Raw genomic sequence first — 230686 nt, 5'->3', positions numbered from 1 at the left:
TTAAAAAATGGTTTGTTGGTTGCGATAATATCTGCTAAAGCATTTTGTCTTGATTGAAGTTGTGCGTCATCAGTGTCATCTGCATCGTCGCTTATTAATACGAAATTATTTCTCCAGTTTCCATAGGATTTCGCATCATGATATTCTAAAACTTTATTAATCATTTCTGATGCCTGTGCATTATCAGAAACTAACATTCTTCCAACGGCAATGTCGATTCCTCCAAAAAAAGAAGGATCATTACCTTCATCATTATCCATTCGTGCGTAAAAATCATCTGAAGCAAATGAAGCTTCGCCAACAGTATTGCTCACTAGGGCATGATATATAGGTACAATATTAGTATTGTTTGTAATTCTGTTTTTATAATCAAAAGAAGCATCTCCAAATAAATTCAAATATTTAATTCTTCTATCCGATGAAGATGCATTGTCATAAATGTATTTAATGCAATTTCTAATGGCTGCAATATCTTGTTTGCCGGACGAAAATTCCTGATAGATGTTTTCTAAAGCAATTACTTTTACATTTAAATTAGAATAGGTACGATGAAAACTTGCTAATTTTTCAGCTTGTGAAACTAAAGATTTAGGAGCAACAATTACATAATCGATATCCTGAAAAGTATTTTGAATGTTTTTGAAAATAGTTCCTTTTAAGTTTTGATTCGTTACTTTAGACTGATTTTCTTTTAAAGGGGTATAATAATCTGATGCATCAACGGCAATATATTTTCTGATTTCTCCTAAAGTAGCTTTGAAGCTAAAAATGGCTAAATTCGGGTTTTCTATTTTTGATACATTATATAGGTCTGTAATATCCCAAATTTGATTTATTCCTGAGGCGTTTGCGATCGTGTAATTTGCAATTCCCGCAGTTGAACCTGCCAAATTGTATTGAAACTTAAATTGCTTTCCGGTTCCAAGAAGTTCTCTTTTTGCAATTAAGTTGATATAATCCAGATATCCCTTTGATCCCGGAACACCACTATTATTATAGGTAAGTTTTATTTTTATGTTGTCTGATCCTGTGAAAGTTGTATTTGTTGGAAGTTCTGCAACATAAAATTTAGTATCCGAATTTGCAGTGATTGCATTAAAAGAAATAGTACCAATATTTTGTCCGTTTGCAGCAATTGTAAAAGAAGTAGGAGTGTAGGCAGCCGCAGCCGCATTTAATTCTATTTTTACAGGAACTGAAGTTTCTAGATTAGGAAAGTTAAAGTCAAATTCTTGTTCCTGGTTAATTTCGAATGCTTCTCCAAGCCATTGACGTCCCGCGTGTGCAATGTTTGTAAGATCAGTTTCGTGATATTGATAGTCATCAAACGTGTTCAGTTCTAATGTAGTACTGCCTGTTGGCTGATTTAAAGTTGGAATTCTTTTTCCGTCGCTTCCATTAGCTGTTATATAATAGTATGATTTTGTGTCGTATAGATTTAAATTAGTCTGACTTTCTGTATTCCATGTATCAACTCCTTCAGCATAAAAAAGGATGTAGTCTTCATTATTGAAAGTGCCATCGCTTTCTCCTATAATCTGAATGTTGTTTTCTGTTAAATCTTCAGGATAATAAATATTGTTTGCTAACGGAAGCATTCTTCCGCCATTTCCGTAAATTTTAATTCTTCTTGGGTCAACTTTTGTTGCGTCAAATCCCAAACTTTGTAAAAAAGACTTTGAAATTTTATAAACGCCAGATTTTTCAACATAAAATCGATACCAATCACCTGAAGCTAAGACTGAATTTGAAATTAAAGCTGCTTTTTGAAAAGTTGAAGCAGTACTATTTTTAGACGTACTATTATTTACAGAATATGAAAATGATTTGATTTTTTTATAACTATTTCCCTCTCTTATAATTGGATAAAGTGAAAGGAAAATTTGCTTTTTATCTCTCGCCAAGGCGATTTTTAACGTTTCATTTGGTTTGTCCGGAATATTTTTGAGTGTTAATTCTCCTAATTCGGCAACTGAAACAGTCTCATAAATAACATTTGTTAAGGTGACAGAACTGCCGTTTGAAGATCCTGATTCAGATATATTAAGCAGCAGTGTTATGATTTTTTTAGTAGTATCGTACCTAAAACTGCTTCCTGTAAAGTACGGAATAGTAATCTTGTAGTCGCCGTAACTCATCTCTTTTTTGCTTTGCCAATCGAGCGTTAAGCTCCCATTTGTCTGAGAAAATGAGATTAACGGAAGTAAAAAAAGATATAGGATTAAGGCTTGTTTCATAGCTTGAAAAGGCGAAATTAAAATTAAATTATTTTAGTAAGTAAAAATATAGTATTTCATGTTATAGTAAATAATAAAAAGTATATTTTTGCGTTCGTAACTATAGGTTATTTTCTGGTAAAAAACAGCTAAATAAAATTATTAGAACAGATGTTGCTAATTAAATGTTAATTATTATATTGCAGCACCTAAATTTATCACCTAAGAATGAGTATGAAAGTAAACAAAATTGTAGTCTTGCAATTAATGATGTCAATGGTATTGATGTTGGGCACGGCTAGTTGTAGCAAAAAATCGAGTTCAAACCATGCTTCTAGAGCAACAGGTTGGGATGTAGATAGTCAGAATGGAACTTCTGCTAGAAATGCAGGGAAAAAACAACAGGCTGGTCCTGGTTTAGTTTTTGTTGAAGGAGGTACATTTACTATGGGTAAAGTACAGGATGATGTTATGCACGATTGGAATAATACTCCGACTCAACAACACGTTCAATCATTCTACATGGATGAAACTGAAGTTACGAATGGTATGTACTTAGAGTACCTGGAATGGCTTAAAAAAGTTTTCCCTCCAACAGAAGAGAATTACAAAAATATTTATGAAGGAGCATCTCCTGATACTTTAGTATGGAGAAATCGTTTAGGATATAACGAAACGATGACTAATAACTATTTAAGACACCCTTCTTATGCTAACTATCCTGTAGTTGGTGTTAACTGGATTCAAGCTGTTGAATTTAGTAAATGGAGAACAGACCGTGTAAACGAAGCTGTTTTAGAAAAAGATGGATATCTTAAAAAAGGTGCTAAAACAACTGATGTTAGTGCTGAAAGTTTATTTAATACTGAAGCTTACTTAGCTTCTCCATCTACTACTTACGGTGGTAATGAAGAATTAGTATTGAAGAAAAATCCAAACGGAAGAAGACCAAAAGCAGGTAAAGACGGTGTAGTTCCGGACGAGAAAAATGTGTACGCACAACGTTCTTCAGGAGTTATCTTGCCAGAATACAGACTTCCTACTGAAGCAGAATGGGAGTATGCTGCCGCTGCTGATGTTGGACAAAGAGAATACAACATCTATAAAGGACAAAAGAAATACCCTTGGTCTGGAGATTATACTCGTTCAGCTAAGCGTAAAAATAAAGGAGATCAATTGGCTAACTTTAAGCAAGGTAACGGTGATTACGGTGGAATTGCTGGTTGGTCAGATGACGGTGCCGATATTACAAATCAGGTTAAAAGCTACGCTGCAAATGATTTCGGATTATACGATATGGCAGGTAACGTTGCAGAATGGGTAGCTGACGTTTACAGACCTATTATTGATAATGAAGCTAATGATTTTAACTACTATAGAGGAAATCAATATGCTAAAAACAAAATTGGTAAAGATGGTAAACTTGAAATTATCACTAAAGAGAATATCAAATACGATACTTTAAGTAATGGTAAAGTTGTTGCAAGAAACCTTCCGGGAGAAATTGCTCAGGTACCAGTTGACGAGAATGAAACATATTTGAGAACAAATTTCAGTACAAGCGACAATATCAATTATAGAGATGGTGATAAACAATCATCTAAATATTTTGACTTTGGAGATCCTGAATCTGGAGCAAAAGCAGATCAAACAATGTACAACTCTCCTAAACATAATATCACTACTGATAGTTTAGGTAAAGTATTAAGAAAATACGACAACTCTAGTAAACGTACTACTTTAATCGATGATAAAGTAAGAGTTTATAAAGGTGGTTCTTGGAGAGACAGAGCTTATTGGTTAGATCCGGCTCAAAGAAGATATTTCCCTCAGGATATGGCAACAGATTACATCGGATTTAGATGTGCTATGTCAAGAGTAGGTTCTAAAGCTGAAAGAAGAAAATCGCCTAGAAACTAAAGTTAAAAAAAATCAATAAAAAAATTCCAAATTCCATACTGAAATCTTCAGTTTTTGGAATTTGGAATTTTTTTATTTTAATAATATTAAAGTCTTATAAATGAATATTCAGGACATTCATAATTTGTTTTTACAATGTACATCTGTTTCAATTGACACTCGAAAAATTGAAAAAGATTCCATTTTTTTTGCTATTAAAGGAGAGAATTTTGATGCTAATACTTTTGCCAGACAAGCATTAGATTTAGGTGCTTTATTTGTAATTATAGACAACGAATCTTATTTTATAGATAATAGAACAATTCTGGTTGAAAACAGTTTACAAACGCTGCAGGAATTGGCTAAATTTCATAGAGCTCATTTGAAACTGCCAATTATTGCCTTAACGGGAAGTAATGGAAAAACAACAACAAAAGAACTTATTAATGTTGTTTTGGCGAAAAAATTTAAGACAAAAGCGACCGTTGGAAATTTGAATAATCATATTGGAGTTCCGTTAACTTTGTTATCCTTTACAAAAGAAACTCAAATTGGAATTGTTGAAATGGGTGCTAATCATAAAAAGGAAATTGAATTTTTATGTGAAATCGCACAACCGGATTTTGGCTACATTACCAATTTTGGAAAAGCACACCTGGAAGGTTTCGGGGGAGTTCAGGGTGTAATTGAAGGAAAAAGCGAGATGTATCAATATCTTGCTAATAACAACAAAACGGCTTTTGTAAATCTTGAAGATTCTATTCAGATTGAAAGATCGCGATCAATAAACTCATTTACTTTCGGAATTGAAAAAGAGGAAGCTAATGTGAAAATAAAAACCATTGAGGCGAATCCTTTTGTTAGTATTGCATATGAAGGCTTCAATATCAAATCTAATTTAATTGGATTGTATAATGCGAATAATATTAACGCCGCCGTTGCTATTGGAACTTATTTTAAAGTAGATAATAATGATATAAAAGCAGCAATTGAAGGTTATGTTCCGGATAATAACAGATCGCAGCTTTTAAACAAAGGCACGAATCAAATTATTTTGGATGCTTACAACGCCAATCCGAGTAGTATGGCTGTTGCAATTGCAAACTTCATACAATTAGATAATAGCGATAAAATAATGATTTTAGGCGATATGTTTGAGTTGGGAGATGAAAGCCAATCTGAACATAAAATTATTGTTGATTCAGTTTTAAATCAAAATCAGTCCGGTTGCTATTTGATTGGGAGAGCATTTTATGAACACAAAGTTACGAGTGAAGATGTTCTGTTTTTTGAAACCTTTGATGCTTTTGCGGAGTTCCTTAAAACTAAATCATTTAATAATAATACAATTTTAATTAAAGGTTCAAGAGGAATGGCTTTAGAGAGAACTCTCGAATACATCTAATCTTTACAAACTCATAAAAAATGCCATTCGTTTTACGAATGGCATTTTTTTTTGTTTAGATACTCATCAAAAAACCAATTAGATTTTCTTTTTTATTTAAATTTAGTTTCTTTCTTAAACGATATCTGGCAAGTTCAACTCCTCCGCTGGAAATATTCATGATTTCAGCTATTTCTTTCGTAGACATATTCATTAATAAGTAAGTCGATAAATCGAGTTCGCGAGGAGAAATAGTTGGATATTTTTCTTTTAATCGTTTCAAAAACTCAAAATGTACATTTTTAATGTGCTTTTCTAAATCTTTCCAACTTTTATCTGTGTTAACTTCCTTTACAATGCTTTTATGCAGTTTATTGAATTCAAATTTTGTTGAATCATCCAGTATATTAGTGTCTATGTCTTTTAATTTATGAATGATTCCATTTAATACTTTATTTTTCTTTACAACCTGAAGAGAATTGTTTACCAATTCTTTGTCTTTTGCAAGGATTTTTATTTGGAGTTTATCACTTTTCAGTTTTTCGATTTCTTTTTCAAGTTCATGCTGCTCATGTCTTATTCTTGATTCTTTTTCAAGATATAGTCTTCGCTGTTCTATGGTTTCATAATATTTATTCTTCCTGATTTTTGACTGAATTCTGTTCGAAATAATATAAATTCCACCCAAAACAAGAATAAAATAAAAAAAGTATGCAAGATAATGTCTGTACCAGGGTGGCGAAATAGTAAAATTTACTTCACTAACATCAGAGATAACACCATAGCTGTTTTTAGCTCTAATTTTCATTTTATAATTGCCTTCCCTTAAATTCGTGTATTCTTTTATGGCAACGGTAGACCAATTTCGCCAATTGTCATCAAAAGGTTCTAATTTATAAGAGTAAAGAAGGTTTTCCTGATTTTCATAGGTTGGAGATGAAAAAGTAAATTTTACGTGATTTGAGCTATATGGCAAATCCAAGTCTATTTCGGGTTTGTTTAGATTACCTATTAGGATAGTATCTTCAGGAGACGAAAAACTTTCAACAAAGACTTTAGGTTTTGTTATGAATGCATTTGAGATGTGCGAATCATAATGGGTTAAACCATCTGTTAAACCAATAAAAATATTTTCGGGATCTACTGTATTAACAGATATATAATTGTTTACTAAATTTCCGGTAAGATTTGAAAACGGCGCTTCTTTTTTTATGAATTGGCCATTTTTATTTTTTGCTAATACACCCAACGATTCATTGTAAGAATACCAAAGATTTCCGTAAGAATCCTCAATTAAAGTATTAATAGTTGGTATGTCTTTAAATAGTTGACTTATTTTTTTATCTTCAAAAAATGATTCTTGTTCTTTAGAGAATCTATAAAAATGATTTTTCGTCTGAAAATATATTTTTTTGTTTAGAAATTGCATGCTTCTAATACCTTTATATTCTGATGAAATTTGGGTATGTTTTTTTATGTAATCAAATCTTTTAAGATCATCTGAAAGTACCATTTGGTATAAATAAGGATCTTTTTTCAACCACAGATAATTTTCGTCTAATGCTATTTCAAATGTATTTGTTGTTTGATCAAATCCTTCTACCTGATTTACATATTCTATTCCGTTTGGCCCCTTCTTAAAAATTGAAAATCCATTATAGCTTTCTCCAATAATATAATTTTCATGATTAGGAATTGCTTTAAATCCAAAATATCCTCTTGTGTCTAACACCTTCAAAACTTTATTCTGACTAATAACCAACGCACCACTATTACTGGCGCATAATAAGGTGTTGTTTATAACCTGAACATTCCATGCCTGTGCAATTGTACCTTCAACTCTGGTAAATGCTTCATCTTTAAAAGGTTTATTCCACGGATGATAAAACAATCCCTGATTTGTTGCAACGTATAAGTTTCCGTTAAAAACAATTGAAGAATAAACAGTTCCGATATTGTAACTGTAATCGAAAAATGTAAAAGGAGAATTCTCGTTTATAAATGTAATTCCGTTATCTAATCCAAGCCAAAGATTATTTTTGTTATCAACAAATGACGTTAAAATAGTATTGTTTTGAAGGCCTTTTTGACGATTTAAATGTTGGATTATTTTACCGTTTAAATCGCAAACGATAAAACCATTTAATACAGAGTTAAGAACTATAAACTTGTTCTTTATTATACTTCCTCCAAGCGACGTATTTTTTTTAATAAATTCATTAGCCTCAGTGTCCCACGGTTTAACTGAATTACCATCAGTAACGAAAAGACCTTTTTCTAAAGTTGCTAAAAGCAATCGGTTATTTGGTAAAGGAAATACAGACCATATCTCTTTATCGTTAAATACAGTTGAACCTTTAAGCGGAATTAATTTTCCGTTTTTATATTCTAAAATCCCTAAGACTTTATCCTGAAAATAAAGCTTTCTATTTACCAAAAATGAGAATTGAAATTTATTTGGTGCATCTATAAACCGTAGTTTGTCATTTTTATAAAAAAATACTTTGGTAAAAGATTGAAAAATTATTTCTCCTTTATATATATGTATTCTCCAAATTAGGTTAATGTTTTTATTTGCTTTTGTATCGATTAGTTTAGAGAGCGAAAAGTATTTTAGTACACCTTTTTTGTTGCTTTCAAAATATCCAAATTCGTCATTTCCTCCTACAAAAATTTTCCCTGTTGAATCAATTTTTAAACTTCGTATTGCTGTTCCATTTGGTAAAGAATATTTGTGCCAAGTAGATCCATCAAATTGAATCAGGCCGCTATTATTAGCGAAGTACATATTTCCATTTTTATCCTGATCAATATTCCAGTTTTGTGTTCCACCTTTATATTCTGTCCTTTTATAGTTCTTAACATCAGGTAAACCAATGCTTTTTACTTGAGCAAAAATCGAAAATTGTAAGGTAAAAACTACTATTATTGTTAAAAATGAATTTATGAATTTCATAATTTTTAATATGTATTTTTATGAGTAATGTTTTATATATTGATTTAAAATTGAATATGGCAGTTGTGTATCAGGTATTTTACAGCAAAATTTTCAATAAAAGCTAAAATAATTGATTTTTCATAAATGTAGTGTTTATTTTTATAATTAACATTTTAATAACATCTAATAAAATTGTATTAATTTATTAATAATCAATTGTTTATGAAAAAAATGATGTGTTTTTGTAATGTATTAAAATTTAGTTTGATGTGTTTTTGTAATGAATTTTAATTATAAATAGTAAAAATTTAACTTTATTATTGCATCAAATTACTAATTAATTAACCAAAATTTTTAGAAAAATGAAATTAACAAAATTACTTATTTTTTGTGTTTCATCTCTATTGTTTTCAGTTATCGCAATGGCGCAGGATGTTACGGTAAGTGGAACTATTAATGATGAAAGTGGATTACCCGTCCCAGGGGCAACTATCTTAGTGAAAGGAACAAACAAAGCTACAGCCTCTGACTTTGATGGTAAATTCCAAATTAGTGTTCCTTCAAACGGAACTTTGACAGTTACTTTTGTAGGTTATGTTACTGTTCAGGAAGCAGTAAACGGAAGAACTAAACTGGATATTAAATTACGTCCGGAATCTCAAAACTTAAATGAGGTTGTTGTAGTAGGATACGGTACACAAAAGAAAAGTGTCGTAACAGGATCAATTTCTAGTGTTAAAGCAAAAGATTTAGAAAGTTTACCAATTACTAGAGTAGAGCAAGCTTTACAAGGTAGAGTTTCGGGTGTTTCAATTGCTGCCAATGCTGGACAGCCAGGATCTGCTTCTACGATTCGTATTCGTGGTTTTACTACTTTAAACAATAACGATCCTTTATGGGTAGTTGATGGTGTAATTGTAGATAATGGTGGAATAGGCTACCTTAATCAATCTGACATTGAATCTATTGAGGTGCTTAAAGATGGTGCTTCTGGTGCAATTTACGGTTCTCGTGCTGCTGCAGGGGTTATTTTGGTAACTACTAAAAAAGGTAAAGCAGGTAAAATTTCTGTAAGTTATACTGGTTATGCAGGAACATCTCAGGCTGCAAAGAAAATTGATTTATTAGATGCTTCTCAATATGTAACTATTTTAAATGAAGCATATGTGAATGGGGGAAAACCGGCACCTTTTGCTACAACAACAACTCCAACACCAACAAATCCATCAGGACTTATTGATTATGGAAAAGGAACAAACTGGCAGGATGTAATATTTAATGATCATGCACAACGTTATTCTCACGAATTAAGTTTTAGTGGTGGTAATGATACTTCGACTTTTTACATGTCATTTGGTCTAACAGATCAGGAAGGTATTATTACAACTGATATTTCAAATTATACAAGAAAAAACATCCGTTTAAACTCTAATCATAAGCTTGGTAAGTATATCAAAATTGGTCAGACTTTGGGATATTCTAACGAAAAAACAATTGGTATTGGTAACACAAATGATGAGTTTGGTGGGCCGTTATCATCTGCAATCAACTTAGATCCGTTAACACCAGTACTTGTTGGTCCGGAAGCTGCAGTAGCAGGAAGTCCATACGTAAATGCCAATGCACTTAGAGATGCAAACGGAAACTACTATGGTATTTCTACTAACGTAACTCAGGAAACTTCAAACCCGTTAGCTTATACGCAAACAAGATTAGGGAATAATGATTTCTCTGAAAATTTTGTTGGAAATATTTTTGTCGAAGCAGAAATTTTACCTGGATTAAAATTTAGATCTACTGCAGGTGCAAAATTAGCTTATTATGGTTCAGACAACTTTACTCCGGTTTTTTACTTAAATGGGGCTACAAAAAGAGATGTAAATGAATTGTTCAGATCTTACAAAAAATCATATAGCTGGAATTGGGAGAATACTCTTAATTACGCTAAAAAATTAGGAGATCATAACTTTAGTGTTTTAGTAGGTAAAGGAACTTATGTAGATAATATTACCTCTGGTAATGATATCACTTACAGAGGAGTTCCTGCAAAAACACATGCTGATGCATCATTCAATGTTGATATTCCAATCGCTGATAAAATAGCAAATGCTTATAATGCACAAGCTTTAGAACACAGAGTTGAGTCATTGTTTGGAAGATTAAACTATGATTATAAAGAGAAATATATTTTTACAGGTATTATTCGTCGTGATGGTTCTACACGTTTTGGACCAAATCATAAATACGGAACTTTCCCTTCTGTGTCTTTAGGTTGGGTGCCTTCTAAAGAAGGTTTCTGGAAAGAAAACGATGTTGTAAACAATTTAAAAATTAGAGGAGGTTACGGTGTAACTGGTAATGATTCTTCTCCTGATTTCTTATATATTTCAACAGTTGGAATTCAAAGAAACTACACTATTGGTGGAAACATTGCTAACGGACAAAGTACAAATGCAATTGCAAATCCTGATTTGAAATGGGAAGAAACAAAACAAGCTAACATTGGTTTTGAAACTATGTTATTCCATGATTTCAATTTAACTGTAGATTTCTTCAATAAGAAAACAGAAGGTATCTTAATGCCGGTTCCAGTTCCTGGATATGTTGGAGCAACTGGAAAAACATATGCTAACTTAGCTGATATGGAAAATAAAGGTATTGATATTGAATTAGGATACCGTAAGAAAATCGGTGAATTAAATCTTTCAGTAAACGGAAATTTCTCATACATCAAAAATGAAATTACTTACCTGGATAAAGGAACTAACTTTTTGGTAGGTGATGAAACAGTTCAGTCTAGTGCTTATGAAATTAACAGAACACAAGTAGGACAAGCTTATAATTCATTTTACGGATTTAAAACAAATGGTATTTTCCAGACTCAGGCAGATGTTGACAATTATAAAAATGCTGCGGGTAAAGTTATTCAGCCAAATGCTAAACCGGGAGATTTCCGTTGGCAAGACTTAGATGGGGATGGTGTAATTGGATCTAATGACAGAACTTTCTTAGGGACTTCATTGCCTAAATATACTTATGGTTTTACTTTAAACTTAGACTACAAAGGTTTTGATATGTTAGTTTTTGGTCAGGGAGCTGGTGGAAACATGATTTATCAAGGTTTAAGAAGACTTGATATTACAAACGCAAATTATCAAACAGAAGTTTTAGGTCGTTGGACGGGACCAGGATCAACAAATAGTTATCCTAGAGTTACTACAAACGATACAAATAAAAACTTTACAAATCCATCTGATTTTAACTTAGAAAAAGGAGATTTCTTTAGATTTAAAACAATTCAACTTGGATATTCATTTCCAAAAGAATGGATAGAAAGCATTTCATTGCAAAAAGTAAGATTGTACGTGACAGGAGAAAATTTATGGACAATAACTAAATATACTGGTTATGATCCTGAAATTGGAGGCCCTACTACAGCTGGGATGAACAATGTACAAGGTGTTGACAGAGGTTATTATCCTCAGGCAAAATCGTACATGTTAGGAGTTAATTTGCAATTTTAATTAAAAAAATAAAATATTATGAAACTTATAAGTTTTAAACAGTCACTTATCGCATTTGGAGTGTTGCTTACACTTGGAGCGTGCGATACAGATGAAAAATTAGAAGTGAAAGGTGACGGAGTAGTATATGAAGAAAATTTTTATAGAAACGAAACAGAAGCTTATTCAGGCCTTGTTGCAGCTTACGATAAATTAGGAAAGTTTGCAGGAGCAATGGAAAATGCACCACTATTATTCTTAAACTCTGCTTCTGATGATTTCTATGCAGGTGGAGGAGGTCCAGATGACCAGCCAGGACTTCAGGTTGCATCAAACTATTCTGTAAGTCCGGGAAATATTCCACCAAATATTTGGGCAGATTATTATAAAGGTGTTGCAAGATGTAATATCATGTTGGCAAAACTGCCTGCTATCCCAATGGATGCTGCTAAGAAAACAAGATTTACTGCAGAGGTAAAAGCCTTACGCGCTTATTACTATTTTGATCTTGTTAGAATGTTTAAAAACATTCCTTTAATCTTGGCTCCTATAACTCTTAAAGAAGAAATTCCATTAATTGAGCAGGCTAAACCTCAAGACGTATATGTTCAAATCGAAAAAGATTTAAACGAAGCTATTCCTGATTTGCCAATGACATTACCAACTAATGAATTAGGAAGATTTAGTAAGGGAGCTGCAACAGCACTTTTAGGAAAAGTATATTTATACGATAACAAAAAACCACAAGCTGCTATCGAATTAGCAAAAGTAAATGGAGCTACTCCAGGCCAACCAAGTAGTTATGGTTATAATTTGATGCCTAAATTTTCAGATTTGTGGAATCATGCGAATAAATTTAATACAGAATCTATTTTTGAAATTGCTTATACAGATAAATCAAATGCTGACTGGGGAAATTTTGAAAGAGGTGATGATGAAGGAAACGTTGCTGCTCAGTTAATGGGTATTAGAGATTACACTAGAAAAACAGCAGGTATTGCAGCACTTTTACCAGATTATATTAACGGATGGGGTTTTATGGTAGTTACTAATGATTTAAGAACTGCTTTACTAGGAGATCCTCGTTATGCTTCCACTATTTTTGATGCAGGTGTGGCAAGAGGTACAGGAAACACAGATCCTGCTGGGCTTATAACGTATACAGACAGTTACAATGAAACAGGATATCATTTTATTAAATATGCAGCTGTTAATAGCGATATTAAATCGTCGAATCCTTTCTTGAATTTTGGTATCAATACTTATATCATTCGTTTAGCTGATACTTATTTACTAGAAGCTGAAGCTTTAGGAGGAACAGGAGCAAGAGCTCAGGCGCTTCTTGATGCTGTTAGATTAAGAGCAGGAGTAACGCCGGTACCAGTTTCTTTGGATGCTATTTATGCAGAAAGAAGATTGGAGCTTGCGGGAGAAGGACACCGTTGGTTTGATTTAGTAAGAACAGGTCAGGCTGCTGCTAAATTGGCTTTCAAAGGATTTACTGCAGGAAAAAATGAAGCTTTCCCAATTCCTTACAGTGAATTCAACAACACTAAAATGGTTCAAAACGATCTTTACTAAAAATCATTTTTTAAATAAATAACATCATAAAAGTTAACAATTTCAATGATGTTAGTTTGAGTTAAGTTTAAGTTTGGTTGTCAGAATAGCCCATATTCTTTATTGATTATGGGCTATTTTTTAAATCAAGTTTGACTAAGTTCAAAACGAGATTTGTTCAAAAGTCTTACTACCTAAAACATATACAATGACAAAAATTACATTTATCATAACTACTTGTTTATGTTTTTCTTTATCTGTTTTTTCTCAAAAAAGCCAAAAACAAGTACAGAAATTTACAACAGCCAACAAAAAAATCACAGTATATACTACTGCCGATAATACAAAATTAAGGTTAACCCCTACAGATAATTTAGATTTTACAGCATCGAAACAACCGGTTGAAACAGAGATATCTGTTTTTGTTGAACCTTCTAAAAGATTTCAAACTTTTATGGGAATTGGCGGTGCAATTACTGATGCAAGTGCCGAAATTTTCGCCAAATTATCAAAAGAAAAACAACAGGAATTTTTAAATGCCTATTACGATACCCAAAAAGGAATTGGATATTCATTGCTTAGAACAACAATTCAGAGTTCTGATTTTAGCAGTGGAACTTATTCTTACATCGAAGAAGGAGATAAAGATTTAAAAACTTTCTCGATTGATCATGACCGAAAATATAGAATTCCACTAATTAAAGATGCTATAAAAACAGCAGGTGGAAAATTAACTACATATGCCACACCCTGGTCTCCAAATGCTTTTATGAAAAGCAATAAAAGTGTATTAAAAGGTGGAAAATTATTACCGGAATACTTTCAGCCTTGGGCTAATTTTTACGCAAAATTTATTAAAGCTTACAATAAAGAAGGAATTCCAATTTGGGGAACATCGGTACAAAATGAACCAATGGCTACTCAAACTTGGGAATCTTGTTTGTATACAGCAGATGAAGAGAGAGATTTTCTGAAAAATTATCTTGGACCAACATTAAAAAAGGAAGGTTTAGGCGATGTTAAAATTATTGCCTGGGATCATAACCGCGATTTGATGGTACAAAGAGCCAACGTTATTTTCTCAGATCCTGAAGCATCAAAATATGTTTGGGGAATGGGTTTTCATTGGTACGAAACCTGGACAGGTGCTCAGCCAATGTTCGAAAATGTTGCAAGAGTACATGAAGCATATCCGGATAAAAAACTAATGTTTACCGAAGGTTGCGTAGAAAGATTTGATGATACAAAATATCAGTTTTGGCCAAATGCAGAACGTTATGGAACATCAATGATTAATGATTTTAATAACGGAACCGTAGCCTGGACAGACTGGAACATCCTTTTGGATGAGCGCGGTGGACCAAACCATGTTGGAAATTTTTGTTTTGCGCCAATTCATGCAGATACAAATACAGGCCAATTAATTTACACGCCATCTTATTATTACATAGGACATTTTTCAAAATTCATTCGTCCAAATGCGCAACGTGTAGCCACTTCAGTAAGTAGAAGTTATTTATTAAGCACTTCATTTTTAAATACTGATGGTAAAATGGCAACAATAGTTATGAATCATACCGATAATGAAATTACATACAATTTTATTATTGGAACAGAAAAGTCAGTTGTTAAAATCCCGGCGCACGCTATACAAACGTTGGTGTATTAATCTTTTAAAAATAGAATTTTGATCTCTATTTTGAGATCTGATAATTAAATAGTTTTTAAAAAAACATGAAATCAATCAGTAGTTTAATACTAACGCCGATATTAATTCTGCAAGTAAGTTATGCTTTAGCACAACATGCGGAATCTTCTAAAGGTTCTTCTTCACATTCAAATAAAAAAATAGAATTATACACGACAGCCGAAAACTCAAATTTAAGATTGTCGTCGTCTAATAATTTAATTTCGAATAAACCTTCTCAACAAACAAGTGAAAAGGTTTTTATTGAAGTAGATCCAAAGAAAACCTTTCAGACTTTTCTTGGAATTGGAGGCGCCATAACAGATGCAAGTGCCGAAGTTTTTGCTAAATTATCTCCAAAAAAACAGCAGGAATTTCTAACTGCATATTATGATAAGAAAAAAGGAATAGGATATTCTTTAGCCAGAACAAACATTCATAGTTGCGATTTTAGCAGCGAAAGTTATACTTATATTGCTGAAGGTGATAAAGATTTAAAAACATTTAATATCGATCACGATCGAAAATTCAGAATACCATTACTCAAAAAAGCAATTGAAACTGCCGGCGGGAAATTAACGTTATTTGTTAGTCCATGGAGTCCCCCAGCTTTCATGAAAGACAATAATGATATTTTGCACGGCGGCGTTTTATTGCCTGAATTTGCACAATCATGGGCAAATTATTATGCCAAGTTTATAAAAGAATACGAAAAAGAAGGAATACCAATTTGGGGATTAACCATTCAGAATGAACCAATGGCAAGCCAGCGATGGGAATCCTGTATTTATACACCCGAAGCCGAAAGAGATTTTCTTAAAAACTTTCTGGGACCAACATTAGAAAAAGATGGACTTGGTTCTAAAAAAATAATTATCTGGGATCATAACCGCGGCGATATGCTGGAAAAAAGAGCTCAATTGGTTTTCTCAGATCCTGAAGTTTCAAAATATGCATGGGGAATTGGATTTCATTGGTATGAAACCTGGAATGGCGGAACTCCAAAATTCGAATCAGTTGCAAACGTCAACAAAGCTTTTCCAAACAAAAATTTAATTTTTACCGAAGGTTGTATTGAAAAATTTGATGCCACAAAATTTCAGTTTTGGGGAAATGCAGAACGTTACGGTCTTGATATGATTAACGATTTTAATAACGGAACAGTTGGCTGGACAGATTGGAATATTCTTTTAGACCAAAACGGAGGACCAAATCATGTAGGTAATTTTTGCTTTGCGCCTATTCATGCCGATACAAATTCTGATCAATTAATTTATACACCAATGTATTATTATATCGGGCATTTATCAAAATTTGTTCGTCCTGATGCCAAAAGAATTAGCAATGTTGCCAGTAATAAAACATTGTTAAGCACATCATTTCTTAATGCTGATGGAAAAATTGCAACAATTGTCATGAACCAATCAGACAAAGAAGTTGTTTACGAAATAAAAATTAATTCCCTTAAAAATACAATTACAATTCCAGCGCATGCCATGCAAACTCTAGTGTATTAGGGTTTTAATTATGATATTAATTTAAAAATATAAAATGAAAAATACAAAGTTTCTTGTAGTTGCCTTCCTTTTTTGTGGAGCAACATGGAGTCAGGAAGTAAAAAACAATAAGGCAGAAATTAATGCCAAAGTTTCGGAGTTACTGTCAAAAATGACATTGGAAGAAAAAGTGGGACAAATGACCCAAATCACGGTAACTATTTTTGAAGATGCCAAAAAACCAGGCTATTTTGATGCAGCAAAACTAAAACAAGGTATTCAGGATTATCATATTGGTTCTATTTTAAATGTGCCAAATCCTGGTGCGCCAACTTTAAAAAGATGGCAGGAAACCATGACCGCAATTACAAACGAAGCCAATAAAACAAGATTAAAAATTCCTGTTTTGTACGGAATCGATGCCATTCATGGAGCGAGTTACACAGCTGGAGCAACTTTGTTTCCACAACAAATTGGTTTGGCAGCAACTTTCAATACAAACTTGGTAAAACGTGGTGCCGAAATTTCAGCTTACGAAACAAGAGCTTCATCAATTCCGTGGGTTTTCTCCCCGGATTTAGATTTTCCAAGAAATCCTGCGTGGTCAAGAATGTGGGAATCATTTGGAGAAGATGCTTATTTATCTTCAAAAATGGCCGTTGCTTTAGTAGATGGTTTTGAAGGAAATAACAATGTAGGTTCTAAATACAGCGTTGCGTCTTGTATGAAACATTACATTGGTTACGGAAGCACAACAACCGGAAAAGACAGAACACCAAGCATTATTCCAGAACGTATTTTAAGACAATACGACTTGACGATTTATCAGGCTGCAATAAAAGCCGGAGCAAAAAGCGTTATGGTAAGTTCAGGAGAAATAAACGGAACTCCGGTTCACGCCAGCAAACATTTAATTACAGATATTCTTAAAAATGAACTAGGTTTTCAGGGCGTTGTTGTAACCGATTGGAAAGATATTATTTACCTAAACACCAGACATAAAGTTGCAGAAACCAAAAGAGATGCCGTTCGTATCGCTGTTATGGCTGGAATTGATATGAGCATGGTGCCGGAAGAGTTTTCTTTTTATACTGATCTTATAGATTTAGTTCAAAAAGGAGAAGTACCAATGTCAAGAATTGATGATGCTGTAACACGTATTTTAAGAATGAAATTCGAATTGAATTTGTTCCAAAATACCGTTGCTGACTTAAAAGATTATCCAAAATTTGGTTCTCCGGAGCATATTCAGGAAGCCTATAATACTGCTGCGGAATCTATTACTTTGTTAAAAAATAATGGATCAGTTTTACCATTAAATAAAACCGAAAAAATTCTGGTAACAGGTGCAACTGCCAACAGTATGAAATACTTAAATGGAGGTTGGTCGTATAACTGGCAAGGAGAAAATTCAGATACATATGCAGCTGATAAATCTACTATTCTTGAAGCTTTTCAAAATAAATTAGGTAAAGAAAATGTATTGTACACGGCTGGTGCTGATTTAGAAAAAGAAGATGATGCAGAAATTCAAAAGGCAGTAGATTTAGCCAAAAACGCTACAAAAATTGTATTGTGTTTAGGAGAAAAAAATTACACCGAAACTCCAGGAGACATCAGTAATATTTTTATAAGTCAATCTCAAATTAAATTAGCCTTAGCCTTATCAAAATTAAACAAGCCAATTGTTTTAGTTTTAAATGAAGGAAGACCAAGATTAATTAGCGATTTTGAAGACAAAATGAGTTCTGTTGTTCAATGTTATTTGCCAGGAAATGAAGGCGGAAGAGCCTTAGTTGATATTTTATACGGAGACGTAAACCCAAGCGGAAGATTGCCATATAACTATCCAAGATATCCAAATTCACTAGAAAAGTATAATAGAAAATATACCGAAAGTATTTCTGAAGGAGAGCAAAATAACGACGCTACATACGAGAAAAGTTATTTGCCTCAATTCGAGTTTGGAACAGGATTATCATACACCACTTTTGCCTATTCAAATTTAAAAATTGATAAAACAGAAATCAATAATTCAGATGAAATTAATGTTTATGTTGAAGTTTCAAACACTGGAAAAAGAGCTGGAAAAGAAGCTGTTTTATTATTTCTGTCAGACAATTTTGCTTCGATTACACCAGAATTTAAATCGCTGAAAAGATTCGAGAAAATTAGTTTAGAACCAAACGAAACAAAAACAGTAAAATTTACTTTAAACCAAAAAGACCTTCAATTTGTAAATGAAGACCTAAAATGGATTTCTGAAAAAGGAACATTTACTATTCAAATATCAAATCTAAAAAAGGATTTTCTATTAAAATAAACCTTAACTATTCCTGCAAGGTTTCAAAACCTTGCAGGATTTAAGTTTAGTAAAAACAGCATGAAAAAATTAGTAATTACATTCCAATTATTGCTTTCATTATCCACTTTTGCGCAGGGATTTCTGCACAGAGACGGGCAGAATATTGTTGACGGAAATGGGAAAAATGTATTATTGAGAGGTTTAGGCGTGGGAGGCTGGATGGTTCAGGAAGGCTACATGTTGCAAACGCAATCCTTTGCAAGTCCACAATATATAATCAAACAAAAAATTCAGGAAGTAATTGGAGAAGAAGGAACTAAAGAATTTTATGCCGCCTACAAAGCAAATGGAATCACGAAAAGAGATGTCGATTCATTAGCAAAATGGGGATTCAATTCGATTCGTTTACCAATGCATTACAATTTGTATACACCGCCAATTGAACAGGAAAAAAACGGCGAAATAACCTGGATTGAAGAAGGTTTTACTATGACCGATAATTTGCTGAAATGGTGTGCCGAGAATAAAATGTATCTTATTTTAGATTTGCATGCTGCGCCGGGCGGACAAGGAAATGATGCTGCAATTTCTGATTATGATACTACAAAACCATCTTTATGGCAAAGCGATGCCAATCAGAAAAAGATGATTGAATTATGGAAAAAACTTGCTTCACGCTACAGAGATAACGAATGGATTGGCGCCTACGATATCATTAATGAACCCAACTGGAATTTTACCGGAACAAATAAAAATGGCTGCGATGAAAATTCAAACGGACCTTTAAGAGATTTGATGGTTCAGGTTACGAAAGCAATTCGTGAAGTCGATACCAACCATTTAATTTTTATTGAAGGAAATTGTTGGGGAAATAATTACAACGGAATTTTTCCTCTATGGGATGAAAATATGGCGTTGAGTTTCCATAAATACTGGAACTACAATACTACAGCTTCAATCCAGAAAATGCTCGATTACAGGAAACAATATAATGTTCCGATTTGGTTGGGAGAAAGTGGAGAAAACTCCAATGTATGGTTTAAAGATGCTTTGGCATTAGTAGAAACTAACAATATTGGCTGGGCTTTTTGGCCAATGAAAAAAATCGAAAATATAGCAGGCGTAACTTTTGTAACCAAAATTCCGGAATACGATGTTTTATTAAAATACTGGAAAGACGGCGGCGAAAAACCATCGGCTGAATTTGCTAAAAAAGCATTGATGAAAATGGCAAATAATTACAAAATGGAAAACCTAACCGTAAAGCCAGATGTAATTGATGCCATGTTTAGGCAAGTACAAACCAATGATACAAAACCGTACAAAAAGAATAGTATTCCCGGAAAAATTCCTGCAGCACATTATGATTTAGGCACAAATGAAAAAGCCTATTCTGATAAAGATTTTATAAACTACAGAGTCGAAACCGGAAAATTTGATGAGTGGAATAAAGGAAATTCCATGAGAAATGACGGAGTTGATATCTTGCCATGCAAAGATGGCGGTTTAAACGGTTATCAGGTTTCGTTTATTGAAGATGGAGAATGGCTGCAATATACGGTTGAAGTTTCGAAAGCAAATATATATAATGTAGCAATTCGTTATTCAGCAGAAAATTTAGAAGGAAAACTTCATTTAGAAATAGAAAACGGAAAAACTTCAGAAACGATAACGCTTTCTCCAACAGGAAGAAATGACAAATTTGAAACCGTTATTTTATCTGGAGTAACATTAAATAAAGGAACAAATAAAATAAAAGTAGTATTTGATAAAGGTGGTTTTAATCTAAATTATTTAGATTTCTCTGAAGCTAAAAAAATAAGATAAAGAAATAAAGGCAATACTCCTTTTTAGGAGTTAAATGTTGGTAGAAGTATTTGATAAAGGTGGTTTTAATTTAAATTATTTAGATTTCTCTGAAATTAAAAAAAAGTTCCCCGAAAAAGTAAAAAGATGTTAAAAAAAGACTTATTAACTGTAAGGTAAAATACATGATTAATTATTTTGTTACATTAGTTTTCTCCATCAAGGCTCTAAAACATTGGAGCTTTTGTGGATTAAAACTATTAAATATGAAAAAATTAAATGTTCTTGCTTCAGTTTTAATGTTGCTTTTTGTAAGCATCTCATCTTATGGTCAAAACCTAAAAATGATGACCTATAATATTCGGTTAGACAATCCTTCAGATGGAGAAAATTGGTGGCCAAACCGTAAAGATTATTTTACATCGCAAATACAATTTTACAGTCCGGATATTTTTGGAGTTCAGGAAGCAACTCCAAATCAGGTAATTGATATAGCAAAAGCTTTGCCTGATTATAATAAATTCGGGATAGGAAGAGAAGAAGGCGGAACAGGCGAGGCTTGTACCATTTATTACAAAAAAGATCGTTTTCAGGTACAAAATATAAGTACATTCTGGTTATCAGAAACGCCAAATATAGTTTCCAAAGGTTGGGATGCTGCTTGCAACAGAGTCAGTACGTCGGCTCTTTTTAAAGATTTAAAAACAAAGAAATTATTTTGGGTTTTTAACGTGCATCTCGACCATATTGGAAATGAAGCAAGAATAAAAGGCGTTCAGCTGGTTCTTGCAAAAATAAAAGAATTTAATACCATAAAGCTTCCTGTTTTTTTAATGGGAGATTTTAATTCAGAACCAGGAACAACACAAATTCAGGAAATAAAAAAAGTTATGGACGATACAAGAGATGTTTCAAAAGAAAAACCTTTTGGTCCTTCAGGAACGTTCAACGATTTCAAACATGATCAGCCAGTAACGTTATTAATAGACTATATTTTTATTTCTAAAAATAGCGGATTTACCGTTCAAAAACATGCCGTTTTAAGTGATTCAAAAGATTTAAAATATCCATCAGATCACCTTCCGGTTTATATCGAAATTAACTAAATTATAATGAAAAAATTAACCACATTTACATTGTTGATGGTCTCGTTTTTTGCGGCCGCACAACAAGAAACAATCGATCAAAAAGTAAATGCTTTATTGAAAAAAATGACCATTGAAGAAAAAATAGGTCAGCTTAATCAATATACAGGCGATAATTCTGCAACGGGGCCAATTACCATCAACCCAAATAAACAAGCCGAAATAAAAGCAGGTTTAGTAGGTTCGATGCTGAACATCATCGGAACAAAATATACCAGACAATATCAGGAATTGGCGATGCAGTCACGCCTAAAAATTCCGTTGTTATTTGGTCAGGACGTAATTCACGGATACAAAACCACATTTCCAATTCCGTTAGCCGAAGCCGCAAGCTGGGATTTACAAGCAATTGAATTAGCGGCAAGAGTTGCAGCTACAGAAGCCTCTGCAAGTGGAATTCACTGGACATTTGCACCAATGGTAGATATTGGCCGCGATCCGCGTTGGGGACGTGTAATGGAAGGTGCCGGAGAAGATACTTACCTAGGTTCTAAAATTGCTTACGCCAGAGTAAAAGGTTTTCAGGGAAATAAATTAGGAGATTTAAACTCGGTTATGGCTTGCGTAAAACACTTTGCAGCGTATGGCGCTGGAGTTGGCGGAAGAGATTATAACTCTGTAGATATGAGCGAACGCATGTTGTTCGAAACGTATTTACCACCATTTAAAGCCGCTCTTGATGCAGGTGCAGCCACTTTTATGAATTCATTTAATGATTTAAACGGAATTCCTGCAACCGGAAATGCACACTTACAACGCGATATTTTAAAAGGAAAATGGAACTTTCAGGGATTCGTAGTTTCAGATTGGGGTTCGATTGGAGAAATGGTAGCACACGGCTATTCAAAAGATTTGAAAGCTGCCGCACTTTCTGCGATTACCGCCGGAAGCGATATGGATATGGAAAGCAATGCCTACCGATATAATTTAGCCGAATTGGTAAAAGAAGGAAAAGTTTCAATTGACCTTATTGATGATGCTGTAAAACGTATTCTTCGCAAAAAATATGAATTAGGATTATTTGATGATCCGTACAAATACTCCGATCAAAAGAGAGCTGATAAAGCTTTAAATGATCCGGAAAACAGAAAAGCAGCTCTAGAAGTAGCGCAAAAAAGTATTGTTTTATTAAAAAATGAAAATCAAACTTTACCACTTTCTAAAAACCTCAAAACAATTGCATTCATTGGTCCTATGGTAAAAGAATACAAAGCCAATATGGGATTTTGGTCTGTAGAATTGCCTGATGTTGATTATGATAAATGGGTAGTTTCGCAATGGGATGGTTTGCAAAATAAAGTAGGCAAAAACACCAAATTGCTTTATGCAAAAGGCTGTGAAGTTGACGGCGATAATAAAGATGGTTTTGCAGAAGCAGTTGCAACTGCCAAACAAGCCGATGTTGTTATTTTAAGTATCGGAGAAAGACGCGACATGAGCGGCGAAGCAAAAAGCCGTAGCGATCTTCATTTGCCGGGCGTTCAGGAAGATTTGGTTAAGGCAATTCAGGCAACTGGAAAACCGGTTGTGGTTTTGGTAAACGCAGGAAGACCACTTATCTTTAACTGGACCGCTGATAACGTTCCTGCCATTGTTTACACGTGGTGGTTAGGTACCGAAGCCGGGAATGCAATTGCCAATGTTTTATTTGGAGATTACAATCCGTCAGGAAAATTGCCAATGACATTTCCTAGAGAAGTGGGGCAGGTGCCAATTTACTACAATCATTTTAGCACCGGAAGACCAGCGCCAAATGAAAATTCGACAGGTTATGTCTCATCTTATATCGATTTGAAAAATTCTCCAAAGTTTCCTTTCGGATACGGTTTGAGTTATACTAAATTCGATTATTCAGGTTTGAAACTTTCTTCAACAAAAATAAAAAGTAACGAAACCATTAAAGTTTCTTTTCAATTATCAAACGTTGGAAAAGTTGCCGGAGAAGAAGTGGTGCAATTGTATTTGAAGGACAAATTTGGCTCTGTAGTACGACCAGTTTTAGAGTTAAGAGATTTTCAAAAAGTAAAACTGAATGCGGGAGAATCTAAAACTATTGAGTTTACAATCGATAAAGAGAAACTTTCTTTCTACAATAATAAATTAGAATGGGTTGCTGAACCGGGAGATTTTGAAGTAATGATAGGGACTTCATCAGCAGATATAAAATTAAGATCAGACTTTGAATTAGTACAATAGTAGAAGTCAGTTTAAGTTGGCGTTATGGATTTATAAAGGTGTTGAATTATTTCAAGACCGTATTTATAAAATCCATAGCGCCAATTCCTTTATACGATGCATACAAAGCCTTGTCGAAAGCTTCGCGTTTTTCCTTTTTATTTTTAGTTTCATTTTCAACAATCATCTGATTGAAAATTCTTTCCTGCTCTTCACTATATTTTATAGAAGCTTCTAAAAGATCGTTTTTTGAAACCAATCCAAAAGAAGAGCATACTTTTTTAACAAGCCTCTTGTTTAGTTTTGTCAGATTTGGAATACTCATAATTAAATCAATTAATGTTTTTTCTCTACTTTAGCAGACTACTTATTTTAAATTATGTTACAGTAAATGAAATATTAAAAACGATTATTGAGCGTTTTTATCTATCTTATAATCAATTTTTTACATGCATTTTCTGTCAAAATAAGAAACTAACTTTGTAATGTGTTATTATGACGCAATGTACTTATTTTTTTAATTCAAATTTAATTTTAAGCAAAAATTGTGATTTCTACACTTTTCTTGTTTTTACATTGAATTTCGTCAAAGAAGCTCTTCATTTGTAAAAATGATTTAAATTGCATGTTGAATGAACCGAACAGTTAATTAAGAAAAATCGAATGCCAAAAGGAATTATACTAAACAGTGAAAATTATCAACCCGGACTTTCGATAGATTGCGTTATTTTCGGCTTTCATGACAACCAGCTTAAAGTTTTACTGATTAAAACTCCTTACGATAACAAATGGTCTTTACCCGGCGGATTTGTTCCTCTTGATCAGGATATTGATACTGCAGCCGTTACTGTTTTGAAGGAGCGTACAGGAATGAAAGGCATATTTTTAAGACAATTTGCCACTTTTGGAAAAGTAAAAAGAAATGACGAACACTTTGGAAACGCCGTTTTAGAGTATTTACAGATTCCTAAAGAACAAGGAAAGTGGTTTAGACAGCGTTTTGTAACAATTGGATATTATGCTCTGGTTGATTTTTTAAAAGCAATTCCGCAAAAAGAACACAGTCAGGAAATCATAGAATGGATTGACCATAAAGAAGTTCCGGAACTTATTCTAGATCATGCACTAATTCTGGATAAAGCTTTGAATACTTTAAGAATAGAATTGAATTTAATGCCGATAGGATATAATTTATTACCTGAAAAATTCACAATTCCGGAGCTTCAAAAATTGTACGAAACCATTTTAGACACAAAACTCGACAGAAGAAACTTCCTTAGAAAAATAACTAATATCGGAATCTTAACAAAGCTTGATGAAAAGAAAAATAATGTCGCGCACAAAGCACCAAATTTATATTCTTTTGATAAAGATAAATACGAAGAAGTCTTAAAAAACGGACTGAATCAAGGTTGGTAACCCCAGTATATTATTGTGAAAAGAAAACGACAGGTTTTTAAAACCTACTTGGTTTACTTTACGATTATCTCACAATAGTTCTAAAAGTCAAATTTACTCTAGGTTTTGAAGTTGTTTTAGTTGGAGGCAGTCGGTGAAGCCAATGCGTTTGCGTTTCATCTTTCATAACTAATAAACTTCCATGTTCTAATATCAACGAAACCGTTTCTTTGGTTTCTTTATGTTTGAAAGCAAACTTTCTTTCAGCACCAAAACTTACCGAACCAATGGCCCCATTCTTTTTTAAATCTTTCTCTGCATCGCTGTGCCACGCCATTCCTTCATCGCCGGAATGATATAAATTGAGTAAACACGAATTGAATATTTCACCTGTTTCTTGTTCAATAATTGCTTTTAATTCCAGAAGTTCCTTCGTCCACGGAAGTGCTTTTTTTGTGGTATTCGAATACGTATATTCAAAACCCGAATCTCCGTACCAGGCTACTTTTCGTTTTGTGAGAATTAATTTTCCAAAGATAACGGCCTCGTCATTTTTCCATTCAATAGTATTCAATAAAATATCCAAATAACGATTTGAATCTTCTCTCGAAAACAGTTTTCCGTAATAATTGACCGTTCCTTGTTTTGGGAGTAAGTTCGTTGTTTCGTCTATTTCGGGATTAAATAAGTCCATTTTTCCAGTTTAAATATTCGGTTTTCATGCAATGTCCGCAAGGTCTGAATCCGCTTTCTTTCGCTTCCTTTTCAGAAGAAAAGAAAACGCGGTTTTCTCGTTTCATTCTTTTTCCTGAACTGCATTTTAGTATTCCGTAAATTTTTAGTTTTCGGTTTCCACCAAAGCAAATTTCCGCATTTTTAATTTTAGTTCGGAGATTTAAATCTGAAATTTCAATATGTTGAATCATTTTTTAGAGGTTCAAAGGTTCAAAGGCTTGGATAAGTTGCTAATCTTTGCACCTCTGTACCTTTGCCTCTTTGTACCTTAAATTACGACAACGCATCATGAAAAATAATCCCCAACGTATGCCTTTCGCCCGAATGAATTTCACTAACACCATGTTTCATATTCACGCGATAATAACCTTTTGTGCCTTTTACAGGTTTGAAATTTGTTGTAAAAACCAAAATATCACCTTTTTTGGGTTTTAAAACAATTGCTTTCGATTGTGCTCTGGGTGTTTGTTGAGTCAGAATAAATTCACCGCCAGTAAAATCCTGATCAGGCTCATTTAGAAAAAGAACTATTTGAATAGGAAAATAAATAGCTCCGTATAAATCCTGATGCAAAGTATTAAAACCACTTTTACCATATTTTAAAATTAAAACGGTTGCTTTTAATTGGTTATTGAAGTGACATTGTTCGAGTAATTTTTCGTGCGTTTCGGGAAAAACAGTATTAATGTTTAATGCTTTCATCCAGACATTCGCAATCGGAGCCAATTTTAAATAAATCGATGATCGAATATCTTGAATCAAATCCGGCAATGGATAATTGAAATACTTGTATTCGCCTAATCCAAAACGATATCGTTCCATTATAACCGTTTTTCGATATAAAGTTGGATTATCATAATCGAATTTTAAATCTTCGCATTGCTCATTATTGAGGACTTTAGAGATTATTGCAAAACCATTTTCGTGCATAGATTCAGTGATGCTTTCCCAATTAAGAGAAGCAATTTTAGATTGTATATTTTGCATTTTTTAGATTGTTGCGATTTCACAAAAAAGGGCCGACAATTCTTCCGGTTTACTAAAAAAAGGAGAATGGCTGGTTGGCAGACTATATACTTTTTCGCAAATAGTTTCTGTATACATTTTTCTTTGTATGAAAGGTGTTACGGCCATGTCTTCAGTACATTCTATATAAAATCGAGGTACGCTGCCGTATTTTTCTTCAGATAATACTAAGGGCGTAATTCCAGAGGCTACAGGTTCATGGCTCAATAATAATTTTGCCAGTTGTGTAATAGAATCTTCACAATCATGATAAAGACCTTCTTTGTAAATTTCTGTTTGTAAAGTATGTGAATTTAACTCTGGATATCTGGTTACATAGGGTTTTAATACGCCATCAGTATCTTGAGCAGAATATTCACTTTGGGTTTTCCCGTTTGGAATTAAATAAGCGGCCAGATAAATCAATTTTTCGATTTTTTCTGGTCGATATTCTGCAGCCTGCGAAATCATAATTCCGTTTTTGCTGTGCCCAACAAGAATTACTTTTTCGTCTAAACTATCAATTAAATCGCAAATTTTATCTACAGCAGTTTTTAACGTAACATCCTGAATAGGTGTTTTGTCTCTTCCCATTCCCGGTAAATCTATTGCGATTGCTTTATGTCCTTTGCTTTCTAAAATTGGAATTACTTTGTGCCAGTTCCATGCGCTATGCCACGAACCGTGGACTAGAATAAATGTCTTCATTTTAATACTATTTAATTATTTATGAGACAAAACTACCATTGAAACCACGAAGATAAAATCTGTTTCTTGCTCAATTATAACTCAATTTGAGCACCTTCCCAGCCAATGATAGCCGTTTTTCTGGTATTTCCCCACATATAACCGCCAAAGGTTCCTGAAGATTGAATAACGCGATGACAAGGGATTAAAAAGGCTACAGGATTACTTCCAATTGCAGTTCCCACGGCTCTCGGAGCATTTGGTTTTTCGATTTGTTGTGCAATAGATCCGTAAGTTGAAAGTTGTCCCATTGGAATCTTAAGCAAGGTTTCCCAAACTTTCAATTGAAAATCGGTTCCTTTTAAATGCAATTTGATTTCAGATAATTTACTCCAGTCGTTTTGGAAAATGAACAAAGCATTTTGTTGTGCCAAATCTAATTTTCTGGAAAAAGCAGCATTTGGAAATTTGTGTTTTAAATCCTCAAATCCGATTGCTTCATTTTCGGCGAAAGCCATAAAACAAACGCCTTTTTGAGTCGAAGCAACGATAATATTCCCAAACGGACTTTCGGCAAAACTAAAATTAATTTCTAAATTTTTACCACCGTTTTTATATTCCGCGGGAGTCATTCCTTCAATATTTACAAATAAATCATGCAGGCGGCTTGTACCGGAAAGCCCTGTATCAAAAGCGGCATCAAATAATGTAGATTGATTGTTTTCTTTCAGAATTTTTTTGGCGTGTTCGACACTAATGTATTGCAAAAACTTCTTCGGACTTGTTCCTGCCCATTCGGTAAATAAACGCTGAAAGTGAAACGGACTTAAATGCACTTTTTCGGCAACCTCATCTAAATTGGGTTGTTCTTTAAAGTTTGCTTTGATATAATCGATAGCATCGGCAATACGATTATAATTTATGGTTTCCTGTATGTTCATGTTCGTTCAATTTTATAATGCAAATATCGACTGGTTTTTGCAGGCATAAAATCCGAAACTTGCTAATCTTCACTGCAGATTTTAGGATCACTATTTGTACGAATTGAAATAAAAAATATGAATTTTATCCAAATATCAAAGAAGGAATTCCTATTCCGATTGCAACTCCATAAATAACATCAGCCCAAATTATTCTTAAGATGTTGAAGACATAAATTAATCCAATGATTGGAAACGAAATTATGGCTAATATATTTTTATTTTTCATTGCTATTTTCGCTTCCTTAAATACATTTTCAGCATCTTGATTTGACGGAATAGCATGCATTCCTATTGAAACTCCCAGCCAAATTAAAAAATAAGATAATGGATGTTCAAGATTGAAAAACTTTATTGGCATATACGCAGGCAGGCAGATAAGTAAACACAAGAGCGTATTTACAAAGAAAGGCCCCATTGAGATTAAAAAAGTAGAGGTAAAGTTGTTAGAGTTTTCATGTATGACGTATCCTGCAGGATTTCCTACTCTAAAGTAACACGCATCAAAAACAGCGACTTTTCTAATTTTACAAAATAGCATATGTGCAAATTCATGCACAATAATTCCAGGAAACGATATAATAGAAATTAATTCACCAGGTATAAAAAACATATCTTTTACTTTTTAGTCCAACCGTTTGGAAATTGTTTAATAAATTCTTCTCTTTTTATTACTTTATGCGCATACATTCTGTATTCCAGAAAATTATAATAAAATTTAGCTTCTGCGCTTGTGCTGTCAATTGCATGTGCTTTTTCAAGATATTGATAACTCTTTATTTTTGCAGATTCATCATTTTTGGTAGCGTAAATACACGCATAAGCAGAAGCAACACTCGCATAAGAATCTGCTGAAGTAGAATCGATTTTTAATATTTCTTTGGAGGCAGATAGAAAGCCATCGTAATCTTTTTTGTCAAAACTAACGCCAATTTTGGCCTGATTAATAAAAAAATTAATGTTGTATTCTGGTGGAACTTTGCCTAAACAAGAAGTGAATTGACTCAATGCTTTTTCGCTGTCATCCTTTGCCAGTGATTCAAATCCATTATAATAAGCGGTTAAGATTTTTAGATCTTCGACTTCAGGAACTTCTTTGCTGGCCTTCTTCATTAATTTGGTAGCATTTGCAAAGTCTCCTTTATCAAAATAGTCATTCGATTCTTGAATGTTGCTGTAAGCATCATAATATTGCCAATTCCAATAAAAAGAAAAAAGAACGATTAAGATGATCGCGACAAAAAATGCTTTAACCCATGTTGGAAAAACACGATTTCTGACATCAGTTTCGCAATCAATACAATGTGGATATACGCCTATTTTATTTATTCGGTATCTCCAAAATCTTTAGAGCAGGCAGAGCATATTGTTGGGTCATATTTTTTTTCAATTGTTTTTCCGCTTAATTTTTCTTCATCTGAAAAATTAGCGTCAAAGCACGAATGGCAAAAAACTTTTTTATCAATAGTAATTGTTTCATTGAGAGGCACACTTTTATTGTCACAATTAGTACATTCTGTCTTTCTCATTATAAATTGGTTTCAAGTATAATTAATGATTTACTTTGTCTTGAATTTTGATGCCGAAGATATAAAAGTTTTTGAATGTTTTGTTATCAAAAAATACGATAGAAGATTAATTTATTGACAACTTAATTATGTTTAAGTTAATAAGTTGTAAATCATTAAATATGTTGAATTTAAGAAAATAGAAAATGCTTTAATATGAGTATCTTATGATGTTAACTGAAATGAATAATGTCATTTAAGATTATTTTTTGCAGCCGAAACACTTATCAATTTATATCCATTTTCAGTTCTTAAAAACTCAAAATGATCTTGCCCGGAATCGGCCTTGTTTTTTGGAGAGATTACGATATTTTTAACTGGATAAATCCATTCTTTAGGCTCTCTGCAATTATTAAAATAAATTTCGAACTCGTTTGATTCGAAAATGAACTTATTTAACCCATCAGACGAAACAAAATATTCAGTTTGTGCAGCATTAAGTTCCTGCAATTTAAGCTTTATGAATTTATAATTTTGAGAGATGAATTTAGTTTTAGGTTCATTCATCCAGCCATTTGGCTCTTTCCAATACGTAATTTTATCAAAAGAATGTTTTAGCAAATTGTCTTTAGATAAATCAGAAAGCAAATTGGTTTTTAACCAGGATTTAAATTCTTTGTCAAAATTGATAAAGGAATAATATTGACCGTCAACTCCGAGAAAATTTTCTCTTATCGGATCTTTACTCGGATCTTTAGATTTTTCTACAGAATAAAAATTCAAATCATCATTATAAGGGAAATTTTCGATTAAAACTTTATTGTTAGTATCGATTAAAAATTCTTTTCCTCCTTTCCAGAAAAAATGTTCTCCATCCATTTCTTTTTCAGCATCTTTTAATGCTATGAAAATTCCGTTTCTAACTTTTGTCAAATCACTGTAATCGGCTGGAATTACAATTTTTCCATCACCATTAAAGAAACCCATTTTATCTGTTTTAGGATCTTTAAAACGAATAAAACCTTCGTTTTCGCAATCAGGACCATTGTCGAAAATGTATAAACTGTCGCGACCAACTATTTTTCCGGCTTTGGTTAAATAATAGCTTTTCCAGCTATCCTTTTCTTCTTCACTTACAGCAATTATATCTTCGAATTTATGAGCAATAGTCATTCCCATAAATTTAGGTTCTATTTTGATGTTGCCGTTTTTATCTTTAAAACCTATATGTGTGGTGTCTTTATCCCAAAATGAAATCCAAATATCTTTATTTTGGGCAAATGCAGAATATCCCAAAAGCAGAAATGTACAAAGAATAATACTCTTTTTCATGAAATTTATTTATCGTAGGTGAATTTCTAATTCATTATTTTTTGCTTCCTCAAAGCAATCTGAACAAAGTGTTTTAAAGTCGGCATTAGTTTGAAAATCATCAGTCCATTCCTCACCATTATCCAGAAGATATTGTTCGCATGCTCCGCACCATGCAATTTGCGGTAAATCTTCTTCGGCTTCTGAATAAAAGAAACCTACTTTTTCTTTAAGGTCTATCGCCATTGCAATATGAATACAGGTAAAAGACATTTCTTTTGAACCGTGTACTTCACATAAAACATTTTCAATCATATCTTTTTCTTCTTATTTTTGAATAGTTCCTAAGTTTCAAATTTAAACTTAAAATTTTACGAGTTACATATAATCTTTAATTAAAATATAGATTCTTGATTTAAATATCGCTGTGAAGTTTTAGATTTGAATCAAAAAAGAAAACCCGACAGGTTTTTAAAACCTGTCGGATTTAAAAATAAGTACTTAAGATCCTTGTCTTGTAAATTTAGCTGTTTCGATCGCTTTTTCTAAGCTTTCTACTTTTATTGTTTCTGATTCGACCTCAGCTTTTGCCTTGCTTACTTTTTCCTGAGATTTGACTATTTGTTGTTTTAATTTTTCAATTTTTTTTTGATGATCAGGATCATTGCTGCTTTCTGGGGCATTTTCAATATTTTTCAATTGTTCTTGTTCTTTTTTCAAATCATCTTCATAATCCCATGCTTTTCTTGCCAGCTTTATTAATTTTTGTTCTTCTCTTGTTAATTTGGTTTGTGCCTTTTGTAAACGACTTACAGAAATAGGTTTCATAGTTGGCAACTGTACTAATTGCGGTGGCCTTTCGTCTTGCATTGGAAATAGATTATTGGTTCTCGGTCCCATTTTTGAGTGATTAAAACTTTGTGCATTCGAACACACAGATATAAACATTAATAGGATTGCAATCAAAAAGATTCTCATAATTTAGGTTTCAGATTTGGTTTTTGGTTATCAAAAATATGCTTATATTTTAAAAAGACATGAAATATCTATTTTAATTTTAAGGTTCTTGATTCCCGTTTGCGTGAGGGATAGCAGGAAGCTACCAAAGTAGCCCGAATAGCCCGACAGCATTTAAGAAAAGGCCAATGAACGCAAAGATAATTAGGCCTTTTTTTAAATGGTGGCACGCCAAAAATGATTTTACATTGAAGATTTCTGATTTTAGATTAAAAACAAAACCCGACAGGTTTTAAAAACCTGTCGGGTTTGATATAGATAATCGAAGAAATCTAAAATCAGAAATCTTCAATCTAAAATTTACTAGTATCTGTAGTATTCTGGTTTGAACGGACCTTGAACTTCCACACCAATATAAGCAGCCTGATCGTCACGTAAAACTTCAAGTTCAACGCCTAATTTAGCTAAGTGCAAAGCAGCAACTTTTTCATCTAAATGTTTTGGTAACATATAAACATCATTGTTGTAAGCAGCGCTGTTTTTCCATAATTCAATTTGAGCCAAAGTTTGGTTTGTAAATGAGTTACTCATTACAAAACTTGGGTGACCTGTAGCACAACCAAGGTTTACTAAACGACCTTCAGCAAGAATGATGATATCTTTTCCGTTGATTGTGTATTTGTCAACTTGTGGTTTGATTTCGATTTTAGATGCACCGTGGTTTTTGTTCAACCAAGCCATATCAATTTCGTTGTCGAAGTGACCGATGTTACAAACAACAGTTTTGTCTTTCATTTGCTCGAAATGAGATCCAAGAACGATATCTTTATTTCCTGTAGTTGTAATGATGATATCAGCATTAGCAATTACAGTGTTTAATTTTTTAACTTCAAAACCGTCCATTGCAGCTTGTAAAGCACAAATTGGGTCAATTTCAGTAACTGTTACAATAGATCCTGCACCTCTAAAAGAAGCAGCAGTTCCTTTTCCAACATCACCGTATCCACAAACGATAACTCTTTTTCCAGCTAACATTAAGTCAGTTGCACGACGTACAGCATCTACAGCAGATTCTTTACATCCGTATTTGTTATCAAATTTAGATTTAGTAACAGAGTCATTTACGTTAATTGCAGGCATTGGCAATGTTCCGGCTTTTACTCTTTCGTAAAGTCTGTGAACTCCAGTTGTAGTTTCTTCAGACAATCCTTTAATTCCAGAAACCAATTCAGGAAAACGATCAATAACCATGTTAGTTAAATCTCCACCATCATCAAGAATCATGTTCAATGGCTTTCTGTCTTCACCAAAGAATAAAGTTTGCTCAATACACCAGTCAAACGATTCTTCGTCAAGACCTTTCCAGGCATAAACCTGAATACCTGCAGCAGCAATTGCAGCAGCAGCCTGATCCTGAGTAGAGAAAATGTTACAAGATGACCAAGTAACTTCTGCACCAAGAGCGATTAAAGTTTCGATCAAAACCGCAGTTTGAATTGTCATGTGCAAACATCCAGCAATACGAGCACCTTTTAGAGGTTGTTCATCTTTATATTCAGCACGAAGCGCCATTAAACCTGGCATTTCAGCTTCAGCTAATTCAATTTCTTTTCTTCCCCAAGCCGCTAGAGAAATGTCTTTTACTTTGAAAGCCACAAAAGGCGTAGTTGTAGTACTCATTTATAGTATATTTGTATATTGTAATATTTTTTGCAAATTTACGTAATAACTTTATAATTTTTACTAACTTATATAAGATTTGTGAAATGTTTAATTTCTTAATCTATAGCATATTAGTTAAATAATAGTTTTTAGAAGCTAATCCTGCTGTCCACTATATCTTTTGTGGTGAACCCCACCACAAAAGGATGCCGTTCCCATCAGGGCTAGAAACACCAGACATTAAATTAGAAGTTTCATTTTCAAAAGAAAAAATAATTTATAATTCACAACTCATAATTCATAATTAAAAAAGAATGCCTTTATTTCAAACCATACAATGCAACGAAACCACCAAGCTTTTAATTTGGGAAATAACCGAATCTTTTGAGGAGTTATTAAGCAAAGTAGTTTTAAAAGAAAAAACACAGTTGAGGTTGAACGGAATGAAATCTCAGTTGCATCAACGTGCTTTTTTGAGTGTTCGAATGCTGATTCAGGAAATGGGTTTTACAGATCGCGACTTGCATTATGACGAATTCGGAAAACCTTATTTTGATTGTCATAATTATATATCAATAACACATTCCTACCATTTTGCAGCGATAATTATCAGCCATGAAACCGTTGGAATTGATATGGAACTGCAACGCGAAAAAATCCTCAGAATCGCTGATAAATTTGTCGATACAGAATTCAATTACTTAAAGAAAGATATTTTAGAAGAATATGTCAAAAAACTTACTGTAATCTGGGGCGCAAAAGAAGCAATCTTCAAAATCAGAAACGAAAAAGGAATCAGTTTTAAAGACCATATACAAGTTGAAGATTTTTCTTTAACCGAAAATCAAACAGAAGCGAGTCTTCATTTTGATGATTTGGTAAAAGATTTTGATGTGCATTATAAAGAAATCAAATCAGATCACTTTGATGGAAATTTTACTTTGGTTTATGCTTTTGAGAAATAACCGTAAAGTATAGTCTTTGCGAGGAACGAAGCAATCTCACTTGCTAAATCAATTCGCGTTTTTTACTAGTGAGATTGCTTCGTTCCTCGCAATGACACAAAAATCGATAATTATTCAGAAGAATCCTCAGCCAATTTCTTACGATGCTCAAACATACTCACAAATAAAAATGTTCCCATTTTTCTGGCGCGACGTTTTAGCGTTTCTACATTTTCTCCTTCAAAATATTCATCCAAAGTCTGAAACCAAAAGTTAAGCCAGATTCCGAATTCATTCGAAGTAATCTGTCCGTCAAAATGCTCGTCGACTTTGTTATGAACTTCATGCGGATTTCCTTTGTATTTTTTTACGGCAAAGAGATTGGTTTCCCAAAAATCAGTTAGCTTTTCCAGATGCGCGTCCCAATCTTTAATCATCGTATTAAAATAAAAGCCGATTTCTCGATCGGCTCTTATCTTAGAATAGAACTGATGTACTAAAAAAGAAATATCAGCCCTGTTTTCTATTTGTTTTCTCATACTATAAAATTATTGAGAATGATAAATAAAATGCTTAACAAAACACTTGTCAGAATGAAGTTGAATACCACTTTGTGTTTCATTTGTGCTAAAATAGATGTATTTGCTAATATACAAGCCAAAACAATTATTGCCAATTGTACCATTTGTCCAATTGAAGTTCCGTGAGAAAGAATATACATTGCTGCAGCCGCACCTAAACAGCTTTGGCCAATTACAGCCATTGTTGCAGAACCAATATAGTTTTTATTGAAATTTTCGAATGTTGTTTGATATAGTGTCATGATATTGAGATTTTTATACCACAAAGATACAGGCACTATAGGGCTGTGTTTTATGACTTAAATCATAAAACAGGAACTTTTTTATCGGTATACTTTCCTGTTTATAATCTTCAAAACCCCTTTTTTTTCTAAAGCTTTAATGGTTCTAATAACAGTTTCTACTCGCAAACCTGTTAAATCTCCAATCTGCTGGCGTGTGAAATTAATGAGATAACCGTTAGCGTCTTTCTTAAAATTAAAATAAGCAATTCCGTGGTCGATCAGTTTTAAGACACGATGTTCTGGTTCTTGCGTAGACATTTCGGCCGCCATAACCGATTTGTAATACAAACGCTGCGCTAAATTTTCGATTATTTTAAGGCTAATGACAGGATTTTCTTCTAACAATTTCATGAAGTTAATTTTAGGCAGCAGAAAAATTTCGGTATCCTCAACTGCGATTGCATTGGCAGGATATTTTTGGTTTAAAAATAAAGGCGGTTCACCAAAAGACTGTTCTTTATAAAATATTCCCTGAATAAATTCGCGGCCATCATCATTATAATTGCTCATTTTTACTTCGCCCGAAAGAATTTGGTAATAATGAGTTGGTAGATTTCCTTCTTCAAAAATAATAGCTGTTTTATCAAAAAACTTCTTCACAGCTCCATATTTTTCTAATAATTCAGTAGCAATCATAATCTTGTTTTTTGGATTGTCAAAAGCCTTCACGCAAATATAATTCATTCAAAATTGTTCTTCTGCATTAAAAAACTTTTACTTTTACGCCAATTATGCAACAAAAAATACCCAAAATCTACGAGCAAATTATTCAAGCCAAAAGAAACGGACAAAAGTTATTGGCCATTCTTTTAGATCCGGATAAAATTGTCTTAGAAAATTTAGAAGGTTTGTTACAAAAGATAAACCAATCGCCGGCCACACATATTTTTGTGGGAGGAAGCATTGTACAGACCACTATCTTAGAAGAATTGATGGCAATATTGAAACAAAAAACAAATTTGCCCGTTGTTATATTCCCAGGTGATCCTTCGCAAATTTCACCTCAGGCCGATGCTATTTTGTTCTTATCATTATTATCAGGCCGAAATCCGGATTATTTAATAGAATATCAGGTACGTGCAGCTCCAATTCTTAAAAAAACCAATCTTGAAGTTATTTCTACGGGATATATTTTGATAGAAAGCGGAAACGAGACAGCCGTAGCACGTGTGAGTAAAACAAAACCGCTTAAAAGAGAAAACCTTGATTTGGTTTTGGCAACCGCTCAGGCTGGAGAAATGTTAGGAAACAAATTGGTTTATCTGGAAGCCGGAAGCGGAGCCAAGAATGCTGTGCCTGTGGAAATGATTGAGTTGATTTCGCAAAATATTGAAATTCCTATAATTGTTGGAGGAGGAATTGTAGATTTGCACGGGATTCAAAAAGCATATAATGCGGGTGCAGATTTAGTAGTTATTGGAACTGCTTTTGAAAACAACAGTCATTTTTTTGATTCTTAAAATGATAACCAAAAACAACCGCCCCAAATGATTGATTTTTTTTTAGAAAGTTATAAAAATGCTCCTTTGTGGCATATCGCTTTAGAATTTTTAGTCTTTGTATGTGGAATTTTAAGTGTTTGGTTTGCTAAAAAAGAAAACATTTGGGTGTATCCAACAGGTTTAATTGCTACTGTAATTTCGGTTTACCTCTTATATATTGCAGGTTATATTGGTGATATGATTATCAACGGATATTTCTCTGTAATGAGTATTTATGGTTGGTATGTTTGGGCAAAAGGAGGAACAAAAGAAGATAACTTACCAATTACGAGAACTAATCGTAATGAAAAAATAATCGGAATCTTACTCTTTTTTGTCACCATTTTTGTAGTTTTCGGCATTTATAAATATTTTGATTACGAAATTAAAGCTGACAATTATGTCGATATGATTTCATCAGGAATATTTTTTGCAGGCATGTGGTACATGGCCAGAAAAAAGATCGAAAACTGGACACTTTGGATTATTGGTGATATTATTGTAGTGCCTCTTTACGCCTATCGTGGCTTAGGGATGCTGTCACTTCAATATTTAATTTTTACAATTTTAGCTATTTCAGCTTATTTAGAATGGAGAAAAATCTTAGACAGCAAAAAACAACAATAATAAAAATTGCTTTATTTGGTCCTGAAAGCACAGGAAAAACCACTTTAGCAAAACAACTTGCCGCATACTTTGAAACCGAATGGGTTCCTGAGTTTGCACGCGATTATTTGCAAAATAAGTGGGAAGAAAATCAGCATATTTGCAATGCTGATGATATGATGCCTATAGCTTACGGACAAGTTGCTCTGGAAAATCAAAAACTTGCATCTTCAAAAAAATATTTATTTTGCGATACCAACTTAATGGTAACTAAGGTTTTTTCTGAAATGTATTATGGTTTCTGTGATCCTGCTTTGAATGAAGCAGCACTAGATCATGACTACGATCTGTTTTTCCTTACTGACATTGATGTTCCTTGGGAAAAGGACGATATTAGAGACACGCCAAAAGGAAGAGAAACGGTATTTTCGGTTTTCAAGCAAACATTAATAGATACTAAAAAGCCCTTTATTACCCTTTCGGGAGATGAGGAATTTAGACTGGCAAAGGCTACCGCTATTGTAGAGAGTTTGACAATTGCGAAACAAAAAGGATTTTCATCTCGTGATTTTGTTGAAATTTATAATCATGGAATTTCTTTTGATACTATATTAAAGCAACTTGAAATTTTTAAAGACGGAATTGCAAAAAGTAACTTAATAAGTCCTGCAACAATCAACAACGGAATTTTAAGTTTGACCGAAGAAGATTTTCAGGAGAAAGCCAATTATTTTGATCTTCAAAAAGCAAATCTTAAATTAAAGAAATTCGTTCCGGCTTCTGGAGCGGCAAGTAGAATGTTTAAGTTTTTAAGCACATTTTTGAGCGATTTTGACATTCAAAAAGAAACGATTAATGCTTATGTAAACAGAAAAAAAGACAGCAATTTATCTATTTTTATAGTAGCGATGGATAAGTTTCCGTTCTTCAATGCTGTCGATAAAAAGCTCAGAGAAATCTACCCTAATTTCGAAACTTTAGGAAGAGACTATAAAAATTACTACTTTATAAAAACATTATTGTCTTCAGATCATTTCGACTTTGCAAATAAGCCAAAAGCAGTTTTGCCATTTCATCAATATAAAACTCATATTGCTATTCCTATAGAAGAACATTTACATGAATGCGTGCATTATGCAACTTCAAATCAGGTTTCGAATTTGCATTTTACGGTTTCAGAAATACATCAAAGTCAGTTTGAGAAGGAGATAGAATTAGTTAAAGAAAAAGTCGAAAATTCATCAGGAGTTAAAATTAAAATTGGCTACTCTTACCAAAATAAAAGCACAGATTCTATTACCGTCAATGCTAAAAATAAAATTGTCAGAGATAAAAATGATTCTTTGATTTTTAGACCCGGAGGACATGGCGCTCTGATTGAAAACTTAAATAAGCTTGATGCAGATATCATTTTTATAAAAAACATAGATAATGTAATTCAAAATCATATTGATCAAATTGCGTTGTATAAAAAAGCTCTAGCGGGAATTTTAATTAATGTGCAGCAAAAGGTTTTTGGTTATTTGAATGCTATTGAAAAACAACATGTTAAACAAGATGATGTTGAAGAAATTGTTTCTTTTTTAATGCAAAAGCTAAATATTGAATTGAATAAGGATTTTAATAAATTTACTTTTGAAAATAAAATCATTAAGATTAAAGAATTATTAAACAGGCCAATACGTGTGTGTGGAATGGTTAAGAATGAAGGTGAACCCGGTGGGGGACCATTTTGGGTTATAAATGATAAAGGATCGGTTTCGCTGCAAATTGTAGAGACATCACAAGTAGACTTAACTAATGCAAAACAAGTCGAAATATTAGCAGAAGCAACACATTTTAATCCGGTTGATTTGGTTTGCGGAATCAAAAACTATAAAAACGAAAAGTTTGATCTTACACAATTTACCGATCCTAAAACAGGATTCATAGTAGAGAAAAGTGTTGAAGGAAAAACGGTAAAAAGTTATGAATTACCAGGTTTATGGAATGGTGCAATGGCAAATTGGCTGACTATTTTTGTTGCAGTTCCGTTAATTACTTTTAATCCTGTAAAAACCGTAAACGATTTATTAAAACCAGCGCATCAGCCACAATAATGGACATTGACAAAATCATATCAGAGCTTAGTTTTAAAGCCGTTAGAAGCAGTGGTGCCGGCGGACAAAACGTAAACAAAGTTTCGTCGAAAGTTGTTTTAACTTTTGATTTGAATGCTTCTCAGGCTTTATCTGAAGAAGAAAAATTGCTTTTACAAACTAATATAGCACCAAGACTAACAACTGAAAATATCTTAATTCTGAATTGCGACGAAGACAGAAGTCAGCTTAAAAATAAAGACATTGTTATAAAACGGTTTTTAGAAATTATCAAAAAAGGATTATTTGTTCCTAAAATTCGAAAAGCAACCAAGATTCCAAAATCAGTAATTAAAAAACGAATTAAGGATAAAAAGAATATTTCTGAAATAAAACAATCACGAAGAAAACCTGATTTAGATTAAATTTCAATTTATAAATTCCAAATTCAAAAAAACTCACTTCATGAAGTTTCAACTGGAATTTGGAATTTAATTTTTGGAATTTGTTTTTTATACACTACTTTTGTCCCGTCTCAAAGGGGTGCTCTAAATAACGAGCTGAGATCATACCCAACGAACCTGAGCGAGTAATGTCGCTAAGGGAAATAAACGACAAATTTTTAGCGTGCACACTTTACTTTGTCGTGAAACAAATTTATTAATTTAACAAAAAGAATAATTCCCCCTTTTATTCGTAATTTTTTACGGATGAAAACATTTTTTGAAGGTACTTTTAAAGGTGCTAAGTTACAAAGGTTCAAAGGTTCAAAGGTGAACTGTAAATCTATTTTCTTTCTTCTTTCTTCTATTTTCTATTCTCTTTACTCTTTCGCTCAGGAACAGGATTCTACCAAAGTCAATAAACTTGATGACGTGCTAGTTTCAGCAGTTCGTGTTACTACAAAAACGCCGGTTAGTTTTAGTAATCTGGATAAAAAAGATATAAAATTTAGAAATCTCGGTCAGGATATTCCAATTCTTATGAATTATTTGCCTTCGGTTGTAACCACTTCTGATGCTGGAAATGGTTTTGGATATACCGGAATCAGAGTCCGCGGAAGCGATGCAACAAGAGTAAATGTGACTATTAACGGAATTCCATACAATGATGCCGAAAGCCAGGGAACCTTTTGGGTAAATATGCCTGATTTTGCTTCTTCTGTAGAAAGTCTACAATTACAGCGTGGCGTTGGAACTTCAACAAACGGTTCTGGTGCTTTTGGTGCCAGTTTAAATATGCTGACAGATAATTATGCATCTAAAGCAAATGGTGAAATATCAAGTTCTTACGGAACTTTCAATTCTCGAAAAAACACCGTGAAATTTAGTACAGGTTTATTAAACGATCATTTTGAATTAGCCGGACGTTTGTCTGCCCTTAAATCTGATGGATTTATTGACAGAGGAAGTTCTGATTTAAAATCATATTTTTTGCAAGGAACGTATGTTGGCAAGACGACATTAATTAAAGCTTTGGCTTTTGGGGGAACTGAAAAAACATACCAATCCTGGAACGGTATAGACGCTGAAATGCTAAATAAAGACCGAAGATTTAATTCTGCCGGAATGTATACTGATGAAGCCGGAAATACCCGTTTTTATGATAATGAAACTGATAATTACCAACAAGATCATTATCAATTGCACTGGAACGAATCATTTTCGGATAAATGGAGTGCAAACTTAGCTTTGCATTACACAAAAGGAAAAGGCTACTACGAAAATTATAAAGAAGATGCCGATATGGCTGAGTATAATTTACTGCCTGTTGGAGTCATAACTACAACTGATTTAGTGCGTCAGAAATGGTTAGACAATGATTTTTACGGAACTACTTTTTCTGTAAAATATAAGGAAGAAAAACTGGATGTTATTTTTGGTGGTGGCTGGAACAAATACGAAGGCGATCATTACGGAAAAGTAATTTGGGCAAGATACGCTTCACAATCAGAATTGGGAGATCATTATTACGATGATTATTCAACAAAAACAGACGGAAATATTTTCGCTAAAGCCAATTATCAATTTACAGAAAAATTAAGTTTTTACGGAGATTTACAATATCGAAATGTAAAATACAAAGCCAACAGTTTAGAAACAGGTTTGGTTGACGACAACTTTAATTTCTTTAATCCAAAAGCAGGTTTGAATTTTGAAATCAATCAAAAAAACACCCTATATTTCTCTTACGCCAGAGCCAATCGCGAACCTAACAGGACCGATTACGAAGGCCGAAATGTAAGGCCTGAAAAACTGAATGATTTTGAATTAGGCTGGAGATTCAATTCAGAGAAATTTCAACTGACTTCAAATCTATATTATATGGCATACAAAGATCAATTGATTTTAACCGGAACCCTTGATGATGTTGGATCGCCAATTCGTTCGAACAGTGAAAAAAGTTACCGTTTAGGTTTTGAAGTTGATGCCACTATTAAATTGTCTGACAAATTTCTATTGCGACCAAACTTTACTTTAAGCAGCAATAAAAATGTTGATTTAGCTGTTGAAGGTCAAAATTACGGAACAACAGATATTGCTTATTCTCCATCAGTAATTGCAGGAAATATTATCATTTACAGTCCAATTGAGAATTTTCATATCTCGCTATTACAAAAATATGTTGGTGAACAATACATGAATAATATTGAATTGCCGGCAGCAAAATTGGCTGATTATTTTGTAAACGATTTGAATGTATCTTACGAAATAAAACCGAAATCTATTTTTAAATCGATTATAATTACTGGATTAGTCAATAATGTTTTAGACAAAAAATATGCTTCAAACGGATATATGTATGATGTTTATCCGTACTATTATCCTCAGGCGGGAATTAATTTCTTAGCCGGATTGACTTTAAAATTCTAAGAGATTTGATCCAATAAAAAAAGCCTGAAAATTTTAAATTTTCAGGCTTTTTTTATTTAATTGTAAACGTGAACAACGCCTCCGGAAAATTCAACCCGATATTGTTTCATTGGATATTCCTGACCTCCCTGTCCGGTAAACAGATTGTAAGAAGTTTTATCGCAGGAACAAACAGCATTTATACCATCAATTGTCATAGCAGTGCACGATGCTAAAGGCTGGTTTGGGCATGCAGCATCAAAAGCAGTGTAAGTTCCTTCACCCGTTTTCATAACAATTAAGCCTTTCGCGCCATAGTTAGAAACAAAAACCGGATTGCTAATATAGTTAAGGTTATTATAAGCGGGCAAACTAGTATTAAGATAAGCATTAACCGAATAATTAGGTATTTTAGGATTGCTATTGCTTCTATTGTTATCACTACAAGATAAAAATACAGAAGTTAATACGATGAAGAGCCAGAATTTTTTCATTATTTTAGAAGGTATTAGTGAAACAAAATTAAATTATTTAGTTTTGAATTCTATATGATTAACATATAATTATGTACTATTAAAAATAATAGTATATTTGTAATACAAAATCCCGTTCCGATGGGATTTTTTGTATTTATATAAACGATGAAGTTATGAGTAAAGTATCTTATTATACCGCAGAAGGATTAAAAAAATTAAAAGATGAATTGGAGCACCTGAAAAGTGTGATGCGTCCAAAAGCATCTCAAGATATAGCAGAGGCAAGAGACAAAGGAGATTTATCTGAAAATGCAGAATATGATGCGGCAAAAGAGGCGCAGGGTTTATTAGAAATGAGAATTTCTAAACTGGAAGAAGTATATTCTAATGCAAGATTAATTGACGAATCACAACTAGACGTTTCAAAAGCGTTGGTACTTTCTAATGTAAAAATTAAAAACCAAAGCAACGGAATGGAAATGACCTATACACTTGTTGCAGAAAGTGAAGCTGATTTGAAAACAGGAAAAATCTCAGTAACATCTCCTATTGGAAAAGGTTTACTTGGAAAATCTGTTGGAGAAGTAGCAGAAATTACAGTACCAAACGGAGTTTTGAAATTTGAAATCCTTGAAATTTCAAGAGACTAATTTTTTATTGTTTAACTGTTTAATCGGTTGTAGTTTAATCGTTTAAAAGTCAAAAAGCAAAAATCTAAGAAGTCTAATATCTAAAAAGTCTAAAAATCTAAACAATGTCAATATTTACCAAAATAGTAAACGGAGAAATTCCATCTTATAAAATAGCTGAAGATGAAAATTATTTAGCTTTTTTAGATGTAAATCCAAATGCGAAAGGGCATACACTTTGCATTCCAAAACAAGAAATCAATAAGATTTTTGATATGGATGATGAGTTGTATTTAGGATTAATGAAGTTTTCTAAAAAAATTGCAATTGCATTAGAAAAAACGGTTCCTTGCAAAAGAGTCGGAATGGCAGTTGTTGGTTTAGAAGTTCCTCATGCGCACGTACATTTGATTCCGTTAAACGAAATGGATGAAATGCGTTTTCATAATAAAGTTTCTCTTTCTAAAGAAGAGTTTGAAACTTTGGCTAAAAGTATTGCGGCTAATTTATAGAATCGCTTTATGAGACTGAGCGAAGTCTAAGTTCAAGTAACATAAGGTTTTGATAATAAAAAATATAAAGTGTAGTAAAATAATTTGCTACACTTTTTTATTTAACTGAATCTGAAAAGTAGTTCCTTTTCCAATTTCAGAGTGTAAAACCTTTATTTTTCCGCTATGATATTCCTCGACAATTCTTTTAGTTAAAGATAGTCCCAATCCCCAACCACGTTTTTTTGTAGTATAGCCGGGTTCAAAAATGGTTTTGAATTGTTTTTTCGGAATTCCGGTTCCTGAGTCTTTAACTTTTATTTTTACATGATGCGCATCTTGCTCAATATAAAGGTCTAAAGTTCCCTTTCCTTTCATAGCATCAATAGCATTTTTTACCAAATTTTCGATTGTCCAGCTATGAAGCGCGGGATTTATCATGGCTAAAATTGGTGTTTCCGGAACATGATATGAAAACGCAACCTGTTTAGAAAAACGAGATTGCAAATAATTATAAGTATCCAGCGTTTCAGCAATAATATCATGGGGCTCTAAAACAGGAATTGATCCAATTTTAGAAAAACGATCTGTAATAGTTTGTAAACGATCAATATCTTTCTCGATTTCTAATGTAATGGATGGATCGATTTCTTCTGTTTTTAAAATTTCAACCCAGCCAATTAAAGAAGATAAAGGTGTACCAATTTGATGAGCCGTTTCTTTTGCCATTCCCGCCCACAGCTTATTTTGAGTTGCCATTTTGGTGCTTTTATAGAAATTATAAATCAAAGCGCCACACAAAAAGATAATCAGCAATAAAGCAATCGGATAATATTTAAGTTTATTAAGTAAGGCTGAATTTCCGTAATATAATTTTTGATATTTTCCCGGAGAATATTCAAAAACAATCGGTTCGTTTTCGCTTTGAAGATTTCTCAAAAACTGCATTGATTTCTTCTCGTTATTTAATATTTCTTCAGGTACATTTCTGGTAGTCAGAATTTTGTCGTACATTGTTAGTATTACAGGAATAGAAGTGTTGTTGCTCGAAATTTGAAGCGGAAGTTCAAGATCAGTGTTTTCGTCGGCATTAATTAGTGCGATTTGTGCATTTGCCAAAAGCTTCATTTTGATTCTTTCCTCATTTTTAAAAATTTGGAAAAAAGTATAAGTATTCCAGAGAATCAGAGTAATGATCGAAAAGGAAATAAAAATGATGACCCAACGAGTTGTATTTCTACTTTCAGAAAAACGCATAAAGTAATTTTTGTGGTATAAATATAACGAAATATACACATTTAATATTTTGTATTGCGTTAAACATTTTTGTTTTTAAGTCAAAAACTATTTCTTTTGCTTAAACGATTTCTATACTTTTGTAGTTGCCAAAACGAGATTTGGTTAAAAAGAAAAAGTATGATTAGCATTGATCCAAAAGAGATTTCAACAGCAAAATTGCACGGCTATTTGCAAAGTACTGTAGGGCCAAGGCCTATTGCTTTTGCCAGTACAATGAGTACAAAAGGAATACCGAATTTATCGCCTTTTAGTTTCTTTAATGTGTTTAGTGCCAATCCGCCAATTTTGGTTTTTTCACCGGCAAGACGCGTGCGCGACAATACCGTTAAACATACTTTGATCAATGTTGAAGCCACTCGTGAAGTAGTAATTAATGTAGTTAATTATGATTTGGTACAACAAACATCATTAGCTAGTACAGAATATGCAGAAGGTGTAAACGAATTTATAAAAGCCGGATTAACACAAATTCCGTCAGATTTGGTAAAACCCTATCGTGTAAAAGAATCTCCGGTGCAGTTTGAGTGCAAAGTCACACAGATTATTCCGTTAGGAACAGAAGGCGGAGCAGGGAATTTAGTACTTTGCGAAGTGGTTAAAATTCATATTGATGAATCTGTTTTAGATGAAAATGGAGGTATTGATCAGCATAAGATTGATTTGGTTTCGAGATTAGGAAATAATTGGTATTCAAGATCTAACCAAGGACTTTTTGAAGTCGCAAAACCACTTACAACTTTAGGCGTTGGAGTAGACGTGATTCCGAATAATGTCAAGGAAAGCCCTTTTTTTAGTGGAAATGATCTTGGTAAATTAGGAAACATCGAAGCCTTGCCTACAACAGAAGAAGTTAGTATATTTGTGAAAGAAAATTTTTCTGTGAAAGGAGTTTTAAGCTCTGATGATCAGGAAAAAATATACTTAGAAGCTAAAAAATACCTTGATAATGATGACGTTGAGTCGGCTTGGAAAGTACTTTTAGCAAAAAAATAAGAAAAGAAACAATAATAAATATAGACGAAGATGGAAGTTACAGGAAAAGTTAAAGTGGTTAACCCAGAGCAACAAGTTAGTGCCTCATTTAAAAAAAGAGAATTAGTTGTTACTACTGATGAGCAATATCCACAACACATTTTAATCGAATTTACACAAGATAAATGCGATTTATTAAGTAGCTATAAACAAGGAGAGGCAGTAAAAGTTTCTATCAATTTAAGAGGAAGAGAATGGGTTAATCCACAAGGAGAAACCAAATATTTCAATAGTATTCAAGGTTGGAGAATTGAAAGAGTAGCTCCGGAAGGACCTGGACAAACTCCTCCAATGCCTGCTGCAGAAGCATTTGCTCCGGCTACTAATTTAAACGAAGACGAACCGGACGATTTACCTTTCTAAAAGAGTTTAAATTTCAAAAAACAAATTCCAAATTCCAAATCATTAAAGTGTATTTGGGATTTGGAATTTTGTTTTCCTCTCAGTTTGTGTCATTTCGACCGAAGGGAGAAATCACATCAAGTATTCGACAACAGTGCGTGATCAGCGTTGTGTGATTTCTCCCTTCGGTTGAAATGACACAGATTACATGGAATTTGGAATTTTCAACATTGGAATTTTATTTAAAAAATGTATTACATAGATAAAGATTTATATTTCCCTCCAGTTTCAGAAACCGATGAAGAAGGAATTCTTGCAGTTGGCGGCGATTTAAATCCAGAGCGGTTGAAGCTGGCTTACAGTAATGGTATTTTTCCTTGGTTTAATGAAGGAGAACCAATTCTTTGGTGGTCACCGGATCCCAGAATGGTTTTGTTTTTGGATGAATTGATAGTGTCTAAAAGCATGCGGAATATTTTGAACAGAAAGATGTTTAAAATTACCTTTAATCAAAATTTTGCCGAAGTCATTTCGAACTGCCAAAACATAAAAAGAGAAGGTCAGGACGGAACCTGGATTTCAAACGAAATGATTGATGCTTATTGCGATTTACATGCACAGGGAATTGCAAAATCTGTTGAGGTTTGGCAAGATGAGGTTTTAGTTGGTGGTTTATATGGCATTGATTTAGGTAATGTTTTTTGTGGTGAAAGTATGTTTTCAAAAGTATCGAATGCATCAAAGGCGGCTTTTATTACTTTAGTAAATTATTTAAGAGAAGGAAATTATAAACTTTTAGATTGCCAGGTTTACAATCCGCATTTAGAAAGTTTAGGCTGTCGCGAAATTGATCGTGATGAATTTATGTCTATTTTAAAAAGTTAGTAAAAATGAGTACAATTCATGTTGTAAAAGAAATTTATATTTATCCGATAAAAAGCCTGGCAGGAATACGTTGCCAAAGCGCTTTAGCTGAAGAAATGGGATTCGAAAATGATCGAAGATGGATGTTGATTGATGCTGAAAATCAAATGATAACGCAAAGAGAACATCGAATTATGAGTCAGTTTTATCCACAGATTTCAGAGGAAAAAATTGAAATTATTTTTGAAAACCAAAAACATGAATTTTTTATAAATGAAAATTTAGACCAACCAATTGATGTAAAAGTTTGGGAAGACGATAGCGAGGTCGTTGAAGTAAATAAAGCAACTTCAAAATGGTTTAGCGACAAGTTAGGTTTCGAATGTAAATTGGTCAAAATTATCAGAATTGGAAATCGTAAACATGAAAGTTCTAAATTAAAAGAAACCTTCAATGTAAGTCTGGCTGATGGTTATCCGTATTTATTAGTCGGAACAGAAAGTATGGATTTCTTAAATGAAAAATTACAGGATAAAATCTCTGTTTTAAGATTTCGTCCTAACATTGTCATAAGCAGTCAAAATCCTCATGAAGAAGATTATTTTGATACTTTTAAAATTGGAGAAGTTCAATTTAAAAATATAAAACCTTGCGGAAGATGTATTATGGTTAATAATGACCCTAAAAACGGCAAACTAAAAAAAGAACCACTAAAAACCTTAAGCAAATACAGAAACGTAAATAATTCAGTTTTATTTGGAACTAATATCGTGAGTTTCAATTCAGGAATTATTAGTGTTGGAGATGAAGTTGTTTTCTAGAAATTCAGTTTTGTAAAGCTCCAATTTAGCGTATTAAACAGCACTAGTTCATTTTTTAAGACAGGTAATTCTAAAATTAATTTTAGGGTTTCATGTGCCATCATTGTGCCAATAATTCCCGGTAAAGTTCCTAAAACACCATTCAAATTACAATTCGGAACATCTTTTGGATCTGGTATTTCCGGAAATAAATCACGCAGATTTTTACTTCCTTTATGATTAAAAACGGCAACCTGACCTTCATACTTTAAAATACTTCCGTAAACTAATGGTTTTTGAAATTGAACGCAGGTATCGTTGACCAAATAGCGTGTTGCAAAATTGTCTGAACCATCAACAATTATATCATATTGTTGAATAATGTGCGATGCATTTTCTAAAGTCAATTTTTCGGGAATTGCTTTAACTTCAATTAATGGATTCAGTTTTGAAACGACTTCTTTTGCTACAAGAGCTTTTTCCTGACCAATTTCATTTTCGGTATATAAAATCTGCCGATGTAAATTGTGAATTTCAATCGAATCAAAATCCATAATTCCAATAAAACCAACTCCAGCCGTTGCAATATATTGTAAAATGGGACAACCCAAACCTCCGGCTCCAATTACTAATACCTTTGCTTTTTTGAGTTTTTCCTGACCTTCATCTCCGATTTCCGGAAGAATGGTTTGTCTGTTGTAACGTAAAAATTCTTGTATAATGCTCATTGTAATTTTAGATTGCTGATTTTAGATTGAGGTTGGAATTTGGAATTTTTAGTTTGGAATTTCCTTAATTGAAACTTTTGTCCCAATCTTTCCAAACGGGTTCGTAACCGGAGTTTTTTATGATTTGGGCAATTTCTTTTGCAGAACGCTCATCGCTAATTTCAAATTGCTCTAATGATTGCGGATCAACAACATAACCACCCGGATTTGTTTTAGATCCAGCGCTCATACTGGTAACGCCAATGGGAATTATATTGTTTCTGAATTTTTCGTTTTCGCGTGTAGAAATCGAGATTTCCAAATCCTCATTCCATAAACGATAAGCACAAATAAGTTGTGTCAAATCCTTATCGTCCATAACAAAATTCGGTTCGATAATGCCTTCCGCAGGTCGAAGTCGAGGAAATGAAACAGAATATTTAGTTTGCCAATATTTTTTTTGAAGATAATCTAAATGTAAAGCATTAAAGAAACTATCCGTTCGCCAATCTTCCAAACCTAACAAGACGCCTAAACCTATTTTATGAATTCCAGCCGTTCCAATTCGGTCAGGAGTTTCTAACCTATAATCGAAGTTTGACTTTTTACCTTTTGTATGGTATTTTTTGTAAACTTCCTGATGATAGGTTTCCTGATAAACCAAAACCGAATAAACACCAGCTTCATGCAAACGTTCATAATCTTCTGTGGAAAGTGGCTGAACTTCAACAGAAATAATCGAAAATTGTTCTGTGATCAAAGCAATTGCATTCAGGAAATAATTAATATTTACGGTATAATTTGCTTCGCCTGTAACCAGTAAAACATGATCAAAACCTGTTTCTTTTAAAGCTTGAACTTCCAGTTTAATTTCATTATCAGAAAGTGTTTTTCGTTTGATTTTATTATCTAAACTAAATCCACAATAGGTACAAATATTCTGGCATTCGTTGCTTAAATAAAGCGGCGCATACATTTGAATGGTTTTTCCGAAACGTTTTTTGGTGATTTGATGGCATTGTTGAGCCATTTGCTCTAAATAATTTTGAGCAACAGGAGAAATTAAAACTAAAAAATCATCGAGATTTCGTTTGGTTTTGGTTAAAGAATATTCGACATCTTTTGATGTAGTTTTATATATTTTAGATTGAATGGTATCCCAATCATATTGCTCAAAAACTGATTTGAATGTTTTCATTGTATTGTTTTTTTTTACGCAGATTTTGCAGATTTAAGCAGATTAAAATTGATTTTAATTCAAGTCATGCTCTTTTATATTTTATTTGCTATTCTTTTTATATCATTCAAAATATTTAAGGTATTAAAATTTACGAGTAAGCCTAACCTCTTATTAGCTAGTCGGAGATATGTTGCAATTTGTTTATAATGTATTGGCGCCAATTCTTCGACAGATTTTAACTCAATAATTACTTTATCCTCAACTAATAAATCAAGTCTAAAGGCAGGATCTAATATTATTTCATCATATGGAATTGTTACTTCAATGTGCTTTTGGACTTTTAATTCTAGTTTTTCCAATTCATAAAACAATGCACTTTCATAGACAGATTCAAATAAGCCAGGTCCTAAATTGTTATATACTTTAAAAATTGCTCCTCTAATTTTATATGATATTTCATTTTCCATCATAATTCTTTACTTTGATCTCAAAACAAAAATAAAGAATTTTCTTTCATTTTTAATCCACTATTAAATTGATCAATCAAAAAAATAAATCAATTTTAATCTGCTTAAATTTGCAAAATCTGCGTGAAATAATTATTCATATAAAAAAGAAGTCAAAGGACTAGAAGCCACAGCATAATTTTGCTGAATAGCAATTCTAGCTTCAAAAGCTTTTCGGCCTGCTATAACAGCTTCCTTAAAAGCTTCAGCCATTAATTTAGGATTTCCGGCAACGGCAATTGCGGTATTTACCAAAACAGCATCGGCACCAATTTCCATTGCTTTTGCGGCATCAGAGGGAGCGCCAATTCCCGCATCGACAATTACAGGAACATTGCTTTGTTCGATGATAATCTCCAGAAAATCAATCGTTTTTAGACCTTTATTGCTTCCAATTGGCGAACCCAAAGGCATAACAGCGCAAGTTCCTGCATTTTCTAAATGTTTGCACAAAACAGGATCAGCATGGATATAAGGCAAAACAAAGAAACCAAGCTTGGCTAATTCTTCTGTCGCTTTTAATGTCTCAATAGGATCCGGCATTAAATATTTTGGATCCGGATGAATTTCGAGTTTTATCCAGTTTGTTTCTAATGCTTCACGAGCCAATTGAGCAGCAAAAACAGCTTCTTTTGCATTTCTGGCGCCTGAAGTATTAGGCAATAAATTTATTCTCGGATGTTTTAAATGCGATAAAATAGCATCAGTTTCAGTTTCGAGATCAATGCGTTTTAAGGCAACTGTAACCAATTCACTTTCTGAAGCTAAAATCGCTTCTTCCATTTGTTGGTTAGAACCAAATTTTCCCGTTCCGATGAATAGGCGAGAGTTTAAGGTTTTATCTCCAATTTTAAACAATGACGTTTGCATATAATTTTTCGTTTAGCTGTTTAATTAATTTCTTTTTTTGATCACTCTCTGTAATCATTCCTGAAACGGCAATTCCGTGAATTCCGGTTTCCATTAACGGATTTATATCTTTTAATGTGATTCCTCCAATGGCATAAACCGGAATCTCAATTTTGTTTTTTTTCATTTTTTGAAGAATTTCAAAATAGCCTGATAAACCCAAAATCGGACTTAATTTTTCTTTTGTTGTGGTAAACCTGAAAGGTCCCAAACCAATATAATCACAGCCATTTTTTACATGATTTTCAATATTTTCAAAGTTATTTGCTGTTCCTCCAATGATTTTGGTATTTCCTAAAATGGCTCGTGCTTCATCAATTTTCATATCTGATAAACCCAAATGAACCCCGTCAGCCGCGATTTGCTGTGCGAGATATAGATTGTCATTTACAATAAAATTGGCGAGATATTCTTCGCATAAAAGCTTTACAGCTTCGGCTAAAGCAAAAGTGCTTTTTGCATCTTGATCTTTAAATCGCATTTGTATCCAGTCGCATCCTGCATCTAGCGCCTGATGAATATTATACAATTGTTCTTCGATTGTTTTTCCCTGTGAAATGTATTGCAGTTTATGATACATAATGATATCCTATTAAAGTTGAAGTTGAACTCAGGTATTTTTCAATGTAGGTTTTAGCATTTTTGCAGGCTTCCGTAATAGGTTGATTTAGGGCTAAATTGGCTGTAATAGAAGAGGATAATACGCATCCCGAACCATGTTTTTCGGAACATTTTTTTTCTGAAGACAAAAAGTCGATAATTTCATTTTTAAGAAATAATCTATCCGTACCAACATTTGCGGTATTATGTCCTCCTTTTAATAAAATAGGAGTTTGAATTTCATTTTCTAACAAAAATTTATTTTCAGGAAATCCCGGAAATAAAAATTCCATTTCATGATAATTAGGTGTAATCAAATCAATTTTAGATAGGACTTTTTCTAAAAATAATTCATCTTCAATCTTTGTAAATTCAAATTTTGTAGATGATTTTAAGACTGGATCCCAGACAATCTGCGTTGCTGGAGAAAGCAGTTTTACAGTAGAAAGAATTCTGTTTAAATATTCTAAAGAAGGCATAATACCAATTTTTACAGCGCTAATTGTGTAGCTTTGAAATAAAGTTTCAATAGAACGAATTACAAAACTCAAATTAGTCCATTCAATGGCATGAAACTCATTTTCAGTTTGAATGGTGTTGGCCGTTATAATGGCAAAACCAGTAACCTGATGCTGTTCGAATGTTTTGATATCTGCCAGAACACCTGCGCCTCCTGAAGGATCAAAACCAGCTATACTGAGTACGAACGGACGATTTTTTGACATAATTTAAATTGTTTTATTGGATTTTCATTCTTCCAGATACTTCCTAAAAGTGCGACATCATCAAAACCATTTTGGAGTGTTTTTTCAATATTTTCAGCATTAATTCCGCCTAATGCGATAACTTTTGCTTTAAAATTGGTTCTTGATTTTAAAGATTCAAAAAGATTCTCTCTTGGATGATAATCTTCTTTTGAAATGCTGGTAAAAACCGGACTTAAAAAAGCGTAATCAAAATCATTTTCTAAAGAATTGAAATCTTGAATGGAATGTGTTGCTGTTGATTTATACTTACAATGTTTTGGAAAGATTGAGGGATTATTAACTTCGTATTTTCTTTCTTTTTCAGAAAAATGAAATCTGTTAATTCCAAAATTTTCCGCCAGATCATGATGATTATGCAATACCAATTTAGAACGATGTTCTAATTTTATCTGATGAATAAAGGAAGCCATTTCAAATTCAGAAAAATCAGGTTTCCGAATATGAAGCAAAGACAATCCTTCTTCAAACAAAGAATTAATAATGCTTATTTCAGCTTCAATAAAAGAAGGATTTGTTATCACAATCATATCTTTTCTCTTTATTCTTTCCTCTATTTTCTAAATATAAATCTCTTTCCCTTGCTCAATAAATTCTTCTGATTTCTCCTGCATACCTTTTTCGGCTGCGGCGACGTCGCGAATTTCCTGCGATATTTTCATAGAACAGAATTTAGGTCCGCACATCGAACAGAAATGGGCCACTTTTGCTCCATCAGCAGGAAGCGTTTCATCATGAAATTCTCTCGCTGTGTCAGGATCAAGTGAAAGATTAAATTGGTCTTCCCAACGGAATTCAAAACGTGCTTTACTTAAGGCATTATCACGATATTGCGCACCCGGATGACCTTTTGCCAAATCTGCAGCATGAGCAGAAATTTTATACGTTATTACGCCATCTTTTACATCTTTTTTATTGGGTAAACCCAAATGTTCTTTCGGTGTTACATAACACAACATGGCGCAACCGTACCAACCGATCATTGCAGCCCCAATTGCCGAAGTAATATGATCATAACCCGGAGCAATATCAGTAGTTAATGGTCCTAAAGTGTAAAATGGAGCTTCATGACAATGTTCTAATTGTTTGTCCATATTTTCTTTAATCATATGCATTGGTACGTGACCAGGGCCTTCAATAAAAACCTGAACATCATGTTTCCAGGCAATTTTGGTTAATTCGCCAAGAGTTTCTAATTCGGCAAATTGAGCGGCATCGTTAGCATCTGCAATAGAACCCGGACGCAAACCATCGCCTAAAGAAAAAGCAACATCATATTGTTTCATAATTTCGCAGATTTCTTCAAAATGGGTATACAGAAAGTTTTCTTTATGATGGAATAAACACCATTTCGCCATGATCGATCCGCCCCGGGAAACAATTCCGGTAACGCGATCAGCAGTTAAATGAATGTAACGCAGTAAAACTCCTGCATGAATCGTGAAATATGAAACGCCTTGTTCTGCCTGTTCGATTAAAGTATCTCTAAAAACTTCCCAGGTTAAATCTTCGGCAATTCCTTTTACTTTTTCTAAAGCCTGATAAATTGGTACCGTTCCAATTGGGACTGGTGAATTACGAATAATCCATTCTCTGGTTTCATGAATATTTTTTCCCGTTGATAAATCCATAATCGTGTCTGCACCCCAGCGACACGCCCAAACTGCTTTTTCAACTTCTTCTTCAATGCTTGAAGTCACAGCGCTGTTTCCAATATTTGCATTAATTTTCACTAAAAAGTTGCGCCCAACAATCATCGGTTCACTTTCCGGATGATTGATGTTGTTTGGAATTATGGCTCTTCCACAAGCTACTTCGCTACGAACAAATTCAGGAGTAATTTTACTTTTTGGCGTGTTAGCTCCAAAACTATGTCCGTTGTGCTGGCATCGCATCGCTTTAGTTTGCTCGTTTAAGAGTTCAATTCTTTGGTTTTCACGAATTGCAATATATTCCATTTCTGGAGTTATAATTCCTTGTTTGGCGTAGTACAATTGCGTTACGTTATTCCCTTTTTTAGCACGTTTTGGCTGATGTAAATATTCGAATCGAAGATGATTTAAACTTTCATCTTTTAATCGGCTTTGACCGTAATCAGAACTTATTTCTTCAAGAATTTCAACATCATTTCGATTCAGAATCCAACTTTCGCGTAAGCGCGGTAATCCTTTTCGAATGTCAATTTCGATGTTTGGATCTGTGTATGGACCAGAAGTGTCATAAACCGTTACGGGCGGATTTTTCTCGATTCCACCATTTGAAAGTTTCGTGTCGCTAAGAATAACTTCACGCATTGCAACTTTTATGGGATGAATTTCACCGTTAACATATACTTTTTTGGAGTTTGGAAAAGGTGTTCTGGAAATTTGTTCTTCGTTAGTCATAGGAGAGAAGTTATGAGTTATAAGTTATGAGTTTGTAGAGGCGCACAGCAGTGCGTCTACGCCATATATGTTATTGGAATTTGTCCCGAAGTTTCGGGATTGATTTGGAATTTTATTTCTAACCTCCCTGTGTAGCAGAAATGATTAGAATTTCATCACTTTCTTTTACGAGGTATTCGTTCCAGTTGAGTTTTGGAACAACAGTATTATTAATGGCAACAGCAATTCCGTTTTGTTTATTGGGAATTTCGAGATCGAGTAATGACTGAATGCTAAGTGATTCAGCATTGAAATGTTTTACTTGTTGGTTGATTTTTAATTCCATTCCTTTTTGAATTAGTATAGTTATACTTTAGGAATGGCTACAATTACGCATAGAAATGCGCGCAGAAGTCATCTTACTTTTCCCTACGCTAGTATGAACTAGATCAGGTTCAGAGGGTAAAATCTCAGCCTACAAAATTGTAGACACCCCTAAAGTGTGAAGCAAATGTAGTAATTTTTTGTTTGGTTGTTTAAAAAAGTTTCAAGTTTCAGGTTTCAAGTTTTTGTAAAACCGAAAACTCAGACTAAAAACTGAGACTTTTTAGTTTGTTCTTTTCCAGCAATTTTCGGCGTGATCATTGACCATTCCGGTTGCTTGCATATGTGCGTAAATTACGGTTGAACCAACAAATTTAAAACCTCTTTTTTTTAAATCTTTACTGATTTCATCTGAGAGTGGCGTAGTGGCTGGAACATCTTTTGAGGTTTTTGGATTATTTATAATAGGTTTTCCGTTGGTGAATTTCCAGATATAATCTGAAAAACTTCCAAATTCCTGCTGTACTTTTATAAAAGCCTGAGCATTTGAAACGGCTGCTTTGATTTTAAGTTTGTTGCGGATGATTCCGTTATTTTGCATTAAATCTTCGATTTTATCTTCAGAATAATTAGCAACTTTTTTGTAGTCGAAACGATCAAAAGCAACTCTAAAATTATCTCTTTTGTTTAAAATGGTAATCCAACTCAATCCTGCCTGAAAGGTTTCGAGAATTAAAAATTCAAATAAAGTAGGATCGTCATAAACAGGAACTCCCCATTCTTCATCATGGTACTTTTTATATAAATCGCTGGTTGTACACCAGCCGCATCGTATTGGTTCCATTTTTTATTTCAAATGTATAAAAAAACCTCAAATCAGTTAAGATTTGAGGTTTTCAAAATTATTAATCTGTAAGAATTAGATTTTTTTGTAAACGCTGATAGTTGACAAAGTTACACCACTTTCTGTGTATGTAATTTTTGTTTTTAATCTACTACCTGTTAATTCCAGTACTTCTAATACTTCAGTTTCGTCATCTCCTGTATATTTTCTTGTAATTTTGCTACCATCTTTTGTCCATGTTCCAGTTTCAGACGATGTATTACATTTATCATTTGTATATTCTGAATAAGTATCAGTAAATTTACCATCTTGTAAATATTCTGCAATTTCAGTTTTGCAACCTCCTTCATTTTGAACTGGTCCTACTGCTTCTTTTCCGTCATAACCTACTCCAACTTCTGTAAGTTCCCATTTTCCTTCTAAAGTTCCTTCATTATCGTCATCACTACTACAAGATGATGTTGATAAACCTAATGCTAATACTGATAAAAAAAGAATGCTTAATTTTTTCATTTTTGGTCTGATTTAATTGTTAAAATTTTTAACAAAAATAGCATCTTTTTTGACATTTAAGCAGCTTATAATAAGTATTTTCGGCCTTAATTAACATTTTTTTATAATATACTGAAAATCAAGTGTCTGATTTTATGATTTATTTTCCTATTTGCCAACTATACCCTTTTACACCGGGAATATAAGCAGAACGGCCAATTATGACAAGTTCATGGTATATTCTTTTATCGTGCTTAATGCCAATTGCGCTTCCGGAGGTGTAGAGTTTATTAGCTTTAAATCTAATTTTCATTAAGCCGTCTTTAAATTTTGCATCTGAAACTTTTTCTATAAACCAGGTCGAACGCCATTTTACTGCAATTTCATCTTCGGCAGTTTTTGTAATGCTTTTTACTATTTTAACAGCTTCTTCAGGAATTTCAAAATTTTGGGTTAATTGTTTTTGAGTTAAAGTCTCGCCAATTTTACTGCCGGAAAGAATCTTACGTAAATTAGCAAATGTCATTAAAGTTTTATTGCCCTCTTCGCTGAGGTCTAGCGTGTTATTTACCGGTGTATCGTTTTGAATTTGTGGGATGACTGGAATTTCATCTTTGGCAATAAAATTATTTTTTTTATGAGAGTTCATCTTTTTAAGATCATTCGTAATGGCTACAGTATCTAAAGAAGTTGTTTTTAGCGTTTTTTTAGGAGCTGATTTTAAAGCGCTTACAGGACGTAAGATTTCTTTCTTGGGTGGTTTTTTCTGATTATCGCAACCATAGAAGCAATACGTTACTATTAGAAGTATAAGTATATAAGTTTTTTTCATTGCGATACCTTTATCTAAAATTAAGAATTATTTTCTTCTTCTTCTAAATATTTTTTAATCAAATGATGTCCTGCATAAATAAGTGGAGTTAAAACTACCGCAACAGAAAGTTTAAACACATAACCTGTTAATGCAGAAGAAATAAAAGTATCAAAATCAATTTTTCCGGGTAACCAAAATGCAATTCCAAGTACGATGAAAGAATCAAATAGTTGTGAAATTACTGTTGATCCCGTTGTCCTCAGCCATATTTTTCTTTCACCGGTTCGTCTTTTAAAAAACCAAAATATCGAAACGTCTATTAATTGAGATGCCATAAAAGCAATTAAACTTCCTACGATAATCCACATACTTTGCCCAAAAACAGCCTGAAATTGTTCATCATTTACAGGACTAATTCCTTTTGCAGCGGGAATTACGATGGCCATAAATAAGATTAAAAAAGCATATGCAATCAAACATGCAGTTATCAAAGAAAGTTTTTTAACACCCTTTTCTCCAAAATATTCGTTGATTAAATCTGTAGTAAGAAAAACAATCGGCCATGGCAAAATTCCAATACTCATTACAAATGGTCCAATCTGAATTAATTTCCCTCCTATTAATTCTGCTACAACAGCATTCGTTATAAAAATTCCGGCTAGAATTACAAAAACAATTTCTTTTTTGGTTTTAAACATTGTGGTCTGGTAAATGATAATTCAAATTTAAGCTATTTAAATATAATTTAATAATGGATTATATTTTTAAAATTGAAGGTTTTTTATAAAGAGAATCTCAAAGTTAAAGTTCACTTTGGTTAATGATTTTTGGTTACTTTTGAGTATAACCATTTTTATTATCTAAAAATCAATTAATGAGAATGAAAAAATTAATGTCAGTTTTTATCATGAGTACAACATTTTTTACGGCTAACGCACAAACCAATTCTGATAATCCATTGTTAAAAAAATGGACAGGGCCTTACGGAGGAGTTCCTGCTTTTAATGAATATAAAGTTTCCGACTTTAAACCTGCAATAGAATTTGCGATTCAGGAAAAACTAAATGAAATCGATGCTATTGCCAACAATCCACAAGCGCCAAATTTTGATAACACAATTGCTGCTCTGGAACTTTCAGGTAAAACAATTTCGCGAGTTAATACCGTTTACGGCATCTACAGGTCTAATTTAAGTAGTCCTGAATTTAATGTTGTTGATAGAGAAATGTCTCCTAAATTTTCTGAATTCAGAGATAAAATCAATCAAAATAAAAAGCTTTTTGCGAGAATCGAAACCTTGTATAATGCCAAAGAAAGCAAAAAACTGACTAGCGAACAACAACGATTAATTTGGTTGTATTATACTAATTTTGTTCGTGAAGGCGCTAAGTTAAATGAAAAAGACAAAGAAAAAGTCACTAAAATCAATCAGGAACTAGCAACGCTTTTTACACGTTTTAGTCAAAATTTATTGGCAGAAGAACACAATCAATACGTTGCCCTAAAAGCAGAAAGTGATTTTGATGGATTGCCTGTTGAAGTAAAAAATGCTGCAATCGCCGAAGCAAAAGAAAGAAAAATTGATGCTTTAGGAATTATTGCGAACACACGTTCATCAATTGAACCATTTTTGACATTTTCAAATCGCAGAGATTTGCGTGAAAAAGCTTTTGATATTTTTGTAAAACGTGGTGATAATGGTAATGAAAATGACAACAATTCTACATTAGTTTCTATTTTACAATTGCGCACAGAAAAAGCAAAATTATTAGGATTTCCTACTTTTGCAGATTGGAGTTTGTCTAATAAAATGGCAAAAGATCCGAAGAAAACACTCGATCTTATGATGTCAGTTTGGGAACCGGCTGTAGAAAAAGTACATCAGGATGTTGCAGCAATGCAAAAAATAGTAGATACTGAAGGAGGTAATTTTAAAATTCAGCCTTGGGATTATCGTTTTTATGCTGAAAAAGTTAGAAAAGCAAAATATGATCTAGATCAAAATGAAGTTAAACCTTATTTGCAGCTTGAAAAATTACGTGAAGGGATGTTTTGGGTTGCCGGTGAATTATTTAATTTGAGTTTTAAACCAATTACTAATGTTCCCGTTTATCATCCTGACGTTCGTGTTTGGGAAGTAAGTAATAAAATTACCGGAAAAGCCGTTGGCCTTTGGTATTTTGACCCTTATGCTCGCGCAGGAAAGCGTTCGGGTGCGTGGATGAATTCTCATCGTGATCAGCAGAAACTTGACGGAGATGTGCTTACAATTGTATCTAATAATTGTAATTTTATAAAAGGAGCAGAAAATGAGCCTGTTTTAATTTCCTGGACTGATGCCACTACATTGTTTCATGAATTTGGACATGCATTACACGGTTTATGTTCAAATGTAACGTATCCGAGTTTGGCCGGAACTGCGGTTGCGAGAGATTATGTTGAATTTCCGTCGCAACTATTAGAACACTGGCTGGCTACTCCTGAAGTGTTGAATAAGTTTGCTTTGCATTACAAAACCAATCAACCGTTACCACAATCATTAGTGGATAGAATTGAAAAAGCAGCAAATTTTAATGAAGGCTTTGCGACTGTAGAAACAATATCAAGTTCATTAATTGATATGAAGCTTCATTTAGCTACAGAAACTATTGATCCTCATAAATTTGAGAAAGAAAACTTAGATGTGCTTCATATGCCATCTGAGATTGTAATGCGCCACAGAATTCCGCAATTTGCACATATTTTCTCTAGCGATGGATACGCTGCAGGTTATTATAGTTACTTGTGGGCTGATGTTATCAACGCTGATGCCTACGAAGCATTTACAGAAGGAAAAGGGCCTTATGATAAAGCAGTTGCAAAACGACTTTATGATACTGTTTTTAGCGTAGGAAATACGATTGATCAGGAAAAAGCTTATGAGAATTTCAGAGGAAGATCTCCCAAGTCTGATGCTTTAATGCGTGCCAGAGATTTTCCTATTGTCGATAAAAAATAATAGAAAAAAGCAGCATAAAAAAAGCCCGAATAAATAAATATTCGGGCTTTTTTATATTGAAATAATATATTAACCTAGAGTAACTCTTTTGAAACCTGTAATTTCAACATTGTATCCTTTAACATAATCACCAACTTTTTTACTATCATCTTTGATGAAGTTTTGATCTAATAAAGCTTTTTCCTGATCTAAAGTTGTATTGTCAGAGATGAAACGCTGTACTTTTCCTGGAATAATTTTATCCCAAATTTGTTCTGGTTTACCTTCGGCTTTTAATTCAGCTTTAGCATCTTCTTCCGCTTGTTTGATAACTTCTTCAGTTAATTGAGAGTAAGAAATATATTTAGGAACATTTTTTAAAGTTTTTCCTAAACGTTTTGCTTCTTCATTATCCTTTTCGATTACAGCAATACGAGCAGCAAGTTCAGATTCAACGAAAGCAGGATCAAAATCTTTGTAAGATAATGTATCAGCTCCCATAGAAGCAACTTGCATAGAAACATCTTTAGTTAAAACGTCAGCGTTAGGAATTGCAGCAGAAATTGCAGTTAATGCAGCAATTTTGTTAACGTGAACATAAGATCCAACGAAAGCACCTTCTAAAATTTCAAAACCACCGATTTCGATTTTTTCACCGATAACTCCAGTTTGCTCGATTAATTTTTCAGCAACAGTAAGTCCGTTGAAATCTGACGCTAAGAATTCTTCTTTAGAAGAGAAATTGATAGCTCTTTCTACTAATTCTTTAGCTAAAGTTACGAAAGCTTCATTTTTACCTACGAAATCTGTTTCGCAGTTTAAAGTGATGATTGCTCCTTTAGTGTTGTCAGCATTAACAAAAGAAACAGCAGCTCCTTCAGAAGACTCACGGTCAGAACGGTTAGCAGCAACTTTTTGTCCTTTTTCTCTTAGGACTTGAATAGCTTTATCGAAATCACCATCAGCTTCAACTAAAGCTTTTTTACAGTCCATCATTCCGGCACCTGTAGTTTGTCTTAATTTATTTACGTCTGCAGCAGTAATTGTTGCCATAATATTTTGAATTTTAATGTTAAAAGTAAAAATTCCATCTTTTAAATTCCAAACTCCAATTTTATTAAATTATCAACATAACGTTTTTAATTTGTGCTTGGATTTTGGAATTTAAAATTTGGAATTTAAAATTTGATTTATTCTTCAGTTGCAGGAGCAGCAGCTTCAACAGCCGGTGCAGCTTCAACATCTGGAGCAGCAGCTTCAGTAGCTGGAGCTTCTTCTGTGAAAACTTCAGCTTCTTTATCAGAACCTCTGTCAGAAAGACCGTCGATTACAGCAGCAGTAACTAAAGATAAAATTTTGTCAATTGATTTAGAAGCATCATCATTTGCAGGAATAACGTAATCAACCTCTCTTGGGTCAGAATTCGTATCAACCATTGCGAAAACTGGAATGTTTAATTTTTGTGCTTCTTTTATTGCGATATGTTCAGCTTTGATATCTACTACGAACAATGCAGCTGGTAGTCTAGACATGTCAGCGATTGAACCTAAGTTTTTCTCTAATTTAGCACGTAGACGATCAACTTGCAAACGCTCTTTTTTAGATAACGTCATGAAAGTACCATCTTTCTTCATTTTATCAATAGAAGACATTTTTTTAACTGCCTTTCTGATAGTTACGAAGTTAGTTAGCATTCCACCAGGCCATCTTTCAGTGATGTAAGGCATGTTTGCAGCCTTTGCTTTTTCAGCAACGATGTCTTTAGCTTGTTTTTTGGTAGCTACGAATAAGATTTTTCTACCTGATGCAGCGATTTTTTTCAAAGCTTCATTAGCTTCTTCAATTTTTGCTGCAGTTTTATATAGATTGATAATGTGAATACCATTACGCTCCATATAAATGTAAGGGGCCATATTAGGATCCCATTTTCTAGTCATGTGTCCAAAGTGAACACCTGCTTCTAGTAAGTCTTTTACTTCTATTTTGTTTGCCATTTTTGTACTAGTTTACGTTCTGTTGATTAGCAATGTCCCGTTTTGGATTTAATGATTTAAAAATTTAAAGATTTAAAAGTTTCAGTGAAATCTTTTAATAATTCAATTTTTTTAATTTTTCAATCCCAGTTTCATTTAGATGCTAAACTATTTCCTACCTCGATAGGAGAGCAACAACAACTGTGTTTTTTAATTTCAATAAATTGATGATGTCTTGTACCATATGCACAAGACAGGTAATATTAACGTTTAGAGAATTGGAATCTCTTACGAGCTTTCTTCTGACCGAATTTCTTACGTTCAACCATTCTTGGATCTCTTGTTAATAAACCTTCTGGTTTTAAGATAGCTCTGTTTTCAGCATTTACTTCACACATAACGCGTGCTAATGCCATTCTTACAGCTTCTGCCTGACCAGTTGAACCACCTCCGTAAACGTTTACTTTTACATCAAAGTTGTTTACATTTTCTGTCATAGACATTGGTTGTAAAACTTTGTATTGTAAAGTTGCAGTTGGAAAGTAAGTTGCGAATTCTTTTTTGTTTACAGTGATTTTTCCTGTTCCTTCAGAAACATATACACGTGCAACAGCGGTTTTTCTTCTACCGATTTTGTGAATAACTCCCATTACTTAAGATCGTTTAGGTTAACAGTTCTAGGTTTTTGAGCGCCTTGTTTGTGCTCAGATCCTACAACAACATTTAGATTTCTAAAAAGTTCAGCCCCTAATTTATTTTTAGGTAACATTCCTTTTACAGCTTTCTCTACTAGTAATGCAGGGTTTTTAGATTGCAATACTTTAGCAGTTAAAGTTCTTTGTCCTCCTGGGTAACCTGTATGACGCATGTAAATTTTGTCATTCATTTTTGTACCTGTAAGGTTAATTTTTTCTGAGTTGATAACAATTACGTTATCTCCACAGTCAACGTGCGGTGTGTAACTTGGTTTGTACTTACCTCTTAAGATCATTGCAACCTTTGAAGCAAGACGACCTAAGTTATGACCTTCAGCGTCTACAACGATCCACTCTTTCGTTACAGTGGCTTTGCTAGCTGAAATTGTCTTGTAGCTTAATGCGTCCATAATATTATTTTAATTAAACATTCCATCCCCAATAAAGGGGATGCAAAAGTACAATTAATTATTTTAAAACCAAATACCTGAAAAGATTATTTTATGTACTGAAAATCAGCGTCTCCCTTTTTTATTTAAAAGAATAAAAAAAACCACCTTCACAATAACGCGAAGGTGGTTCAATATTTAGAATTGTTTTGTTAAACAATAAATAAATTGGCAATATCTACAACTTGTTGCGTTGTAAGTGGCTCATCATAAGCTTCAGAACCTGCCGCAGCTCCAAATAAAGTTGAAGTGTTGTATCCTGCCTGCATCGTAACTCCTTCGCCAGCATAAACAGCTTGTGTTGCTGCGGGCATTCCGGCACCTCTTTCTTCATTTGAGATCCATCCTTTTAAGCCGCGTAAGCGACGTACTTCTGATGCATGACGTGCTTCTACAGAATGTATTTGTAATGCTGCTGTTAATAAGTCCGGAGTAGTTATTAAATTTGCTGCCTGACCTTTATATGCTCTAACACCTGTATCTTCAAAAGCTTGAGCTAATGCTAAAAACGTTGGGTAATCATTAAAAGGATCAAATGCTCCTCCAACAGTAAAATCAAAAGTTGGTTTAGGAACAAAATTAGCACTTGCTGTTCCGCCCAATCCTGTAATTAAAAAATTAACGTGATCTGCTTCGTGTGCTGATATTTGCTGAAAAACTTTTAAGTCACGCCCGCCATTTTCTGATGCCGGAATTACTCCAGAATCTAATGCCATAGCATAAAATTCATTTTCAAGATATTCTAATGTTAATGCAAACTGCAGAGCTCCAATTGGAGTCGCTGGTGTTGCAGTGATATCTTTAGCTAATGCTTTATTCGCCATAGCAGATAATCCGAAAGGGATAGATGCCAGCGCAAGATTTTTCCCAATGCTTCCAAACTGATTAAAACTATCTCTTCGAGAACCAGTGCTTCTCATTAAGCTATCATCAGTAAAAGTTTCTATAAATTTTAAAATATTCATAATTTCTAAGTTTTAGCTAGTTAAGATTAAGGTAAATATTTGGCAGTAAATTTTGTGGTAATGAAACCTCCCGCAATTGGTAAAATTTTAGAAGGATCTTTAGCAGCATCTAATCCGCTTGAAGTACTTACAATATCATCACCCGCAAAATCACTAGAATTTGGGTTAATTAAGCTTCTGATTGCAGAAGCATGACGTGCTTCTACCGAAACAATTTTTCCTGCTAATAATAAGTATGCAGGAGTTTTAATTAGTTTTCCGGCTCCATTATAAGCAGCAACTCCAGTATCTTCCAATGCTTTTGCAGTAGCAAGAACTTCGGTACGGCTGTTAAAATTTAACGATCCGTAATTAAATGCCAATGAAGGAAGTAATTGCGAACTTGGATCAGGAAGTCCACCAGTTAAGGCAGCTTTAAAAAAATCTCTGTGAATTACTTCATGGTGATATAAATCAGTCAGCACCTGACGTTCAATGTCATTAAAGGTAGCATTGAAACCTGAAGCATTTACAACTTTAGTGTAAAAATCAGCCTCTAATTGCTCTAAAGCATACGCGTACGTTAATACGCCGAAATCTCCGGAACCTAAATCGAATACCCCATTTCTTACTCCGGGTAAAGAGGTGTCCTCCATAGGTTCGTCATTATCGTTGTCGCTGCAACCGGCCATAACTAAACCGGCTGTTACTAATGTCAAACCACCGAGCTTAAGGAAGCTCCTTCTAGTATTCAATGAAGGATCTACTTCATGAATTTTAACTTCGTTTTTCATAATTTCTAGTTTTTTTAATAAAGGTTATTAACAGCATATTAATTCATTAACGTAATTTTATGATAAGCGGTTTTAGGAAATGCGTGTTATTTTTAATTTTTTTTAAAAAAACTTCTTACAAGTTGTAAATCGGACTAGTACGATTTTTGTTTTATTCTCGGTAATTCTACTATATTTGTATTAATTACATCAAATTATTTTTAAATGAAAGCTAAAGCAACTCTAAAACAAATTGCGAAAGAACTTAATGTTTCTGTTTCAACTGTTTCTAAGGCACTTAATGATAGCCCTGAAATAAGCGAGCAAACAAAGGTGAAGATTAAGGAGTATGCCAAACTCAAAAATTATAAGCCTAACGTTATTGGTCTGAATTTGAAGAATCGCAAAACCAAAACAATCGGAGTAATTATACCTAATATATTAAACTCCTTTTTTGCGAAGGTTTTTAGTGGTATCGAAAAAGTAGCCGATAAAAAAGGATATAATGTAATTACGTGTATTTCGAATGAATCTTTAGAAAAAGAAATTCATACACTTGAAATGTTGAGCAACGGAACAATTGACGGATTTATTCTGTCAGTTTCAGAAGAAGCGCAGAAATTACAGGAGTACAATCATTTCTCAGCAATTATAAACGACGGAACTCCAATCGTAATGTTTGATAGAATTGCAGATGAAGTTGAATGCGATAAAGTTGTAGTTGATGATTTTGATTCGGCCTTGAATTCTACACAGCATTTAATTAATTTGGGATGTAAAAATATTGCCTTGATTTCTTCTGTAGACAATTTGAGTGTTGGAAAATTGAGAGCTGACGGATATTTGAAAGCTTTAAAAGACAATAATATTCCGGTAAACGAAAAAATTATTCTTCGTACCGATTCTGAAGATGATATGAAAGCCAAAATTGATGCTATTTTTGACAACAAAATTGACGCAATCTTTGCTTTGGATGAAAATGATTCAGTTGCCGCTTTAAGAGTGAGTCTGAAAAAAGGATTTAAAGTTCCCGAAGATATTTCGATAATAGGATTTGCTGACGGAATTTTAGCTTCAAGACGTTTGTCCCCAAGTTTGACAACAATAAGCCAGCACGGAATTGAAATTGGAGAAGTGGCCGCCAAACAGTTAATCAAACGTTTGGAAGAATCAGAAGAAGAAACTTCAGATTACGAAACCATCGTCATCAAAACAAAATTAAAAGAACGAGAATCTACTCGAAAAGCATAAAACGAAAAAAATCCATCAGCCGCAACTGATGGATTTTTTTTATTCTAGGTTATAAGGAAATTTTGGATTTTTATATTTTTTTAGTTTTTCAAACGGTGCTAAAAAAGGCTCTTCGCAAGATCTTTCTACTCGGGCGAAAATTGGTGTGAATTCAATGCCTTGTTCGGTGAAATTCCATGAAGGAAAATCCCAATATTCCTCATTAGTATAATCGCACGGATCACTTTCATCTTTTGGTTTTACAAAATACTCAACAGAATTGAGAACTGCCAGTAATTTAGGAGCAAAAAAAGTACTTCTGTATTTAGAAAAACTAGAAAAATCACTTCCTTTTTCTGTAGTAACACTTTTATCAAAAGCAAGTATATCGTCTATTTCATAATTTTTGCCATTATTTAAATCAATCAAATAACTACTGCTTCCAAAATCAGGATGCGCGCCTCCACAATCCCAAGCATTTGAAATTTGAAAACCCAATAAGTTTTGATTCAAAAAATTTATTGTTGAATTTCCTTCTATTCCTTTTCCTTCACTATATTCAAAACTAGAAGTACAATTTAATTGGTCTAAAGTGTTTTCGATATGTATTTTTTCTAAAATAGGATTTATAACAGCTTTGTTTTTATCTGAAAAATTATTTCCCAATCTAAAAAAATCTGACTCACAATGTTTTTCAGAATACCAGACAAATTCTTTATTTTTATAAGATGTAGTTTTTTGTTTTTTGAATTCAAGAAATTTACATTTTACAAGGTTTAGTTTATCATCGGCATAACGGCCATCTAAATTTGATTTGTAATTTGAAAAATCGATTGGCTGCAACTGAACCGGAAATTGTTTTCCGGCGCTATTATACCATAATCCCTGAAATTGATCTTTAGTGTCTTTTTTTAGATAAAATTTCTCTGTAATAACATCGTTTGGTTTAAAATAGAAAGTATAGCTGTCGTTTTTTGCTCCTTTTAATTGAATATCTTTTAATGAATTCTGATAAAAATAAGTAGCAGTTAAACTTGTCTCCTGATTGTCTTTATAAACCTCAATTTTCATGTAAATTTTACTTTTTCCCAAAGTTCCTTCCAGATAGTAAATTCTATCCTGACAAATTGCAATTATGGAATGAAATACAAAAAAGAATACAAGTACTTTTTTCATTATTCTAATACTGAATGGTTTTATGAGAAATCTAAAAGCTAAAATTATTAATGCGCCGCCAGCCAATCTGCACCCAAACCTAACTCAACATCTAAAGGAACCGTCATTATAAAGGCGTTTTCCATTTCATGTTTAATCATCGGCTGGATTTTTTCTAATTCGTCGTTGTGCACATCAAACACAAGCTCATCATGTACTTGCAGCAACATTTTAGATTTCCAGTTTTCTTCTTTTAGCTTTTTATGAATGTTGATCATCGCAATTTTAATAACATCGGCAGCACTTCCCTGAATTGGAGCATTTACAGCATTTCTTTCAGCAGCACTTCTAACAACGGCGTTTGCAGAGTTAATATCTTTTAAATAACGGCGACGACCTAAAATGGTTTGTACATATCCTTTTTCACGGGCAAATTCTACTTGTTCCTGAATGTATGATTTCAGTCTCGGATATGTATTATAATAAGCCTCAATCAATGCAGCACTTTCGCTGCGTGATAATGAAGTCTGATTGCTTAATCCGAATGCAGAAACACCATATATAATTCCGAAGTTTACGGTTTTTGCATTACTTCTTTGTTCGCGGGAAACTTCTTCTAACGGAACATTAAAAACTTTTGCAGCAGTTGCCCGGTGAATATCTTCTCCGTCCTGAAAAGCTTTAATCATGTTTTCTTCACCGCTTAAAGCAGCGATAATTCTTAATTCTATCTGAGAGTAATCCGCAGAAATTAAAGTATGGTTTTCATCGCGAGCTACGAATGCTTTACGAATCTGACGACCTCTTTCGGTACGAATCGGAATATTTTGCAAGTTCGGATTATTAGAACTCAAACGTCCCGTTGCGGCAACCGTTTGCATATAATCTGTATGAACTCTTAATGTTTTTTTGTCGACTTGTTCCGGCAAAGCCAAAATATAAGTGCTTTGTAATTTCACCATTTGACGCCAATCGAGAATTTCCTTCACAATTGGATTATCGTTTGCTAAATACGTTAAAACCTCTTCGCCAGTCGCATATTGACCGGTTTTGGTTTTCTTTTGTTTTGCGCCGCCAATTTTCATTTTGTCGAATAAAATATCTCCCAGTTGTTTCGGAGAAGCCAAATTGAATTTCTCGCCGGCAGTTTCGTATATTTTTTGTTCTAAAGATTTAATCTCAACCTCCATTTCTTTAGACATGGCACTTAAGAATTCAACATCTAAACGAATTCCTTCGGTTTCCATATCAGCTAAAACGCTTACTAACGGAATTTCGATTTCATCAAATAACTTTTTGGTTTCGGTTTTGTCTAATTCAGTTGTAAAAACTTCTTTTAATTGTAATGTAATATCGGCATCTTCAGCAGCATATTCTTTGATTTCTTCCAAAGCAACATCACGCATCGAAATCTGGTTTTTCCCTTTTTTACCAATTAAAGTTTCGATTGATTTTGGAGAATATTTTAAATACGTTTCCGCTAAAATATCCATATTATGACGCATATCCGGATTAATCAAATAATGCGCAATCATAGTGTCAAAAAGTTTTCCTTTTACGGTTACGCCATAATTAGAAAGGATTTTTAAATCGTATTTTAAATTCTGACCAATTTTCTCGATATTTTCATTTTCAAAAAACGGAATAAATTTGTCAATTAAAACCTGAGATTCTTCCTGACTTTCCGGAAAAGGAACATAATACCCTTTCCCTTTTTCGTAAGAGAAAGAAATTCCAACCAATTCAGCGTGCAAAGCATCTAAACCAGTGGTTTCAGTATCAAAACATACAGAAGTTTGTTTTTGTAAATTTTGCAAAAGCAATTTAATTCCCAAATCGCCTTCGATAGCCTGATAGGAGTGAGGTGTGTTTTCTAAAGTATTGTAAAATGAAGTTCTCTCTTCATTATTTTCATCGGTAGTGGCACCGCCTCCAAAAAGATCAAACTGATCTTCGTTTTTAGGTTGTGGTTTTTTGTATAATTTGGCTTCGTCGGCTTTATTTGCTAATTCATTTCCACCACCAATTTTAAACAAATTATCAAATTGTTCAGCCATTCTTCTAAATTCCAATTCCTGAAAAATAGCATCGGTTTTTTCAATATCAGGACGTGAAAGTTCATAATCGTTTTCGTTGAAAACAACATCGTAATCACATATAATAGTCGCTAGTTTTTTAGATAAAATTCCTTTGTCTTTATTGGCTTCTATATTTTCCTTCATTTTACCTTTCAGTAAATGAGTATTTTCCAGAAGATTTTCCATTGAACCATATTCTTTCAGGAATTTTTTGGCTGTAACTTCACCAACGCCTGGTAATCCCGGAATATTATCGACAGCATCACCCATCATTCCAAGAAAATCAATAACCTGCTCCGGTCTTTCAATTTCAAATTTTGCTAAAACTTCAGGAACGCCCCAAATTTCAATACCATTTCCCATACGGGCTGGTTTGTACATAAATATATTTTCAGAAACTAATTGTGCAAAATCCTTATCCGGCGTAACCATGTAGACTTTGTAGTTTTCTTTTTCGGCTTGTTTTGCAATTGTTCCAATTAAATCATCGGCTTCACATCCCGCCATTTCAATAATCGGGATATGCATTGCTCTCAATAAATCCTGAATATACGGAATTGCAATTTTAATTGCTTCAGGCGTTGCATCACGATTGGCTTTATAATCAGAATACATTTCTGTTCTTACCTGGCTTCCTTCTTTATCGAAAGCAACCGCCAAATGATCTGGTTTTTCACGTTTAATAACGTCCAAAAGCGAATTCATGAATCCCATGATCGCCGATGTATCCATTCCTTTTGAGTTAATTCGCGGATTTTTTATAAAAGCATAATATCCACGAAAAATTAATGCATAAGCATCGAGAAGAAAAAGACGTTTTTGAGTTGACATAAAAAAAATATTAGTCTGTAAAAATAAACAATTGGGTTCTCAAAAGTTAGACTATCAGGATTTTTTTTTCACCATATAAGTTATATAAGTTCATTTTACTAATGGCGTATTCTGGAGTGTTTAAAACCTTACCCAATTCATAAAAATTAAATGAACTTATATAACTTAAATGGTAAAATGCCCCAAACGTTAATGTCTAGTTAAATTTTTTTATTCGGAGATTTCTTCATTTTGTCTTCATTTTACTGAGGTACTTTTGATCTGTAAAATAAAAGGTATTAATTTAAATTTTAGAAATCATGAGAAATTTATTAATGTTATTAGTGGCAGTTTTAGGAACAAGTGCAATGGTACATGCATTTCCTGCAAAAGAAGTTAAAACAACTCCTGCAAAAGAAGTTAAAGCGACAAAACATCCTAAAAGAAACAAATCTGATAAAAAAGTGAAAGCTGAAAAAAGTGAAGCTCCAAAATCAGAAACTGCAAAAGTGAATAAATAAGCATTGTTTTTGTTTTGCTTTCAAAGAATTGTAAGGGAAGCAAAACAGAGAGAACAATTATTACGATTGCCAATGAAAGGCTGATGAAGAAATTTATCAGCTTTTTTTATTCGTTAATTTTTTAATAATGCGCAGTTGCACTTTTTATAATTGTTTAATTTTAATTGCGCTAATAATTTTGTGTTTATGAATATTCTGATTGTTGAAGATAATAAGGAACTCGCTGTTGAAGTTTACGATTTTTTGTGCAATGTGGGCTACATTTGCAAAATTGCCCATACTTGTGCCGATGCTTTAGAAGAAGTAAACAGTAATGATTATGATGCGATGCTGCTTGATTTGGGTTTGCCTGACGGAGACGGTTTTGAAGTCTTAAAAACAGTTCGAAAAACAAAATCTAAAATTGCTGTAATTGTACTTACTGCGAGAGGTGAATTAGACGACAGAATAAATGGTTTGCATCTTGGTGCCGACGATTATTTGACAAAACCTTTTGCTTTAACAGAACTTAGTGCACGATTATTTGCGGTTATTCGGAGGATTCATGGTTTTACTTTAAACAATTTGGAAGTACACGGATTTTTACTTCAGCTTCAGGATTATAAAGTGAGTTATAACGGAATACCAATTAACCTTACTAAAAAGGAGTTTGATATTTTTCAATACCTGGTTTTAAATAAAAATAGGGTCATTACCAGGTTACAATTAACAGAACATATTTGGGGAGATATTCTGGAAGTAAATTCAGATTCTAATTTTATTGATGTTCATGTTCGAAATCTCCGTAAAAAACTTGACAAACATACTACAATAGATTGGCTTGAAACGGTTCGGAATGTGGGTTATCGTATTAACGAGTAAATAAAGTATTGTGAAAATAAAACATCAATTAGCCATTTTTAATGGACTAACGCGTTTGTTGGTGATTTTAGTTTTGTGGTTAATGTTGCCAATTTTAGTTCAAAACGTAGTTTATAAACACATTAATAATGGATTGCTTGAAAAAAAGAAAAAATTCATTGATCATCTAAATCAAAATGAGATTAATGATTTTATCGAAAATTCAAATGATTCAACCGAAACTTATTCGCAGTTCTCAACTTTGCACAGTGAGTTTTTAGTGCTTTCAAAAGTTGCCATTAAACCGCATCAAAAGAAAACAATTTTTAGTAATGATTATCGAATTATTGAAGGCGAAGAAAATGAATACAGAATCCTTCAATATCATTTTACGTATGAAAAAGTAGCTTATCAATTAGAAATTGGTAGCAGTTTGAGTGAAGTAAATGATTTAACATTTATAATTCGCTTCTTTATCATTATCGTTTTGGTTGTTATTCTTTTGGTTACATTTTTGGCAGATACCGTTTATATTGAATATTTGCTCAAACCTTTTTATAAAATTATCGATACTAAAATAAGGCGTGTCAACGAACCGGAAACTTTTGATCATACGCCAATAAAGGCAAAGTCGAGAGATTTTAGAGAACTTGATTTAGTTTTAAATCAAATGATGGATCGTATTGGAGAACTTTTCAAAAAAGAAAAACAATTTATTTCGAATGTTTCACACGAACTTCTAACGCCAATTGCTTTGCTTAAGAACAAATTGGAGAATTTGCTTCAAAACGATTCTTTAGATGACAATGCCTTTGATAAAATTGCGAGTTCCCTTAAAACACTTGATATGCTGAAAAAAATCATCAATAATTTATTGTTGATTTCCAGAATTGAGAATAATCAATACGAAGCAAACGAAGAAATTGATTTTCATGAAATTGTAAACGGATTACATGAAGATCTGGAAGACAGAATTGAGGATAAAGGATTGAAGTTGTTTAATAATATGCAACATGATTTTAATTTTAAAGGAAATAAAACTTTACTTCATATTCTCATTTATAATTTGGTAACTAATGCCATAAAATACAATCAGGAAAATGGAACTATTACAATTAGCGACGGATTTTTAAATCAGCACTATTTTATTTCCATAAAAGATTCAGGAATTGGTATGGATGATTCTCAAATCGAAAAAATATTCAATCGCTTTGCCAGAATCAGCTCAGATCAGGACGGGCAGGGTTTAGGCCTTGCTATTGCGGAGAGTGTTGCGTCTTTTCATCACATCGAAATTAAAGTTGTTTCTCAGATAAACGAAGGCACAACCTTTACACTTTTATTTCCTGAAGCTGCTAACGCTTAATTAAAAGTTAATTTTTTCAGGCAAGCTTAATCTTCATTTTGTCTTCATTTAACGATTATATCTTTGACTTATAAATATGAAAAATAATAATAATCATAAATTTAAAGTCATGAAAAAATTAGTAATGTTAGCAGTGGCTGTATTAGGAACTACAGCAATGGTAAGCGCTCAAACAACTCCAGCTCAAACAGCACCGGCAAAAGAAGTTAAAGCATCTAAAAAAGAGGCTCATAAAAAAGCAAGAGCTGAGAAAAAAGAAGCAACAGCAAAAGTTGAAGCAACTAGACCTGAATCAGCAAAAGCTAAAAAATAAAGGTTAATTCTTATTTTGGTTTCATAAATTATTGGTTTGGTTTATGAATAGGGTTGGGTAATAATAATTTTTAGTCAGAGGAAAGGCTGGTAGAGTAATCTATCAGCTTTTTTTATTTGATTTTTGAGTTAAATTTTTGATAATAAAAAGCGATAAAATTTTCATTCTTTGTTACTTTGTTAAAAACTAAACCTACATGATAATTCGCTTTCTAATTCTTTGTGCTCTTTTCTTATTTATTGAGTTCTATTCTTATCAAGCCTTTCGTACTTTAATTAAACTAAGATGGGTTTTGATTAGTTATCAAGTTATAAGCTTACTGCTTTTAATTTTTATCATATATTCTTTTACGCAATTTGATCGTTCTATTGGGCAAACAAAACAAACCATGTTTACAATGGGATTAATGCTGTTGGTTTATGTGCCTAAAATTGTGCTAACACTTGTTTTGTTTGGAGAAGATATTTTTAGAATAGGAGCGAGCATTTTAAATTATTGTATGTACAATGCTCCAAGAAAAGAGATGATGCCTGAAAGACGAAAGTTTGTAAGCCAAATTGCTTTAGGTTTAGCGGCTGTGCCTTTTTTGTCTTTAATTTATGGAATCTTTGAAGGGAAATATAATTACAAAGTGTTTAAGCAAACGATCTTTTTCCCTGATTTACCGGATGCTTTTGATGGTTTTAAGATTACCCAAATTTCAGATGTCCATAGCGGGAGTTTTGATGATCCGGATAAGATAAGTTATGCGGTCGATTTGATAAATGAACAGGAAGCTGATATGATTTTGTTTACCGGTGATATTGTAAATACGCACGCTAAAGAAATGCATCCCTGGTTGGAGACTTTCAATCGTATTAAAGATTATAAATATGGCAAATTCTCTGTTTTAGGAAATCATGATTATGGCGAATATGTAACCTGGCCTTCTGAAAAACAAAAAGAGGAAAATTTTCAGGAAATTAAAAGTTTATACGGACAAATCGGATTTAAGCTTTTGCTAAACGAACATACTTACATTCAAAAAGGTGATGATAAAATCGCTATAATTGGAGTAGAGAATTGGGGACAGAATTTTAAAAAGGCCGGAGATTTAAATAAAGCTTCTCAAAATGTTGCTCAGGAAGATTTTAAAGTTTTAATGAGCCATGATCCGAGTCATTGGGAATATGAGATAAAAAAGCATCCTAAAAATTTCCATTTAACGTTATCAGGCCACACGCACGGTATGCAATTTGGAATAGAAATTCCGGGATATTTTAAATGGAGTTTAGCACAATATATTTATAAACAATGGGCCGGACTATATAAAGAGTTCGATCGTTATGTTTATGTAAACCGTGGTTTCGGATTTCACGCTTATCCTGGACGAGTTGGTATTATGCCGGAAATAACGGTTATTGAACTAAAAAAGGGCAAGAATGTGGCTTAATTCGTTAAAAATGCTACATTTGTATTAATTATATCTTTTTAAGAGATTAAAAGAATTAAATTTTTGGTTTTATGTCAAAATTTGGAGAACTTATAAATGCTCAAGTTCCAGTGTTAATAGATTTTTACACCGATTGGAACGAATCATCTGTATCGATGCATCCTGTAATAAAAGATGTTGCTGCTGCGCTTGGCGATAAAGCCAAAGTCATTAAAATAGATGTAGATAAAAACCAGGAACTGGCAGAAGCATTGCGTATAAAAGGACTTCCTACTTTAATGATTTATAAAGAAGGACAAATGATCTGGAGACAATCCGGAGAACTTGATGCAAATACAATTATTGGAATCGTTCAGGAGCAATTTAGCGTATAAAACTACTTTACGTGATATTGTTTAGTGAATAATATCAAAAGCAAATCCATTTTCTTTTAAAAAATGCAATGTTTTAGGCAAAGCAAATTTTAAATTTTGTGAAGCTTTTATGCTGTCATGAAAAACAATTACACTTCCTGATTTTACATTTTTAGTAACGTTTTCAAGACATTTTTCAGGACTAATGCTCTGATCAAAATCAGCGCTCAAAACATCCCACATTATTATTTTATAACCTAAATTTCGTAAGATTTTAGATTGTTCCTTTTTAATTTTCCCGTAAGGAGGACGAAATAATAAAGTTTCTACGTTTTTTTTTTCTTCTAATACAGTGGCACAATTTTTTACATTTTCGATATAATCATTGGTATGGCTTTTCCATCCGTTAACATGATTCATCGTGTGGTTTCCTATTGAATGTCCTTCTGTAATCAGTTTTTCAAATAAAGATAAATTGGCTTTTATATTTTTTCCAATGCAGAAAAAAGTAGCTTTTGCATCAAATTTTTTCAATTCAGATAAAACCCAATCCGTAATTTCAGGCGTAGGGCCATCATCAAAAGTCAGGTATATTTTCTTTTCATTGTTCGGAATATCCCAACAGTATTTAGAAAACACCCTTTTTATAAATGAATTTGTTTTTACCCAATAAAAGCTCATTTTAAATTGATTTATAAGATATATGTAAAAATAAAAAATGTAGCGCTATTTTTCAATAATGCTACATTTTTTTAATTGTTATGTTTTTCGTATATTATTCTTTTTCTCTTCCAAAACGTTCAAACACGTTTACATAAGTATTAAAAGTTACTTTATGTTTTTCATAGAAAGCAAGATCTTTATTGTCTTTCATTACTTGCAATAAGCTTCTGTAACGCTCGATATCGGTAATAATATCCATTGCAAGGTCAGTCTGATCACCAGTTGACAACGTTGCATAATAATTTAAGTTCTCTTTATATTTTTGAACTAATTTATTAAGTAAGTCTTGCGCTTTTGCACTTTCTCCAACCTGATAATATCCTCCGGCAAAAGGTTCTACTAACGAATAATAACCAAATTTGTCTAAAGGCATTTTTGTCATTGCTAAATTAATAATGTTTTTAGCTTTGTCAATTTTTCCTTCTTCAATAAGCTGATACATTAAACGAGACAAGTTGGTACGATACGTAATGCTGTTTCTGCGTGTTTCAGGATCGTGGTAAATTTTATCGCTTTCGCTATTGCCCCAATCCCATTTCATTACAATGTCGTACATTTTATCGGCATCAATTTGACCCATATCCATTGGTCCTCCATCTTTAGATGGTGTATTTTTTACAGGAACCAATTTATAAACCATTCCGTCTAATTGTAAATAATCTTTTAACCATAAATAATCTTCATCATCAAAAGCACCTCCACTAAAGTAAATTGGTCTTTTCCAGTTGTTATTGGCTAAAATATCCAACATCATCAAGCGGTTTTTGTAAAGCGCACTTCCTTTGATGTCAATATCGATATAAGGAACGATAGAATCATTGTATTTAGCATTAACAACCTTGTTTTTAATAATTAGGTTTTTATCAACACTAACTCTGATTTTATTCGTTGGATAAAAATGAATCGTTTGCCCGTTTTGTAAACCAACAGTCGATTTTGGATTTTTAATAAAACTAATGAAGTCATTAATATTCCAACGTGTTTCTATTTTAGGAATATGAGCTACGTAATCTAATTTATCACCCACATATTCTGCGTGTGTAAACGAAATAGGTAACGGCTCAGATTCATATGATTTGGCTTTCATCTGATCTATGTACCAATCAGTCATAAATAAACTCGTATTTACAATTTTTACATCGGTTCTAAAATGCTCAATTTCCTGTGCATACCATAATGGGAAAGTATCGTTGTCTCCAATCGTAAATAAAATGGCATCTTTATCGCAAGAATCCAAATATGCTTTTGCCATGGCAACTGCCGTACGTTTATTAGATCTGTCGTGATCATCCCAGTTTTGAGAAGCCATTAAAACAGGAGCCGCTAAAAATGTTGCAGCAATAATAATAGGTCCTGCAATTCTTGGCGCAATATAATTTTTAATAGTTTCATATAAAGAATATACTCCAAAACCTATCCAGATCGCAAATACATAAAATGATCCTACAAGAGCATAATCTCTTTCACGAGGCTCAAAAGGTCTTTCGTTCAGGTAAATTTTTAAAGCAATTCCTGTAAATAAGAATAATGCTAAAAGCACATAAAAACTTTTAAGATCCTTATTAGCATGATACATTAATCCAATAAGTCCTAAAATGAAAGGCAGGAAAAAGTAAACATTTCTTCCTTTGTTGTTTAAAACATCTGATGGTAAATTGTCCTGAGAACCAAGATGTAACGAATCCAAAGGTTTAATTCCGCTAATCCAGTTTCCATCCAGATTATCGTATTTTCCCTGAACATCACTTTGACGTCCAACAAAATTCCACATCAAATATCTCCAGTACATATATCCAAATTGATATTCAACCATAAAGCTGAAATTGTCAACAGTAGTCGGTTTTTCTATGATTAAATAATCACCATAACTTTTAAGGAATTTTACATAACCTTCATTGTCAATTTGTTTTTGAGCGTAAGCTTTTCTGAATTCAGAAACTGTTTTTTCAACTTCATTACGCAATTGAGCAGTTGCTTTATTGTACTCATCTTCGCTTAATTGACTGGCATCAATTCCGTATTTTGCCAAATCATCTTCGTAGGGATAATCCGGATTGATTTTGAATTGAGGAGGATTTGTAAAGTTGATATAGTTTTGAATGTGTCCTGTTTCAGTACTCCACATTCTAGGTAAAACCGTTTTCTGATTATCGTCTGTATTTTGTTCAGCGTTTTTATAATTATTGGTAATAATATATTTACCCGTTTTATAATCTCTTTCGTAGTTAGGGTTTTTATCCAAATATGGTGTTTTTGCATCTAGTCCGGCAAAAACTTCAGTATATTGAGGTCCGTAAAATAAAGGATTTACACCATATTGTTCACGATTGTAATAAGCCAAAACCTCAGTAGCATCAGATGGTTTATTTTCATTAATTACCGTGTTAGCGTTAGCACGAACAGGCAGCATCATCCATGTAGAAAAACCAATTAAAATAAATAAGATGCAAAGAATAATAGTATTGTAAAAAACGAAACCTTTTTGCTTGGTATATTTTAATCCAAAATAAAAGAAAGCAATAAAAAGCAAAGCCACAAAGATAGTTCCTGAATTAAAAGGCAATCCCATACTGTTAACCATAAATATTTCGGTTTTTCCGAAAAAAGCCATGGTTAATGGTAATAGTAATTTAAAAATAAACAACAAAATAGCAATTACAACAGCATTGGCAATAATGAAGTTTTTTATGGTAACTTTTTCGTAGTGTTTAAAATAATACAGAAAACCAATTGCAGGAATCGTTAATAACGCCATAAAGTGAACTCCAAAAGAAAGTCCGATAACAAGCGAAATTATTAACAACCATTTATTTCCTTTTGGATCATCCATATCTTGTTCCCAACGTAAACCAAGCCAGAATAATAATGCAATTAATAACGAAGCCATCGCATAAACTTCGGCTTCAACGGCATTAAACCAAAAACTGTCTGAAAAAGTATAAGCCAAGGCCCCAACAAAAGAACTTCCTAAAATTACAATCGAATTATTTTGATCAATCTCAGCAAAACGAGCTATAATTTTTTTCAAAATCATAGAAGAAGACCAAAACATAAAAAGAATAGTAAACGCGCTTGAAAAAACAGACATCATGTTTACCATCAAAGCAACATGTTGAGCGTCTATGGCAAACATGGCAAAAAAGGCACCTATCATTTGAAATAGAGGCGCTCCCGGAGGATGCCCAACTTCTAGTTTAGCGGCTGTAGCAATATATTCGCCACAATCCCAAAAACTCATGGTAGGTTCAACAGTTAGTGTATAAGTAATTAAAGCGATTGCAAATGCAAACCAACCAATAATAGTATTCCATTTATTGAAATTGAATTGTGCCATATTTAGGTGTTAAAATTTTGTACGTTTTCTATCCTACAAAGAAAATGTTTTTTTGTGTAAAGAAACGAGCATTAACAAAAAATTCTACAAAACTATTTGATTAAATTAACCTGCTGTTTGTGAAATACTTGCAGGTTTATTGTGAATTTGAAAGAAAAAAAAATGAAAAAAAATTAAATTTTTTTGTCAAAAAGTTTGCGCAAACTAAAAAAAGCTTTAAATTTGCACTCGCTTAACCGCACTGCTGGTCTATGGTGTAATGGTAACACAACTGTTTTTGGTGCAGTCTTTCAAGGTTCGAGTCCTTGTAGACCAACATAAAAAGCCTCTCAATCGAGAGGCTTTTTTTATGCAATAAATTTGACTAAGTATTTTTTTGAATAGGCAGTTTAAATTTTAAAGGTGATAACGGGTTTTACGGCATGATTAACTAAGCCTTCACTAATGCTTCCGTTGAAAAAGTGTGCAAAGCCAGTTCTTCCATGAGTACACATTCCAATAATATCAGCATTTACACTGTTAGAGAAATTAATAATTCCCTTTTCAATGTTAGTGTCGTTGTAAATGTGAGTTGAATAATTTGTCAGGTTAAATTCGCTTACAAATGAAATCATTGCTTTCTCAATAACATGAGTTGGCTTAAAACTGTTTGGAGTGCAAATGGTAACCAAATTAATTTTTGAATCGAAGAATTTGGTAAATTCCAAAAGTTTTGCAAAAGGTTTTTTAGTTTCGTTGGTAAAATCAGAAGCAAAAACAATTTCTGAAGCGGTAAAGTTTGTTGTGCTGTTTTTAATAACCAAAACGGGAATTTCAGAGTTACGAAGTACTTTTTCGGTATTAGAACCAATGTGTAATTGATCAATTGCAGAAGATCCATGTGATCCCATTATGATTAAATTCACATCATATTCTTTGCTTATCTGAATAATGCCATGGCTTGGCTTGTCCATTTTTGCAATTTCTGTGATCTTAATTCCGTCCAGATAAGGTTTAGCTGAAATTTCGTCAAGTGTTTCATTGGCTTTTTTCATAAAGAATATCGCTTCCGGAATACTTGCGCCTCCTAAAATAGCATCACTAGTTTGATGAGGCAATTCAAGAGTATGTAAAATGATGATTTCTGAATCATTTTTTTTGGCAATTTGTGCAGCAACTTTTAAGGCATCTTCTGCGTGTTCTGAGAAATCAGTAGGTACTAGAATTCGTTTCATAATTTTTGTATTAAATAATATGAATAATCCGTTATTTTAATGCTTCTATAAAGATAAGAAATATTTTAGAGCAATGTATTTATTTTGATTTATAAAAAAAACACTATATTTGCACCGTTATTTATTAAAATCTAAATAATGAGGGGACTAAGTGTCCCCTCTTTTTATAAAATTATGACATTTAAAGAAAAAGTAAACGAACTAATTACAGAAGCTCTTCTGGAAAAACCTTCAGTCTTTTTGATTGATTTGGCTATTTCAGATTCTTTTAAAATTAGTGTAGGTTTAGACGGTGATAATGGAGTGGCGCTGCAGGATTGTATTGATATCAGTCGTGCAATCGAAAATAATCTGGATCGTGAAGAGCAGGATTTTTCGCTTGAAGTAGCATCTGTTGGAGTAGGATCTCCTTTGAAATTGACAAGACAATACAAGAAAAATGTAGGTAGAACATTGATTGTTACTACAAAAACTGAAAAAATTGAAGCAGAATTAGTGGAAGCTAACGATGTTTTTATAATTTTGTCTTGGAAAGCGAGAGAACCGAAAAAAGTAGGAAAAGGAAAAGAAACAGTTCAAAAAGAACAACAAATACCTTATACAGAAATTAAAGAGGCAATTGTTACAGTAACATTTTAATTAAAGAATTCGCATGGAAAATTTAGCATTAATCGATTCATTCTCAGAGTTTAAAGATAATAAACTTATTGATCGTGTAACGCTTATGGCAATTTTAGAGGACGTGTTTAGAAATGCATTAAAGAAAAAATACGGTTCTGATGACAACTTCGACATCATCATAAATCCTGATAAAGGAGATATGGAGATTTGGAGAAGAAGAGTAATTGTTGCTGACGAAGATCTTGATTTTGAAAATGAAGAAATTACTTTGACTGAAGCGAGAATGATCGAAGCGGATTTTGAAATTGGTGAAGAAGTTTCTGAAGAGGTTAAATTGATTGACTTAGGAAGAAGAGCTATTTTAGCTTTACGCCAAAACTTAATATCTAAAATTCACGAACACGATAATACAAATCTTTACAAACAATTTAAAGATATTATCGGTGATATTTATACTGCCGAAGTGCATCACGTACGCCCTAGAGTAGTTATCTTAGTAGATGATGAAGGAAACGAGATTGTACTTCCGAAAGAAAAACAAATTCCGTCTGACTTTTTCCGTAAAGGAGATAACGTTCGTGGAATCATTGAAAGCGTTGAGTTAAAAGGAAATAAACCTCAGATTATTATGTCTAGAACTTCTGAAAAGTTTTTGGAAAAATTATTTGAACAAGAAATTCCTGAAGTATTCGACGGTTTGATTACAGTTAAAAATGTAGTGCGTATTCCTGGTGAAAAAGCAAAAGTAGCGGTAGATTCTTATGATGATAGAATTGATCCTGTTGGAGCTTGTGTTGGTATGAAAGGTTCTCGTATTCACGGAATTGTTCGTGAATTAGGAAACGAAAATATCGACGTAATCAACTATACAAGCAATATTCAATTGTTTATTACAAGAGCATTAAGCCCTGCAAAAGTTTCTTCAATCAAAATTGATGAAGAAAATAAAAGAGCTGAAGTTTTCTTGAAATTAGAAGAAGTTTCTAAAGCAATTGGTAGAGGTGGTCACAATATTAAATTAGCAGGTCAGCTAACAGGTTACGAGCTAGATGTTATCAGAGAAGGTGATGTTGCCACTGGTGAAGATGATGACGTTGAATTAACAGAGTTTTCAGATGAAATTGAAGGCTGGGTTATCGAAGAATTTGCAAAAATTGGTTTAGATACAGCTAGAAGTATCTTAAAACAAGAAGTAGAAGATTTAGTAAGAAGAACAGATTTAGAAGAGGAAACAATTCTTGATGTTATGAAAATACTAAAAGAGGAGTTTGATAGCTAGTTATCTGCTCCAACAACACAACGAAAAAGGTAATAATAAAAAGGTTATATGTCTGAAGAGAGAGTAATAAGAATAAACAAGGTTTTAAGGGAATTAAATATTTCGTTAGAAAGAGCTGTTGATTATCTAAAAGATAAGGGAATTGCTATTGATGCAAATCCAAATGCGAAAATTTCTGATAGCGAATTTAATATCCTACAAAGCCAATTTGCGGGCGATAAGGGGAATAAGGAAGCTTCTAAAGAGGTAGGAGAAGAGAAAAGAAAAGAAAAAGAAGCATTGCGTGTTGAACGTGAGAAAGAAATTGAAGACAAACGCAGACAAGACGAAGAGCGTCAAAAACAACAAGAGGTTATCAAAGCGAAAGCTGTTGTAACAGGACCTGTTCAAGTTGGTAAAATTGATTTGAATCCAAAGAAACCTACAGTTGTTTCTCCGCCTGTTGAGGAACCAGTTAAGGCTGAAGAACCAAAAGCAGTTGTTGCTCCAACTCAACCAGAAAAACCTGCTCAGAAAGAAGTTGTACAGCCTGAGCCAACTGCTCCTGTAATTTCTGAAGAGAAAAAGGTAGAAAAACCTATTATTACAGAGAAAAAAGAAGTAAAAGCTGAAGCTCCTAAAGTAGTAACACAAGAACCTGTTGTTGCAACAGATCCGTCAACTGCTGAAGAGACTATCACTACTCAATATCAAAAATTATCAGGAACTACACTTACTGGGCAAACAATTGATTTATCTCAATTTAATAAGCCGAAGAAAAAGAAAGAAGATCCGAAAATCACTCCTAATAAACCAGGAGCTCCAGGTGCAAATAATAACGCTAACAAAAATAAGCGTAAAAGAATTGCTCCTAAACCAGGAGCGCCGGGTGCACCAAAACCTGCTACAGGTCATGCGCCGGGAACTCCAAATCCTAACAAAATTACGCCAAATACCGGAGGTACTGGTGGAGGTTTTAATGCTAACAGAAGTGCAAGACCTGGTTTCGTAAAAGGAAATCGTCCTGCAATTGTAGCAAAAGTAGAGCCTACTGAAGAGGAAGTAAAAAACCAAATTAGAGAAACTCTTGAAAAACTTCAAGGTAAAGGAGGAAAATCAAAAGCTGCTAAATACAGAAGAGATAAAAGAGATACGCACCGTCAGAAATCTGATGAAGAGCAAAGAGCTATTGATGAAGGAAGTAAAACTATTAAAGTTACAGAATTCGTTACAGTAGGTGAAATTGCCATAATGATGGATGTGCCGATTACCAAAGTAATTGGAACTTGTATGTCTCTTGGTATCATGGTAACCATGAACCAACGTTTAGATGCTGAAACTTTAACTATTGTAGCTGATGAGTTTGGTTATGAAGTGGAATTCATCACCGTTGATATCGAAGAAGCTATTGAAGTAGTTGCAGATAAAGAAGAAGATTTAGTTGTGAGAGCACCGATTGTTACTGTAATGGGTCACGTCGATCACGGTAAAACATCTTTACTGGATTATATTCGTAAAGAAAATGTTATCGCTGGTGAGTCTGGAGGTATTACACAACACATTGGAGCTTACGGAGTAACTTTAGATAATGGTCAAAAAATCGCATTCTTAGATACACCAGGTCACGAGGCGTTTACCGCGATGCGTGCACGTGGAGCTCAAGTTACCGATATCGCGATTATCGTTGTAGCGGCGGATGATGACATCATGCCACAAACAAAAGAAGCAATTTCTCACGCACAAGCTGCGGGAGTGCCAATTATATTTGCAATCAATAAAATTGATAAACCAAATGCTAATGTTGAAAAAATCAAAGAGCGTTTGGCTGGTATGAATTTACTTGTTGAAGATTGGGGTGGAAAAATTCAGTCACATGATATTTCTGCAAAAGTTGGAACAGGTGTAAAAGAATTATTAGAAAAAGTTTTATTAGAAGCTGAAATTTTAGATTTAAAATCTAATCCAAACAAAGCAGCTCAGGGAACTGTAGTTGAAGCTTTCTTGGATAAAGGAAAAGGATATGTATCAACAATTTTAGTTCAACACGGAACTTTAAAAGTTGGAGATTATATGTTGGCTGGAAAACACCATGGTAAAATTAAAGCCATGCATGATGAAAGAGGGCATATCGTTATAGAGGCAGGTCCTTCGACTCCGGTATCAGTTTTAGGTTTAGATGGTGCTGCAACTGCGGGTGATAAATTCAACGTTTTTGAAGACGAAAAAGAAGCAAAACAAATTGCATCTAAACGTTCTCAATTAATGCGTGAACAATCTGTACGTACTCAACGTCATATTACACTTGATGAAATTGGTCGTCGTATCGCTCTTGGTCAGTTTAAAGAATTGAACGTAATCCTTAAAGGAGACGTTGATGGATCTGTTGAAGCATTATCAGATTCATTCTCTAAACTTTCTACAGAAGAAATTCAAATTAATATTATTCATAAAGGTGTTGGAGCAATTACCGAAACTGACGTTATGTTGGCTTCTGCTTCTGACGCGATCATTATTGGATTTAATGTTCGTCCTGCTGGAAATGCAAGACAACTTGCAGATAAAGAAGAAATCGATATCCGTTACTATTCTATTATCTACGCTGCTATCGATGACTTAAAAGATGCGATGGAAGGAATGTTAGCTCCAGAAATGAAAGAAGAAATTTTAGGAACTGCTGAAATTCGTGAGATTTTCAAAATTTCTAAAGTGGGTTCAATCGCAGGTTGTATGGTGATGGATGGTAAAATCATGAGAACTTCTAAAATTAGAGTTATTAGAGAGGGAGTAGTGGTTCATACAGGTGAGCTTGTTGCTCTGAAACGTTTCAAAGATGATGTTAAAGAAGTTTCTAAAGGTTACGATTGTGGTATCCAAATTAAAGGATATAACGATATTGAAGAAAGAGATGTTATTGAGGCGTACCATGAAGTTGCTATCAAAAAGAAATTGAAATAAAATTCAATACTATATTAAAAAAGTCCCAATGTGAATTGGGACTTTTTTTGGTTTAATCTTTTCTTATAAACTTAGGATTTGGGTAGATTAGATTTTGATATTTTAATGGCTAAGAAGCGTTTTAAATCAATATTAGGGGGCGATTTATAACTATCCTAGACTTAGTTTTTGAAAACTTAACGCATAAAAAAAACCACTGTTAGAGTGGTTTTAAATTTATTATTTTTGAGTTTTTATTTGGTTGGTTTAATTAAGAAAACGCTTTTGTAGTTTTTCTTAATTTCAGCTAAATTTCGTTCTGCTTCAATTCTCGTTCTGAAATTTCCAACCCAAACTTTATAGTTTGGAGTATTAAAAATTATAGTGCCATCAACGTCGGTAAATTGTCTTTTAAATTCAGTTAATGTTTTTTTTGCTTCCTCGCCTTTCCCACTGAAAATTTGAATTTTATATGTATCGTTTGTACTTAACGACGTGTTAATTTTACGTTTGTCATTAAGTAATTGTTCAAATTTAGGGTCTTGATTAAGTGTTAAATTTTGGTCTTGAGCATGAATGTTACATGCTAAAAGAATCATTGGAATTGTTAAGAAAACTCTTTTTGAAGGGGTTAAAATTCTCATAATGTGATGGTTTTTATGCAAAAATAGTATTTAAAGTTTGTATTGAAAATATTAATATTATTTAGAATTGATATAAATTGATATTTAAGAGTATTTTAAGGTTTTGAGAATAGTTCATAAGTCGTATTTTTGTGCAAGTTTTAAAAGAAGGTGTTCGGTTTTTACTAAATTAATATAGAAAAAACCATACCAAAAATTAGTAGATAATTATTATACTATATGAAAAAGGTGGGTAACCATAATTCGATCTCAAGAAAATTGCTGCTTAGCTTATCGCTAACGCTGATTTTCTCCCTAACTTCATTTGCTCAAGAAGCTGCTGCTCCGGCGGCACCTGCAGCTGCTGCTCCGGCCGCAACAACAGGTGGTGATCCAGTAAAAGGGAAGGAACTTTTTAATGCAAATTGCGCTGCATGTCACAAATTAGATGCTAAATCAACAGGTCCTGCTTTAAGAGGAGTTGCTGGTAAGCACGAAATGGCTTGGATCTACAAATGGGTTCATAATAGCTCTGAACTTATTAAGTCAGGAGATGCTGTTGCTGTTAAACTTTTTGAAGAAAACAACAAGTCAGTAATGACTCCTTTTCCTCAATTATCAACTGGAGATATTGATAATATTATCGCTTATACCTCTGAAGTAAAAGCTGAACCTGCTACAGGTGGGCCTGGTAATCCAGCATTGCCAACTGGTCCTCAACAAGAAGGAAGTGGGATTTCTAATAATATTATTTTAGGTGCTCTTGCTCTTGTTATGGCTATTTTAGTTGTGATGTTGTTCATGGTGAACAAAGTATTAACTAAGGTTGCAGGTAATAATGGTATTGTAGTTGCGCCAAGAGAAGCGAGAACTCCAATCTGGAAAGCATTTGCTAAAAATCAATTCTTGGTTTTAGTAACTTCAATATTTTTGCTTTTAGCGAGTGGTTACTTTGTGTATGCGTACTTAATGCAAGTAGGTGTAGATCAAAACTACGAGCCAATCCAGCCTATTCATTATTCTCATAAAATTCACGCTGGTGATAATGAAATCAATTGTAAATATTGTCACTCTGCTGCACGTGTAAGTAAAAATGCAGGTATACCATCTTTAAATGTTTGTATGAACTGTCATAAAAACATTTCAGAAGTTGCTGAAACTACTGCTACTGCTGAATACAGCAAAGCTTTTTACGATGAGCAGATTCAAAAATTATATGACGCTGTTGGATGGGATAAAACTAAGCAAGCTTACACTGGAAAAACACAGCCAGTAAAATGGGTTCGTATTCATAATCTGCCTGATTTTGTTTACTTCAATCACTCGCAACATGTTTCTGTTGCCGGAGTTGAATGTCAAACTTGTCACGGTCCAGTGCAGGAATTTGAAATCATGAAGCAATATTCTAAATTAACAATGGGATGGTGCGTTGATTGCCATAGAAAAACTGATGTTAAGATGGAAGGAAATGCATATTATGATAAAATTCATGCTGAACTTTCTAAAAAATACGGTGTAGAGAAATTGACTGCAGCGCAAATGGGAGGTTTAGAATGCGGTAAATGCCACTATTAATCGAATTATTAAGATTTTAATATTTATATACAATGTCATCAAACAAAAAATACTGGAAAAGTGTTGAAGAACTAGAAAATAGTTCTATTGTTGAGGCGCTTAGAAATAACGAATTTGTTGAAGAAATTCCTACTGATGAATTTTTAGGAAATGCAGATGCTTTAGCAACATCTGGAACTTCACGTCGTGACTTTTTAAAGTACGTAGGATTTAGTACTGCAGCTGTTACACTTGCTGCCTGCGAAGGTCCTGTTCACAAGTCTATACCATACGTATTACAACCGGAACAAATCATTCCTGGTGTTGCAGATTACTATGCAACAACTGTTTTTGATGGTTTTGATTTTGCTAATCTTTTGGTAAAAACTCGCGAGGGTCGTCCAATTAAAATTGATAACAATACTATTTCTGGAGCTAAGTTTTCAGCCAATGCTAGAATTCATGCGTCTATACTGTCATTATATGATAGCATGCGTTTGAAAGAGCCTAAATTGGATGGAAAAAATAGTAGCTGGTCTGCTGTTGATTTAAAAATTAAATCAAGTCTTGCTGATGCAAAAGCAAAAGGTGGGCAAGTAGTGTTGTTGACAAATACTTTGGCGAGTCCATCTACTGAAAAATTAATTGCTGAATTTATAGCTAAAAATCCTAATGCAAAACATGTTGTTTATGATGCAGTTTCTTCATCTGACGCATTGGATGCATTTGAAACGGTTTATGGTGAAAGAGCTTTAGTTGATTATGATTTTTCAAAAGCTTCTTTAATCGTTTCTGTTGGAGCTGATTTCTTAGGAGATTGGCAAGGTGGTAGCTACGATGCTGGATATGCAAAAGGACGTATTCCTCAAAACGGAAAAATGTCTCGTCACTTTCAGTTTGAATCAAATATGACATTATCCGGAGCTGCTGCTGATAAGCGTGTTCCAATGACTATTGCTAATCAAAAACAAGCTTTAGTTCAAATATATAATATTGTTGCCGGTGCTTCTGTTCCTGTTTCTTTAGACGCTGCTTACAAAGCAGAAGTTATTAAAGCTGCACAACAATTAAAAGCTGCAGGATCTAAAGGAGTTTTAGTTTCTGGAATTGAAGATAAAAATGCTCAATTATTAGTTTTAGCGATCAATCAGGTATTGGCTAGTGAAGCTTTTAATACGGGTGGTACAAGACAAATTAGAAAAGGTTCTGATGCTATTGTATCTCAATTAATAAAAGATCTGAACGCTGGAAGTGTTCATACTTTAATCATGAGTGGTGTTAATCCAGTTTATACATTAGCTGATTCAGCTTCTTTTGTATCTGGATTGAAAAAAGTAAAAACTTCAGTTGCTTTTTCTTTAAAAGAAGATGAAACAGCTTCAATTACTACAATTGCTGCTCCTGCACCTCATTACTTAGAATCTTGGGGAGATGTTGAAATTACAAAAGGAACTTATAGCTTGACTCAGCCAACTATTCGCCCTATATTTAATACAAAACAATTTCAGGACGTTTTATTATCATTAAACGGAGTTGCCGGAAATTTTTACGATTATCTTAAAGTTAATTCAGCTGGAATTATTGCTGGTTCTTCTTGGAATAAAGTATTACATGACGGTGTTTTTGTAATTGGCTCTACTGGTTTAGTTGCTGGTTCTTTTGATTATTCTGCTGCTGCAAATGCAGTTTCAAAATCAAGATCAACTGGAGATTTCGAATTAGTATTGTATACTAAAACGGGTATGGGTGATGGACAACAAGCAAACAATCCTTGGTTGCAAGAGTTTCCGGATCCAATTACAAGAGTTTCTTGGGATAACTATGTAACAGTTTCTAATGCTGATGCTAAAAACCTTGGATTGTCAAATGAAATTGTTGCAAACGGAGGTTTAAACGGAAGTTATGCTACAATTACTACTGCTGATGGTTCTAAGTTAGAAAACGTTCCAGTAATAGTTCAGCCAGGACAAGCTGTTGGTACAGTTGGTTTAGCACTTGGATATGGTCGCAAAGCGGCTTTAAAAGAAGAAATGCAAGTAGGTTTAAATGCTTACGCTTTATATAAAAACTTTAATAGTGTTCAGTCTGTTTCTATTGCTAAAGCTAATGGAGTACATGAGTTTGCTTGTGTTCAAGGGCAAAAAACATTAATGGGTAGAGGAGATATCATTAAGGAAACTACCTTAGAGATATTTAACACCAAAGATGCTGAACATTGGAATGAACAACCAATGGTGTCTTTAGATCACCAGGAAGTTGAAGCTACAACAGTTGATTTATGGGAATCATTTGATCGTTCTACAGGACATCACTTTAATCTTTCAATCGACTTAAACGCTTGTACAGGATGTGGAGCATGTGTTATTGCTTGTCACGCTGAGAATAACGTTCCTGTTGTAGGAAAAGCAGAGGTAAGAAGAAGTCGTGATATGCACTGGTTGCGTATCGATAGATATTATTCTTCTGAAAGCACTTTTGCAGGTGATAACGAAAGAAAAGAGAATATTGCTGGTTTGTCTAGTTCATTATCTACGTTTAATGAAATGGAAAAAGCTGGGGATAATCCACAAGTTTCTTTTCAGCCGGTAATGTGTCAACACTGTAATCACGCACCTTGTGAAACAGTTTGTCCTGTTGCTGCAACATCACACGGTCGTGAAGGTCAAAATCATATGGCATACAACAGATGTGTTGGTACTCGTTATTGTGCAAACAACTGTCCGTATAAAGTACGTCGTTTCAACTGGTTCTTGTACAACAAAAACACTGAATTCGATTATCATATGAATGATGATTTAGGTCGTATGGTATTAAACCCAGACGTAAACGTTCGTTCTCGTGGAGTAATGGAAAAATGTTCTATGTGTATTCAAATGACACAAGCGACTAAATTAAAAGCAAAAAATGAAGGTCGTCCAGTTGCTGATGGGGAATTCCAAACAGCTTGTTCAAACGCTTGTTCTTCTGGAGCAATGATATTTGGTGATGTTAATGATGCTGAAAGTAAAGTAGCTAAATTAGCTGCTGATGAAAGATCATACCACTTATTAGAGCATGTTGGAACAAAACCTAATGTGGTTTACCATGTTAAAGTTAGAAATACTTAGAATAAATTATTAATTAAGAAACATATAAAGGATTATGTCGTCTCACTACGAAGCACCCATTAGAAAACCTTTAGTTATAGGTGATAAATCTTATCACGATGTAACTGTAGATGTAGCTGCACCTGTTGAAGGTCCTGCAAATAAACATTGGTGGATTGTATTTTCAATCGCATTAATAGCCTTCCTTTGGGGGTTAGGTTGTATAATTTACACCGTATCTACCGGTATTGGAACATGGGGATTAAATAAAACAGTTGGTTGGGCTTGGGATATCACGAACTTCGTTTGGTGGGTTGGTATTGGTCACGCAGGTACATTAATCTCTGCGGTATTATTACTTTTCCGTCAACGTTGGAGAATGGCTATTAACCGTTCAGCGGAAGCAATGACTATCTTCTCAGTAGTTCAAGCAGGTTTATTTCCAATTATTCACATGGGACGTCCATGGTTAGCATACTGGGTTTTACCTATTCCAAATCAATTTGGATCTTTATGGGTAAACTTTAACTCACCATTGCTTTGGGACGTATTCGCAATTTCAACGTATCTTTCGGTTTCATTAGTTTTCTGGTGGACTGGTTTATTACCTGATTTTGCAATGCTACGTGATAGAGCGATAACACCTTTCAATAAAAGAGTTTATTCTATCCTAAGTTTTGGATGGAGTGGAAGAGCAAAAGACTGGCAGCGTTTTGAAGAAGTATCTTTGGTATTAGCAGGTTTAGCTACACCACTTGTACTTTCTGTACACACGATTGTATCAATGGACTTTGCTACTTCTGTAATTCCAGGATGGCATACAACAATTTTCCCTCCGTACTTCGTTGCAGGAGCGGTATTCTCAGGATTTGCAATGGTAAATACATTGTTGATTGTTATGAGAAAAGTATCTAACCTTGAAGCTTATATCACACTACAACATATCGAGTTAATGAACATTGTAATCATGATTACAGGTTCTATCGTTGGGGTTGCTTATATTACTGAGTTATTTGTAGCTTGGTATTCAGGTGTAGAATATGAGCAATATGCATTTTTGAACAGAGCAACCGGACCTTACTGGTGGGCATACTGGTCAATGATGACTTGTAACGTTTTCTCTCCACAATTTATGTGGTTTAAGAAACTAAGAACAAGTATCATGTTCTCATTTATCATTTCGATTGTAGTAAACATCGGAATGTGGTTTGAAAGATTCGTAATTATTGTTACTTCTTTGCATAGAGATTACCTTCCATCTTCTTGGACAATGTTTTCACCAACATTTGTTGATATTGGAATTTTCATCGGAACAATTGGTTTCTTCTTTGTATTGTTTTTATTATACTCTAGAACATTCCCTGTAATTGCTCAGGCAGAGGTAAAAACAATTTTGAAAGGAACAGGAGATAATTACATTAGAGAAAGAGCAAATAAAGATTCACATCATGAGTAATAAAGTAATATACGCCATTTATAATGACGATGATATTTTGATGGACGCAGTAAAGAAAACCAGAGCTGCTCATCATCATATTGAGGAAGTTTTTACTCCATTCCCGGTTCACGGGTTGGATAAAGCGATGGGTTTAGCACCTACAAGATTAGCAATTTGTTCTTTCTTATACGGATGTGTGGGTATATCTTTTGCAACATTCATGATGAGTTATATTATGATTCATGACTGGCCACAGGATATCGGTGGAAAACCAAGTTTTAGTTTCATTCAGAATATGCCATCATTTGTGCCAATTATGTTTGAAATGACAGTATTTTTTGCTGCCCACTTAATGGTAATTACTTTTTATATGAGAAGTAGATTATGGCCATTTAAACAAGCGGAAAATCCTGATGTAAGAACAACAGATGACCACTTCTTAATGGAAGTTGCTGTAAATGATAACGAATCTGAACTAGTTTCTTTTTTCGAAGGTACAGGAGCAGTTGAAGTTAAAGTAATTGAAAAGAATTAATTGTAGCTATGAAAAGGATATATAAAATAACACTTTTAGTTGGTATAACTATTTTAGTTTCATCTTGCCACAATAATTCGGCACCAAACTATCAGTATTTCCCTAATATGTATGAGTCTGTAGGTTATGAAACCTATTCAGAAGCAAAAATATTTAAAGGTGGAAAAGAAGGACAGCTTCCTGTAGTAGGAACTATCAATAGAGGTTTTGAACCTTATGAATATGAAAATTCAACAGCGGGTTATGAATTGGCTAAAGCTAATTTAAAATCTCCTTTGGATTCTATCGAAAGAAATTCAGGAAAAGGAAAAGAACTTTTCGAAATTTATTGTATCAGTTGCCATGGTGCATCTGGAAACGGTAAAGGTAAATTGGTTGAAAGAGAAAAATTTCTTGGAGTACCTAGCTATAAAGACAGAGAAATCACTGAAGGAAGTATCTTTCATGTTGAAACTTATGGTTTAAATGCAATGGGTTCACATGCAAATCAATTAAGTGCCCACGAACGTTGGTTAGTTGCTGACTATGTTCTAAAACTAAAAAGCCAATTATAATTGTTGAACAAACTGATCGTAATAGATATGTATACATTTTCAAGTAAATTAAAAACTTTTTCTATCATCCTAATGGTACTTGGTGTCTTAGGAATTGGATATGGTTTTTTAACTGCTCCTAAAGATATTCAAGAAGTTGAAAAAATTCTAGCTGCAGATGCACATGGATCGCATGGTGCTGCACATGAAGCAACAGCAGAAGCTTCACATCAAGAAGCTGGACACCACGAAGCTGCTGAAGCTTCGCATGAATCGCACAAAGGTGGCGAGCATGAAAAAGTTAATGCTGCTGCTGAGCATGAAAAACATTTAACTCACGTATTGCACCAATTGCAAAATAAGCCATGGTCTGCTTTGTACGTTGCTTGTATTTTCTTTTTACTACTTTCTATGGGAGTTTTAGCATTTTATGCTATTCAACAAGTTGCTCAGGCAGGTTGGTCTCCGGTTTTATTTAGAGTTATGCAAGGAATTACCGCTTATTTACCTGTGGCTTCTGTAATATTTTTTATCATTTTGATTCTTTGTGGTTTACACTTTAATCATATTTTTGTATGGCTAGGGGAAGGAGTTACAGATCCTAAGAGTGCTAATTATGATGAAATTATTGCTGGTAAGCATGGTTATTTAAATTTTCCTTTCTGGATCGCTAGAGCAGCTATCTTTTTATTAGGATGGAATTTATACCGTCATTATTCTAGAAAAAATTGTTTAGCTCAAGACGAAGCTAATGATGATTTAAATTACAAAAAGAACTTTAAATTATCTGCTGGATTCTTAGTGTTCTTTATTGTTTCTGAGTCTATTATGTCTTGGGACTGGATTATGTCATTTGATCCACACTGGTTCAGTACTTTATTCGGATGGTATGTTTTTGCTTCCTTCTTTGTAAGTGGAATTACCGCTATTGCATTAGTTACAATATACTTAAAATCTAAAGGATATTTAGAATATGTAAACACTAGTCACATCCATGATTTAGCTAAATTTATGTTTGGTATTAGTATCTTCTGGACATACTTATGGTTTTCTCAATTTATGTTGATCTGGTATGCAAATATTCCTGAGGAGGTTACTTATTTTATCACAAGAATTCAATTATATAACTTACCTTTCTTTGGTGCTGTGGTTATGAACTTTGTTTTCCCATTATTGATTTTAGTAAATACTGACTTTAAACGTCTTAGCTGGGTTATTGTAATGGCGGGTACTGTTATCTTATTGGGTCACTATGTTGATTTCTTTAATATGATTATGCCAGGTACAGTTGGAGACAAATGGTTTATTGGAGTTCCTGAAATTGCATCTATACTTTTCTTCTTAGGTTTATTTATTTTTGTTGTATTTACAGCATTGACTAAAGCTCCTTTGTTGGCAAAAAGAAATCCTTTCATTGAAGAAAGTAAACATTTTCATTATTAATATTTAAAGAAGTAAACAGATGACAAGTTTGTTGGTAATTATAGTTTTAGTTTTATTAGCAGTTGCATTGTGGCAATTGACCAAGATATTTGATCTTACTCAAGTAGGATCTTCTTCGGACGATTCACAGGTTGCATCAGATAATGATAATAATGTTCAGGGATATATTATGTTTGGCTTTTTAGCTTTCATTTATATATTTACGATTTACGGTTTACTAAAATGGGGTGGTTTAGCACTTCATACTCCTGCTTCAGAGCATGGACTTTTAGTTGATAATTTAATGAATATTACTTGGGTTTTAATTTTTGTAGTTCAATTTATTACACAAGGTTTATTATACTGGTTTTCTTTTAAAAATAGAGGGAACAAAGATAAGAAAGCATTATTCTTTGCTGATAGCAACAAATTAGAAGCAATCTGGAGTATTATTCCATCTGTAGTTTTAGCTTGTTTAATTCTTTACGGATTATATGCTTGGAACAACATTATGTTTGTTGATAAAGATGAAGACGTAATCGAAATCGAATTATACGCTCAACAATTTAAATGGACAGCAAGATATGCTGGAAACGATAATGTTTTAGGAAAAGCTAACGTACGTTTAATCGAAGGTATTAATACACTAGGTGTTGATATGTCTGATCCTAATGCTCAGGATGATATTATTGTTTCTGAGTTGCATATTCCAAAAGGTAAAAAAATACATTTCAAAATGCGTTCTCAGGATGTATTACACTCAGCTTATATGCCTCACTTTAGAGCGCAAATGAACTGTGTTCCAGGAATGGTTACGGAATTTGCTTTTATTCCAACTTACACAACTGCCGAATATAGAGAGTTGCCTTTTATGATTGAAAAGGTTGCTCATATCAATAAACTAAGAGCTGAAAAAAGCACTGAGTTACTTGCAAAAGGTGGTACAGCTTTAGATCCTTATACATTTGATTATTTATTATTATGTAATAAGATTTGTGGAGCTTCTCATTATAACATGCAAATGAAAGTTGTAGTTGATTCTCCGGAAGATTACAAAAAATGGTTAAGCGAGAAAACTACTTTAGCTCAGGATATTAAAGCGGCTGCGGCTGCTGCAAAACCAGCTGAGGGAGTTGAGAAAACTAAAGATAGTAGCGTTACTAAAGATACTGTGAAAGCAGTTATCGATACTGCTAAAGCAGTTGTAGCTAAAGTTGCTATGAAATAATATTATTAAGAAAATTTAAAGTATACATATATGTCAGCAGAAGCGCACGATCACGATCACGGACACGATCACGAGCACGAACATCATCATAAAGACACTTTCATTACTAAATATATCTTTAGTATTGATCACAAAATGATTGCTAAGCAATACTTAATTACCGGTATTATTATGGGTATAATTGGTATTGCAATGTCCTTGCTTTTTAGAATGCAATTAGCATGGCCGGAAGAGTCTTTCAAAATCTTTAATGTTTTATTGGGAGATAAATTTGCACCAGATGGTGTAATGGCTAATGATATTTATTTGGCTTTAGTTACAATTCACGGTACCATAATGGTATTCTTTGTACTGACAGCTGGTTTGAGTGGTACTTTTAGTAACTTACTTATTCCGCTTCAAATTGGAGCTAGAGATATGGCTTCTGGTTTTATGAATATGATTTCATACTGGTTGTTTTTCTTATCTGCAGTAATTATGTTGAGTTCATTATTTGTTGAAGCTGGACCAGCTTCTGCGGGTTGGACAATTTATCCTCCATTAAGTGCTTTACCACAAGCAATTCCAGGTTCTGGAACAGGTATGACTTTATGGTTAGTTTCAATGGCTATCTTTATTGCATCTTCATTAATGGGATCTTTAAACTACATTGTAACAGTTATCAACTTAAGAACAAAAGGAATGTCTATGACTAGACTTCCGCTTACAATCTGGACATTTTTCGTAACAGCTATTATTGGTGTTATTTCATTTCCAGTATTATTGTCTGCTGCTTTATTATTGATTTTCGATAGAAGTTTTGGTACATCATTCTTCTTATCTGATATTTATATTGCTGGTGAAGTTTTACACTATCAAGGTGGATCTCCAGTATTATTCGAACACTTATTCTGGTTCTTGGGTCACCCTGAGGTTTACATCGTAATCTTACCTGCAATGGGACTTGTTTCTGAAATTATGGCTACGAATTCTCGTAAACCAATCTTCGGATACAGAGCGATGATTATGTCAGTTCTTGCAATTGCATTCTTATCTACTATTGTTTGGGGTCACCATATGTTTATTTCAGGTATGAATCCTTTCTTAGGATCTGTGTTTACCTTTACAACTTTATTGATTGCAATTCCGTCTGCTGTAAAAGCGTTCAACTGGATTACAACTTTATGGAAAGGTAACTTACAATTTAACCCTGCAATGTTATTCTCTATCGGAATGGTTTCTACTTTCATCACTGGAGGTTTAACTGGAATCATTTTAGGAGATAGTACTTTAGATATTAACGTTCACGATACTTACTTTGTAATTGCTCACTTTCACTTAGTAATGGGTATCTCTGCACTTTACGGAATGTTTGCTGGTATTTACCACTGGTTCCCTAAAATGTATGGAAGAATGTTGAATAAAAACTTAGGTTACATTCACTTTTGGGTAACTGCAGTTTGTGCTTACGGAGTATTTTTCCCAATGCACTTTATAGGATTAGCTGGTTTACCAAGACGTTATTATACAAATACAAACTTCCCATTATTTGATGATTTACAAAATGTGAATGTTTTAATTACAACATTTGCTCTTATAGGAGGTGCGTTTCAATTAGTGTTCTTATACAATTTCTTTAGTAGTATTTTCTACGGTAAGAAAGCAGTTCAGAATCCATGGAAATCTACAACATTAGAGTGGACAACTCCGGTAGAGCATATTCACGGTAACTGGCCAGGAGAAATTCCTCATGTATACCGTTGGCCATATGACTACAGTAATCCGAATCACGATGTAGATTTTGTACCGCAAAATGTACCGATGAAAGAAGGTGAAGAAGTTTTACACCACTAAAAATATTTAAAAAAGACTGTCATTATTGACAGTCTTTTTTGTTTTAGTTAAAGTTTGAACCGTCTACTTTTACTATTTTACATACTGATTACTTTGCCTATCTTTGTAAAATGAATGAGAACCTAGATCCTACAACAAAAGGATATAACCCAGAAGAGTTAGATCTTGAAAAAAAATTACGTCCGTTATCATTTGATGATTTTGCAGGACAAGATCAAGTTTTAGAAAACTTAAAAGTTTTTGTTGCTGCTGCCAATCAACGTGGTGAAGCGCTTGATCATACTTTATTTCATGGTCCTCCCGGATTAGGAAAAACTACTTTGGCGAATATATTAGCGAATGAGCTTGAAGTTGGAATTAAAATCACTTCAGGGCCTGTTTTGGATAAACCTGGAGACTTGGCAGGTTTGCTGACTAATCTGGACGAAAGAGATGTATTATTCATTGATGAAATTCACCGTTTGAGTCCTATTGTGGAAGAATATTTATATTCGGCAATGGAGGATTTTAAAATTGATATTATGATTGAATCGGGACCAAACGCAAGGACGGTACAGATCAATCTGAATCCTTTTACACTTATTGGTGCCACTACGCGTTCAGGGCTATTAACTGCACCAATGCGTGCGCGTTTCGGAATCTCATCCCGATTACAATACTACACTACTGAACTTTTAACTACAATTGTTGAAAGAAGTGCTTCTATATTGAAAATGCCAATTTCATTGGATGCTGCGATTGAAATTGCTGGACGCAGTCGTGGGACACCTCGTATTGCAAATGCCTTGTTACGAAGAGTACGTGATTTTGCACAAATAAAAGGGAATGGAACTATCGATCTGGAAATTGCACGTTATGCGCTAAAAGCACTAAATGTAGATGCACATGGACTTGATGAAATGGATAATAAAATTCTATTAACCATCATTAATAAATTCAAGGGTGGTCCTGTAGGGTTGTCTACTTTAGCCACAGCTGTATCTGAAAGCAGTGAAACTATTGAGGAAGTTTATGAGCCGTTTTTGATACAAGAAGGGTTTATCATGCGTACACCACGTGGGCGTGAGGTTACTGAGAAAGCATACAAGCATTTAGGAAAAGTAAACACCAATATTCAAGGCGGATTGTTTTAATAATTATATTAATGTCTGAGAGTAAAAAATATAATTATCCAAATAAATTGTCAATAGGAAGGTTTCTATTAGATGCTGAAGGCGTGCGTAGAAATCCAATTCCGTATCATAAAAGATATTTTGATAAATTCGGAGATTCATTTTCCATTAAAATTGGATTTTCAAAGTATATAATTTTATCAAGAGATAATGAGGTTGCTCAATATATATTGCAGAAAAATCACAAGAATTATTATAAGTCTAAATTTCAATCAGTTTACCTTTCTAAATATTTAGGAAAAGGACTTTTAACAGTTGATGGCGATTTTTGGTTAAAGCAAAGACGACTTATTCAGCCTGCTTTTCATAAACAAAAAATGAATCAGTTGGTCGAAAACATGAATCAGACTATTATCTCAGAATTAGATACTTTAGTGGAAGAAAAAACAATTGATCTTTTTCCTGTAATGAGTCAATTGGCGTTTAATGTTGTTGCTAAATCTTTATTTCAGCTTTCAATATCAGAAGAAAAATTAAATAGAATAAAATTTATCATTGAAGAAGTTCAAAACTTCTTAATCAAGGAAATTAGGCTTCCACATAAAGCATGGTGGTTTTCGTTAAGTGGTCAGGTAAAAAAACATCAGCAATTGGCATTGGAAAATAATGCTATTATTAAAGAAATTATTGAAATTAGAAATTCTTCTAAAGAGGAATTTAATGATTTGCTAAACATGCTTCTTGAAACCCGTTATGAAGATACGGGAGAACCAATGTCAATAAACCAGTTAATTGATGAAATAAAAATTCTATTTATTGCGGGACACGAAACCACTGCAAATGCATTGACTTTCGCTGTTCATCTTTTAGGAAGACATGCGGAGGTGCAACAAAAAGTATTTGAGGAAATAAAAGAAATTGAGTCTCAAACAGATAATATTGTTGAGCAACTTCAAAAAATGACGTACACAAATGCTGTTTTGAATGAAGCAATGCGATTGTATCCGCCAGCCTGGATTACTGACAGGCAAAATGTAGAAGATGATACACTTGCTGGATTTAATATAAAAAAAGGGACTTTAATTGGTGTTTCATTTTATGAACTACATAGAAATCCTAAATACTGGAAGAATCCGGATGAATTTGATCCCGAGCGTTTTCTTGGTGATCAGAAGAAGATTTCGATGCAGTATTTTTATCCCTTTGGAGCTGGGCCTAGAATGTGCATTGGTTCAGGATTTGCTATTTACGAAATGTGTCTGACTATTGTTCATGTAGTAAAAAAATACGTAATCAAATCTAACAGTGATAATGTTAAGATTAATCCTTTGATTACATTAAAACCTGTTGACGTAGAAGTTTCATTATCAAAAAGATGAGCATTAATTCTAAAGAAACATATTCAGAATTTATAAAATCAGAAGCAAACAGACTTGGTTTTCTTGCTTGTGGTATATCTAAAGCAGGTTTTTTAGAAGAGGAAGCGCCTCGACTTGAAAATTGGCTAAATAAAAACCATCATGGCCAGATGGCCTACATGGAAAATCATTTTGAAAAACGCTTAGATCCAACCTTGCTGGTAGACGATGCAAAGAGTGTGGTATCACTTTTACTAAATTATTATCCTCCTGAAACTCAAAGTCAGGAAAGTTTTAAAATCTCAAAATACGCTTACGGGCAGGATTATCATTTTGTAATTAAAGAAAAATTAAAAGAACTACTTTTTTCTATTCAGGAGAATATTGGAGATGTTTCCGGACGTGCTTTTGTCGATTCGGCACCTGTTTTAGACAGAGCATGGGCAGCCAAAAGCGGCTTAGGATGGATTGGTAAAAGCGGTAATTTAATCACTCAAAAAGTGGGTTCTTTTTATTTTATTGCGGAACTAATACTTGATTTAGATTTAGAATATGATCATGCGACCACAGATCATTGTGGTTCATGTACAGCTTGTATAGACGCTTGTCCCACACAAGCTATAGTTGCGCCTCATGTAATTGACGGCAGCAAATGCATCTCTTATTACACCATTGAACTTAAAGAAAATATTCCTTATGAAATGAAAGGAAAATTTGATGATTGGATGTTTGGTTGTGATACTTGCCAGGATGTTTGCCCGTGGAATAGATTCTCAAAATCTCACTCGGAACCATTATTTAATCCAAATCCTGAAGTGCTTTCTTTCTCTAAAAAAGACTGGATTGAAATTACTGAAGAAACTTTTCGCTCTGTTTTTAAAAATTCCCCCATCAAAAGAACAAAATTTGAAGGTTTAAAACGCAATATTAAATTTTTGGAATAAATTCCGGACCCACTTTTTTGTAAGTTCAACTTATCTTTTATTGTATCAATTCTTACTTTTTAGGTAATTTTTTTAGTACAAATTTTTTATTAAACTACTTATTCGCTCTTAATTTGTTTCTAATGAAAATTTTGATTTGAAACAAATTAAATTTCGTAAGATATTATTTTACTCTCTAAAAATGTAAAATTTTGATTTTAAGATAGTTGTGATTTATTTTGAATCTGTATATTGTAAGATTGTTTTGCGGATTTGTTGTTATATTCGCAAATCACCTACAATTCAGCAATAAATTAAGAATTTTCTGCAATTTTATTATCAAATAGTTAAGTTTTCTGTGTCTTCAGGTTAATTTTTATCGATAAATAGTGTAATTCAACGTTTTTTTGGGTAGTTGGTCGACGAAAGTGGTTAATATTCAGGTGTTTGCATACTTTCGCACCGCCAAAAACTACTAATTTAATCTAATGGCTATTTATTTAGTCTGAACTATTTACATATATGGTCTGCAAGCTGTGCTATTTTTTTAAAGATCTTTTTGAGACTTTTATTGAATTTTCAAAATCCATTCTCTTCATTATTTCGTATGTGTCCTATAAGCTAAAAACCACGATCGGTTCTTTGGCGAATACTATTTCTATTTTTCAAATTACGCTTGTGTATGCTTAACTCTACTTTTATAAAGTTTAATTCATTTAAACTAATCTCTTTTATTTTATTTTCATTATTTAACATTAATGCTTCAGCTCAATTTTATGACAAGCATTACATTGCTCCTGCTCCTTGGCAGTATTTTAATAAAGCAAATGAAATTGTTATTGCAACTAATTCGATAACTGCTGTAAGTATTACTATAACAAAAAGTGATGGTACTGCAATAACAACTTTGTCGGCTGTGAAAGGAACGCCGGCAGTATATAGATTTGATGGTTTGCCTAGTACAACAACTCCTGCATATGCATTTGATACGGTTATAAGTGGAGCAGGATTGATAGTTACAGGTACAGGTCCAATATCTATCAATTTACGAAACGTGGCTTCGGATGCTTTAGGTGGTAATAATATAGATAAGGAAATAAAAGGAAATGCTGCATTGACGAGTTTTGGAGATGCAGGAATTGGGGTTAGATTTAGAGTAGGATATTATAGAGATGGATCATTAGGGAATTTTAATAGCTATGGTGATCAACGCCCAATTTATAGCATTATGGCTATTACGAATGGTACGACTGTTACAGTTGGTGGAGTCGTTAAAGCTACATTAAATGCAGGGCAAAGTTATTTATTTAAAGCTGCGATAGGAACTTTGGTACAATCTTCGAATCCAACGGTGATGAATACATCAGCGGCGATCGATACCCCTGGTGGTTGTGGCGATAGTGCATATAATCAAGTGCCTCCAGAAGCAGTTTTAGGCTCAGAATATTTTATTGAAAGAGGAAAAGGAAATGATACTGCAGAGCAAACTACTGTTGTTGCAACCAAGGATAATACAACGGTTACAGTAAATACTTTTTCTGTAACAGGTGCATTAACAGCAACGACCACTACTGTTTTAGCTACTGCTGGGAGTTTCTTTACATTTAAAAACGGTGTATCTAACACTAGTTTCTCCGCTTCAAGAGTTTCTGCAGATAAAAATGTTGCCGTTTACTCGGGAACAGCACAATCTTGTGAGGTTGATATTTCAACAATTGCTCCGGTTTCTGAATGTGGAGGATCTAAATTTATCGAAACAGCAAAATTTAGAAATTATGATACTGGTTCATTACCTTACTTCGGATATATTCTTTTAAAAGATGCAACGTCGATAGTATATGTAAATGGAGTTGATATTGAAACAAAATCAGGAGTGACAGTCCGTCATCAATTAGGAACAACGGGATGGTATTTGATAAATTTTGAAGATACTAATATCGGAAGTCCAAATATTCTTTCTATATCAAGTGATGCCAAGTTAACGGTTTCGATTGTACAACAAGGCGGAGGTTTTTCGATGGCAGGTTTTTTCTCTAATTTTGCTGTTCAGCCGGAAGATCCAACATTTACTTATATTTCTGGTGGGGGTTGTACAAACAGTACCGCTACTTTAACTAGTCCGGCAGGATTTTCTCCATATCAATGGTATTTGAATGGAACTGCAATTTCAGGAGCAAATTCAAATACATATACAGCCACTAAAACAGGTGCATATTCTGTAGCTTCAACTTTAACGTGTGGAGCTCAGACACAATCAAAACCTGTATCAGTTACTTTATGTACTGATTTGGGAATTACAAAAACAGTTGATAATGCGACACCATGTGTAGGATCTAATGTAGAATTTACAGTAAAATTAAATAATCTTGGCGCTAATAATGCTTCTGGAGTTTCGGTAAACGATTTACTTCCTACTGGTTATACATTTGTTAGTTCAACACCATCAGTTGGAGCTTATAATTCGACAACCGGAGTATGGAGTATTGGAAATGTAGACAGTGGAATTTCAGCAACGTTAAAAATTGTAGCTAAAGTAAATGCAAGTGGAGTTTACACAAACACAGCAACAATATCAAGTTCTGTGCCTGATACTAATTCGGCAAATAATGAGGCTAGTGTTGCAACTACTCCAAATCCTTTGCCAACGGTTGTTATCAATAACCCGGCATCAGTTTGTTCTCCATCAAAAGTTGATATTACTGCTCCGGCAATTACAGCGGGTAGTACAACAGGTTTAACGTTTTCATATTGGACTAACGCTGCGGCTACAATTGCTTACAGCACGCCAACTGTTGCTGCTGCAGGAACATACTACATAAAAGGAACAACTGCTGCAGGATGTTCAGATATAAAAGCCGTTGTTGTAACAATAGCAACTCCACCAACTGCAGGAACATTATCAGGAACACAAAATATTTGTATTTCAGGTACAACAACTTTTACATCAAATGGAAATTCAGGCGGAACGTGGTCAAGTAGTGATACAGCGGTTGCAACAGTAAATTCAAGTGGAGTAATTACGGGAGTTATTGCCGGAACAGCTACAATTACTTATAAAGTTACAGGAACCGGAGGTTGTGCGGATGCAACTTCAACACGAACGGTAACAGTTAATCCAACTCCAACAGCTTCAATAACGGGAGCTTTGAATGCATGTTTGACAACTACTTTAACTGCTGTTACGAATGCAGCTTCACCAGCTTATGTTTGGTATAAAAATAATATTGTAATTAACGGACAAACAGGATCTACATTAGTTGTAACGACAGATGGAGATTATAAAGTTAAAGTTACAAACACAGCGACCACTTGTGAAAATACTTCGGCAGCTTCAACTGTTAAAGTTAGTGACACTCAAAAACCAACTATTACTTGTCCTGCAAATGTTTCAAAAGCAGCCGATGCAAATTCATGTACAGCTTCTGGGGTTGTTTTGGGAACTTCAACTACGGCAGACAATTGTGGAGTTGCTTCGGTAACTAATAATGCACCGACAACTTTCCCTATCGGAACAACAACAGTAACTTGGACAGTGACTGATAACTCAGGAAATACACAAACTTGTACGCAAACAGTAACCGTTACAGATACTCAAAAACCAACAATTACTTGTCCTTCGAATGTAACAAAAGCAGCCGATGCAAATTCATGTACAGCTTCAGGCGTTGTTTTGGGAACTCCGACAACGGCAGATAATTGTGGAGTTGCTTCGGTGACTAATAATGCGCCAACAACTTTCCCTATAGGAACAACCACAGTAACGTGGACAGTTACCGATAATTCAGGAAATACACAAACTTGTACGCAAGCGGTAACAATCACAGATACTCAAAAACCAACCATCACTTGTCCTTCTAATGTAACAAAAGCAGCCGATGCAAATTCATGTACAGCTTCTGGGGTTGTTTTGGGAACTCCAACAACGGCAGACAATTGCGGAGTTGCTTCGGTAACTAATAATGCACCATCAACTTTTCCTATTGGGACAACCATAGTAACTTGGACGGTAACTGATAATTCAGGAAATACACAAACTTGTACGCAAACGGTAACCGTTACAGATACTCAAAAACCAACAATCACTTGCCCTTCGAATATAACACAAGCAGCCGATGCAAATTCATGTACAGCTTCAGGCGTTGTTTTGGGAACTCCGACAACGGCAGATAATTGTGGAGTTGCTTCGGTAACTAATAATGCACCTACAACTTTCCCTATCGGAATAACAACAGTAACCTGGACAGTAACTGATAACTCAGGAAATACACAAACTTGTACGCAAACGGTAACCATTACAGATACTCAAAAACCAACAATTACTTGCCCTTCGAATGTAACACAAGTAGTTGATGCAAATTCATGTACAGCTTCAGGCGTTGTTTTGGGAACTCCAACTACGGCAGATAATTGTGGAGTTGCTTCGGTAACTAATAATGCACCAACAACTTTCCCTATCGGAACAACCACAGTAATCTGGACGGTAACCGATAATTCAGGAAATACACAAACTTGTACGCAAGCGGTAAAAGTAGTTGGCCCAATAAAAGCAAATGATGACATTGTCACTAACTTTAATGGATACTCAGGCGGAACTGCAGTTTCAAATGTGTTAGATAATGATCTTTTGAATTGTACTAATGTAATTGGAAATGATATTACTATTACTTTAGCAACTGCTTTACCTTCTGCTTTAAATTTTAACACAACTACAGGAACAGTTACTGTTAATCCATTAACTTCAGCAGGAAATTATACTTTTGATTATACAATCTGTGAAAAATTAAATCCAACAAATTGTAGTACAGCTTCTGTAAAAATAACTGTAGTTGCACCAATAATTGATGCAATTACTGAAACGACAACTTCAATCAACGGAACTACAGGCGGAACAACAGCAACAGTAGTTGCTAATGATACTTTAAACGGAAACCCGGTTGTAATCGGAACTCAAAATGGACAAGTTAAATTGACTCCAATCGCAGTTCCAGCAGGATTAACTTTAAATGCAGACGGAACAATAACAGTTGCACCGAACACACCAAAAGGAAATTACGAAGTTGAATACAGCATTTGTGAAATTACAAACCCAACGAATTGTGATACAACAAAAAGTATCGTTGTTGTTGGACAAGCGATAATCGATGCAGTTTCAGAATCAACAACTTCAATCAACGGAACTACAGGCGGAACAACAGCAACAGTAGTTGTTAATGATACTTTAAACGGAAATCCAGTTGTCATTGGAACTCAAAACGGTCAGGTTAAATTGACTGCAATCACAGTTCCAACGGGATTAACTTTAAATGCAGACGGAACGGTAACAGTTGCACCAAACACAGCAGCAGGAAATTACGAAGTAGAATACAGTATCTGCGAAATTACAAACCCAACGAATTGTGATACAACAAAAAGTATTATTGTTGTTGGACAAGCGGTAATTGATGCGGTTACAGAAACAACAACTTCAATCAACGGAAATACAGGCGGAACAACAGCAACAGTAGTTGCCAATGATACTTTGAATGGAAACCCGGTTGTCATTGGAACTCAAAACGGTCAGGTTAAATTGACTCCAATCACGGTTCCAACAGGATTAACTTTAAACGCAGACGGATCAGTAACAGTTGCGCCAAATACACCGGCAGGAAATTACGAAGTTGAATACAGCATTTGCGAAATTACAAACCCAACGAATTGTGATACAACAAAAAGCACAATAGTTGTTGGACAAGCGGTAATCGATGCGGTTACTGAAACGACAACTTCAATTAACGGAACTACAGGCGGAACAACTGCAACAGTAGTTGCCAATGATACATTAAACGGAAATCCGGTTGTAATTGGAACAAGTGCAGGTCAAGTTAAATTGACTGCAATCATAGTTCCAACAGGATTAACATTAAATGCAGACGGAACCATAACGGTTGCACCAAATACACCAAAAGGAAATTACGAGGTAGAATACAGCATCTGCGAAATTACAAACCCAACGAATTGTGATACAACAAAAAGCACAATAGTTGTTGGACAAGCGGTAATCGATGCGGTTACAGAAACGATAACTTCAATCAACGGAAATACAGGTGGAATAACAGTAACATTAGTTGCTAACGATACTTTGAATGGAAATCCGGTTGTAATTGGAACTCAAAATGGACAAGTTAAATTGACTCCAATCAAGGTTCCAACAGGATTAACTTTAAATGCAGACGGAACAGTAACAATTGCGCCAAATACACCTGCAGGAAATTACGAAGTTGAATACAGCATCTGCGAAATTACAAATCCAACGAATTGTGATACAACAAAAAGTATCATTGTCGTTGGACAAGCGGTAATCGATGCTGTAACAGAAACTACAACTTCAATCAACGGAACTACAGGCGGAACAACAGCAACAGTAGTTGCTAATGATACTTTAAATGGAAACCCAGTTGTAATCGGAATAAGTGCAGGACAAGTTAAATTGACTGCAATCACAGTTCCAACGGGATTAACTTTAAATGCAGACGGGACAGTAACAATTGCACCAAATACTCCGGCAGGAAATTACGAAGTTGAATATAGCATTTGTGAAATTACAAATCCAACAAACTGTGACGCTGTTAAAAGCACAATAGTTGTTGGACAGGCCGTAATCGATGCGGTTACAGAAACAACAACTTCAATTAACGGAAATACAGGCGGAACAACAGCAACATTAGTTGCCAATGATACTTTAAACGGAAGCCCGGTTGTCATCGGAACAAGTGCTGGACAAATTAAATTGACTCCAATCACGGTTCCAACAGGATTAACATTAAACGCAGACGGAACAGTAACAGTTGCACCGAACACACCGGCAGGAAATTACGAAGTAGAATACAGCATCTGCGAAATTACAAACCCAACGAATTGTGATACAACAAAAAGCACAATAGTTGTTGGACAAGCCGTAATCGATGCGGTTACAGAAACGACAACTTCAATCAACGGAACTACAGGCGGAACAACTGCAACATTAGTTGCTAACGATACTTTAAACGGAAAGCCGGTTGTAATCGGAACTCAAAACGGTCAGGTTAAATTGACTCCAATCACAGTTCCAACAGGATTAACATTAAACGCAGACGGAACAGTAACAATTGCTTCGAACACACCGGCAGGAAATTATGAAGTTGAATACAGCATTTGTGAAATTACAAATCCAACAAACTGTGACGCTGTTAAAAGCACAATAGTTGTTGGACAGGCCGTAATCGATGCGGTTACAGAAACAACAACTTCAATTAACGGAAATACAGGCGGAACAACAGCAACATTAGTTGCCAATGATACTTTAAACGGAAGCCCGGTTGTCATCGGAACAAGTGCTGGACAAATTAAATTGACTCCAATCACGGTTCCAACAGGATTAATATTAAATGCAGACGGAACAGTAACAGTTGCACCGAACACACCAAAAGGAAATTACGAAGTAGAATACAGCATCTGCGAAATTACAAATCCAACGAATTGTGATTCAGCGAAAAGTACGATTGTTGTTTCAGCAGGAAATTTACAGGCAAATGCGGATGTAATTCCTTCAGTTGTGGCAACAAACCAGCCACAAACGGTTGTAAATGTATTTGATAACGATACAAACAATAGTTTGCCAGTTGTAGCAACAGATTTAAATCTTTCAATAGTAACGGCAGATCCAAAAGGAGTTTTAACATTAAACCCTGACGGAACTGTAACAGTTGTAGCAAACGCACCTGCTGGAGCATACGAACTGACATACCAAATTTGCGAAAAATTAAATCCAACAAATTGTAGTTCGGCTACCATAAAAATAACGGTAATTACTCCGGGAATCGATGCAGTTTCAGAAACAACAACTTCAATCAACGGAAACACAGGAGACACAACAGCAACATTAGTTGCCAATGATACTTTGAATGGAAACCCGGTTGTCATTGGAACAAGTGCTGGACAAGTTAAATTGACTCCAATCACAGTTCCAACAGGATTAACATTAAATGCAGACGGAACAGTAACAGTTGCACCAAACACAGCAGCAGGAAATTACGAAGTAGAATACAGCATTTGTGAAATTACAAATCCAACAAACTGCGATTCAGCGAAAAGTACGATTGTTGTTTCAGCAGGAAATTTACAGGCAAATGCTGATGTAATTCCTTCAGTTGTGGCAACAAACCAGCCACAAACGGTGGTAAATGTATTTGATAACGATACAAACAATAGTTTGCCAGTTGTAGCAACAGATTTGAATCTTTCAATAGTAACGGCAGATCCAAAAGGAGTTTTAACATTAAATCCTGACGGAACCGTAACAATAGGAGCAAACGCGCCAGCTGGAACATACGAACTGACATACCAAATTTGCGAAAAATTAAATCCAACGAATTGCAGTTCGGCTACTATAAAAATAACGGTAACCGCTCCGGGAATCGATGCTGTAGCAGAAACTACAACGACTCTTATCAACGGAAATGTTGGAGGAACAACAGCAACATTAGTTGCCAATGATACTTTAAACGGAAATCCGGTTGTAATAGGAACAAGTGCAGGACAAGTTAAATTGACTCCAATCGCAGTTCCAACAGGATTAACTTTAAACGCAGACGGAACAGTAACAGTTGCGCCAAATACACCGGCAGGAAATTACGAAGTAGAATACAGCATTTGTGAAATTACAAATCCAACGAATTGTGATTCGGCGAAAAGTACGATTGTAGTTTCAGCAGGAAATTTACAGGCAAATGCCGATGTAATTCCTTCAGTTGTGGTAACAAACCAGCCTCAAACGGTTATCAACGTTCTTAATAACGACACAAACAATAGTTTACCAGTTGTAGCAACAGATTTGAACCTTTCAATAGTAACAGCAGATCCAAAAGGAGTTTTAACATTAAGCCCTGACGGAACCGTAACAATAGGAGCAAACGCGCCAGCTGGAACATACGAACTGACATACCAAATTTACGAAAAATTAAATCCAACGAATTGCAGTTCGGCTACTATAAAAATAACGGTAACCGCTCCGGGAATCGATGCTGTAGCAGAAACTACAACGACTCTTATCAACGGAAATGTTGGAGGAACAACAGCAACATTAGTTGCTAATGATACCTTAAACGGAAACCCAGTTGTAATCGGAACTCAAAACGGTCAGGTTAAATTAACTCCAATCACGGTTCCAACAGGATTAACTTTAAATGCAGACGGAACAGTAACAGTTGCACCAAATACTCCGTCAGGAAATTACGAAGTAGAATACAGCATCTGCGAAATTACAAATCCAACAAATTGTGATTCAGCGAAAAGTACAATTGTTGTTTCAGGAGGAAATTTACAGGCAAATGCAGATGTAATTCCTTCAGTTGTAGCAACAAACCAGCCACAAACGGTTGTAAATGTTTTTGATAACGACACAAACAACGGGCTACCAGTTGTATCAACAGATTTAAATCTTTCAATAGTAACGGCAGATCCAAAAGGAGTTTTAACATTAAACCCTGACGGAACCGTAACAGTAGGAGCAAACGCACCTGCTGGAACATACGAACTGACATATCAAATTTGTGAAAAATTAAATCCAACGAATTGTAGTTCGGCTACTATAAAAATAACGGTAACTGCTCCGGGAATCGATGCTGTAACAGAAATTACAACGACTCTTATCAACGGAAATGTTGGAGGAACAACAGCAACATTAGTTGCTAATGATACATTAAACGGAAATCCAGTTGTGATCGGAACAAGTGCTGGACAAGTTCAATTAACTCCAATCACAGTTCCAACAGGATTAACTTTAAATGCAGACGGAACAGTAACAGTTGCACCAAATACTCCGTCAGGAAATTACGAAGTAGAATACAGCATCTGCGAAATTACAAATCCAACAAATTGTGATTCGGCGAAAAGTACAATTGTTGTTTCAGGAGGAAATTTACAAGCGAATCCTGATACAGTTCCTTCAGTTGTGGCAACAAACCAACCTCAAACAGTTGTAAATGTATTTGATAACGACACAAACAATAGTTTACCAGTTGTATCAACAGATTTAAATCTTTCAATAGTAACGGCAGATCCAAAAGGAGTTTTAACATTAAATCCTGACGGAACCGTAACAGTTGGAGCAAACGCACCTGCTGGAACATACGAACTGACATACCAAATTTGTGAAAAATTAAATCCAACGAATTGTAGTTCGGCTACTATAAAAGTAACGGTAACGGCAGGAGTTTTACAAGCGAATCCAGATACGGTTCCTTCGGTTGTTGGAATAAACCAACCTCAAACAGTTGTAAATGTGTTTGATAACGACACAAATAACGGGTTGCCAGTTGTAGCAACAGATTTGAACCTTTCAATAGTAACGGCAGATCCAAAAGAAGTTTTAACATTAAACCCTGACGGAACCGTAACAGTAGGAGCAAACGCACCAAGAGGAACTTATGAATTAGTTTATCAAATATGTGAGAAACTGAACCCAACAAATTGCAGTACAGCAACTATCGAAGTAACAGTAGATGAAGCAACGATGACGGTAACAGCAAGTAGTTTTTGTTCTAATAATGTTCCTTACGTAACTTATAATGTTGTGCCAGATAATTTTACTCCAACTACTTTATTAACAATTAAATGGATTGACAGTAACAATAATGTAGTAGCAACTGAAACAGGTTTACCATTAAGCGGAAATATTTTATGGCCAGGTGCAATTATTGATAATGACGGAAATGGTGTAGATTGGCCAGGTTGGGTATTAGCAAACGGACAATGGACAGAGGGTGCAGACGGATTTGAAAATACAAAACCAGAAGTTACAATGGAATTTTCATTAAACACATCAGTTAGTATTCCGGTAAATTATCCGGCAGCAACTCCGCAATGTAATGCAAGACCAACTTTTGCAATTAAAGCAAATGATGATGCAGCAGGACCAATAGATGCAACTAAAGGAACAAGTACATCGATAAATGTATTTGATAATGATAAATTAAACGGCTTGCCAATTAATCCTGCTGATGTAGTTTTAAGCACAGTCATTCCAAATGCTAATTTAATTTTAAATGCAGATGGATCTGTTGATGTAAAACCTGGAACAGTATCAGGAGATTATCAACTTACTTACCAAATCTGCGATGCGTTGCATTTATCTAATTGCAGTCAGGCTGTTGTAAATGTAAAAGTATTGAATTCAGTTATTCCAGTAGATCCAATGATACCTATTGTAGCGAATAATGATGGCGAAATAGCGGTTGACGGAATCAATGGCGCATTAGAATTTATCAATGTACTGGATAACGATACATTAAACGGATTACCAGTTAATGCATCAGATGTTGTACTTACAAATGCACCAACTAGTCCTTATTTTGAATTTAATTCAGACGGAACAGTTAATGTGAAACCAAATACACCGGGCGGACAGTATACATTAAATTATCAAATTTGTTCGAAAGCAAATTCATCAAATTGTAGTAGTGCAACTTTAAATGTTTTTGTTGAAGTTCCGGCGATTGCGGTTATCAAAACGGCCACTTTCAATGATGAAAATGCGAGCGGATTTGCCAATGCAGGAGAAACAATTACCTATAAGTTTAAGATAACCAATACAGGAAACGTTCCATTAAAAGGAATTACGATTATAGATCTTTTACCAGGAGTTGCAGTTTCAGGACAAGCAATTACTTTAGAGGTAAACGAATCTGATGAAAACACTTTTACAGCAAAATATACTATAAAACAAAGTGATATTAATTTTGGAAGTGTAAGCAATCAGGCGACTGTAAAAGGACGTAGTGAAAGAGGAATTCTGGTAGAAGATAAATCAGATGACGGCAATAACTTAGAAGACAAACCTACAGTTTTACCTCTAAACGGTTGTCAGATTATTGTTCAAAACGCAATTTCTCCAAACGGAGATGGTAAAAACGAAAGATTCTATATTCAGGGATTAGAATGTTATCCAGATAATACAGTTGAAATATACAATCGTTGGGGAGTTTTAGTTTTTGATGTTGATCATTACAATAATGATGAAAGAGCTTTTACAGGTTTTTCTGCAGGACGTACAACAATGAAAAAATCAGAAGGTCTGCCGGTTGGAACTTATTTCTATATTTTAAAATACAGAGATAGCGAATCAAACCAACATGAAAAATCTGGCTATTTATATATCAATAAATAAAAAAAAATAAACGGCTTAGTTTTTACTAAGCCATTTTAAAACTTATTATGAAAAAGTTACTTTTAGTTTTTATCTTTTTTTCCATTGTGTGTTCTGCGCAGCAAGACGCGCAATTTACACAATACATGTATAATACAATCGAAATTAATCCGGCTTATGCAGGTTCGCGTGGCGTATTAAGTGTTTTTGGATTATATCGTACACAATGGGTTGGACTTGACGGAGCGCCGGAAACGAGTACTTTTTCAGTAAATACACCTTTCAATAATAGCAAATTAGGATTAGGAGTTTCTTTGGTAAACGATAAAATTGGGCCAACAAACGAAAACACACTTTCTGCGGATTTATCATACAGCATTCCAGTTTCTGAGGCATCTAAACTTTCCTTCGGTATAAAAGGAACAGCAAATCTTTTTAATCTGGATGTAAATAAATTAAATCCTGAAGATCAGGATGATCCACAATTTCAAAATTTAGCAAATAGAATTACGCCAAATGTTGGAGCAGGTATTTACTGGCATTCTGATAAAGCTTATGTAGGCTTATCAGTTCCTAATTTTATTGAAACGAACCGATACAACGATGATGATATTGCGATCTTTAAAGACAAAATCAACTATTATTTTATGGCAGGTTATGTATTTAATTTAGATCGTTTAGAATATATAAAATTCAAACCGGCATTATTAACAAAAGTGGTCGAAGGTGCACCGCTACAAGTTGATCTTTCGGGTAATTTTATGTTCAACGACAAATTTGTTGTTGGTCTTGCGTATCGTTGGAGCGCATCAGTAAGTGCAATGGCAGGATTTCAGGTTACTGACGGATTATATATAGGGTATGGTTACGACCATGAAACCACTAATTTAAGAAGATACAATTCAGGATCTCATGAAATTTTCCTGCGTTTCGATTTTTTCAATAATTATAATAAAATGACATCTCCAAGATTCTTTTAATAGAGTACATATGAAAATTAAAAATTTAGCCTATTCTTTTTTGTTAATATGCTTTTTTCTAAATGCAAATGCGCAAACCGTAAACATAAAACGTGCTGATAAAAAGTACGATGATTATGCTTACGCAGATGCTATAAAATTATACGAAAATGTAATAAACAAAGGTTACAAAGACGAACATGTTTTGCAAAGACTTGGTAACTCGTATTATTTTAGCGGAGAATTTACAGAAGCATTAAGATGTTACAAGGATTTGTTTTTATTTAATGAAAATCAGCAGGCAGAGTATTTTTTCAGATATTCCCAATGTTTAAAATCAGCAGGAGATTATAACAAATCAGATGAAGTTTTAGAAAAATTCAGTCAAAAATCACCTTCAGATAAAAGAGCAATTTTATTCAAAAAATACCGAAACTATTTAGAAGATATTAAATCAAATTCAGGTCGATTTGAAATTGCCGATGCCGGAATCAATTCTAAAGATTCTGATTACGGAAGCACTATTCTCGACAATAAATTAGTTTTTACATCGGCCAGAGATACGGGCAGCATCATTAAGAAGAATTTTAAATGGACCAATAAGTCCATTTCGGCGTTATATTCAGTTGAGTTAATGCCCGATGGAAGCATCGGAAATCCAGCTCTTTTTCATAGAAACGAGTTAATCATCAATTTTAATGAATCAACACCGGTTTTTACAAAAGACGGGAAAACAATGTATTTTACCAGAAACAATTCTATAAATGGTAAAAAGAGACATAATGAAAATAGAATTACACTTTTAAAACTATACAGAGCAATTTTAATTGATGGTAAATGGAATAAAGTTGAGGAACTTCCATTCAACAGTGACGAATACAGTGTTGCACATCCTTCGTTAAGTAATGACGAAAAAACATTATACTTTGCGTCAGATATGCCCGGAACTTTGGATATGTCAGATTTATTTAAAGTAGCTGTAAATGGAAACGGAACTTTTGGCAAACCTGAAAATTTAGGTCCCGAAATTAATACCGAAGGCAGGGAAACTTTTCCATATGTATCAGATGATAACGAGCTTTATTACGCAAGCGACGGCCGCCCGGGTTTAGGCGGACTCGATGTTTATGTTTCAAAAATAAATAAAGATGGTTCTTTTGAGGAAGTTCAAAATCTTGGTGAGCCAATAAATAGTAAACAAGACGATTTTGCTTTTATTATCAATAGTAAAAACCGAAACGGATTTTTCTCTTCTAACAGAGATAACGGCCACGGACTTGATGATGTTTATCGATTTACAGAATTCCGTAAATTAATCTGCGAGCAGGAATTATCAGGAACAATAACAGATGCAGAAACAAATGAAGTGCTGCCAAACGTAAGTTTAATTTTGTTTGATGAAAGTCGTTTAAGCGCTACAGAAGTGTTTTCAGATCAAAATGGAAATTATGTTTTTCCAAATGTAAAATGTGGTAAAAAATATTTCATAAAAACATCAAAAACAGATTATGATATAAAAGAAATTCCGCTAGCTATTAAAAAATTATCAGGAAAAACAACATTACTCATCTCTATAGAAAAGAAAGCCAAACCAATAGTAGCAAAAACTATAATGGTAAAAGTAGCAACATTAAAATCTGTAAAACTTCAGCCATTGGCAGTAGGAACAGATTTGGCCAAATTGCTTAATTTACCAATGAACTTTTTTGATTTAGGTAAAGCAACGATTAAAAAAAGCTCAGAACCGCAATTATTAAAACTGGTTGCAATGTTAAAACAATATCCAACAATAAAATTAGATATTCGTTCGCATACAGATTCTCGTGATACTGCTTCAAAAAATATGATATTATCTGATAAAAGAGCAGAATCAACAAAAAACTGGCTCGTACAAAAAGGAGTTGATAAAAGTCGATTAACGGCAAAAGGATATGGCGAAACACAACTGGTAAACAAATGTGCTGATGGAGTAAAATGCAGTGAGCAGGAACATATGAAAAACAGACGAAGTGAATTTATAATTACCTACTTATAAATATTTTTTTTAATGCAAGAAGCTCTTTTCCGTAATAAGAAAAGAGCTTTTTTTATTTTATAGAAAATGTATAAAAGTGAAAACGATATCGTTTTCGTAAAAAAGACTGAAAAATCATACGTTTTGTTACAAGATAAATTCTAAAACTTAAAATATTATATATTATGTTTAAAATGAATGAATTAGCTTCTAAAAAAGTTTGATATTTATTATTTATGTGCATTTTTTTTTAACTTTATAGTTATTAAAAAATTTCAGATATGACTGTAGATCAAATACTAAAGACAAAAGGGAGGGATGTTTTTTCGGTACGTTCAACAACAACTGTTTATGAAGCCCTGAAAGTGATGGGAGAAAAAAACATTGGCGCAATTCTGGTTATTGACGGAACCAGTTTAAAAGGAATATTATCTGAAAGAGATTATGCCCGAAAAATTGTTTTGAAAGATAAATCATCTAAAGAAACATACGTTCATGAGATTATGGAAAGCACTATTTTCTCAGTAAATTTATCCAACAATATTGAGGATTGCATGGAGCTTATGAGCACAAAACGCATTAGGCATTTACCCGTTTTAGATAATGAAATTGTGGTAGGAATTATTTCTATTAGCGATGTGGTTAAGGCAATTATAGAAATTCAAAAAGATACTATTAACCACTTAAATTCTTATATTTCGCAATAAACAAATCAAAAAAATACTTTAAAAAAAAGAGTCCACATTATGTTGGACTTTTTTTTTGGCCTGCGTGAATTTTCTTTTTAACAAAAGAAAGCTATAAAAAGATGCCATTTTAAATGAAGACTTATATCTTTGTAAGCTAGAATAAAAGCTAAAAACAATGAACAAAGAGAGTAAAAGAAAAGAGGCGTTACTGTATCATTCAGAGCCAACTCCAGGAAAAATTCAGGTAGTTCCAACAAAAAAATACGCAACCCAAAGAGATTTATCTTTGGCCTATTCGCCGGGTGTTGCAGAACCGTGTTTAGAAATTGCAGCAAACATCGATGATGTTTATAAATATACAGCAAAAGGAAATTTAGTTGCCGTTATTTCAAACGGTACAGCTGTTTTAGGGCTAGGAGATATTGGTCCGGAAGCATCTAAACCAGTAATGGAAGGAAAAGGTTTATTGTTTAAAATATTCTCAGATATTGATGTTTTTGATATTGAAATCGGAACTAAAGATATTGAAGAATTTATTCAGACCGTAAAAAATATTGCTCCAACTTTTGGAGGAATAAATCTGGAAGATATAAAAGCGCCGGAATCTTTTGAAATCGAAAGAAGACTGGTTGCAGAATTAGATATTCCGGTAATGCATGATGATCAGCATGGTACAGCAATTATCTCTTCTGCAGCATTAATTAATGCTTTAGAATTAGCAGGAAAAAAAGCAGAAGATGTAAAATTAGTAGTTTCAGGAGCAGGTTCGGCTGCGATTGCTTGTACTGATTTATATGTTTTGTTAGGTGTAAAAGTCGAGAATATTTTAATGTTTAATAGTAAAGGACTTTTAACAAAAGATAATCCTTCACTTTCAGAATTGCAATTAAAATATGCAATTGATGGACCTAAAATTGATTTAGCAGAAGCAGTAAATGGTGCTGATGTTTTTATAGGATTATCTTCTGGAGATATTTTGTCGCCAGAAATGTTACTAACAATGTCTAAGAATCCGATTGTTTTTGCAATGGCAAATCCAAATCCGGAAATCGATTATAATTTAGCTGTCGAAACCCGTAAAGATGTTATTATGGCTACGGGACGTTCAGATTTTCCTAATCAGGTAAATAACGTATTGGGTTTTCCTTATATTTTTAGAGGAGCGTTAGACGTAAGAGCTACAAAAATTAACGAAGCGATGAAAATGGCAGCTGTAAAAGCGTTAGCTATTTTGGCGAAAGAGCCAGTTCCAGAGCAAGTTAACGTAGCTTACGGTGCAACAAAATTAGGTTTTGGACAAGAATATATTATTCCTAAACCATTTGATCCTAGATTGATTACTATTGTAGCGCCTGCTGTTGCAAGAGCAGCAATGGAATCCGGAGTAGCAAAAAATCCTATTACAGACTGGGCAGCTTATGAAGATGTGCTTCGTGAGCGTATGGGGAACGATAATAAAATGGTTCGTTTAATTACAAACCGTGCTAAATTAGATCCTAAACGAATTGTTTTTGCTGAGGCAGACCAATTAAACGTTTTAAAAGCAGCACAGATTGTTCATGAAGACGGAATTGGTTTTCCTGTATTATTAGGAAATAAAGAAGTTATTTTAGAGCTAAAAGCAGAATTAGGTTTTGATGCAGAACTTGAAATAATTGATCCTAAAACAAACGAAGAAGAAGCAAGACGAAATAGATTTGCAAATTCATACTGGGAAACTAGAGAACGTAGAGGTGTTTCGTTGCTTGATGCTCAGAAGTTTATGCGCGAAAGAAACTATTTTGCCGCAATGATGGTAAATGAAGGAGAAGCAGATGCTGTAGTAACAGGATATTCAAGAAGTTACCCTAGTGTTGTAAAACCAATGTTGCAATTAATCGAAAAAGCGCATGGAGCTTCACTTGTTGCAACTGCAAATATGATGCTTACTGCTCGCGGGCCAATGTTCTTGTCAGACACGGCAATAAATATTAACCCAACTTCTGAAGATTTAGTAAACATTGCAATCATGACTGCAAAAACTGCCAAAATGTTTGGTATAGAGCCAGTTATTGCAATGGTTTCTTATTCTAACTTTGGATCTTCAACGCATCAAAATGCATCAAAAGTAAGGGATGCAGTTGCTTATTTGCACAAAAACCATCCTGAAATGATTGTTGACGGAGAAATCCAGGCAGATTTTGCATTAAACCAGGAGATGCTTGCAGAGAAATTCCCATTCTCTAAACTAGCAGGTAAAAAAGTAAACACCTTAATTTTCCCTAATCTGGAATCAGCGAATATTACTTATAAATTATTAAAAGAATTGTATAAAGTAAATTCAATAGGTCCAATTATGATGGGTATGGGTAAACCGGTACACATTTTCCAATTAGGAGCAAGTGTTGAAGAAATGGTAAATATGGCAGCAATTGCTGTTATTGACGCTCAGGAAAAAGAAAATAAGAAGAATAAATTAACGAAATAGAATTTCTTATAAGGATCAAATAAAATTGTCTTATTTTTATTGCATTTTTATTATATTTGTGGCTATAAAATATAAATATGATAGCACATTTGCAAGGAAAATTAGTTGAGAAAAACCCTACAGAAGTTGTAATTGATTGCAACGGAGTTGGTTACCAGGTTAATATATCTTTACATACCTTTTCTCTTCTTCCAAATGCTGATTTTATAAAATTGTATACGCATCTTCTAATCAAGGAAGATGCGCATACATTATTTGGTTTTGCAGAAAAATCAGAAAGAGAAATATTCAGAATGTTGTTATCTGTCTCTGGCATTGGAGCCAATATTGCGAGAACAATGTTATCTTCAATAGAACCAAGACAAATTATAAACGCCATTGCCTCTGGAGATGTTGGTGTTATTCAATCCATCAAAGGAATTGGAAACAAAACAGCACAGAGAGTTATTCTTGATTTAAAAGAAAAAGTGTTAAAGTTGTACGATTTGGATGAAGTTTCGGTAGTTCAAAACAATACAAATCGAGATGAAGCGTTATCTGCTTTGGAAGTTTTAGGATTCATTCGAAAAACTTCAGAAAAAGTGGTCGAAAAGATTGTCAAAGAAGATCCTGAAGCAACTGTTGAAACAATCATCAAAAAAGCTTTAAAAAGTTTATAACTCAATTAACATAAACGAATTGTATGCGTAAAATTTGTATTTTTTTACTGGTTTTATTTTGCGGTAATGTTTTGCGGGCGCAAGTAAATCCAGCAGTTCAAGATACAACGAAAACTCAGTTTTCTGTAGGTAAAGTTGAGTTAGATAATCCACCTAGTGTACTTTCGGCCTATAAATATGATCCGGTAACAGATCGATACATTTATACAAATTCAGTTGACGGTTTCTCCATCGACTATCCAATTGTTTTAACACCAAGAGAATACGAAGATTTAGTTTTGAAAGAATCCCGAAGAGATTATTTCAGAAAAAAATCGGATGCAATCGATGGTAAAAAGTCTGGCAGTGAGGCTGCTAAAAAAGATTTGTTACCAAGATATTATATAAATTCAAGTCTTTTTGAAAGTGTTTTTGGTAGCAATACAATTGATGTAAAACCTACAGGATCAGTAGAAATGGATTTAGGTATTCGATATACCAAACAAGATAATCCTTCCTTTTCGCCAAGAAACAGATCAAGTCTTACTTTTGATTTTGATCAGCGTATAAGCATGAGTTTAATGGGGAAAGTAGGTACCAGATTAGAGGTAAACGCTAATTACGACACACAATCTACATTTGCATTTCAAAACCTGTTTAAACTAGCGTACACGCCTTCTGAGGATGATATTATTCAAAAAGTAGAAGTAGGGAATGTTAGTATGCCATTAAATAGTTCCCTAATTCGTGGAGCTCAGAGCTTATTTGGTGTAAAAACACAATTGCAATTTGGAAAAACAACTATTACTGGTGTTTTCTCAGAACAGAAATCTCAAACAAAGAGTATAGTTGCAGAAGGTGGCGGAACAGTTCAGAATTTTGATTTATACGCTTTAGACTACGATAATGACAGGCACTTCTTCCTGTCTCAATATTTTAGAGACAAATATGATGAGTCGTTAGTAGGTTATCCATTAATCAGAAGCCGGGTTCAAATAACAAGAATAGAAGTTTGGGTAACCAATAAACAAAACAGAGTAAATACAACAAACAATAACTTACGAAATGTTATCGCGCTTCAGGATTTAGGTGAAGGCCGACTAACAAGAGTTCCTGAAAATGAGCTTGTAGTGGTAAACCCTACCACAGGATTTTTTAATACGACTAAGCTAATTGATTCGCCATCAGATAATACAAATAATAATTATGACCCTAAAGCTATTGGACAGGCAGGATCATTTTTAAACCAAAATATTAGAGAAATTGTAACGGCAAAATCTGGTTTTAACAGCACAACAGTAAGCGAAGGAACGGATTACTCTGTACTTGAAAATGCCCGAAAATTAACTTCAAACGAATATACTTATAACTCACAATTAGGATATATCTCTTTGCAGCAACGTTTGGCAAATGATGAAATTTTGGCAGTTGCTTACGAATATACCGTTGGAAACGATGTATATCGAGTTGGAGAATTTGGTAGTGATGGAGTTGATGGTACAATTGTAACTGGTAATAATCCTTCTAATCAGGCAATTATTACACAAAGTTTGATATTGAAAATGTTAAAAAGCAGTTTAACAAACGTTAATACTCCTGTTTGGAACTTGATGATGAAAAACGTGTATCAAATTCCACAAGCATATCAAATAAAACAAGACGATTTTAGATTAAACATACTTTATACAGATCCTTCGCCTATAAATTATATCAGCCCGGTTACAGGAACTAGTTTTCCGTCTAACCCAACTGCAGATAATAGAGTAGAGCAGACACCATTACTAAATGTATTTAACTTAGATCGATTAAATTATAATAATGATCCGCAGGGTGGTGGCGATGGTTTTTTCGATTATATTCCGGGAGTAACAGTAGACGTTCAAAACGGACGAATTATTTTTACAACTAAAGAACCTTTTGGAGAACTTTTATTTAAAAAATTACAAAATACAGGTTCGGCAGAAAATTATAGCGACCCTAATACTTATAATGCCAACCAACAAAAATACGTGTTTAGAAACATGTATAGAACCACACAATCAGGAGCATTGCAGGACAGTGATAAAAATAAATTTTTATTACGCGGAAAATATAAATCATCAGGAAGTAATGGTATTCCAATTGGGGCATTTAATGTGCCGCAAGGTTCAGTTGTAGTAACAGCAGCCGGAAGAAGATTAATTGAAGGTATCGATTATAGTGTCGATTATCAATTAGGAAGAGTTCAGATTCTTGATCCTTCGCTTCAGGCGTCAAATACGCCAATCGAGGTTTCGCTGGAGAATAATTCAATCTTCGGACAACAAACCAGAAGATTCATGGGTTTCAACATTGAACATAAAATTTCGGATAATTTTGTGGTTGGCGGAACTTATTTAAAAATGACAGAAAGGCCATTTACTCAAAAATCAAGTTACGGTCAGGAATCTGTAAATAATACAATTTTTGGTTTTAATGGAAATTACTCAACAGAAGTTCCTTTCCTTACGAGATTAGTAAATAAATTACCAAATATAGATACAGATGTTCCTTCTAATCTTTCTATTCGTGGAGAAATTGCTTTCTTAAAACCGGATGCTCCAAAAGCAAGTGATTTTGAAGGAGAGCCAACAATTTATATTGATGATTTTGAAGGATCGCAATCTACTATCGATATGCGTTCTGCATATGCGTGGAGTTTAGCATCTACACCGTTTATAAATGCAGCAGGTGATCCTACTTTTAATGCAAATTTTGATGATTTAAGATATGGTTACAAAAGATCAAAATTATCGTGGTACACTATTGACCCGGTTTTTTATTCTTCAAAACCATCAGGTATTTCAAACGATGATTTATCGTTAAACACAACCAGAAGAGTTTATAGCAAAGAGTTATATCCAAATACAGATATTGCACAAGGACAAATACAGGTAATTAATACGCTTGATTTAAGTTATTATCCTTCTGAAAGAGGTCCGTATAACAATAACCCGAGTTTTAATACAGATCCTGTAACTTCAAATTTTGGAGGAATAATGCGTTCTTTAAATTCCACCAATTTTGAGCAGGGAAATGTCGAATATATACAGTTTTGGGTACTTGATCCCTATGTAGGAAATGGAGAAGCGCAACCTAATAATACCGGTAAAATATATTTCAATTTAGGTGAAGTTTCTGAAGATGTTCTGAAAGATGGAAGAAAACAATATGAAAACGGATTAGGCCCGGATCAGGTTATGGTAAATCCGCAGCCACTTTGGGGAGACGTTCCGGCATCGCAATCTTTAATTTATGCATTTGATACGAATGCAGATAATCGAAGAAATCAAGACGTTGGTTTAGATGGTTTACCAAACTCAAGAGAGGGATCTATTTATAATAGTTACGCTGGAGAAGCGGATCCTGCTGCAGACGATTATACCTATTATTTAAATACTGAAGGAGGAGTTCTGGAACGTTATAAAAAATATAACGGAGTAGAAGGAAACTCGGCAGTTAGTATTGATGACCCGAACCGCGGATCTACAACATTACCGGATGTCGAGGATATCAATCGCGATAATACAATGAATACGATTAATGCCTATTATGAATATAGTATTGATCTTAAACCCGGAATGGCAATTGGTCAAAATTATATTACAGATATTCGCGACGTACCAAATGTTGAGTTGCCAAACGGAATGACAACAACTGCCAGATGGATTCAGTTTAAAATTCCTGTATCTCAACCTCAAAATACAATTGGAAACATAACCGATTTTAGATCTATTCGATTCATGCGTATGTTTATGACTGGATTTAATGATCAGATGACCGTTCGTTTTGGAGCTTTAGATTTGGTAAGAGGAGAGTGGAGAAGATACACAGGAACACTTGATGCAAACGATACAAACGCGGATGATGACGGTACTGAATTTGATGTCGCGGCAGTTAATATTCAGGAGAACGGAACAAAATGTCCTGTAAATTATGTGATTCCTCCAGGAGTGCAAAGAGAACAATTGTATAATAATAATACCGTTATCAATCAAAATGAGCAATCTTTGGCCTTACGAATTGGCGGAACCGGTTTACAATACCAGGATTCTAGAGCAGTATTTAAAAACGTAAGTGTTGATATGCGTCAGTACAAAAAACTGAAAATGTTTTTGCATGCGGAATCATTGCCAAGTGAAGTCGCATTAGAAGATGATGAAATGGTTGGTTTTATTCGTTTTGGAAATGACTTTACACAAAACTACTATCAAGTTGAAATTCCTTTAAAAGTTACTAAAACGGGAGGTTGTTTGGTTAATCCGGATCCTAGTGTGGTTTGGATAGAAGATAATGATATTGATTTAGCACTTGATTTATTGACCAGAATGAAAATTAAGGCTATGCCTCTCGATATTAATTCTACCAAAAGAGATATTAACGGAGTGTATTATCCGGATGATGATGTAGATGTAGAAGGAGATCCTTCATCAAGAGATGGTAACACCAGATTAAAATTAGGTATTAAAGGAAACCCAAATTTTGGTTTGGTACGAAATTTAATGGTTGGTGTAAAAAGTAGAGCAGATCACAAAGATATTAAAGGGGAAGTTTGGTTTAATGAACTTCGTATGGCTGACTTAGAAAACAAAGGCGGTATGGCTGCGATATTAAATATCGATACCAATATGGCTGATTTCGCTACTATTTCTGCATCAGGTAAAAAAAGTACAATTGGCTTTGGATCATTAGAACAAGGTGCAAATGAAAGAGATCGTGAAGATATTCAGCAATATAATATTGTTACGAATTTAAATTTAGGAAAACTGCTTCCGAAAAAATGGGGAATTAATTTGCCGTTTAATTATGCTATCGGAGAAGAGGTAATTACACCAGAATATGACCCTTTTAATCAGGATATAAAACTTGACCAGTTACTAAGAGAAACAACAGATCAGGCAGAAAAAGATAATATTAGAACACGAGCGATAGATTATACGAAAAGAAAAAGCATCAATTTTATTGGGGTAAGAAAAGACAGAGCTCCTGAACAAAAACAACATGTTTATGATGTTGAGAACTTAACATTCTCTCAATCATACAACCAGGTGGAGCGCCATGATTACGAAGTAGAGAGCTATGAAGATGAACAATCAAATACAGCTGTAAATTATGCTTATACTTTTCAGCCAAAAGAAGTAGTTCCTTTTAAACAAACCAAATTCATGAAAAAAAGTGAGTATTGGAAATTATTAAGTGACTTTAATTTTAATTATTTACCTTCTAATATTACTTTTAATACTAACATATTAAGACAAAGTAACCGTCAGCAATATAGAGAAGTTGAAGTTGAAGGAATTGGTCTAGATCCGCTTTACAGAAGAAATTTTGCCTTTAATTATCAATATGGTTTTGGATATAATTTAACAAAATCATTAAAATTAAATTATACAGCAGCATCAAATAATATCGTTAGAAACTTTTTAAATGATGATAATTCGCCAAAAGAAGACTTTACTATTTGGGATGATTACTTGGATATTGGAACACCAAATCAGCACATACAACAATTAGTGCTGAACTATGATATTCCTATTAATAAAATTCCTGTACTTAGTTTTGTAAAGGCAAGTTATTCATATACGGCAGATTACAGCTGGCAGCGCTCGTCTACTGCATTTTCTGAATTTGTTGAAGATGATGTAACATATGATTTAGGAAATACAATTCAAAATGCCAATTCGAATACACTGACTACAACTTTTAATATGAATATGTTGTATAAGTATTTAGGATTAACACCAGGTGGAAAAAAACCGGCAAAACCTAAAGCCGTTGCACCGCCGAAACCGGGAGAAAAAATTGTAAATACAGCTGTAAAACCGGTTGCTAATAATAGTCCATTTTTAGATGGTTTGATTAGTGTCTTGACAAGCGTTAAAAACATTCAGGTAAATTATACAAAAAATAGCGGAACTGTTTTACCGGGATATACGCCAAGCGTTGGTTTCTTAGGAACTTCAAAACCAACTTTAGGTTTTGTATTTGGAAGTCAGGATGATGTGCGTTATGAAGCAGCTAAAAATGGATGGTTGACAGATTATCAGGAATTTAATCAAAACTTTACGCAAGTAACAAACAAGCTTTTAAAAGTAACGACGAATATTGATTTGTTCCCGGATTTCAAAATTGATTTAACAATGGATCGTTCTTATTCGGAGAATTCGTCAGAACAATATACTGTTATTGATGGTCAATATACGCCACAATCACCTTACACTTATGGAATGTTTTCGATTTCGACGGTATTAATTAAAACCGCATTTTCTACCAGTAATGAAACGCAGTCTGCTGCTTTTGATGATTTTAGAAACAATCGTTTGATTATTGCAAATCGTTTAGCTGAAAGTTATTATGGATCACAAGATGCAATTCCGAGATATGGAGATGCGGCAAATCCAATTCCTGGACCTCCGGCAGATCCAACTAATGATACTGAGAAAAATAAAAGAGATATTTACACATCAAATGCAGGATATCCCATTGGATTCGGAAAAAGCAATCAGGCGGTTTTACTTCCGGCATTTATATCTGCTTATTCAGGAAGTGATGCTTCAGGAGCTTCAACGGGAATTTTCAAAAGTTTTCCTATTCCAAACTGGAGCATAAAGTATAATGGTTTAATGCGTTATAAATTCTTTAAGGATAAATTTAAACGTTTTTCATTGCAGCATAATTATAGAGCATCTTATACAATTAATCAGTTCAGGTCTAATTTTGATTATGATAAGGCAATATCCAATCCTGATACAAATCCAATACAGGACCCTATTACTTATAATTACTACAATAAAACGATTATGTCAAATGTCAATTTGGTAGAGCAGTTCAGTCCGCTTATTCGAGTAGATTTCGAATTAAAGAGCTCTTTGAGATTGCTTACGGAAATCAAAAAAGACAGAGCATTATCAATGAGTTTTGATAATAACTTATTGACAGAAGTAAAAGGAATTGAATACGTTGTAGGATTAGGATATCGTTTTAAAGATGTTATTTTCTCGTCGAGACTTGCCGATACTCCAACAGGAATTATCAAAAGTGATATCAATATAAAAGCTGATTTCTCTATGAGAAATAACGAAACATTAGTACGCTATTTAGATTACGATAACAATCAGTTAGCAGCCGGACAAAACATTTGGTCTGTAAAACTTACTGCTGATTATTCGTTTAGTAAAAACTTAACGGCTATATTTTATTACGATCATTCATTCTCGAAAGCGGTAATTTCAACATCGTTTCCGTTAACAAATATTAGATCAGGGTTCACACTTCGATATAATTTCGGAAATTAATTTTAGATTTCTAAACTAGATTTCATTAGAAGATTATTACATTTGTGACTAAATTATTAAATTATCAATTTTCAAACATACTATTATGAGCATACCAGCAAATTTAAAGTACACAAAAGATCACGAATGGGTTAGCATCGAAGGAGATGTTGCAACTGTAGGAATTACTCATTTTGCTCAAAAAGAGTTAGGAGATATCGTGTATGTTGAAGTAGAAACTTTAGATCAGACACTTGATAAAGATGAGGTTTTTGGAACAGTTGAAGCTGTAAAAACAGTTTCGGATTTGTTTTTGCCTTTAACAGGAGAAATTATTGCTTTTAATGATAGTTTAGAAAGTGCTCCTGAAACTGTAAACTCTGATCCTTATGGAGCTGGATGGATGATTAAAATAAAAATTGCTAACGCATCAGAAATAGATTCTTTATTATCTGACGAAGCTTATACACAACTTATCGGTGCCTAAACAATTCTTGCTCCTTTGGGCTCTTATCTTTTCAGGAATTATAACTTATTTCTGCCTGACAGATTCAAGTAATATTCCTGCGGTAAATTTTCCGAGCATTGACAAAATCGTTCATTTCTGTTTTCATTTTGTATTTACTTTTTCCTGGATTTTATTTTTCAAAAAAGAGCTCAAGGGGAAAGCGCCTGATGATTATCAGGCCTATCTGATTTCGTTTATATTTTCTGTTTTTTTCGGAATTACAATCGAAATTTTGCAAAGTGTTTTTACCACTACAAGAGCGGCAGATGTTACTGATATTTTAGCAAATACAATTGGAGCGACAATAGGTCTTTTTACAGCAATAGTGCTGAAAAAGAAAATCGACAAAATATAATATAATTCCCACTTCGGTGGGTTTTTTTATTGCCAAAAGATCAAGGTTCAAAAAGAGTATTTTTTTTCTGAATTTAAAATGTATTTTTGTCCCAATTCTACATGTACCTATAGATCATGAATATCAAGCAATATCTGGATTCTACTTACTTAAAAACTGCCTCTCAAGCCGGACTTTCAGAAGCAGAAAATAATGTTGTGGTTAAAAATGCAATTGCTGAAGCGATTGCAGAAGGCTTTAAGCTTATTATGATTCGGCCCGAACACGTTGCTTTGGCTAAGGAAATGATTTTGCAAGCCAATTCAACTTTGCATGTTGGTACTGTTATAGATTTTCCGGAAGGAAAGTCTGATACTGAAACAAAAATCAAAGAAGCAAGTGAAGCAATTGATAATGGTGCAGACGATTTAGATTTTGTTTGTAATTACAATGCTTTTAAAAACGGAGAGATTGAATTAGTAAAGCAGGAAATTATATTAGGAACACAAATTGGATTATCAAACAATAAAACAGTAAAATGGATTATTGAAGTCGCAGCGTTAACGGATAAAGAAATTATTCAGCTTTCGGCTTTGATAAAAAACATTGTAATATCAAACTTTAAAGAAGAAAATTACGCTTCTGTTTTTGTTAAATCATCAACAGGTTTTTTTAAAACTGAAAATGATTTGCCAAACGGAGCAACAATTCCAACAATTATAATGATGCTCGAGAATGCTTCACCTTTGCCAATTAAGGCAGCCGGAGGTGTTCGAACGTACGATGAAGCAATAGAAATGATTCGTTTAGGTGTAAAACGAATTGGAACTTCGGCAGCAAAAACAATTGCGAACGGAGGAAATACCCCAAATCAATATTAAATGAAAGCCAAAATTTACCTCGTTAAGAATTCTTTATCTTTTATTCTTATCCTATCTTCCTTAGTTACATTTTCACAAGAAACAAATAACAGTTCTGTTAAACCCGGTTTTACAACAGAGCAATTTCCTATTTTTCCAAACTGTGAAAACTTGCAGTCTAAAAAATTAGAAAATTGTTTTTATAAAGAAGTTCAGGATTTTGTTTATAATAATTTTCAGGTTCCTGATAATTTAAAACAAGCAAACTATAATGGAGAAGTAAAAGTTCTTTTTGAAGTAGATGTTAATGGAGAATTTAAAGTTATCTATGTGAATGCCGAAAATGAAGCATTATCAGAAGAAGCGAAAAGAGTTTTTGGCCAGTTCCCAAAAATTAAACCATCAACTTATAGCGGAAAACCAACCTATTCTAAATACACCATTTCAATAGGTATTCCATTAAAAACGGCAGATCAAATTGCTGCAGAAGCATTGGCCGCATCTAAAATTGAAAAACCATTGGAGAAGCCAATGACAGAATTGGATAGTATTGTTTATAAAAAATATACAAATCCGGAGTTTGAAAGCCATTTGAATATTCCGTTTTCTCATAGTTATTATGCACAATTTGATGGTGCAATGAATCAGGTTGGAAGCAATAATCATACGGCTTCAAAACCATACACTTATGCTGAAGTTTCAAAATATTATAATTTGAAAGCAGTAAACGAATCTCTTCAAAAGAATGTTTCGACTTGGTTGGGAAGAAAATTTTGGAATCAGAATTTAGTTCAAATCGAAGGTGAAGATTATTGGCTGGCATTAAATCCTATTTTGGATTTGCAAATGGGTAAGGCTTCGGATATTGATCCTTCGACTTATGTAAATACAAGAGCGTTGAATTTTAAGGGAGGTTTGGGTAAACAAATTAATTTTACAACGACAATTTTTGAAAGTCAGGGCCGATTCGCAGGTTATTATAATAATTATGCTGAAACACTAAAACCTTCTGGAGGAAATCCGGCGATTGTTCCTGGAATGGGAATTGCAAAACGATTTAAAACAGATGCATACGATTTTCCTTTAGCGGAAGCTAATATTACCTATGCACCAAGTAAGTTTTTTGATTTGCAATTAGGTTACGGAAGAAATTTTATTGGAGATGGATATCGTTCATTGCTTGAAAGCGATGGTGCAAGTCCTTATCCTTATTTTAAAATCAACACGACTTTCTGGAAAATAAAATACACCAACACTTATATGTGGCTTAAAGATGTTCGTCCTGATGTTACGGTGGAAAAAACCTATGCATCAAAATATATGGCGAATCATTATTTGAGCTGGAATGTTTCGAATAAACTGAACATGGGTTTCTTTGAATCTGTAGTGTGGACAGACACAAACAATAGAGGATTTGATGTGAATTTTGTTAACCCAATTATTTTTTATCGTTCTGTTGAGTTTGCATCATCGTCACGAAGTGGAAACGCACTTTTAGGAATGTCTGCAAAATATAAATGGAATAACAATCTTAATTTATACGGTCAGTTATTAATTGATGAGTTTTCATTTGGAGATATAAAAGGCGGAGATAATAGCTGGAAAAATAAATTTGGCTACCAATTTGGAGCAAAATATTTTAATGCCTTTAAAGTAAAAGATTTATTGTTGCAACTAGAATACAATCACGTTCGTCCTTATGTATATTCTCATAGCGTTGTTATTACGAATTATGGGCATAATAATCAAAGTATGGGACATCAATGGGGAGGAAATTTTGAAGAACTTGTCGCAATCGGTCGTTATCATACCGGACGTTATTTTGCAGATGCGAAATTTACGGTTGGTAAACGAGGATTGGATTTTGATACTGCAACAGATAGTTTTAATTATGGTGGAAATATATACAAAAGCTATGATGAAAAACGTCCGTATGATACAGGTGTAAAAGTGGGGCAGGGTAATAAAACAAATGTTTTTATTGCAGATGTTCAGGCAGGTTATTTAATAAACCCGATGACAAATCTGAAGTTCTTTGGAAGTTTTATTTATAGAAATTTTGATCCAACGCAGGAAACGGCAACAACTTTTAAGCAAAGTACCACCTGGTTTACAATCGGATTGCGTTCAGATATCTTCAATTGGTATTTTGATTATTAGGATTTAATAAGATTTTTCGAAATAATGTGTTAAAGATTTGCAAGTCCTTATTTTATAAAGGTTTTATTGAAAAAATCTAAATTTATAGTTCAGGATTCTACAATCTAATTTGTACATTTGCACCACTCAAAAAAAACATACAAATATTTACTGTATTGAACGCTACAAAAAATACATTTTCATTAAAATCAATATTTCAGGATTTCAAAGAGATAACTAAGGCGGGTTTAGCTATTAGTGTATTGTTCTCTTCGATTGCCGGATATTTATTGGGTGTAAATGCAGATCATCCTTTTAAGTGGAGCGTTTTAGTAATTTTGTCTATTGGAGGATATTGCATGGTTGGAGCTTCAAACGCTTTTAATCAGGTAATAGAAAAAGATATCGATTCGTTGATGGATCGAACTAAAAATCGTCCGGTTCCTTCAGGTCGCATGTCTCCAAAAACAGCATTATTTGTTGCAAGTTTGCTTACCATTATTGGTATTGCATTGCTTTATACAATTAACGCAAAATCAGCAATGTTTGCGGCGATTTCGATATTTTTATATACAAGTGTATATACACCTTTAAAAACAGTAACTTCGTTATCAGTATTTGTGGGTGCTTTTCCTGGTGCAATTCCGTTTATGTTAGGATGGGTTGCGGCAACAGGAGAATTTGGAATAGAAGCGGGAACTTTATTTTTGATTCAGTTCTTCTGGCAATTCCCTCATTTTTGGGCTATTGGCTGGTTTTTATATGAAGATTATGAAAAGGCAGGAATCTTTATGCTTCCTACAGGAAAAAAGGATAAAGGAACTGCATTGCAGATAATGTTGTATACTATTTGGTTAATAATTGCATCATTGCTACCGGTTTTAGGGTATACAGGACAATTATTTATAACACCCATTGCAGCAATCATAGTATTTTTGCTAGGATTGTGGATGTTGTTTTATGCAGTACGCTTGTATCAGTTACGAACAGCAAAAGCGGCAAGAACATTAATGTTGGTGAGCGTTTCGTATATTTCGTTACTGCAGATTGTATTTATAGTAGATAAATTTTTAAGATAGTTATGGAAATGACAATGACAACAGGTGAGGAACAATTAAGAAAATCAAAATCGGCAAAACTGATTTTGTTGTTCGCAATGGTAAGTATGACCATGATGTTTGCCGGACTTACTAGTGCATTTGTAGTAAGTAAATCAAGAGCTGACTGGTTGAAGAATTTCGAATTACCAACAGCGTTTTTATACAGTACGGCTGTTATTATTGGCTGCAGTGTTACTTTTTATTTAGCTAAAAAGGCAATTCAAAAAGATAATAGAAGCGCGACAACCGGATTGCTTTTAGGAACATTAGCATTAGGAATTTTATTTGTGGTTTTACAATTTGTAGGTTTTGGACAGATCGTAAAAAGCGGATATTATTTTACAGGACAAGGTAGCTCAATTACTACAACTTTCCTTTATGTAGTTACGGTTACACACTTATTACACTTAGCTGGCGGGCTAATTTCACTTTTAATTATAATTTATAATCATTTTAAACAAAAATACAATTCGACTCAAACTCTTGGTATAGAACTAGGTGCGATGTATTGGCACTTTTTGGATTTATTATGGGTATATTTATTTTTATTTTTATATTTCTTTAAATAAGAAAAAAACGTAAATTTGGGAACTTTTTAACGAATATCTTTTATGGAAGCGACAGTTACTACTGCAAATAACGAAGAAAAAACTTGGGGAGGCGGCAATGAGCCATTAGGAGCAAGTTATGGTAAAATGATGATGTGGTTTTTTATCGTATCAGATGCCTTGACATTCTCTGGATTCCTGGCGGCTTATGGTTTTTCGAGATTTAAATTTATCGAAACATGGCCACTGGCTGACGAAGTGTTTACTCACTTTCCATTTTTACATGGTGTTGAAGCACCTATGTACTATGTAGCCTTAATGACTTTTATCTTGATTTTCTCATCTGTAACAATGGTTTTGGCTGTTGATGCAGGTCATCATTTGAAGAAAACAAAAGTTGCAATCTATATGTTTTTAACCATTATTGGAGGTTTAATTTTCGTTGGGTCACAAGCCTGGGAATGGAAAAACTTCATTAAAGGTGAATACGGAGCAGTTGAAACTGCCGGAGGAAGCTTGTTGCAATTTGTTGATGCAAGTGGTAAAAGAGTTGCTCTTGAAGAGTTTGCTGTAAAATTACCGGAGCAAAGACACGCACTAACAAGATCTGAAGGAAAATGGTTTATGGAAGATGCAGAAACGCTGCCAACATATTCAGTTGCTGAAATTCAGGCTGGTTTTAAAGCGCATCCGGATTTATTAGTAAGAACTGAAACTCTTACAGAGAAAAAGAAAAAAACAATTTTGTCAAGAGCAGATTCTGAAACTCGTTTGAGTACAGCGAAATACGTTGTAGAAGGTGCAAACTTAACAAGAAACGAATACGGAAGTAAATTGTTTGCTGATTTCTTCTTCTTCATCACAGGATTCCACGGATTCCACGTATTTTCAGGAGTTATCATTAATATCATTATTTTCTTTAATGTATTATTAGGAACTTACGAAAAAAGAAGAAGCTATGAAATGGTAGAGAAAGTTGGTTTATACTGGCACTTTGTCGATTTAGTTTGGGTATTTGTATTTACAGTTTTCTACTTAGTTTAATTTTAGATTTTAATTATTATGTCACACGAGCACGTATCAAATACAAAAAGAATCTGGTTTGTTTTCGGACTATTATCAGTAGTAACTACAGTAGAAGTTATCCTAGGTATTTTAAAACCTGGAGTTTTAGAATTTAATCATTTTTTAGGTTTGAATTTGTTGAACTGGATTTTCTATATCCTGACAATATTCAAAGCATATTATATAGTATGGGCATTTATGCACATGGAAGGTGAAAAAAGCAGCCTTAGATGGTCTGTTGTTTCACCAGTTATTTTCCTAGTTTTATATTTATTGTTTATTCTGTTGACAGAAGGACATTATATTTATGGGGTTTTTAAAGATTCTACTATTAAATGGAATTTTTAACATGATATTAATTCGAAAAGAGGCTCCGTTTAACGGAGCTTTTTTTATTTTTGTACCTCAATAACTTCTGTTAATAAAATGAAAAAAAATATAGTTCTCTTTGTGCTTTTTGTACTTCCAATTGTAGCCTATTTATTTTTTGCTTCAGGTGTAAACAGCTTCACTAAACTTCCTATTATTACTCCCAAAATTGCTGACTTTGGAAATTGGAAATCTTTAGACGGCAAAAAAGTTTCTCTAGATAAAAAAATTACTGTTTTAGGTTTTTCCGGTTCTGATATTTTAAACAGCAGAGGAAATTACTTTAATCTTAATGAAAAAATATACAAACGCTATTATGGTTTTGAAGATCTTCAGTTTGTAGTAATCTGTCCTTTAGGTACAGAAACTGAAGCTCAAAAAGTAGTTGATGCATTAAAACCTTTTACAGATGTTAAGGGATGGAATTTTGTTTTTGCCCCTCCGGCAGAGATTGAAGCTTTTTACAAGCAATTACATTTAAAAGGAAAATTAGATAAAAATCTAGGAACTCCTAATGTTTATATCGTCGACAAAGAACGCAATTTAAGAGGTCGAAAAGGCGGAAACAAAGATCATAAAGAAGAGTACAAAGAAGGATATGATACTTTTCATCCATCTGAATTAAGCAACGAGATGCTGGATGATTTTAAAATCATTTTATACGAATATCGCGCTGCACTTAAAAAAAATCATAACGCCACTAAACAACTTTAAATTGAAATTATAATGTTTAAAAATAAATCTTATATCGGAATTTCGTTTATCATTTTAATTTTCGGAATTTATGCTGTGCCAAAAATTGTAGAAAGAATTAAAAATGGCGAAGTGGTAAAAGGAAATCGTTTAGATAATGTTGATTTGAAATCATCAAAAACGGATGCGAAACTTTTAACAATAGGTCCGGCTCCTAAATTTGAATTAACAAATCAGGATAACGTTAAAGTATCAAATCAAACGTATAAAGGAAAAGTATATGTGTTAGAATTTTTCTTCACTACTTGTCCGTCTATTTGCCCAAAAATGAATTTGAGCATGTTAGAAATTGAAAAGACATTTTTTGGCAATCCTAATTTCGGAATAGTTTCAATAACTATTGATCCTAATCATGATACAGCGCAAGTTTTAAAAGAGCATGCCAAACTATTGGGAGTTAAATCTTCTAACTGGAATTTTTTAACGGGCGATAAAGCTACCATCATGGATTTATCCAACAAAGGGTTTAACTTATATGCCGGAGAAAATGCTAAAGTAAATGGAGGTTTTGAACATTCAGGTTTATTTGCTTTAATTGATAAAGACGGAAATATTCGTTGTCGTAAAGATGAGTTTGGAAATCCAATTTTGTATTATGACGGTTTAGATAAAAAAGGGGTTAGAGACATTCAGGAAGATATTAAAATATTATTAGAAGAATAAAAATGGAAGATCATTCATTAGAAAAAAAGTTCAGCAAATTTATTATTGCAGTTTCAATTATAATTCCGGTTGTAGTAGGTATTTTATTCGGAGTTAAATTAAAAGATTTAGGGATTCATGTTGAGCCACTTTCATTTTTGCCGCCTATTTACGCTACAACTAACGGTGTTACAGCTATTGTTTTGGTTTTTGCTGTAATAGCTATAAAAAACGGGAAACAAAAGCTTCATGAACGTTTAATGACTTTTGCCATTGGTTTATCAGTTGCTTTTTTGATAATGTATGTAGCGTATCATATGACATCTGATTCAGCTAAATTTGGTGATTTAAATCATGACGGTATTCTAGATGCAATTGAAAAGGCAAAGATTGGAGCTGTTAGATATTTGTATTTCTTTATTTTAGCAACCCATATTATATTGTCGATCGTTATTATTCCTTTGGTTTTAATAACATACGTAAGAGCCCTTGCAGAGCGATTTGACAGACATAGAAAAATAGCTAAAATAACTTTTCCACTTTGGTTGTACGTTGCCGTTACAGGCGTAGTGGTTTACTTAATGATCTCTCCTTATTATGCTTAAAATAGAAAATAGAATAAAGAATAAAGAAAATAGAATGACAGATAGAAGTAGAATCGTAAATTTTTTTTCAACGAAATGCTTCTATGTTCTTTTGTCTATTTTCTTTTCTCTGAGCTCAAACGCTCAATGTGCGATGTGTCGCGCGGCTCTTGCAGGAGATTCGAATGTTAAAAAAGCAGAGGCAGTAAATGACGGAATTGTTTACTTAATGGTTATTCCGTATTTGCTTGTTGGTTTAATTGGAGTCTTGATTTACAGAATGTATCAATCGAAAAAGAAAAAGGCTGAATAAATTATTCAACCTTTTTCTTTTTTATTTCAGTCCGTCAACAGAAACATTTACCGTTCCGTTAATCTTTATAAAAGCAATTATTGCCTGATTTGTGAGTTGAATTTTATCAAACTGAATATCTTCCATTTTTCCGTTTACAAATACGCCTGGCATTGGTGAATAGTTTTTAAGATACGCAGCCATACTTTTTTTGCCTTCTTCTAAATTGGGTTGTATAGAATAGCGACAGCTTTCTTCCATTTTCTTCAAAATGTATCCTTGAGCAAGCCAGCTTGCAGTTCGCATTAATTTGCTTTTGGTATCTAAAACATAATCTAATTTATCAAAATATATTTCTTTGGTTTGAGGATTGTATAGTGGAAAACCTGTTACATATATTGTTCCGTTTACAGATCCTAAAACATCAAGCGCAATAATCATCTTGTCATCTTTGTGCCAGATAGCGACATTTTTTACCGTGACTTTTTTACTTCCTGAACCAAATTCCTGACCTGCAAAGTTTGCAGTCATGATTTTAGAAGCCTCGTTATAAGTTGAAATAGCGGCAATATTAGCAGAGATTTGATTTGGAATTTTAGCCACAGGCTTTAAAACGATTTTACTCGCATTAAATTTAGAGTCAGGTTGTTTGCCAACAATAGTTTCCATATTGCATTTCATTCCCATATCTAATAAAAACAAGTCATTTTTAAGTTTTGCATTCGTCGAATAAACTTCAACAGGAACAATTCGCAACCATGTTTCAAAAGTGTCACTCATTTTAAACGGAGTACAGATTTTTTCTAAAGCCGATAAAACATTCGGTTTAAAATCCATAGATTTTTCGATTGCATTATCTATGCTTTTTTCAATTTTTGATTTAAAAATAGAAATCGCAGGATTAACTAAATAAGTTATAGGCATACTTTTTCCAAAAACAGTCATTGTTGGGCTTTCATTCCAATCAAGAGATTTGAATTCAGTTTTAGTGTTTAGTTTCCAGTTGGTTAAAGCAACTTCGCTTGATAAATTAATTACCCCATTTAAATTAAATTCTCGCGTATCATAAAGTTCAACACCTAATTTTTTGGTTCCAATTCGATATTTAACTGTTGCTTTTAAAGGCAGAATCGTTTTTATTTTTTTATCCGGATTGGCAGGATCATTTTGAATTTTTATAGGAGCCTGTTTCCAGATTTTCATTTCGATATCGTCATCTTCAATGTTATTATCTTCATAAATTAAACCATTTAAGATTGCATTAGTTTGGTTTTCAATATCATGTAGTTTTACAGTAATCGGTAAGTTAATGTACGATGGATTGCTGTCATAAACTAGCGGACTTGCATCATCTGGTTCAGGTTTTAAAGTTTCTAATTTTTGGGTTGTTGAGCAACTTAAAAGCACGGTAAGTACCGCAAATAAAGAAAGTGTTGAAAAAAACTTCATTGTTATGATTTTTTTGAGTGATGCAAAATTAAGAAAACAATTATATTATTCTAAATAAGTGTAACAATTGATAATAAATAGAGTCTTATTGTAATAATGAAACAAAACTATTAACGTTTTATTATCATAAATTACTTAATAAAAATATTATTATTGTCGTTAAATTTAACTAGATCATGATCGAAATCAAAGATTTGCACAAATCCTATAAAATGGGAAGTTCAGAGTTGCATGTGTTAAAAGGAATAAACTTTAATATTGCCGAAGGCGAATTGGTTGCGATTATGGGATCTTCAGGATCTGGAAAATCGACGCTTCTTAATATTTTGGGAATTTTAGATGAGGCAGATTCTGGTAGTTATATTTTAGATAAAACCCCGATAAAAAAACTCAACGAAACGATAGCTTCAAAATATCGAAATAAGTTTTTGGGATTTGTTTTTCAATCTTTCAATTTAATAAATTATAAAACCGCACTCGATAACGTTGCTATGCCTCTTTATTATCAAGGTATCAAAAGAAAAGAACGTTATGAGATCGCGATGAAATATTTAGAGAAAGTTGGTTTAGGATCGCATTCACACCACTTACCAAGCGAACTTTCAGGAGGTCAGAAACAACGTGTTGCGATTGCAAGAGCTTTGGCATCGAACCCAAAAGTTTTATTGGCCGATGAACCAACAGGAGCTTTGGATACTAAAACTTCTTATGAAGTAATGGAACTTATTCAGGGAATTAATGATGAAGGGAAAACCATTTTAATCGTTACCCACGAACCTGATATTGCCGCAATGTGCAAAAGAAACGTGGTCCTGAAAGACGGACTTATTATCGATGATAAAATGGTAGAACAAGTTAGAGCTACATCTTATGTTTAATATTGAACGTTGGCAGGAAATATTTGAAGCAATCTCTAAAAACAGGTTAAGAACATTTTTAACCGGTGTTTCTGTAGCTTCGGGAATTTTTATTTTGGTGATTTTGCTGGGAGCCGGAAAAGGACTTCAGAATGGAATTGAAAAACAATTCGAGCGTGATGCTGCCGGAATTATCGAAGTTTGGTCTGGTACGACAACCAAAGAATATAAAGGATTGAATCCCGGAAGACAAATTCAGTTTCGAAATAGTGATTACTCACAATCTGTTCAGAAATTTGAGGATAAATTAGATCTGAGAGCTTCAACACAGAATTATTGGGGAGCATCTTTCTCTTATGGAAAAGAATCAGGAAGTTATCAATATAGGGGAGTTGATCCTGATTATGGCGGAATAGAAAATTTGACGATAGTTCAAGGTCGATATATTAATGCTAAAGATTTAGCGAATTATGAAAAAGTCGCAACCATTGGAATGAAAGTCAAAACTGATTTGTTTAAAGATAAAGATCCACTTGGAAAAGAAATCTTAATTAATAATATCAATTTTAAGGTAGTAGGAGTTTTTACAGATCCTGGTGGAGAAAGAGAAGAAACAAGAGCCTATTTGCCTAAGACTACTGTACAAAGAGCTTTTGGTGCAGGAGATAAAATCAGCAATTTATTTTTTACGCTGAAAAAGACAAATGATTATGATGAAGCTTTAGCACAATCTGAAAAATTCACGCAGGATTTAAAAAATTTGCTTAAAAGTAAAAATGTGGTAGCTCCGGATGATGATGGCGGAATAAATGCCTATAATTCGGTTAAAGATGCCAAACAATTTTATGATCTAAATCTTTACATCAGATTATTCTTTTGGTGGGTAGGGATTTGTACTATTATTGCCGGAGTTGTTGGTGTAAGTAATATTATGCTAATTATTGTAAAAGAAAGAACAAAAGAAATTGGCATAAGAAAAGCACTTGGAGCATCTCCATTTTCTATTATTTCGATGATACTTCATGAATCCATTTTTATAACTACTATTGCCGGATTTACTGGGTTATTAGCAAGTTTATTATTATTGGAATTTGTTGGACCAATGGTACAAAGCGAGTATTTTCGAAATCCTCAGGTCGACTTTAGTGTAGCATTAACGACACTTGTTTTACTTGTATTTGCAGGCGCGCTTGCCGGATTTTTTCCAGCTTACAGAGCAGCCAAAATAAAACCTATTGTAGCACTTAGAGATGAATAATTATGTTTAATAAAGATAATTGGGATGAGATTTTACAGGCTTTAACGGCCAACGTTTTCAGAACGGTTCTAACTGCTTTTGGTGTATTTTGGGGTATATTTATTTTAGTAATATTACTTGCAGCAGGAAATGGTTTAGAAAACGGAATTAAAAAAGGTTTTGACGGAATTGCGACAAACACAATGTTTATGTGGAGTCAGACAACATCAAAAGCGTATAAAGGATTGCCTAAAACCCGTACCTATAATTTTAGGAATAGTGATGTAATGGCCTTAAAACAAGCTTTTCCGGATTTATTATATGTTTCTCCCAGAAATCAATTAGGTGATTTTAACGGAACAAATAATGTAGTACGTGGAACAAAAACTTCCTCTTTTACAATTTATGGAGATTATCCGGAACTGATTAAGCAACAGCCGATGGATATTATAAAAGGGCGTTTTATAAATCAACAGGATATTCTTGAAAGAAGAAAAATAGCGGTTATCGGAAAAGGCGTTATTTCTGAACTTTACGGAAAAGAAGAAGAGGTAATTGGAACGTACGTTAAAGTAAACGGAATAAACTTTATGGTTGTTGGTGTTTATAAATCGAAACAACAAGGTGGAAATGCAGAACAGGAACAAAAGAATATCTTTCTTCCGTTTACAACTTTTCAACAAGCCTTTAATTATGGAGATAAAGTAGGATGGATGGCGTTAACAGCTAGGGATGAAACATCCATTACTTCTTTGAAACCGAAAATTTTAGAACAAATAAGAGCGCTGCATTCCATAAATCCGGCAGATGACAGAGCAGTAGGGAATTTTGATTTATACGAGCAGTTTAATAAAGTGCAAAGTCTTTTTAGTATTTTAAATATCATTGCTTATTTTGTAGGAACTTTGGTTTTGATATCAGGAGTTATCGGAATTTCAAATATCATGCTTATTGTAGTTAAAGAACGTACAAAAGAAATAGGAATTCGAAGAGCTTTAGGTGCAACGCCGGCAGCTATTCGCGGACAGATTTTATCAGAATCTATCTTTCTAACGATTATTTCAGGAATGTTTGGTATTGCCGTTGCCACAGGAATTATCGCATTGCTGAATATGTTTTTAGATTCGATGCCGCCCGGAAACGATACAATGTTTGCCAACCCGAGTGTTGATTTAGGAGTTGTATTTGTCGCATTATTAATATTAGTAGGATCTGGTTTGCTGGCAGGATTTATTCCGGCTCAAACCGCAATTAATGTAAAGCCGGTAGATGCTTTACGAACAGAATAAAAATTATCAATCAAAAAAATAATCGAATTAAACCAAAAACAAAATGAAAAAAGGAGTAACTGTAACCATTTTAATTTTTATTGCTATAGTTTTCTTTGGCGCATTATATTATTTATACGCTAAAAATCAAGAGTCTCCCGTTATATTTAAAACGGAGAAAGCAGAAATTAAAACGATCGTAAAAAGCACTATTGCGACAGGTAATATTCAGCCGGATGAAGAAGTCCTAATCAAACCAAACATCTCGGGAATTATTGAACAAGTGTATATTAAAGCAGGTGAAAAAATCAAAGCCGGTGATATGATTGCCAAAATTAGAGTTGTTGCCAACGTATCGAATGTTAGTTCGACTCAAAATCAGGTGCAAACAGCTAAAATAGCATTAGATAATCAGGAAAAAATCTATAAAAGACAAAAGACATTGTTTGATAAAGATGTTATTTCTGCAAACGATTTTGATGCAGCACAATTAGCTTATACGCAAGCCAAACAAAACTATCAGGCTGCCAGACAAAGTTTAGACATTGTAAAAACAGGAACAACATCATCATTAGGAACTTATGCAAATACCCTAATTCGTTCAACAGTGAACGGAATGGTTTTGGCTGTTCCTGTAAAAGTAGGAAACCAGGTTATTGAAAGTAATAACTTTAATGAAGGAACTACAATTGCCAGCGTTGCAGATGTGGGAAGAATGATTTTTATTGGAAAAATTGATGAATCTGAAGTAGGGAAAATAAAAGAAAAAATGCCAATTGAAATTACAGTTGGAGCTATTGAAAATAAAAAATTTATTGCTGTTTTAACTGATATAGCGCCAAAAGGTGTAGTAGAAAATGGTGCGATTCAGTTTGAAATAAAAGCTTCTTTAGAAAATAGAGATGCTACTTTTATCAGAGCCGGTTTAAGTGCAAATGCTTCTATTATTTTAGAAAAAGCAGATAAAGTTTTAGCAATCAAAGAATCATTGGTTCAATTTGACAAAAAAACACAAAAACCTTATGTTGAAGTTGAAACTGCTCTTCAGAAATTTCAAAGAAGAGATTTAGTTTTAGGAGTTAGTGACGGAATTTATGTTCAGGTTAAAAGCGGAATTAAAGCTTCGGATAAAATTAAAATCTGGAATCAGGGTTTAGTTACTGAAGGAGAAGGAGAAAAAAAATAATTTGAAAGTGTAAAGGTTTTTTGGTTTTAAAAAATGTTAAATTTGCGTAGCTTGCATGCTATGCCTTCATCGAAAATATATGAAAATAAATAAATATAATAGTCTGGTTTTTGCTTTGTTATGCGGGTTTGGTATCTCAGCTCAAACACAACCAAAACAATGGACTCTGGAAGAATGCGTTAGATATGCATTAGACAATAACATTACAATCAAACTATCAGAGTTAGATGTAAAAAATGCAGTTATAGATAAAAGAGGTGCTTTGGGTAATTTTCTGCCTTCTGTAAATGCAAATGCTTCGCATTCGTGGAACGTTGGTTTGAACCAGAATATTACAACAGGTTTGCTTCAGAATTCAACAACTCAATATTCATCTGTGGGTGCTTCTGTTGGTGTAGATATTTATAAAGGTTTACAAAACCAAAACACACTTCGCAGAACTAAACTTGCTATCATCGCGTCACAATATCAATTGACGAAAATGCAGGAAGATATTTCATTGAATGTTGCCAATGCATTTTTAGAAATTCTTTTCAATAAAGAAAATTTAAAAGTTAAAAAAGAGCAACTGGCTATCGATCAAAAACGATTGGCCCGTTCTGAAGAAATGGTAAATGCCGGAACAATTCCGCGTGGAGATTTGTATGATTTAAAAGCCACTGCCGCAACAGATCAACAAGCAATTATTGTTGCTGAGAATAGTGTATTGATCTCTAAATTAAGTCTGGCTCAGTTATTACAATTAAAAGAATTTGCTGATTTTGACGTAATTGACGATACAGATGTAAAAGACGAAAACAATATCATGGCACAAACTCCAATTGATATTTACAATAAAGCAAAAGAAACAAGAACAGAATTAAAATTAGCTCAGACTAATCTTGAAATTGCGGAGAGAAACGTTATTATTGCAAAAGGTGCTTATCAGCCAACTTTGAGTGCTTTTTATAATTTCAATACGAGAGCAAGTTACTCAGATATCGTTACAGGTTCTACCTTAAATAGTGTCAATCCAACGCGACAAATCGGTTATGTAGAAGGAACAAATCAGGCAGTTTTAGAACCAAATTATTCTCCGGTTTTAGGCGGAGCAGCACCAATTTTTGATCAGTTTAATGACAATAAAGGGCAATCTTTTGGACTTCAGCTTTCTGTTCCAATTTTTAATGGTTTTTCAGTTAAAAACAATGTTGAAAGAAGTAAAGTAAGTTTAGAGAAATCTAAAATAGATTTAGAGCAAAAAAGTTTAGATTTGCAACGTAATGTTTATACTGCTTTTACAGATGCTAAAGGAGCTTTAAATGCTTATGAATCTTCGACAGTAACTTTAGAAGCAAGACAGCAGGCTTATAACTATGCAAAAGAAAAATACGATGTAGGTTTGATGAATTCATTTGATTTCACACAGGCACAAACATTGTTAACCAATGCACAATCAGAGGTTATAAGAACAAAATACGATTACATGTTCAAAATAAAAATACTTGAATTTTACTTTGGAATTCCAATCGTTCCAATTATCACAAAATAATTTACTATGTCAAAAAAAACAGTTTATTTCTTAGTCGGCGGTGCACTTGTTCTGATTGCATTTATAGTTGGTCTTTCAAAATCGGGAGTAATAGGAAATAAGGATGAAGGAAAAGAAGTAGAGATTTCAAAAGTTGAGGCTTCGACCATTGTTGAAACTGTTTCAGCAACAGGAAAAATTCAACCGGAAATTGAAGTAAAACTTTCATCGATGGTGTCGGGTGAAATTATTGCATTAAATGTAAAAGAAGGTCAGGTTGTTAAAAAAGGAGATTTATTGGTAAAAATAAATCCGGATTTATATACTTCAGGATTAGACAGATCAGTTGCAAATTTATCAGGAACAAAAGCGAGTTTAACGCAGTCTGAAGCCAACTATAAAGAAGCGAAGGCAAGTTATGAGCGTAACAAAACATTGTACGATAAAGGAGTAATCTCGAAATCAGACTGGGATAAATCAATTGCTACTTTTGAGGTGGCAAAAGCTACTAAACAAAGCTCTTATTATAACGTTCAAAGCGCGTCTGCATCTGTAACAGAGGCAAAAGACAATCTTGGGCGTACCTTAATTTATGCTCCTGCAGATGGAACAATTTCAGTTTTAAATGTAGAATTAGGAGAAAGAGTTTTAGGAACGCAACAAATGGCGGGAACAGAACTTTTGAGAGTTGCCAATCTTAATAATATGGAGGTTGAAGTTGATGTAAACGAAAATGATATTGTAAAAATTAAAATAGGTGATGAAGCCAATGTTGAAGTTGATGCTTATTTAAAAAAGAAATTTAAAGGTACTGTTACAAGTATTTCTAATTCTGCCAGTACAACATTAACCTCAGATCAGGTAACTAATTTTAAAGTAAAAGTGCGTATTTTAAAAGAATCATATCAGGATTTATTAGAAGGACAGCCAGCTGCATACTCTCCTTTCAGACCCGGAATGACTGCTACAGTTGATATTATTACAAAAACAAAAACGAATGTTTTGGCAGTACCAATTAGCTCTGTTGTAGTAAAATCAGATACAACTGCTGTAAAAGATTTTAAAGTTGAAGATCCAAACGAAGATAAAAAAGCAAATCCAAAAAGCGATAAAAAATTCGAATGCGTTTTTGTAAAAGTGGGCGATAAAGCTAAAATCACAATCATTAAAACAGGTATTCAGGACGATACAAATATCGAAGTAATGTCTGGCTTAAAACCTGGAGATGTTGTTATTACAGGACCCTATACAACAGTTTCTAAAGAACTAAATTCCGGTGATAAAGTGAAGCTTAAAAAAGCGGAAACTCCAAAGAAATAACACATATTGTCGCTCGTCCTGACATCAATAAATAATCTTAAAAATAAATACATTGTCTTTTATTCTCAATATCGAAACAGCAACCAAAAATTGTTCAGTATCAATTGCAAAAAACGGGGAAACTATTCTCTGTAAAGAAATTGCAGAAGAAGGATATTCGCATGCAGAAAAACTTCATGTTTTTATCGAAGAAGTAATTGCCGATGCCGGAATCACCGTTCAGGATTTAGTTGCCATTGCAGTAAGTCAGGGACCAGGTTCTTACACAGGTTTACGAATTGGAGTTTCAGCGGCAAAAGGATTATGTTTCGCATTAAATATTCCGCTAATTGCTATAGATACTTTGCAAACTTTAGCATCGCAAGCCAAAGTGTCTGACGGAAAAATTATTCCGATGCTCGATGCAAGAAGAATGGAAGTTTACAGTGCCATTTTTAATGCTGATTTAGAAACAGAAAGAGCAATTCAGGCAGAAGTCATTGATGAGAATTCTTTTAAGGATATAAATGAAACTGTTTATTTTGTTGGCGATTGCGCCGAAAAATGCCAGCCAGTTTTGACAAAGGAAAATTTTGTATTTTTAGAAGAAATTAAATACCCTTCAGCATCAGCAATGAGTAAAATCAGTTTTGATAAATATCAAAAAAGCGACACTGTAGATGTCGCTTATTTTGAACCGTATTATTTAAAAGATTTTATGATGGCACCTCCATCAAAAAAATAATCTATTCTTTTATTTTTGAAGTGTAAAAGGCTGAACAGCAATTCCAGCTTCATCTAAAGCCATTTTGCAATTCTCTAAAGTGTCAGAAAAAACAGCTCCATAATTTATATTTTTTGCCCACGGACGCACTGCAAATTCTACAGAACTTGCTGTCAGGTTTTTAACAAAAACCTCCGGAGCAGGATTTTTAAGAACTTTAGGATTTTTGTTTAAAACATCCAAAAGAATATCCTTTGCTTTTTTAATATCAGAATCATAAGAAACGGCAAAAGTCAAATCTGCCCTTCTTTCTCCCTGCATCGAGTAATTAATAATTGTTCCGTTAGATAACGCTCCATTAGGTACAAAAACAGTCTGATTATTTCCAGTAAGCATCTTAGTAACAAAAATTTGAATTTCTAAAACTGTTGCTATAACACCTTGCGCTTCAATTGTATCTCCCACTTTAAAAGGTTTAAAAACAATAATCAGCATTCCGCCTGCGAAATTTGAAAGCGAACCCTGCAATGATAAGCCTACAGCAAGTCCCATTGCTCCTAAAATGGCAACAAATGAAGAAGTTTCAATTCCGAGTTTTGAAATAAACGTAACAAACAATAAAACGCGTAAAGCCCATAACAAAATATCAGCAAGAAATTTGGTTAAAGTAGGATCAAGATTTCTCTTAATCATGACTTTTCTAATAATTCTGTTGATTAATCTAATGGCATATAAGCCAATAAATAAAATTAAGATTGCTGAAATTAATTTCGGCGAATAATCAAGCAATACTTCGATAAATCGAGCCGCGTAATTGCTGAGTTGTGTAGAATTCATGTCCATTATATCTAAATAAAAAAACCTTCTCTAGTGAGAAGGTGGTATTAAAAGTGCAAATATAAAAATATTTATTTCTATAAGAAAAAAAGTAGTTTTTTATTCCTTGTCTGCGGTATTATCAGCGGCTTCATCAGTTGCTGTTTTAGTTTGTTCGCTGGCATCAACTACCGTTTGTGAAACCACTGTTTCTGTTTCAGCAGTTTTTTCTTTTGCAGAATCGATTACATCGCTTAATGAATCAGAAGCTTTTTCAACATATTCACTTACAATGTCTTTTGCTTTGCTGGCATATTCTACAGCGCTCTCCAATATTGGTTCTGCAGCTTCTTTAACTTTAACGAAAGTTTCTTCGGCAAAAGCTTCTGCTTTATTAATAAGAGGAGCTGCTTCTTCTTTTGCTTGTTCAAAAGTGTTTTCGGCTTTATTTGCCAAATCAGTAGTAGTTTCTTTGGCCGAGCCAAATAAATTTTTAAAGAATGAAGATAGTCCCATAGTTTTAGTTTTTGGTTATTAGTTTAGAACACAATATAACTATTTAGAGAATATGAAAAACGTGCATTTAAAATAATTTGTTGAAAATTACGCAGATATGCATAAATAAAAAAAAGCGCCTCATTTGAAGCGCTTTTAATATTTTTATGATGTGTTTTTTATGCATTTACAGCCTCTACTTTAATAGCTTCATCGTTCAACATGCTTTTTAGCATATTTTCGATTCCGCTTTTTAAAGTAAAAGTAGATGACGGACAACCGCTGCAAGCACCTTGAAGAATAACTTTTACAGTTTTATCTTCTTCATTATAAGAGTCAAAAGCAATATTTCCACCATCTGCAGCAACTGCCGGTTTCACATATTCTTCTAAAATATTGATAATTTGTTGCGAAGTGACATCCAGTTTGTCAAAATTTTCATCTTTAGAAACATCGTTCTTTGTTGCAACTTCAATTAAAGTTTCGTCTAAAACAGTTCCGCCATTTTCAATAAATTGTTTGATGAAAGTTCTAACTTCTAAAGTGATTTCCTGCCAATCGTTGATGTCATATTTTGTTACCGAAATATAATTTTCATCGATAAAAACCTCTTTTACATACGGAAATTTGAATAACTCTTTCGCTAATGGAGAAGAAGCAGTCTGATCGATATTTTTATATTCAACCGGATTTCTGGTTAACATTCTGCTTACTACAAATTTCAATGCTGACGGATTGGGAGTTGTTTCTCCGTAAACCGTAATTGGCTGCTTTTTAGCTTGATTTTCGTCAATTTTAATGATAACGCCACCTTTATCTACAAATGCTGCAATTTGTTCAGAAACAGCATCTTGTACATCATCCCATTCTACAATACTATATCTTTCGATAGCGATGAAATTTCCTGAAATATAAACTGTTTTTACAAATGGAAGATAAAATAATTGTTGTGCTAATGGGGATGATTGGGCTTCATCGATATTTTTGAACTCAAAATTTCGGTTTTGAGTGATGAAATCTTCAAATTCAAACTTCAGGATAGTCGGATTTTGAGTTTCTCTTATAGTGATTTTTGTCATGAGTGGTAATTTTTTACAAATTTAAGAAAGTTATTTTCTACTAATGGCTATATTTGATTTTTTAATAAAATAATTAAGACTCTTTTCAAATTAATCGTATTAAAATAAAAGAGTCAACACTATTTTTAAATATTATTGCCTTTATGGAATTTAGAATCAGGCTTTTATTGATTTTTTTATTGACCTCCTTTTTTTCTTATTCTCAAGAAGGTATTCCTGTTTATTCAGATTATTTATCAGATAATTATTATTTAATTCATCCTTCGATGGCTGGCGCGGCGAATTGTGCCAAGATCAGACTAACGGCGAGAAAGCAATGGTTTGGTCAGGAAGATGCGCCATCACTTCAAACGTTAAGTTTCAACGGTAGAATAGGAGAGAGATCTGGTGCCGGAATTATTGTCTTTAACGATAAAAATGGGTACCATTCTGAAAAAGGAATTAAACTTACATACGCTCATCATATTATGTTTTCAAGAGATGAAGTCGATTTAAATCAGCTTTCATTTGGTATTAGCGGAGGCGTAATTCAGAGTCAGTTAGACGAAACACAATTTGGAGGAACTTTTGATCCAATTGTTTTTGGTCAGATTCAAAAAGATTCTTATTTCAATGTTGATGTTGGAGGATCATACAATTACCTGGATTTTTATGCTCATGCTACGGTTCAGGGCGTTCTTGAAACCAGAAGAGAAATCTACACAGATTATGAAAGTGATAATTTGAGAAAGTTCTTATTTAGTGCCGGATACGTTTTTGGCAAAAGAGAAAATATTACATGGGAACCCTCTATTTTGTTCCAGTTATTTGATCAGACGAAAGAAAAATCTATTGATGTGAATTTAAAAGCTTACAAAAACATGGACTTTGGAAGTTTGTGGGCTGCATTATCGTATAGAAGAAGTTTCGACGGTGCACAATATAGTGCCGGAAGCGGTGTAGCTTCGCAAAAACTACAATACATAACACCTATTATTGGTGTTAATTACAAGAATTTTATGTTTGCGTATACTTACTCGCAAGTTACGGGAGACGTGAAATTTGATACTGGTGGTTATCATCAGATTACTTTGGGAATCAATTTATTTTGTACAAAGGAACGTTACGATTGTAATTGTCCAGCGATTAATTAAATACTTTTTATTATGCTAATTAAATCTGTAAACGGAAAATCTCCGGTAATTCCAGAAGATTGTTATGTAGCCGAAAATGCTACTATTGTAGGCGATGTTACTTTTGGAGATTCTTGCAGTGTTTGGTTTAATGCTGTAATTCGCGGCGACGTTCACCTTATTAAAATAGGAAATAAAGTTAATATTCAGGACGGAGCCATTATTCATTGTACGTATCAAAAACATCCCACAATTATTGGCAATAATGTTTCAATTGGGCATAATGCGATTGTTCATGGCTGCACGGTTCATGACAATGTTTTAATAGGAATGGGAGCGATTGTAATGGATAATTGTGTTATTGAAAGTAATTCGATTGTTGCAGCCGGAGCCGTTTTAACGCAAAATACGGTTGTAACTTCCGGAAGTATTTATGCCGGTGTTCCTGCCAAAAAAGTAAAAGATATTGATCAATCTGATTTTGCGGGTGAAATCGAACGTATTTCGAACAATTACGTCATGTATTCAGGCTGGTTTAAAAACGAAGAATAAATTATAAATCCTAAAATGAAAATTCCAAATTCCAATAGTTTCAAGCTTTATTGGAATTTGGAATTTATATTTTGGAACTTTCAAAACTATAAATTGATTCTTTCGAAGAAAGCACTTTTATAACTTTCACTAATCGGAATTCGTTTATCGCTAATCAAAACTTTATTTTTCTGAATTGATTTTACATGTTTTATATTGATGATATATGATCTGTGAATTCTTGAAAATCCTTTGCTCGAAAGTAAATTTTCTAATTTTATCAAGCTGATCAGTGTCAGCGTAAATTTATTATCTGTAGTATAAATTTTGACATAATCTTTTAAGCCTTCGATAAATAAAATATCCGAAAAATTCATTTTTACATTTTCATATTCTGCTCTTACAAACATAAAATCCTGTTCTAATTCTGGAGCAGTTGTGTTTTCAGAAATGGCCTGAATTGCCGAAGCCGGATTGAAAATTTGCTGCGCTCGCACAACGGATTTCAAAAAACGATGAAATGGAATTGGCTTTACCAAGTAATCAACAGCACCAAGATTAAAACCTTCAACAGCATAATCAGAATAAGCTGTGGTAAAAATAATTAAAGGTTTCTTTTCGATAGTATTTAAAAATTCAATTCCCGAAAAATGCGGCATCTGAATATCCAAAAAAATCAAATCGATATTGGTTTGATTGATAAATGAAACTGCATCAATTGCATTATTAAAAGTACTAACCAATTCTAGTGAATCTACTTTTCGAACAAAATCTTCTAATAATTCAACCGCTAAAGGTTCATCGTCTATAATTACACATTTCATCTGTTCTGGATTAAATTCTTAAAAATTTGTTGTGGAAGTCAAAAGTAGTTTGAAACCAGTCAATTAAGTTTTAAAATTTTCATAAAATACTGGTTTTATTCGCTATAAATTATGCTTTTACCGTAATGGTTTTGGTTAATGTATAACCGTCTGTCAAATTTCCTGTTAATGTTGCCAGTTCATCAGATAAACTATCAGAAAAAATATTGTCTTTTGTGTTCGAAGTATCGGCTTGACCGTGAGCAGCATAATTTGTACTCGAATATACTTCGCTCGAAACATTTTCCGGAAAAGCAATTTGTGTTACCAACAATGAAGAACCTGAAGAAGTTAAAACTTCAACATGTACGTGCGGTGCTCTGCCTTGGTACCAACCTGGGAAAATGGAAAGAAATGAAACATTTCCGCTAACGTCAGAAGTTTGTCTTCCTCTTAAAAAATGCACACTTGTATAGTCAGTCTGCTGCATTGAAGTGCCGCCATATTCAGAATAATTTCCATCTTTATCGCAATGCCAAACATCGACTAAAACACCTTCTAATGGTGCACAATCTTTGCTTTGATTTTCAATCTTTAAATTTATCAGTAATGCAACTCCAATCCGGTCTGATTTTATATTTTCCAGAACTAACTGACTTGGTGTTTTTATGGGGAAAGGTCCTTTTGTTTCTGAAGGCGAAACGGCGCAACTTCCATCAGAAGATTCTGAGTCGTTATCGTCGTTGTCATTTTTAGAACAGGATTCTAATATTTTTGTAGCAGTTGCTAATGAAGCAATTCCTAAAATACTGTTTCGGAGGAATTTTTTTCTGTCCATAAAAGTTAAATTAATTTATTGCCGTTTGAATTTTGTCCAGGTTTAAATTTAAATGAACACGATAAAAGTGATTGTCTTGTGTTATATTCAGTTCATGAGCATTTGGATAAAGTAAATCCAGTCGATTTTGAATGTTTACTAAACCAATTCCTGAATTATCAGGGTCTTTTACATAGCTTTCAATTGTATTTTCTATCCAGAAATCAAGGTTGTCTTCTAATATGAAAATCTTAATTTTTACGTGAGCAGCACCCTTATAATCAGTTCCGTATTTAAAAGCATTTTCTACAAATGAAATTAATAACAAAGGCTCAATATATTTGTTTTTGGTATTACCGTGAACATTGATTACAATGTCTTCGATATCATTGAGCCTGAGTTTTTGTAATTCAATATAATTTTGAATGTAATTAATTTCTTTCTCTAAAGCCACCGTTTTATTATCAGTTTCATACAACATATAGCGCATTAATTCTGATAATGTGACGATGGCATCAGGAACCAAATCAGATTTCTTATGCGCCAAAGAATAGATACTGTTTAGAGAATTGAATAAAAAATGCGGATTGGTTTGTTTTCGCAAGTATATTAATTCTGTATTTGTTCTATGTGTTTCGGCTATTAATTTGTTTTGCTGATTATTATAAAACTCTGAAAGGGTTCTAATAATAGCACTTATTGTAATGATTAAAATATAAAATAATGAAGGGCCAATTTTAAAAAACAAAGGCTGTTTTGCCATTATAGAACTTACTCTTTTGCCTTTGAACATTAATTTCATGTCTTCTGGCGGCGGCATCATGCCTCTTGGTCTTACGTGTCTGAATTCAGGAATAAAATAATTAATCCTGATAACCATAAAAACTAAAATTAAGGCAAATACAAATACAAAATAAAGCCAATATTTTTTTTCTAAAAGTAATACGGGAACCAAGTAAAAATAATTGAGATAGAACAAAATAATTCCTGTTACCCATTGTACATAGAAATCATTACTGATTCTAAAAGGACTTTCATAAAATTGAATTAAAGAGGTCAAAATGAAGAAAGTCCATATAATGCTATGGAATAAAATTTTGTTTGAGTTTGTATTTTTAATGGCGCCTATATTCATTTAGATTTTTATTTTTAATAAAATTAAATCATTTTTTGTTACTGAAGGCGAAATGCCATCTCGGAGTTTTTTTTCCACTAAACTACCTACTTTTAAAGCATCTTCTTCTGTTGAAAAACTTTTGGTATCGCTTAAAACCGGAATAACAGATTGTTTGATTACAATTTTATTTTTATAAGCTATCGAATATCCCCAACCTGATGTGGTTTTGAATGATTCAGTTTTGAATGTTTCATTTTTTTTGCAGGAAGCCAAAAGTAAAACAAGTAGGATAAACAGTAAATTCTTCTGGATTTTGGCCCAGAAGAATTGTTTTTTACTATTAATTGTCATCGTCATTTTGTTCCTCTAAAGGTTTAAATTCCCATGCATCATCAAAATAAGTAGAGCCTAATCTTCCTAACATATAAAAACCTCTGTTGTTAATGGCAAAACCAACAGCGTCAGTTCTCGAAGCTCCTTCCATAGAAGTTCTTTCAACCCATAAATCAGTAGTAGGGCTGTACTCCCAAATTGTTTTTAAACCTTCTCCACCAACAAGATATCCTAATCCGTTCATCGAAAAAGTTGAAGCATTAGAACGAACAATAGTATAATCGTCATTGAATGAATCATCATCGTCATCGTCCTGATCAATATCACGTTTTCTTGTCCAAACATCTGCAGAAGGATCAAATTGCCAAAAATCTTCCTGTAAAACGCCATTATTAATTCCGGCTACTAAATAAGCTTTTTCGTCAATTATAAAAACAGAAGCGTTACGTCTTTTATTTCCACTAAAACCATTCATAAGTGTCCAGGTATTGGCCTGATCATCATATTGATAAAAATCTTTTAGATAATTTCCATCATAACCAGTTCCAAAATAAGCTTTTCCGCCAGCCTGAAAACCTACAGCAGCATAACGGGCCGTTCCGGCAAAATCGGTTTTTTGAGTCCAGCTGTTGCTGCTAGGATCGTATTGGTAAAAATCTTTCAATTTATTTGTTCCATCATAACCAAGCCCTACATATCCTTTGTCGTTAAGTGTAAAACTTGAAGCAGAACTTCTTGCGATTCCTGTAAAATCAGCTTTTTGTTCCCAATAATCTCCTGTTGAGTTGTACGCCCATAAATCTTTCAAATACACATCTCCTGTGTAACCAGTTGCTATATACGCATAATCTCCAATAACAAAACTAGTGGCGCTAGATCTTGCAGGTCCGTCAAATGCTGATTTTTTAACCCAGTTTCCTATTAAATCATCATCGTCATCACTTTTGCTGCAGCCTATAAAAAAGAGGCTCGAAAATAATGCCGCCAATAATATTCCATTTTTTAAATTATTCATAATGTATTAAATTTATTTATTGTTTGTATTTGATGCCAATTCCCAAAATATACCCGTTTCCAGTATTAAAATCATAGACCTTATGATCATCGTTGTCCAGAAGATTATACTTCTTATTAAAATCGTAACCGGCTTTAAAATTTATAAACCAATTTTTATCAACATTTCTCTCATATTCAAGTGCCAAAGTCATTTGTGATACACTAACTTTTGCAGCATTATTTGCTTGACTAATTGAATTATCTAAATTGTAAAAGTTGCCATTAAAGCTATTGGTTAAACTAAATGTATTTCGAACATTATTAGAATATGAAATCTTAGAATTAGGAAATCCAATTAACAGTTCACTTTTGTCATTCATTTTATATTGAAATGATAAGGTTGGAATGAACTTCGGGTAACCAAAAATTGCTGTTCTCGAAACACCAAAATTGATGTTTGCTTTTGATCCAATTTGTTGGCTTATTTCAAAACTTCCTAAAAGCGTCACATCAGATGCCTCCAGATTTCTCTGAAAATTTGCTGTTGGCGTCAAAGCAAGATTCAGTTTTGTACTCGAAAATGTATGAGCGATTTCAAATTTGTTTTTTATCTGAACAAATTGATCCAAATTTTCTAATGCTTTAAAAGTTCCTAATTCATAATTCACTTTCAAATTCGAATATTCAATTGTATTCTTTATTTCATTTTTTGAATTAATTGCTGCATTGAAGAATACTCCAATGCTTGCTTCATTAAAATCAATTTTATCTGTTGGCTCTGTTTTCAAATTCGCATTAACCGAAAACTTCTCCTGAGCTTTCATGTTGAAAAACGAAATCAAAAAAAGAGAACCTATTATAAGCCTTATTTTCATTACTTAATTATTGGTTCAAAAGTAGGTGCCTAATGGTTTTAAAAAAAAGAAGATATATGTATGATGCTTTTTGATAGACTAAATGCCGTTTTTTATGGCTGAACCAACTATTTGTTGTCGTAGAGCTATTGTAGATGTTTTTTTGCTGTTTATAGGTCAAAATAGCAAGACTGTATATGTTATAGTGTAATGCAGAATTGTGCCCTTTATATTTGTTGAAAAAATACGATTATGCATAAGTTTATATTGATGTTGTTTTTTGCTCTTACAATAGTTTCATGTGGCACTGATAAAGATGCCGGCGAATTTGTAGTGGGATCTGATTATTTGGCTGTAAACAATAAAGTAATTTTAATTGATACCGTAACAGTCGAAATGTCTACCATAAATTTTGACTCATTGGTTACATCGAGTCAAAGCAGAATTTTAGTTGGAAATTATGAAGACCCTATTTTCGGTAAAATAAAATCAGACAGCTATTTTCAATTATCCGGAGATACGTATACTTTAACTAATAGTGGCTCTGATACAGAAGCGGTTAATTATGTTTTCGATTCTATCTCAATGATTTTAAGATATGATAACTATTATTATGGAGATACAACAAAAGTACAAACGTTTGATATTCATCGGGTTCTGCAAACAATTAAGCCAAAAACAGATGATGTTAGTTTTTATAATAATTCGACTCTAACATATGGAACCGAAAGTTTAGGCAGTATATCCTATAAACCAAGACCTATAGAAAAGGATTCTGTTAATATAAAAATGGATCCTGTGTTTGGTGAAGCTCTTTTTCAGAAAGTAAAGAAAAAAGAAGTTGCTGATTTTGATAGTTTTTCTGAATATTTAAAAGGACTTGTTTTAGTTCCCTCAACATCTAATTCTTCAAGTGTTATTGGTTTTAACACCAGTAAAAGTGTTATCAGAATGTATTATTCTAAATATCAAAGCCTGGAAGATAAATCGTATTTTCTAGATTTTAGCATTGAAGACGTTTCCAAGCAATTCAATTCAATTTCATCTGATAAAACAGGAACATTAATTCAAAATTTGCCAATTTCGAGCAGCAAATTATCCAGTTCGCTAACCAATCGACAGTCATTTATTCAGTCAGGAGCAGGAGTTGCCTGCCGGGTTGAGTTTCCAAGTATAAAACAGCTCAAATACATTTCAGATAAAGGTACAATTGTCGATGCTGAACTTATTTTAAAACCTGTTGCCAATACGTATTCAAAAGAATATCCTCTGGCAGATTCTTTAAGTGTTTATGTAGCTGATAATTTAAACAGGATTAGCAGTGTATTATTAAATTCTGCAGGAGCTACAGTATATGGCAGATTAAATCAAAAAACCGATGAGTTTAATGAAAACATAGGATACTCGATTTCTGTAGGTGGATTTCTTCAAAAAGAAATGTGGAAAAAATCAGACTCCAGATCTTCTCTTATTCTAACGTTACCAGGAATTTCTAAATCTGTCAATCGAATTGTTTTAGGGGATCAAAAACATTTAAACAATAAAATTCAGTTGAAAATTTACTATATCTCATATTAAATGAAAAATACAATAGCTTTTTTAAGTTGCTTCATTTTAATGTCGTTAACGTCATTTTCTCAAAGTATTTCAAGTTCGCCTTATTCCTTATATGGTTTAGGGAGTTTGTATGATTCAGATTTTGGTTCAATTCCTTCTATTGGTTCTTCCGGGACGGCTTTACCTTCAAGTGTCTTTATCAATAATTTAAATCCAGCTTCATTAGCTTATTTACCTTTAAATCATTTTATGTTAGATATCGGAGGTAAAGCTATTGCAACGACTTATGAAAGTGGTTCAAGATCTGAAAAACGTAATAATTTTCAGTTTTCACATATTGCTTTTGCTTTTCCGGTTACAAAAAAATCAGGATTTAGTGTGGCTTTAAGACCCTATTCAAGTGCCACCTTTAAAATTTCTAATTTGAAATTGCCTATAACAGATAGCCAGGAATATTATTATTTAACGGCAGCAGGCTCCGGCGGATTAAATAATTTCGATTTTTCTTATGGATATAGATTCGGTAAAAAATTAGCTATTGGCGCTACTGCGACTTTGTTATTTGGGAATATTTCGGATGACAGGGCTTATTTAATTTCGAATTCAGTCACATCTATTAGTAAAAAAACAGATTATAATGGTGTGCGGGCAACGTTAGGAACTCAATATAAAATTGATTCTACATTTACGATTGCTTCGACTTTTAAGGCTCCAACACGAGTAAATGCTGCCAAAGTGCAAACCGTTCAAACGATAACTAACGACGTTGTTACTACAGTTGAATCTGATGTTGCTTCAGATACAGATGATTATTATATTCCTTTAGAAATTGGGATAGGAATTAGCAAGCGTTTTAAAAACAATCTAAACCTGACAATGGATTATGAGAAGAGCTTGTGGAATAGCACGAATCAATCTGAATTGTATGGTAATTTTGTTAATCAGGACAGATTTGCACTTGGGTTCACTTATAGTGCTAAAAAGAATATTAGAAGGTATAGCGATCGTATTCAGTATAGTGCTGGAGCCAATTTTGATACCGGCTACCTTGAAGTCGATGGAAAAAGAATAAATAATGCTTCCATTTCTTTTGGACTTTCATTGCCAATAGATAATACTTTTTCAGCGTTGAATATATCTTATTCTTACGCACAAAAAGGAAAAATTTCAGATAATCTGATCAAAGAAAATTATCATAAAATATCCTTGAATTTATCTTTAGACGGAATTTGGTTCGTCAAGCGAAAATTTGAATAACGATTTAGAAATCTTTCTCAATAACGTCGTATTTGTCGTTTAAAATTGATTTTAATACAGCAGGATTTGAATTGACATAAAATACAGGTTCTGTTTTTTCTGCTTCTGAAAAACCAACTTTCTCACGTAATACGTTTTGAGTTTGTCGAGCAACAGCTTCTCCGGAATCGATAATCTGAATATGTTCAGGAAGTATTTGTTTAATCTGTGGAATTAAATACGGGTAATGACTGCAGCCTAAAACCAGATAATCAATATTAGCATCAATCATTGGTCGTAAATAAGATTCTAATAATTGAGTCATTTCCGGAGAATTCAAATTACCATCTTCAATAAGTTGAACCAATCCGTGGCCTACTTGTTCAATTATAGTAGTGTGTTGAAACATTTCGGCAGTTTTGTTGAACAGCTCACTGTTCAAAGTTCCTTTAGTCGCTAAAATACCAATTATTTGAGTTTTAGAATTGTTAGCGGCAGGTTTTATGGCAGGCTCAATCCCTATGAACGGGATATCATACTCAGCACGTAATTCCTGAATGGCATTTGTGGTTGCAGTATTGCAGGCAACAACAATTAATTTGCAATTATTTGCAATTAAAAAATCAACGTTTTTTTTACTCAAAGCAACAATCTCTTCTTTAGTTCGCTGACCGTAGGGAGCATTTTTACTGTCTGCTAAATAGATGGTATTTTCGTTAGGTAATAAGTCGTGAATGGCATTCCAGATTGAAGTTCCACCAATACCGGAATCAAAAACACCTATAGGATTGTTGTTTGTCATAAAGCAAAGTTACATATTTTTCAGAATCTAAATTCGTACTTTTTACTCAATTTTAGGTTAAATTATTTTGAAATTTTATCTAATGGAAATTGTTTTTTTGCATTATACATTGGCAACAAATTTTTTAATTCTATATTAGAATATACCAATGGCTTTGTTTTAATGCAAGTCTGAAAATAAATTAAAGAACAAAAAAAGGCTCAACTTTTAAGTTGAGCCTTTTTTATAATAATAAGAATGTGTTTCTTAGAATCCTAAATCTTTTTTAACATCAGCAGTAATGTTTGGACCATCAGCTAATAAAAGAGTTGAACCGTCTAATACGTATTGGAAACCTTTAGCTTTTCCAACTTTTTGGATAGAAGCTCTTACTTTTTCCATTAATGGTTTTACGATATCAGTTTCTTTTTGTTGTAGTTCTTTCTGAGCATTGTCTCTGTAGTCTACAATTCTTTTTTGCATGTCTTGAACTTCTTTAGAACGTTCACCGTTTACAGCTTCAGTTACAGTAGCAGCTTCAGCTTCATACTTTTTGATTTTTACTTGATATTCGTCAACCATTTTTTTGTATTCAGCATCGTATGTACCACTTAATTTTTGAAGTTGATTTTGAGCGTCAAGCATTGCAGGCATTTTCGACATAATCTCGCTAACATCAACATGAGCTACCTTAGCCTGTGCATTCATTGTGTTACTTGCTCCTAAAACTAGCATGGCAGCAATAAGTAAAGTTTTGATTTGTTTCATCATTTTTAAAATATTAATTAATTATCGGTCGTATTTGTTTTTTGTGTTTCGGCTTCTTTTGCTTTTTTAGCCGCTTCTCTTTCTTCCAGAATTTTCTTTTTTCTTTCTTCTAATTCTTTTTTACGTTGTTCGTAAAGTTTCTGTCTTTCTGCCGCTTTATCAACCGCTGGTTCAGTAGTTGTTGCAGGCTCCGTTGTTGATGCAGGTTTAGCTGTAACAGCATTTGTATTAGCATCCGTTTTTGTTGTTTCTGTTTTTGCTGGTTCAGAAACCGTGCCATTTTTTTTAGCTTCTCTTTCGGCAGTGATGGCTTTTCTTCTGTCGTCGTATTCTTTTTTCTTAGCTTCTTGTTCCAGTCTTCGGTCTTCAATTAATTTCTCTCTGGCAGCTTTTCTTTGATCTAATACTTTTTGTCGATCAGCCATTGCCGGATTTTCATCAATTTCATTCTCGCGATTTTCTTTAACTTCCTGTTCTTTCAATTGTTTTTTAGTCAATTGCTCACGTTTATCAGTTCTGTTTAATACACGTAAAACCTGATCGCTAATGTCAAATCTTTTGTTGCTAAAAAGCATTGTCAAATCTGATGATTTATCAAAAACAAAATCATAATTTTTTGCTTCAGCAATATCCTGAACGGCTGTAAAAACCTGATCTTGTATCGGTTTTGCTAAAGCTGCTTTATGTCTGATTAAATTTCCGTCAGCTCCAAATTGTTTTTCCTGATAAGAAAGCATTTCATCTTCAAGAAATTTAATTTCAGTTTGTCTTTCATCAATAAGTTCTTTAGTAAGTAAAGCTTTTTCAGCTTTAAGACTTTCCTTTAGGTTATTAATTTCTAACTTTTTGGCCTCTATCTCTTGTTTCCACTTCTGAGCTTTTAACTCTAATTGGGCTTTTGCTTCTTTATAATCAGAGACATTCTCTAGAATATATTCCATGTCAATGTACCCAATCCTTGTCGTTCTCGTCTGAGCCTGACTTGTATGCACTACAATCAAAGCTAAAAATATAAATAAAAACTGTTTCCTCATAACATCACTTTATTTTCAAATTTTTAACCAAATGTACTAAAATTTGTACTAAAATTGTTGTCCAATAATAAAATGTGTTTCCCAACCATTTGCTTTATTAGTAACAGACCCAGGTAAGGCATCAAAACCATAACCAAAATCAATACCTAATAATCCAAATGCCGGCATAAATACACGTAAACCAACACCTGCAGAACGATTCAGATCAAATGGGTTATATTCTTTGAATGTTGGATAAGATGATCCAGCTTCCAAAAATGTTAAGGCATATATAGATGCTGATGATTTTAATGTAATTGGATAACGTAATTCCATAGAGAATTTATTATAAATGGTTGCTCCAATTTGTTCTCCTGCACTATTTACCGGTGTTAAAGAGTTATTTGGATAACCTCTTAGCTGAATAGTTTCTCTACCATCCATAGAGTAGTTGGCCATTCCGTCTCCACCTAAATAGAAACGTTCGAAAGGTACAACACCTCTTGATTGATCATAAGCTCCTAAGAAACCGAATTCGGTTAATGTTCTTAGAACTAATTTACCATATACTTTAGTATACCAATCTGCTTTAAATTTAATTTTATAATATTCTAACCAGTTGTATTTCTTTTGATCGACTTTACCAACATCAGTATCTGCACTTTGATAATCAGATCCTACACCTACAGTACCTGATTGGCCATTGATAACTTCAGTTTTAGTGTAATCACCAGGACTTATAGCTGCTCCGTCTGCACCTGTAGTGGTTGTCGTTCCAGTATATTTTGTTTTATATTCTTTTTGATTTTTTAAATCTGAATAATCAATATTGTTAAATAATGAATAAGGAGGTGTTACTTTCGCTGAGATACTAAATTCTGATCCGTAAGTAGGGAAGATTGGGTTAACCCCTTTATTACTTCTTGAAATTCCTATAGTATAAGCTAAGTTTCGGGATGCTCCGTTACCAAAAGTAAATAAACCTGTATTATAGTTATTTAAATCATAGTGTTGGTAGCTTATCGACTGAGATAAAACAAAATAATCATCCGGCACTGTTAACCTTTTAGCTAGACCAACTTGTACAGTAAAAATATTAAAACTTTTGCTTTTATCTACATCTCTTGTAATATAATTATTCAAGAATTGTGTACTGTACGATATAGATGAACTAAATTGTACTGGTTTTTTTCCACCAAACCAAGGTTCAGAGAACGATAAACTGTAGGTTTGAAAGTAAGTACTTCCTTGCAAACGAAGTGATACTTTTTGACCATCTCCCATTGGTAAAGGCTTATAAGCTTCTTTCTTAAATATGTTTCTTGCAGAGAAGTTATTAAACGATAATCCTAAGGTTCCAATGAAACCTCCACCACCGTAACCACCCTGAAGTTCTACCTGACTCGATCCTTTTTCTACTACGTGATATTCAATGTCTACAGTTCCTGCTGCGGCATCTACATTTTTAAATTTTGGATCGATCGCCTCAGGATCAAAAAATCCTAATTGTCCGATTTCACGAATAGTTCTAACCAACTGTTCTTTACTGTATTTTTCTCCTGGTTTAGTTCTTAACTCACGGTAAATTACATGATCATTCGTTTTGTCGTTTCCAACAACCGATATTTTGTTGAAATATGCAATAGGGCCTTCAGTAACTCTAATTTCAAAGTCAATTGTATCATTAACTGTTTTTACCTCTACAGCATTGATATTAGAGAATAAGTAACCATTGTTTTGGTACAAGTTTGTAATATCTTCTGCATCAGGCTTTGTCTTGTCAGCAATTCGTTTTTCAAGTAAAACACCATTATAAGTTTCTCCTTTTTTGATTCCTAAATAGCGATTCAAAAGTTGATCTGAATAAACAGTATTCCCTAAAAATTTAATATTTCCAAAGTAATATTTATTTCCTTCTTCCAGATTAATCTTGATATCAAGCATATTTTTTTCTTTATTATATGTAACAGAGTCATATATAATACGAGCATCTCGATATCCTTTTTCTTTGTATGTCGCAACAACTTTTTCTAAGTCAGCTTTATATTTTTCAGGAATAAATTTTGACTTTTTCAGGACATGAAGAATATTCTTTTCCTTTGTATCTTTCATAGCCGCTTTTAACTTATTATCAGTAAGTTTTTCATTGCCTATGAAGTCAATCTTCCTAATTTTTACCTTATCGCCTTTATCTACCCGAACAAGCATGTTTACATGGTTTCCAGCTGTAGTATCAGGAGTGTTTGTAATAGTAACTTTTGTGTTATAGTAACCTTCTTTTTTATATTTATTTTCAATATAATTTTTAGTTGTCGTAATTAAGTTTTCGTTGACAATTTTGTTTTTTGTCAAATTGTTATCCTTAATTAACCCTTCTACTTTACCTTTTTTAACACCTACGAATTTAACTTCGTTCAACTTTGGAAGTTCAACAATGTTTAAGTCAAGATATATACTATCATTGTCTATTTTATTTACGTAAAAAGAGATTTCATCAAAAAGGCCAAGTTTACCTAATTTTTTAATTGCACCACTTATTTCTTCACCAGGAACAGTTATTTCCTGTCCTTTTTGAAGACCGGAGAAAGTAACAACGGTTTGTTCATTGAAGCTTATTTTACCAACAACAGAAACTTTAGCAAGAATATATTTTTTTCCTTGATCAAAAGGAACTCTTTCTTGTGCTTTTATTTGTGAAAAACTACCCAATAGAAGAAGGGTAAAGACTATTTGTATTCTTTTTTGTAACACTAAAAAATTATTTAATTTGTTCACTGGTTTTTCCAAATCTACGTTCTCTTTTTTGATAACTAATAATAGCCTCATATAAATCCTGGTCTTTAAAGTCTGGCCATAACACATCAGTAAAATATAACTCTGCATAGGCTATCTGCCACAGCAAAAAATTACTTATTCTATGTTCTCCACTTGTTCGTATTAATAAATCTACGTCTGGTAAATTTTGCGTGTAAAGATGCTCATTTATAATTGAATCGTCAATAGTGTCTATTGAAATTATATTATTTTTAACTTTATCACTGATGATTCTTACGGCATTTACCAATTCTTCTCGTGATCCGTAACTTAAAGCCAGAGTTAACGTGAGACGCGTATTGTTTTTTGTTTTTTCAATAACATCTAAAAGTTCTTTTTGAGCACTTTTTGGCAATTTATCAAGATTTCCAATAGCATTAAGTTTGATATTGTTTTCTTGCAAAGTAACAAGCTCTTTCTTTAAAGAATTGATCAATATTTTCATCAAAGCTTCGACTTCCAATTTCGGACGATTCCAGTTTTCTGTAGAGAAAGCATACAGGGTTAAATATTCGATACCAAGTTTTGCACAAGTTGTAATTGTTTTTTTTACAGATTTTGTTCCATTTTCATGGCCAAAAGCTCTCAAAAAACCTTGTTGCTTTGCCCAACGTCCATTACCGTCCATAATAATGGCCAGATGTTTAGGTAGGTTTGTCAGGTCGATAGAGTCTATTAAATTCATTTTATTATTCTGCGCAATAGCAAGGTTTTAGTCCAAAGGTATACGTTAGTGTAACACCTGAAAAAACATACCAGTCATTATTATTTATATTTCCAAATCGCAAAGCCTCATTGGTCGGATTACTTCCGTCTATATTATCTGTAAAAGTATAACGTGCTCCAACTTCAACTGCTAAAATAAGTTTTGGAAACACATTTGATTTTATTCCTAATGTCATAGGAATAGCAATTGAACTTGAGGTTTTTTCTTTTCTTGTTTGTCCTCCAGTAATATATAAATCATCATAAAAGAAATAACTTAAACCTGAATATACATAAGGAGTAATTTTTGGATGATAATCGTGAAGATTAAAATCAAAAAAATTGAATTCTAAACCGGCAGAAAGTTCTTTAATGTTGTTTTTAAATTTGTACCCTCTTTTGTTACGCCCTGTTTCTTCTGACTCAAAATCGTTTCCGGAAATTGAGGATTGTGTATACGAAAAGCGATACGAATGACGAGGACTTCTATTCCATTTGTACAAAACACCAAAAGCCAGTTTATCCGGATTAACATAAGTTGTACTTCCTACGTCACCTACGAAGTTACTTCCACCAAGAAAAACTCCAATCTCGTTTATTTGAGCGTGAAGTGTAATTAGAGGGAAAAAACATAACAATAAATTAAAAATTTTCTTCATTTAATTCAAAATTGCGTGCAAATATAATAATTATCGATACGAATCAACGTTCCTTTAGTTAAATGTGCTTTTTTTTCAATATGTAACATGATTTTGAGACATTTAATAATGATTCGATATATGCAAAACGGCAAAAAGTACTATAATCGTATAGTTACAAATTAGAAAAAAGCTTAATTTCTCTTATCTTCTCCCCAAAGCAATTTGTTTCTCAAGGTTTTTAAGAAAGTTTCCCCTGGAATTTCAACCATTTTTATTTTAAAATCAGTTCTTCTGATGGTTAAAACTGATTCATTTTTTACAGATGCTATTCTGGAATCAAGTGAAACCAAATATTGATCTTCTCTTCCTGAAACGCGTAATTTGATTTCAGTGTCATCAGGGATAACAAGAGGTCGTGCCGTTAAATTATGTGGCGCAATAGGTGTAATCACCAAACTTTTAACGTCTGGCGTTAGCAATGGCCCGCCGCAGCTTAAATTATATCCTGTAGAACCTGTTGGTGTCGAAATGATTAAGCCATCTGCCCAATATGAATTTAAATATTCATTATTAAGGTAGGTTTCAACGGTAATCATCGAAGTAGTATCTTTTCGGCTCACGGTTATTTCATTCATGGCAAAATTTAAATCTTCTTCGATAGCATCATTTTTAGGATCACATGTTATGCTCAGTAAAGTTCTTTCAGAAGTAGTGTAATTTTTGTTAATGACAAACTGTAAAAAACTATCTATTTTCTCTTTTTGAACGGTAGCCAAAAAACCAAGTCTTCCCGCATTGATTCCTAAAATAGGTACTCCGGAATTACGAACCAAAGTAGCAGCCCTTAAAATAGTTCCGTCACCGCCAATACTAATCAGCATTTCAAAACTGCTGTCTAAGGATGTGGTTGCTGAAAAAGTTTTATATTCTTTTTCTACAAGTTCCTTTTCATGTAGCATTTTTAGAAAGTTTTCTTCGATAACCATCTCTACATTATTTGTATTGAAAAACAAAAATATGTCTTTGATAATGGGTTCTGTACTGTTCTGATAATACTGTCCGTAAATGGCTACTTTCATCTTGGTATTGAATCGATTTTTATTGAATTGTGATCGCTGTTTTTTTTGCCAAAACGATTAAACAATTAACCGATTCAACATAGAAAACTATATATTAAGGTATTTGTCTAAATAATCAGAACGTTCTTTAAGGCTATTGATATATGCATCTTCCTGATGTTCAGAAATAATTTCGTAATTATATCGTCTAAAAGTCTGAATAATCTCGTTCATTGGTCCAATGCCAATTTTTACAGTGATCTGAACATTTTCCAAATCAGCTTCAGATATAAAGCAGCCCAGGATTTTGCCATTATTACTTTCTACAATTTGAGCTACCTGGCCCATTGAGTAATCTAAAAGTCCTTTTTGAACAATAATAATCCCGCCTTGTTCTTTTAAAAATGGAGTTTCCTGAAAAAACTTCATGATATCCTCGATTTCATAATAGCCAATGTAAGTATTATTTTCATCGATAACCGGAACGGTATTGGTATGGTTCTTTGCAAAAACTTCTAAAACATCGAGCCACATCATCGACTTTCGGGCAAAATATCGCTCTAAAGTATATTTATAATCAATTGCTTTTTTGTCGATATCAAAAGTTTCAACATCATCAGAAGCAATACTTCCAATGAAGATGCCATTTTCCAAAACCGGAAAATGCGAAAAATTCACGTCTGCAAAAAAGTCCTGAACCGATGCTATCGTTTCCTGACTATCAATCGCTCGAAAATCGTTTGTGATATAGTTAGTTATTTCTGTCATAAATCAATTGAAGATATTTCACGCAAAATAATCAAAAAATAGCAAAAACTGCTACGTTTTACTTTGTATTTTTGTCGTAACAAATATAATGTTACTAGAATTAATTATCTATTTATATGACAAAGTTAAGTGTAAATATCAATAAAATTGCAACTCTTCGAAATGCACGTGGCGGAAACGTGCCTGATTTGTTAAAAGTGGCGACTGATATTCAGAAATTTGGAGGACAAGGAATCACCATTCACCCACGTCCGGACGAGCGCCATATTCGTTATCAGGATGCAAGAGATTTAAAATCTATAGTTTATACCGAATATAATATTGAAGGAAATCCTCAGCATAATTTTATCGATTTGGTTTTAGAATGTAAACCAACGCAAGTAACATTAGTTCCGGATGCAATTGGAGCAATTACGTCTTCTGCAGGTTGGGATACCATAAAAAATCAAGCTTATTTAACCGAAGTTATTCAGGAATTTCAACGTAACGGAATCAGAACTTCGATTTTTGTTGATCCAATTTCTGAAATGATTGAAGGAGCAAAAAAAACAGGAACTGATAGAATCGAATTATATACCGAAGCTTTTGCGCATCAATACGATTTAGGAAATAAAAACGGAATTGATCCGTATGTTAAAGCAGCAGAATTGGCGAATAATTTAGGCTTAGGAATTAACGCCGGACATGATTTAAGTTTAGATAATATTCAATTTTTCAAACAAAATATTCCCGGTTTATTAGAAGTTTCTATTGGTCATGCTTTGATCTCAGAAGCGCTTTATCTTGGTTTAGACAATGTGGTAAATATGTATTTGAATAAATTGAAATAAGTTAAAATTAAAACAATTATAACCTGATGCAATTGGGTTATAATTGTTTACTTTCGCACTTTCCATATTAAAAGCTAGTGTCGAAATTTATTATTATTTGTTTGTTCTGTTTTTCTGGTTTATTTGCACAATCTCAGGCAAATATAACAGGAAATATAAAATCTTCTGAAAACGAAAATTTAATTGGTGCCAGTATTTCTTTTAACCAAAACCGTTTTGTGTTAAGTGATTCATTAGGTAATTTTTCAGAAAATATTCTACTAGGAAAAGTCACCATTGCAATTAATCAATTGGGCTATCTTAATAAAAATTTTACTATCAATCTTGTAAAAGATACCGTAATCAGTGTTGTTTTAGAAAAAGATATTTCACTTTTAAAAGAAGTAATTATAGCAAATGATAAAAAAAGTGGTATTTCGACTTTATCAGGCGGTAAATTATCCTTTAATTTAAAAGAATTATCTTCTTTGCCAACAGTACTGGGAACTACAGATATTATAAAAATTTTACAGCTTACTCCAGGTGTTCAAAATTCTGGCGATGCAAATGGATATTTGTACGTACGCGGCGGAGATCCAGGTCATAATGCTATATTATACAATGGCACGACAGTTTATGGAATGTCACATTTATTAGGTATTTTTCCTTTTTATAACACAGACCATATTAAGGAAGTTGAATTTGATAAATCGAGTTCGAATGTAAAATATGGAGGACGTTTGAGTTCTACAACATTATTGATGCCGAATAAAAAAGTGCCTTCAGAATTTTCTATTCAGGGAAATATTGGAATTTTAGCCTCGCAATTAACTTTGGCTTTGCCAATTACTGAAAAGTCAGGAATTTATCTATCTGGCAGAAAAACGTATATCGATGAATTCATTGCGCCATTAGTAAATTCATTTTCGAAAAACAACGATGTTGAAGATATGAAGTATGGCTTTTCAGACGGAAATATCACTTTTATATCTCAAATTTCTAAAAACAATTTATTTTCTGTTGATGCTTTTGTCTCTGGTGATAAATTAAAAATTAAAGACGATAACCTGTCTTTAAAAACGAATTTAAAATGGAGCAATTTTACGGTTTCTCCAACTTTAACAACAACGCTTTCATCTAAAACAAGCATGTCAAACGCTGTTTATTTTAGTCAATATTCTAATGATTTGAGTATGGAACAAGCGACAATTCAGTTTGGAGTTTCTTCTTCTGTAAAAGATTTTGGTTTTACAAATTCACTTCGTTATTGGATAAAAAACATTCCTGTAGAATCTGGTTTGCAATATGTTTACCATACTTTACAGCCTCAAAAAATTAATATTGAAAATTTTGCCAATTCTAATACTTCTCAAAATAGTATAATAAATGCTAATGAAGCGGCTGTTTTTTCGACTTTTAAACCAAAGTTGACTGATAAATTAAATGCAGAATTAGGACTAAGAATAAATTATTACACCTCAGGATCTCAAAGTTCGTATTTGCATTTTCAGCCTCGTGTTTTGTTAAATTATATCGCAAACGAAAAATATTCTTTTTACGGATCGTATAATAAACAATACCAATATTTGAGTTTGATAACAACTTCAAGTGTTGGAATTCCGACAGATTTTTGGATTGCCAGTTCAGATGGAATAAAACCACAATCGTCAGATGAATTTTCTGTTGGTTCAAATCAAAATATTTCAAAAGACCTGGTTTCTTCTTTTGGAGGATTTTACCGTTCTATGAAAGATTTATTGGAATATCCATACGGTATAACTCAGTTTAATGAAGTTACAACTTTAAAAAATGATTTATTAGTTGGAAAAGGAAAAGCGTATGGTTTAGAATTTATGCTTCGAAAAAACAACGGAAAATTTACAGGTTGGCTGAGTTATACCTTAAGTTGGTCTGACAGAAATTTTGAAGAACTCAACAACGGAAAAACATATTTTGCCAAATACGACAGGCGTCATAATTTGTCGTTGGTTGGAATGTACGATTTAAATGCAAAGTGGAATTTTGGGGTTACCCAAATATTTAGTTCCGGAAATCGATTTACGATGCCTACTTCTTGGTATTTTATCAATAATAATCCGGTCAAAGAATACTCAGAATATAATAATGCGCAAATGCCAAATTACATTCGTACAGATCTTTCGGTTAATTATTTCTTCTTTAAAACAAATAAAAAGGAAAGTGCTTTGAATTTTTCAATTTATAATACTTTCAATATTGATAATCCAATTTATGTTGTTTTGAATGTTCAGGTTGATGAAGATAAAAACAGTGTAATTGTAAAGCAGGATAAAAAAGTTTTATACCGAATATTGCCTTCGATAAGCTGGAGATTTAAATTTTAAAAGATGAAAAAATATTTACTGTTTCTTTTTACTTTAATAATGGTAAGCTGTTCTAAAGATGATTTTAGAGAACAGACAAGTATTGAGTCCAGAATTGTAGTAGAAGGCTGGATCGAAGAAGGAGATTATGCGCAGGTTTTGCTTTCGAGCAGTATTCCGGTTACCGATGTAATTGATTCTACAAATGTTTTGAACCATGTTATAAGATCAGCCAAAATTACGATTTCGGATGGTGAAAATTCAGAAGTTTTAAGGGTTAAAAATGATAAAAACAGAGTGCCGCCTTTTGTTTATTACGGAACAACGTTAAAAGGAGAAGCCGGAAAACAATATTCGCTAAAAATAGAATATTTAAGTCGTGTTGTAGAAGCCGTAACAACAATACCTAAAACTGTTGAACTTAAAAGTGCTGAGTATGTAAAAAAGAATGCGACAGATACAACTGGTTATGTTTTTGTGAAGTTTGATGATCCTTTAGAAGATAAAAATTATTATCAGCTTGCTACAAAAATTGATACCGAAGAACCTGTTTTTGTTCCTGCATTTTACGGTAATTTGGATGACAAAAATTTTAGCGAATCAGCTGTTGCAATTCAAATAAACAGGGGGATTTTACTTTTTCCGAAAACGAAATTCACGCCTTATTTTGCTGACGGGGATTTAATTTATGTAAAACTAAGAACGCAAAATAAAGAGGCGCTTGATTTTTGGAACAGCTGGCAAAATGAAATTGTAAACAGTAAAAATCCAATTTATCCATCTAATACAAGTTTAAAATCGAATATAAAAGGAGGAATTGGTATTTGGGCAGGATATGGACAAAGTACTATAATCGTTAAAACACCACCTAAAAAAATAAAGCCGGTTTGAAACAATTCAAACCGGCTTTAAGTTATTTTAAATTCTTTTATTTATTAAAAGATGTATAAAAGTCTTCGAATTTTGTATTAAGATTATCAAATCCTTCAGAGAAATAAACACTCATCGCAACTTCAGTATTATCGTTGAATTTTAAGTAATATACTTCGTCGTAATACGCTTCTGTAAATTGTTCCCCTTCGTCAGTAGATTGCCAGTAACCATTGTACCACTCAGGTAAGTAAAAAGTATAAGAATCAGTTGATTTTTCTGAATGCACAACAATATCAGCTATTTTAGTACCATCTTTCTTAGAAACTAAAATTAGTTTAGAATTTTTATTGAAGTTTGCAGCACTTCCTGCGCTATATTTTTGATTGTAAGAATTTACAGCTGTATAGTATGCCTTGAAATTACTATTCGCATTATCATAAGCTGGATAAGTAGGATATACTACACTGTTATCTAATGCAGCATCATCTGCAGCAGTAGCAACTAAATCTGTATTGGCAACAATAACAAAATTGTCTAAAATTCTCACTAATCCATTAGCTTTACCTTGATATTTAGTAAGTTCCGGAGTATTAATTAAAGCGTCGATATCTGCAGTACTTCCTACATTAAATTCAATTAAATTTTTTGCGTTATAAGTAAATGACGCTTTTGAAGTGCTTTGAGTTGCTTTTTTACCACTCATTTCCCAAGTGTAACCATCGTTTAGAGTTACTTTATAAGCATATTCTTCAGGAGATTTGTTTTTTGCATATTTTGAAGTTGAAGCTAAAGTAGCAGCAGTACTTCCATTAATTGTTAAAACCGCATCTACTGATGTAGGTAAATAAAACCAGTCTTGTACAGAAGGAGTTGTTATATATTCATCCGTTTCGCCATCGTAATACCATGATCCATAAGTATCTATATTACTAAATTTTAAATCAGATGAAGTGCTTTTAGATGATAATGTTGCAGTGTTTGTAGTTTCACTTGCTTTAGCAGGGAAAACAAATTTTAATTCAGTTGTTGAAGCTGTTTTAACCCAAATTTTTTGTGCATTATTCCAAGTGTAGATTCCGTAAACTCCAGAAATATTTAAAACTTCTGAAACTCCGTTATCACTTTTTCCGTCAAAAAGATCAATGTGTTTAAGACTAAACAAACGACCTAAGTTTTCAATTGCTTCAATAGCACCTGAGCTTTTAGATTTATCTAATTGAACTAACATGTCATTAGCTTCGGTCTCTAACTTTAATTTTTGCTGTGCCGGAGTTAAATTAGAATAAGGTTGTTTAACAATGTTAGCGATTTCTTCTTCTAAAGTTAGTTCTTTAGTAGGATCAGTTTCCGGACTGTCTTCACTAGAACATGAAACCATAAGTTGAGAAGCAACTAATGATAATAAAAGGAATTTTTTAATCATGGATTTGGTATTTTAATTAAATGAATTGAATCAAATTTTTAGTTTTGATTTCCATTCGCGAATATACACTTTCAGAATGTTTATTATTTACGGGAACCCGTAAAGTCGTGCAGTTTTTTTAAAATAAAATGATTTCTTCAAAATGATTGTGCTTATATTGATAAATAAGTTTTTTAACTTTGTAATAAGTTTAAATTTATATAAATGTTATACTCAAAAATAGAAGGCGAAGGAAAACCATTTATTATCATGCATGGATTTCTTGGAATGTCTGATAACTGGAAAACCCTGGCAGGACAATATGTAGAGGCCGGATTTCAGGTTCATATTTTAGATTTACGAAATCATGGTCGTAGCTTCCATTCAGATGAATGGTCTTATGAAGCTATGGTTCAGGATGTATTCGAATATTGTCAGGCAAATCAATTAGATAAAATCGACATTTTAGGGCATTCGATGGGAGGGAAAGTAGCGATGCTTTTTTCAACAACACATTCTGATGTTGTAGATAAATTAATTGTGGCAGATATTGGTCCGAAATTTTACAAACAACACCATCAGGATATTTTGGCAGGTTTAAATGCCGTTGATTTTTCTGTGAAACCAAGTCGAAACGATGTAGAAGCAATTGTTGCAGAATATGTTTCTGATTTTGGAACACGTCAGTTTTTGCTTAAAAATTTATATTGGAAAGAACCGGGACAATTGGCTTTTAGATTTAATCTGGAAGTTTTTAATAATAATTTAGAAGCTATAGGGAAAGCTTTGGCCGATGGTTTGGTTTTTGAAAAACCAACATTGTTTATTCGCGGAGGAAATTCAGGTTATGTTTTAGATACAGATTTTGATTCTATACGCCAGCACTTTCCAAATACTAAGTTTGAAACCATCCCAAATGCAGGACATTGGCTTCATGCCGAAAATCCTAAACTGTTTTTTGAATTAACAACTACGTTTTTGAAAGAATAATTAATTTCAAATTTTAAAGTCACAGATTAAAAGGATTATAAAGATTTTCAAATGTGTAATTTTAATCTGTGGTAAAAAAAATCGAATAGTTGATGAATATAAAATTCATTACTTTTATTAAAATTTAAATATAAAAAATATGAAATTATTACTCCGACTTCTTGTTACTGCTGCCCTGGTTTTACTAATTGCTAATCTTTTGTCAGGCGTGCATGTTGCGAGTTTTGCAACAGCTGTAATTGTTGCAGTAGTTTTAGGATTGCTTAATCTTTTTATAAAACCAATATTAGTTATCCTGACATTGCCGGTAACAGTGATTACATTAGGATTGTTTTTATTAGTTATTAATGCAATCATTATTTTGTTGTGCACCAATATTGTTGGTGGTTTTGCAGTAGACTCTTTTTGGACAGCATTAATATTTAGTGTTATATTATCTGTACTTCAGTCTATTACTTATAAAATATTAGGAGACGATAAATAAATCAGAATAAAAAGCGAGTTTAAAAACACCGCTAAATACAATAGATTAAAAACTTGGTTGGGTTGCAAAAATTTTATAATTTTGCAACCCAATTTTATTACGTAAATTAAAGAAGAAGATGGATATTAAAAGAATAGCAAAAGACGCTGTGAATGAAACGATTGTAATGACAGTTGTTCACATGGATTATAAAGGTCAGGTAGCAAAAAGAATAAACGAAAAAATGCCATTGGCTACTGTAAAAGGTTTTAGAAAAGGACAAGTGCCTAAAGACCTTGTTGAAAAACAATACGGAAAAGCAATTAAGCAGGAAGAAGTTAAAAAAGTAGTTGATTTGGCTTTAGAGCGTTTTGTTCAATCTGAAAGATTAAATCTTTTAGGAACTCCTCTTGCTAAAGAAAACGAAAACTTTGATTGGGATGCTGAAGAATTAACTTTTGAATACGAAATTGGTTTAGTACCAAACTTTGAAATTGATTTAGAGGCAAAAAACAATATCGTAAAATACATTGTTACTGCTGACGATAAATTAATCGACGGACAAGTAGAGCGTATCCAAAAACAATTCGGAAAACCAGTACCACAAGAAGTTGTATCTGCAGATTCTGATTTGACAGGAACTTTCTCAAACGAAGAAAAAGGAATTAGCAATACAACTACAATTTCTGTTTCTACTTTTAACAAAGCTGCCGGAGATAAATTTATCGGTAAAAAAGTTGGAGATGTTGTTGCAGTAAGTACTAAAGGTTTATTCGAAGACGATCACCAATTGATGGATTACTTAAAAGTATCACATGATGACGTTCACGGTTTAGATATCGAAGTAAACTTTACTATCGAAGCTATTAACGGAGCTGAATTGGCAGAATTGAACCAGGATTTATTTGATAAACTTTTTGGTGAAGGAAAAGTAGCTTCTCTGGAAGATTTGAAAGCTAAAATTAAAGAAGATGCTGAAGCTCAATTCGCGCAACAAGCAGATCAAAAATTATTATTAGACGTTCAGGATTTCTTGATCGAAAATACAAAATTTGATTTACCATCTGAATTCCTTAAAAAATGGTTGCAAACTGTTGGAGAGAAAAAACTTTCTGCAGAAGAAGCTGAAGCTGAATATGCAAGATCTGAAAAAGGATTACGTTTTCAATTGATCGAAGGAAAAGCGATGGCACAAAGCAATATCCAAATTACATTTGAAGATTTGAAAGCTTTTACAACAAAATCAATCAGACAACAAATGGCTCAATTTGGTCAGACAAACCCAACTGACGAAGAAGTACAAGGAATCGTGGCTAGAGTTTTATCTAACCAGGAAGAAGTAAAAAGACTATCTGAGCAAGTTGTAGCTGAAAAATTGTTAGAAGTGTTTAAAGAAAAAGCAAATCCAACAACAAAAGAAGTAACTTACGAAGAATTTATTGCCGCTTCTTACGGAGAATAATTCTAAAAATAATTATATTTGAGCGTCAAGAGATTTTTTCTTTTGACGCTTTTTTTTATTTCTGGTTTATTAAAGTTGATAACTTGAAACTTGAAACAAAAACTAAGACAAATTGACATCCTTTATAAAAAGGTATGACCTTTGATGAAAATAAAATATACAACATATTAAAGTAAACTTAGAACAGACACATATGAACTACGGTAAAGAATTTAAAAAATTTGCTACAAAGCACCAAGGGGTAAACGCCATGTACTACGATAAAATCGTAGCGGCAATGAATCCAACAAACATGACTCCATATATTATCGAAGAGCGCCAGTTGAATATTTCTCAATTAGACGTATTTTCAAGATTAATGATGGACAGAATTATCTTTTTAGGAACAGGTATCGATGATCAAATCGCAAATATCGTTCAGGCTCAGTTATTATTTTTAGAAAGTGCTGATGCATCAAAAGATATTCAAATTTATTTAAATTCTCCTGGAGGAAGCGTTTATGCAGGATTAGGAATTTACGATACAATGCAATACATCAAACCAGATGTAGCTACAATTTGTACAGGTATGGCAGCCTCAATGGGAGCTGTTTTATTATGTGCAGGTGCAGCAGGAAAACGTTCGGCTTTGCCACATTCAAGAGTTATGATTCACCAGCCATCAGGAGGAGCACAAGGAGTTGCAACTGATATGGAAATCAACTTACGTGAAATGTTGAAATTGAAAGATGAATTATACAACATTATTTCTCAGCATTCAGGACAATCTTTTGAAAGAGTGCACAAAGACAGTGAGCGTGATTACTGGATGAAAGCTGACGAAGCTAAAGAATACGGAATGATTGATGAAGTTTTAAGAAGAGGATAATTTTTTAAAGGTTCAAAGTTGCAAAGGAGCTAAGCTTCTAACATTAACTCGAAACCTTAAACAAATTAAACTTGAAACAAAAAATAAAAGTTAATAAGTTACTAAGTTTACGAGGTTTTAGTGATAAATCTCAGAAACTTAGTAACTTTGCAGTTTAGTAATTAAAAAAGAATGGCTAAAGTAGTATTAGAATGTTCGTTTTGTGGAAGGAAAAAGCCAGAAACCAATTTGTTGATTGCAGGTATTAATGCACATATTTGTGACAAATGTATTGAACAAGCACACGGCATTGTATTAGAAGAATTAAAATCAAGCGGAAGCGCGAAACTTGTTGGTGATCTAATTTTAAAGAAACCAAAAGAAATCAGAGCTTTCTTAGATCAATATGTTATTGGTCAGGATCAGACGAAAAAAGTAATGTCAGTTGCGGTTTACAATCACTACAAACGTTTAATGCAACAGCAATTAGACGACGAAGTTGAGATTGAAAAAAGTAATATCATCATGGTTGGTCAAACCGGAACAGGAAAAACATTAGTAGCAAAAACTATTGCTAAAATGTTAGACGTTCCTTTGGCGATTGTTGATGCAACTGTACTTACAGAAGCAGGTTATGTGGGTGAAGATGTTGAAAGTATTTTGACACGTTTACTGCAAGCCGCTGATTATGACGTAACCAAAGCCGAAAGAGGAATCGTATTTATTGATGAAATTGATAAAATCGCCCGTAAAAGCGATAATCCATCAATAACACGTGATGTTTCTGGTGAAGGTGTTCAACAGGCATTATTAAAACTTTTAGAAGGAACAGTTGTAAACGTACCACCAAAAGGAGGACGTAAACATCCGGACCAGAAATTTGTTGAAGTGAATACACAAAACATCTTGTTTATAGCAGGAGGAGCTTTTGATGGCGTAGAGCGTATTATTTCTAAACGTTTGAACCGTCAGGCAGTTGGATATTCAACCTCTAAAAATGTTGATAATATCGACAAAGACAATTTATTGCAATATATCATTCCAAAAGATATTAAAGATTTTGGATTGATTCCTGAAATTATTGGTCGTCTACCAGTCTTAACACACATGGATCCTTTAGACAGAGAAACTTTGCGTGCCATTTTGACTCAACCAAAAAATGCGTTAATCAAACAATATCAAAAATTGTTTTTAATGGACGAAGTAGAATTCAGTATTACTGATGAAGCTTTAGATTTTATTGTTGATAAAGCGTTAGAATACAAATTAGGTGCTCGTGGATTACGTTCTTTATGTGAAGCAATCTTAACTGATGCCATGTATGAACTACCAAGTTCAGACGATAAAGTTCTAACAATCGACAGAGATTATGCAGAACATACATTAAGCAAAAATTTATTGAAGCGAATGGAAATTGCTTCTTAAAATCTTGAAATAACTTTCTCAAAGTTTTAAACGTTGATAAAGTTCACTTTTAAACCTGTTCATTTTTTGAACAGGTTTTTTTTATGCTTTTTAGAAATTGTTTGCATTCCGAATTTTATGTAAATTGGCGACATGAAAAAAATATTGTACTTCGTAAGTATGTTGCTGTTATTATCTTGTTATAAAAAGGAGACACAAGAAAGTATTTCTAAAAAAGAATATACGGAAGTTGTTGTTTCAAAAGAAAAACTTCGCGGCGAAATTAAAGGTATTAATTACAATACTTATTATAAGAAAGCAGAGCAATATTGCAAAAAAAATAATTTGAATCAGAATAAATTTATTTTGATAGATTTAGGTATCCATTCTGGTTTAAAAAGATTCTTTATTTATGATTTTAAGAAAAATGAGGTTTTAAACTCCTTTATAGTAAGTCATGGTTGCGGCGATAATAAATGGGGTGGAACTTCATCAAAAGATCAGGCACTTATAAGTAATGAAATTGATTCACATTGTTCCTCAACAGGCAAGTTTGTTATTTTAGATCGAGGTGTAAGTCAATGGGGAATTAAAGTGAATTATATATTACAGGGAAAAGATAAATCAAATTCAAATGCCAGAAATCGAGCAATAGTTTTACATTCCTGGGATGCAATTTCAAGTGATGAAGTTTATCCGGACGGAACGCCGGAAGGTTGGGGTTGTCCAGCTGTCTCTAATGAAAATATGAAAGAAATTGACAAGCTTTTAAAAACAAATAAAAAAGTTTTAATGTGGATTATTAAGTCATAAAAATTTTATCCTTGAGAAAATAAAATTTCTTGCATAGCCCTGATCGAAACGGTATCCTTTTGCTGTGGGGTTCACAGTAAAAGATATAGTGCAGAGCAGGACTGGGGGTTCTTATGAAAATGAAATTTCTGCTTCTGAAATTATTGCACCCTAAATTTCTCCCTATATTCAATGGGTTTCATACCAACCATTTTATAAAATACTTTTCTAAAAGCTTTCGGATCGTTATATCCCGTTTTTTCTATAATTTCAGAAATCGAAAGTTGTGTTTGTTCTAAATACTTTTTAGAGCTTTCGACTCTTATATTTTGCAAATATTCAATTGGCGGAATTCCCGTAACTTGCTTAAATCTTCTTGTCATGTTGCGCGCGCTGGTGGGAATATCTTTGGTGATTTCTTCCAGTTTTTCAATAGTATGATATTGACTTTCAATTTTTTGCTGCAACATCGCAACCAAAGTGTCATTGTGTAAATGATTGGGTCTAAAAGTGCTGAAATAACTTTGTTTATATCGGTTTAAATCGATCGAGAAAATCTTGGCAATTTGCACGGCAACTTCATTACCGCAATATTTCTGCACTAAAAGAATCAATAAGTGAAAAGTTGAGGTCGAACCTCCGCTAGTATACAAACTGCCATCAGCGGTAAGAGTTTCTTCTGGTTTTAATTTCACTAACGGAAAAGCTTTTGTAAAAGCACTGCAAGCATCAACATGCGTTGTCGCCAGTTTTTCGTTAAGTAAACCAGACGCAGCAAACAAAAATGCGCCCGTACAAAAACTAGCCAATTCGGCTCCTGACTGGTGTTGTTTTTGTAACCACGGAATAAAATTTTTATTCTTCGAAATCATTTCACTCATATTATCTGTCGTAAAAGCGGGAATCAAAATCAGATCGAGATTTATTTTCGACGTTTCGATAATATTGGCTTCATAACCAAATAAATGTTTTCCATTGATTTGTTCAACCGACTGAAAAACCATAATTTCAAAAGGTTTTTCGGCCTCATTACTTAATTTATTAGCAGTTTCAAAAACTTCTAAAATCGCTGCTATACTTAATAATTTATAGTCGTGCGGCACAATTAAACCTACTTTTTTGCTCATGATTTTGATTTACAGTATTACGAAGATATAAATTTTGTCTTAAATGACCCTAAAGTTGACTTCTATTGTAGTTTTAATCTTATCATAAAAAATTAAATTTGTTTTTATAATTTGTAATTTTTTATACTCATGGAAACAAAAATATTCTTAAATCTTCCTGTAAAAGATTTAAATCGTGCAATATCATTTTTTACCCAATTGGGTTTTTCATTTAATCAAAAATTTACTAATGATAAAGGAACTTGTTTAATAATTGGCGAAAACATAAACGTAATGCTTTTGGTCGAAGAATTTTATCTAACATTTACAGATAAACAAATATGCGATACCACTACAAGCAGCGAAGTTCTTATTTCTATTTCTGTCGAAACACGTCAGCAGGTAGACACAATGATCGAAAAAGCAGTTAACGCAGGCGGAACTCATTACAGAGAAGCAAAAGATTATGGATGGATGTACCAAAGAACTTTTCTTGATTTAGACGGGCATCATTGGGAAATCTTTTGCATGGATGAAAGCCAAATACCAAATATGTAAAGATGATTTCGGTACAAACTATAATTAACGCCCCAATAGAAAAAGTTTGGGAATTGTGGACATTGCCTGAACATATTAAAAATTGGAACAATGCTTCTCCGGATTGGCATACGCCTTATGTAGATAATGATTTGAAAGTAGGAAGCAAATTTAAATTTACTATGGCTCTTAAAGATGGAAGCGAAGGATTTGATTTTGAAGGGATATATACAAACATTGAAAATTTTTCATTAATAGAATACAAACTTTTCGATAATAGAACTGCTAATGTTCGTTTTGAAACTGAGGGTACAGAAGTAAAACTTACTGAAACATTTGAGCCCACAACAAAAAACTCAGCTGATATGGAAAAACAATTTTGTACTGCAATCATTCAGAATTTTAAAGAATATGTCGAAAATTTTAAAAAATAAGTCAATTTATAAATTATAAAACCAACTAGATAATGATAACTGTAAAAAACACGATTAACGCATCAATAACTAAAGTATGGGATTTTTGGACATTGCCGGATCACATTACAAAATGGAGTTTTGCCTCTCCGGACTGGCATACACCTTATGCTGAAAATGATTTGAGAGAAGGCGGAAAATTCAAATCGACTATGGCGGCCAAAGATGGCAGCATGAGTTTTGATTTTGGAGGTGAATACACTTTAGTCGAAAAAAATAAGGCCATTGAATATGTATTAGAAGACGGGAGGAAAGTTGCGATCACTTTTAAAGAAACTCCAAACGGAGTAGAAGTAATTGAAAGCTTTGATCCTGAAACACAAAATCCCGAAGAAATGCAGCGTGGAGGCTGGCAGGCTATTTTGGATAATTTTAAAAGTTATGTAGAGCAAAATTAGACTCAAAGGTTCAAAGTAACAAAAGTTCAAAGCTTTTAAAATTGTGATTTTAAAAAAAAACTTTGAGACCTAGTGTCTAAGTGTCAAAATGTTTAACGAAAAACATCAAAAATGACAAAACAAATCTGGTTGAATCTGCCCGTAAAAGACGTGGCAAAATCGAAAGCCTTTTTCTCGAAAATTGGTTTTTCTTTTAATGAACAACACGACACGCCAAGTTCGACTTGCATGTTGGTGGGTGACGGAAAATTTGTGGTTATGCTTTTTGAAGAATTATTGTTTGCGAGTTTTTCTCAAAACAAACTGACAGATACACAAGCGAGTTCAGAAATTTTAATTTCTATTGATGCTGAAAGCACAGAAGAAGTTGATCAATTAGCTGATAAAGTAAAAGAAGCCGGCGGTAATGTCTTTGGTCTTCCGGGTGAAAGCCAAGGCTGGATGTACGGTTGTGGTTTTGCCGATTTAGACGGTCATCGCTGGAATGTTTTGTATATGGATTTTAGTAAAATGCCTAAATAAAATTAAAGATGGAAACACTGGAATTTAAAATTAGAATTAAAGCTTCGGCCGACAAAGTTTGGTCTGTTTTATGGAATGATGAAACCTATAGAAAATGGACGGGAGTTTTTTATGAAGGATCATATGCTGTAAGTGATTGGAACGAAGGCGGAAAAATACACTTTCTCGGGCCTAACGGTGGAGGAATGAATAGCATAATCGAGAAAAAAATCCCAAATGAATATATGGCTTTTAAACATTTGGGAGAAGTTAAAGATTTTAAAGAACTGCCTATTGATGAAAAAACTCAAAAGTGGAGTGGTGCAATGGAAATCTATCGATTAACTCCTGATGATGAGTTTATAGATCTTGTAGTTCAGGTTGATGTAGTCGAAAAATATATCGATTATTTTAAAGAAGCTTTCCCCAAAGGTTTAGAAATCGTAAAAAAATTATCAGAGTAAAGAGTAAAGAGTAAAGAACAAAGAACAAAGAACAAAGAGTCAGGAATAAGAACTTAATTATTATAACAAACGATAAACAAAAAACTAAAATATCATGACATCAGTAAACCCTTATTTAATTTTTAATGGAAATTGCGAAGAAGCGTTTCTGTTTTACAAATCCGTATTTGGAGGAGAATTTCCATATATCGGAAAATTCAAAGATATGCCGGCAGCTGAAGATGGAGGCTGCGCGGAATTTTCCGAAAAAGATGCAAACCGAATAATGCACGTTTCATTGCCCATAGGAAATACCATTTTGATGGGAAGCGACAGCAACGAACAATCCGGAGATGTAAAATTTGGAGGAAATTTTTCAGTTTCAATTAATGTAGAAAGCACACAAGAAGCAGACAGAATTTTTAATGGGCTATCAGCAGGTGGAAACGTTTTTATGCCTATGGATAAAACGTTCTGGGGAGCTTATTTTGGAATGTTTACCGATAAATTTGGTGTTAACTGGATGGTAAATTTCGATGAGAACGAACCAAACAAATAACTAAAAAGTTACGTTATTTTAATAGCGGAACATAATTGTTAAATTAATTCAAAAAGCACATTCATATGTGCTTTTTCTTTTCAAAAAAACAAACAATATCCTTTTTTATCAACAATAGATTACCGATTTTTGTCGCTTGTTAAATAATAAAGATAAAATGGCAATAGAAGACAAAGAGATTATTTTATTAAAAGTTTCAGGACATGATAAAATAGGAGTAACGGCAGGTTTAACAGCAGTTTTAGCAACGTATGATGCTAATATTTTAGATATTGGTCAGGCTGATATTCACGATACCCTTTCTTTAGGAATTTTGTTCGAAATCGAAGCAGGTTCTTCTTCAGGCCCCGTTTTAAAAGATTTATTGTTTAAAGCATACGAATTGGAAATTAAAGTAAAATTCATTCCAATTTCTATTGAAGATTACGAAACGTGGGTAAAATCACAATCGAAACAACGCTACATTATCAATATTTTAGGGGAAAAACTGGCAGCTTCTCAATTGGCAGCCGTGACTAAAATAATGTCAGATCAAAATTTAAACATTGATTCTATAATAAGATTAACGGGCAGAACTTCTATTGTTGAAAAAGAAGAATATCCTCGTTCTTGTATACAATTATCAGTAACAGGCGAAATTGTAGATAAAATTCATATGACAGCAAGTTTTATGGAAATTTCAAGAACCTTAGATGTCGATATTTCGTTTCAGGAAGATAATATTTACAGAAGAAACCGTCGCTTGGTTTGTTTCGATATGGATTCTACTTTAATTCAAACCGAAGTTATCGACGAATTGGCAGAACTAAACGGTGTAGGAGAACAAGTTCGTGCCATTACAGAATCAGCAATGAATGGCGAAATAGATTTTAACGAAAGCTTTAAACAGCGTATGGCATTGTTAGAAGGTTTAAGCGAAGATGTTTTACAAAAAGTAGCCGAAAATTTACCGATAACAAAAGGCGCGCATCGTTTAATGAAAGCCTTAAAATATTACGGATATAAAACGGCTATTTTATCTGGAGGATTCACCTATTTCGGAAATTATTTGCAAAAAGAATTAGGAATCGATTACGTTCACGCTAATGAATTGGAAATCATAGACGGTAAACTAACCGGAAAATATTTAGGAGATATTGTAGACGGTCAAAAGAAAGCCCAACACTTAAGAGCTATTGCAGAAAAAGAAGGAATTCACATCAATCAGACTATTGCAGTTGGTGATGGCGCTAACGATTTACCAATGCTAAACTTAGCCGGTTTAGGAATTGCTTTCCACGCCAAACCAAAAGTAAAAGAAAGCGCTTCAACATCAATTTCAAGTTTAGGTCTTGATGGCGTTTTGTATCTTTTAGGATATCACGATCGCTATATTGATATGATGTAATCTCATTTTTGTCATTTCGACGTAACATAAGGAGAAATCACACTAGAAACTCCGCAATGAAAATAAAATATAAACCTTAGTTTTCAATAAAAGCTAAGGTTTTTTTATGGGCATGTCCCTCCGGGTCGGGCTATCCATTCCAATCTTTTTGTTTTTAAAGAAAAAACAAAAAGGATTTCCACTTCTATCCCTCATGCGATTTAGTGGAATTTAAGGTTTTTAAGAATAATTATCACATTTCGTGTCATTTCGACCAAAGGGAGAAATCACACTCGCAACTCGACACAGATTGGCGATTTCTTTGCGTATTTCTAGTGTGATTTCTCCCTTTGGTCGAAATGACAAACGTTATAAAAAATCAATATAAACAATTCGTGAAATTTGTGTTTAACTCTTCACCACACACATCTCCTTCAACTGTTCCAAATAATCTCTTTGATTCGAAAGTCTTGGAATCTTATGCTGGCCACCTAATTTATCACGTTCCTTTAACCAATCGTAAAATAAATTTTCACGTGCTACATTAATAACCAAAGGATTTAAAGTCATATTGTTATAACGTTTGGCTTCATAATCAGAGTTTAAAGTCTGCAAAGTTTCGTCGAGAACTTTTTGAAAAAGACCAACATCAGCAGGTTTTTTCTTGAATTCAATCATCCATTCGTGAGCACCTTTTTCTTTGTCTTGCATAAAAATTGGGGCAACCGTATAATCGATAACTTCAGTTTGGGTAATCTGACAAGCTTTGGCTATGGCCTGATCAGTATTTTCGACCATTAATTCCTCACCAAAAACATTAATATGATGTTTTGTTCTCCCGGTTACGCGAATTCTGTACGGATTTAAGGAAGTAAAACGAACCGTATCGCCAATTAAATAACGCCATAAACCAGAATTGGTCGTAATAACAATCGCATAATTTTTATTCAATTCAACATCGGCTAAACGAACTATTTTTTGATTTGGAGAATCAAAAGTATCCATCGAAATAAATTCGTAGAAAATTCCGTAATCCAGCATTAACAATAAATCGCTGGAATTATTTAAATCCTGAATCGCAAAGAAGCCTTCAGAAGCATTGTATATTTCGTAATATTTAAAATCTTTACTAGGTACAATATTTTTGTATTGTTCTTTATATGGAGAAAAACTCACTCCGCCATGAAAATAAACTTCAAGATTCGGCCAGATTTCCAATAGATTTTGTTTGCCCGTATTTTCTAAAACTTTATTCATTAAAACCAACATCCACGAAGGAACTCCTGCAAAACTGGTTACGTTTTCATTTTTAGTTTCATTAATAATTGCGGCAATTTTAGATTCCCATTCCGTCATTAACGAAATTTTATTGCTTGGCGTACTGCTAAATTCAGCCCAAATAGGCATATTTTCAATCAATATAGCAGATAAATCACCAAAAAAAGTATTGTTGTTTTCATAGATTTGAGAACTTCCGCCTAAGCGAAGACTTTTTCCTAAGAACAATTCAGAGTCCTCATTATTATTCAAATACAAGCAAAGTAAATCTTTACTTCCTTTATAATGACAATCTTCTAAAGCTTCATTACTTACCGGAATAAATTTACTTTTAGCATTTGTAGTTCCGCTGGATTTGGCAAACCATTTTATAGGACTTTCCCAAAAAACACCTTGTTCACCCTGACGTGTACGTTCTATTAAAGGTTGTAATTCTTCGTAAGTTGCAATCGGGACTCTCTCTACAAAAGTCTGGTAGGAAGTTATAGATGAAAATTCATATTTTTTTCCAATAACCGTATTTTCAGATGCCGTTAATAAATTGTGCAATAATTCTTCCTGAACTTCATTTGGATATTTTAAAAAGAGTTCTATTTGGTGAATTCTTTGTTTAAGAACCCAAGAGGCGAACGAGTTAATTATTGATATGGGCATTGGTAAATTTTAGATTTTAGATTGCTGATTTTAGATTTTAGATTTTTAAGTTTACTTACAGCAAACAAAAATTTAAAATTTGAATATCTACAGACAAATAGTAACTTTGCTGTTGTATCAAAAATAGTGTTTTTTTATAAAAAAACAATTCTATTTGTGGTAAGATTCTACTTAAAAAAATTGAATTGATTTTTAATATTCAAAGATCTGAGCAACGAATCTGCAATCTAAAATCTAAAATCACCAATCTAAAATTAAAATGACATATCAAGGCGTACTTACAAAAATGCAGACAGAACTCGGAAGCCCAATTCAGTATTACCTGGTTTTTGAAGATAGTTTTTTAAGCGTCAATCAGTTATTGAATAAAGAAATTGAAATTAATTTTGTTGGGTATCAATGTTTGAACTGCTGTAAAAAGAAAAAAATATTCAGACAAGGTTTTTGCTATGATTGTTTTTATTCGAGTCCCGCTGTTGGCGACTGGATTATGAGACCTGAATTAAGTACAGCGCATTTAGGAATTGCCGATAGAGATTTAGATTACGAACAAAAAGTACAATTGCAGCCTCACGTAGTTTATTTGGCCGTTGCAAGTGAAATAAAAGTGGGAGTGACACGCAAAACACAAGTTCCAACCAGATGGATAGATCAGGGAGCCAGTCTTGCAATAGCTGTAGTTGAGGTTCCCAACAGATATTTGGCCGGAATAACTGAAGTCGCTTTAAAAAACTACTACACAGATAAAACCAACTGGAGAAAAATGCTTCAGCATACAAGCGAAACTTTTGACCTTATTGCAGAAAAAGTAAAAATTGAAAACCTGATTCCGACAGAAGCTCGTGAGTATTTTTTTAGTGAAAAGAATGATTTATACGAATTGCAATATCCGGTTTTAAATTATCCGGCAAAAGTGGCAAGTTTAAATTTAGACAAAACACCTTCTTTTCAGGGGAAATTGGTTGGTATAAAAGGACAATATTTAATATTCGAAAACGGAACCGTTTTTAACATTCGGGGTTCAGAAGGATATGTCGTAAATATCAACGTCTAGCTATATTGCGAAACCGTCGGACTATAGTGGCTAACTGTCTAATAATTTATTGATTACATAATATTTAGTTTAATTTTAAATCGCTTTCAAGGCTAAAAAGATGTAAATTTTGATACATTTACTTACAATTTTGTAATAATAGCTTATTGAAAGAAATTAATTTTAAAAAATTAAAGAACCTAGTTTTGAAGTAATTCAACACATAGGTTTTTTTTAAAATTAATTAGAGATTTCTAATTCTAAAAATTATTATACAAATGAGTGTTTTAGGCAAAATCAACTATTTTCGAAGGGGCGTAATGCGCAATTTGACTAAGAATATCGGGAAACCAAAGTCCGAAAGAGATATTGTTTTGGTTGATAAAACTGAAATTAAAAGAGTCTTAATTTGTAGACCCAACGGACGTTTAGGTAATTTGTTGCTTATATCTCCTCTTATTCAGGAAGTTGAAACAATGTTTCCAAATTGTAAAATCGATTTGTTTGTAAAAGGATCTTTAGCACCCATTATTTATGAAAACTATGAAGTTGTAAATAAAACAATTCATTTACCTAAAAAACCGTTCAAAGATTTACTGGAATATATTAAGGTTTGGGTTTCTATAAAACAAGAGCCGTATGACATGGCCATCAATGTAGATCAAAATTCTTCTTCTGGCCGATTGGCAGTAAAATTTTCAAATGCAAAATATAAATTTTATGGAGATTTAGACGGTGAGTTTTCAGAGTCAAAAGATGATTACGACCATATCGCCAAATATCCTGTCTATAATTTCCGAAACTATTTATCAAAGTTAGGATTAGCGAAAAGCAATAAAATAATTCCGCCTTTAGATTTAAAACTTACTACTGCGGAACTTGATAACGGAAAGAAAATCCTGGATCTTATAATTGATCCTTCAAAACGAACAATTTGTTTGTTTACATACGCTACAGGAACTAAATGTTTTTCTGAAGATTGGTGGGAAAACTTTTATTCTAAACTTTTAATAGAATATAAAAATTACAATATTATCGAAATCCTGCCTATCGAAAATGTTTCGCAAATAGGGTTTAAAGCTCCTACTTATTATAGTAAAGATATTCGCGAAATGGGATCTGTATTAGCAAATGTAGATTTGTTTATTGGGGCAGATAGCGGAATTATGCACTTAGCAAGTTCTGTTCAGGCGCCAACCGTAGGTTTGTTCTCTGTTTCAGACATAAAAAAATACGAACCTTATGATAGTGGCAGTATCGGAATTGATACTGCAAATTGTTCCCAGACAGAATATTTTAAAATTATAAATTCAATTCTCGCTAACGGAAAATTAAAAACATATTCAAAAGCAGTATAAATAAAAAAGGCCATTCACAGTGAATGGCCTTTTACTTTTTTCGTGGCCTTATTTTTTCTTCTTAAATAAACCGTTTAATAAGTCACCTGCTTTTTTAGTAGCTTCTTGTGTTTTAGTTTCTTTTTCTGTTTTTGCAGCCTGTGTTGTGTCTTTAGCTTTTGTGTTTTTATTAATTAAATCAGTAAGAGCCGAAGTTCCTTTTTGAGTTAATTTTTCTTTTTGCTGATTCACAACCTGAGAAGCTAAACTGCTAACGGCGCTTTTCATATCTGTTGATATCTTAGGACTCGAAAAATTTCCAGAGATCAATGCATTAATCGGAATATTATCCAGTTTAGCAGCATCAGCAGCAGACATTTTTGCGATTAAAGCATTAGCTTCTGATCCTAAATATTTAGCAGGAACATCTAATTTTAAGTTGTAATTCATGGTTTGATCAAAACCATGCGTTCCGCCAACAGTAACTTTAATATCCTGATATTTAATGTCAAATGGTTTTACTTTTACTTTTCCGTCCTCAAAACTCAAAGCCATTTTTAAATCATTCAAGTTCAATTTGCTTGCGTCAAGGAATTTAATGTTTGAAGTTAAAGAATTCAGTAAAGTAGAATTTTTAGCATTTACGGTAGTAGAAAGCAACTGCCCAATTAAATCTCCAGTAATTGATTTTAAGTCCGGAGTCAATTCCTTTGCATCCAGATTTCCATTCAATTTAATAGTCGAATTTATTTTTCCATTAACGATTCCTGCTATTGGCGCAATTTTTTTCATCATGTCTAATTGCGTAAAAGTTTGTGCAATATCAACTTGATTAAAACCTAAGTTCATATTAAAAGTAGGCACTTTCGCTTTAGTAGAAACAGCTCCGTTTAGACCAATTGTTCCTCCAAAAATAGAAGTTTTAAAGTTTTCTAAAGTTGCTTTTTCATCTTTAACGATTAAACGTCCTGCAACATCTTTCAGTTTTAAATTATCATACAATACCGTATTTGCTTTTGCATTTATAGTACAATTTAAAAACGCTGGAATCTTCATTGCTTCAGCCGGTTTTGCCGGTGTAGATTTTGTTTCTCCGGATTTTCCTTCCGTTTTTGCTGGTGCAGCAGGTTCTCCTGAAGTCATAAAATCATCAACAGCCAGTTGGTTTGAACTCATGTTGAAATTTCCTTTTAGTTCTTGTTTTTTAAACATAAAACCATAGAAATTTTCTAAAACTCCGTTAATGCTAATATCACTTCTTCCTGTAGTAGCATCAAACTTTTTTAAGTTGATTGTGCTTGGATTAAACTCAACTAAAGCCGTACTAATATTCATAGACTTGTTATTCTCGTCAGTATATTTAAATCCTGACAAACTCATCGTTCCTGCATTTTTGATGTTTTCGTATTGGCTTTTTTCTACCGAAGCCATATCAAATTCTGTTGTAACATCAGCTTTAAGAATACCAGCCAAAGGTTTGTCCATTTTTATTGGATATGCTTTCGAAAGGTTTGCTAAATTGATAGTTCCTTTTAATGCTGCTTTTACTAACGGATTTACCGTAATGTTTCTAACATTTGCTTTAGCGCTAAAAATATCCTGATCAATTTTGAATGATAATTTATCTAAGTTTACATAAGTATCATTTAAAATACCTGTTTCATTGATGATTTTTGTATCAATAACAATATTTTGAACTGATTTTGGTAAGTTCGGATATTGGAAAGAAGAATTGTTTGAAGCAATGGCAATGTTGAATTTAGGAACAGTTGTATCTGTTAATTCTCCTTTTGCAAAACCAACGATAGTAAAATCTCCGGTTGTTTTTACACCTTCTAAACTTGAGGCATAAGCCGAAGGAATTAATCCTAAGAAGTTGGTAAACGATGAAGTTGGCGTTTTAAATTTCAAATCATAAATCTGACCTTTTTCAACCATCTGAATAAATCCGTCAAATTCTAATGGTAATTGATTTATTAAAGCTTTGTTTTCTTTAAAAGTGTATTTACTTTTCTCTAAATCAATTCCTAAAACCGCATCTAAAGTTAATTTTATATTTTTCATATAATTAACCTTGTCCATATCTAATGAAACGTTAGCTGTAGTTTTTGTGTCTAAATCAAGTACAGAATTGGTAAAATCTCCTGTTCCTTCATGGTTTAAACTGTCAATAACCATTTTTATTTTAGAACCCTGATCGATATATCTGAAAGTAAAATTTTCAATTTTATAGTTCTGGATTTTTAAAGCCAGCGGTTTACTTGCTTCTTCTTTTTCTGTTTTTTCTTTATTGTCTTTTAATGCAATATCAAAATTTCCAATACCATCCTTATTAAAGATAATGTTGATTAAACCATTTTCAGAGGTAATTCCCTGAATGTTTAAAGGCTCATCTTTTCCTTTAAAAAGTTCTTTGATACTCATTTTCAAATTCAATTCGCCTAAAGAAACCAATGTATCACCTTCAAAAGGAGCTTTATTGATGATTAGTAGTTTCTCAATTTCTACAGTAGCATTAGGGAAGTTTTTAAATAAACTTAAGTCGGCTTCAGCAAAACTCACTTTTGCGTCTACACTTTCATTAATAGCTTCTGCAATTTTTGCTTTTATCTGATCTTTAAAAAGATACGGAATAGCAAATAATGCGGCAATAATTACCACAAGGACAATGGCTGCGATTTTTAAAATTTTCTTTAACATAATTAATTATAGATTTGAGGTTTTAAGGTTCTTAATTTATATGTACTATTCCTGCAAAAATAGACTTTTTATAATGTCTTTATTTGAAATCTTTCATAAAAAAACAATAGCCTGCCGTAAATCGAATTTCGATTATGGGCAAGCTATTAAAAAAAAATAAATTAATTTTCTATGTCTTTATAGGTAGGCGTATACGATTTTGTCTGGTGCATTAATTTTTTGCTAAAATAGGCAGGACAAAGGGCTAAAGGTGTTAAGTGTAAATTAATTTTGGGTTAATTTAATAATAGCTAATTAGTATAAACGCTGCGGTATGCTAAGAAATTGTTTTCTTAAATAGAAAAAATCCGTTTGAAATGAATCAAACGGATTTTGGCATGGTTTGTAATTTTATTATTTTTTGATAAATGAAACTATTTTGTCTGTCAATACTTCCGAAATTGGTAAAACTTCATTGGTATAACTGGCATAATTGGCCTGCTCATCACCGTCAACAATCTTCAGGACATGGTTCATTTTGTCTACAATTACCAATTCAGCTTTTTTGTTCGCTTCAGATAAATTTTCAGCATCTTTTATTGTGACTTGCAAATCTTTATTTCCCTGTAAAATTAAAACAGGAATGGTTAATTTTTTTATTTCTGTTTGAGGATTATATTTAAACCAGGAAATGATATAAGGCTGAATACTAGGTCTGAATAAACTGTTAAGCATCGGATCGACTTTTTTTACCGTCTTGCCATTCTTCAAACTGTCAATTATTGGAAACGTAAGATTCTCAATTTCTTTATTTGATTTACTGGCTATTTGCGCTTTTAAAATTTTATCTGCAGAATCTCCTGCTCCTGCAATCGAAATAAATTTATCGGCCTTCGCTCCCGCAATCATTCCAATCAAAGAACCTTCGCTATGACCAATAACAATCAATTGCGAAAAACGTTTGTCCTGTTTTAAGTAATTTATCCAGCTTTTGGTATCTTCAATATAATTTTCAAACACTAAACCAGATTCAGCTGCTGCAGCAGTTTTGCTTTCTCCAATTCCTCTTTTGTCAAACCTTAAAGATGCAATTCCATTTTTTGCTAAAGCTTCGGCCAGCATTTTTAATGAATTGTTTTTCATCATCGGGTTATTTCCATTTCTGTCTGTAGGCCCTGAACCGGCAATTATTAAAGCAACGGGACATTTTTTTGCAACATCCGGCATTGTTAGCGTACCATAAAGCTGATCTTTATTGATTTTTAAGATCGCAGAAGATTCCTGAAAAGCGATTTGCTTTTTATCCTGTGCGTTTACAGAACCCAGCAATAAAAGAAAAAACAAAAGAAATACATTTTTCATTTTAGCAAACTTTATTTAATATTTAATCCGAAAGGCATCATCGCCTGAACACCTTTTTGTTTTTGCAGTCTTTTTACCTGTTCGATAAGAAGGTAGTTTTCTTCGCCAATTTCTTCTTTAATAAAAGCTTCTTTAGATTTTGCAAACGGTAAGCCTGATAATACATCGTTAAAAGACTTTTCGTATTCCGGATAATTTTGTGTGCTGTATGATTTTACTTTTGCAATTTTTGCAGCTTCAGCAATGGCATCATTTAAGCCGCCAATTTGATCTACTAAACCAATTTTTACAGCTTCAGATCCTGACCAAACTCGCCCTTGTGCAATGGCATCAACCTGAGCAAAAGTCATTTTTCGACCTTCAGCAACGTGCGTTACAAAAGTGTTGTAAATATGTTCTACACCTTCTAAAGTAAAAGCTTTGAACTTTTCGTCAACAGGAACAAACGGACTGTAATTAGCAGAGTTCTCATGCGTTTTTACTTGTTCTGTGTTAATCCCTAATCTATTGGCTAACGGACTAAAATTTGGCAAAATACCAAAAACGCCAATTGAACCGGTAATGGTGTTTTTTTCAGCAAAAATTTTATTCGCATTACAAGCAATATAATATCCACCTGAAGCAGCATAATTTCCCATAGAAACTACAACCGGTTTTACTTTTTTAGTAATTTCAATTTCTCTCCAAATCAAGTCAGAAGTTAAAGCATTACCACCCGGACTGTCAATTCGAAGTACGATTGCTTTTACATCATCATCTTTTCTTGCTTCCTGCAAAGAACGACGCATCGCACCTTCACCAATTACATTTACATCGCCTTCACCGCTTTCGATTTCGCCCTGAGCGTAAATAATCGCAATTTGATCGCTTGATGTATTGGTTAAAGCCGTTGTAATATTATTTTGAGTATAATCTAAAATTGAGATTTTGTTGTAATCGTCATCGCCGGTAACTTTCAGTGCTTTTTTGATGGCGTTATGATACACATCTTCATAAGCAACAATATCAACTAAATGCTGTGCTTTTGCCATTTCCGGAGTTCTGGCTAACAAACCGTTTGCGATTTCATTTAATTTAGGAAGCGGAATATTTCGGCTTTTTGAAATATCGGTAGAAACATTCGTCCAGATTGAGTTTAACAAAGCTGTAATTTGTTCTCTGTTGGCATCGCTCATTTTATTTTCAAGAAAAGGTTCAACGGCACTTTTATATTTTCCGTGACGAATCACTTCCATATGAATACCTGATTTATCCTGAAAATCTTTAAAAAACATTACTTCAGATGAAAGCCCTTTAAAATCTAAATCTCCGGCAGGATTCAAATAAATGGTATTGGCAACCGAGTTTAAATAATATTCTTTTTGAGAATAAGTATTGGCATAAGCCCAAACAAATTTTCCTGATTTTTTAAAGCTTTCAAGTGCATTTCTCAAATCTTTATATTGCGCCAATCCTAAAGATGATTCATCATTTAAGATGGAGATTCCTTTTATTTTGTCATCTGTTTTAGCCGCTTCGATTGCGTTAATAACATCCGTCAAGCCAACTCCTTCTTTATCAGAGAAAACGCTTACCCACGGATCTTTATATTTTCCGGCATAGTCGTTATTGATTTTTTTTAAATTTAATTCTATAACCGAATCACCTTTAACAGAAACACTATCGTCTCCTCCAAAAATAGCCCCAATAAGAATTACTCCAAAAAAGAATAACATGATAAATACAAAAATACCAATTACTGTGGCAACTACATTTCCTAGAAATTTCATAAATATATTTTTTTAATAAGTAGCGAAAAAGAGTAATAAGTTACAAATTTTCAGGACAAATCCACAATTAAAATGCGGGCTCGTTTCACAAATATATTGTTAATTCTAAAATAGTTTTAGTTAATTTGCATTAATTATGAAATCACAGCATCAGGTCGTTTTATCGATAGGCAGTAATCAGGGAGACCGGTTAGCTAACATCCAAAGTTGTATTACTTTGATACATCAGGAAGTAGGGACGGTAATTCAGGTTTCAAAACTATACGAAACGCCTTCCTGGGGATTTGAAAGTGATGCTTTTTATAATTGTGCCTTGCTTTTGCACACCACTTCATCGGCACAAAAAATATTAAATCAGGTTTTAAAAGTTGAAAAACAATTAGGCAGAATCAGATCAAATCAGCAAGGATACCAATCCCGAATTATTGACGTTGATTTGATTGTTTTTGACAATGAAATTATCGATTCTGAAAAACTGCAGATTCCGCATCCCTTAATGCAAAACAGAAAGTTTGTGTTACTGCCCATGCAGGATTTAAAATTAAACTGGAAACATCCCATATTTCATAAAACAATAGCCGAGTTAATTGCTGCGACACCAGATGATAGTGTTTGTACGGTTGTGCAGGATTTAAAAATTCCGTTGCAGGAAATTCCGTTGCAAAAGTTTAATTATATTGCTTTTGAAGGAAATATTGGTGCCGGAAAAACAACTTTGGTGAATAAAATTGCGGAAGATTTTAATGCTAAAACTGTTTTGGAACGTTTTGCAGACAATCCGTTTTTGCCTAAATTTTATAAAGACCAGAACCGATACGCTTTTCCGCTTGAAATGTCTTTTCTGGCGGATAGATACCAACAATTATCGGATGATTTGGCGCAGTTTGATTTGTTTAAAGATTTTATCGTAGCTGATTATCATATTTTTAAATCGCTCATTTTTGCTAAAATTACACTTGCCGAAGATGAATATCGTTTGTACCGAAACTTATTCGATATTATTTATAAAGAAATGCCAAAGCCGGATTTGTATATTTATTTGTACCAAAATACAGCGCGTTTACTGGAAAACATCAAAAAACGCGGACGAAACTACGAGCAAAATATCGAAGCAGAATATTTAGATAAAATCAATAATGGTTATTTAGAATATATTAAATCTCAAACTGATTTAAATGTTCTGATTATTGATGTTTCAAATCGCGATTTCGTAAAAAAACATGAAGATTATCTTTTTGTTTTAGATGAAATTCAAAAGAAGATTTCTTAAAGATCTTTATCTCTTCAATGAAAAATGGCCTTTAAAAATCGGTTTTGTGTCATCAATTTTTAGCACATACCAATAATCAGAAGCGGGAAGAGGTGTTTTATTAAAAGTGCCATCCCAACTCATTTTAGAAAAATTCAATTGTGCCAGAAGTTTTCCGTAACGATCAAAAATCGTGACTTGCGCCTGAGGATAATTTTCCATTCCTGTTACTTCCCATAAATCATTATAAGAATCGTTGTTTGGCGTAAAAAACGCTGGAAAAACAAGCACGATAAAATTTTGTGTTACGCCTCCGCATCCATTTTTCTCTCGTACATAAGCAGTTTGCAATCCGCCTGGAACATCATAAAATAGATTAGAATCCTGAAAATTAATTCCGTCTACAGAATATTCATAATAGATTTCTTCTTTGTTCAGATAAATTATAACTTTTGTTTCGTCTACATCAATTCGATCTATTTTAGGAATCAAATGTTCTGTAACCGTAATTTTTTTTGTACTCGTACAGTTTTGAGGATCAGGACTCGTAACATCAACCGTAAATATGCCACCAGTATTAATTTCGATTTTTTGAGTTGTTTCGCCGGTATTCCATTTATAAATCATTCCCGAAATTCCAGAATCTATTGTTTTCTTTTCAAACTCACATATCGAAATTTCTTCATCGCTAACTAGGGGTGGAGTATAAATAACAACATTTACAGGAGTGCGATTTGTATTAATGCAGCCATTGTTAGAAGCCTGTGCATAATAAGTAGTATTTGCTGAAATAGTTGGTGTTACAAAACTGTTGCCGGTATAAACGCTTGCGCCACCAATAGCAGTAGTAAACCAGTTAATAATACCAATATTTGAATTGGCTTCGAGCGTAAGATTTCCCGCACCACATCTTGAAACAGTTGATGAATTTACGGTTGGAGTTGCAGGAGTTGCATTTATTGTGGCGATAACTGATTTCCGATTGCTTTCGCAACCTGCATCAGCATAATAAGTTGTTGAGGAATTTATAGTAGGTGTTGTGTAATTGTTTCCGGTGTGTAATAAATTCCCACCAATAGCAGCGTCATACCAATTAATTGTTGCTCCGGTTGTAGCGGTTGCGTTTAAAATAAAACTTCCTGAATCGCAAATTGGAGGGGGAGAAGTAATAGTAATTTGCGGAATTGTAATTTTTGTACTGGCCGCTATTTCTAAAGGAAGTTCGCCTGGCATTCCTCCATATTCAACAACATAACCTTTCGGTTGGTAATTGCCGTTTACATCTCCGGTATTTGACAAATCATTCCATGATCCTCTTATTCCAATTCCGGGTTGCGTAATATGAGCATAATCTTCATCACCCAGTTGATTTGGCTCGCCTGAATTCCAGAAAGTATAATTCATAACAGTTCCTGCTTCTGGCCCTGTTACCCATTTCCAAATTCCTTCCATTTCAGCATCGCTTCCTCCAATCCAGCCAGTTCCTGAGGCTTGTTCACCAATTAGTTTGGCTTCATCCGAAGCTAAAATCGTGGCTAAATATCCTTTCAGTCCGTAGTAAGTACTGGCTTCAGCGGCAGCTTTTGCATTTGTCCAGGTAATTCCAATACTGGGTATAAATAAATAATAATGCTGTGTAGATGGTAAGTAATTCGCCTGACCAATTGTTATAGAAAAAGTTCTGGTTCCGGAAGCAGTAACAGAAGAGTTAGAAAAGACAACATCTTTAATCGCAGCCACAAAATCAGAATATAAAACATCAACTCCCGTTGGGCTTGATAGTTTTAATTTTCCGGAAGTAACATCCCATCTTGTTACAAGTGAAGGATGTAATGTTGGATTAGAAAGTTCAAGTTTGTCAAAACCACTTGAATAACCAGATGAGATTTGAATATAAACAGCTTCTGTTCCTAATTCTGCAGGATCATGCGTAATAATAATATCTGTTACAATATTTAGGGTGTTTGTTGGGCAATATAATTGATCTCCTGTTGCTTTAATTACAGGAGGCGTTATGGCAAGCAATGTTTTTGAACTATACTTTTTATTAGGTTTAAGAGTATTGTTTGCAATTGTATTTTTGTTTTTAGTCGAAGTTCTAATTATTTCATTACCATGAGATTGATTAAAACTAAAACTAAAAACTAGAATCAAGATTGTTAAGAAATTAATATCTTTCATTTTATAAAAGTATCAATTTTATGATAACAAAAAATATATTTCTATTTAGGCCAATTCAATTTTTGAAACAAATCCCAAACCACAATTCCCGCACTTACAGAAATGTTTAAAGAATGTTTGGTCCCCAATTGAGGAATTTCAATACATCCATCGCAAATGGCAACCGCTTCTTGAGAAACACCGTATACTTCATTTCCAAAAATCAAGGCATATTTCTGATTTTCTTCCACTTTAAAATCCTGAAGAAAAACGGCGCTTTCAACTTGTTCGATGGCTAATGTTTGTACTTTGTCTTTTTTAAGATTTTCAATAACTTCTAAAACATTTTCATGATGTTCCCAGGCAACAGTTTCGGTAGCACCAAGGGCAGTTTTATGAATTTCCTTATTTGGAGGAGTAGCTGTAATACCGCACAAAATTATTTTTTCGATCAAAAAAGCATCAGCAGTTCTAAAAACAGAACCAATATTGTGAAGACTTCGAATATCATCAAGCACTAAAATTAGAGGAGTTTTGTCTGATTTTTTAAAATCTTCAATCGATTTTCGGTCTAGTTCACTATTTTCCAGTTTTCTCATTTGGGTTGATTTCAAGTCATAAAAAAAGCTTCCAAAGATAAGGAAGCTTTTTCTATTATTTTATTGTTTTTCAGATTAGCTTTTTACTGGATCTGGTAAAACTGTACCTTTAATTGTAAGTACTTTTGTTGGCTGTCCTTCAGCGTTAGAAGTAACAGTAACAGTTTTTGTAAATGCACCAACTCTGTCAGTAGCATATTTTACACCAATAATACCTTTAGCACCCGGAGCGATTGGCTCTTTTGGTGTAGTTGGTACTGTACAACCACAAGATCCTTGTGTGTTAGTAATGATTAATGGCTTAGTTCCGTTGTTTACAAAAACGAATTCACGTTTTCCATCTGCGTTGTGAGCGATAGTTCCGTAATCAATAGTTTCAGTTTCAAAAGCCATTCCAGCTCCTTCAATTTTAGCAACTTTAGCAGCCTTAGCTTTTTTAGTGCTTTGAGCGTTAGAAGCTGTAATTCCAACTACAGCTAACATAGCGATTAAGATTATTTTTTTCATCTTTTAAGAGTCTTTTTTAATTAGGACAAAGCTAGATAAAATTCTTATATCTGAACTTAAAATAATCTTAAAAATATTTTAATTTTTGAAGCATTTCGATATTCCTTCAAAATAGTATAAATTCGCTGTCTTAATTTTCATTTAAAAACATATTAATTTGGCAGCGAAAGATAAAGTGGTGAAAGAAACACCCTTAATGAAACAGTACAACGAAATCAAGAGAAAATATCCTGATGCATGTTTGCTTTTCAGAGTAGGAGATTTTTATGAAACCTTTGGAGAAGACGCTGTTAGAGCTTCAAAAATCCTTGGTATTACGCTAACTAAAAGAGGTGCGGGTTCTGAAACTGAAACAGCGCTGGCTGGTTTTCCGCATCATTCTATCAATACCTATTTGCCAAAATTAGTAAAAGCAGGACTTCGTGTAGCGATTTGCGATCAGCTTGAAGATCCAAAAATGACGAAAACAATCGTCAAACGCGGTGTTACTGAATTGGTAACTCCCGGAGTTTCTTTAAATGATGAGGTTTTACAATCCAAAACAAATAACTTTTTAGCCTCTGTTTATTTTGCAAATAAAAATATAGGAGTTTCTTTTTTAGACGTTTCAACCGGAGAATTTTTAACCGCTCAGGGAAATGCTGAATATATAGATAAACTTTTACAGAATTTTAATCCGAGTGAAGTTCTGGTTCCTAAAAATAATAAAGGTGACTTTAAAGCTGCTTTTGGTGAAGATTTTCATAGTTTTTATCTGGAAGACTGGATTTATAAAGAAGATTATGCTGTAGAAATTTTAACCAAACATTTTCAAACCATTTCTTTAAAAGGTTTTGGTATTGAAGAATTAAAAGAAGGAATTATTGCTTCTGGAGCGATTTTGTATTATTTGTCAGAAACGCAGCACAACCGCGTACAACATATCACAGCCATTCAGCGTATTGCAGAAGATGCCTATGTTTGGATGGATCGTTTTACGATTAGAAACTTGGAATTATACCACAGTTATAATCCAAATGCTGTAACGCTTTTAGATGTAATCGACAGAACGCTTTCGCCAATGGGAGGCCGTTTGTTAAAACGTTGGCTGGCATTGCCTCTTAAAGACAGCAATAAAATAAAAGGACGACACGATGTGGTTTCGTATTTAAAAACAAATCCTGAAATTTTACATACAATTCAATATCAAATCAAGCAAATTTCAGATTTAGAACGTTTGATTTCTAAAATTGCCGCCGGTAAAGTTTCTCCTCGCGAAATTGTTTATTTGAAAGAATCGCTGGATGCTATCATTCCGATAAAAACCTTAGCGCTTCAAAGTCCACAAGAAGCAGTAAAAATTATTGGAGATAGTTTGCATGCTTGCGATTTGTTGAGAGAGAAAATTAAAACAACTTTAAATCAGGATGCTCCGGTAGCAGTCTCAAAAGGAAATGCAATTGCTAAAGGAATTAGTGAAGAATTAGATGATTTACGTGCTATCTCTACCTCAGGAAAAGAATATTTGGAGGGAATTGAAAAAAGAGAATCAGAAAGAACCGGAATCTCTTCATTAAAAATATCATTCAATAATGTATTCGGATATTATATCGAAGTTCGAAATACACACAAAGACAAAGTACCGGAAGAGTGGATTCGTAAACAAACGCTTGTAAATGCAGAACGTTATATTACCGAAGAACTTAAGGAATATGAAACCAAGATTTTAGGAGCCGAAGAAAAAATCTATAAAATCGAGTCAGATCTTTTTGAGCAATTAGTGGCCTGGATTTCGACTTATATTAAACCGGTTCAAATGAATGCAAATTTGGTAGCGCAATTAGACTGTTTATGCTCTTTTACGCAACTCGCTGTAGAAAATCAATATGTGTGTCCGGAAATCGATGAAACATTTGAACTCGAAATCAAAAACGGAAGACATCCTGTAATCGAAAAACAATTACCGGTTGGAACACCGTATATCGCTAATGATGTTTATTTAGATAGAGAAGTTCAACAGCTTATTATGATTACCGGGCCTAACATGTCTGGTAAATCGGCTATTTTACGACAAACCGCTTTAATTGTATTGTTGGCTCAAATGGGAAGTTTTGTTCCTGCAGACAGTGTTAGAATGGGAATTGTAGATAAAATATTCACCAGAGTAGGAGCGTCGGATAATATTTCGATGGGCGAATCTACTTTTATGGTCGAGATGAACGAAACGGCTTCTATTTTGAATAACATATCCGACAGAAGTTTAGTTCTCTTAGATGAAATTGGAAGAGGAACCAGTACGTATGACGGAATCTCAATCGCCTGGGCTATTGCCGAGTTTTTGCACGAACATCCATCAAAACCAAAAACCTTATTTGCGACGCATTATCATGAGTTAAATGAAATGACAGAATCGTTGCCGAGAATACAGAATTATAACGTTGCGGTAAAAGAATTAAAAGATACTGTTCTTTTCATCAGAAAACTGATAAAAGGAGGAAGCGCACACAGTTTTGGAATTCACGTAGCAAAAATGGCCGGAATGCCTCAAATCGTAATTTTGAAAGCCCAGAAGTTATTAAAGAAATTAGAGAAGAATCATTCAAGCGACGCACTAAATGGAGTAAAATCTGCAGCTGATGAAATGCAAATGAGTTTCTTTAATTTAGATGATCCTTTATTGGAAGAAATCAAAGAAGAGATACTAAGTCTTGATATAAACGCAATAACGCCGGTTGAAGCACTAATGAAACTCAATGAGATCAAAAGAATGCTAATTAAGAAATAAATTTTCGTATTTAAAGTTTAGGTTATCAGAAAGTTATAAAATAAGTGTAATTTTTTTTCAAAAAAGGCTTGTGTAATTGAATAAATGTCCTAAATTTGCACTCGCAATACAGAACAAGTCAAGTGTTGCGGTTCTTACTAGAATTTGAAACGCGAAAATAGCTCAGTTGGTAGAGCGCGACCTTGCCAAGGTCGAGGTCGCGGGTTCGAGCCCCGTTTTTCGCTCAAAACCATATAATGCTCGGATGGTGAAATTGGTAGACACGCTGGACTTAAAATCCAGTGAACAGCAATGTTCGTGCGGGTTCAAGTCCCGCTCTGAGTACTAAAGCCTCTTCTTTTGAAGAGGCTTTTTTTATTGCATAAACTCAAGCTTTAAATAAATTTACGAAGTAAATTTATTTAAAGAATCTAAGAATCTAAGAATCTAAGAATCTAAGAATCTAAGAATCTAAGAATCTAAGAATCTAAGAATGCTAAAATCAACAATCTAAAATCTGAAATCAAAAAATGGGTGCTTTTGTAATTAGTAAAAGATTTAATGATGAATATAAATTTGTATTTACTTCCAGAAAAGGGAAAGTGATATTTACAAGTTTGAGTTATGAGTTGAAATTTGAATCAGAAGAAGATATTGAAAGATTTAAAGCAAATATTGACCAGGCTAAATTTTTGAAATTTAAAGGATCAGGAGGAAAGTATTTCTTTAAATTGATGTTGGGCGATGTTCACTTCGCCACTAGCCGGAAATACACTACAGAATTGCTGTTACAGAAAGGAATAAAGGAAATAGTGACTTATGCTTCAAGAGCAGAGATTCTGGACTTCTCGTCAAACGATTCGATTTTTGAAGATGAGGTTGTAGTTGAAGATGAAATAGAATAAAAAAAGCGTTCGCCTAGGTGAACGCTTTTTTTTGTGTTTTTATGATCAAGTAGGAAAAAACGATCATAAAAAAAACCATCGTAATGATGGTTTTAAAATCTTTAGAATTTAGTTCTAATTATTTTTTTACTTCTTTAGCAGCTTCTTCAACTTTTGCAGCAGCAGAATCAACTTTTGCAGCAGCAGAATCAACAGTTACAGCAGCAGAATCAACTACAGCAGCAGCTGAATCAACAGCAACAGCAGTAGAATCTACATTCTCAGTAGCTGCAGCATCAGCTTTTTTACAAGATACAACAGTTAAAACAGCAACAACAGCTAAACTTAAAAATACTTTTTTCATCTTACTTTATTATAAAAGGTTAATTATTAATTCGTGGCAAAGATATAAATTTTTTAATATGTAAAATATTTTTTTATTTTTTTTTTAAAATATTTTCATTGCTCACGATTATCTTAGTTATCAAGAATAATGCCAAAACGGCAAAAACATGGCGTATTATGGTATTTTTTGCTATGATTATTTTTCGTTGAATATTCAATAAGTAAATTGGCTTTTTCGCTTTGTTTGATTGCAGTTTATTTTGCTTTTTATTAATTATCCTGTGAGCCGAAAATGATAAAATAAAAGCTTTTAAAGCCTTTTTATTGTAAAAATGACCTGTAACTACTCTTTAAAGCTTTTAAATGTCTAAGAAACGATATTCATAATGCTGTTTGTTGCGCCTGTATTATTCTGGATATAAGACGCACAAATTTTGCCTTTTTCTTTCAGTAAATTTTCATTGGTAATTAAATCGTCCAAATTGCTTTTTAGTTCTTCTTTATTAGATATAACAATGCATCCGCCGAGCTCAACTAATTGAATTGCTTCTGCAAAGTTCGAATAATTAGGACCAATCAGGATCGGAATTCCAAAAGTCGCCGGTTCAAGAATGTTATGAATTCCGGGATTTCCAAAACCTCCTCCAACATACGCGATCGTTCCGTAACTATAAATTTTGGTTAATAAGCCTATTGTGTCAATAATAAGAACCTGAAAATTAGACAAATCGATATTTTCTTTCTCTGAAAATAAAACACTTGATTTTGTAATTTGTGATTTAAGGCTGGAAATTTGATCTGCTTTAATATTATGTGGCGCAATAATAAATTTTACATTTTCAGGAGCCTGATTAATATACTCCGCAAGTAAAACTTCGTCTTTGGGCCATGAACTACCTATGACAATGGTAGTTTCATTATTTTTGAAATTCTCAATAAAATCAAGCGAATTATCTCTTTCTAAAATAGCATTTACACGATCAAAGCGCGTATCGCCTGAAACAATTACATTATCAAATCCGATCGATTGAATTTTTTCCTTTGATGCTTCATTTTGTACAAAGAAATAAGTAAAGGTTTTTAGTGCTTTTCTGTAAAAACCGCCATACCATTTAAAAAACATCTGACTGTCTCTAAAAATGCCTGAAATTAAATACGTTGGAGTTTTGCTTTTTTCAAGCTCTTTCAAATAATTCAGCCAAAATTCATATTTAATAAAAAAGACTAATTCTGGATGCGCTAATCTTAAAAATTGTTTTGCATTTTTTTTAGTATCCAAAGGCAAATATAAAGTCACATCGGCGACGTTATTATTCTTTCGTACTTCGTAACCTGAAGGAGAGAAAAAAGTAACTATAATTTTGTGCGAAGGATGTTTTTCTTTGATTTTTTCAATTACAGGCAAACCTTGTTCATATTCACCAAGTGAGGCCGAATGAAACCAAATCGTTTTATCTGTTGGTTTAATTTTTTCTTCTAAAATTTTAAAAACGTTTTTTCTGCCTTCAATAAAAAGCTTGATTTTTGGACTAAAAAGCGCGACAATTTTTAGAAAAAAGCCAGCAATAGAAACAACAATATTGTATAGAAAAAGCATGTGTGTAAGTTTGGTGCAAAAATACATTTCTTTCGATTATTTTCATTGGTTTGAAGGTATTAAATAACTATTTTTGTTCTTCGTTTTAAAGATTGAGTTCCAAAAACAAATCTTACGTTTTAAATAAAGAAATAGAAATGAAAAAAATTCAAATGGTTGACTTAAAGAGTCAATACGAAAAAATAAAAGCTACTGTTGATGCTTCGATTCAAGAAGTTTTAGATACAAATACTTATATAAACGGACCTTTAGTTCATCAATTCCAAAAAAATCTTGAAGATTATTTAGGAGCAAAACATGTTATCCCGTGTGCAAATGGGACTGATGCGTTGCAAATTGCAATGATGGCATTAGATTTAAAGCCAGGAGATGAGGTTATAACTGCCGATTTTACTTTTGCTGCAACTGTAGAAGTAATTGCCTTACTGCAATTGACTCCGGTTTTGGTTGATGTTGATATCACCAATATGAATATTGATATCGAGGCAATTAAAAAAGCAATTACGCCAAAAACAAAAGCAATTGTTCCGGTACATTTATTTGGCCGTGCCGCTAATATGGATGCTATTATGGAAATTGCTGCAGAACATAATTTATATGTTATCGAAGATAATGCGCAAGCAATTGGAGCTGATTATGTTTCTAAATCAGGAACAAAAAGCAAAGTTGGTGTTATTGGTCATGTGGCTGCAACTTCATTTTTTCCATCTAAAAATTTAGGTTGTTATGGCGATGGTGGAGCAATTTTTACAAACGACGATAAATTAGCACACAGTATCCGTGGAATTGTAAATCACGGAATGTACGAGCGTTATCATCATGATGTTGTTGGGGTTAATTCACGTTTAGATAGTATTCAGGCGGGAGTTTTAAATGCAAAATTACCTTTGTTAGACGAATATAATAAAGCGCGTCGTCGTGCAGCAACAAAATATAATGCTGCTTTTGCAGGAAATGCACATATTGTTACACCTGAATTTGATGCAAATCAAAACGATCACGTTTTTCATCAATATGTATTAAGAATTGTTGATGCAGATAGAAATGCATTAATGCAACATTTATTAGATAAAGGAATTCCTTGTGCGATCTATTATCCAATTCCGTTGCATTCTCAAAAAGCTTATGTTGATACTCGTTATAAAGAAGAACAATTTCCTGTAACAAATCAATTGGTTAAAGAAGTAATTGCTTTGCCAATGCATACAGAATTGGATGATGAGCAAATTAAATTTATTACAGATTCAGTTCTTGAGTTTTTAAACAAATAATCATGAGATCTTTCAATATTTTAATTTTAATGATTCTTGTTCAGGTTTCGGTTTTTGCTCAAAAATCGAATTCTAAAGAAGAAACTGCCGTCAATAATCGAGTTGAAATTTTGCGTCAGGCAATGATTGATGCAGATGGCGTGAAATTAAAATCATTAACTTCTGAAAAGTTGAATTATGTTCACTCAAATGGTAATTTTCAAAATCAAACAGAATTTATAGAAGGAATCGTTAGTGGAAAATCTGATTTTGTAACGATAGAATTTCAAGATCAAACCATTACTATTAACGGTGATGTAGCAATAGTTAGACATATTTTAGCAGCTCATACCAAAGATGGCGGAATTGATAAAGATATTAAAATTGGAATAATGCTTGTTTGGCAAAAACAAAAAAATAATTGGTTGCTTATTGCCCGACAAGCTTTTAAAATATAACCAGATAAGAAATAGCAAATGAAAATATTAGTAACAGGAGGATTAGGATTTATTGGTTCGCATACCGTAGTCGAATTGCAAAATGAAGGCTTTGAAGTTGTGGTAATTGATAATCTTTCAAATTCTTCAGAAGATGTTTTAAAAGGAATTACAAACATAACCGGAAAAACGCCTTTATTCGAGAAAATTGATTTAAGAGAAAAAGCGGCAGTTCAAAATTTCTTTAAAAAACACAATGATGTTACTGGAGTAATTCATTTTGCAGCTTCAAAAGCAGTTGGAGAAAGTGTTGAAAATCCGTTATTGTATTACGAAAATAATATTAATTCCTTAGTGTATTTATTGCAGGAATTAAAAGAAAAACCAGAAGCAAGTTTCATTTTTAGTTCATCTTGTACAGTTTACGGTCAAGCCGAAAAAATGCCAATAACAGAAGATGCTGCGGTGCAAACAGCAATGTCTCCTTACGGAAATACAAAGCAAATTGGAGAAGAAATTATTACAGATACAGCTAAAGTAACAAATATAACTGCGATTTTATTGCGTTATTTTAATCCGGTTGGAGCACACTCAAGTACAGAAATTGGGGAATTGCCTTTAGGAGTTCCTCAAAACTTAGTTCCGTTTATTACCCAAACCGGAATGGGATTGCGTCAGGAATTATCAGTTTTTGGAAATGATTATCCAACGCCTGACGGAACTGCGGTTCGTGATTATATTCACGTTGTTGATTTAGCAAAAGCCCACGTTATTGCATTGCAGCGTTTATTGAATAAAAAGAATTTGCAAAAAGTAGAAACTTTTAATTTAGGAACCGGAACAGGAAGTTCGGTTTTGGAAGTAATTCATAGTTTTGAAAAAGTAAGCAATAAAAAACTACCCTATAAAATTATGCCGCGTCGCGAAGGCGATATCACAGAAGCCTACGCAAATACAGACAAAGCTAATAATGTTTTAGGCTGGAAAGCAGAATTAAGCTTAGACGAAGCAATGGCAAGTGCTTGGAAATGGGAACAAAAAGTTCGTTCTTAATAATTTTCAGTCGCATACTAAATATAAAAATCCCAAATGATTATTCATTTGGGATTTTTATTTTGATTCGATTTATTTTGTAAATTTGTAAGGTAAAAATGTAGGAATTATGGGTTCAGAAAAAGAAAATAAAAAAAATGATAAGGTAGAAGAACCTAGAGTGGAGTATGAAATTCAAAAACCGAAGTTCAAAGGAATAGATCCTGAAACTTTTGATTTTGATGCTGAGTTTGCAAAAGGGTTAACGCCAGAAGAAGCAAAAGCTGAAGCGAAAAGGAGAATTAGAGAATGGTGGGGAAAATAGAAGTTATTTTTACGCCATTTGTAATAAGTTACCTTGATGATTTGGTTGTAATCTTACATAAAAAACAATATTTTGGATTTATAGAATCTGCAGAAGAATATGTTGACAATATTTATGATGCCGTTCCGGAAAGAATTAAAAAATCTCCTCATAAGAAAACTCCAAAATCACTTCATTATTTAGGGTCAGATTATATTTTTTATAAAGCTAATACCAGAACTACTTGGTATGTGTTTTTTGAAAAAAGAAATCAAAGTTATCTGATTACTGGAATTTTAAATAATTACAGCGAAGAAGCAAAACAGTTATAAAAGTAAATCCTCATAAACTGATTGAAGTCTATGAGGATTTTTTTATACATTAAATAAGTGAAAACTGTCACTGTAACTAAATAAGAATTAAGCATTCGCCGTAACCGCTTCTTTATCAATTTTATTAATCAAACCTGCTAGCACTTTTCCTGGGCCAACTTCAGTAAACAAAGTAGCGCCGTCAGCGATCATTTGTTGTACAGATTGAGTCCATTTTACAGGAGCAGTCAATTGAATAATTAAGTTCTTTTTGATTTCGTTTGCGTCTGAAACTGCATTTGCAGTAACGTTTTGGTAAACCGGGCAAATAGGAGTAGAGAATGTAGTTGCTTCAATTGCTGCAGCCAGTTCTTCTCTTGCCGGTTCCATCATTGGAGAGTGAAATGCTCCTCCAACAGGTAAAATTAAAGCACGTTTTGCTCCTGCAGCTTTCATTGCTTCACAAGCTTTTTCAACTGCGGTAGTTTCTCCAGAAATAACCAATTGTCCCGGACAGTTGTAGTTTGCTGCAACTACGATTCCGTCAATAGAAGCACAAACTTCTTCTACAATATTATCAGCTAAACCTAAAACTGCAGCCATTGTAGATGGAGTAATTTCGCAGGCTTTTTGCATTGCCAAAGCACGTTGAGAAACTAATTTAAGTCCATCTTCAAAAGATAAAGTTCCGTTGGCAACCAATGCAGAAAATTCTCCTAACGAATGTCCTGCAACCATTTCTGGTTTAAAATCTTCGCCTAAAGTTTTAGCTAAAATAACCGAATGTAAAAAAACTGCCGGTTGCGTAACTTTAGTTTCTTTTAGTTCTTCGGCAGTACCTTCGAACATAATATCTGTAATTCTGAAACCTAAAATTTCATTAGCTTTTTCAAATAAATCTTTGGCTAAAGCCGATGATTCATATAAATCTTTGCCCATTCCTGTAAACTGTGCGCCCTGACCCGGAAATACGTATGCTTTCATTTGTCTAATTAAGATTGAAATTTGTTGAATTGAAAATTAGTTTCAATTGAAAGGCAAAAATAGTATTTTTTTAGCTCGTATAATCCTTAAACATGTAAATCCATACTAATCTTGAAAATCGCAGATTGAAAGAAGTTAGTAAGGTAATTGCAACAGCAATAATAGGAATGATTCGTAAATCGAATGTTTGTTCAAAAAACATTTGGGCAACACAATAAGTAGCAATACCTTGCGCTACAGTCAATCCGTAATTTACGTACATGGCACCAAAAAAGTAACCAGGTTCTTTTTGAAATTTGTAATTACAATGACTACAATATTCATTCATTTTTGGAAAACCGAAATTCAGAAAAATATTTTTGTCTTTAAATACTTTTCCTTTATGACAATTCGGACATTCATTTTTCAAAATATGTGTTAATGTATTTGACATGACTTTGTTGTTTTTATTTATACAAAGGTATTTTAGATTCTATTAAATCCTTTTTTATATCTTCGCTACTTATAGCACAATAAAGACATTTTATGAAAAAATATCCAGTTTATAGTGTTCAGAATTTTAGCTGTAACGACATTCATCGCGATTTTTACGTCAATACTTTCAAAGAACATTTAAAAAGTCACAGTTTTGTCGAAGAGCCACATCGTCACGATTCTTATTTAATGGTGTTTTTTACGAATGGTTCAGGAACGCATGAAGTCGATTTTGATCAATTCGAAATAAAAAAAGGAAGTTTATTTGTTTTACAGCCCGGACAAATGCATCATTGGAGTTTGTCTGAAGACATTGAAGGTTATGTGATTATCTTTTCTCAGGAACTTTATAATTTATATTTCGGACAGAAAAACATCAACGATTATAATTTTTATCATTCGATTCACAATCGCCCGGAAATGGTTTTTGAAGAAAAAGAAATTCCAAAAATCCTCCCATATTTTGATTTATTAATTGACGAAAATCTTCAAATTAATAAATTGCAATTAGATAAATTACTGAATCTGCTTGATTGTATTCATATCGAAATTTCCAGGAAATATAATGAAACCTATTCGCATCAAACACATTCGTATAATATCAAAATCAGTGCATTTGAAACTTTATTAGAAGAATATTTTAAAACTCAAAAACTGCCTTCGTTTTATGCCGAAAAATTAAATATCACTTTAAAACATTTAAACCGAATTTGCAATGAAATTCTACAAAAAACAGCCACAGAAGTAATTACAGATCGAGTAGTTTTAGAGATAAAGCGAATGCTGATCGATAAACAATTAGCCGTAAACGAAGTAGCATTTAAAGTAGGCTACGAGGATTATTCGTATTTCTCCAGATTCTTCAAAAAACAAACCGGAATGTCGCCAACTGAATTTAGAAATACTGTGCGATAATTTTTTTGCCACAAATTTCACAAATTTCACAAATTGAATTTTAGTTTTTTGCCAAAGGATTATGTGGATTTTAATCTGCGAAAATCTTTTTAATTTGTAGAAAAAAATTAGTGGAAATTAGTGTAATTCGTGGCAAACTAAAACAAAAGCCTGCACTTTTCAACAAGTGCAGGCTTTTTAACCAACCAAATTAATAGAATATTGCAAATTATGCTTGTTTTGCGAACTGTAATTCGATGTTTAATTTTACTTCTTCGCCTACTAAAACTCCACCAGTTTCAAGAGCTGAGTTCCAGTTTAATCCCCAATCTTTACGATTGATTTTTCCTTCTATGCTTAAACCAACTTTAGTATTTCCCCAAGGATCAGTCATGATTCCGCTAAAGTCTACAGGAAATGTTACAGATTTTGAAACACCTTTTATTGTCAAATCTCCAGTTATTTCGTAATCACCAGCATCAATTTTTTTGAAAGTTGAAGATTTGAAAGTTAATTTTGGATTGTTTTCAACATCAAAAAAGTCTGCACTTCTTAAGTGACCATCTCTGTCTGCATTTGCAGTATCGATAGAAGCGATATCGCCAGAAAATTCGATTGCAGCATTTTCGAAGTTATCTCCGTCTGTAGTAATTGTTGCATCGTAAGTTCCAAATTTACCTGAAACATTTGTAAACATCATGTGTTTAACTTTAAAACCAATTTCTGAGTGTGTTGGGTCAATTGACCATTTTGTAGTTGCCATAATTTTATTTTTTAAATAATTAATTTCATTTTGATAGGACAAAGTTACTTCGAGGGTCTTTATTTGGCACTTAACCTAGATTAAGAAATAAAATGAAATAACTTTTAAATTGTCCGTTTGTTTTATGTTTGAAAAAATGCTTGAATTAATAGTTCATCGGAATATCCATCAATAAAAATTCTGCATCAGTATTAGCTTGTATTTTTAAAATATCAGTTCCTGAAATTCCAACTGCATCACGAGTATTCAATTCCTGACCGTTGATTGTTACGTTTCCTTTTAAAATGAATGCGTAAACTCCATTTCCTTCTTTTTTAATTTTATATTCTGTAGCAATTCCGGTATCAAAATTTCCCATATTAAACCAGGCATCCTGATGAATCCAAACGCCTTCGTCATCTGCATTCGGAGATAAAATCTGAGACAGTTTATTGTGTCTGTCCGCAACATCCAAAGTAATTTGTTGGTAACGCGGCGTAACATTTCTTTTATTCGGAAACAACCAGATTTGTAACAGTTTAGTTTGATGATCTGCATTTGGGTTAAACTCACTGTGCTGCACTCCAGTTCCTGCACTCATAACCTGAATATCACCATTTTTGATGATTTCAGTATTTCCCATGCTGTCTTTATGAGCCAAATCACCTTCAAGCGGAATCGTAATAATTTCCATATTATCGTGAGGATGAGTTCCAAAACCCATTCCGCCTGCAATCGTGTCATCGTTTAAAACACGAAGTGCTCCAAACTGAATTCTTTCAGGATTGTACCAGCTTGCAAAACTAAAACTGTGATAAGCGTTAAGCCATCCGTGATTTGCATTTCCTCTTGTTTCTGCTTTGTGTAATACTATATTTTCCATGATTATATGTGTTTTATTATTTATAGTACAAAGATATCACCAAGGTCAATGAAAGGCACTTAATGTAGATTAAGAAAAGTTTCTAAGTTTCTGAGATGCTAAGATTCTAAGGTTTTTTTGAAGCAGAAATTTGATTTTCAAAAGACGTCTAGTCCCGCTATCCGTTTCAATCTTTTATGGCGAACCCCGCCACAAAAGGATTTCCACTTCTATCGGGGCTAAGCGAGAAGTTTCATTTTCAAAAGTTGAATAGGCGTAAAGGGAAAAAGTTCCATAGGAACAAAAGATATTGTAGGGATGGATTTCAATCCATTCTTCGCAAGTAGCTCGATAAAGTTTGGTTATAATAGGAGCGGAGTTTCGAGTGTGATCTCTCCTTCGTCGAGATGAAAAGATTGCGAGACGTTATGTTTTGAGTGATCAAACAGTTTGTCATTCCGAGGAACGAGGAATCTCCGCAAGTAGCTCCGCACAGTATATCGCCAATCTTTGTCGAGCTTCTTGTGGAGATTCCTCGTTCCTCGGAATGACAAATAAGACGTGCTAAAAAGACAGGGATGTATTATTTAATTCTAATCAATTTTCCTTTCCCAATAACTTCATCAAGATAATTCGCGGAAGAACTTTTCTTATCATGCATGTAAAACAGAATCGTATCTTTTTCAATCTGGTTTTTTGGAATGCTGATAATTAAATCGGTATTAATGAAATTATCCAACAAAATTACATTGCCATAGGAAATTTTTCCTTTTGGCATATATTTGTTATCAAAGACAAAAATACTATCCTTAAAAGTAATTTTATCTTTTTGGATATATGAATTGTTATCTTCAACTAGATAATTATATCGACCATTAAGTTTTTCTGTTTTCTGGTTTAAGTTGATAGAAAGCAGAGTAACTATTATAAATAAATATTTCATCATATTCTAACTGTATTGATTTATAAATTGTTGCACAACCAAATCCGTGTTATCATGGCGTTTTTTCATTTCTAAAGCAATTGGCGGCGCAGCTCTTTCCAGGCAATTTTTTACATCACAGGTTTCGCAGGTAACACCGACAATTCTTTTAACTAAAGGTTTTCCTTCGATGAATTTGAATTTCTTTTTCATTGTTGGCGTAATCAAAATTCCAACAGAAATACTGCGGATATTATTTTCTACAAAAGGATCTTTTGTAGCCGATGAAAAAACTAAATATTCATTACCGCTATGAACATAACTTGAAATTTGAGCATCAAAAAAGTGAGGTTTATTTTGTCTGATTGCCTCATTTATGGTTTTAACCGAAACCCATCTTCGGCAATAATGCTCGTTGGTTTCGTTGGCGTGCGGTTCTTGCTGATTGGTAATGTGCAATTCTTTTTTTATCTGATAAATATCTGATCCAAGGGGATGTGACATTCTTAAAAAGAATAAATTTTTCAGTTGAAAATCTTTTGGCAATAAATTGGTTAACCGCTGATAAAAAGATTCTGGCGAAACGTCAAAACTTTCAATCAAAGCCACAAATTCCTCCGGATTCGGATTTCCATTTTCCAGAAAGAGATTGATTTTATCTACTACCAATTTTCTCGGCAATAATAAAGCGCCAGCAAAATAAGAAGCATAAAAATTGTGTAAAACCTGATCGAAATTTTCAAACTTAATCCAGCTGAAAGTCAGTAAACGATCTGAGATTTTCAAGTAATTATAAGCAATTTCTTTAGCTAAAATAAAAGCTTTTTGCGGAGCGTCGAGTTCTGTAGAAAGTAATAAAGTTTTGCTTTTCGGAACATAAATCGAACGCAAATCGCCCAAAGCTTCCTGATCTGTAAAAGCAATTTCTTTTATGCTGTATTCATATTCTTCCTTTAGGATCGCTTCCAATTCTTCAATGGTAATTTTAGAATCCAGATTAATCTGAAATGATTTCGAAAATTCAATTACTTTCAGTTCTAAATCTTCAAAATAATTGCTGTGTGCTTCCTGATAAGAACGTAAAGCAGCCAAAAAGAAACTTTCACGGCTTAAATTATAATGTTGTGCAATTTCAATAATTGTACTGATAAAAGCATTGACTTTTGCCGGAGCATTGGCAATAATGTCGATTAAATCGGCTTCCTGAATTCCAAAAAGTTCAAGAGGAATCTCTTTTAAAATGCCAGATTTTAAAATTTCACCAATCGGAGCAAGGTTGTTGTCGAGTTTAAGCGATACTAATTGGTCGTAAGGAACGTCCAAATGTTGGCACAAAAGCAAAATTTTATCTGTTTTTGGATATTTTTTTCCCTTTTCAATTTCGTTTAAATACGATTTTGAAAGATTAGTCAATTTGGCTAAGCCAAAAAGCGAAAGATTTTTTTGGGTTCTGACTTGCTTCAGTTTTAGGCCAAAGATCAGCTTTATATAGTCTCTTGTGTTATCCATAATATCAAATGTAAGTAATCTAAAAACAATCGCAAAAAAATAATTTTTAAATTTTAGCGAACGTTCGCTATTTTTATAAAAAACTTTTTGTAACATTGTAGTGTAAAACTTATTAGCTATGAAGAACCAATTAGAAATTACAGAAACGGCAATTGAATTTTTAGCTAAAAAAAAGCTTTCTTATTCAAAAATTTGGACAGAAGAAGCATGTGCATTTATAACCGAATTGCATAGAAAATTCGAATCGCAGCGAAAACTGCTGCTTTTACAGCGTGAGCAAAAACAAGTCGCTTTTGATCAGGGAATTATGCCGGTTTTTATTCCGGAAACCAAAAACGTCAGAGAAAGCAACTGGACAGCCGGAGAAATTCCAAAAGATTTGTTAGACAGAAGAGTGGAAATTACCGGACCAGTCGATCGTAAAATGATTATCAATGCGTTGAATTCAGGAGCAAAAACATTTATGGCTGATTTTGAAGATAGTACTTCTCCAACATGGCAAAATTTAATGGATGGGCAAGCGAATTTAATTGATGCTGTAAACAAAACAATTTCTTATACAGATGAAGTTAAAAATAAAAGTTATCAGTTAAATGAAAAAATAGCAACCTTAATTGTTCGCCCGAGAGGTTTGCATTTGCCGGAAAAACATCTTTTAATTGAAGGAAAAGAAGTTTCAGGTTCTTTGGTAGATTTTGGATTGTATGTTTTTCATAACCATAAAAAACTTTTAGAAAACAATTCCGGACCCTATTTCTACATTCCGAAATTAGAACATTATCTGGAAGCTCGTTGGTGGAATAATGTGCTTGATTTTACTGAGGATTATTTGAAACTGAAGAGAGGCACTATAAAAGTGACGGTTTTAATTGAAACGATTACAGCAAGTTTTCAGTTGGATGAAATTATACATGAATTGAAAGAACATATCGTGGGTTTGAATTGCGGACGTTGGGATTATATTTTCTCCTACATCAAAAAATTCAGAAAAAATCCAAAATTCATTGTTCCGGATCGCGATCAGGTAAATATGACTTCGCCTTTTATGAATGCCTATTCAAATTTGGTAATTCAAAGATGTCATAAACGAGGCATTCATGCAATTGGCGGAATGGCAGCGCAAATTCCGATTAAAAATAATGAAGAAGCAAATGCTATTGCTTTCGCCAAAGTAAAAACCGATAAAGAACGCGAAGTTCGAAACGGCCATGACGGAACGTGGGTTGCCCACCCGGATTTGGTTTCAATAGCAAAAGAAATTTTTGATAAAGGAATGCCAACTCCAAACCAAATTCATATAAAAAGAGAACATCGAAAAATTACAGAAGCTAATTTGATTGAACCACCAATCGGAATTATAACTGAAAATGGTGTTCGCAAAAACATCAACGTGGGAGTTTTGTATTTGGCTTCATGGCTAAACGGACAAGGTGCAGCGGCGTTACATAATTTGATGGAAGATGCTGCAACGGCCGAAATTTCGAGATCACAATTATGGCAATGGCTTCAGAATAAAGTGCTTTTGGATAATGGCAGAAAATTAGATTTGGCTTATTATCACGAATTGGCTTTAGATGAATATCAGAAAATAAAAAACGAATTAGGAGAAGAAAATTACGAAAAACGTCAATTTCCCTTGGCCGAAAAAGTTCTGGAAAGATTGGTTGTAAATTCTGATTTTGTGGATTTCCTGACGATTCCGTGTTATAAATACCTATAAACAATTAAAAATTCATAATTAAAAATTAAAAATATTTTTTCACGCAGATTTAGCAGATAACGCAGATTTTTAATTTTTAATTCTCAATTTTTAATTTAAAAAAAACGCTTTACTAACCAACTTAACTATATTATTTATGAAAACAACAGAAGACAGAATTCAGGAATTGATTAACGATTGGATCACGAACCCAAGATGGAAAGGTGTTGAACGCCCTTATACGGCTACAGAAGTAGTTACGTTGCAGGGTTCGTATCAAATTGAGCATTCTATTGCCAAAATGGGAGCGCAAAAATTATGGAGAAAGTTAAAAAGTCAGGATTATGTTGCCGGGTTGGGCGCGTTGACTGGAAATCAGGCGATTCAGGAAGTCGACGCGGGTTTAGAGGCGATTTATTTAAGTGGATGGCAGGTTGCGGCCGATGCAAATTTGGCAGGAGAAATGTACCCAGACCAATCGCTTTATCCGGTAAATAGCGTACCGATGGTCGTAAAAAAAATAAATAATGCTTTGTTGCGTGCTGATCAGATTCAGACTGTAAATAAAGTGGAAGATAAAAAAGATTATCTCGTTCCTATTGTGGCCGACGCCGAAGCTGGTTTTGGGGGAAATCTAAACGCTTTCGAACTAATGAAATCAATGATTGAAGCTGGTGCTTCTGGAGTTCATTTTGAAGATCAGTTAAGTTCTGCTAAAAAATGCGGGCATTTGGGCGGAAAGGTTTTGGTGCCAACACAGGAAGCGATTAATAAATTGATAGCAGCACGTTTGGCTTCTGATGTTATGGGTGTTTCAACTTTAATTGTTGCAAGAACAGATGCTGATGCAGCGAATTTATTAACGAGCGATGCAGATCCAAGAGACGCAAAGTTTATTACTGGAGAAAAAACAAACGAGGGCTTTTTCTACGTGAAAAATGGAATCGATCAGGGAATTGCGAGAGGTTTGAGTTACGCGCCTTATGCCGATTTAATTTGGATGGAAACCAGTAATCCGGATTTAGTTTATGCAAAAAAGTTTGCTGATGCGATGAAAAAAGAATTTCCGGATAAAATGCTGGCCTACAATTGTTCGCCATCTTTTAACTGGGCAGCGAAATTATCTGTTGCCGAAATGGAAACTTTTAGAGAAGATTTGGCTGCAATGGGATATAAGTTTCAGTTCATTACGTTGGCCGGTTTCCATGCTTTAAATACGAGTATGTTCGAATTGTCTAAAGCCTATAAAGAACGCGGAATGGCCGGTTATTCTGAATTGCAGGAAAGAGAATTCGCTTTACAGAAAAACGGTTTCAGAGCAGTAAAACACCAGGCTTTTGTTGGGACTTCTTATTTTGATGCGGTACAAAATACGGTAACAATTGGAAAATCAACAACAACGGCAATGAAACATTCTACAGAGGTTGAGCAATTTTAATTCAAAAAAAACACGGTTCTTAGTTGAGCCGTGTTTTTATTTTTTGCGACGAATTTCACAAATTTCCACAAATTAAATTTACTTAAAATTGAAAGTAAAATTAGTGTGAATTCGTGAAATTCGTGGCTAAAACTTTATTTCTTCAAAAGCCTTGCTTTCATTTTGCTGAAAAATTCAGGCGTAACACCAATAAAAGAAGCAATTTGTTTTTGAGGAACTTTGTAAACAAGCGATCCGTATTTAGTGCAGAATTTTTCAAAACGCTCTTCGGCAGGTAAACTTAAATTATCCATTAAGCGTTGTTGATTGGCAACCAATGAATTCTCAATCAAAATTCTAAAAAAGCGTTCTAATTTTGGGATTTCAAGGTATAATTGTTCCTGATTTTCTTTGGATAAGGAAACGACTTCTGCATCTTCTAAAACTTCAATAAAAAGCTGACCCGGTTTTTGCGAAAAATAACTATACATATCGCTCATCCACCAGCCTTCACAAGCAAATGCCAAAACGTGTTCGACAATATTGTCGTTAATATTGAAACTTCTTAAAATTCCAGAGTTTACAAAATACGAATGTTTGCAGATTTCGCCAGAACTCAATAAAATAGTTTTGGCTTTGTAAGTATGTGTTTCTGTTTTAGATAAAAAAAACGCTTGTTCTTCTGGAGTTAGCGAAACATGTTTGGAAATATTATCGAGTATTAAAGCCATTTATGAGTGTACTTTTATAAGTTTTGCTGTATTTTTTGCTCTTTCTATGACTTCATCAATTGGGGTTGTTAAAGAATCGTAACTTAAAACAACGCCCATTCGGCGATAAGGTCTTGAAGTTGGTTTACCAAAAATTCTGAAATCAGTTTTTGGTAAAGCAGCAACTTTTTCTATTCCCGTAAAAGTTGGATTTGTAGAATCTTCTGATGCTAAAATTACGGCACTTGCTCCTGCTTTTTCTAAAGTAATTTCAAAAATCGGCAAACTTAAAATGGCTCTTAAATGTAATTCGAATTCGTTGAAATTTTGAGTTCCGGCTAAAGTTACCATTCCGGTATCGTGAGGACGAGGAGAAAGTTCTGAGAAATAAACCCCTTCATTGGTTAAAAAGAATTCAACACCAAAAAGTCCTGCGCCGCCAAGTGCTTCGGTTATTTTTTCGGCCATATCCTGAGCTTCGTATAAGTCAGCTTCAGAAACTTTTGCCGGTTGCCAGCTTTCTTGGTAATCGCCGCGTTCTTGTCTGTGACCAATTGGTGCACAAAATAGAGTTGGATTATTGTTTTGGGTAATCGTTAAAATCGTAATCTCTGAATGAAAATCAACAAAAGCCTCAACAATCACTTCGATAACATCGCCACGCGAACCCGCAACGGCATATTGCCAGGCTTTTTCGATATCGTTTTCTGTTTTTATAGTCGATTGTCCTTTTCCCGAAGAAGACATTAAAGGTTTTACCACACACGGAATTCCAACTTCCTGAACGGCTTTTTGTAATTCTTCCGCAGAAGTGGCATATTGATATTTGGCTGTTTTTAAACCCAATTCTTTTGCAGCTAGATCACGAATGGCTTTACGATTCATAGTGAAATTAGCCGCTTTCGCAGAAGGAACAACGGTAATGCCTTGTTTTTCGTAATCATAAAAACGTTCTGTGCGAATGGCTTCTATTTCGGGAACGATAAAATCGGGTTTGTGTTTGGCTACAATTCGGTCAAGCGCTTCGCCGTCAAGCATGTTGATTACTTCAAATCCATGTGCAACTTGCATTGCTGGAGCATTTTCGTAGCTATCAACAGCAATTATGGTTTGTCCGATTCGTTGTGCGGCAATAGCAAATTCTTTGCCTAATTCGCCTGAACCCAGGAGTAGTATTTTCATTTTGGAGTTTTGAAATTTTGGAGTAGTAAAAGTAGCGAAAAATGTTTTTAACCGCAAAGTTCTATTTACATGGATTAACGTAGAGGCGCACTGCAGTGCGTCTACGCAATCTATAATTTAACCGCAAAGCTCGCAAAGAAAGCAAAGTTATTGATTTTTAGGTAAAAGCAAAGGTTCGCAAAGATTTAAAAATAATCTTTGCGAACCTTTGCGTAAATCTTTGCGAGCTTTGCGGTAAAAAAAACTTTGCAGTTAAATAATATTAATGAAAATGATCTTCTTCAATTTCAAATTCAGCATCTTTTTCCCAAATTTCCATTTCACAAGGTTTGCAGTTGAATTTTAGTTTGTATTCAAGCTCGCCTTGTTTTAAAACCAATGGTTCTTTTACTTTAACACCCATTATATCTTTTTGGTGTATTGGGCATTTTTTTAATTCATATTTGATGCAGTATTTTGTTGTCATTACACGAGATTTTCCTGGATCCCATTGTAATTCAAATGCTTTTTCGATTTCGGTTACGCCGTGACGTTCGTAGAATTTACGAGCCGTTTTGTTCGAAACGTTGTACATGAAATCCAATTTCGTTTCAGGATACGGATGCGACGTTTTTACTAATTGATGTTCTTCGCGCTTGTAATTTTTCAAACGAATTTCGGTTAATTGATCGTAAACAGTTCTTCTCATTTCGTTAATTTTTGAAATAGGGAGGAACCAGTTTTGAGAAAACATCACATTAATTTCATCAGCGGTATAAGGTGTAAAACCTGTTTTAGCTAATTGCGTTTTAATGTTTTCTTCGATTGATTCGCCAGTTTTAGTCTGCTCTTTTGCGTGTTCTAAATTTACGATACTTATATTTCCATCTTCATCGGTTGCGATTAATTCGAAACCAGTTTCGTTTTCTGTAAGTAATAAAGTTGTGCTAAGTTTACGAACGGCGCTGTCTTCTCTTTCAACAATTTTGATAAAAGCAGCATCGTTATTTCTATAGATGAAAGTTCCGTCTTTAATTTCTTTTAAAACGTTTGGATATATTTTTCCGTTTTCTGCCTTGTTTACATAAATTCCGTCAGCTTCATTATTTTCGTTGATGAAACAAAGTCCGTCACCATTGTTTAAGAATTCGCTGTTTTCGATTTCGTAAGCGTTTCCAACAGTTCTGATTAATTTACCAATATATTGTCCTTTCGATTTTGGGCTTTCCCAAGAACCAATACTTTGATTTCTATCGTTTACAAAATAATCGGTGTAACCACGGTTGAAAGTTCTGTTTAAAGAAGAGTCGAAAGTATAGGTACAAGTTCCAGAAGAAGCTTTCATGTACTTATCCCTTCCAGCTCCTTCTAAAAAGCTGTCCAATTTTTGACGTAAAAAGGATACGTTATTTTTAACGTAAACCACATCTTTTAATCTTCCTTCGATTTTAAAAGAAACAATTCCAGCTTCAATTAAATTTGGAATTTGATCAGAAATATCTAAATCTTTAATCGAAAGTAAATGACTGTTTTTGATTAAAGTTTCTCCGTTTCCGTCGATTAAGTTATAAGGCAAACGACAGTTTTGGGCACAAGAACCACGATTGGCACTGCGTTCTCCGTTGGCTACACTCATATAACAGTTCCCACTAAAGGATACACATAAAGCTCCTGTTACGAAAAACTCTAACTCGACATCAGCTTCGTCGTAGATCGTTTTAATTTGATGTAGGTTCAGTTCGCGTGCTAAAACCACACGTTTGATTCCAGCATCTTTTAGAAATTTAATTTTATCAGCATCACGATTATTGGCTTGTGTGCTGGCGTGAAGTACGATAGGAGGCAAGTCCATTTCCATAATCGCCATGTCCTGAATAATCAGGGCATCAACACCAATTTCATATAATTCCCAGATCATTTTGCGACACGTTTCTAGTTCATTGTCGTACAAAATGGTATTCATAACCACAAAAACCTGGGCGTTAAATAAATGCGCATATTGTACTAATGCAGCAACATCTTCGATAGAGTTGTTGGCATTCGATCTTGCACCAAATTGAGGTGCACCAATATAAACGGCATCGGCTCCGCTATTTATAGCTGCCATTCCTCCAATTAAGTCTTTAGCAGGAGCTAGTATTTCGATTTTCTTCTTCATTTCTAAAACTTTAGCCTTCGGTGGTATTCACGGGAAAAAGTTTGCAAAGTTCTTATAAATATTTCGAGTTTGCTAATGCTGAAGTGACTTTTTTTGAAATAGTTAGATAATATGGAATGTTTGTGTTTTTATCTTGCTTTCAACGAATTAAAATCCGTTGCTACAAAATAAATCGTTACTCTGGAGCTTACTAAAAAGTTATAAGCCAGAATAATTTTAGGGGCGGATTTTAATCCGCTTGAAAATGCGAGTTTTACAAAAACAAAAAAACTACCCAGTTTAATAAACCGGATAGTTTTCGTTCTCAAAAAACAGTGTCAATTTATTATGACAATTTTTTCATTTTGATTTTAGTCAAAGTATTTTGTATGCTGTTTAATTGTTTTGAAACAATTGAAATTTGACTAGCTTCAAGTTCATTTTTTTCTAAAGCCATTTTGTATTTTTCAATAGCAGCTTCTTCTCCTGTAATACAAGCATTGATAATGGCTTCTGTATCTCCACCGGTAAATGATGATTTAATATCGATCCAGGTACGGTGTAAAGCTCCTAACGGACCTCCGCCTGAAGTATCAGTTGATTTTCCTAATCTGTTGATTTCGTCTTGTATTTCTACAATAAATAATGCGCGTTCACGTGCATAATCTAAAAAATCAGTTTTAATAGCTGGACTTTCTACGTGCTCAGCAGCATTTGTATATCCTAGTTTTCCGTCTTCAAGAATTGAAATTAATCCTTCTAATGTACTTACTGCTTCTTTTGTGGTTTCATCTGTATGTATCATGACAATAATTTTTTAATTAATTTATATTACAAAGATGGGATTTTAAGAAGCCTTACGTTTTACAGAATTATCTTAGTGATTTATAAAATTGTAGAATGGGAATTTTGAAAGTCTGCTTTAATTTGACAGACGATTAAGAAGATTTCTTTCGAAATATAGATGTAAGTTTTCCGTTTGCGTTAGTTATAGCCCGATCCGTCGCGGCAGACATGCCAAAAGTAAGTCCATAAAAAAAACAGCTCAAAGTATAAAGTGATGAAACTTTAAACCTTAAGCCGTTTTTAGTAAAATGATTAATATTGTTATGCAGCCAAAGCTTCTTTGATTCTGCGTAGTGCTTCTTTTAAAATATCGTTGCTTGTTGCGTAAGAGAAACGAATACAGTTTGGATTTCCGAAAGCGTCACCTGTTACAGTTGCAACGTTTGCTTCTCCTAAAAGATACATTGATAAATCGTTAGCATCTTTAATTTCAGTTCCTTTTAAAGTTTTTCCGAAGAAAGAAGAAACGTCAGGGAAAACATAAAATGCCCCTTCCGGAACGTTGATTTTTACACCTGGAATTTCTTTTAATAATCCAACTACTAAATCTCTGCGCTCGTGAAAAGCCTGAACCATGTGGTTTAAAACACTTGGGTCAGCATCTACAGCAGTAATTGTAGCACGCTGTGCAACAGAGTTTGCTCCTGAAGTTACTTGTCCCTGAATTTTTGTACACGCTTTTGCGATAAATTCCGGCGCTCCAATATAACCAATTCTGTATCCTGTCATTGCAAATGCTTTTGCAACTCCGTTTACAGTAATTGTTCTTTCGAACATTCCCGGGATCGAACCGATACTGCAGAATGTTCCAGAGAAATTAATGTGCTCATAAATCTCATCGGCAACAACATATATATTTGGATGTTTTTCTAAAACTTTTGCAAGAGCTGTTAATTCTTCTCTGCTGTATACAGATCCAGATGGGTTACAAGGAGAACTGAACCACATCATTTTTGTTTTTGGTGTAATTGCAGCTTCTAATTGTGCTGGTGTAATTTTGAAATCAGTATCTACAGATGTTGGAACCTCAACAGGAACTCCACCAGAAAGTTTTACAATTTCGAAATAAGAAACCCAGTATGGTGCTGGTAAAATAACTTCGTCACCATCATTTAACATTACTTGTGCAATGTTGTATAAAGATTGTTTTGCTCCTGTAGAAACTACAATTTGAGTTGGTTTGTAATCTAAATTATTATCTCTTTTAAATTTTCTGCAAATTGCTTCTCTTAATTCTAAATAACCTTCTACCGGAGAATATGTGCTGTAATTTTCATCAACTGCTTTTTTAACAGCTTCTTTAATAAAATCGGGTGTATTAAAGTCAGGCTCACCTAAACTTAAACTGATAATGTCTTTTCCTTGTGATTTTAATTCACGCGCTAAAGCAGCCATTGCTAAGGTTTGTGATGTAGCTAAGTTGTTGATTCTGTCCGAAAGAATGTGATTCATTTTTGTAGTTAATTGCGGTTTATTATTTAGTTGAGATGTAATATAAAGTTGCATTGCATCTTTATGTTACAGTATTTTATAATGAAAATTATGCTAGTTCAGGTTTTGTTCCAAGATCTTTCAAATGCTTGTAATGCGCAATAACAGCACCTCTCATTGTTTTGAATTCATGATATGGCAAGTTACATTCTTTAGCAGTTTGTTTTACAATTTCAGCGATTTTTCCATAGTGGACGTGGCTGATATGTGGAAAAATATGATGCTCAATTTGGTGATTTAATCCTCCTGTAAACCAGTTAACAATCTTGTTTTTTGGAGCAAAATTAGCCGTTGTATACAATTGGTGAATTGCCCATGTGTTTTCCATTTCTCCTTCTTCATTAGGAATCGGATTTGAAGTTTCTTCAACAACGTGTGCCAATTGAAAAACAATACTCAAAATTAATCCGGCTACATAATGCATTACGAAAAATCCAACAACAACTTTCCACCATGTTACACCAAGAACCATTGGTAAAACCATCCAGATTAAAACGTAGATTATTTTTGTGATCACCAAAACAGTCCATAATTTAGCAGGACTTTGAGGTGTTCCGTAAGATAATTTTCTTTTTAGGTAACCTTTCATTTGCTTAAAATCAGTTGTTAAAGCCCAATTGAAAGTCAATAGTCCATATAAAAAGAAAGAATAGTAATGTTGAAATTTATGAAAACGATGCCATTCAGCATTTTTTGTAAAACGAATAATTCTTCCTGCATCAAGATCTTCATCATGACCGTGAATATTTGTATAAGTATGGTGTAATACATTGTGTTGTACTTGCCAGTTGTGTACATTTCCGGCTAAAACATAAATGCTTCCACCCATAATTTTGTTAATCCAGGATTTAGAAGAGTAAGATCCATGGTTACCATCGTGCATAACGTTCATTCCAATTCCGGCCATTCCTATTCCCATAAGAATGTTCAATAATAATTGTGCCCAGAACGGCATGTCAATAGTTAAGATCAAAAAATAAGGCGTCAGGAAAATAGCAAACAGGATTACTGCTTTTAAATGCAGCTTCCAGTTTCCGGTTTTCTGAATGTTGTTCTCCTTGAAGTAATTGTTTACTCGTGAGTTAAGTGTTCTGAAAAACTTCAGATTGTCTTGTTTAGCAAATGTAGGCGCAGAGTTATTCATAATTAATTTAAATAGTTTTCAAAGATAATTATTATAAATTTTCAATTTGCAAATTTGAGTTAAATATTTCAACTGTAAAGTACTACTTTTGTTAAAAAATTACAGCAATGGATGAGATATTGAAATATTTTCCTGATTTGACCGAGATTCAGATCGAACAATTTCAAAAATTAGACTTTTTATACCACGATTGGAATGAAAAAATCAATGTCATTTCACGTAAAGATATTGATGCTTTATATACCAAACATATTCTGCATTCGTTAGGAATTGCAAAAATTATGAAGTTCGAGCCGGGAACATTTGTTCTTGATGTTGGAACCGGAGGAGGATTTCCGGGAATACCATTAGCGATTCTTTTTCCCGAAACGCGTTTTTATTTAATTGATATTATTGCCAAAAAAATAAAAGTAGTTCAGGGCGTTGTCGATGCATTAGAATTAAAAAATGTGAAAGCAGAACAAAAACGTGCCGAATTGGTAAAAGGAGATTTTGATTTTATCGTAAGCCGCGCCGTCACCAATATGCCGGATTTCGTTTCCTGGATAAAAGATAAAATCAAGAAACAACAAAAACATACTTTGAAAAACGGAATTCTATATCTTAAAGGTGGAGATTTAACCGAAGAATTAAAAGATTTTCCTAAAGCGACTTTATATGACTTGTCGACTATTTTTGAAGATGAGTTTTTTGAAACCAAAAAAGTGGTGCATTTGCCTTTGAAGTTTCAGGCTTAGATTATAGTTTCTAGTTTTAAAAAGTATCAAGTTATAAAAAAAATGACCCGATCAAAACTTATTTTGCGGGTCATTTTTGAATTAATAGCTATTACACTAAGATGCCTTTCTTGAAATATCTAAGAAGGGATTTGCTTTATGATCTAAATTCTCAATAAAATTATGAAGTGCTTTTTCTGCTGCTTCACGAGAATAATTAAATTCAGAATCAAAGAAAAACTCGCGGCATATTGCTGGTTCATGTGATGAATCGTATACAGCTTCTTCAGATTCTTCATTCAAATCAGTATTATATTGGCGAGGACATACACGAATTAACTCCGAAACAGTTTTATTAAGCCAATTGTCAAAAGCTTTCTTTTTTGGAGTTATGTGACGTGCTAATAATACCAATCCTAAAAGTTCACTTTGTAAAAAATAAGATCCTTTTCTATATAGTACATCAACCATTCTTACATTCATTAAAGCGATCCATAAAACGCCGTCAACAGAACCTACAGCGGGAACTTCAAGATCAGTATCAAACAATAAAGGATTTGTTTGTTCACGCTCATTAATAGAGCACCAAAGTGCTTCAATACGTTTTTGAGTATCATTAGTCGATTGTGTGTATCCTGTAAAACGCCAGTAAACCCACTCCAGCAACGCTGCCGTTAAACCAATAGAACCTTTATGGTTAATTTTCATTAATGCATTTTCTAACTCAAAATTTTGTTCAATAGGATCTAAAAATTTATCTATTTTCTTTTTATTCCATTTAAAATCAATTGAATGACCAATGCTTTTTGATTCTAGAATTACTTTAGGAACGTTGTTTAAATTTCTCATAAGTCTGTATTTTTAATTTTAATTAAGTTTTTTTTGTACAGGCAAATGTATAGTGATGTAGTTTTATATATAGGAATAAGAAGTTTTTAAAATAACAGAATAGGATTTTTGAATCATCTAATGTATTGAAATTCAATATCATAAGAAAAGTATTACAAAATCTATTTGGTAATTTTTGTAGTCTGTGTTATTTGTTGAAATTCAGTATTTTAATGAAGTAAAAATTAAATTTGAAGAAAAGAAAAGCCGCAAACTTCAATTGAAATTTGCGGCTTTTTATGAATCTAAATCTGAAATCAGATGATTAACCTAAAAATGGATATCTGTAATCTTCTGGAGTTACAAACGTTTCTTTGATAGTTCTAGGAGAAGCCCAACGTAATAAGTTCAATGCAGAACCTGCTTTATCGTTAGTTCCAGAAGCTCTTGCTCCACCAAAAGGCTGCATTCCTACAACAGCTCCGGTTGGTTTATCATTAATGTAGAAGTTACCTGCAGCATTTTGCAATTTCGTAGTCGCTACTTCAATAGCATAACGATCCTGGCTAAATACAGCTCCGGTTAAAGCATATTCAGAAGTAGTATCAACTAATTCTAAAGTCTCTTCCCATTTTGCATCTTCGTATACATATATAGTCATAACTGGTCCGAATAATTCGGTTTCCATTGTAGTATATTTTGGATTTGTCGTTACAATAACCGTTGGCTCAATAAAATATCCAACCGATTTATCGTAGTTTCCACCAATGATGATTTCAGCATCAGCATCTTTTTTAGCCTGATCAATAAAACTTGCTAATTTATCAAAAGAACCTTCGTGAATAACTGCTGTAATAAAGTTTCCGAAATCTTCCGGAGAACCCATTTTAAAAGATTTTACATCAGCAATTAATTGTTCTTTCACAGCTGGCCATAAACTTTGCGGAATATAAGCTCTTGAAGCTGCAGAACATTTTTGACCTTGATATTCAAATGCACCACGAGTAATTCCTGTAGAAACTTGTTTTGCGTTAGCGCTTGGGTGCGCAATGATAAAATCCTTACCACCAGTTTCACCAACGATTCTTGGGTATGTTTTATAGTGATGAATATTTGCACCAATTTTAGCCCAGATATCTTTAAATACATGAGTTGATCCTGTAAAGTGAATTCCGGCAAAATCACGGCTTGCCAAAACAGTATCCGTAATCATTAAAGCGTCTCCAAAAACAACGTTGATAACGCCATCAGGAACACCAGCTTCTTTGAAAACTTCGATAATAATTTTTGCCGAGAAAACCTGGCTATCACTTGGTTTCCAAACCACAACATTACCCATCATAGCAGCACTTGCAGGAAGATTTGCAGCAATAGCAGTAAAGTTAAAAGGAGTAATCGCGTAGACAAAACCTTCAAGAGGTCTGTATTCTAAACGGTTCCAAACAGTAGAATCAGATTTTGGCTGATCTCCGTAAATTTGAGTCATAAATTCTACGTTGTAACGTAAAAAGTCGATCAATTCGCAAGAAGCATCAATTTCTGCCTGGTGAATATTTTTAGACTGTCCAATCATTGTCGCAGCGTTGATACGAGCTCTGTAAGGACCGGCAATAAGTTCAGCCGCTTTTAAGAAAATAGCAGCACGTTGTTCCCATGCCATATTTGCCCATGCTGTTCTTGATTCAAGAGCATTTGCAATTGCTTTTTCGATATGTTGTTTTTCAGCCAAATGATAGGTTCCAACGATATGTTTGTGATCGTGAGGAGCTGAGATTGTTTTAGTGTTTCCAGTTTTGATTTCTTCACTACCAATGTATAATGGAACATCAATTTTCGAGTTCCACATTGAAGTGTATGCTGCCTGAACAGCTGCTTTTTCTGGTGAGTTCGGCGCGTATCCTTTTACAGGTTCGTTTACCGCTTTTGGTACATGAAAGAATCCTTTTAACATGGGATGAAATATTTTAAAATTACGAATTATTTAATTTTATACAAAAGTACAAATGATAATTTGATTAAATCACAATACAATATTAAAAAGTTGTAATTTAATAAAGTAATAGCATTAAGTTGTAATATTCATATCTGTGTAAATATTTAAATTTGAGGTTGATGCGCTCAGCATTTTTGTAATTTTTTAAAATGTAATAAGATGAAAATCCCACTTTTAGCTTTTAATGATAAAGGTATTTATTGCCAGCAGGCCGATGTTTATCTTGATCCGTGGCGTCCGGTAAAAAACGCCATTATTACGCACGGTCATGCCGATCATTCACGCTGGGGACATCAAAATTATATTACACATCATACTAATGTGCCGATCATTCGCCATCGTTTAGGAGAAATAAATGTGACGGGAAAAGAGTGGGGAGAAACCTTTGTGATAAATAACGTAAAATTCTCGCTTCATCCAGCCGGACATATTATAGGAAGCTCTCAAATTCGTGTAGAACACAAAGGCGAAGTTTGGGTTTTTACAGGAGATTATAAAACCGAAGACGACGGGATTTCAGTTCCGTACGAAGTAGTAAAATGCGACACATTTATTACTGAATGTACTTTTGGTTTGCCAGCTTTCAATTGGACACCTCAAGCCGAAGTAATTACAGAAATCAATAATTGGTGGGCAGAAAATAAAGCCGAAGGGAAAACGTCTATTCTTTTTGGATATTCTTTAGGCAAAGCACAACGACTTTTAAAATATCTTGATACTGATATTGGAAAAATATACACACATGGCGCGATTGAAAATATGACAAATGTTTTACGTCCGATGGTTGATTTTCCGCCAACAACATTAGTAACCCGTGAAACCAAAAAAGAAGAGTTTGCAGGAAATATTGTTCTTGCACCCCCAAGCGCGCACGGAAGTATCTGGATCAGAAAAATGACACCATTTGTTACCGGTTCTGCAAGCGGTTGGATGGCATTTCGCGGAGCAAGACGTCGACGCGCCATTGACAAAGGTTTTGTTTTGAGCGATCATTGCGATTGGTATTCTCTTTTAGACAGTATTAAAGCAACCGGCGCAGAAAAAATAATTTGTACGCACGGTTATACCGATATTTTTTCTAAATATTTAAGAGAATTGGGTTACGATGCCAGAACCGAAAAAACACAATATGAAGGCGAAGCGGCAGAAATGGAAAAAGATGATAAAGAAGCTGCAATAGATCAAAATGAAACTTCGCTCATTGCTGAAAATAATGAATTATAGATGAAAAATTTCGCCCAACTCATAAAAACCCTTGATAGTTCGAATAAAACGAACGTAAAAGTCGATGCCTTGACGACGTATTTTAATAATGCATCGCCAGAGGATAAAGTGTGGACAATTGCGATTCTTTCGCATCGTCGTCCGCCCAGACCTGTCAATACTACTTTATTACGAATTTGGGCAAATGAATTAGCGAATATTCCCTTGTGGCTTTTTGAAGAGAGTTACCATATAGTCGGCGATTTGGCCGAAACTATTGCGTTGATAATTCCAACCACTAAAGAACATTCAGATAAAAGTTTAACCGAATACCTGCAGGAAATTATCGCCTTAAAGAAGAAAACAGATATTGAGAAAAAAGAATATTTACATGAAAACTGGCTGGCGCTAAATTATTACGAACGCTTCGTTTTTACCAAATTAATTACCGGAAGTTTAAGAATCGGCGTAAGCCAAAAATTAATGACACGTGCCTTATCTAAAGCAGAAAATGTTGATGAAGATGCTTTGGCGTATAAATTAATGGGGAATTGGGATCCGAATACAATTACTTTTCAGGAATTGATTTTAGATGAAAAAAGCAGCGATTATTTGTCAAAACCTTATCCTTTTTATCTAGCATATCCAATTGAAGGCGAAGTTGAAAATCTCGGAAATCCGGAAGATTGGTCAGTAGAACATAAATGGGACGGAATTCGGTCTCAAACCATTATCCGTGAAAACGAAATGTATGTCTGGTCAAGAGGTGAGGAGTTAGTAACCGATAAATATCCTGAGTTTAAATCTTTCCTCGGAATTATTCCAAACGGAACTGTTATTGATGCCGAAATTTTAGCTTTCCCCGAAAAGGAAATCGGAACTTTTAATGATTTACAAGCGCGAATTGGACGTAAAACCATTTCGGCGTCTTTATTAGAAAAAGTGCCCGTAATTCTAAAAGCATATGATATTCTGGAATGGGAAGGAAAGGATATTCGAAATTTACCGTATTCTGAACGCAGATTATTATTAGAACAATTATACGATTCGATAAAAGATAAAACACCTCACTTTCAATTATCAGAAAGAGTTTTGCTCCATTCCTGGGAAGATGTAACGAACGAAAGAATGCGAGCCCGCGAAATGAAAAGTGAAGGTTTGAT

The 230686-nt window shown here is 33.5% G+C and carries 195 protein-coding genes, 3 tRNA genes and 1 riboswitch (2 of these 199 only partly in view); of the genes, 110 read left to right on the top strand and 88 right to left on the bottom strand.

The window, feature by feature from the left end:
- Window positions 1-2237 carry the 5' portion of a type IX secretion system sortase PorU gene (gene porU, locus EV143_RS08020; RefSeq protein WP_133507445.1) on the bottom strand. 1600 nt of this gene lie to the left of the window's left edge, so the window shows 2237 of its 3837 coding nt (coding positions 1-2237); the start codon lies at window positions 2235-2237; its stop codon lies beyond the left edge, outside the window.
- Between the two features lie 213 nt (window positions 2238-2450).
- Between porU and gldJ the strand changes: the two genes are divergently transcribed.
- Window positions 2451-4136 (top strand): gliding motility lipoprotein GldJ, encoded by a 1686-nt coding sequence (gene gldJ, locus EV143_RS08015; protein WP_133507444.1) that lies wholly within the window; start codon window positions 2451-2453, stop codon window positions 4134-4136.
- 100 nt (window positions 4137-4236) lie between these two features.
- Window positions 4237-5520, top strand: coding sequence for a UDP-N-acetylmuramoyl-tripeptide--D-alanyl-D-alanine ligase (locus EV143_RS08010; RefSeq protein ID WP_133507443.1), 1284 nt, complete (start codon window positions 4237-4239; stop codon window positions 5518-5520).
- A 55-nt stretch (window positions 5521-5575) separates the two neighbouring features.
- Here the strand turns inward: EV143_RS08010 and EV143_RS08005 are convergent, their stop codons facing one another.
- Window positions 5576-8455: a triple tyrosine motif-containing protein gene (locus EV143_RS08005; RefSeq protein ID WP_133507442.1), complete on the bottom strand. Its 2880-nt coding sequence runs from the start codon at window positions 8453-8455 to the stop codon at window positions 5576-5578.
- Between the two features lie 344 nt (window positions 8456-8799).
- Between EV143_RS08005 and EV143_RS08000 the strand changes: the two genes are divergently transcribed.
- The 8 genes from EV143_RS08000 to EV143_RS07965 all read left to right on the top strand — a co-directional run bounded on the left by EV143_RS08000 (window position 8800) and on the right by EV143_RS07965 (window position 24135).
- Window positions 8800-11961 carry a SusC/RagA family TonB-linked outer membrane protein gene (locus tag EV143_RS08000; RefSeq protein WP_133507441.1) on the top strand — a complete coding sequence of 1054 codons (3162 nt, stop codon included), beginning with the start codon at window positions 8800-8802 and terminating at the stop codon, window positions 11959-11961.
- Window positions 11962-11979: 18 nt separating this feature from the next.
- Window positions 11980-13521, top strand: a complete 1542-nt coding sequence (locus EV143_RS07995) for a RagB/SusD family nutrient uptake outer membrane protein (protein ID WP_133507440.1) — start codon at window positions 11980-11982, stop codon at window positions 13519-13521.
- A 187-nt stretch (window positions 13522-13708) separates the two neighbouring features.
- Window positions 13709-15169: a glycoside hydrolase family 30 protein gene (locus tag EV143_RS07990; RefSeq protein WP_133507439.1), complete on the top strand. Its 1461-nt coding sequence runs from the start codon at window positions 13709-13711 to the stop codon at window positions 15167-15169.
- 65 nt (window positions 15170-15234) lie between these two features.
- On the top strand, window positions 15235-16704 hold the full coding sequence (locus EV143_RS07985) for a glycoside hydrolase family 30 protein (RefSeq protein ID WP_133507438.1): 1470 nt from the start codon (window positions 15235-15237) through the stop codon (window positions 16702-16704).
- Between the two features lie 34 nt (window positions 16705-16738).
- Complete coding sequence (locus EV143_RS07980) at window positions 16739-19006, top strand: glycoside hydrolase family 3 N-terminal domain-containing protein (protein WP_133507437.1); 2268 nt, start codon at window positions 16739-16741, stop codon at window positions 19004-19006.
- A 60-nt stretch (window positions 19007-19066) separates the two neighbouring features.
- On the top strand, window positions 19067-20815 hold the full coding sequence (locus EV143_RS07975; RefSeq protein ID WP_133507436.1) for a cellulase family glycosylhydrolase: 1749 nt from the start codon (window positions 19067-19069) through the stop codon (window positions 20813-20815).
- Between the two features lie 245 nt (window positions 20816-21060).
- Window positions 21061-21900, top strand: a complete 840-nt coding sequence (locus tag EV143_RS07970; RefSeq protein WP_133507435.1) for an endonuclease/exonuclease/phosphatase family protein — start codon at window positions 21061-21063, stop codon at window positions 21898-21900.
- 6 nt (window positions 21901-21906) lie between these two features.
- On the top strand, window positions 21907-24135 hold the full coding sequence (locus tag EV143_RS07965) for a glycoside hydrolase family 3 N-terminal domain-containing protein (RefSeq protein WP_133507434.1): 2229 nt from the start codon (window positions 21907-21909) through the stop codon (window positions 24133-24135).
- A gap of 46 nt (window positions 24136-24181) precedes the next feature.
- Here the strand turns inward: EV143_RS07965 and EV143_RS07960 are convergent, their stop codons facing one another.
- Complete coding sequence (locus EV143_RS07960; RefSeq protein ID WP_133507433.1) at window positions 24182-24439, bottom strand: hypothetical protein; 258 nt, start codon at window positions 24437-24439, stop codon at window positions 24182-24184.
- Between the two features lie 338 nt (window positions 24440-24777).
- Between EV143_RS07960 and EV143_RS07955 the strand changes: the two genes are divergently transcribed.
- Window positions 24778-25533 carry an NUDIX hydrolase gene (locus EV143_RS07955; RefSeq protein ID WP_133507432.1) on the top strand — a complete coding sequence of 252 codons (756 nt, stop codon included), beginning with the start codon at window positions 24778-24780 and terminating at the stop codon, window positions 25531-25533.
- 64 nt (window positions 25534-25597) lie between these two features.
- Here EV143_RS07955 and EV143_RS07950 read toward each other — a convergent pair whose 3' ends face one another.
- From EV143_RS07950 to ahcY, 12 genes are all read right to left on the bottom strand, one after another.
- A complete protein-coding gene (locus tag EV143_RS07950; RefSeq protein ID WP_133507431.1) occupies window positions 25598-26206 on the bottom strand; it encodes an alpha-ketoglutarate-dependent dioxygenase AlkB family protein in 609 nt (202 codons plus the stop codon).
- Window positions 26193-26438, bottom strand: a complete 246-nt coding sequence (locus tag EV143_RS07945) for an Ada metal-binding domain-containing protein (protein WP_133507430.1) — start codon at window positions 26436-26438, stop codon at window positions 26193-26195. The genes EV143_RS07950 and EV143_RS07945 overlap by 14 nt, the downstream gene beginning before the upstream one ends.
- 82 nt (window positions 26439-26520) lie before the next feature.
- Entirely contained in the window at window positions 26521-27234 is a 714-nt protein-coding gene (locus EV143_RS07940; RefSeq protein WP_133507429.1) for a 2OG-Fe(II) oxygenase, read from the bottom strand.
- Window positions 27235-27237: 3 nt separating this feature from the next.
- Entirely contained in the window at window positions 27238-27960 is a 723-nt protein-coding gene (locus tag EV143_RS07935; protein ID WP_133507428.1) for an alpha/beta fold hydrolase, read from the bottom strand.
- A 74-nt stretch (window positions 27961-28034) separates the two neighbouring features.
- A complete protein-coding gene (locus EV143_RS07930) occupies window positions 28035-28880 on the bottom strand; it encodes a bifunctional helix-turn-helix domain-containing protein/methylated-DNA--[protein]-cysteine S-methyltransferase (RefSeq protein ID WP_133507427.1) in 846 nt (281 codons plus the stop codon).
- A gap of 124 nt (window positions 28881-29004) precedes the next feature.
- Complete coding sequence (locus EV143_RS07925) at window positions 29005-29532, bottom strand: metalloprotease family protein (protein ID WP_133507426.1); 528 nt, start codon at window positions 29530-29532, stop codon at window positions 29005-29007.
- A 5-nt stretch (window positions 29533-29537) separates the two neighbouring features.
- A complete protein-coding gene (locus EV143_RS07920; protein WP_133507425.1) occupies window positions 29538-30032 on the bottom strand; it encodes a hypothetical protein in 495 nt (164 codons plus the stop codon).
- A gap of 212 nt (window positions 30033-30244) precedes the next feature.
- Window positions 30245-30448 (bottom strand): hypothetical protein, encoded by a 204-nt coding sequence (locus EV143_RS07915; RefSeq protein WP_133507424.1) that lies wholly within the window; start codon window positions 30446-30448, stop codon window positions 30245-30247.
- A gap of 231 nt (window positions 30449-30679) precedes the next feature.
- Window positions 30680-31759, bottom strand: a complete 1080-nt coding sequence (locus EV143_RS07910) for a WG repeat-containing protein (RefSeq protein WP_133507423.1) — start codon at window positions 31757-31759, stop codon at window positions 30680-30682.
- Between the two features lie 9 nt (window positions 31760-31768).
- On the bottom strand, window positions 31769-32053 hold the full coding sequence (locus EV143_RS07905; protein WP_133507422.1) for a hypothetical protein: 285 nt from the start codon (window positions 32051-32053) through the stop codon (window positions 31769-31771).
- A 186-nt stretch (window positions 32054-32239) separates the two neighbouring features.
- Window positions 32240-32638, bottom strand: a complete 399-nt coding sequence (locus tag EV143_RS07900; RefSeq protein WP_133507421.1) for a hypothetical protein — start codon at window positions 32636-32638, stop codon at window positions 32240-32242.
- Window positions 32639-33058: 420 nt separating this feature from the next.
- Complete coding sequence (gene ahcY, locus EV143_RS07895) at window positions 33059-34375, bottom strand: adenosylhomocysteinase (protein WP_133507420.1); 1317 nt, start codon at window positions 34373-34375, stop codon at window positions 33059-33061.
- Window positions 34376-34671: 296 nt separating this feature from the next.
- On the opposite strand from ahcY, the gene EV143_RS07890 reads away from it, so the two are divergent.
- On the top strand, window positions 34672-35322 hold the full coding sequence (locus EV143_RS07890; RefSeq protein ID WP_133507419.1) for a 4'-phosphopantetheinyl transferase family protein: 651 nt from the start codon (window positions 34672-34674) through the stop codon (window positions 35320-35322).
- 110 nt (window positions 35323-35432) lie between these two features.
- Here the strand turns inward: EV143_RS07890 and EV143_RS07885 are convergent, their stop codons facing one another.
- The 3 genes from EV143_RS07885 to EV143_RS07875 all read right to left on the bottom strand — a co-directional run bounded on the left by EV143_RS07885 (window position 35433) and on the right by EV143_RS07875 (window position 36802).
- Window positions 35433-35840, bottom strand: coding sequence for a group III truncated hemoglobin (locus tag EV143_RS07885; RefSeq protein WP_133507418.1), 408 nt, complete (start codon window positions 35838-35840; stop codon window positions 35433-35435).
- Window positions 35837-36124, bottom strand: a complete 288-nt coding sequence (locus EV143_RS07880) for a hypothetical protein (protein ID WP_133507417.1) — start codon at window positions 36122-36124, stop codon at window positions 35837-35839. The genes EV143_RS07885 and EV143_RS07880 overlap by 4 nt, the downstream gene beginning before the upstream one ends.
- An 81-nt stretch (window positions 36125-36205) precedes the next feature.
- The gene (locus EV143_RS07875) at window positions 36206-36802 is read right to left on the bottom strand and encodes a Crp/Fnr family transcriptional regulator (RefSeq protein ID WP_133507416.1); all 597 of its coding nucleotides are present in this window, start codon (window positions 36800-36802) and stop codon (window positions 36206-36208) included.
- A gap of 95 nt (window positions 36803-36897) precedes the next feature.
- On the opposite strand from EV143_RS07875, the gene EV143_RS07870 reads away from it, so the two are divergent.
- From EV143_RS07870 to EV143_RS07850, 5 genes are all read left to right on the top strand, one after another.
- Window positions 36898-37626 (top strand): phosphoglycerol geranylgeranyltransferase, encoded by a 729-nt coding sequence (locus EV143_RS07870; protein WP_133507415.1) that lies wholly within the window; start codon window positions 36898-36900, stop codon window positions 37624-37626.
- 27 nt (window positions 37627-37653) lie between these two features.
- The gene (gene pnuC, locus EV143_RS07865; RefSeq protein ID WP_133507414.1) at window positions 37654-38274 is read left to right on the top strand and encodes a nicotinamide riboside transporter PnuC; all 621 of its coding nucleotides are present in this window, start codon (window positions 37654-37656) and stop codon (window positions 38272-38274) included.
- Window positions 38238-40352 carry a DUF4301 family protein gene (locus EV143_RS07860; RefSeq protein ID WP_133507413.1) on the top strand — a complete coding sequence of 705 codons (2115 nt, stop codon included), beginning with the start codon at window positions 38238-38240 and terminating at the stop codon, window positions 40350-40352. Before pnuC ends, EV143_RS07860 begins: the two co-directional genes overlap by 37 nt.
- The gene (gene arfB / locus EV143_RS07855; RefSeq protein WP_133507412.1) at window positions 40352-40756 is read left to right on the top strand and encodes an alternative ribosome rescue aminoacyl-tRNA hydrolase ArfB; all 405 of its coding nucleotides are present in this window, start codon (window positions 40352-40354) and stop codon (window positions 40754-40756) included. Before EV143_RS07860 ends, arfB begins: the two co-directional genes overlap by 1 nt.
- Before the next feature lie 285 nt (window positions 40757-41041).
- The gene (locus EV143_RS07850; protein ID WP_133507411.1) at window positions 41042-43204 is read left to right on the top strand and encodes a TonB-dependent receptor; all 2163 of its coding nucleotides are present in this window, start codon (window positions 41042-41044) and stop codon (window positions 43202-43204) included.
- Between the two features lie 56 nt (window positions 43205-43260).
- Here the strand turns inward: EV143_RS07850 and EV143_RS07845 are convergent, their stop codons facing one another.
- On the bottom strand, window positions 43261-43677 hold the full coding sequence (locus EV143_RS07845; RefSeq protein WP_133507410.1) for a Rieske (2Fe-2S) protein: 417 nt from the start codon (window positions 43675-43677) through the stop codon (window positions 43261-43263).
- Between the two features lie 155 nt (window positions 43678-43832).
- Here EV143_RS07845 and greA point away from each other — a divergent pair, with 155 nt between their 5' ends.
- Together greA and EV143_RS07835 are read left to right on the top strand one after the other, a co-directional pair.
- Entirely contained in the window at window positions 43833-44309 is a 477-nt protein-coding gene (gene greA, locus EV143_RS07840) for a transcription elongation factor GreA (RefSeq protein ID WP_133507409.1), read from the top strand.
- Between the two features lie 104 nt (window positions 44310-44413).
- On the top strand, window positions 44414-44800 hold the full coding sequence (locus EV143_RS07835) for an HIT family protein (RefSeq protein ID WP_133507408.1): 387 nt from the start codon (window positions 44414-44416) through the stop codon (window positions 44798-44800).
- 87 nt (window positions 44801-44887) lie between these two features.
- Here the strand turns inward: EV143_RS07835 and EV143_RS07830 are convergent, their stop codons facing one another.
- On the bottom strand, window positions 44888-46036 hold the full coding sequence (locus EV143_RS07830; RefSeq protein ID WP_133507407.1) for a sensor histidine kinase: 1149 nt from the start codon (window positions 46034-46036) through the stop codon (window positions 44888-44890).
- 159 nt (window positions 46037-46195) lie between these two features.
- On the opposite strand from EV143_RS07830, the gene EV143_RS07825 reads away from it, so the two are divergent.
- From EV143_RS07825 to EV143_RS07810, 4 genes are all read left to right on the top strand, one after another.
- On the top strand, window positions 46196-47071 hold the full coding sequence (locus EV143_RS07825) for a flavin reductase family protein (RefSeq protein ID WP_133507406.1): 876 nt from the start codon (window positions 46196-46198) through the stop codon (window positions 47069-47071).
- 30 nt (window positions 47072-47101) lie between these two features.
- Window positions 47102-47473: a DUF3127 domain-containing protein gene (locus EV143_RS07820; protein ID WP_133507405.1), complete on the top strand. Its 372-nt coding sequence runs from the start codon at window positions 47102-47104 to the stop codon at window positions 47471-47473.
- Window positions 47474-47701: 228 nt separating this feature from the next.
- On the top strand, window positions 47702-48337 hold the full coding sequence (gene aat / locus EV143_RS07815) for a leucyl/phenylalanyl-tRNA--protein transferase (protein ID WP_133507404.1): 636 nt from the start codon (window positions 47702-47704) through the stop codon (window positions 48335-48337).
- A 5-nt stretch (window positions 48338-48342) separates the two neighbouring features.
- Window positions 48343-49137 (top strand): MOSC domain-containing protein, encoded by a 795-nt coding sequence (locus tag EV143_RS07810; RefSeq protein ID WP_133507403.1) that lies wholly within the window; start codon window positions 48343-48345, stop codon window positions 49135-49137.
- Here the strand turns inward: EV143_RS07810 and EV143_RS07805 are convergent.
- From EV143_RS07805 to EV143_RS07745, 13 genes are all read right to left on the bottom strand, one after another.
- The gene (locus tag EV143_RS07805; RefSeq protein WP_133507402.1) at window positions 49134-49844 is read right to left on the bottom strand and encodes a HesA/MoeB/ThiF family protein; all 711 of its coding nucleotides are present in this window, start codon (window positions 49842-49844) and stop codon (window positions 49134-49136) included. The two genes, EV143_RS07810 and EV143_RS07805, sit on opposite strands and share 4 nt — an antisense overlap.
- 64 nt (window positions 49845-49908) lie before the next feature.
- Window positions 49909-51021 carry a 2-iminoacetate synthase ThiH gene (gene thiH, locus EV143_RS07800; RefSeq protein WP_133507401.1) on the bottom strand — a complete coding sequence of 371 codons (1113 nt, stop codon included), beginning with the start codon at window positions 51019-51021 and terminating at the stop codon, window positions 49909-49911.
- A 74-nt stretch (window positions 51022-51095) separates the two neighbouring features.
- The gene (locus EV143_RS07795; RefSeq protein ID WP_133507400.1) at window positions 51096-51473 is read right to left on the bottom strand and encodes a GxxExxY protein; all 378 of its coding nucleotides are present in this window, start codon (window positions 51471-51473) and stop codon (window positions 51096-51098) included.
- A gap of 129 nt (window positions 51474-51602) precedes the next feature.
- Entirely contained in the window at window positions 51603-52379 is a 777-nt protein-coding gene (locus EV143_RS07790) for a thiazole synthase (protein WP_133507399.1), read from the bottom strand.
- Entirely contained in the window at window positions 52360-52998 is a 639-nt protein-coding gene (locus EV143_RS07785) for a thiamine phosphate synthase (RefSeq protein WP_133507398.1), read from the bottom strand. Before EV143_RS07785 ends, EV143_RS07790 begins: the two co-directional genes overlap by 20 nt.
- Complete coding sequence (locus EV143_RS07780) at window positions 52988-53743, bottom strand: hydroxymethylpyrimidine/phosphomethylpyrimidine kinase (RefSeq protein ID WP_133507397.1); 756 nt, start codon at window positions 53741-53743, stop codon at window positions 52988-52990. The genes EV143_RS07785 and EV143_RS07780 overlap by 11 nt, the downstream gene beginning before the upstream one ends.
- Window positions 53710-54312 (bottom strand): thiamine phosphate synthase, encoded by a 603-nt coding sequence (locus EV143_RS07775; protein WP_133507396.1) that lies wholly within the window; start codon window positions 54310-54312, stop codon window positions 53710-53712. Before EV143_RS07775 ends, EV143_RS07780 begins: the two co-directional genes overlap by 34 nt.
- 30 nt (window positions 54313-54342) lie before the next feature.
- Window positions 54343-56166, bottom strand: a complete 1824-nt coding sequence (gene thiC, locus EV143_RS07770) for a phosphomethylpyrimidine synthase ThiC (protein WP_133507395.1) — start codon at window positions 56164-56166, stop codon at window positions 54343-54345.
- Between the two features lie 118 nt (window positions 56167-56284).
- Window positions 56285-56491 carry a sulfur carrier protein ThiS gene (gene thiS, locus EV143_RS07765; protein WP_133507394.1) on the bottom strand — a complete coding sequence of 69 codons (207 nt, stop codon included), beginning with the start codon at window positions 56489-56491 and terminating at the stop codon, window positions 56285-56287.
- 63 nt (window positions 56492-56554) lie between these two features.
- Window positions 56555-56652, bottom strand: a riboswitch (TPP riboswitch).
- A gap of 100 nt (window positions 56653-56752) precedes the next feature.
- A complete protein-coding gene (locus EV143_RS07760) occupies window positions 56753-57313 on the bottom strand; it encodes a DNA-3-methyladenine glycosylase I (protein WP_133507393.1) in 561 nt (186 codons plus the stop codon).
- A 75-nt stretch (window positions 57314-57388) separates the two neighbouring features.
- Complete coding sequence (locus EV143_RS07755; protein WP_133507392.1) at window positions 57389-57826, bottom strand: lipocalin-like domain-containing protein; 438 nt, start codon at window positions 57824-57826, stop codon at window positions 57389-57391.
- A 139-nt stretch (window positions 57827-57965) separates the two neighbouring features.
- A complete protein-coding gene (locus EV143_RS07750) occupies window positions 57966-58637 on the bottom strand; it encodes a hypothetical protein (protein WP_133507391.1) in 672 nt (223 codons plus the stop codon).
- A gap of 20 nt (window positions 58638-58657) precedes the next feature.
- A complete protein-coding gene (locus tag EV143_RS07745; RefSeq protein ID WP_133507390.1) occupies window positions 58658-59317 on the bottom strand; it encodes a queuosine precursor transporter in 660 nt (219 codons plus the stop codon).
- Window positions 59318-59499: 182 nt separating this feature from the next.
- Here EV143_RS07745 and EV143_RS07740 point away from each other — a divergent pair, with 182 nt between their 5' ends.
- Window positions 59500-61617, top strand: coding sequence for a M3 family metallopeptidase (locus EV143_RS07740; protein WP_133507389.1), 2118 nt, complete (start codon window positions 59500-59502; stop codon window positions 61615-61617).
- Between the two features lie 69 nt (window positions 61618-61686).
- Here EV143_RS07740 and tsf read toward each other — a convergent pair whose 3' ends face one another.
- The 6 genes from tsf to EV143_RS07710 form a co-directional block, all read right to left on the bottom strand.
- Window positions 61687-62649 (bottom strand): translation elongation factor Ts, encoded by a 963-nt coding sequence (gene tsf, locus EV143_RS07735; protein ID WP_133507388.1) that lies wholly within the window; start codon window positions 62647-62649, stop codon window positions 61687-61689.
- Window positions 62650-62786: 137 nt separating this feature from the next.
- Window positions 62787-63590: a 30S ribosomal protein S2 gene (gene rpsB, locus EV143_RS07730; RefSeq protein WP_133507387.1), complete on the bottom strand. Its 804-nt coding sequence runs from the start codon at window positions 63588-63590 to the stop codon at window positions 62787-62789.
- A 242-nt stretch (window positions 63591-63832) separates the two neighbouring features.
- On the bottom strand, window positions 63833-64219 hold the full coding sequence (rpsI, locus tag EV143_RS07725) for a 30S ribosomal protein S9 (RefSeq protein ID WP_007808909.1): 387 nt from the start codon (window positions 64217-64219) through the stop codon (window positions 63833-63835).
- Window positions 64219-64674, bottom strand: coding sequence for a 50S ribosomal protein L13 (rplM, locus tag EV143_RS07720; protein WP_007808911.1), 456 nt, complete (start codon window positions 64672-64674; stop codon window positions 64219-64221). The genes rpsI and rplM overlap by 1 nt, the downstream gene beginning before the upstream one ends.
- 191 nt (window positions 64675-64865) lie before the next feature.
- Entirely contained in the window at window positions 64866-65678 is an 813-nt protein-coding gene (locus tag EV143_RS07715) for a ferritin-like domain-containing protein (protein WP_133507386.1), read from the bottom strand.
- Window positions 65679-65704: 26 nt separating this feature from the next.
- Window positions 65705-66451, bottom strand: coding sequence for a ferritin-like domain-containing protein (locus tag EV143_RS07710; protein ID WP_133507385.1), 747 nt, complete (start codon window positions 66449-66451; stop codon window positions 65705-65707).
- 204 nt (window positions 66452-66655) lie between these two features.
- Here EV143_RS07710 and EV143_RS07705 point away from each other — a divergent pair, with 204 nt between their 5' ends.
- On the top strand, window positions 66656-67681 hold the full coding sequence (locus tag EV143_RS07705) for a LacI family DNA-binding transcriptional regulator (RefSeq protein WP_133507384.1): 1026 nt from the start codon (window positions 66656-66658) through the stop codon (window positions 67679-67681).
- Window positions 67682-67720: 39 nt separating this feature from the next.
- Here EV143_RS07705 and EV143_RS07700 read toward each other — a convergent pair whose 3' ends face one another.
- Window positions 67721-68836 (bottom strand): hypothetical protein, encoded by a 1116-nt coding sequence (locus tag EV143_RS07700; RefSeq protein WP_133507383.1) that lies wholly within the window; start codon window positions 68834-68836, stop codon window positions 67721-67723.
- Window positions 68837-68883: 47 nt separating this feature from the next.
- Window positions 68884-71724 (bottom strand): DNA polymerase I, encoded by a 2841-nt coding sequence (gene polA, locus EV143_RS07695; protein WP_133507382.1) that lies wholly within the window; start codon window positions 71722-71724, stop codon window positions 68884-68886.
- 299 nt (window positions 71725-72023) lie between these two features.
- Between polA and EV143_RS07690 the strand changes: the two genes are divergently transcribed.
- The 6 genes from EV143_RS07690 (at window position 72024) to EV143_RS07665 (ending at window position 76549) form a co-directional block, all read left to right on the top strand.
- Complete coding sequence (locus EV143_RS07690; RefSeq protein WP_133507381.1) at window positions 72024-72224, top strand: hypothetical protein; 201 nt, start codon at window positions 72024-72026, stop codon at window positions 72222-72224.
- A gap of 186 nt (window positions 72225-72410) precedes the next feature.
- Window positions 72411-73085, top strand: a complete 675-nt coding sequence (locus EV143_RS07685) for a response regulator transcription factor (RefSeq protein WP_133507380.1) — start codon at window positions 72411-72413, stop codon at window positions 73083-73085.
- A gap of 10 nt (window positions 73086-73095) precedes the next feature.
- On the top strand, window positions 73096-74430 hold the full coding sequence (locus EV143_RS07680) for a sensor histidine kinase (protein WP_243739817.1): 1335 nt from the start codon (window positions 73096-73098) through the stop codon (window positions 74428-74430).
- A 109-nt stretch (window positions 74431-74539) separates the two neighbouring features.
- On the top strand, window positions 74540-74743 hold the full coding sequence (locus EV143_RS07675; protein WP_133507379.1) for a hypothetical protein: 204 nt from the start codon (window positions 74540-74542) through the stop codon (window positions 74741-74743).
- A gap of 196 nt (window positions 74744-74939) precedes the next feature.
- Complete coding sequence (locus tag EV143_RS07670; protein WP_133507378.1) at window positions 74940-76175, top strand: metallophosphoesterase; 1236 nt, start codon at window positions 74940-74942, stop codon at window positions 76173-76175.
- Between the two features lie 71 nt (window positions 76176-76246).
- Entirely contained in the window at window positions 76247-76549 is a 303-nt protein-coding gene (locus EV143_RS07665) for a thioredoxin family protein (RefSeq protein WP_059117840.1), read from the top strand.
- Window positions 76550-76570: 21 nt separating this feature from the next.
- Here the strand turns inward: EV143_RS07665 and EV143_RS07660 are convergent, their stop codons facing one another.
- Together EV143_RS07660 and EV143_RS07655 are read right to left on the bottom strand one after the other, a co-directional pair.
- Window positions 76571-77209, bottom strand: coding sequence for a polysaccharide deacetylase family protein (locus tag EV143_RS07660; protein ID WP_133507377.1), 639 nt, complete (start codon window positions 77207-77209; stop codon window positions 76571-76573).
- A 94-nt stretch (window positions 77210-77303) separates the two neighbouring features.
- Window positions 77304-80585 carry a glycosyltransferase family 117 protein gene (locus tag EV143_RS07655; protein ID WP_133507376.1) on the bottom strand — a complete coding sequence of 1094 codons (3282 nt, stop codon included), beginning with the start codon at window positions 80583-80585 and terminating at the stop codon, window positions 77304-77306.
- 245 nt (window positions 80586-80830) lie between these two features.
- On the opposite strand from EV143_RS07655, the gene EV143_RS07650 reads away from it, so the two are divergent.
- Window positions 80831-80901: transfer RNA gene (locus EV143_RS07650), tRNA-Gln, on the top strand.
- A 73-nt stretch (window positions 80902-80974) separates the two neighbouring features.
- On the opposite strand, the gene EV143_RS07645 is transcribed toward EV143_RS07650, so the two are convergent.
- The gene (locus EV143_RS07645; protein ID WP_133507375.1) at window positions 80975-81799 is read right to left on the bottom strand and encodes a universal stress protein; all 825 of its coding nucleotides are present in this window, start codon (window positions 81797-81799) and stop codon (window positions 80975-80977) included.
- 174 nt (window positions 81800-81973) lie between these two features.
- Here EV143_RS07645 and rimP point away from each other — a divergent pair, with 174 nt between their 5' ends.
- From rimP to infB, 3 genes are read left to right on the top strand one after another with little or no spacing between them, the layout of a single operon-like run.
- Window positions 81974-82438 (top strand): ribosome assembly cofactor RimP, encoded by a 465-nt coding sequence (gene rimP, locus EV143_RS07640; RefSeq protein ID WP_059117844.1) that lies wholly within the window; start codon window positions 81974-81976, stop codon window positions 82436-82438.
- A 13-nt stretch (window positions 82439-82451) separates the two neighbouring features.
- Window positions 82452-83699 (top strand): transcription termination factor NusA, encoded by a 1248-nt coding sequence (nusA, locus tag EV143_RS07635; protein ID WP_133507374.1) that lies wholly within the window; start codon window positions 82452-82454, stop codon window positions 83697-83699.
- A 48-nt stretch (window positions 83700-83747) separates the two neighbouring features.
- A complete protein-coding gene (gene infB, locus EV143_RS07630; protein WP_133507373.1) occupies window positions 83748-86633 on the top strand; it encodes a translation initiation factor IF-2 in 2886 nt (961 codons plus the stop codon).
- A gap of 233 nt (window positions 86634-86866) precedes the next feature.
- Here the strand turns inward: infB and EV143_RS07625 are convergent, their stop codons facing one another.
- Window positions 86867-87256, bottom strand: coding sequence for an SPOR domain-containing protein (locus tag EV143_RS07625; RefSeq protein WP_133507372.1), 390 nt, complete (start codon window positions 87254-87256; stop codon window positions 86867-86869).
- A gap of 219 nt (window positions 87257-87475) precedes the next feature.
- On the opposite strand from EV143_RS07625, the gene EV143_RS07620 reads away from it, so the two are divergent.
- The 30 genes from EV143_RS07620 (at window position 87476) to EV143_RS07475 (ending at window position 137691) form a co-directional block, all read left to right on the top strand.
- Window positions 87476-88810 carry a c-type cytochrome gene (locus EV143_RS07620; protein ID WP_133507371.1) on the top strand — a complete coding sequence of 445 codons (1335 nt, stop codon included), beginning with the start codon at window positions 87476-87478 and terminating at the stop codon, window positions 88808-88810.
- A 32-nt stretch (window positions 88811-88842) separates the two neighbouring features.
- A complete protein-coding gene (locus EV143_RS07615; RefSeq protein ID WP_133507370.1) occupies window positions 88843-91896 on the top strand; it encodes a TAT-variant-translocated molybdopterin oxidoreductase in 3054 nt (1017 codons plus the stop codon).
- 34 nt (window positions 91897-91930) lie between these two features.
- Window positions 91931-93331, top strand: a complete 1401-nt coding sequence (gene nrfD, locus EV143_RS07610; RefSeq protein WP_089048078.1) for an NrfD/PsrC family molybdoenzyme membrane anchor subunit — start codon at window positions 91931-91933, stop codon at window positions 93329-93331.
- Entirely contained in the window at window positions 93324-93848 is a 525-nt protein-coding gene (locus tag EV143_RS07605) for a DUF3341 domain-containing protein (protein ID WP_133507369.1), read from the top strand. Before nrfD ends, EV143_RS07605 begins: the two co-directional genes overlap by 8 nt.
- A gap of 8 nt (window positions 93849-93856) precedes the next feature.
- Window positions 93857-94402, top strand: a complete 546-nt coding sequence (locus EV143_RS07600; RefSeq protein WP_133507368.1) for a c-type cytochrome — start codon at window positions 93857-93859, stop codon at window positions 94400-94402.
- Window positions 94403-94429: 27 nt separating this feature from the next.
- Window positions 94430-95824 carry a DUF4779 domain-containing protein gene (locus EV143_RS07595; RefSeq protein WP_133507367.1) on the top strand — a complete coding sequence of 465 codons (1395 nt, stop codon included), beginning with the start codon at window positions 94430-94432 and terminating at the stop codon, window positions 95822-95824.
- A 19-nt stretch (window positions 95825-95843) separates the two neighbouring features.
- Entirely contained in the window at window positions 95844-97031 is a 1188-nt protein-coding gene (locus EV143_RS07590) for a cytochrome c oxidase subunit II (RefSeq protein ID WP_133507366.1), read from the top strand.
- A 30-nt stretch (window positions 97032-97061) separates the two neighbouring features.
- Entirely contained in the window at window positions 97062-98864 is a 1803-nt protein-coding gene (locus EV143_RS07585) for a cytochrome c oxidase subunit I (RefSeq protein ID WP_133507365.1), read from the top strand.
- 110 nt (window positions 98865-98974) lie between these two features.
- Window positions 98975-99997, top strand: coding sequence for a Holliday junction branch migration DNA helicase RuvB (gene ruvB, locus EV143_RS07580; RefSeq protein WP_133507364.1), 1023 nt, complete (start codon window positions 98975-98977; stop codon window positions 99995-99997).
- Window positions 99998-100008: 11 nt separating this feature from the next.
- Entirely contained in the window at window positions 100009-101355 is a 1347-nt protein-coding gene (locus tag EV143_RS07575; protein WP_133507363.1) for a cytochrome P450, read from the top strand.
- Entirely contained in the window at window positions 101352-102278 is a 927-nt protein-coding gene (queG, locus tag EV143_RS07570; protein WP_133507362.1) for a tRNA epoxyqueuosine(34) reductase QueG, read from the top strand. The genes EV143_RS07575 and queG overlap by 4 nt, the downstream gene beginning before the upstream one ends.
- A gap of 661 nt (window positions 102279-102939) precedes the next feature.
- Complete coding sequence (locus tag EV143_RS07565) at window positions 102940-114438, top strand: HYR domain-containing protein (protein ID WP_133507361.1); 11499 nt, start codon at window positions 102940-102942, stop codon at window positions 114436-114438.
- Window positions 114439-114485: 47 nt separating this feature from the next.
- Entirely contained in the window at window positions 114486-115397 is a 912-nt protein-coding gene (locus EV143_RS07560; protein WP_133507360.1) for a PorP/SprF family type IX secretion system membrane protein, read from the top strand.
- 10 nt (window positions 115398-115407) lie between these two features.
- The gene (locus EV143_RS07555) at window positions 115408-117411 is read left to right on the top strand and encodes an OmpA family protein (RefSeq protein WP_133507359.1); all 2004 of its coding nucleotides are present in this window, start codon (window positions 115408-115410) and stop codon (window positions 117409-117411) included.
- A gap of 260 nt (window positions 117412-117671) precedes the next feature.
- Entirely contained in the window at window positions 117672-118097 is a 426-nt protein-coding gene (locus EV143_RS07550; RefSeq protein WP_133507358.1) for a CBS domain-containing protein, read from the top strand.
- Window positions 118098-118254: 157 nt separating this feature from the next.
- Window positions 118255-120546: an NADP-dependent malic enzyme gene (locus tag EV143_RS07545; protein ID WP_133507357.1), complete on the top strand. Its 2292-nt coding sequence runs from the start codon at window positions 118255-118257 to the stop codon at window positions 120544-120546.
- 77 nt (window positions 120547-120623) lie between these two features.
- The gene (gene ruvA / locus EV143_RS07540) at window positions 120624-121205 is read left to right on the top strand and encodes a Holliday junction branch migration protein RuvA (RefSeq protein ID WP_133507356.1); all 582 of its coding nucleotides are present in this window, start codon (window positions 120624-120626) and stop codon (window positions 121203-121205) included.
- Window positions 121206-121228: 23 nt separating this feature from the next.
- A complete protein-coding gene (sov, locus tag EV143_RS07535; protein WP_133507355.1) occupies window positions 121229-128497 on the top strand; it encodes a T9SS outer membrane translocon Sov/SprA in 7269 nt (2422 codons plus the stop codon).
- 85 nt (window positions 128498-128582) lie between these two features.
- On the top strand, window positions 128583-128963 hold the full coding sequence (gene gcvH / locus EV143_RS07530; RefSeq protein WP_133507354.1) for a glycine cleavage system protein GcvH: 381 nt from the start codon (window positions 128583-128585) through the stop codon (window positions 128961-128963).
- On the top strand, window positions 128956-129339 hold the full coding sequence (locus EV143_RS07525) for a VanZ family protein (protein ID WP_133507353.1): 384 nt from the start codon (window positions 128956-128958) through the stop codon (window positions 129337-129339). Before gcvH ends, EV143_RS07525 begins: the two co-directional genes overlap by 8 nt.
- Before the next feature lie 116 nt (window positions 129340-129455).
- Window positions 129456-130199, top strand: coding sequence for a deoxyribose-phosphate aldolase (deoC, locus tag EV143_RS07520; protein WP_133507352.1), 744 nt, complete (start codon window positions 129456-129458; stop codon window positions 130197-130199).
- The gene (locus EV143_RS07515) at window positions 130200-132338 is read left to right on the top strand and encodes a gliding motility protein RemB (protein ID WP_133507351.1); all 2139 of its coding nucleotides are present in this window, start codon (window positions 130200-130202) and stop codon (window positions 132336-132338) included.
- Between the two features lie 155 nt (window positions 132339-132493).
- A complete protein-coding gene (gene cyoE, locus EV143_RS07510; RefSeq protein ID WP_208111259.1) occupies window positions 132494-133396 on the top strand; it encodes a heme o synthase in 903 nt (300 codons plus the stop codon).
- Between the two features lie 2 nt (window positions 133397-133398).
- Entirely contained in the window at window positions 133399-133986 is a 588-nt protein-coding gene (locus EV143_RS07505; RefSeq protein ID WP_133507349.1) for a cytochrome c oxidase subunit 3, read from the top strand.
- Between the two features lie 42 nt (window positions 133987-134028).
- Window positions 134029-135009, top strand: a complete 981-nt coding sequence (locus tag EV143_RS07500) for a cytochrome c oxidase subunit 3 (RefSeq protein ID WP_133507348.1) — start codon at window positions 134029-134031, stop codon at window positions 135007-135009.
- An 18-nt stretch (window positions 135010-135027) separates the two neighbouring features.
- Window positions 135028-135378: a cytochrome C oxidase subunit IV family protein gene (locus EV143_RS07495; RefSeq protein ID WP_133507347.1), complete on the top strand. Its 351-nt coding sequence runs from the start codon at window positions 135028-135030 to the stop codon at window positions 135376-135378.
- A gap of 78 nt (window positions 135379-135456) precedes the next feature.
- Entirely contained in the window at window positions 135457-136113 is a 657-nt protein-coding gene (locus EV143_RS07490; protein ID WP_133507346.1) for a hypothetical protein, read from the top strand.
- Window positions 136114-136125: 12 nt separating this feature from the next.
- Entirely contained in the window at window positions 136126-136815 is a 690-nt protein-coding gene (locus EV143_RS07485; RefSeq protein ID WP_133507345.1) for an SCO family protein, read from the top strand.
- Window positions 136816-136817: 2 nt separating this feature from the next.
- Window positions 136818-137399 (top strand): DUF420 domain-containing protein, encoded by a 582-nt coding sequence (locus tag EV143_RS07480; RefSeq protein WP_133507344.1) that lies wholly within the window; start codon window positions 136818-136820, stop codon window positions 137397-137399.
- Window positions 137392-137691, top strand: a complete 300-nt coding sequence (locus EV143_RS07475; RefSeq protein ID WP_133507343.1) for a hypothetical protein — start codon at window positions 137392-137394, stop codon at window positions 137689-137691. The genes EV143_RS07480 and EV143_RS07475 overlap by 8 nt, the downstream gene beginning before the upstream one ends.
- Before the next feature lie 21 nt (window positions 137692-137712).
- Here EV143_RS07475 and EV143_RS07470 read toward each other — a convergent pair whose 3' ends face one another.
- A complete protein-coding gene (locus EV143_RS07470) occupies window positions 137713-139119 on the bottom strand; it encodes a DUF4403 family protein (protein WP_133507342.1) in 1407 nt (468 codons plus the stop codon).
- Window positions 139120-139295: 176 nt separating this feature from the next.
- Here EV143_RS07470 and EV143_RS07465 point away from each other — a divergent pair, with 176 nt between their 5' ends.
- The 7 genes from EV143_RS07465 to tsaB all read left to right on the top strand — a co-directional run bounded on the left by EV143_RS07465 (window position 139296) and on the right by tsaB (window position 147221).
- Window positions 139296-139997, top strand: coding sequence for an ABC transporter ATP-binding protein (locus EV143_RS07465; RefSeq protein WP_133507341.1), 702 nt, complete (start codon window positions 139296-139298; stop codon window positions 139995-139997).
- On the top strand, window positions 139990-141234 hold the full coding sequence (locus EV143_RS07460) for an ABC transporter permease (protein ID WP_133507340.1): 1245 nt from the start codon (window positions 139990-139992) through the stop codon (window positions 141232-141234). Before EV143_RS07465 ends, EV143_RS07460 begins: the two co-directional genes overlap by 8 nt.
- Before the next feature lie 2 nt (window positions 141235-141236).
- Window positions 141237-142502 carry an ABC transporter permease gene (locus EV143_RS07455; RefSeq protein WP_133507339.1) on the top strand — a complete coding sequence of 422 codons (1266 nt, stop codon included), beginning with the start codon at window positions 141237-141239 and terminating at the stop codon, window positions 142500-142502.
- A 43-nt stretch (window positions 142503-142545) separates the two neighbouring features.
- Window positions 142546-143667, top strand: coding sequence for an efflux RND transporter periplasmic adaptor subunit (locus EV143_RS07450; RefSeq protein WP_133507338.1), 1122 nt, complete (start codon window positions 142546-142548; stop codon window positions 143665-143667).
- A 79-nt stretch (window positions 143668-143746) separates the two neighbouring features.
- Window positions 143747-145198, top strand: coding sequence for a TolC family protein (locus EV143_RS07445; RefSeq protein ID WP_133507337.1), 1452 nt, complete (start codon window positions 143747-143749; stop codon window positions 145196-145198).
- Between the two features lie 6 nt (window positions 145199-145204).
- The gene (locus EV143_RS07440) at window positions 145205-146497 is read left to right on the top strand and encodes an efflux RND transporter periplasmic adaptor subunit (RefSeq protein WP_133507336.1); all 1293 of its coding nucleotides are present in this window, start codon (window positions 145205-145207) and stop codon (window positions 146495-146497) included.
- A 52-nt stretch (window positions 146498-146549) separates the two neighbouring features.
- Window positions 146550-147221, top strand: a complete 672-nt coding sequence (gene tsaB / locus EV143_RS07435; protein ID WP_133507335.1) for a tRNA (adenosine(37)-N6)-threonylcarbamoyltransferase complex dimerization subunit type 1 TsaB — start codon at window positions 146550-146552, stop codon at window positions 147219-147221.
- A 9-nt stretch (window positions 147222-147230) separates the two neighbouring features.
- Here the strand turns inward: tsaB and EV143_RS07430 are convergent, their stop codons facing one another.
- The 3 genes from EV143_RS07430 to EV143_RS07420 form a co-directional block, all read right to left on the bottom strand.
- Window positions 147231-148043 carry a mechanosensitive ion channel family protein gene (locus tag EV143_RS07430; protein ID WP_133507334.1) on the bottom strand — a complete coding sequence of 271 codons (813 nt, stop codon included), beginning with the start codon at window positions 148041-148043 and terminating at the stop codon, window positions 147231-147233.
- 93 nt (window positions 148044-148136) lie between these two features.
- Window positions 148137-148532, bottom strand: coding sequence for a YtxH domain-containing protein (locus EV143_RS07425; protein ID WP_133507333.1), 396 nt, complete (start codon window positions 148530-148532; stop codon window positions 148137-148139).
- Window positions 148533-148690: 158 nt separating this feature from the next.
- A complete protein-coding gene (locus EV143_RS07420) occupies window positions 148691-149590 on the bottom strand; it encodes a NifU family protein (RefSeq protein ID WP_133507332.1) in 900 nt (299 codons plus the stop codon).
- A gap of 143 nt (window positions 149591-149733) precedes the next feature.
- Here EV143_RS07420 and EV143_RS07415 point away from each other — a divergent pair, with 143 nt between their 5' ends.
- Complete coding sequence (locus tag EV143_RS07415) at window positions 149734-150723, top strand: PorP/SprF family type IX secretion system membrane protein (RefSeq protein WP_133507331.1); 990 nt, start codon at window positions 149734-149736, stop codon at window positions 150721-150723.
- Window positions 150724-150735: 12 nt separating this feature from the next.
- The gene (locus tag EV143_RS07410) at window positions 150736-151254 is read left to right on the top strand and encodes a gamma carbonic anhydrase family protein (protein WP_133507330.1); all 519 of its coding nucleotides are present in this window, start codon (window positions 150736-150738) and stop codon (window positions 151252-151254) included.
- A gap of 86 nt (window positions 151255-151340) precedes the next feature.
- Here the strand turns inward: EV143_RS07410 and EV143_RS07405 are convergent, their stop codons facing one another.
- From EV143_RS07405 to EV143_RS07380, 6 genes are all read right to left on the bottom strand, one after another.
- Window positions 151341-152057, bottom strand: coding sequence for a LytR/AlgR family response regulator transcription factor (locus tag EV143_RS07405; protein WP_133507329.1), 717 nt, complete (start codon window positions 152055-152057; stop codon window positions 151341-151343).
- A 109-nt stretch (window positions 152058-152166) separates the two neighbouring features.
- On the bottom strand, window positions 152167-152874 hold the full coding sequence (locus EV143_RS07400) for a dioxygenase family protein (protein WP_133507328.1): 708 nt from the start codon (window positions 152872-152874) through the stop codon (window positions 152167-152169).
- A 10-nt stretch (window positions 152875-152884) separates the two neighbouring features.
- Window positions 152885-153988 carry a sensor histidine kinase gene (locus EV143_RS07395; protein WP_133507327.1) on the bottom strand — a complete coding sequence of 368 codons (1104 nt, stop codon included), beginning with the start codon at window positions 153986-153988 and terminating at the stop codon, window positions 152885-152887.
- Window positions 153989-154327, bottom strand: coding sequence for a DUF4907 domain-containing protein (locus EV143_RS07390; protein WP_243739815.1), 339 nt, complete (start codon window positions 154325-154327; stop codon window positions 153989-153991). It lies immediately after the preceding gene.
- Window positions 154311-155318, bottom strand: coding sequence for a Kelch repeat-containing protein (locus tag EV143_RS07385; protein ID WP_133507325.1), 1008 nt, complete (start codon window positions 155316-155318; stop codon window positions 154311-154313). Before EV143_RS07385 ends, EV143_RS07390 begins: the two co-directional genes overlap by 17 nt.
- 16 nt (window positions 155319-155334) lie before the next feature.
- Window positions 155335-156174: a DUF6268 family outer membrane beta-barrel protein gene (locus tag EV143_RS07380; protein WP_133507324.1), complete on the bottom strand. Its 840-nt coding sequence runs from the start codon at window positions 156172-156174 to the stop codon at window positions 155335-155337.
- Between the two features lie 231 nt (window positions 156175-156405).
- On the opposite strand from EV143_RS07380, the gene EV143_RS07375 reads away from it, so the two are divergent.
- Together EV143_RS07375 and EV143_RS07370 are read left to right on the top strand one after the other, a co-directional pair.
- Entirely contained in the window at window positions 156406-157731 is a 1326-nt protein-coding gene (locus EV143_RS07375; RefSeq protein ID WP_133507323.1) for a DUF4270 family protein, read from the top strand.
- Window positions 157732-158967 (top strand): OmpP1/FadL family transporter, encoded by a 1236-nt coding sequence (locus EV143_RS07370; protein WP_133507322.1) that lies wholly within the window; start codon window positions 157732-157734, stop codon window positions 158965-158967.
- A gap of 4 nt (window positions 158968-158971) precedes the next feature.
- On the opposite strand, the gene murI is transcribed toward EV143_RS07370, so the two are convergent.
- The 8 genes from murI to EV143_RS07330 form a co-directional block, all read right to left on the bottom strand.
- A complete protein-coding gene (gene murI, locus EV143_RS07365) occupies window positions 158972-159748 on the bottom strand; it encodes a glutamate racemase (protein WP_133507321.1) in 777 nt (258 codons plus the stop codon).
- A gap of 246 nt (window positions 159749-159994) precedes the next feature.
- Window positions 159995-160498, bottom strand: coding sequence for an OmpH/Skp family outer membrane protein (locus EV143_RS07360; RefSeq protein WP_194632575.1), 504 nt, complete (start codon window positions 160496-160498; stop codon window positions 159995-159997).
- Between the two features lie 14 nt (window positions 160499-160512).
- Window positions 160513-161529, bottom strand: coding sequence for an OmpH/Skp family outer membrane protein (locus tag EV143_RS07355; RefSeq protein WP_133507320.1), 1017 nt, complete (start codon window positions 161527-161529; stop codon window positions 160513-160515).
- Between the two features lie 48 nt (window positions 161530-161577).
- On the bottom strand, window positions 161578-164334 hold the full coding sequence (locus EV143_RS07350; protein ID WP_133507319.1) for a BamA/OMP85 family outer membrane protein: 2757 nt from the start codon (window positions 164332-164334) through the stop codon (window positions 161578-161580).
- Window positions 164267-165007, bottom strand: coding sequence for an isoprenyl transferase (locus EV143_RS07345; RefSeq protein WP_133507318.1), 741 nt, complete (start codon window positions 165005-165007; stop codon window positions 164267-164269). The genes EV143_RS07350 and EV143_RS07345 overlap by 68 nt, the downstream gene beginning before the upstream one ends.
- A 4-nt stretch (window positions 165008-165011) precedes the next feature.
- On the bottom strand, window positions 165012-165686 hold the full coding sequence (gene porG, locus EV143_RS07340; protein WP_133507317.1) for a type IX secretion system protein PorG: 675 nt from the start codon (window positions 165684-165686) through the stop codon (window positions 165012-165014).
- Between the two features lie 173 nt (window positions 165687-165859).
- On the bottom strand, window positions 165860-166747 hold the full coding sequence (locus EV143_RS07335; RefSeq protein ID WP_133507316.1) for an NAD kinase: 888 nt from the start codon (window positions 166745-166747) through the stop codon (window positions 165860-165862).
- A gap of 87 nt (window positions 166748-166834) precedes the next feature.
- Window positions 166835-167494: a CBS domain-containing protein gene (locus EV143_RS07330; protein WP_133507315.1), complete on the bottom strand. Its 660-nt coding sequence runs from the start codon at window positions 167492-167494 to the stop codon at window positions 166835-166837.
- 116 nt (window positions 167495-167610) lie between these two features.
- Between EV143_RS07330 and EV143_RS07325 the strand changes: the two genes are divergently transcribed.
- The 3 genes from EV143_RS07325 to EV143_RS07315 all read left to right on the top strand — a co-directional run bounded on the left by EV143_RS07325 (window position 167611) and on the right by EV143_RS07315 (window position 171536).
- Complete coding sequence (locus EV143_RS07325; protein ID WP_133507314.1) at window positions 167611-168324, top strand: pyridoxine 5'-phosphate synthase; 714 nt, start codon at window positions 167611-167613, stop codon at window positions 168322-168324.
- Between the two features lie 77 nt (window positions 168325-168401).
- Window positions 168402-170666, top strand: a complete 2265-nt coding sequence (locus EV143_RS07320) for a TonB-dependent receptor plug domain-containing protein (RefSeq protein ID WP_133507313.1) — start codon at window positions 168402-168404, stop codon at window positions 170664-170666.
- 3 nt (window positions 170667-170669) lie between these two features.
- Window positions 170670-171536 carry a DUF4249 domain-containing protein gene (locus EV143_RS07315; protein WP_133507312.1) on the top strand — a complete coding sequence of 289 codons (867 nt, stop codon included), beginning with the start codon at window positions 170670-170672 and terminating at the stop codon, window positions 171534-171536.
- Window positions 171537-171573: 37 nt separating this feature from the next.
- Here EV143_RS07315 and EV143_RS07310 read toward each other — a convergent pair whose 3' ends face one another.
- On the bottom strand, window positions 171574-172941 hold the full coding sequence (locus EV143_RS07310) for a hypothetical protein (RefSeq protein ID WP_133507311.1): 1368 nt from the start codon (window positions 172939-172941) through the stop codon (window positions 171574-171576).
- A 204-nt stretch (window positions 172942-173145) separates the two neighbouring features.
- On the opposite strand from EV143_RS07310, the gene EV143_RS07305 reads away from it, so the two are divergent.
- The 6 genes from EV143_RS07305 to EV143_RS07280 all read left to right on the top strand — a co-directional run bounded on the left by EV143_RS07305 (window position 173146) and on the right by EV143_RS07280 (window position 178899).
- Window positions 173146-173910, top strand: a complete 765-nt coding sequence (locus tag EV143_RS07305; RefSeq protein WP_133507310.1) for an alpha/beta fold hydrolase — start codon at window positions 173146-173148, stop codon at window positions 173908-173910.
- Between the two features lie 139 nt (window positions 173911-174049).
- Entirely contained in the window at window positions 174050-174394 is a 345-nt protein-coding gene (locus EV143_RS07300) for a phage holin family protein (RefSeq protein WP_059117946.1), read from the top strand.
- A 118-nt stretch (window positions 174395-174512) separates the two neighbouring features.
- The gene (locus tag EV143_RS07295) at window positions 174513-175835 is read left to right on the top strand and encodes a trigger factor (RefSeq protein WP_133507309.1); all 1323 of its coding nucleotides are present in this window, start codon (window positions 174513-174515) and stop codon (window positions 175833-175835) included.
- 193 nt (window positions 175836-176028) lie between these two features.
- Window positions 176029-176703, top strand: a complete 675-nt coding sequence (gene clpP, locus EV143_RS07290; protein WP_132031542.1) for an ATP-dependent Clp endopeptidase proteolytic subunit ClpP — start codon at window positions 176029-176031, stop codon at window positions 176701-176703.
- A 171-nt stretch (window positions 176704-176874) separates the two neighbouring features.
- A complete protein-coding gene (gene clpX, locus EV143_RS07285) occupies window positions 176875-178107 on the top strand; it encodes an ATP-dependent Clp protease ATP-binding subunit ClpX (RefSeq protein ID WP_133507308.1) in 1233 nt (410 codons plus the stop codon).
- 132 nt (window positions 178108-178239) lie between these two features.
- Window positions 178240-178899, top strand: coding sequence for a murein L,D-transpeptidase catalytic domain-containing protein (locus EV143_RS07280; protein WP_133507307.1), 660 nt, complete (start codon window positions 178240-178242; stop codon window positions 178897-178899).
- A gap of 140 nt (window positions 178900-179039) precedes the next feature.
- On the opposite strand, the gene EV143_RS07275 is transcribed toward EV143_RS07280, so the two are convergent.
- On the bottom strand, window positions 179040-180005 hold the full coding sequence (locus tag EV143_RS07275; protein WP_133507306.1) for a GlxA family transcriptional regulator: 966 nt from the start codon (window positions 180003-180005) through the stop codon (window positions 179040-179042).
- Window positions 180006-180134: 129 nt separating this feature from the next.
- Between EV143_RS07275 and EV143_RS07270 the strand changes: the two genes are divergently transcribed.
- From EV143_RS07270 to serB, 7 genes are all read left to right on the top strand, one after another.
- A complete protein-coding gene (locus tag EV143_RS07270) occupies window positions 180135-180542 on the top strand; it encodes a VOC family protein (RefSeq protein ID WP_133507305.1) in 408 nt (135 codons plus the stop codon).
- Between the two features lie 2 nt (window positions 180543-180544).
- The gene (locus EV143_RS07265; RefSeq protein WP_133507304.1) at window positions 180545-180955 is read left to right on the top strand and encodes an SRPBCC domain-containing protein; all 411 of its coding nucleotides are present in this window, start codon (window positions 180545-180547) and stop codon (window positions 180953-180955) included.
- 32 nt (window positions 180956-180987) lie between these two features.
- Window positions 180988-181392, top strand: a complete 405-nt coding sequence (locus EV143_RS07260) for an SRPBCC family protein (RefSeq protein ID WP_133507303.1) — start codon at window positions 180988-180990, stop codon at window positions 181390-181392.
- A 111-nt stretch (window positions 181393-181503) separates the two neighbouring features.
- Window positions 181504-181914, top strand: coding sequence for a VOC family protein (locus EV143_RS07255; RefSeq protein WP_133507302.1), 411 nt, complete (start codon window positions 181504-181506; stop codon window positions 181912-181914).
- An 8-nt stretch (window positions 181915-181922) separates the two neighbouring features.
- The gene (locus EV143_RS07250; protein WP_133507301.1) at window positions 181923-182357 is read left to right on the top strand and encodes an SRPBCC domain-containing protein; all 435 of its coding nucleotides are present in this window, start codon (window positions 181923-181925) and stop codon (window positions 182355-182357) included.
- Between the two features lie 94 nt (window positions 182358-182451).
- Entirely contained in the window at window positions 182452-182895 is a 444-nt protein-coding gene (locus EV143_RS07245; RefSeq protein ID WP_133507300.1) for a VOC family protein, read from the top strand.
- A gap of 157 nt (window positions 182896-183052) precedes the next feature.
- A complete protein-coding gene (gene serB, locus EV143_RS07240; RefSeq protein ID WP_133507299.1) occupies window positions 183053-184282 on the top strand; it encodes a phosphoserine phosphatase SerB in 1230 nt (409 codons plus the stop codon).
- 387 nt (window positions 184283-184669) lie between these two features.
- On the opposite strand, the gene EV143_RS07235 is transcribed toward serB, so the two are convergent.
- The gene (locus EV143_RS07235) at window positions 184670-186193 is read right to left on the bottom strand and encodes a GH3 auxin-responsive promoter family protein (RefSeq protein WP_133507298.1); all 1524 of its coding nucleotides are present in this window, start codon (window positions 186191-186193) and stop codon (window positions 184670-184672) included.
- 259 nt (window positions 186194-186452) lie between these two features.
- Between EV143_RS07235 and EV143_RS07230 the strand changes: the two genes are divergently transcribed.
- The gene (locus EV143_RS07230) at window positions 186453-187247 is read left to right on the top strand and encodes a DUF2797 domain-containing protein (RefSeq protein ID WP_133507297.1); all 795 of its coding nucleotides are present in this window, start codon (window positions 186453-186455) and stop codon (window positions 187245-187247) included.
- Between the two features lie 257 nt (window positions 187248-187504).
- Window positions 187505-188584 carry a glycosyltransferase family 9 protein gene (locus EV143_RS07225; RefSeq protein WP_166638129.1) on the top strand — a complete coding sequence of 360 codons (1080 nt, stop codon included), beginning with the start codon at window positions 187505-187507 and terminating at the stop codon, window positions 188582-188584.
- A gap of 48 nt (window positions 188585-188632) precedes the next feature.
- Here EV143_RS07225 and EV143_RS07220 read toward each other — a convergent pair whose 3' ends face one another.
- From EV143_RS07220 to sppA, 3 genes are all read right to left on the bottom strand, one after another.
- Window positions 188633-191263: an AsmA-like C-terminal region-containing protein gene (locus EV143_RS07220; protein ID WP_133507296.1), complete on the bottom strand. Its 2631-nt coding sequence runs from the start codon at window positions 191261-191263 to the stop codon at window positions 188633-188635.
- 393 nt (window positions 191264-191656) lie between these two features.
- Window positions 191657-192604, bottom strand: coding sequence for an alpha/beta hydrolase family protein (locus EV143_RS07215; protein WP_133507295.1), 948 nt, complete (start codon window positions 192602-192604; stop codon window positions 191657-191659).
- A gap of 11 nt (window positions 192605-192615) precedes the next feature.
- Entirely contained in the window at window positions 192616-194373 is a 1758-nt protein-coding gene (gene sppA, locus EV143_RS07210; protein WP_133507294.1) for a signal peptide peptidase SppA, read from the bottom strand.
- 136 nt (window positions 194374-194509) lie between these two features.
- On the opposite strand from sppA, the gene folK reads away from it, so the two are divergent.
- Window positions 194510-195643 (top strand): 2-amino-4-hydroxy-6-hydroxymethyldihydropteridine diphosphokinase, encoded by a 1134-nt coding sequence (folK, locus tag EV143_RS07205; RefSeq protein WP_133507293.1) that lies wholly within the window; start codon window positions 194510-194512, stop codon window positions 195641-195643.
- 6 nt (window positions 195644-195649) lie between these two features.
- On the opposite strand, the gene EV143_RS07200 is transcribed toward folK, so the two are convergent.
- From EV143_RS07200 to EV143_RS07190, 3 genes are all read right to left on the bottom strand, one after another.
- A complete protein-coding gene (locus EV143_RS07200) occupies window positions 195650-197803 on the bottom strand; it encodes an Ig-like domain-containing protein (RefSeq protein WP_133507292.1) in 2154 nt (717 codons plus the stop codon).
- Window positions 197804-197844: 41 nt separating this feature from the next.
- Window positions 197845-198381 (bottom strand): RNA methyltransferase, encoded by a 537-nt coding sequence (locus tag EV143_RS07195; protein ID WP_133507291.1) that lies wholly within the window; start codon window positions 198379-198381, stop codon window positions 197845-197847.
- 75 nt (window positions 198382-198456) lie between these two features.
- Entirely contained in the window at window positions 198457-198888 is a 432-nt protein-coding gene (locus EV143_RS07190; RefSeq protein ID WP_059117927.1) for a DUF1573 domain-containing protein, read from the bottom strand.
- 157 nt (window positions 198889-199045) lie between these two features.
- Here EV143_RS07190 and mutS point away from each other — a divergent pair, with 157 nt between their 5' ends.
- The 4 genes from mutS (at window position 199046) to EV143_RS07170 (ending at window position 202536) form a co-directional block, all read left to right on the top strand.
- Window positions 199046-201652 carry a DNA mismatch repair protein MutS gene (mutS, locus tag EV143_RS07185; protein WP_166638128.1) on the top strand — a complete coding sequence of 869 codons (2607 nt, stop codon included), beginning with the start codon at window positions 199046-199048 and terminating at the stop codon, window positions 201650-201652.
- A 151-nt stretch (window positions 201653-201803) separates the two neighbouring features.
- A tRNA-Gly gene (locus EV143_RS07180) sits at window positions 201804-201876 on the top strand.
- A 14-nt stretch (window positions 201877-201890) separates the two neighbouring features.
- Window positions 201891-201976: transfer RNA gene (locus tag EV143_RS07175), tRNA-Leu, on the top strand.
- A gap of 185 nt (window positions 201977-202161) precedes the next feature.
- The gene (locus EV143_RS07170) at window positions 202162-202536 is read left to right on the top strand and encodes a DUF1508 domain-containing protein (protein WP_133507290.1); all 375 of its coding nucleotides are present in this window, start codon (window positions 202162-202164) and stop codon (window positions 202534-202536) included.
- A gap of 118 nt (window positions 202537-202654) precedes the next feature.
- Here the strand turns inward: EV143_RS07170 and EV143_RS07165 are convergent, their stop codons facing one another.
- Window positions 202655-202879, bottom strand: a complete 225-nt coding sequence (locus EV143_RS07165) for a PG1828 family lipoprotein (protein WP_133507289.1) — start codon at window positions 202877-202879, stop codon at window positions 202655-202657.
- A 348-nt stretch (window positions 202880-203227) separates the two neighbouring features.
- Window positions 203228-204457, bottom strand: coding sequence for a 3-deoxy-D-manno-octulosonic acid transferase (locus EV143_RS07160; protein WP_133507288.1), 1230 nt, complete (start codon window positions 204455-204457; stop codon window positions 203228-203230).
- Window positions 204458-204594: 137 nt separating this feature from the next.
- Here EV143_RS07160 and EV143_RS07155 point away from each other — a divergent pair, with 137 nt between their 5' ends.
- The 5 genes from EV143_RS07155 (at window position 204595) to EV143_RS07135 (ending at window position 207812) form a co-directional block, all read left to right on the top strand.
- A complete protein-coding gene (locus EV143_RS07155; protein WP_133507287.1) occupies window positions 204595-205728 on the top strand; it encodes a DegT/DnrJ/EryC1/StrS family aminotransferase in 1134 nt (377 codons plus the stop codon).
- A 2-nt stretch (window positions 205729-205730) separates the two neighbouring features.
- Entirely contained in the window at window positions 205731-206165 is a 435-nt protein-coding gene (locus EV143_RS07150) for a nuclear transport factor 2 family protein (RefSeq protein WP_133507286.1), read from the top strand.
- Between the two features lie 18 nt (window positions 206166-206183).
- Window positions 206184-207197 (top strand): UDP-glucose 4-epimerase GalE, encoded by a 1014-nt coding sequence (gene galE / locus EV143_RS07145; RefSeq protein WP_133507285.1) that lies wholly within the window; start codon window positions 206184-206186, stop codon window positions 207195-207197.
- Between the two features lie 109 nt (window positions 207198-207306).
- Window positions 207307-207501 (top strand): hypothetical protein, encoded by a 195-nt coding sequence (locus EV143_RS07140; RefSeq protein WP_133507284.1) that lies wholly within the window; start codon window positions 207307-207309, stop codon window positions 207499-207501.
- On the top strand, window positions 207486-207812 hold the full coding sequence (locus EV143_RS07135) for a hypothetical protein (RefSeq protein ID WP_133507283.1): 327 nt from the start codon (window positions 207486-207488) through the stop codon (window positions 207810-207812). Before EV143_RS07140 ends, EV143_RS07135 begins: the two co-directional genes overlap by 16 nt.
- 87 nt (window positions 207813-207899) lie before the next feature.
- On the opposite strand, the gene fabD is transcribed toward EV143_RS07135, so the two are convergent.
- Window positions 207900-208775 (bottom strand): ACP S-malonyltransferase, encoded by an 876-nt coding sequence (fabD, locus tag EV143_RS07130; protein WP_133507282.1) that lies wholly within the window; start codon window positions 208773-208775, stop codon window positions 207900-207902.
- Between the two features lie 70 nt (window positions 208776-208845).
- The gene (locus tag EV143_RS07125; protein WP_133507281.1) at window positions 208846-209208 is read right to left on the bottom strand and encodes a DUF983 domain-containing protein; all 363 of its coding nucleotides are present in this window, start codon (window positions 209206-209208) and stop codon (window positions 208846-208848) included.
- A gap of 92 nt (window positions 209209-209300) precedes the next feature.
- Here EV143_RS07125 and EV143_RS07120 point away from each other — a divergent pair, with 92 nt between their 5' ends.
- Entirely contained in the window at window positions 209301-210164 is an 864-nt protein-coding gene (locus EV143_RS07120) for a helix-turn-helix domain-containing protein (RefSeq protein WP_133507280.1), read from the top strand.
- Between the two features lie 208 nt (window positions 210165-210372).
- On the opposite strand, the gene EV143_RS07115 is transcribed toward EV143_RS07120, so the two are convergent.
- The 4 genes from EV143_RS07115 to EV143_RS07100 all read right to left on the bottom strand — a co-directional run bounded on the left by EV143_RS07115 (window position 210373) and on the right by EV143_RS07100 (window position 214178).
- Window positions 210373-210906 (bottom strand): YceI family protein, encoded by a 534-nt coding sequence (locus EV143_RS07115; RefSeq protein ID WP_133507279.1) that lies wholly within the window; start codon window positions 210904-210906, stop codon window positions 210373-210375.
- Between the two features lie 145 nt (window positions 210907-211051).
- Window positions 211052-211768 carry a pirin family protein gene (locus tag EV143_RS07110; protein WP_133507278.1) on the bottom strand — a complete coding sequence of 239 codons (717 nt, stop codon included), beginning with the start codon at window positions 211766-211768 and terminating at the stop codon, window positions 211052-211054.
- A gap of 562 nt (window positions 211769-212330) precedes the next feature.
- A complete protein-coding gene (locus tag EV143_RS07105) occupies window positions 212331-212693 on the bottom strand; it encodes a hypothetical protein (RefSeq protein WP_243739814.1) in 363 nt (120 codons plus the stop codon).
- Between the two features lie 3 nt (window positions 212694-212696).
- The gene (locus tag EV143_RS07100; protein WP_133507277.1) at window positions 212697-214178 is read right to left on the bottom strand and encodes a helix-turn-helix domain-containing protein; all 1482 of its coding nucleotides are present in this window, start codon (window positions 214176-214178) and stop codon (window positions 212697-212699) included.
- A 118-nt stretch (window positions 214179-214296) separates the two neighbouring features.
- On the opposite strand from EV143_RS07100, the gene aceB reads away from it, so the two are divergent.
- Both aceB and aceA read left to right on the top strand, forming a co-directional pair.
- The gene (gene aceB / locus EV143_RS07095; RefSeq protein WP_133507276.1) at window positions 214297-215898 is read left to right on the top strand and encodes a malate synthase A; all 1602 of its coding nucleotides are present in this window, start codon (window positions 214297-214299) and stop codon (window positions 215896-215898) included.
- Between the two features lie 136 nt (window positions 215899-216034).
- Window positions 216035-217315 (top strand): isocitrate lyase, encoded by a 1281-nt coding sequence (gene aceA / locus EV143_RS07090; RefSeq protein ID WP_133507275.1) that lies wholly within the window; start codon window positions 216035-216037, stop codon window positions 217313-217315.
- A 134-nt stretch (window positions 217316-217449) separates the two neighbouring features.
- Here the strand turns inward: aceA and EV143_RS07085 are convergent, their stop codons facing one another.
- From EV143_RS07085 to EV143_RS07060, 6 genes are all read right to left on the bottom strand, one after another.
- The gene (locus EV143_RS07085) at window positions 217450-218025 is read right to left on the bottom strand and encodes a Crp/Fnr family transcriptional regulator (protein WP_133507274.1); all 576 of its coding nucleotides are present in this window, start codon (window positions 218023-218025) and stop codon (window positions 217450-217452) included.
- Window positions 218026-219243: a formate-dependent phosphoribosylglycinamide formyltransferase gene (purT, locus tag EV143_RS07080; RefSeq protein ID WP_262710972.1), complete on the bottom strand. Its 1218-nt coding sequence runs from the start codon at window positions 219241-219243 to the stop codon at window positions 218026-218028.
- A gap of 205 nt (window positions 219244-219448) precedes the next feature.
- A complete protein-coding gene (locus EV143_RS07075; protein ID WP_133507272.1) occupies window positions 219449-221323 on the bottom strand; it encodes a peptidase U32 family protein in 1875 nt (624 codons plus the stop codon).
- A 325-nt stretch (window positions 221324-221648) separates the two neighbouring features.
- Window positions 221649-222107, bottom strand: coding sequence for a ferritin-like domain-containing protein (locus EV143_RS07070; protein WP_133507271.1), 459 nt, complete (start codon window positions 222105-222107; stop codon window positions 221649-221651).
- A 302-nt stretch (window positions 222108-222409) separates the two neighbouring features.
- Complete coding sequence (locus EV143_RS07065) at window positions 222410-223600, bottom strand: pyridoxal phosphate-dependent aminotransferase (protein WP_133507270.1); 1191 nt, start codon at window positions 223598-223600, stop codon at window positions 222410-222412.
- A gap of 88 nt (window positions 223601-223688) precedes the next feature.
- Window positions 223689-224783: a fatty acid desaturase family protein gene (locus EV143_RS07060; RefSeq protein ID WP_133507269.1), complete on the bottom strand. Its 1095-nt coding sequence runs from the start codon at window positions 224781-224783 to the stop codon at window positions 223689-223691.
- Window positions 224784-224890: 107 nt separating this feature from the next.
- Between EV143_RS07060 and rsmG the strand changes: the two genes are divergently transcribed.
- A complete protein-coding gene (gene rsmG, locus EV143_RS07055) occupies window positions 224891-225520 on the top strand; it encodes a 16S rRNA (guanine(527)-N(7))-methyltransferase RsmG (protein WP_133507268.1) in 630 nt (209 codons plus the stop codon).
- A gap of 96 nt (window positions 225521-225616) precedes the next feature.
- Here rsmG and EV143_RS07050 read toward each other — a convergent pair whose 3' ends face one another.
- Together EV143_RS07050 and pruA are read right to left on the bottom strand one after the other, a co-directional pair.
- Complete coding sequence (locus EV143_RS07050; protein WP_133507267.1) at window positions 225617-226348, bottom strand: hypothetical protein; 732 nt, start codon at window positions 226346-226348, stop codon at window positions 225617-225619.
- Between the two features lie 304 nt (window positions 226349-226652).
- The gene (gene pruA, locus EV143_RS07045; protein ID WP_133507266.1) at window positions 226653-228278 is read right to left on the bottom strand and encodes an L-glutamate gamma-semialdehyde dehydrogenase; all 1626 of its coding nucleotides are present in this window, start codon (window positions 228276-228278) and stop codon (window positions 226653-226655) included.
- A 201-nt stretch (window positions 228279-228479) separates the two neighbouring features.
- Here pruA and EV143_RS07040 point away from each other — a divergent pair, with 201 nt between their 5' ends.
- Both EV143_RS07040 and EV143_RS07035 read left to right on the top strand, forming a co-directional pair.
- Window positions 228480-229544, top strand: coding sequence for a ligase-associated DNA damage response exonuclease (locus EV143_RS07040; protein ID WP_133507265.1), 1065 nt, complete (start codon window positions 228480-228482; stop codon window positions 229542-229544).
- A protein-coding gene (locus EV143_RS07035; RefSeq protein WP_133507264.1) for an ATP-dependent DNA ligase crosses the window boundary here: on the top strand, window positions 229545-230686 show its 5' portion. The gene runs 460 nt beyond the window's last position; the window shows 1142 of its 1602 coding nt (coding positions 1-1142); it begins with the start codon at window positions 229545-229547; the stop codon falls past the right edge of the window.

Source organism: Flavobacterium chryseum, assembly GCF_004362015.1.
GTDB lineage: Bacteria > Bacteroidota > Bacteroidia > Flavobacteriales > Flavobacteriaceae > Flavobacterium.
Note: the sequence above shows the minus strand (reverse complement) of the source record. Positions and strands in the feature narration are given on the sequence as shown.

Excerpts from the sequence above, each read along its gene's own strand:
- gldJ (WP_133507444.1), top strand. The coding sequence starts at position 2,451 with ATGAAAGTAAACAAAATTGTAGTCTTGCAATTAATGATGTCAATGGTA.
- EV143_RS08010 (WP_133507443.1), top strand. The coding sequence starts at position 4,237 with ATGAATATTCAGGACATTCATAATTTGTTTTTACAATGTACATCTGTT.
- EV143_RS08005 (WP_133507442.1), bottom strand. The coding sequence starts at position 8,455 with ATGAAATTCATAAATTCATTTTTAACAATAATAGTAGTTTTTACCTTA.
- EV143_RS08000 (WP_133507441.1), top strand. The coding sequence starts at position 8,800 with ATGAAATTAACAAAATTACTTATTTTTTGTGTTTCATCTCTATTGTTT.
- EV143_RS07995 (WP_133507440.1), top strand. The coding sequence starts at position 11,980 with ATGAAACTTATAAGTTTTAAACAGTCACTTATCGCATTTGGAGTGTTG.
- EV143_RS07990 (WP_133507439.1), top strand. The coding sequence starts at position 13,709 with ATGACAAAAATTACATTTATCATAACTACTTGTTTATGTTTTTCTTTA.
- EV143_RS07985 (WP_133507438.1), top strand. The coding sequence starts at position 15,235 with ATGAAATCAATCAGTAGTTTAATACTAACGCCGATATTAATTCTGCAA.
- EV143_RS07980 (WP_133507437.1), top strand. The coding sequence starts at position 16,739 with ATGAAAAATACAAAGTTTCTTGTAGTTGCCTTCCTTTTTTGTGGAGCA.
- EV143_RS07975 (WP_133507436.1), top strand. The coding sequence starts at position 19,067 with ATGAAAAAATTAGTAATTACATTCCAATTATTGCTTTCATTATCCACT.
- EV143_RS07970 (WP_133507435.1), top strand. The coding sequence starts at position 21,061 with ATGAAAAAATTAAATGTTCTTGCTTCAGTTTTAATGTTGCTTTTTGTA.
- EV143_RS07965 (WP_133507434.1), top strand. The coding sequence starts at position 21,907 with ATGAAAAAATTAACCACATTTACATTGTTGATGGTCTCGTTTTTTGCG.
- EV143_RS07960 (WP_133507433.1), bottom strand. The coding sequence starts at position 24,439 with ATGAGTATTCCAAATCTGACAAAACTAAACAAGAGGCTTGTTAAAAAA.
- EV143_RS07955 (WP_133507432.1), top strand. The coding sequence starts at position 24,778 with ATGCCAAAAGGAATTATACTAAACAGTGAAAATTATCAACCCGGACTT.
- EV143_RS07950 (WP_133507431.1), bottom strand. The coding sequence starts at position 26,206 with ATGGACTTATTTAATCCCGAAATAGACGAAACAACGAACTTACTCCCA.
- EV143_RS07945 (WP_133507430.1), bottom strand. The coding sequence starts at position 26,438 with ATGATTCAACATATTGAAATTTCAGATTTAAATCTCCGAACTAAAATT.
- EV143_RS07940 (WP_133507429.1), bottom strand. The coding sequence starts at position 27,234 with ATGCAAAATATACAATCTAAAATTGCTTCTCTTAATTGGGAAAGCATC.
- EV143_RS07935 (WP_133507428.1), bottom strand. The coding sequence starts at position 27,960 with ATGAAGACATTTATTCTAGTCCACGGTTCGTGGCATAGCGCATGGAAC.
- EV143_RS07930 (WP_133507427.1), bottom strand. The coding sequence starts at position 28,880 with ATGAACATACAGGAAACCATAAATTATAATCGTATTGCCGATGCTATC.
- EV143_RS07925 (WP_133507426.1), bottom strand. The coding sequence starts at position 29,532 with ATGTTTTTTATACCTGGTGAATTAATTTCTATTATATCGTTTCCTGGA.
- EV143_RS07920 (WP_133507425.1), bottom strand. The coding sequence starts at position 30,032 with ATGAAGAAGGCCAGCAAAGAAGTTCCTGAAGTCGAAGATCTAAAAATC.
- EV143_RS07915 (WP_133507424.1), bottom strand. The coding sequence starts at position 30,448 with ATGAGAAAGACAGAATGTACTAATTGTGACAATAAAAGTGTGCCTCTC.
- EV143_RS07910 (WP_133507423.1), bottom strand. The coding sequence starts at position 31,759 with ATGAAAAAGAGTATTATTCTTTGTACATTTCTGCTTTTGGGATATTCT.
- EV143_RS07905 (WP_133507422.1), bottom strand. The coding sequence starts at position 32,053 with ATGATTGAAAATGTTTTATGTGAAGTACACGGTTCAAAAGAAATGTCT.
- EV143_RS07900 (WP_133507421.1), bottom strand. The coding sequence starts at position 32,638 with ATGGGACCGAGAACCAATAATCTATTTCCAATGCAAGACGAAAGGCCA.
- ahcY (WP_133507420.1), bottom strand. The coding sequence starts at position 34,375 with ATGAGTACTACAACTACGCCTTTTGTGGCTTTCAAAGTAAAAGACATT.
- EV143_RS07890 (WP_133507419.1), top strand. The coding sequence starts at position 34,672 with ATGCCTTTATTTCAAACCATACAATGCAACGAAACCACCAAGCTTTTA.
- EV143_RS07885 (WP_133507418.1), bottom strand. The coding sequence starts at position 35,840 with ATGAGAAAACAAATAGAAAACAGGGCTGATATTTCTTTTTTAGTACAT.
- EV143_RS07880 (WP_133507417.1), bottom strand. The coding sequence starts at position 36,124 with ATGACACTATATCAAACAACATTCGAAAATTTCAATAAAAACTATATT.
- EV143_RS07875 (WP_133507416.1), bottom strand. The coding sequence starts at position 36,802 with ATGATTGCTACTGAATTATTAGAAAAATATGGAGCTGTGAAGAAGTTT.
- EV143_RS07870 (WP_133507415.1), top strand. The coding sequence starts at position 36,898 with ATGCAACAAAAAATACCCAAAATCTACGAGCAAATTATTCAAGCCAAA.
- pnuC (WP_133507414.1), top strand. The coding sequence starts at position 37,654 with ATGATTGATTTTTTTTTAGAAAGTTATAAAAATGCTCCTTTGTGGCAT.
- EV143_RS07860 (WP_133507413.1), top strand. The coding sequence starts at position 38,238 with ATGGAGAAAAATCTTAGACAGCAAAAAACAACAATAATAAAAATTGCT.
- arfB (WP_133507412.1), top strand. The coding sequence starts at position 40,352 with ATGGACATTGACAAAATCATATCAGAGCTTAGTTTTAAAGCCGTTAGA.
- EV143_RS07850 (WP_133507411.1), top strand. The coding sequence starts at position 41,042 with ATGAAAACATTTTTTGAAGGTACTTTTAAAGGTGCTAAGTTACAAAGG.
- EV143_RS07845 (WP_133507410.1), bottom strand. The coding sequence starts at position 43,677 with ATGAAAAAATTCTGGCTCTTCATCGTATTAACTTCTGTATTTTTATCT.
- greA (WP_133507409.1), top strand. The coding sequence starts at position 43,833 with ATGAGTAAAGTATCTTATTATACCGCAGAAGGATTAAAAAAATTAAAA.
- EV143_RS07835 (WP_133507408.1), top strand. The coding sequence starts at position 44,414 with ATGTCAATATTTACCAAAATAGTAAACGGAGAAATTCCATCTTATAAA.
- EV143_RS07830 (WP_133507407.1), bottom strand. The coding sequence starts at position 46,036 with ATGCGTTTTTCTGAAAGTAGAAATACAACTCGTTGGGTCATCATTTTT.
- EV143_RS07825 (WP_133507406.1), top strand. The coding sequence starts at position 46,196 with ATGATTAGCATTGATCCAAAAGAGATTTCAACAGCAAAATTGCACGGC.
- EV143_RS07820 (WP_133507405.1), top strand. The coding sequence starts at position 47,102 with ATGGAAGTTACAGGAAAAGTTAAAGTGGTTAACCCAGAGCAACAAGTT.
- aat (WP_133507404.1), top strand. The coding sequence starts at position 47,702 with ATGTATTACATAGATAAAGATTTATATTTCCCTCCAGTTTCAGAAACC.
- EV143_RS07810 (WP_133507403.1), top strand. The coding sequence starts at position 48,343 with ATGAGTACAATTCATGTTGTAAAAGAAATTTATATTTATCCGATAAAA.
- EV143_RS07805 (WP_133507402.1), bottom strand. The coding sequence starts at position 49,844 with ATGAGCATTATACAAGAATTTTTACGTTACAACAGACAAACCATTCTT.
- thiH (WP_133507401.1), bottom strand. The coding sequence starts at position 51,021 with ATGAAAACATTCAAATCAGTTTTTGAGCAATATGATTGGGATACCATT.
- EV143_RS07795 (WP_133507400.1), bottom strand. The coding sequence starts at position 51,473 with ATGATGGAAAATGAAATATCATATAAAATTAGAGGAGCAATTTTTAAA.
- EV143_RS07790 (WP_133507399.1), bottom strand. The coding sequence starts at position 52,379 with ATGCAAACGTCATTGTTTAAAATTGGAGATAAAACCTTAAACTCTCGC.
- EV143_RS07785 (WP_133507398.1), bottom strand. The coding sequence starts at position 52,998 with ATGTATCATAAACTGCAATACATTTCACAGGGAAAAACAATCGAAGAA.
- EV143_RS07780 (WP_133507397.1), bottom strand. The coding sequence starts at position 53,743 with ATGTCAAAAAATCGTCCGTTCGTACTCAGTATAGCTGGTTTTGATCCT.
- EV143_RS07775 (WP_133507396.1), bottom strand. The coding sequence starts at position 54,312 with ATGATTGTGATAACAAATCCTTCTTTTATTGAAGCTGAAATAAGCATT.
- thiC (WP_133507395.1), bottom strand. The coding sequence starts at position 56,166 with ATGACTAACGAAGAACAAATTTCCAGAACACCTTTTCCAAACTCCAAA.
- thiS (WP_133507394.1), bottom strand. The coding sequence starts at position 56,491 with ATGGAATTAAAAATCAACCAACAAGTAAAACATTTCAATGCTGAATCA.
- EV143_RS07760 (WP_133507393.1), bottom strand. The coding sequence starts at position 57,313 with ATGGAACCAATACGATGCGGCTGGTGTACAACCAGCGATTTATATAAA.
- EV143_RS07755 (WP_133507392.1), bottom strand. The coding sequence starts at position 57,826 with ATGAAAAAATTAAGCATTCTTTTTTTATCAGTATTAGCATTAGGTTTA.
- EV143_RS07750 (WP_133507391.1), bottom strand. The coding sequence starts at position 58,637 with ATGAAAAAAACTTATATACTTATACTTCTAATAGTAACGTATTGCTTC.
- EV143_RS07745 (WP_133507390.1), bottom strand. The coding sequence starts at position 59,317 with ATGTTTAAAACCAAAAAAGAAATTGTTTTTGTAATTCTAGCCGGAATT.
- EV143_RS07740 (WP_133507389.1), top strand. The coding sequence starts at position 59,500 with ATGAAAAAATTAATGTCAGTTTTTATCATGAGTACAACATTTTTTACG.
- tsf (WP_133507388.1), bottom strand. The coding sequence starts at position 62,649 with ATGGCAACAATTACTGCTGCAGACGTAAATAAATTAAGACAAACTACA.
- rpsB (WP_133507387.1), bottom strand. The coding sequence starts at position 63,590 with ATGGCAAACAAAATAGAAGTAAAAGACTTACTAGAAGCAGGTGTTCAC.
- rpsI (WP_007808909.1), bottom strand. The coding sequence starts at position 64,219 with ATGGGAGTTATTCACAAAATCGGTAGAAGAAAAACCGCTGTTGCACGT.
- rplM (WP_007808911.1), bottom strand. The coding sequence starts at position 64,674 with ATGGACGCATTAAGCTACAAGACAATTTCAGCTAGCAAAGCCACTGTA.
- EV143_RS07715 (WP_133507386.1), bottom strand. The coding sequence starts at position 65,678 with ATGAATATTTTAAAATTTATAGAAACTTTTACTGATGATAGCTTAATG.
- EV143_RS07710 (WP_133507385.1), bottom strand. The coding sequence starts at position 66,451 with ATGAAAAACGAAGTTAAAATTCATGAAGTAGATCCTTCATTGAATACT.
- EV143_RS07705 (WP_133507384.1), top strand. The coding sequence starts at position 66,656 with ATGAAAGCTAAAGCAACTCTAAAACAAATTGCGAAAGAACTTAATGTT.
- EV143_RS07700 (WP_133507383.1), bottom strand. The coding sequence starts at position 68,836 with ATGAAAAAAGTACTTGTATTCTTTTTTGTATTTCATTCCATAATTGCA.
- polA (WP_133507382.1), bottom strand. The coding sequence starts at position 71,724 with ATGTCAACTCAAAAACGTCTTTTTCTTCTCGATGCTTATGCATTAATT.
- EV143_RS07690 (WP_133507381.1), top strand. The coding sequence starts at position 72,024 with ATGAGAAATTTATTAATGTTATTAGTGGCAGTTTTAGGAACAAGTGCA.
- EV143_RS07685 (WP_133507380.1), top strand. The coding sequence starts at position 72,411 with ATGAATATTCTGATTGTTGAAGATAATAAGGAACTCGCTGTTGAAGTT.
- EV143_RS07675 (WP_133507379.1), top strand. The coding sequence starts at position 74,540 with ATGAAAAAATTAGTAATGTTAGCAGTGGCTGTATTAGGAACTACAGCA.
- EV143_RS07670 (WP_133507378.1), top strand. The coding sequence starts at position 74,940 with ATGATAATTCGCTTTCTAATTCTTTGTGCTCTTTTCTTATTTATTGAG.
- EV143_RS07665 (WP_059117840.1), top strand. The coding sequence starts at position 76,247 with ATGTCAAAATTTGGAGAACTTATAAATGCTCAAGTTCCAGTGTTAATA.
- EV143_RS07660 (WP_133507377.1), bottom strand. The coding sequence starts at position 77,209 with ATGAGCTTTTATTGGGTAAAAACAAATTCATTTATAAAAAGGGTGTTT.
- EV143_RS07655 (WP_133507376.1), bottom strand. The coding sequence starts at position 80,585 with ATGGCACAATTCAATTTCAATAAATGGAATACTATTATTGGTTGGTTT.
- EV143_RS07645 (WP_133507375.1), bottom strand. The coding sequence starts at position 81,799 with ATGAAACGAATTCTAGTACCTACTGATTTCTCAGAACACGCAGAAGAT.
- rimP (WP_059117844.1), top strand. The coding sequence starts at position 81,974 with ATGACATTTAAAGAAAAAGTAAACGAACTAATTACAGAAGCTCTTCTG.
- nusA (WP_133507374.1), top strand. The coding sequence starts at position 82,452 with ATGGAAAATTTAGCATTAATCGATTCATTCTCAGAGTTTAAAGATAAT.
- infB (WP_133507373.1), top strand. The coding sequence starts at position 83,748 with ATGTCTGAAGAGAGAGTAATAAGAATAAACAAGGTTTTAAGGGAATTA.
- EV143_RS07625 (WP_133507372.1), bottom strand. The coding sequence starts at position 87,256 with ATGAGAATTTTAACCCCTTCAAAAAGAGTTTTCTTAACAATTCCAATG.
- EV143_RS07620 (WP_133507371.1), top strand. The coding sequence starts at position 87,476 with ATGAAAAAGGTGGGTAACCATAATTCGATCTCAAGAAAATTGCTGCTT.
- EV143_RS07615 (WP_133507370.1), top strand. The coding sequence starts at position 88,843 with ATGTCATCAAACAAAAAATACTGGAAAAGTGTTGAAGAACTAGAAAAT.
- nrfD (WP_089048078.1), top strand. The coding sequence starts at position 91,931 with ATGTCGTCTCACTACGAAGCACCCATTAGAAAACCTTTAGTTATAGGT.
- EV143_RS07605 (WP_133507369.1), top strand. The coding sequence starts at position 93,324 with ATGAGTAATAAAGTAATATACGCCATTTATAATGACGATGATATTTTG.
- EV143_RS07600 (WP_133507368.1), top strand. The coding sequence starts at position 93,857 with ATGAAAAGGATATATAAAATAACACTTTTAGTTGGTATAACTATTTTA.
- EV143_RS07595 (WP_133507367.1), top strand. The coding sequence starts at position 94,430 with ATGTATACATTTTCAAGTAAATTAAAAACTTTTTCTATCATCCTAATG.
- EV143_RS07590 (WP_133507366.1), top strand. The coding sequence starts at position 95,844 with ATGACAAGTTTGTTGGTAATTATAGTTTTAGTTTTATTAGCAGTTGCA.
- EV143_RS07585 (WP_133507365.1), top strand. The coding sequence starts at position 97,062 with ATGTCAGCAGAAGCGCACGATCACGATCACGGACACGATCACGAGCAC.
- ruvB (WP_133507364.1), top strand. The coding sequence starts at position 98,975 with ATGAATGAGAACCTAGATCCTACAACAAAAGGATATAACCCAGAAGAG.
- EV143_RS07575 (WP_133507363.1), top strand. The coding sequence starts at position 100,009 with ATGTCTGAGAGTAAAAAATATAATTATCCAAATAAATTGTCAATAGGA.
- queG (WP_133507362.1), top strand. The coding sequence starts at position 101,352 with ATGAGCATTAATTCTAAAGAAACATATTCAGAATTTATAAAATCAGAA.
- EV143_RS07565 (WP_133507361.1), top strand. The coding sequence starts at position 102,940 with ATGCTTAACTCTACTTTTATAAAGTTTAATTCATTTAAACTAATCTCT.
- EV143_RS07560 (WP_133507360.1), top strand. The coding sequence starts at position 114,486 with ATGAAAAAGTTACTTTTAGTTTTTATCTTTTTTTCCATTGTGTGTTCT.
- EV143_RS07555 (WP_133507359.1), top strand. The coding sequence starts at position 115,408 with ATGAAAATTAAAAATTTAGCCTATTCTTTTTTGTTAATATGCTTTTTT.
- EV143_RS07550 (WP_133507358.1), top strand. The coding sequence starts at position 117,672 with ATGACTGTAGATCAAATACTAAAGACAAAAGGGAGGGATGTTTTTTCG.
- EV143_RS07545 (WP_133507357.1), top strand. The coding sequence starts at position 118,255 with ATGAACAAAGAGAGTAAAAGAAAAGAGGCGTTACTGTATCATTCAGAG.
- ruvA (WP_133507356.1), top strand. The coding sequence starts at position 120,624 with ATGATAGCACATTTGCAAGGAAAATTAGTTGAGAAAAACCCTACAGAA.
- sov (WP_133507355.1), top strand. The coding sequence starts at position 121,229 with ATGCGTAAAATTTGTATTTTTTTACTGGTTTTATTTTGCGGTAATGTT.
- gcvH (WP_133507354.1), top strand. The coding sequence starts at position 128,583 with ATGAGCATACCAGCAAATTTAAAGTACACAAAAGATCACGAATGGGTT.
- deoC (WP_133507352.1), top strand. The coding sequence starts at position 129,456 with ATGAATATCAAGCAATATCTGGATTCTACTTACTTAAAAACTGCCTCT.
- EV143_RS07515 (WP_133507351.1), top strand. The coding sequence starts at position 130,200 with ATGAAAGCCAAAATTTACCTCGTTAAGAATTCTTTATCTTTTATTCTT.
- EV143_RS07505 (WP_133507349.1), top strand. The coding sequence starts at position 133,399 with ATGGAAATGACAATGACAACAGGTGAGGAACAATTAAGAAAATCAAAA.
- EV143_RS07500 (WP_133507348.1), top strand. The coding sequence starts at position 134,029 with ATGGAAGCGACAGTTACTACTGCAAATAACGAAGAAAAAACTTGGGGA.
- EV143_RS07495 (WP_133507347.1), top strand. The coding sequence starts at position 135,028 with ATGTCACACGAGCACGTATCAAATACAAAAAGAATCTGGTTTGTTTTC.
- EV143_RS07490 (WP_133507346.1), top strand. The coding sequence starts at position 135,457 with ATGAAAAAAAATATAGTTCTCTTTGTGCTTTTTGTACTTCCAATTGTA.
- EV143_RS07485 (WP_133507345.1), top strand. The coding sequence starts at position 136,126 with ATGTTTAAAAATAAATCTTATATCGGAATTTCGTTTATCATTTTAATT.
- EV143_RS07480 (WP_133507344.1), top strand. The coding sequence starts at position 136,818 with ATGGAAGATCATTCATTAGAAAAAAAGTTCAGCAAATTTATTATTGCA.
- EV143_RS07475 (WP_133507343.1), top strand. The coding sequence starts at position 137,392 with ATGCTTAAAATAGAAAATAGAATAAAGAATAAAGAAAATAGAATGACA.
- EV143_RS07470 (WP_133507342.1), bottom strand. The coding sequence starts at position 139,119 with ATGAAGTTTTTTTCAACACTTTCTTTATTTGCGGTACTTACCGTGCTT.
- EV143_RS07465 (WP_133507341.1), top strand. The coding sequence starts at position 139,296 with ATGATCGAAATCAAAGATTTGCACAAATCCTATAAAATGGGAAGTTCA.
- EV143_RS07460 (WP_133507340.1), top strand. The coding sequence starts at position 139,990 with ATGTTTAATATTGAACGTTGGCAGGAAATATTTGAAGCAATCTCTAAA.
- EV143_RS07455 (WP_133507339.1), top strand. The coding sequence starts at position 141,237 with ATGTTTAATAAAGATAATTGGGATGAGATTTTACAGGCTTTAACGGCC.
- EV143_RS07450 (WP_133507338.1), top strand. The coding sequence starts at position 142,546 with ATGAAAAAAGGAGTAACTGTAACCATTTTAATTTTTATTGCTATAGTT.
- EV143_RS07445 (WP_133507337.1), top strand. The coding sequence starts at position 143,747 with ATGAAAATAAATAAATATAATAGTCTGGTTTTTGCTTTGTTATGCGGG.
- EV143_RS07440 (WP_133507336.1), top strand. The coding sequence starts at position 145,205 with ATGTCAAAAAAAACAGTTTATTTCTTAGTCGGCGGTGCACTTGTTCTG.
- EV143_RS07430 (WP_133507334.1), bottom strand. The coding sequence starts at position 148,043 with ATGGACATGAATTCTACACAACTCAGCAATTACGCGGCTCGATTTATC.
- EV143_RS07425 (WP_133507333.1), bottom strand. The coding sequence starts at position 148,532 with ATGGGACTATCTTCATTCTTTAAAAATTTATTTGGCTCGGCCAAAGAA.
- EV143_RS07420 (WP_133507332.1), bottom strand. The coding sequence starts at position 149,590 with ATGACAAAAATCACTATAAGAGAAACTCAAAATCCGACTATCCTGAAG.
- EV143_RS07415 (WP_133507331.1), top strand. The coding sequence starts at position 149,734 with ATGGAATTTAGAATCAGGCTTTTATTGATTTTTTTATTGACCTCCTTT.
- EV143_RS07410 (WP_133507330.1), top strand. The coding sequence starts at position 150,736 with ATGCTAATTAAATCTGTAAACGGAAAATCTCCGGTAATTCCAGAAGAT.
- EV143_RS07405 (WP_133507329.1), bottom strand. The coding sequence starts at position 152,057 with ATGAAATGTGTAATTATAGACGATGAACCTTTAGCGGTTGAATTATTA.
- EV143_RS07400 (WP_133507328.1), bottom strand. The coding sequence starts at position 152,874 with ATGGACAGAAAAAAATTCCTCCGAAACAGTATTTTAGGAATTGCTTCA.
- EV143_RS07395 (WP_133507327.1), bottom strand. The coding sequence starts at position 153,988 with ATGAATATAGGCGCCATTAAAAATACAAACTCAAACAAAATTTTATTC.
- EV143_RS07390 (WP_243739815.1), bottom strand. The coding sequence starts at position 154,327 with ATGACGATGACAATTAATAGTAAAAAACAATTCTTCTGGGCCAAAATC.
- EV143_RS07385 (WP_133507325.1), bottom strand. The coding sequence starts at position 155,318 with ATGAATAATTTAAAAAATGGAATATTATTGGCGGCATTATTTTCGAGC.
- EV143_RS07380 (WP_133507324.1), bottom strand. The coding sequence starts at position 156,174 with ATGAAAATAAGGCTTATAATAGGTTCTCTTTTTTTGATTTCGTTTTTC.
- EV143_RS07375 (WP_133507323.1), top strand. The coding sequence starts at position 156,406 with ATGCATAAGTTTATATTGATGTTGTTTTTTGCTCTTACAATAGTTTCA.
- EV143_RS07370 (WP_133507322.1), top strand. The coding sequence starts at position 157,732 with ATGAAAAATACAATAGCTTTTTTAAGTTGCTTCATTTTAATGTCGTTA.
- murI (WP_133507321.1), bottom strand. The coding sequence starts at position 159,748 with ATGACAAACAACAATCCTATAGGTGTTTTTGATTCCGGTATTGGTGGA.
- EV143_RS07360 (WP_194632575.1), bottom strand. The coding sequence starts at position 160,498 with ATGATGAAACAAATCAAAACTTTACTTATTGCTGCCATGCTAGTTTTA.
- EV143_RS07355 (WP_133507320.1), bottom strand. The coding sequence starts at position 161,529 with ATGAGGAAACAGTTTTTATTTATATTTTTAGCTTTGATTGTAGTGCAT.
- EV143_RS07350 (WP_133507319.1), bottom strand. The coding sequence starts at position 164,334 with ATGAGGCTATTATTAGTTATCAAAAAAGAGAACGTAGATTTGGAAAAA.
- EV143_RS07345 (WP_133507318.1), bottom strand. The coding sequence starts at position 165,007 with ATGAATTTAATAGACTCTATCGACCTGACAAACCTACCTAAACATCTG.
- porG (WP_133507317.1), bottom strand. The coding sequence starts at position 165,686 with ATGAAGAAAATTTTTAATTTATTGTTATGTTTTTTCCCTCTAATTACA.
- EV143_RS07335 (WP_133507316.1), bottom strand. The coding sequence starts at position 166,747 with ATGAAAGTAGCCATTTACGGACAGTATTATCAGAACAGTACAGAACCC.
- EV143_RS07330 (WP_133507315.1), bottom strand. The coding sequence starts at position 167,494 with ATGACAGAAATAACTAACTATATCACAAACGATTTTCGAGCGATTGAT.
- EV143_RS07325 (WP_133507314.1), top strand. The coding sequence starts at position 167,611 with ATGACAAAGTTAAGTGTAAATATCAATAAAATTGCAACTCTTCGAAAT.
- EV143_RS07315 (WP_133507312.1), top strand. The coding sequence starts at position 170,670 with ATGAAAAAATATTTACTGTTTCTTTTTACTTTAATAATGGTAAGCTGT.
- EV143_RS07310 (WP_133507311.1), bottom strand. The coding sequence starts at position 172,941 with ATGATTAAAAAATTCCTTTTATTATCATTAGTTGCTTCTCAACTTATG.
- EV143_RS07305 (WP_133507310.1), top strand. The coding sequence starts at position 173,146 with ATGTTATACTCAAAAATAGAAGGCGAAGGAAAACCATTTATTATCATG.
- EV143_RS07300 (WP_059117946.1), top strand. The coding sequence starts at position 174,050 with ATGAAATTATTACTCCGACTTCTTGTTACTGCTGCCCTGGTTTTACTA.
- EV143_RS07295 (WP_133507309.1), top strand. The coding sequence starts at position 174,513 with ATGGATATTAAAAGAATAGCAAAAGACGCTGTGAATGAAACGATTGTA.
- clpP (WP_132031542.1), top strand. The coding sequence starts at position 176,029 with ATGAACTACGGTAAAGAATTTAAAAAATTTGCTACAAAGCACCAAGGG.
- clpX (WP_133507308.1), top strand. The coding sequence starts at position 176,875 with ATGGCTAAAGTAGTATTAGAATGTTCGTTTTGTGGAAGGAAAAAGCCA.
- EV143_RS07280 (WP_133507307.1), top strand. The coding sequence starts at position 178,240 with ATGAAAAAAATATTGTACTTCGTAAGTATGTTGCTGTTATTATCTTGT.
- EV143_RS07275 (WP_133507306.1), bottom strand. The coding sequence starts at position 180,005 with ATGAGCAAAAAAGTAGGTTTAATTGTGCCGCACGACTATAAATTATTA.
- EV143_RS07270 (WP_133507305.1), top strand. The coding sequence starts at position 180,135 with ATGGAAACAAAAATATTCTTAAATCTTCCTGTAAAAGATTTAAATCGT.
- EV143_RS07265 (WP_133507304.1), top strand. The coding sequence starts at position 180,545 with ATGATTTCGGTACAAACTATAATTAACGCCCCAATAGAAAAAGTTTGG.
- EV143_RS07260 (WP_133507303.1), top strand. The coding sequence starts at position 180,988 with ATGATAACTGTAAAAAACACGATTAACGCATCAATAACTAAAGTATGG.
- EV143_RS07255 (WP_133507302.1), top strand. The coding sequence starts at position 181,504 with ATGACAAAACAAATCTGGTTGAATCTGCCCGTAAAAGACGTGGCAAAA.
- EV143_RS07250 (WP_133507301.1), top strand. The coding sequence starts at position 181,923 with ATGGAAACACTGGAATTTAAAATTAGAATTAAAGCTTCGGCCGACAAA.
- EV143_RS07245 (WP_133507300.1), top strand. The coding sequence starts at position 182,452 with ATGACATCAGTAAACCCTTATTTAATTTTTAATGGAAATTGCGAAGAA.
- serB (WP_133507299.1), top strand. The coding sequence starts at position 183,053 with ATGGCAATAGAAGACAAAGAGATTATTTTATTAAAAGTTTCAGGACAT.
- EV143_RS07235 (WP_133507298.1), bottom strand. The coding sequence starts at position 186,193 with ATGCCCATATCAATAATTAACTCGTTCGCCTCTTGGGTTCTTAAACAA.
- EV143_RS07230 (WP_133507297.1), top strand. The coding sequence starts at position 186,453 with ATGACATATCAAGGCGTACTTACAAAAATGCAGACAGAACTCGGAAGC.
- EV143_RS07225 (WP_166638129.1), top strand. The coding sequence starts at position 187,505 with ATGAGTGTTTTAGGCAAAATCAACTATTTTCGAAGGGGCGTAATGCGC.
- EV143_RS07220 (WP_133507296.1), bottom strand. The coding sequence starts at position 191,263 with ATGTTAAAGAAAATTTTAAAAATCGCAGCCATTGTCCTTGTGGTAATT.
- EV143_RS07215 (WP_133507295.1), bottom strand. The coding sequence starts at position 192,604 with ATGAAAAATGTATTTCTTTTGTTTTTTCTTTTATTGCTGGGTTCTGTA.
- sppA (WP_133507294.1), bottom strand. The coding sequence starts at position 194,373 with ATGAAATTTCTAGGAAATGTAGTTGCCACAGTAATTGGTATTTTTGTA.
- folK (WP_133507293.1), top strand. The coding sequence starts at position 194,510 with ATGAAATCACAGCATCAGGTCGTTTTATCGATAGGCAGTAATCAGGGA.
- EV143_RS07200 (WP_133507292.1), bottom strand. The coding sequence starts at position 197,803 with ATGAAAGATATTAATTTCTTAACAATCTTGATTCTAGTTTTTAGTTTT.
- EV143_RS07195 (WP_133507291.1), bottom strand. The coding sequence starts at position 198,381 with ATGAGAAAACTGGAAAATAGTGAACTAGACCGAAAATCGATTGAAGAT.
- EV143_RS07190 (WP_059117927.1), bottom strand. The coding sequence starts at position 198,888 with ATGAAAAAAATAATCTTAATCGCTATGTTAGCTGTAGTTGGAATTACA.
- EV143_RS07170 (WP_133507290.1), top strand. The coding sequence starts at position 202,162 with ATGGGTGCTTTTGTAATTAGTAAAAGATTTAATGATGAATATAAATTT.
- EV143_RS07165 (WP_133507289.1), bottom strand. The coding sequence starts at position 202,879 with ATGAAAAAAGTATTTTTAAGTTTAGCTGTTGTTGCTGTTTTAACTGTT.
- EV143_RS07160 (WP_133507288.1), bottom strand. The coding sequence starts at position 204,457 with ATGCTTTTTCTATACAATATTGTTGTTTCTATTGCTGGCTTTTTTCTA.
- EV143_RS07155 (WP_133507287.1), top strand. The coding sequence starts at position 204,595 with ATGAAAAAAATTCAAATGGTTGACTTAAAGAGTCAATACGAAAAAATA.
- EV143_RS07150 (WP_133507286.1), top strand. The coding sequence starts at position 205,731 with ATGAGATCTTTCAATATTTTAATTTTAATGATTCTTGTTCAGGTTTCG.
- galE (WP_133507285.1), top strand. The coding sequence starts at position 206,184 with ATGAAAATATTAGTAACAGGAGGATTAGGATTTATTGGTTCGCATACC.
- EV143_RS07140 (WP_133507284.1), top strand. The coding sequence starts at position 207,307 with ATGGGTTCAGAAAAAGAAAATAAAAAAAATGATAAGGTAGAAGAACCT.
- EV143_RS07135 (WP_133507283.1), top strand. The coding sequence starts at position 207,486 with ATGGTGGGGAAAATAGAAGTTATTTTTACGCCATTTGTAATAAGTTAC.
- fabD (WP_133507282.1), bottom strand. The coding sequence starts at position 208,775 with ATGAAAGCATACGTATTTCCGGGTCAGGGCGCACAGTTTACAGGAATG.
- EV143_RS07125 (WP_133507281.1), bottom strand. The coding sequence starts at position 209,208 with ATGTCAAATACATTAACACATATTTTGAAAAATGAATGTCCGAATTGT.
- EV143_RS07120 (WP_133507280.1), top strand. The coding sequence starts at position 209,301 with ATGAAAAAATATCCAGTTTATAGTGTTCAGAATTTTAGCTGTAACGAC.
- EV143_RS07115 (WP_133507279.1), bottom strand. The coding sequence starts at position 210,906 with ATGGCAACTACAAAATGGTCAATTGACCCAACACACTCAGAAATTGGT.
- EV143_RS07110 (WP_133507278.1), bottom strand. The coding sequence starts at position 211,768 with ATGGAAAATATAGTATTACACAAAGCAGAAACAAGAGGAAATGCAAAT.
- EV143_RS07105 (WP_243739814.1), bottom strand. The coding sequence starts at position 212,693 with ATGATGAAATATTTATTTATAATAGTTACTCTGCTTTCTATCAACTTA.
- EV143_RS07100 (WP_133507277.1), bottom strand. The coding sequence starts at position 214,178 with ATGGATAACACAAGAGACTATATAAAGCTGATCTTTGGCCTAAAACTG.
- aceB (WP_133507276.1), top strand. The coding sequence starts at position 214,297 with ATGAAGAACCAATTAGAAATTACAGAAACGGCAATTGAATTTTTAGCT.
- aceA (WP_133507275.1), top strand. The coding sequence starts at position 216,035 with ATGAAAACAACAGAAGACAGAATTCAGGAATTGATTAACGATTGGATC.
- EV143_RS07085 (WP_133507274.1), bottom strand. The coding sequence starts at position 218,025 with ATGGCTTTAATACTCGATAATATTTCCAAACATGTTTCGCTAACTCCA.
- EV143_RS07075 (WP_133507272.1), bottom strand. The coding sequence starts at position 221,323 with ATGAAGAAGAAAATCGAAATACTAGCTCCTGCTAAAGACTTAATTGGA.
- EV143_RS07070 (WP_133507271.1), bottom strand. The coding sequence starts at position 222,107 with ATGATACATACAGATGAAACCACAAAAGAAGCAGTAAGTACATTAGAA.
- EV143_RS07065 (WP_133507270.1), bottom strand. The coding sequence starts at position 223,600 with ATGAATCACATTCTTTCGGACAGAATCAACAACTTAGCTACATCACAA.
- EV143_RS07060 (WP_133507269.1), bottom strand. The coding sequence starts at position 224,783 with ATGAATAACTCTGCGCCTACATTTGCTAAACAAGACAATCTGAAGTTT.
- rsmG (WP_133507268.1), top strand. The coding sequence starts at position 224,891 with ATGGATGAGATATTGAAATATTTTCCTGATTTGACCGAGATTCAGATC.
- EV143_RS07050 (WP_133507267.1), bottom strand. The coding sequence starts at position 226,348 with ATGAGAAATTTAAACAACGTTCCTAAAGTAATTCTAGAATCAAAAAGC.
- pruA (WP_133507266.1), bottom strand. The coding sequence starts at position 228,278 with ATGTTAAAAGGATTCTTTCATGTACCAAAAGCGGTAAACGAACCTGTA.
- EV143_RS07040 (WP_133507265.1), top strand. The coding sequence starts at position 228,480 with ATGAAAATCCCACTTTTAGCTTTTAATGATAAAGGTATTTATTGCCAG.